General features: G+C 38.0%; 247 protein-coding genes, 11 tRNA genes, 1 other RNA gene and 2 pseudogenes (2 of these 261 only partly in view). 174 read left to right on the top strand and 87 right to left on the bottom strand.

Annotated elements, in window-relative coordinates; all coding sequences use genetic code 11:
- The 3 genes from H6799_03550 to H6799_03540 form a co-directional block, all read right to left on the bottom strand.
- Positions 1–1,095, bottom strand: partial view of a HAMP domain-containing histidine kinase gene (locus tag H6799_03550; GenBank protein ID USN97413.1) — the 5' portion only. Its footprint begins 906 nt before the window's first position; only the first 1,095 of its 2,001 coding nucleotides appear in the window; it begins with the start codon at positions 1,093–1,095; the stop codon falls past the left edge of the window.
- A gap of 281 nt (positions 1,096–1,376) precedes the next feature.
- Positions 1,377–2,138, bottom strand: coding sequence for a hypothetical protein (locus H6799_03545; protein ID USN97412.1), 762 nt, complete (start codon positions 2,136–2,138; stop codon positions 1,377–1,379).
- A gap of 31 nt (positions 2,139–2,169) precedes the next feature.
- Positions 2,170–2,694, bottom strand: a complete 525-nt coding sequence (locus H6799_03540; protein USN97411.1) for a hypothetical protein — start codon at positions 2,692–2,694, stop codon at positions 2,170–2,172.
- Between the two features lie 125 nt (positions 2,695–2,819).
- Between H6799_03540 and H6799_03535 the strand changes: the two genes are divergently transcribed.
- A complete protein-coding gene (locus tag H6799_03535) occupies positions 2,820–4,460 on the top strand; it encodes an FAD-binding oxidoreductase (protein ID USN97410.1) in 1,641 nt (546 codons plus the stop codon).
- Positions 4,461–4,464: 4 nt separating this feature from the next.
- Here the strand turns inward: H6799_03535 and H6799_03530 are convergent, their stop codons facing one another.
- Positions 4,465–4,845 carry a hypothetical protein gene (locus tag H6799_03530; protein ID USN97409.1) on the bottom strand — a complete coding sequence of 127 codons (381 nt, stop codon included), beginning with the start codon at positions 4,843–4,845 and terminating at the stop codon, positions 4,465–4,467.
- A gap of 142 nt (positions 4,846–4,987) precedes the next feature.
- On the bottom strand, positions 4,988–5,605 hold the full coding sequence (locus tag H6799_03525) for an exopolysaccharide biosynthesis protein (protein ID USN97408.1): 618 nt from the start codon (positions 5,603–5,605) through the stop codon (positions 4,988–4,990).
- A 99-nt stretch (positions 5,606–5,704) separates the two neighbouring features.
- Here H6799_03525 and H6799_03520 point away from each other — a divergent pair, with 99 nt between their 5' ends.
- The 6 genes from H6799_03520 to rnc all read left to right on the top strand — a co-directional run bounded on the left by H6799_03520 (position 5,705) and on the right by rnc (position 10,317).
- Positions 5,705–7,150, top strand: a complete 1,446-nt coding sequence (locus H6799_03520; protein ID USN97407.1) for a ComEC/Rec2 family competence protein — start codon at positions 5,705–5,707, stop codon at positions 7,148–7,150.
- Positions 7,151–7,178: 28 nt separating this feature from the next.
- Positions 7,179–8,069 carry a hypothetical protein gene (locus H6799_03515; GenBank protein ID USN97406.1) on the top strand — a complete coding sequence of 297 codons (891 nt, stop codon included), beginning with the start codon at positions 7,179–7,181 and terminating at the stop codon, positions 8,067–8,069.
- Positions 8,070–8,145: 76 nt separating this feature from the next.
- Positions 8,146–8,322, top strand: coding sequence for a 50S ribosomal protein L32 (gene rpmF, locus H6799_03510; GenBank protein ID USN97405.1), 177 nt, complete (start codon positions 8,146–8,148; stop codon positions 8,320–8,322).
- A 50-nt stretch (positions 8,323–8,372) separates the two neighbouring features.
- Positions 8,373–8,840: a transcription antitermination factor NusB gene (nusB, locus tag H6799_03505; protein ID USN97404.1), complete on the top strand. Its 468-nt coding sequence runs from the start codon at positions 8,373–8,375 to the stop codon at positions 8,838–8,840.
- A 21-nt stretch (positions 8,841–8,861) separates the two neighbouring features.
- Positions 8,862–9,488 (top strand): NUDIX domain-containing protein, encoded by a 627-nt coding sequence (locus H6799_03500; GenBank protein USN97403.1) that lies wholly within the window; start codon positions 8,862–8,864, stop codon positions 9,486–9,488.
- A gap of 34 nt (positions 9,489–9,522) precedes the next feature.
- Positions 9,523–10,317, top strand: coding sequence for a ribonuclease III (gene rnc, locus H6799_03495; GenBank protein USN97402.1), 795 nt, complete (start codon positions 9,523–9,525; stop codon positions 10,315–10,317).
- A gap of 18 nt (positions 10,318–10,335) precedes the next feature.
- On the opposite strand, the gene H6799_03490 is transcribed toward rnc, so the two are convergent.
- Positions 10,336–11,649: a hypothetical protein gene (locus H6799_03490; protein USN97401.1), complete on the bottom strand. Its 1,314-nt coding sequence runs from the start codon at positions 11,647–11,649 to the stop codon at positions 10,336–10,338.
- 185 nt (positions 11,650–11,834) lie between these two features.
- Positions 11,835–11,909: transfer RNA gene (locus H6799_03485), tRNA-Gly, on the bottom strand.
- Positions 11,910–11,961: 52 nt separating this feature from the next.
- Between H6799_03485 and H6799_03480 the strand changes: the two genes are divergently transcribed.
- The 5 genes from H6799_03480 to H6799_03460 all read left to right on the top strand — a co-directional run bounded on the left by H6799_03480 (position 11,962) and on the right by H6799_03460 (position 16,480).
- A complete protein-coding gene (locus H6799_03480) occupies positions 11,962–12,357 on the top strand; it encodes a type II secretion system protein (GenBank protein USN97400.1) in 396 nt (131 codons plus the stop codon).
- Positions 12,358–12,587: 230 nt separating this feature from the next.
- Positions 12,588–13,001 (top strand): WhiB family transcriptional regulator, encoded by a 414-nt coding sequence (locus tag H6799_03475; protein USN97855.1) that lies wholly within the window; start codon positions 12,588–12,590, stop codon positions 12,999–13,001.
- Positions 13,002–13,073: 72 nt separating this feature from the next.
- Positions 13,074–13,925: a M48 family metallopeptidase gene (locus tag H6799_03470; protein USN97399.1), complete on the top strand. Its 852-nt coding sequence runs from the start codon at positions 13,074–13,076 to the stop codon at positions 13,923–13,925.
- Positions 13,926–13,927: 2 nt separating this feature from the next.
- Positions 13,928–14,704, top strand: coding sequence for a ribosomal RNA small subunit methyltransferase A (gene rsmA, locus H6799_03465; protein USN97398.1), 777 nt, complete (start codon positions 13,928–13,930; stop codon positions 14,702–14,704).
- A gap of 15 nt (positions 14,705–14,719) precedes the next feature.
- Complete coding sequence (locus H6799_03460; protein ID USN97397.1) at positions 14,720–16,480, top strand: ABC transporter ATP-binding protein; 1,761 nt, start codon at positions 14,720–14,722, stop codon at positions 16,478–16,480.
- On the opposite strand, the gene H6799_03455 is transcribed toward H6799_03460, so the two are convergent.
- Genes H6799_03455 through H6799_03435 form a run of 5 tightly spaced genes read right to left on the bottom strand, consistent with a single transcriptional unit; the run spans position 16,457 to position 21,228 of the window.
- Complete coding sequence (locus H6799_03455; GenBank protein USN97396.1) at positions 16,457–16,876, bottom strand: NUDIX hydrolase; 420 nt, start codon at positions 16,874–16,876, stop codon at positions 16,457–16,459. The genes H6799_03460 and H6799_03455 overlap by 24 nt on opposite strands.
- Positions 16,877–16,882: 6 nt before the next feature.
- Positions 16,883–17,293, bottom strand: a complete 411-nt coding sequence (locus tag H6799_03450; GenBank protein ID USN97395.1) for a cytidine deaminase — start codon at positions 17,291–17,293, stop codon at positions 16,883–16,885.
- A gap of 11 nt (positions 17,294–17,304) precedes the next feature.
- On the bottom strand, positions 17,305–19,305 hold the full coding sequence (gene ligA / locus H6799_03445; GenBank protein USN97394.1) for an NAD-dependent DNA ligase LigA: 2,001 nt from the start codon (positions 19,303–19,305) through the stop codon (positions 17,305–17,307).
- A gap of 30 nt (positions 19,306–19,335) precedes the next feature.
- The gene (locus H6799_03440; protein USN97393.1) at positions 19,336–20,133 is read right to left on the bottom strand and encodes a hypothetical protein; all 798 of its coding nucleotides are present in this window, start codon (positions 20,131–20,133) and stop codon (positions 19,336–19,338) included.
- Between the two features lie 60 nt (positions 20,134–20,193).
- The gene (locus tag H6799_03435) at positions 20,194–21,228 is read right to left on the bottom strand and encodes a hypothetical protein (protein ID USN97392.1); all 1,035 of its coding nucleotides are present in this window, start codon (positions 21,226–21,228) and stop codon (positions 20,194–20,196) included.
- A 57-nt stretch (positions 21,229–21,285) separates the two neighbouring features.
- On the opposite strand from H6799_03435, the gene H6799_03430 reads away from it, so the two are divergent.
- Positions 21,286–22,251 carry a tRNA-dihydrouridine synthase gene (locus H6799_03430; protein ID USN97391.1) on the top strand — a complete coding sequence of 322 codons (966 nt, stop codon included), beginning with the start codon at positions 21,286–21,288 and terminating at the stop codon, positions 22,249–22,251.
- Between the two features lies 1 nt (position 22,252).
- Positions 22,253–23,221 carry a hypothetical protein gene (locus H6799_03425; protein USN97390.1) on the top strand — a complete coding sequence of 323 codons (969 nt, stop codon included), beginning with the start codon at positions 22,253–22,255 and terminating at the stop codon, positions 23,219–23,221.
- A gap of 17 nt (positions 23,222–23,238) precedes the next feature.
- Here the strand turns inward: H6799_03425 and H6799_03420 are convergent, their stop codons facing one another.
- Complete coding sequence (locus tag H6799_03420; GenBank protein ID USN97389.1) at positions 23,239–23,943, bottom strand: YebC/PmpR family DNA-binding transcriptional regulator; 705 nt, start codon at positions 23,941–23,943, stop codon at positions 23,239–23,241.
- A gap of 91 nt (positions 23,944–24,034) precedes the next feature.
- On the opposite strand from H6799_03420, the gene radC reads away from it, so the two are divergent.
- From radC to pheT, 5 genes are all read left to right on the top strand, one after another.
- Positions 24,035–24,793 carry a DNA repair protein RadC gene (radC, locus tag H6799_03415; protein ID USN97388.1) on the top strand — a complete coding sequence of 253 codons (759 nt, stop codon included), beginning with the start codon at positions 24,035–24,037 and terminating at the stop codon, positions 24,791–24,793.
- A gap of 24 nt (positions 24,794–24,817) precedes the next feature.
- Positions 24,818–25,084 carry a hypothetical protein gene (locus H6799_03410; GenBank protein ID USN97387.1) on the top strand — a complete coding sequence of 89 codons (267 nt, stop codon included), beginning with the start codon at positions 24,818–24,820 and terminating at the stop codon, positions 25,082–25,084.
- A gap of 909 nt (positions 25,085–25,993) precedes the next feature.
- On the top strand, positions 25,994–26,245 hold the full coding sequence (locus tag H6799_03405; GenBank protein ID USN97386.1) for a hypothetical protein: 252 nt from the start codon (positions 25,994–25,996) through the stop codon (positions 26,243–26,245).
- Positions 26,246–26,269: 24 nt separating this feature from the next.
- Positions 26,270–26,980, top strand: coding sequence for a hypothetical protein (locus tag H6799_03400; GenBank protein USN97854.1), 711 nt, complete (start codon positions 26,270–26,272; stop codon positions 26,978–26,980).
- Positions 26,981–26,996: 16 nt separating this feature from the next.
- Positions 26,997–29,507, top strand: a complete 2,511-nt coding sequence (pheT, locus tag H6799_03395) for a phenylalanine--tRNA ligase subunit beta (GenBank protein ID USN97385.1) — start codon at positions 26,997–26,999, stop codon at positions 29,505–29,507.
- 66 nt (positions 29,508–29,573) lie between these two features.
- Here the strand turns inward: pheT and H6799_03390 are convergent, their stop codons facing one another.
- On the bottom strand, positions 29,574–30,083 hold the full coding sequence (locus H6799_03390; GenBank protein USN97384.1) for an Hsp20/alpha crystallin family protein: 510 nt from the start codon (positions 30,081–30,083) through the stop codon (positions 29,574–29,576).
- A 376-nt stretch (positions 30,084–30,459) separates the two neighbouring features.
- On the opposite strand from H6799_03390, the gene H6799_03385 reads away from it, so the two are divergent.
- On the top strand, positions 30,460–30,933 hold the full coding sequence (locus H6799_03385) for a ComF family protein (GenBank protein ID USN97383.1): 474 nt from the start codon (positions 30,460–30,462) through the stop codon (positions 30,931–30,933).
- Positions 30,934–30,995: 62 nt separating this feature from the next.
- On the opposite strand, the gene H6799_03380 is transcribed toward H6799_03385, so the two are convergent.
- From H6799_03380 to H6799_03365, 4 genes are all read right to left on the bottom strand, one after another.
- Complete coding sequence (locus tag H6799_03380; GenBank protein ID USN97853.1) at positions 30,996–31,496, bottom strand: hypothetical protein; 501 nt, start codon at positions 31,494–31,496, stop codon at positions 30,996–30,998.
- Positions 31,497–31,539: 43 nt separating this feature from the next.
- The gene (locus H6799_03375; GenBank protein USN97382.1) at positions 31,540–31,791 is read right to left on the bottom strand and encodes a hypothetical protein; all 252 of its coding nucleotides are present in this window, start codon (positions 31,789–31,791) and stop codon (positions 31,540–31,542) included.
- Positions 31,792–31,805: 14 nt separating this feature from the next.
- A tRNA-Ser gene (locus H6799_03370) sits at positions 31,806–31,895 on the bottom strand.
- A gap of 34 nt (positions 31,896–31,929) precedes the next feature.
- A complete protein-coding gene (locus H6799_03365) occupies positions 31,930–32,520 on the bottom strand; it encodes a hypothetical protein (protein ID USN97381.1) in 591 nt (196 codons plus the stop codon).
- A gap of 138 nt (positions 32,521–32,658) precedes the next feature.
- Between H6799_03365 and fusA the strand changes: the two genes are divergently transcribed.
- The 18 genes from fusA to H6799_03275 all read left to right on the top strand — a co-directional run bounded on the left by fusA (position 32,659) and on the right by H6799_03275 (position 47,547).
- Positions 32,659–34,749 carry an elongation factor G gene (gene fusA / locus H6799_03360; protein USN97852.1) on the top strand — a complete coding sequence of 697 codons (2,091 nt, stop codon included), beginning with the start codon at positions 32,659–32,661 and terminating at the stop codon, positions 34,747–34,749.
- Between the two features lie 10 nt (positions 34,750–34,759).
- Positions 34,760–35,035 carry a hypothetical protein gene (locus tag H6799_03355; GenBank protein USN97380.1) on the top strand — a complete coding sequence of 92 codons (276 nt, stop codon included), beginning with the start codon at positions 34,760–34,762 and terminating at the stop codon, positions 35,033–35,035.
- Positions 35,016–35,249, top strand: coding sequence for a hypothetical protein (locus H6799_03350; GenBank protein ID USN97379.1), 234 nt, complete (start codon positions 35,016–35,018; stop codon positions 35,247–35,249). Before H6799_03355 ends, H6799_03350 begins: the two co-directional genes overlap by 20 nt.
- A gap of 52 nt (positions 35,250–35,301) precedes the next feature.
- Positions 35,302–35,601 (top strand): hypothetical protein, encoded by a 300-nt coding sequence (locus H6799_03345; protein USN97378.1) that lies wholly within the window; start codon positions 35,302–35,304, stop codon positions 35,599–35,601.
- Between the two features lie 249 nt (positions 35,602–35,850).
- On the top strand, positions 35,851–37,038 hold the full coding sequence (gene tuf / locus H6799_03340) for an elongation factor Tu (protein ID USN97377.1): 1,188 nt from the start codon (positions 35,851–35,853) through the stop codon (positions 37,036–37,038).
- A 32-nt stretch (positions 37,039–37,070) separates the two neighbouring features.
- Positions 37,071–37,394: a 30S ribosomal protein S10 gene (rpsJ, locus tag H6799_03335; protein USN97376.1), complete on the top strand. Its 324-nt coding sequence runs from the start codon at positions 37,071–37,073 to the stop codon at positions 37,392–37,394.
- Between the two features lie 311 nt (positions 37,395–37,705).
- Positions 37,706–38,098, top strand: a complete 393-nt coding sequence (locus tag H6799_03330) for a hypothetical protein (protein ID USN97375.1) — start codon at positions 37,706–37,708, stop codon at positions 38,096–38,098.
- A 93-nt stretch (positions 38,099–38,191) separates the two neighbouring features.
- Positions 38,192–41,899: a DNA polymerase III subunit alpha gene (gene dnaE, locus H6799_03325; protein USN97374.1), complete on the top strand. Its 3,708-nt coding sequence runs from the start codon at positions 38,192–38,194 to the stop codon at positions 41,897–41,899.
- Between the two features lie 70 nt (positions 41,900–41,969).
- On the top strand, positions 41,970–42,734 hold the full coding sequence (locus tag H6799_03320; protein USN97373.1) for a tRNA dimethylallyltransferase: 765 nt from the start codon (positions 41,970–41,972) through the stop codon (positions 42,732–42,734).
- Positions 42,735–42,752: 18 nt separating this feature from the next.
- Positions 42,753–43,250, top strand: coding sequence for a hypothetical protein (locus H6799_03315; GenBank protein USN97372.1), 498 nt, complete (start codon positions 42,753–42,755; stop codon positions 43,248–43,250).
- 298 nt (positions 43,251–43,548) lie between these two features.
- Entirely contained in the window at positions 43,549–44,061 is a 513-nt protein-coding gene (locus H6799_03310) for a tetratricopeptide repeat protein (GenBank protein ID USN97371.1), read from the top strand.
- Between the two features lie 657 nt (positions 44,062–44,718).
- Positions 44,719–44,988 carry a hypothetical protein gene (locus H6799_03305; GenBank protein USN97370.1) on the top strand — a complete coding sequence of 90 codons (270 nt, stop codon included), beginning with the start codon at positions 44,719–44,721 and terminating at the stop codon, positions 44,986–44,988.
- A 30-nt stretch (positions 44,989–45,018) separates the two neighbouring features.
- The gene (locus tag H6799_03300) at positions 45,019–45,492 is read left to right on the top strand and encodes an LD-carboxypeptidase (GenBank protein USN97369.1); all 474 of its coding nucleotides are present in this window, start codon (positions 45,019–45,021) and stop codon (positions 45,490–45,492) included.
- Positions 45,465–45,716 (top strand): hypothetical protein, encoded by a 252-nt coding sequence (locus H6799_03295; protein USN97368.1) that lies wholly within the window; start codon positions 45,465–45,467, stop codon positions 45,714–45,716. The genes H6799_03300 and H6799_03295 overlap by 28 nt, the downstream gene beginning before the upstream one ends.
- A 165-nt stretch (positions 45,717–45,881) precedes the next feature.
- Positions 45,882–46,187 carry an ATP phosphoribosyltransferase regulatory subunit gene (locus H6799_03290; protein USN97367.1) on the top strand — a complete coding sequence of 102 codons (306 nt, stop codon included), beginning with the start codon at positions 45,882–45,884 and terminating at the stop codon, positions 46,185–46,187.
- Positions 46,148–46,432: an ATP phosphoribosyltransferase regulatory subunit gene (locus H6799_03285; GenBank protein USN97366.1), complete on the top strand. Its 285-nt coding sequence runs from the start codon at positions 46,148–46,150 to the stop codon at positions 46,430–46,432. Before H6799_03290 ends, H6799_03285 begins: the two co-directional genes overlap by 40 nt.
- Before the next feature lie 14 nt (positions 46,433–46,446).
- Complete coding sequence (locus H6799_03280; GenBank protein ID USN97365.1) at positions 46,447–47,049, top strand: ATP phosphoribosyltransferase regulatory subunit; 603 nt, start codon at positions 46,447–46,449, stop codon at positions 47,047–47,049.
- 180 nt (positions 47,050–47,229) lie between these two features.
- A complete protein-coding gene (locus H6799_03275) occupies positions 47,230–47,547 on the top strand; it encodes an RNA-binding protein (protein ID USN97364.1) in 318 nt (105 codons plus the stop codon).
- 51 nt (positions 47,548–47,598) lie between these two features.
- Here H6799_03275 and H6799_03270 read toward each other — a convergent pair whose 3' ends face one another.
- The 3 genes from H6799_03270 to H6799_03260 all read right to left on the bottom strand — a co-directional run bounded on the left by H6799_03270 (position 47,599) and on the right by H6799_03260 (position 48,224).
- Positions 47,599–47,991, bottom strand: coding sequence for a hypothetical protein (locus tag H6799_03270; GenBank protein USN97363.1), 393 nt, complete (start codon positions 47,989–47,991; stop codon positions 47,599–47,601).
- Between the two features lie 60 nt (positions 47,992–48,051).
- Positions 48,052–48,138, bottom strand: a tRNA-Tyr gene (locus tag H6799_03265).
- 9 nt (positions 48,139–48,147) lie between these two features.
- Positions 48,148–48,224, bottom strand: a tRNA-Thr gene (locus H6799_03260).
- 108 nt (positions 48,225–48,332) lie between these two features.
- Here H6799_03260 and rsmD point away from each other — a divergent pair.
- Positions 48,333–48,902, top strand: coding sequence for a 16S rRNA (guanine(966)-N(2))-methyltransferase RsmD (rsmD, locus tag H6799_03255; GenBank protein ID USN97362.1), 570 nt, complete (start codon positions 48,333–48,335; stop codon positions 48,900–48,902).
- On the opposite strand, the gene H6799_03250 is transcribed toward rsmD, so the two are convergent.
- Complete coding sequence (locus H6799_03250) at positions 48,903–49,472, bottom strand: hypothetical protein (GenBank protein USN97361.1); 570 nt, start codon at positions 49,470–49,472, stop codon at positions 48,903–48,905.
- A gap of 67 nt (positions 49,473–49,539) precedes the next feature.
- Here H6799_03250 and H6799_03245 point away from each other — a divergent pair, with 67 nt between their 5' ends.
- The 3 genes from H6799_03245 to tsaE all read left to right on the top strand — a co-directional run bounded on the left by H6799_03245 (position 49,540) and on the right by tsaE (position 51,955).
- The gene (locus H6799_03245) at positions 49,540–51,018 is read left to right on the top strand and encodes an excinuclease ABC subunit UvrC (protein ID USN97360.1); all 1,479 of its coding nucleotides are present in this window, start codon (positions 49,540–49,542) and stop codon (positions 51,016–51,018) included.
- Between the two features lie 88 nt (positions 51,019–51,106).
- The gene (locus H6799_03240; protein ID USN97359.1) at positions 51,107–51,505 is read left to right on the top strand and encodes a hypothetical protein; all 399 of its coding nucleotides are present in this window, start codon (positions 51,107–51,109) and stop codon (positions 51,503–51,505) included.
- A gap of 27 nt (positions 51,506–51,532) precedes the next feature.
- Positions 51,533–51,955, top strand: a complete 423-nt coding sequence (gene tsaE, locus H6799_03235; protein USN97358.1) for a tRNA (adenosine(37)-N6)-threonylcarbamoyltransferase complex ATPase subunit type 1 TsaE — start codon at positions 51,533–51,535, stop codon at positions 51,953–51,955.
- On the opposite strand, the gene H6799_03230 is transcribed toward tsaE, so the two are convergent.
- Together H6799_03230 and H6799_03225 are read right to left on the bottom strand one after the other, a co-directional pair.
- A complete protein-coding gene (locus H6799_03230; GenBank protein ID USN97357.1) occupies positions 51,945–52,460 on the bottom strand; it encodes a hypothetical protein in 516 nt (171 codons plus the stop codon). The two genes, tsaE and H6799_03230, sit on opposite strands and share 11 nt — an antisense overlap.
- Positions 52,461–52,529: 69 nt before the next feature.
- Positions 52,530–52,898 carry a hypothetical protein gene (locus tag H6799_03225; GenBank protein ID USN97356.1) on the bottom strand — a complete coding sequence of 123 codons (369 nt, stop codon included), beginning with the start codon at positions 52,896–52,898 and terminating at the stop codon, positions 52,530–52,532.
- A 108-nt stretch (positions 52,899–53,006) separates the two neighbouring features.
- Between H6799_03225 and H6799_03220 the strand changes: the two genes are divergently transcribed.
- Complete coding sequence (locus H6799_03220) at positions 53,007–53,441, top strand: hypothetical protein (protein ID USN97355.1); 435 nt, start codon at positions 53,007–53,009, stop codon at positions 53,439–53,441.
- Between the two features lie 20 nt (positions 53,442–53,461).
- On the opposite strand, the gene H6799_03215 is transcribed toward H6799_03220, so the two are convergent.
- On the bottom strand, positions 53,462–54,205 hold the full coding sequence (locus H6799_03215; protein USN97354.1) for a hypothetical protein: 744 nt from the start codon (positions 54,203–54,205) through the stop codon (positions 53,462–53,464).
- Between the two features lie 71 nt (positions 54,206–54,276).
- Here H6799_03215 and H6799_03210 point away from each other — a divergent pair, with 71 nt between their 5' ends.
- From H6799_03210 to H6799_03195, 4 genes are all read left to right on the top strand, one after another.
- Positions 54,277–54,573 (top strand): hypothetical protein, encoded by a 297-nt coding sequence (locus H6799_03210; GenBank protein USN97353.1) that lies wholly within the window; start codon positions 54,277–54,279, stop codon positions 54,571–54,573.
- Between the two features lie 143 nt (positions 54,574–54,716).
- Positions 54,717–55,115 (top strand): preprotein translocase subunit SecE, encoded by a 399-nt coding sequence (gene secE / locus H6799_03205; GenBank protein USN97352.1) that lies wholly within the window; start codon positions 54,717–54,719, stop codon positions 55,113–55,115.
- Positions 55,116–55,160: 45 nt separating this feature from the next.
- Entirely contained in the window at positions 55,161–55,706 is a 546-nt protein-coding gene (gene nusG, locus H6799_03200) for a transcription termination/antitermination factor NusG (GenBank protein USN97351.1), read from the top strand.
- 108 nt (positions 55,707–55,814) lie between these two features.
- Positions 55,815–56,135 (top strand): MscL family protein, encoded by a 321-nt coding sequence (locus H6799_03195; GenBank protein USN97350.1) that lies wholly within the window; start codon positions 55,815–55,817, stop codon positions 56,133–56,135.
- Positions 56,136–56,163: 28 nt separating this feature from the next.
- Here H6799_03195 and H6799_03190 read toward each other — a convergent pair whose 3' ends face one another.
- Positions 56,164–56,781: a site-2 protease family protein gene (locus H6799_03190; protein USN97349.1), complete on the bottom strand. Its 618-nt coding sequence runs from the start codon at positions 56,779–56,781 to the stop codon at positions 56,164–56,166.
- Between the two features lie 44 nt (positions 56,782–56,825).
- On the opposite strand from H6799_03190, the gene H6799_03185 reads away from it, so the two are divergent.
- The 3 genes from H6799_03185 to H6799_03175 all read left to right on the top strand — a co-directional run bounded on the left by H6799_03185 (position 56,826) and on the right by H6799_03175 (position 57,910).
- The gene (locus H6799_03185) at positions 56,826–57,014 is read left to right on the top strand and encodes a hypothetical protein (protein ID USN97348.1); all 189 of its coding nucleotides are present in this window, start codon (positions 56,826–56,828) and stop codon (positions 57,012–57,014) included.
- Between the two features lie 10 nt (positions 57,015–57,024).
- Positions 57,025–57,099 (top strand) — tRNA-Asn (locus H6799_03180).
- A 499-nt stretch (positions 57,100–57,598) separates the two neighbouring features.
- A complete protein-coding gene (locus H6799_03175) occupies positions 57,599–57,910 on the top strand; it encodes a hypothetical protein (protein ID USN97347.1) in 312 nt (103 codons plus the stop codon).
- Between the two features lie 247 nt (positions 57,911–58,157).
- Here the strand turns inward: H6799_03175 and H6799_03170 are convergent, their stop codons facing one another.
- The gene (locus H6799_03170) at positions 58,158–59,735 is read right to left on the bottom strand and encodes a right-handed parallel beta-helix repeat-containing protein (GenBank protein ID USN97346.1); all 1,578 of its coding nucleotides are present in this window, start codon (positions 59,733–59,735) and stop codon (positions 58,158–58,160) included.
- Positions 59,736–59,917: 182 nt separating this feature from the next.
- Between H6799_03170 and H6799_03165 the strand changes: the two genes are divergently transcribed.
- Positions 59,918–60,364 (top strand): hypothetical protein, encoded by a 447-nt coding sequence (locus tag H6799_03165; protein ID USN97345.1) that lies wholly within the window; start codon positions 59,918–59,920, stop codon positions 60,362–60,364.
- Between the two features lie 36 nt (positions 60,365–60,400).
- Here H6799_03165 and H6799_03160 read toward each other — a convergent pair whose 3' ends face one another.
- Positions 60,401–61,792: a PD40 domain-containing protein gene (locus H6799_03160; GenBank protein USN97344.1), complete on the bottom strand. Its 1,392-nt coding sequence runs from the start codon at positions 61,790–61,792 to the stop codon at positions 60,401–60,403.
- 174 nt (positions 61,793–61,966) lie between these two features.
- On the opposite strand from H6799_03160, the gene heR reads away from it, so the two are divergent.
- A complete protein-coding gene (heR, locus tag H6799_03155; GenBank protein USN97343.1) occupies positions 61,967–62,728 on the top strand; it encodes a heliorhodopsin HeR in 762 nt (253 codons plus the stop codon).
- Between the two features lie 5 nt (positions 62,729–62,733).
- Here the strand turns inward: heR and H6799_03150 are convergent, their stop codons facing one another.
- Complete coding sequence (locus H6799_03150) at positions 62,734–63,000, bottom strand: YdeI/OmpD-associated family protein (GenBank protein ID USN97342.1); 267 nt, start codon at positions 62,998–63,000, stop codon at positions 62,734–62,736.
- Positions 63,001–63,169: 169 nt separating this feature from the next.
- On the opposite strand from H6799_03150, the gene H6799_03145 reads away from it, so the two are divergent.
- From H6799_03145 to H6799_03135, 3 genes are all read left to right on the top strand, one after another.
- Positions 63,170–63,814, top strand: coding sequence for a hypothetical protein (locus tag H6799_03145; GenBank protein ID USN97341.1), 645 nt, complete (start codon positions 63,170–63,172; stop codon positions 63,812–63,814).
- A 185-nt stretch (positions 63,815–63,999) separates the two neighbouring features.
- Entirely contained in the window at positions 64,000–65,469 is a 1,470-nt protein-coding gene (locus tag H6799_03140) for a PD40 domain-containing protein (GenBank protein ID USN97340.1), read from the top strand.
- Positions 65,470–65,547: 78 nt separating this feature from the next.
- Positions 65,548–66,801, top strand: a complete 1,254-nt coding sequence (locus H6799_03135; protein ID USN97339.1) for a CapA family protein — start codon at positions 65,548–65,550, stop codon at positions 66,799–66,801.
- Here H6799_03135 and H6799_03130 read toward each other — a convergent pair.
- Complete coding sequence (locus H6799_03130; GenBank protein ID USN97338.1) at positions 66,787–67,560, bottom strand: M15 family metallopeptidase; 774 nt, start codon at positions 67,558–67,560, stop codon at positions 66,787–66,789. The genes H6799_03135 and H6799_03130 overlap by 15 nt on opposite strands.
- A gap of 32 nt (positions 67,561–67,592) precedes the next feature.
- On the opposite strand from H6799_03130, the gene H6799_03125 reads away from it, so the two are divergent.
- The 7 genes from H6799_03125 (at position 67,593) to trpS (ending at position 74,412) form a co-directional block, all read left to right on the top strand.
- Positions 67,593–67,667 (top strand) — tRNA-Gln (locus H6799_03125).
- A gap of 199 nt (positions 67,668–67,866) precedes the next feature.
- Positions 67,867–68,226, top strand: a complete 360-nt coding sequence (locus tag H6799_03120) for a hypothetical protein (protein ID USN97337.1) — start codon at positions 67,867–67,869, stop codon at positions 68,224–68,226.
- A gap of 137 nt (positions 68,227–68,363) precedes the next feature.
- The gene (locus H6799_03115; GenBank protein USN97336.1) at positions 68,364–68,657 is read left to right on the top strand and encodes a hypothetical protein; all 294 of its coding nucleotides are present in this window, start codon (positions 68,364–68,366) and stop codon (positions 68,655–68,657) included.
- A 159-nt stretch (positions 68,658–68,816) separates the two neighbouring features.
- Complete coding sequence (locus tag H6799_03110) at positions 68,817–71,534, top strand: efflux RND transporter permease subunit (protein USN97335.1); 2,718 nt, start codon at positions 68,817–68,819, stop codon at positions 71,532–71,534.
- 19 nt (positions 71,535–71,553) lie between these two features.
- Entirely contained in the window at positions 71,554–72,420 is an 867-nt protein-coding gene (locus H6799_03105; GenBank protein USN97334.1) for a hypothetical protein, read from the top strand.
- Between the two features lie 460 nt (positions 72,421–72,880).
- On the top strand, positions 72,881–73,471 hold the full coding sequence (locus tag H6799_03100; GenBank protein ID USN97333.1) for a hypothetical protein: 591 nt from the start codon (positions 72,881–72,883) through the stop codon (positions 73,469–73,471).
- A gap of 29 nt (positions 73,472–73,500) precedes the next feature.
- Positions 73,501–74,412, top strand: coding sequence for a tryptophan--tRNA ligase (trpS, locus tag H6799_03095; GenBank protein ID USN97332.1), 912 nt, complete (start codon positions 73,501–73,503; stop codon positions 74,410–74,412).
- Between the two features lie 116 nt (positions 74,413–74,528).
- Here the strand turns inward: trpS and H6799_03090 are convergent, their stop codons facing one another.
- The gene (locus H6799_03090; protein USN97331.1) at positions 74,529–74,969 is read right to left on the bottom strand and encodes a hypothetical protein; all 441 of its coding nucleotides are present in this window, start codon (positions 74,967–74,969) and stop codon (positions 74,529–74,531) included.
- A 69-nt stretch (positions 74,970–75,038) separates the two neighbouring features.
- Positions 75,039–76,364: a GTPase ObgE gene (gene obgE / locus H6799_03085; GenBank protein ID USN97330.1), complete on the bottom strand. Its 1,326-nt coding sequence runs from the start codon at positions 76,362–76,364 to the stop codon at positions 75,039–75,041.
- Between the two features lie 340 nt (positions 76,365–76,704).
- Between obgE and H6799_03080 the strand changes: the two genes are divergently transcribed.
- Positions 76,705–77,028, top strand: coding sequence for an FKBP-type peptidyl-prolyl cis-trans isomerase (locus H6799_03080; GenBank protein ID USN97851.1), 324 nt, complete (start codon positions 76,705–76,707; stop codon positions 77,026–77,028).
- Positions 77,029–77,038: 10 nt separating this feature from the next.
- Here H6799_03080 and H6799_03075 read toward each other — a convergent pair whose 3' ends face one another.
- Positions 77,039–78,343 carry a sodium:glutamate symporter gene (locus H6799_03075; GenBank protein ID USN97329.1) on the bottom strand — a complete coding sequence of 435 codons (1,305 nt, stop codon included), beginning with the start codon at positions 78,341–78,343 and terminating at the stop codon, positions 77,039–77,041.
- A 115-nt stretch (positions 78,344–78,458) separates the two neighbouring features.
- Positions 78,459–79,559: an OpgC domain-containing protein gene (opgC, locus tag H6799_03070; protein ID USN97328.1), complete on the bottom strand. Its 1,101-nt coding sequence runs from the start codon at positions 79,557–79,559 to the stop codon at positions 78,459–78,461.
- A gap of 144 nt (positions 79,560–79,703) precedes the next feature.
- Between opgC and H6799_03065 the strand changes: the two genes are divergently transcribed.
- Positions 79,704–79,778, top strand: a tRNA-Gln gene (locus H6799_03065).
- Between the two features lie 233 nt (positions 79,779–80,011).
- Here H6799_03065 and H6799_03060 read toward each other — a convergent pair.
- From H6799_03060 to H6799_03050, 3 genes are all read right to left on the bottom strand, one after another.
- Positions 80,012–81,388: an aldehyde dehydrogenase gene (locus H6799_03060; GenBank protein USN97327.1), complete on the bottom strand. Its 1,377-nt coding sequence runs from the start codon at positions 81,386–81,388 to the stop codon at positions 80,012–80,014.
- A gap of 92 nt (positions 81,389–81,480) precedes the next feature.
- Complete coding sequence (locus H6799_03055) at positions 81,481–82,752, bottom strand: recombinase family protein (protein ID USN97326.1); 1,272 nt, start codon at positions 82,750–82,752, stop codon at positions 81,481–81,483.
- A 48-nt stretch (positions 82,753–82,800) separates the two neighbouring features.
- On the bottom strand, positions 82,801–83,202 hold the full coding sequence (locus tag H6799_03050) for a DUF4352 domain-containing protein (GenBank protein USN97325.1): 402 nt from the start codon (positions 83,200–83,202) through the stop codon (positions 82,801–82,803).
- Positions 83,203–83,998: 796 nt separating this feature from the next.
- Here H6799_03050 and H6799_03045 point away from each other — a divergent pair.
- Positions 83,999–84,598, top strand: coding sequence for a DUF4357 domain-containing protein (locus H6799_03045; protein ID USN97324.1), 600 nt, complete (start codon positions 83,999–84,001; stop codon positions 84,596–84,598).
- Here H6799_03045 and H6799_03040 read toward each other — a convergent pair.
- Genes H6799_03040 through H6799_03025 form a run of 4 tightly spaced genes read right to left on the bottom strand, consistent with a single transcriptional unit; the run spans position 84,595 to position 88,222 of the window.
- Complete coding sequence (locus H6799_03040) at positions 84,595–84,918, bottom strand: hypothetical protein (protein ID USN97323.1); 324 nt, start codon at positions 84,916–84,918, stop codon at positions 84,595–84,597. The genes H6799_03045 and H6799_03040 overlap by 4 nt on opposite strands.
- Before the next feature lie 52 nt (positions 84,919–84,970).
- Complete coding sequence (terL, locus tag H6799_03035) at positions 84,971–86,497, bottom strand: phage terminase large subunit (GenBank protein ID USN97322.1); 1,527 nt, start codon at positions 86,495–86,497, stop codon at positions 84,971–84,973.
- A complete protein-coding gene (locus H6799_03030; GenBank protein USN97321.1) occupies positions 86,484–86,894 on the bottom strand; it encodes a hypothetical protein in 411 nt (136 codons plus the stop codon). Before H6799_03030 ends, terL begins: the two co-directional genes overlap by 14 nt.
- Positions 86,891–88,222: a DNA modification methylase gene (locus H6799_03025; protein USN97320.1), complete on the bottom strand. Its 1,332-nt coding sequence runs from the start codon at positions 88,220–88,222 to the stop codon at positions 86,891–86,893. The genes H6799_03030 and H6799_03025 overlap by 4 nt, the downstream gene beginning before the upstream one ends.
- A gap of 357 nt (positions 88,223–88,579) precedes the next feature.
- Here H6799_03025 and H6799_03020 point away from each other — a divergent pair, with 357 nt between their 5' ends.
- Positions 88,580–91,828 (top strand): DEAD/DEAH box helicase family protein, encoded by a 3,249-nt coding sequence (locus H6799_03020; GenBank protein ID USN97319.1) that lies wholly within the window; start codon positions 88,580–88,582, stop codon positions 91,826–91,828.
- On the top strand, positions 91,828–92,457 hold the full coding sequence (locus tag H6799_03015; protein ID USN97318.1) for a DUF4391 domain-containing protein: 630 nt from the start codon (positions 91,828–91,830) through the stop codon (positions 92,455–92,457). The genes H6799_03020 and H6799_03015 overlap by 1 nt, the downstream gene beginning before the upstream one ends.
- On the opposite strand, the gene H6799_03010 is transcribed toward H6799_03015, so the two are convergent.
- Positions 92,446–94,425: a hypothetical protein gene (locus tag H6799_03010; GenBank protein USN97317.1), complete on the bottom strand. Its 1,980-nt coding sequence runs from the start codon at positions 94,423–94,425 to the stop codon at positions 92,446–92,448. The two genes, H6799_03015 and H6799_03010, sit on opposite strands and share 12 nt — an antisense overlap.
- A 94-nt stretch (positions 94,426–94,519) precedes the next feature.
- Here H6799_03010 and H6799_03005 point away from each other — a divergent pair, with 94 nt between their 5' ends.
- The 17 genes from H6799_03005 (at position 94,520) to H6799_02925 (ending at position 113,796) form a co-directional block, all read left to right on the top strand.
- Complete coding sequence (locus tag H6799_03005; GenBank protein ID USN97316.1) at positions 94,520–96,355, top strand: site-specific DNA-methyltransferase; 1,836 nt, start codon at positions 94,520–94,522, stop codon at positions 96,353–96,355.
- A gap of 2 nt (positions 96,356–96,357) precedes the next feature.
- On the top strand, positions 96,358–99,495 hold the full coding sequence (locus tag H6799_03000; GenBank protein USN97315.1) for a DEAD/DEAH box helicase family protein: 3,138 nt from the start codon (positions 96,358–96,360) through the stop codon (positions 99,493–99,495).
- 314 nt (positions 99,496–99,809) lie between these two features.
- Entirely contained in the window at positions 99,810–100,982 is a 1,173-nt protein-coding gene (locus tag H6799_02995) for a DUF2779 domain-containing protein (protein ID USN97314.1), read from the top strand.
- Positions 100,979–101,335, top strand: a complete 357-nt coding sequence (locus tag H6799_02990) for a hypothetical protein (protein ID USN97313.1) — start codon at positions 100,979–100,981, stop codon at positions 101,333–101,335. The genes H6799_02995 and H6799_02990 overlap by 4 nt, the downstream gene beginning before the upstream one ends.
- Before the next feature lie 205 nt (positions 101,336–101,540).
- Positions 101,541–102,566 carry a hypothetical protein gene (locus tag H6799_02985; protein ID USN97312.1) on the top strand — a complete coding sequence of 342 codons (1,026 nt, stop codon included), beginning with the start codon at positions 101,541–101,543 and terminating at the stop codon, positions 102,564–102,566.
- 68 nt (positions 102,567–102,634) lie between these two features.
- Entirely contained in the window at positions 102,635–103,954 is a 1,320-nt protein-coding gene (locus H6799_02980) for an APC family permease (protein ID USN97311.1), read from the top strand.
- Between the two features lie 114 nt (positions 103,955–104,068).
- A complete protein-coding gene (locus H6799_02975) occupies positions 104,069–104,344 on the top strand; it encodes a metal-sensitive transcriptional regulator (protein USN97850.1) in 276 nt (91 codons plus the stop codon).
- Positions 104,345–104,361: 17 nt separating this feature from the next.
- Complete coding sequence (locus H6799_02970) at positions 104,362–104,625, top strand: hypothetical protein (protein ID USN97310.1); 264 nt, start codon at positions 104,362–104,364, stop codon at positions 104,623–104,625.
- Entirely contained in the window at positions 104,625–105,428 is an 804-nt protein-coding gene (locus H6799_02965) for a hypothetical protein (protein USN97309.1), read from the top strand. Before H6799_02970 ends, H6799_02965 begins: the two co-directional genes overlap by 1 nt.
- A 181-nt stretch (positions 105,429–105,609) precedes the next feature.
- On the top strand, positions 105,610–107,544 hold the full coding sequence (locus tag H6799_02960; protein USN97849.1) for a heavy metal translocating P-type ATPase: 1,935 nt from the start codon (positions 105,610–105,612) through the stop codon (positions 107,542–107,544).
- A gap of 24 nt (positions 107,545–107,568) precedes the next feature.
- Complete coding sequence (locus tag H6799_02955; GenBank protein USN97308.1) at positions 107,569–108,042, top strand: hypothetical protein; 474 nt, start codon at positions 107,569–107,571, stop codon at positions 108,040–108,042.
- 466 nt (positions 108,043–108,508) lie between these two features.
- The gene (locus H6799_02950; protein USN97307.1) at positions 108,509–109,189 is read left to right on the top strand and encodes a DUF305 domain-containing protein; all 681 of its coding nucleotides are present in this window, start codon (positions 108,509–108,511) and stop codon (positions 109,187–109,189) included.
- A complete protein-coding gene (locus H6799_02945) occupies positions 109,149–110,345 on the top strand; it encodes a CHAP domain-containing protein (protein USN97306.1) in 1,197 nt (398 codons plus the stop codon). Before H6799_02950 ends, H6799_02945 begins: the two co-directional genes overlap by 41 nt.
- A gap of 24 nt (positions 110,346–110,369) precedes the next feature.
- Positions 110,370–110,894, top strand: a complete 525-nt coding sequence (locus H6799_02940; protein ID USN97305.1) for a DUF3105 domain-containing protein — start codon at positions 110,370–110,372, stop codon at positions 110,892–110,894.
- 123 nt (positions 110,895–111,017) lie between these two features.
- Positions 111,018–111,686: a M23 family metallopeptidase gene (locus H6799_02935; protein USN97304.1), complete on the top strand. Its 669-nt coding sequence runs from the start codon at positions 111,018–111,020 to the stop codon at positions 111,684–111,686.
- A 41-nt stretch (positions 111,687–111,727) separates the two neighbouring features.
- The gene (locus tag H6799_02930; protein USN97303.1) at positions 111,728–112,147 is read left to right on the top strand and encodes a DUF305 domain-containing protein; all 420 of its coding nucleotides are present in this window, start codon (positions 111,728–111,730) and stop codon (positions 112,145–112,147) included.
- A gap of 503 nt (positions 112,148–112,650) precedes the next feature.
- A complete protein-coding gene (locus tag H6799_02925) occupies positions 112,651–113,796 on the top strand; it encodes a hypothetical protein (GenBank protein ID USN97302.1) in 1,146 nt (381 codons plus the stop codon).
- On the opposite strand, the gene H6799_02920 is transcribed toward H6799_02925, so the two are convergent.
- Complete coding sequence (locus H6799_02920) at positions 113,793–115,064, bottom strand: recombinase family protein (GenBank protein USN97301.1); 1,272 nt, start codon at positions 115,062–115,064, stop codon at positions 113,793–113,795. The two genes, H6799_02925 and H6799_02920, sit on opposite strands and share 4 nt — an antisense overlap.
- A gap of 80 nt (positions 115,065–115,144) precedes the next feature.
- Between H6799_02920 and H6799_02915 the strand changes: the two genes are divergently transcribed.
- From H6799_02915 to H6799_02900, 4 genes are all read left to right on the top strand, one after another.
- Positions 115,145–115,495, top strand: a complete 351-nt coding sequence (locus tag H6799_02915) for a hypothetical protein (GenBank protein USN97300.1) — start codon at positions 115,145–115,147, stop codon at positions 115,493–115,495.
- Between the two features lie 30 nt (positions 115,496–115,525).
- A complete protein-coding gene (locus H6799_02910; GenBank protein USN97299.1) occupies positions 115,526–116,212 on the top strand; it encodes a hypothetical protein in 687 nt (228 codons plus the stop codon).
- A gap of 87 nt (positions 116,213–116,299) precedes the next feature.
- Positions 116,300–116,875, top strand: a complete 576-nt coding sequence (locus H6799_02905) for a hypothetical protein (GenBank protein ID USN97298.1) — start codon at positions 116,300–116,302, stop codon at positions 116,873–116,875.
- A 118-nt stretch (positions 116,876–116,993) separates the two neighbouring features.
- Entirely contained in the window at positions 116,994–118,286 is a 1,293-nt protein-coding gene (locus H6799_02900; GenBank protein USN97297.1) for a hypothetical protein, read from the top strand.
- Between the two features lie 9 nt (positions 118,287–118,295).
- On the opposite strand, the gene H6799_02895 is transcribed toward H6799_02900, so the two are convergent.
- From H6799_02895 to H6799_02880, 4 genes are all read right to left on the bottom strand, one after another.
- A complete protein-coding gene (locus H6799_02895; protein ID USN97296.1) occupies positions 118,296–118,610 on the bottom strand; it encodes a hypothetical protein in 315 nt (104 codons plus the stop codon).
- 253 nt (positions 118,611–118,863) lie between these two features.
- Positions 118,864–119,433 carry a hypothetical protein gene (locus tag H6799_02890; protein USN97295.1) on the bottom strand — a complete coding sequence of 190 codons (570 nt, stop codon included), beginning with the start codon at positions 119,431–119,433 and terminating at the stop codon, positions 118,864–118,866.
- Positions 119,434–119,489: 56 nt separating this feature from the next.
- Positions 119,490–120,017: a hypothetical protein gene (locus H6799_02885; GenBank protein USN97294.1), complete on the bottom strand. Its 528-nt coding sequence runs from the start codon at positions 120,015–120,017 to the stop codon at positions 119,490–119,492.
- Entirely contained in the window at positions 120,004–121,356 is a 1,353-nt protein-coding gene (locus H6799_02880; protein ID USN97293.1) for a DNA modification methylase, read from the bottom strand. Before H6799_02880 ends, H6799_02885 begins: the two co-directional genes overlap by 14 nt.
- 338 nt (positions 121,357–121,694) lie before the next feature.
- Here H6799_02880 and H6799_02875 point away from each other — a divergent pair, with 338 nt between their 5' ends.
- From H6799_02875 to H6799_02855, 5 genes are all read left to right on the top strand, one after another.
- Positions 121,695–122,723: a hypothetical protein gene (locus H6799_02875; protein USN97292.1), complete on the top strand. Its 1,029-nt coding sequence runs from the start codon at positions 121,695–121,697 to the stop codon at positions 122,721–122,723.
- A 10-nt stretch (positions 122,724–122,733) separates the two neighbouring features.
- Positions 122,734–123,357 carry a hypothetical protein gene (locus tag H6799_02870; protein USN97291.1) on the top strand — a complete coding sequence of 208 codons (624 nt, stop codon included), beginning with the start codon at positions 122,734–122,736 and terminating at the stop codon, positions 123,355–123,357.
- Between the two features lie 74 nt (positions 123,358–123,431).
- Positions 123,432–124,010: an alpha/beta hydrolase gene (locus H6799_02865; protein ID USN97290.1), complete on the top strand. Its 579-nt coding sequence runs from the start codon at positions 123,432–123,434 to the stop codon at positions 124,008–124,010.
- A 63-nt stretch (positions 124,011–124,073) separates the two neighbouring features.
- Positions 124,074–124,214 carry a hypothetical protein gene (locus tag H6799_02860; protein USN97289.1) on the top strand — a complete coding sequence of 47 codons (141 nt, stop codon included), beginning with the start codon at positions 124,074–124,076 and terminating at the stop codon, positions 124,212–124,214.
- A gap of 182 nt (positions 124,215–124,396) precedes the next feature.
- The gene (locus H6799_02855) at positions 124,397–124,912 is read left to right on the top strand and encodes a hypothetical protein (protein USN97288.1); all 516 of its coding nucleotides are present in this window, start codon (positions 124,397–124,399) and stop codon (positions 124,910–124,912) included.
- A gap of 114 nt (positions 124,913–125,026) precedes the next feature.
- Here H6799_02855 and H6799_02850 read toward each other — a convergent pair whose 3' ends face one another.
- From H6799_02850 to H6799_02840, 3 genes are all read right to left on the bottom strand, one after another.
- On the bottom strand, positions 125,027–125,872 hold the full coding sequence (locus H6799_02850; protein ID USN97287.1) for a hypothetical protein: 846 nt from the start codon (positions 125,870–125,872) through the stop codon (positions 125,027–125,029).
- Positions 125,873–126,076: 204 nt separating this feature from the next.
- A complete protein-coding gene (locus H6799_02845) occupies positions 126,077–126,451 on the bottom strand; it encodes a hypothetical protein (protein ID USN97286.1) in 375 nt (124 codons plus the stop codon).
- Complete coding sequence (locus H6799_02840) at positions 126,442–127,164, bottom strand: hypothetical protein (GenBank protein USN97285.1); 723 nt, start codon at positions 127,162–127,164, stop codon at positions 126,442–126,444. The genes H6799_02845 and H6799_02840 overlap by 10 nt, the downstream gene beginning before the upstream one ends.
- A gap of 164 nt (positions 127,165–127,328) precedes the next feature.
- Here H6799_02840 and H6799_02835 point away from each other — a divergent pair, with 164 nt between their 5' ends.
- The 4 genes from H6799_02835 (at position 127,329) to H6799_02820 (ending at position 130,328) form a co-directional block, all read left to right on the top strand.
- The gene (locus H6799_02835; protein USN97284.1) at positions 127,329–127,778 is read left to right on the top strand and encodes a hypothetical protein; all 450 of its coding nucleotides are present in this window, start codon (positions 127,329–127,331) and stop codon (positions 127,776–127,778) included.
- A gap of 163 nt (positions 127,779–127,941) precedes the next feature.
- Positions 127,942–128,466 carry a hypothetical protein gene (locus tag H6799_02830; protein ID USN97283.1) on the top strand — a complete coding sequence of 175 codons (525 nt, stop codon included), beginning with the start codon at positions 127,942–127,944 and terminating at the stop codon, positions 128,464–128,466.
- Positions 128,467–128,619: 153 nt separating this feature from the next.
- Positions 128,620–129,183 carry a hypothetical protein gene (locus H6799_02825; protein ID USN97282.1) on the top strand — a complete coding sequence of 188 codons (564 nt, stop codon included), beginning with the start codon at positions 128,620–128,622 and terminating at the stop codon, positions 129,181–129,183.
- The gene (locus H6799_02820) at positions 129,105–130,328 is read left to right on the top strand and encodes a fibronectin type III domain-containing protein (protein ID USN97281.1); all 1,224 of its coding nucleotides are present in this window, start codon (positions 129,105–129,107) and stop codon (positions 130,326–130,328) included. Before H6799_02825 ends, H6799_02820 begins: the two co-directional genes overlap by 79 nt.
- On the opposite strand, the gene H6799_02815 is transcribed toward H6799_02820, so the two are convergent.
- Entirely contained in the window at positions 130,325–130,987 is a 663-nt protein-coding gene (locus H6799_02815; GenBank protein USN97280.1) for a Crp/Fnr family transcriptional regulator, read from the bottom strand. The two genes, H6799_02820 and H6799_02815, sit on opposite strands and share 4 nt — an antisense overlap.
- A gap of 121 nt (positions 130,988–131,108) precedes the next feature.
- Between H6799_02815 and H6799_02810 the strand changes: the two are divergent.
- The 3 genes and pseudogenes from H6799_02810 to H6799_02800 all read left to right on the top strand — a co-directional run bounded on the left by H6799_02810 (position 131,109) and on the right by H6799_02800 (position 132,840).
- Positions 131,109–131,686, top strand: a pseudogene (locus H6799_02810) (DNA-3-methyladenine glycosylase).
- Between the two features lie 98 nt (positions 131,687–131,784).
- Positions 131,785–132,513 carry a hypothetical protein gene (locus H6799_02805; GenBank protein USN97279.1) on the top strand — a complete coding sequence of 243 codons (729 nt, stop codon included), beginning with the start codon at positions 131,785–131,787 and terminating at the stop codon, positions 132,511–132,513.
- Positions 132,514–132,540: 27 nt separating this feature from the next.
- Entirely contained in the window at positions 132,541–132,840 is a 300-nt protein-coding gene (locus H6799_02800) for a hypothetical protein (GenBank protein USN97278.1), read from the top strand.
- Here the strand turns inward: H6799_02800 and H6799_02795 are convergent.
- Both H6799_02795 and H6799_02790 read right to left on the bottom strand, forming a co-directional pair.
- A pseudogene (locus H6799_02795) lies at positions 132,837–133,191 on the bottom strand (DUF2200 domain-containing protein). The gene H6799_02800 and the pseudogene H6799_02795 overlap by 4 nt on opposite strands.
- Position 133,192: 1 nt before the next feature.
- On the bottom strand, positions 133,193–135,457 hold the full coding sequence (locus H6799_02790; protein ID USN97277.1) for a PAS domain S-box protein: 2,265 nt from the start codon (positions 135,455–135,457) through the stop codon (positions 133,193–133,195).
- Positions 135,458–135,565: 108 nt separating this feature from the next.
- On the opposite strand from H6799_02790, the gene H6799_02785 reads away from it, so the two are divergent.
- The 5 genes from H6799_02785 to H6799_02765 all read left to right on the top strand — a co-directional run bounded on the left by H6799_02785 (position 135,566) and on the right by H6799_02765 (position 138,910).
- Positions 135,566–135,642, top strand: a tRNA-Met gene (locus H6799_02785).
- A 113-nt stretch (positions 135,643–135,755) separates the two neighbouring features.
- Complete coding sequence (locus H6799_02780; GenBank protein USN97276.1) at positions 135,756–136,124, top strand: hypothetical protein; 369 nt, start codon at positions 135,756–135,758, stop codon at positions 136,122–136,124.
- Between the two features lie 240 nt (positions 136,125–136,364).
- Complete coding sequence (locus tag H6799_02775) at positions 136,365–136,643, top strand: hypothetical protein (protein USN97275.1); 279 nt, start codon at positions 136,365–136,367, stop codon at positions 136,641–136,643.
- A gap of 238 nt (positions 136,644–136,881) precedes the next feature.
- The gene (locus tag H6799_02770) at positions 136,882–137,574 is read left to right on the top strand and encodes a hypothetical protein (protein ID USN97274.1); all 693 of its coding nucleotides are present in this window, start codon (positions 136,882–136,884) and stop codon (positions 137,572–137,574) included.
- Between the two features lie 145 nt (positions 137,575–137,719).
- On the top strand, positions 137,720–138,910 hold the full coding sequence (locus H6799_02765; GenBank protein USN97273.1) for an MFS transporter: 1,191 nt from the start codon (positions 137,720–137,722) through the stop codon (positions 138,908–138,910).
- A 3-nt stretch (positions 138,911–138,913) separates the two neighbouring features.
- On the opposite strand, the gene H6799_02760 is transcribed toward H6799_02765, so the two are convergent.
- Positions 138,914–140,167 carry a DUF4367 domain-containing protein gene (locus H6799_02760; protein USN97272.1) on the bottom strand — a complete coding sequence of 418 codons (1,254 nt, stop codon included), beginning with the start codon at positions 140,165–140,167 and terminating at the stop codon, positions 138,914–138,916.
- A gap of 108 nt (positions 140,168–140,275) precedes the next feature.
- Here H6799_02760 and H6799_02755 point away from each other — a divergent pair, with 108 nt between their 5' ends.
- The 4 genes from H6799_02755 (at position 140,276) to H6799_02740 (ending at position 144,311) form a co-directional block, all read left to right on the top strand.
- A complete protein-coding gene (locus tag H6799_02755) occupies positions 140,276–141,826 on the top strand; it encodes a PEGA domain-containing protein (protein ID USN97271.1) in 1,551 nt (516 codons plus the stop codon).
- Between the two features lie 792 nt (positions 141,827–142,618).
- Positions 142,619–142,852 carry a cytochrome B5 gene (locus H6799_02750; GenBank protein USN97848.1) on the top strand — a complete coding sequence of 78 codons (234 nt, stop codon included), beginning with the start codon at positions 142,619–142,621 and terminating at the stop codon, positions 142,850–142,852.
- 20 nt (positions 142,853–142,872) lie between these two features.
- Entirely contained in the window at positions 142,873–143,529 is a 657-nt protein-coding gene (locus tag H6799_02745) for a hypothetical protein (protein USN97270.1), read from the top strand.
- Between the two features lie 77 nt (positions 143,530–143,606).
- Positions 143,607–144,311 carry a hypothetical protein gene (locus tag H6799_02740; GenBank protein USN97269.1) on the top strand — a complete coding sequence of 235 codons (705 nt, stop codon included), beginning with the start codon at positions 143,607–143,609 and terminating at the stop codon, positions 144,309–144,311.
- Here H6799_02740 and typA read toward each other — a convergent pair whose 3' ends face one another.
- Both typA and H6799_02730 read right to left on the bottom strand, forming a co-directional pair.
- The gene (gene typA, locus H6799_02735) at positions 144,312–146,123 is read right to left on the bottom strand and encodes a translational GTPase TypA (protein USN97268.1); all 1,812 of its coding nucleotides are present in this window, start codon (positions 146,121–146,123) and stop codon (positions 144,312–144,314) included.
- A gap of 70 nt (positions 146,124–146,193) precedes the next feature.
- Positions 146,194–146,766, bottom strand: a complete 573-nt coding sequence (locus H6799_02730; protein USN97267.1) for a hypothetical protein — start codon at positions 146,764–146,766, stop codon at positions 146,194–146,196.
- A gap of 89 nt (positions 146,767–146,855) precedes the next feature.
- On the opposite strand from H6799_02730, the gene H6799_02725 reads away from it, so the two are divergent.
- The 6 genes from H6799_02725 to H6799_02700 all read left to right on the top strand — a co-directional run bounded on the left by H6799_02725 (position 146,856) and on the right by H6799_02700 (position 151,433).
- The gene (locus H6799_02725; GenBank protein ID USN97266.1) at positions 146,856–148,265 is read left to right on the top strand and encodes a glutamate--tRNA ligase; all 1,410 of its coding nucleotides are present in this window, start codon (positions 146,856–146,858) and stop codon (positions 148,263–148,265) included.
- 42 nt (positions 148,266–148,307) lie between these two features.
- A complete protein-coding gene (locus H6799_02720; GenBank protein ID USN97265.1) occupies positions 148,308–148,535 on the top strand; it encodes a hypothetical protein in 228 nt (75 codons plus the stop codon).
- A 287-nt stretch (positions 148,536–148,822) separates the two neighbouring features.
- Positions 148,823–149,254: a 50S ribosomal protein L11 gene (locus H6799_02715; GenBank protein ID USN97264.1), complete on the top strand. Its 432-nt coding sequence runs from the start codon at positions 148,823–148,825 to the stop codon at positions 149,252–149,254.
- Between the two features lie 6 nt (positions 149,255–149,260).
- Positions 149,261–149,539 (top strand): hypothetical protein, encoded by a 279-nt coding sequence (locus H6799_02710; protein ID USN97263.1) that lies wholly within the window; start codon positions 149,261–149,263, stop codon positions 149,537–149,539.
- A 98-nt stretch (positions 149,540–149,637) separates the two neighbouring features.
- The gene (gene rplA / locus H6799_02705; protein ID USN97262.1) at positions 149,638–150,597 is read left to right on the top strand and encodes a 50S ribosomal protein L1; all 960 of its coding nucleotides are present in this window, start codon (positions 149,638–149,640) and stop codon (positions 150,595–150,597) included.
- A 29-nt stretch (positions 150,598–150,626) separates the two neighbouring features.
- The gene (locus tag H6799_02700) at positions 150,627–151,433 is read left to right on the top strand and encodes a hypothetical protein (GenBank protein ID USN97261.1); all 807 of its coding nucleotides are present in this window, start codon (positions 150,627–150,629) and stop codon (positions 151,431–151,433) included.
- A 4-nt stretch (positions 151,434–151,437) separates the two neighbouring features.
- Here the strand turns inward: H6799_02700 and H6799_02695 are convergent, their stop codons facing one another.
- Together H6799_02695 and ruvC are read right to left on the bottom strand one after the other, a co-directional pair.
- A complete protein-coding gene (locus H6799_02695; protein USN97260.1) occupies positions 151,438–151,986 on the bottom strand; it encodes a hypothetical protein in 549 nt (182 codons plus the stop codon).
- Positions 151,987–152,009: 23 nt separating this feature from the next.
- Positions 152,010–152,507 (bottom strand): crossover junction endodeoxyribonuclease RuvC, encoded by a 498-nt coding sequence (ruvC, locus tag H6799_02690; GenBank protein ID USN97259.1) that lies wholly within the window; start codon positions 152,505–152,507, stop codon positions 152,010–152,012.
- 60 nt (positions 152,508–152,567) lie between these two features.
- Between ruvC and H6799_02685 the strand changes: the two genes are divergently transcribed.
- From H6799_02685 to H6799_02675, 3 genes are all read left to right on the top strand, one after another.
- Positions 152,568–153,500: a YidC/Oxa1 family membrane protein insertase gene (locus H6799_02685; protein ID USN97258.1), complete on the top strand. Its 933-nt coding sequence runs from the start codon at positions 152,568–152,570 to the stop codon at positions 153,498–153,500.
- Positions 153,501–153,570: 70 nt separating this feature from the next.
- The gene (locus H6799_02680) at positions 153,571–153,828 is read left to right on the top strand and encodes a hypothetical protein (protein USN97257.1); all 258 of its coding nucleotides are present in this window, start codon (positions 153,571–153,573) and stop codon (positions 153,826–153,828) included.
- Positions 153,829–154,030: 202 nt separating this feature from the next.
- Positions 154,031–154,936, top strand: a complete 906-nt coding sequence (locus H6799_02675; protein USN97256.1) for a class II fructose-bisphosphate aldolase — start codon at positions 154,031–154,033, stop codon at positions 154,934–154,936.
- Here H6799_02675 and H6799_02670 read toward each other — a convergent pair.
- Positions 154,933–155,334, bottom strand: coding sequence for a hypothetical protein (locus tag H6799_02670; protein USN97255.1), 402 nt, complete (start codon positions 155,332–155,334; stop codon positions 154,933–154,935). The genes H6799_02675 and H6799_02670 overlap by 4 nt on opposite strands.
- 62 nt (positions 155,335–155,396) lie before the next feature.
- Between H6799_02670 and sbcB the strand changes: the two genes are divergently transcribed.
- From sbcB to H6799_02605, 13 genes are all read left to right on the top strand, one after another.
- Positions 155,397–156,830 carry an exodeoxyribonuclease I gene (gene sbcB / locus H6799_02665; protein USN97254.1) on the top strand — a complete coding sequence of 478 codons (1,434 nt, stop codon included), beginning with the start codon at positions 155,397–155,399 and terminating at the stop codon, positions 156,828–156,830.
- Between the two features lie 55 nt (positions 156,831–156,885).
- Positions 156,886–157,500, top strand: coding sequence for a LemA family protein (locus tag H6799_02660; GenBank protein USN97253.1), 615 nt, complete (start codon positions 156,886–156,888; stop codon positions 157,498–157,500).
- A gap of 45 nt (positions 157,501–157,545) precedes the next feature.
- Positions 157,546–158,478, top strand: coding sequence for a TPM domain-containing protein (locus H6799_02655; protein ID USN97252.1), 933 nt, complete (start codon positions 157,546–157,548; stop codon positions 158,476–158,478).
- Positions 158,479–158,488: 10 nt separating this feature from the next.
- Entirely contained in the window at positions 158,489–158,965 is a 477-nt protein-coding gene (locus H6799_02650) for a hypothetical protein (GenBank protein ID USN97251.1), read from the top strand.
- Between the two features lie 39 nt (positions 158,966–159,004).
- The gene (locus H6799_02645; GenBank protein USN97250.1) at positions 159,005–159,571 is read left to right on the top strand and encodes a hypothetical protein; all 567 of its coding nucleotides are present in this window, start codon (positions 159,005–159,007) and stop codon (positions 159,569–159,571) included.
- A gap of 93 nt (positions 159,572–159,664) precedes the next feature.
- Positions 159,665–160,738 (top strand): transcription termination/antitermination protein NusA, encoded by a 1,074-nt coding sequence (gene nusA, locus H6799_02640; protein ID USN97249.1) that lies wholly within the window; start codon positions 159,665–159,667, stop codon positions 160,736–160,738.
- Positions 160,739–160,787: 49 nt separating this feature from the next.
- Entirely contained in the window at positions 160,788–161,438 is a 651-nt protein-coding gene (locus H6799_02635; GenBank protein ID USN97248.1) for a thioredoxin domain-containing protein, read from the top strand.
- A 48-nt stretch (positions 161,439–161,486) separates the two neighbouring features.
- Entirely contained in the window at positions 161,487–164,216 is a 2,730-nt protein-coding gene (locus tag H6799_02630; GenBank protein ID USN97247.1) for a M1 family metallopeptidase, read from the top strand.
- Positions 164,217–164,750: 534 nt separating this feature from the next.
- A complete protein-coding gene (locus H6799_02625) occupies positions 164,751–165,956 on the top strand; it encodes a DUF348 domain-containing protein (protein USN97246.1) in 1,206 nt (401 codons plus the stop codon).
- Between the two features lie 65 nt (positions 165,957–166,021).
- Positions 166,022–166,405, top strand: a complete 384-nt coding sequence (locus H6799_02620; protein ID USN97245.1) for a response regulator — start codon at positions 166,022–166,024, stop codon at positions 166,403–166,405.
- Between the two features lie 105 nt (positions 166,406–166,510).
- Positions 166,511–168,751, top strand: coding sequence for a UvrD-helicase domain-containing protein (locus H6799_02615; protein USN97244.1), 2,241 nt, complete (start codon positions 166,511–166,513; stop codon positions 168,749–168,751).
- Positions 168,752–168,761: 10 nt separating this feature from the next.
- Positions 168,762–169,046: a hypothetical protein gene (locus H6799_02610; protein USN97243.1), complete on the top strand. Its 285-nt coding sequence runs from the start codon at positions 168,762–168,764 to the stop codon at positions 169,044–169,046.
- A 129-nt stretch (positions 169,047–169,175) separates the two neighbouring features.
- The gene (locus H6799_02605; GenBank protein ID USN97242.1) at positions 169,176–169,319 is read left to right on the top strand and encodes a hypothetical protein; all 144 of its coding nucleotides are present in this window, start codon (positions 169,176–169,178) and stop codon (positions 169,317–169,319) included.
- Position 169,320: 1 nt separating this feature from the next.
- On the opposite strand, the gene trmD is transcribed toward H6799_02605, so the two are convergent.
- The 6 genes from trmD to H6799_02575 form a co-directional block, all read right to left on the bottom strand.
- Entirely contained in the window at positions 169,321–169,971 is a 651-nt protein-coding gene (gene trmD / locus H6799_02600) for a tRNA (guanosine(37)-N1)-methyltransferase TrmD (protein ID USN97241.1), read from the bottom strand.
- 3 nt (positions 169,972–169,974) lie between these two features.
- On the bottom strand, positions 169,975–170,580 hold the full coding sequence (gene recR, locus H6799_02595) for a recombination protein RecR (GenBank protein ID USN97240.1): 606 nt from the start codon (positions 170,578–170,580) through the stop codon (positions 169,975–169,977).
- A gap of 58 nt (positions 170,581–170,638) precedes the next feature.
- On the bottom strand, positions 170,639–170,923 hold the full coding sequence (locus tag H6799_02590) for a YbaB/EbfC family nucleoid-associated protein (GenBank protein ID USN97239.1): 285 nt from the start codon (positions 170,921–170,923) through the stop codon (positions 170,639–170,641).
- A 61-nt stretch (positions 170,924–170,984) separates the two neighbouring features.
- Positions 170,985–171,236 carry a hypothetical protein gene (locus tag H6799_02585; GenBank protein ID USN97238.1) on the bottom strand — a complete coding sequence of 84 codons (252 nt, stop codon included), beginning with the start codon at positions 171,234–171,236 and terminating at the stop codon, positions 170,985–170,987.
- A 37-nt stretch (positions 171,237–171,273) separates the two neighbouring features.
- Positions 171,274–171,741 (bottom strand): di-trans,poly-cis-decaprenylcistransferase, encoded by a 468-nt coding sequence (uppS, locus tag H6799_02580; GenBank protein USN97237.1) that lies wholly within the window; start codon positions 171,739–171,741, stop codon positions 171,274–171,276.
- 25 nt (positions 171,742–171,766) lie between these two features.
- On the bottom strand, positions 171,767–172,000 hold the full coding sequence (locus tag H6799_02575) for an undecaprenyl diphosphate synthase family protein (protein ID USN97236.1): 234 nt from the start codon (positions 171,998–172,000) through the stop codon (positions 171,767–171,769).
- A gap of 179 nt (positions 172,001–172,179) precedes the next feature.
- Here H6799_02575 and H6799_02570 point away from each other — a divergent pair, with 179 nt between their 5' ends.
- On the top strand, positions 172,180–174,015 hold the full coding sequence (locus H6799_02570) for an ABC transporter ATP-binding protein (GenBank protein USN97235.1): 1,836 nt from the start codon (positions 172,180–172,182) through the stop codon (positions 174,013–174,015).
- Here the strand turns inward: H6799_02570 and H6799_02565 are convergent.
- A complete protein-coding gene (locus tag H6799_02565; protein ID USN97234.1) occupies positions 174,012–175,313 on the bottom strand; it encodes an O-antigen ligase family protein in 1,302 nt (433 codons plus the stop codon). The two genes, H6799_02570 and H6799_02565, sit on opposite strands and share 4 nt — an antisense overlap.
- Positions 175,314–175,338: 25 nt before the next feature.
- On the bottom strand, positions 175,339–176,133 hold the full coding sequence (locus H6799_02560; GenBank protein USN97233.1) for a hypothetical protein: 795 nt from the start codon (positions 176,131–176,133) through the stop codon (positions 175,339–175,341).
- A gap of 145 nt (positions 176,134–176,278) precedes the next feature.
- On the opposite strand from H6799_02560, the gene H6799_02555 reads away from it, so the two are divergent.
- The 3 genes from H6799_02555 (at position 176,279) to H6799_02545 (ending at position 179,117) form a co-directional block, all read left to right on the top strand.
- Positions 176,279–177,736, top strand: a complete 1,458-nt coding sequence (locus tag H6799_02555; protein USN97232.1) for a sugar transferase — start codon at positions 176,279–176,281, stop codon at positions 177,734–177,736.
- A gap of 363 nt (positions 177,737–178,099) precedes the next feature.
- Positions 178,100–178,258, top strand: coding sequence for a hypothetical protein (locus H6799_02550; protein ID USN97231.1), 159 nt, complete (start codon positions 178,100–178,102; stop codon positions 178,256–178,258).
- Between the two features lie 187 nt (positions 178,259–178,445).
- Positions 178,446–179,117: a glycosyltransferase gene (locus H6799_02545; GenBank protein USN97230.1), complete on the top strand. Its 672-nt coding sequence runs from the start codon at positions 178,446–178,448 to the stop codon at positions 179,115–179,117.
- A 252-nt stretch (positions 179,118–179,369) separates the two neighbouring features.
- On the opposite strand, the gene H6799_02540 is transcribed toward H6799_02545, so the two are convergent.
- Positions 179,370–179,873, bottom strand: a complete 504-nt coding sequence (locus tag H6799_02540) for a hypothetical protein (GenBank protein USN97229.1) — start codon at positions 179,871–179,873, stop codon at positions 179,370–179,372.
- Between the two features lie 149 nt (positions 179,874–180,022).
- Here H6799_02540 and rpsP point away from each other — a divergent pair, with 149 nt between their 5' ends.
- Together rpsP and H6799_02530 are read left to right on the top strand one after the other, a co-directional pair.
- Entirely contained in the window at positions 180,023–180,469 is a 447-nt protein-coding gene (gene rpsP, locus H6799_02535) for a 30S ribosomal protein S16 (GenBank protein USN97228.1), read from the top strand.
- Positions 180,470–180,533: 64 nt separating this feature from the next.
- Positions 180,534–180,968 carry a KH domain-containing protein gene (locus tag H6799_02530; protein USN97227.1) on the top strand — a complete coding sequence of 145 codons (435 nt, stop codon included), beginning with the start codon at positions 180,534–180,536 and terminating at the stop codon, positions 180,966–180,968.
- Between the two features lie 299 nt (positions 180,969–181,267).
- Here H6799_02530 and H6799_02525 read toward each other — a convergent pair whose 3' ends face one another.
- On the bottom strand, positions 181,268–181,672 hold the full coding sequence (locus H6799_02525) for a 23S rRNA (pseudouridine(1915)-N(3))-methyltransferase RlmH (GenBank protein USN97226.1): 405 nt from the start codon (positions 181,670–181,672) through the stop codon (positions 181,268–181,270).
- Positions 181,673–181,680: 8 nt separating this feature from the next.
- Positions 181,681–182,244 (bottom strand): hypothetical protein, encoded by a 564-nt coding sequence (locus H6799_02520; GenBank protein ID USN97225.1) that lies wholly within the window; start codon positions 182,242–182,244, stop codon positions 181,681–181,683.
- Positions 182,245–182,308: 64 nt separating this feature from the next.
- Here H6799_02520 and recG point away from each other — a divergent pair, with 64 nt between their 5' ends.
- Positions 182,309–184,369, top strand: a complete 2,061-nt coding sequence (recG, locus tag H6799_02515; GenBank protein USN97224.1) for an ATP-dependent DNA helicase RecG — start codon at positions 182,309–182,311, stop codon at positions 184,367–184,369.
- On the opposite strand, the gene H6799_02510 is transcribed toward recG, so the two are convergent.
- From H6799_02510 to uvrA, 3 genes are all read right to left on the bottom strand, one after another.
- On the bottom strand, positions 184,366–184,875 hold the full coding sequence (locus H6799_02510) for a hypothetical protein (protein USN97223.1): 510 nt from the start codon (positions 184,873–184,875) through the stop codon (positions 184,366–184,368). The genes recG and H6799_02510 overlap by 4 nt on opposite strands.
- Before the next feature lie 69 nt (positions 184,876–184,944).
- Positions 184,945–185,196 carry a hypothetical protein gene (locus H6799_02505; GenBank protein USN97222.1) on the bottom strand — a complete coding sequence of 84 codons (252 nt, stop codon included), beginning with the start codon at positions 185,194–185,196 and terminating at the stop codon, positions 184,945–184,947.
- 103 nt (positions 185,197–185,299) lie between these two features.
- Positions 185,300–188,104 carry an excinuclease ABC subunit UvrA gene (gene uvrA / locus H6799_02500; GenBank protein ID USN97221.1) on the bottom strand — a complete coding sequence of 935 codons (2,805 nt, stop codon included), beginning with the start codon at positions 188,102–188,104 and terminating at the stop codon, positions 185,300–185,302.
- An 84-nt stretch (positions 188,105–188,188) separates the two neighbouring features.
- Here uvrA and H6799_02495 point away from each other — a divergent pair, with 84 nt between their 5' ends.
- Complete coding sequence (locus tag H6799_02495; protein ID USN97220.1) at positions 188,189–188,593, top strand: hypothetical protein; 405 nt, start codon at positions 188,189–188,191, stop codon at positions 188,591–188,593.
- On the opposite strand, the gene H6799_02490 is transcribed toward H6799_02495, so the two are convergent.
- A complete protein-coding gene (locus H6799_02490) occupies positions 188,590–189,165 on the bottom strand; it encodes a cob(I)yrinic acid a,c-diamide adenosyltransferase (protein ID USN97219.1) in 576 nt (191 codons plus the stop codon). The genes H6799_02495 and H6799_02490 overlap by 4 nt on opposite strands.
- Positions 189,166–189,279: 114 nt before the next feature.
- On the opposite strand from H6799_02490, the gene H6799_02485 reads away from it, so the two are divergent.
- A complete protein-coding gene (locus H6799_02485; protein ID USN97218.1) occupies positions 189,280–190,629 on the top strand; it encodes a hypothetical protein in 1,350 nt (449 codons plus the stop codon).
- 17 nt (positions 190,630–190,646) lie between these two features.
- On the opposite strand, the gene H6799_02480 is transcribed toward H6799_02485, so the two are convergent.
- From H6799_02480 to H6799_02465, 4 genes are all read right to left on the bottom strand, one after another.
- Positions 190,647–191,870 (bottom strand): tyrosine--tRNA ligase, encoded by a 1,224-nt coding sequence (locus H6799_02480; GenBank protein USN97217.1) that lies wholly within the window; start codon positions 191,868–191,870, stop codon positions 190,647–190,649.
- Between the two features lie 149 nt (positions 191,871–192,019).
- Entirely contained in the window at positions 192,020–192,418 is a 399-nt protein-coding gene (locus tag H6799_02475; protein ID USN97216.1) for a hypothetical protein, read from the bottom strand.
- Positions 192,412–192,945 (bottom strand): hypothetical protein, encoded by a 534-nt coding sequence (locus H6799_02470; protein ID USN97215.1) that lies wholly within the window; start codon positions 192,943–192,945, stop codon positions 192,412–192,414. The genes H6799_02475 and H6799_02470 overlap by 7 nt, the downstream gene beginning before the upstream one ends.
- A gap of 9 nt (positions 192,946–192,954) precedes the next feature.
- On the bottom strand, positions 192,955–193,803 hold the full coding sequence (locus H6799_02465; GenBank protein ID USN97214.1) for a hypothetical protein: 849 nt from the start codon (positions 193,801–193,803) through the stop codon (positions 192,955–192,957).
- 76 nt (positions 193,804–193,879) lie between these two features.
- On the opposite strand from H6799_02465, the gene H6799_02460 reads away from it, so the two are divergent.
- Both H6799_02460 and ruvB read left to right on the top strand, forming a co-directional pair.
- Positions 193,880–194,398 (top strand): hypothetical protein, encoded by a 519-nt coding sequence (locus H6799_02460; GenBank protein USN97213.1) that lies wholly within the window; start codon positions 193,880–193,882, stop codon positions 194,396–194,398.
- A gap of 94 nt (positions 194,399–194,492) precedes the next feature.
- A complete protein-coding gene (gene ruvB, locus H6799_02455) occupies positions 194,493–195,455 on the top strand; it encodes a Holliday junction branch migration DNA helicase RuvB (protein ID USN97847.1) in 963 nt (320 codons plus the stop codon).
- Here ruvB and H6799_02450 read toward each other — a convergent pair.
- The gene (locus H6799_02450; protein USN97212.1) at positions 195,448–196,011 is read right to left on the bottom strand and encodes a thermonuclease family protein; all 564 of its coding nucleotides are present in this window, start codon (positions 196,009–196,011) and stop codon (positions 195,448–195,450) included. The two genes, ruvB and H6799_02450, sit on opposite strands and share 8 nt — an antisense overlap.
- A gap of 130 nt (positions 196,012–196,141) precedes the next feature.
- Here H6799_02450 and ssrA point away from each other — a divergent pair.
- From ssrA to H6799_02405, 9 genes are all read left to right on the top strand, one after another.
- Positions 196,142–196,581, top strand: a transfer-messenger RNA (tmRNA) gene (gene ssrA, locus H6799_02445).
- Positions 196,582–196,650: 69 nt separating this feature from the next.
- A complete protein-coding gene (locus H6799_02440) occupies positions 196,651–197,157 on the top strand; it encodes a hypothetical protein (protein USN97211.1) in 507 nt (168 codons plus the stop codon).
- 25 nt (positions 197,158–197,182) lie between these two features.
- Positions 197,183–197,779 carry a thymidine kinase gene (locus H6799_02435; protein USN97210.1) on the top strand — a complete coding sequence of 199 codons (597 nt, stop codon included), beginning with the start codon at positions 197,183–197,185 and terminating at the stop codon, positions 197,777–197,779.
- 387 nt (positions 197,780–198,166) lie between these two features.
- The gene (locus H6799_02430; GenBank protein USN97209.1) at positions 198,167–198,436 is read left to right on the top strand and encodes a hypothetical protein; all 270 of its coding nucleotides are present in this window, start codon (positions 198,167–198,169) and stop codon (positions 198,434–198,436) included.
- 57 nt (positions 198,437–198,493) lie between these two features.
- Positions 198,494–198,874 (top strand): hypothetical protein, encoded by a 381-nt coding sequence (locus H6799_02425; GenBank protein ID USN97208.1) that lies wholly within the window; start codon positions 198,494–198,496, stop codon positions 198,872–198,874.
- A 34-nt stretch (positions 198,875–198,908) separates the two neighbouring features.
- A tRNA-Trp gene (locus tag H6799_02420) sits at positions 198,909–198,985 on the top strand.
- A 280-nt stretch (positions 198,986–199,265) separates the two neighbouring features.
- Positions 199,266–199,889, top strand: a complete 624-nt coding sequence (locus H6799_02415; protein USN97207.1) for a hypothetical protein — start codon at positions 199,266–199,268, stop codon at positions 199,887–199,889.
- Between the two features lie 20 nt (positions 199,890–199,909).
- The gene (locus tag H6799_02410) at positions 199,910–200,611 is read left to right on the top strand and encodes a hypothetical protein (protein ID USN97206.1); all 702 of its coding nucleotides are present in this window, start codon (positions 199,910–199,912) and stop codon (positions 200,609–200,611) included.
- Positions 200,612–200,813: 202 nt separating this feature from the next.
- On the top strand, positions 200,814–201,743 hold the full coding sequence (locus tag H6799_02405; protein ID USN97205.1) for an L-histidine N(alpha)-methyltransferase: 930 nt from the start codon (positions 200,814–200,816) through the stop codon (positions 201,741–201,743).
- Between the two features lie 482 nt (positions 201,744–202,225).
- On the opposite strand, the gene H6799_02400 is transcribed toward H6799_02405, so the two are convergent.
- Positions 202,226–202,561, bottom strand: a complete 336-nt coding sequence (locus H6799_02400; GenBank protein ID USN97204.1) for a hypothetical protein — start codon at positions 202,559–202,561, stop codon at positions 202,226–202,228.
- A gap of 29 nt (positions 202,562–202,590) precedes the next feature.
- On the opposite strand from H6799_02400, the gene H6799_02395 reads away from it, so the two are divergent.
- From H6799_02395 to H6799_02380, 4 genes are all read left to right on the top strand, one after another.
- The gene (locus tag H6799_02395; GenBank protein ID USN97203.1) at positions 202,591–203,844 is read left to right on the top strand and encodes a hypothetical protein; all 1,254 of its coding nucleotides are present in this window, start codon (positions 202,591–202,593) and stop codon (positions 203,842–203,844) included.
- 33 nt (positions 203,845–203,877) lie between these two features.
- Positions 203,878–204,342 carry a VIT1/CCC1 transporter family protein gene (locus H6799_02390; protein ID USN97202.1) on the top strand — a complete coding sequence of 155 codons (465 nt, stop codon included), beginning with the start codon at positions 203,878–203,880 and terminating at the stop codon, positions 204,340–204,342.
- A gap of 52 nt (positions 204,343–204,394) precedes the next feature.
- Positions 204,395–204,470: transfer RNA gene (locus H6799_02385), tRNA-Pro, on the top strand.
- 21 nt (positions 204,471–204,491) lie between these two features.
- Positions 204,492–205,562 (top strand): beta-galactosidase, encoded by a 1,071-nt coding sequence (locus H6799_02380; GenBank protein ID USN97201.1) that lies wholly within the window; start codon positions 204,492–204,494, stop codon positions 205,560–205,562.
- Between the two features lie 3 nt (positions 205,563–205,565).
- Here H6799_02380 and H6799_02375 read toward each other — a convergent pair whose 3' ends face one another.
- The gene (locus tag H6799_02375) at positions 205,566–206,672 is read right to left on the bottom strand and encodes a DNA recombination protein RmuC (GenBank protein ID USN97846.1); all 1,107 of its coding nucleotides are present in this window, start codon (positions 206,670–206,672) and stop codon (positions 205,566–205,568) included.
- Between the two features lie 258 nt (positions 206,673–206,930).
- On the opposite strand from H6799_02375, the gene H6799_02370 reads away from it, so the two are divergent.
- From H6799_02370 to H6799_02360, 3 genes are all read left to right on the top strand, one after another.
- The gene (locus tag H6799_02370; protein USN97200.1) at positions 206,931–208,208 is read left to right on the top strand and encodes a glycosyltransferase; all 1,278 of its coding nucleotides are present in this window, start codon (positions 206,931–206,933) and stop codon (positions 208,206–208,208) included.
- An 86-nt stretch (positions 208,209–208,294) separates the two neighbouring features.
- Positions 208,295–209,143, top strand: coding sequence for a transketolase (locus tag H6799_02365; GenBank protein USN97199.1), 849 nt, complete (start codon positions 208,295–208,297; stop codon positions 209,141–209,143).
- Positions 209,136–210,098, top strand: a complete 963-nt coding sequence (locus H6799_02360) for a transketolase family protein (GenBank protein USN97198.1) — start codon at positions 209,136–209,138, stop codon at positions 210,096–210,098. The genes H6799_02365 and H6799_02360 overlap by 8 nt, the downstream gene beginning before the upstream one ends.
- Here the strand turns inward: H6799_02360 and H6799_02355 are convergent.
- The gene (locus H6799_02355; GenBank protein ID USN97197.1) at positions 210,082–210,243 is read right to left on the bottom strand and encodes a hypothetical protein; all 162 of its coding nucleotides are present in this window, start codon (positions 210,241–210,243) and stop codon (positions 210,082–210,084) included. The two genes, H6799_02360 and H6799_02355, sit on opposite strands and share 17 nt — an antisense overlap.
- Positions 210,244–210,271: 28 nt before the next feature.
- Positions 210,272–210,586 (bottom strand): hypothetical protein, encoded by a 315-nt coding sequence (locus H6799_02350; GenBank protein USN97196.1) that lies wholly within the window; start codon positions 210,584–210,586, stop codon positions 210,272–210,274.
- Between the two features lie 91 nt (positions 210,587–210,677).
- Between H6799_02350 and H6799_02345 the strand changes: the two genes are divergently transcribed.
- Positions 210,678–210,754, top strand: a tRNA-His gene (locus H6799_02345).
- A 101-nt stretch (positions 210,755–210,855) separates the two neighbouring features.
- Positions 210,856–211,479, top strand: a complete 624-nt coding sequence (locus H6799_02340; GenBank protein USN97195.1) for a tetratricopeptide repeat protein — start codon at positions 210,856–210,858, stop codon at positions 211,477–211,479.
- Positions 211,480–211,514: 35 nt separating this feature from the next.
- Here the strand turns inward: H6799_02340 and H6799_02335 are convergent, their stop codons facing one another.
- Positions 211,515–212,840 carry a hypothetical protein gene (locus tag H6799_02335; GenBank protein USN97194.1) on the bottom strand — a complete coding sequence of 442 codons (1,326 nt, stop codon included), beginning with the start codon at positions 212,838–212,840 and terminating at the stop codon, positions 211,515–211,517.
- Between the two features lie 104 nt (positions 212,841–212,944).
- Between H6799_02335 and H6799_02330 the strand changes: the two genes are divergently transcribed.
- The 12 genes from H6799_02330 (at position 212,945) to H6799_02275 (ending at position 225,710) form a co-directional block, all read left to right on the top strand.
- Positions 212,945–213,742, top strand: a complete 798-nt coding sequence (locus tag H6799_02330) for a TatD family hydrolase (GenBank protein USN97193.1) — start codon at positions 212,945–212,947, stop codon at positions 213,740–213,742.
- Positions 213,743–213,867: 125 nt separating this feature from the next.
- A complete protein-coding gene (locus H6799_02325) occupies positions 213,868–214,341 on the top strand; it encodes a hypothetical protein (protein USN97192.1) in 474 nt (157 codons plus the stop codon).
- A gap of 5 nt (positions 214,342–214,346) precedes the next feature.
- A complete protein-coding gene (locus H6799_02320) occupies positions 214,347–215,516 on the top strand; it encodes an aminotransferase class V-fold PLP-dependent enzyme (protein ID USN97191.1) in 1,170 nt (389 codons plus the stop codon).
- Between the two features lie 24 nt (positions 215,517–215,540).
- Positions 215,541–216,125 carry a YdcF family protein gene (locus tag H6799_02315; GenBank protein ID USN97190.1) on the top strand — a complete coding sequence of 195 codons (585 nt, stop codon included), beginning with the start codon at positions 215,541–215,543 and terminating at the stop codon, positions 216,123–216,125.
- Positions 216,126–216,140: 15 nt separating this feature from the next.
- Positions 216,141–217,223, top strand: coding sequence for a tRNA 2-thiouridine(34) synthase MnmA (gene mnmA / locus H6799_02310; GenBank protein USN97189.1), 1,083 nt, complete (start codon positions 216,141–216,143; stop codon positions 217,221–217,223).
- A complete protein-coding gene (locus H6799_02305) occupies positions 217,223–217,828 on the top strand; it encodes a hypothetical protein (GenBank protein USN97188.1) in 606 nt (201 codons plus the stop codon). The genes mnmA and H6799_02305 overlap by 1 nt, the downstream gene beginning before the upstream one ends.
- Positions 217,829–218,047: 219 nt before the next feature.
- Positions 218,048–219,664: a CTP synthase gene (locus H6799_02300; protein USN97187.1), complete on the top strand. Its 1,617-nt coding sequence runs from the start codon at positions 218,048–218,050 to the stop codon at positions 219,662–219,664.
- A gap of 36 nt (positions 219,665–219,700) precedes the next feature.
- Entirely contained in the window at positions 219,701–220,270 is a 570-nt protein-coding gene (locus H6799_02295) for an NYN domain-containing protein (protein USN97186.1), read from the top strand.
- A gap of 130 nt (positions 220,271–220,400) precedes the next feature.
- A complete protein-coding gene (locus tag H6799_02290) occupies positions 220,401–223,469 on the top strand; it encodes an N-6 DNA methylase (protein ID USN97185.1) in 3,069 nt (1,022 codons plus the stop codon).
- A gap of 59 nt (positions 223,470–223,528) precedes the next feature.
- Entirely contained in the window at positions 223,529–224,812 is a 1,284-nt protein-coding gene (locus tag H6799_02285; protein USN97184.1) for a hypothetical protein, read from the top strand.
- A 20-nt stretch (positions 224,813–224,832) separates the two neighbouring features.
- Positions 224,833–225,270, top strand: a complete 438-nt coding sequence (locus tag H6799_02280) for an NUDIX hydrolase (GenBank protein ID USN97183.1) — start codon at positions 224,833–224,835, stop codon at positions 225,268–225,270.
- A gap of 23 nt (positions 225,271–225,293) precedes the next feature.
- Positions 225,294–225,710, top strand: a complete 417-nt coding sequence (locus tag H6799_02275) for a two pore domain potassium channel family protein (protein ID USN97182.1) — start codon at positions 225,294–225,296, stop codon at positions 225,708–225,710.
- Here H6799_02275 and H6799_02270 read toward each other — a convergent pair.
- Positions 225,702–225,998: a rhodanese-like domain-containing protein gene (locus H6799_02270; protein USN97181.1), complete on the bottom strand. Its 297-nt coding sequence runs from the start codon at positions 225,996–225,998 to the stop codon at positions 225,702–225,704. The two genes, H6799_02275 and H6799_02270, sit on opposite strands and share 9 nt — an antisense overlap.
- A 16-nt stretch (positions 225,999–226,014) precedes the next feature.
- Here H6799_02270 and H6799_02265 point away from each other — a divergent pair, with 16 nt between their 5' ends.
- Positions 226,015–226,803 carry a DUF1295 domain-containing protein gene (locus H6799_02265; GenBank protein USN97180.1) on the top strand — a complete coding sequence of 263 codons (789 nt, stop codon included), beginning with the start codon at positions 226,015–226,017 and terminating at the stop codon, positions 226,801–226,803.
- Here H6799_02265 and H6799_02260 read toward each other — a convergent pair.
- On the bottom strand, positions 226,768–227,268 hold the full coding sequence (locus H6799_02260; GenBank protein ID USN97179.1) for a hypothetical protein: 501 nt from the start codon (positions 227,266–227,268) through the stop codon (positions 226,768–226,770). The genes H6799_02265 and H6799_02260 overlap by 36 nt on opposite strands.
- Before the next feature lie 77 nt (positions 227,269–227,345).
- Between H6799_02260 and H6799_02255 the strand changes: the two genes are divergently transcribed.
- On the top strand, positions 227,346–230,552 hold the full coding sequence (locus H6799_02255) for an ATP-dependent helicase (GenBank protein ID USN97178.1): 3,207 nt from the start codon (positions 227,346–227,348) through the stop codon (positions 230,550–230,552).
- Between the two features lie 6 nt (positions 230,553–230,558).
- Here H6799_02255 and H6799_02250 read toward each other — a convergent pair whose 3' ends face one another.
- A protein-coding gene (locus H6799_02250; protein USN97177.1) for a hypothetical protein crosses the window boundary here: on the bottom strand, positions 230,559–230,686 show its end. Its footprint extends 142 nt past the window's final position; 128 of the gene's 270 nt are visible here — the last part of the coding sequence; its start codon lies off the right edge, out of view; it ends in the stop codon at positions 230,559–230,561.

The raw sequence follows: 230,686 nt of genomic DNA, 5'->3' as shown, positions 1-230,686 counted from the left end.
AGATGCGAGAACTTTTTTTAATGAACTTGTAGTTTTAGAACCTTCACTCAAATCAATTGCAGCCAACGCATCCATCTCTGTAAGAGATTGGTGCAGACCATCGAACTTCTCCTTATTCATATAATCAGTTAAAACAACTCTGTTGCCGCCCTTGAAATGGTAGTTAATCAGGCTCAATGGTACCTTGGCGTCAGCCTCTCTTATACTCTCCTGTTTGCGGCTGTCTATCGTAATCTCAAAATTCCCATGCTTAACTACCAAAACAAAAAATTCAGTCTTAATATTGTCACCCATAACTTTGAATATTGACGAACTTAATTCACCTACATCACTGCTAGTTATCAAAGCCTGATTGAACTCGTCCAAAAACTTTGGCAAATCATAACCATTTTTAAAAAAAAGACGATCAGTGATTGTATCAAATAGCAGTTTAATCTTATCGTAGAAATATATGGTGCCCACTGTTCCTAGGGCAATCATGAGTAATACGGAAGGCTTAAATTTTTCACCCGGACTTACTATTGGTAGCACTATGCCGTATATTACAAGTGAGTATAAGAAGACTAAAGTTGCGATCGAGAAAAAATACCCCACTAGTCGTACGGCAGATGTCCTTATGTCTAGAAATGCATGCTTGATTATGCTGTATGCAACCGATAGTACAAAAAATATTATTGCAAGATTACTTAAAGTGCTAGCAACTAATGAGTCTGAGAACACTAGAGGTCCGATGAGGTTTGTTACAATTGAAAGTGGCACCGCTACGGCCAAACCAGTTATTACAGTTCTGAGAGAGTCTCTCCTTTTCCCGCCTGCCACCCTATATGTCGAGACAATTCTAATACCTAGACATATGGCTGACGATATGAATATAGCCAACAGTAGATAATATAGACTTCCCGGGACTATACTATATCCCTGGAACAGTCCAGTCGAACCTAACTTCTCATTTACTTTAACTACTCCTAAGCCACTTAGCGATATTACACTTCCAAAGGTAGCAAAGATTATCGCTAAATAGTCATAGGTCTTCTCTTTTGCAGGCTCCAGATCCTTACCGTATGCCGTACCGATGAACAGGCTAAAGAAACTCAATGATAATAAGGGAAAGAAAAAGGCTAACCTGTTAATTAATAGGGCATATGAGCTGGAAGTATTAGAAAAGTGTACTGACAGAACCCACAGTACGAGTGTCATAATAGAAAGCGAGAAGTAAGTTTTTGTGGTTTTCTCTATGTTGTGGGTTACCATTACTAGCCCGACAGAAAAAATAGATAGAATACAGAAAACAATTGGTAAAATTAGACTAGAAGACATAACTTAAGCTTATGCTTAAATTATAGCAAAAAGCTCTATGCTCTTCACTAAGGATTGACCTATTCAGCACCCATGTGTGCTTCTCGCGCACTCTTATCCACGTAATAAACACCAACAGCGCCGAATGCTTTAGACGGATAGTCTATAATCCAGGCCTCGGGGATAGCCCTAATTACATGAGCTCCATAACCATTAACATATAGATTCAATAGCGGATCATAAAGCTTACCATCTTCTCTAGTAGCTCTTATATAGTCATTTGCCAGTAAAGTAACAGCTTTAGTGTCGTTCATGTCTAGCCCATCATACCCATTCTCACCCAGCCACTCCATGAAAAGAGGTAGCCTGCTGGTAAAGTAAGCCTTTTTCAGACCTTCATCTTCTGCTCGTTGCATACCATCTAGTATTAGTTGGAGACTACTAGCTGCGGTGGCTTGGTTAGTATGGGAGACCGCCAGGTTTACTATGTATAAGTTTTTTCCGTCTGCATCATATATAGTCTCAACTGCCCCAGCAGTTGTCATGTCATCATGTTCCTCGCCATTACCCAAGAAGTACTCATCGTCGTTTGAGGTGGTGCAGCACACTAGCATCCCAGATAAATTATCATTTTCATCTGCCAAGACGGTAAACCAACTGCCTAGCAGTTCAACACGTTCAGTATATTTCTGTCTAACGCTCTTTACTGCCTCGCTGCTTGGCTCATCTCCGTATACGTCCGAAAACGTCTCCAGCTCTAGTCTTACAAGTTCATTTATGTCAGATTCTACAGCAGATCTGACTTTAAGAGTTGGAGTTTCTGTATGTGTGGTAGTTGGCATATTAGCTTAAGCTAGTTATCTATATCTGTAATTATACATCAATTTGACTATTTTTACCCTTTTCCTGTGAGTCGGGTTTTGACTCAATTAAGGTCGCTCTCGACCATACTGAAGCAACTATGTCAATGGCGGCAGCCGCTACAGGGAGAGGCCAAGATTTAGCAGGCAGTAAAGCAACTGTAGCCCCCAAAGCGGTAGCCCCCATTCCTACTGCTCCTATGCCATTAACAATAAGCCCGGCGTTCTCTGAATCATATGGCTTATTAATCTCGTCCTGATTCTTATTAGCTGCCCTAGAAACGCCTCTTTTTGCCATGCCCGCGCTCTTAACTGCCCCACCAGCTAAGTAAAGTGATCCAAAAACAGTATATGCGATGCCATAGCCTACGCCTCTTGTCCATAACTCATCCCAATTATCAACTACGTGAGGTATACCCATTGCCACACTACCAGTGACTAGAGCACCAGCAACCCTCTTTTTGTTCCTTGAAAACCAGCCCTCGGAGTGTTGTTCTAATTCCTCACCCATTTCTGATTTATTTTTTGTAGCCTTCATTTTTTACCACCATTGCTAAATCACTAATATTTCGTATACTTACAATAATAGCATAAAACTCTTAAAAAAACAACTATCTTTGGTTAAAATTGACATCAGTTTTCTTGTGCTATACTAACTTTTATATGAGTAATAAGATCGCAGAATACCTCCGAGAACATGTTTCGGGCGAGGTCTCCTCAGATAGTCGAACCCTTGATTTCTTTTCTACCGATGGAAGTGTACTAACAGTTGCCCCAAGATTAGCCGTTTATCCAAAAAATGCGCAAGATGTAAGGAAAGTCCTAAGATTCTGTTGGCGTCTTGCCGAAAAAGGGACTATTTTACCAATTACTGCCCGTGGTTCTGGTACTGATCAGGCTGGTGGCGCTTTAGGAGATGGAATTATCTTAACCCTCCCTGCACACATAAACAAACTCTTAAGTTTAGATGCAAAGACAGGCTTAGTCACAGTCCAGCCAGGCATTAATTACAGATCATTACAGACTACATTAAATAGCCACGGATTATTTTTACCTCCATATCCAAGTAGTATAGATTACTCAACAATCGGAGGAGCAGTAGCCAATAATGCCTCAGGAGTAAGAACTGTTAAATATGGTGATACCCGTCAAATGACTAAAGCATTAGATGTTGTTCTTTCAAACGGAGATACAATTTATACGACCCGCTTAAGCAAAAAAGAACTTGCAAAAAAGAAGTCATTGCATACTTTTGAGGGTGAAATATATAGACAAGTCGATGATTTAATCCACGAAGTTGGTGATTTTTTAGAGCAATCTGAACTAGGAACGACAAAAAACTCCTCTGGATATGCTCTTTCTCAAGTTGTTGGTAAAGATGGATCTTTTGATCTAACTCCACTTATTGTCGGCTCACAAGGAACGCTAGGTGTCGTAACGGCTGCTCAGCTCCAGGCAAGCTTACATAATACAAATTCGTCTATGATTATGGTCGGGTTAACCAGGTTAGAGGATTTATCTGAGTTAAACTTAAATACATTAAGCTTAACACCTTCAGCGCTTGAGATAGTTGATAAGAATTTGCTTAATCAAGTTCACAAATTACAGCCGAATCAATTAAATGGATTACTAGAAGAGCCATATCCGAATTTTATCTTGATAGTCGAGTTCGATGACCAAAAAGAAAAAGATCAAGCAAAAAAAGTAAAAAGATTTAAAGCTTTTGCAGAGGATGTTGAAGCAACCATTCTTGCAGAAACTAATGATCCTGATGACCGTGAAAAAATCTGGCAAGTTAGAAACTCTGCTGCGATAATTATGGGAGAAGTACATAGTGGTAAAGCTGCAGTGCCAATTATTGAAGATGGATGTGTCCCACCAGGAAATTTCACTAAACTTATTTCTGGGACCTATTCATTATTTAGTAAATATAATCTCGATGTGGCTGTATGGGGTCATGCTGGCGATGCAAATATACATCTTCAACCCATGCTAAACCTAAGCATTTTAGGCGATCGCCAAAAAGCATTTAAAATTATGGATGCATACTATGGATTAGTTTTAGATCTAGGCGGAACAATATCTGGAGAGCATAATGACGGACGTTTGCGCGCTCCATATATGAAGACAATGTATCCAGCAAGTATATATGAGGCTTTTGCCAGGGTTAAACAGATCTTTGACCCATATAATATATTAAATCCAGGAGTCAAATTTGGTACTACTAAAGAAGATCTAGTATTAATGATGCGTCATGAGTTTGAGTCAGCCCACTGGCGTAAACGTCTCCCAATGAGTAGTTAGTAAACTAGGCGTTTATTCTTACATTGAGGGTAAAGGGTTGGGCCTCTTGTATACGGAGTTTGATCTTGTTTCTGTTTTTAGCAACTTTAAGATAGCTATAAATTGACCATGCAAGTAGACTACTTATTATCCCAGCACTAATCCAGCAAACATTAGTAAAAGTTAGCTCATAATTTGTGCCCATTATTTTTCCACTAATAATAAAGGTAAAAAGTTTATCTATCATGTGCAAACTTCCTAAAAAGTAAGTTGTAAAAGCAGAAAGAGTAATGATATTGGCCCAATAGCTAATCCTAGAAAGTTTCCAATCAAAAATAGGTGCCTCAACAAATGCATTTAAAGCATAGCTTTCACTTAGTTTTGTAATTGTTTTCTTTCTGCCCATAATAAGCCCCCATATTTAATTAAATTGTTAGTTTTTATTTAGATATTCTATCTTTCTCTGAATTATATTCTTCTCACGTGTATTGGTAAAAGCACTAACGTAATTAAAATAGTTGTGTTATGCACAACTTTGTATGTTTTAATCAAAAAACTCTTTGAAAGAGCTCAACAGCAGCCTTACCTAACAACAGCTGAATCAAGATCCCACTTGCACCAATTGTCCAGCCTATTAATGTCATTAGTCCATCCTTTAAGACTATGCCTGCTGATATTATTACCACTCCAAGTGCCGGAATTGTGTCAAGCCCAGAAAAAGGAGGCGCTGCAATTGTAGCAATTGCCAGTACAGCTACAGATAATCCTAGTAGTATATCTGATAATCTTCCTTTAAAAACCCAACTAAGCCTTGGGTTTGAATATTTTTCTAACCATCTTATTAATTTTACTAATCCAGGCAAAAGTTTATTCAAAAACAATTTGTTTAACTTCATCTTTCTCCAGCGCTTAGGTAGCCACAAGTTTTTTCTCCCCAAAATAAGCTGAGCAGAAAACAATACAGTAATGATCGCAAAGACATCAGTTACACCCCCTGTTGGTATCGGCAGAGCACTTGCCGCCATCATAAACATAAATAAAATTGCAAAAGTCTTATCACCAAAAAAAGTGTCAAGCTCTAGTAGTGATTTTGTATTATCGGACTTTAACCAGTTAGAAAGCTCAAAACTAAAGTCTTTTTCTAATTTAGTTTGCTTTTTGCTCATATTTGATCTTTATTCTAGCATTTCTATAGTCTAAACTAGATAAAGTAAGTTCACCTCTTCTCTCACTTTTTCCTTTCTTCTAAAACTCAGAAAATTCCTATGCTTACCAAGCCACAGCCTTTTAATCGCCAGTCTCACTTTATTACCCTTTTAAGCTTAGTTGTTTTATTGTCAATTTATTTAGGTAAGATATTTACTTTTAACTTTACAATACAAATATCTAAAGTTTGGACTGTAACTTTATTTACTGGAGCATTCTTAATCTATAAATCGAAACATAAATCAGGCAGACTATTAACCCTACTAATATGTACCGGTTTAATATTTATCAGCTCATCAAACTTTCAAAATAGTTTAAAAACTTATGATCAGTTATTTGGGAGACAGTTAAGTCTCATTGCCATCGTTCAAGATGATGCAGCTTATAACCAGTACGGTGATTATGAATTTAATATTACCAAAGTAAAGTTTATAGAAGACCAACAATACTTACCTGGCAGAATCAGAATTAGAACTAAGCAAAATATCGCAGTTTACAGGGGGGATAGTATATTTGTTGAAGGCAAGCTTAAGCCAGCATTAGGATCTAGAACAGGTTCAATCTCGTATGCAAATATTGAAGTCTTAGACTCAAGTCCATCTACTTTAGAAAAAGTAAGGTTAAAATTTTTTGCATCAGTCTATTCGTCCCTACCTGAGCCTCACGCTTCACTGGGCATTGGTTTTCTTGCAGGAGTTAGATCTTCAATTACCAAAGACTTTCAAGATCAATTATCGAGAGTAGGCTTAACACATATTATTGCCGTTAGTGGTTATAACTTAACAATTTTAGTCTTAGCCGTAAGTAAATTGGGTAAAAAACTTTCTAAGTATCAAAGAGCGCTTATATCTTTAAGCTTAATATTTACTTTTTTGTTAATTACTGGTTTCTCTCCAAGTGTAGTTCGAGCAGCAGTAGTATGTATAATCTCAATTTCATGTAGCTTTGTGGGAAGAAAAATATCACCACTAAACTTAATCTTAATATCCGCAGCAATTACATCTATCTTTAATCCCACCTATCTTTTAGAGGACATTGGTTGGTGGCTTAGCTTTTTAGCATTTTTCGGAGTCTTAATATTAGCTCCCGCAATAACAGATCAAATATATAGAAACAAAGATAAAAGACCAGGATTAATCATCTCAATGATTATAGAGTCTGTATGCGCCCAAATAATGACGGCACCGCTCATCGCACATGTATTTGGTACGTTTTCAGTAATATCCATTTTAGCCAACATACTAGTTGTGTCATGGATTCCTTTCATTATGCTCTTAGTTTTAATTGTAGGAGTTATCGGTATGTATGATTTTGAGCAGCTAAGATTTATAGCTCTACTGCCTAAAGTTATTTTAACGCCAATAATCATAGTGATTGAAAGATTGTCTTCCCTCTCTTGGGCTTCTATACAACTTAAGTTTAGTCAACTTGGTATGGTAGTTTGCTATCTATTAATTGGTGTCCTAATAAGATTATTAAATAAAAAGATAGTGAGAAGAGAATAAGCCTAATTATGGTAAGCTTAAAGTGCAAATGAAGAAAATTTTGACACACATTTCGCTAGTACTTTTTAGTTTAATATTTAGCCTAGGCTTCTTAAGTAATCCTAAAAATACATATGCGACACAGCAGACAGTTATTCTAAAACCAACAAAAGCCGAACTTGGTGTAGTCAAGATCTACCCTTTTGGTTCTTCAGCGCCAAGCTCAATTTATAGTAATGGTGGCACAGATTTAGCAAACTCTCTTTCTGAGGACGGACAGTTTGCTTTACTTGATCCTTCAATATCCGGTCCAATAGGATCACCCGGCACAAACTCTATTGTAATGTTAGATTATCAAAAAGATGTGATTTGTTTGGGTTCGCAAATCGAACAAGTAGTAGTGCATGCTATATGGAAGTCTGATATCGAACAAACACAGCCAACTTCCGCTGCTATATTAGTCACCACCGAAGATTACCAAGGTTACCCGAGCTTTGATATTAAGATGAGTGAGGATTCGTCTCAGGCTTCTTTAGATTCCAACGCTTTTGGTGGGTTGGTAAATCCAGCAGCATTAAATATCGAAGGAGCAAGTTTCTCTGGATTACTCAGTAATGAGTTGACAGAAAGCAGCTCTCCTGTCCAGATAATTCCATCACAATCACAGCTATCTAACCCATTGACAAAAATTGCAATAAGCATGGGAGAAACTGAACCAGAAGTGGTCACAGGTCTTTTGGACTACGCTTATTTAGAGGTGACTTATGACGATGCAAATTGTTCTCCAGAAGGGATTGGCATATCAACGGTTAAGCCACCAAAAACAGGGTCAGTCTTAACCGTAGGTATAATAATCGCTGCTAGTATTACTGCAATAGGTACATCGATTTTTGGAGTTAAAAAGACTAAGCTTAAACATCGTATTACTGAAAGAGAGTAGACTTTTTAGCTCTGTTAAGCTACAATATTAAATCGTAACACTGAACAATACTACACTTAATAAGATTAAATAGAAAATGGCAAAAAATACAGTCCCTAAGAGGCGAACCTCACACAGAAAAACTGGCCTTAGAAGGTCTCATTTAAGGTTAACACTAGCTAGAGCTGTTAATAGCAAGAGTCCGGTAAAAGCTTTTACCACAAAAAAAGAGAGCGGTAAAAAAGTCACTTCTCAAGTCCGAGCAAAAAAGTAAATATAAATCACTTCAATTTCACCTGACATTAGGTTAGAATTAAGCTAGTTATGGCGGCAAACCGGCACCTTGGCAGAATAGTAGCAATGCAGGCTCTTTACGAGTACTTTGTTCGGAGTAGTCTTAAAGATCCTAACCTTGCCATTGAAGATATATCTGCTAGAGCCCTTTCTGTCCATAGAGAAAACATTCAAGACACTGAGTTTGTTAGTAATGTAATAATCGGTGTAGTAAATAAACAAGAAGAGCTGGATAATCTTTGGCTACCATTCGCGACAAACTGGCCTCTTGATCAAATACCTATGGTAGAAGTGTCTATCATTCGTCTTGCAGTATATGAACTAAAGTTCCCATATCAAGACGTCCCCTATAAAGTTGCCATTGACGAAGCCGTGGAGCTGGCTAAACAGTTTGGTGGGGATAACGCTGCTAAATTTATCAATGGTGTACTCGGTAGTGTTTACAAAAGTATATCTCAAGATCAGAAAACCAAAACAAAAAACGTTAAAACTAAGTAATATAAATAACCAATAATAAAAATGTCTCAAAATCAAAAGAGTAATAAAAGAGTAAACTACTCCAATAATCAAGAGAGCAAAAATTCTTTTAGCAAAAGAGAAGATAAATTTAGCACTGAAGGACAAAACAAGCAACTTAAGTCGACTTCTCCACTAAAAAGCTTCGGCAGAATTGTTAAAAGACCTCTTATAAAAGAGGCTGTTAAAGAGGTAACTGCTGGAGGGGTGGTTTATAGGATAAATAAAGCAGGGGTTATAGAAATATTACTCGCTCAAGACTCAAGGGATAGGTGGACCATACCTAAAGGCCATGTAGAACCAGGAGAGATTACTAGCCAAACTGCAGAAAGAGAAGTTAGAGAAGAGACTGATCTTCAGGAGATGAAAGTTTATGAGCACTTGGGTAAATCCACTTTCCAGTATAGACGCCAAAATACTTTAGTATTAATGACTATGCACATCTTTTTAATTGAAGCACGAGGAGATACCTCTGCAATTAGAACAGTCGATCCATGGATGAAGAGTATTGGGTGGTTTGAGTTCTCTACCGCGCTCGACTTAATACAGTATGAGGCAATTGAGACATTAATGTTAGTAGGATTAAGAAAAATAAGAGAAAGAACTCCTGGAGCTAAAATATCTGCTTAAAGATTTAATAATTTGCTAAACTGGATATAAAAATATGCCACGACAAAGTTTAAAACCAAAACCTCAAGAAGTACCTCATGGGGTTCAATCTCAGAAATCAAATCAAAATTCCGGAATATTCTTCCAAGGTGTTGATATGTCAGATTATCAAACTTTCTGTAAAGAAATTATTAAAAAAGAGTTTTCAAACCTAGGCTTATTACTAAATGCTTTTACTCACCGGAGCTATGTAAATGAGCATAAGAAATCTAAATTTAAAAACAACGAGAGATTAGAGTTCTTAGGAGATGCAGTGCTAGAGTTGGCAGTAACTAGATATCTCTACTCAAAATATCCTGATGAGCCAGAAGGAGTACTAACAGCTTGGAGATCTGCTTTAGTCCGTACAGAAAGCATTGGCGCAGTTGCTGACGCCCTAGAAATGGATAAGCTCCTGAGATTAAGTAAAGGAGAAAAATTAAACCTTGAGAGGTCTCGTCTACAAATACTTGCAAATACTTTTGAGGCATTTGTTGGTGCGCTATATCTTGAATTCGGTTTTGGAACTGCAGAGCAGTTTATATCAGATAATTTACTAACCAAAACTCAGACTATGATAGAAACTGAGAGTTGGCGTGATCCAAAGTCTATACTGCAAGAACTAGCTCAGTCCAAGTTTGGTGTTCCACCTGTATACAGAGTTTTGGATGAATATGGTCCAGACCATGATAAAAGTTTTACTCTGGGTGCGTTTATAAAGGGTAAAATATATGGTCAAGGCACTGGACACAGCAAACAAACTGCACAACAAGCCGCCGCCAGTAAAGCTCTAGAGGAGTTAGGCGCTTAGATGGAGTAAATAGGCACTCTATTTTACTATCAGTTTACTCATCTTCATTTTTCTAATAGTAAATACGGTTATAGCAGTTAATGTACATATTAGAATGATTACAGCAAGCATTATTTGATTTACTAAACCAGACCTTGGTATCTTAGGTGTTATTGTTTGTGTACTTTGACTATTGTCTGCTAGTTCAAGACTTATAAGCTCAGTGGGAAAGCCAGTGCTATTTCCACCTCCATTTACTAAAGTGTCTGTATCAATAGAGAGCGCCCAAATCACTTTCGTTTTTTCTATATATGACATATACATAATATACTTTTTACCTATTTGTTCTGTTATTCTATAGCTTCCATCAAGATTAAGCCTTCCTATAGACCCTGTATATCCGTCATGAATATCAACAGAATAAAACCAGATTTCTCCATCTTTACCCACTGCTAGATTACTGAAGTAAGTTGTGGGCGCTTCAAACTTGTCGAATGAGTTATCGGAATTAATACGTATAAACTGATAACCACTATCGTTTGATGTTGTTGCCCAGTAGTTTCCATCTTTTGCCAGAACTGGTTTACTTAAAATTCCACCTCCACTAGCAATGCTTGTGTATACTCCACTACTTTTATTTAGATATCCAAATGATTTGCCATTATTGTCGAAGGGTACACCATAGTATCCAATTAATGTATCAGAAATCTGATACAAACCGCCTATATACCCTAGATCAGTTTCATAGGTATTAATTATGGATCCGTTTACAGGATTTATCCTTACTATTATGCCCCCAGGAGCACTATTACACACATCTATATCGCCTCCATAACCCCAAAGCTCCCCATTTGGCATAAACTCAAGTCCAAATAGTGCAGCATCACATCCATTAGCTTGTAGGCTGGGTAAGACGTAGTCAAATTTTTGACCTGTGGGCGTTATTTTATGTATGTAGTTGGTGCTACTTCCAGTGTAATTATTAACGTCAGCAACTTCTGTATCAGTAAACCAGATGTTATCGTCAGAGTCTATAGCGGTAGTCCCGAGGCTAGCTCTATCTTGTATATTTGGGCCAACACTAGGTATTGGATCTAACTTATATTGATTATTTAGAGGATCGAAAGTGACTATATTAAATTCATTTTCATTATTCGTACCCTCAGTTTTACCTGTGCGGAAGATAATCTTTCCCTCAGATGTAGTTACAAAGTTATTAAAAATTATATTTGGAACTTTATTATCTGATGGATAGCTAGTTATATTTGATATATAACTTTCAGCTCTTGTGCTTCCGGCTATAACAAGAGCAGAAACTAAAAGACTAAGTAATGTGAGGACGATTTTCTTCATTTCATAAATTAACTATACACTACAAGAGGTGATCACCACGTATATGTGTTATTAAAACGGTGCAAACGTTACTTAGTTCAGGCAAATTAGCAAGTACTCATGGATCTAAAACGAGCACCTTGCCGTTATCTTCGATAACTAAGCAAGCGTGCTCGTATTTTGTAATTTTTATAAAATCCTAGGCTTGGTGCGGGTGGAGAGAATCGAACTCTCATCGCCTGCTTGGAAGGCAGGAATAATAGCCATTATACCACACCCGCATCACTGTTATATTGTAACATAGAGTATATAGTTATGTTAAACTTAAGTAATATGAATCTAAAAAAACTAGATAACAAAGGATACACAGCTTTAGAACTATTAGTTGTAATAGTAATATTTTCCGTTCTAGGTATATTATTTTCATATTTACTCAGACAAAATGCAGCAGATGCTCGTGATGTCCAACGAAAACGTGATATTAGTGCGATTTACTTTGCCCTAGAGGCTAATAAAAAAGATGGTCAGTACCCTGAAGTCATAACTCAGGATAACTTAGTTGGTATAGATCCAGAAGCACTCGTTGATACAAATGGTATTATGCTTGGCAACTCAGGAGCAGAGTATAGATACTATCCGGCAGACTGCAGTAATGCTCTTTGTAAATCTTACGAGCTTAAAGTTACCTTAGAAAAAGAAGCAGAATTCATCAAAAAATCAGCCTCTTAAATATTTAATTAAATTAATTCTCTATAAAATTGTTGTTAAGTTTAGAGCTACTTTGCACTTAACTTATCATTTAAAATACTATACAAAGAGAGGTAGCAAACATGGCAGCAGGTACAACTGGTGGAGATTTATATTCTGGTAGTTTTTCCCCATCACCAACTTTGGATGATTTTCTGGGTGTTGAGCCATCAGATGAAGATCTAGAGTCAATCGAAGCAGATTTGGGTGGAATGGATACTGAAGATTGTCCTCCAGGCTATACTGACGAGGCGGAAGAGGCGCTTCGAAAACATAAATCAGAACATAGGGCTAGTAATGCTGGCTCTTTTGCTTCAAAGTCTAAAGTGTTAAGAGACGGAATAGAATCAAATGGATGGCAAGATTTTGCCAATTGTTTAGGGACTGATCCCGAACTTTTCTTTCCTGAAAGAGGGGCATCTACTAGAGAGGCCAAAGAAGTATGTAAAGGATGTGCAGTCAGAGAGGATTGTTTAGGTTACGCAATGTCTAAAGGAGAAAGGTTTGGCATATGGGGAGGATTAAGCGAACGTGAACGTAGACGTATTAGAAGTCAAAGAGCAATTGCTCGGCGGAAAGAGTTGGAGCAAGAAGTGGCAAAAGCATCAAGTGATTCTTCAACTTAATATTCTAATAGTAAGATAAAACCATATATCTATATGTGCCTTTTACTGAGGTAGATGATATAATAGGGTCATATGCATACACATTCGAGTTCTAAAAATAAGCTTAAATCAAACTTAATTATTGTAGGCCTTCTGGCCTTTACATCCCTTTTAGGTTGGCTCTATTACCAATTTACTGGCAATATATTCGGAGTCTATTATTCAGTCCTTTTCGGAGCAGTTTACGCTTTAATCAGCTACTTTACAGCCTCTAAAGTTGCTCTTAAGCTTAATAGAGCCAAAGAAATCTCAAAAAAAGACTATCCGAAGATCTTTAAAATGGTTGAAGGTCTAACAAAAAAAGCAGGACTGCCGATGCCAAAGCTCTATATTGTAAACGATTCTGCGGCTAACGCTTTTGCAACAGGAAGATCTCCAGAAAAAGCCCACGTAGCAGTAACGACCGGAATCTTAGAAGTTCTATCAGACGAAGAGCTAGAGGCTGTACTTGCGCACGAGATCTCACATGTCAAAAACTACGATATTCGTCTAATGATGATTGTATTTGCTTGCATTACATCACTAAACTTAATTCTCGACTTCTTCTTACGTTCAGTATTATTCGGAGATGATAACCGTGGTGGCTTCTTAAGCTATATTGTAATCTCAATTCTCTCTAGCTTTGTTGGAATATTAATCCAAGCCGCAATCTCTAGGCAGAGAGAATACGCAGCGGATCTCTCAGGGGCTGAGATAACTAACCAACCAAAACAACTTGCTAATGCTCTTAGGAAGATCAGCACTAAAGGATCTAAACTTAAAGTTCAATCTAGTGCTACTGCTCATCTATTCTTAGCAAATCCTCTAAAGGCCTCGTCTCTATCTAAATTATTTTCAACACACCCTCCAATTGAAGAGCGCATTAAAGTTCTAGAAAGTCTTTAAAAATGCCTGCTAATAAAAAGCTTGGTCAGCACTGGTTGCAAGATCCATTAATTCTGCAAGCAATTGCTGACTACGCTAAGCTTAATAAAAGTGATTTTGTCGTTGAGGTCGGACCAGGTTTAGGTACTCTCACATCTAAACTTTTAAAATCTGATGCTAAAGTTTTAGCAATAGAATTTGACGAAAAGCTAGCATCAGACTTACCAAAAAGCTTCCCAGGCAAAACTAATCTAGAAGTTGTAAATTCTGACATACGAACTTTTAACTTTGAGGAGCTCCAAAAGAATTACAAACTAGTAGCAAATCTACCTTACTACATCTCAGGTATATTTTTTAGAAACTTAATTGAGATGAAGAACAAGCCGTCACTGGCTGTAGTTTTAGTCCAGAAAGAGGTCGCAGAAAAAATGGCGCAGTCTCCAGAAAACGGTAACTCAAATAAACTTGCTATGCTTATAAACTACTTCTATAAAACAGAACTTGGGATTATTGTAGGTATAGAATCATTTTCTCCTCCGCCTAAAGTTAAATCTCAAGTTATTATTCTAGAACCAAGAGAAGAAACATTGTTTAACATAGACTTTAAAAGATATTCTCAACTTGTTAAGTTTAGCTTTTCGTCACCCAGAAAGACTCTAGTCAATAATCTCTGTGCAGGTCTTAGAATATCGAAACAAGAGGTCTCTACAAGATTGACCCAATTAAACTTAAACCTAGAGACCAGAGCAGAAGAATTAAGTTTAGAACAATGGCAAAAGTTATTCAGAATACTCGCTTAAGTTATAATAAATAAGATGCGTAGTATTTTTAAAATTTTAAAATTCTCTGGTCATTTATGGCGATACTATCTTGCAATTGGGCTTTTAAGCTTAACAGTAGCCATGCTCGGGCAAGTAATGCCGCTGATAACAAGAGAATTAATAGACGGCTTTAGTTCGGGAAGTCTTGTCAGGAACTCAGCGCTATTATTAGTTCTTGCCATATTTATAGCAGACATTGCTCAAACACTTCTTAATAACGTAAATGGATATTTTGGTGACCAGTTAAGCTTAAAAATATCAAACTTTCTTTCAGATAAGTTCTATGAAAAGATTTTAAAACTACCTCAGAATTACTTCGACCAAGAATTAACCGGAACCATTGTCTCTAAGCTTAATCGCTCAACAACAGGTTTGGCCGCATTTATGCAGGCTTTTTCTAATAACTTATTAGGATTCATAGCAACTACTGTATTCTCCCTATTCTTTATATTTAGTATTAGTTGGGTTGTGGGACTAGTTCTTCTTGCAATTTATCCTGTTTATATTCTAATGACAGTTAGAAGTTCCGGTACTTGGCAAAATTATGAGAACCAAAAGAACGAATTAAAAGATATCGCTGCTGGACGTTTTCAAGAGGCAATAAGTAACATAAAGACTATCAAAAGTTTTGCATCAGAGGATAGCGAGCATAAGTATTTTAACTCAACTTTGGAGAAGCTTACTCCAATACATAAAAAGCAAAGTATTTTCTGGAATAGGAAAGATGTCGAGAGAAAAGTTGTAGTAAACATAATATTCGGCCTTGTCTTTATAGCTATTGTTCAGCAACTTTATTCTGGAGCAATCACAATTGGTGATACAGTTGCACTAATTCAATTCTCGCTTTTAGTAAGAGTTCCAATCTTCATGATCTCATATTTAGTAAGTCAGCTTCAGGCTGCAACTGCTAGCTCCAGAGACTACTTCATAACTTTAGACCAGGTTGAAGAAGATAGATCTGCCACAGAAATCATAGATAAAATAAATGGTGAGATTAAGTTTAATAATGTCGAGTTTTCATACAAAAAAGGTGAGTCAGTTTTTAAAAACATAAACTTTGAGGTCAAACCAGGACAAAAAGTAGCTCTTGTTGGAGAATCAGGCCAAGGTAAATCAACGTTAGCACACCTACTTCTAAAGCTTTATCATCCATCATCAGGAACAATTCTCCTAGATGGTCACGACCTAAATAATCTAGAGACAGTATCGCTCCGTAAACAAATCGGTTTAGTCTTACAAGAACCCGCACTTTTTTCCGGAACAATTACAGAAAACATAGCTTACGGAAAACCTAAAGCTAGCAAAAAGCAGGTTATGGAAGCAGCAAAAGCTGCCAATGCAGACGGGTTTATCTCTAAATTCAAAGATGGTTACAACTCTTATATCGGTGAGCGTGGAGTTAAGCTTAGTGGAGGTCAAAAACAGCGCGTAGCAATTGCTAGAACCATTTTAAAAGATGCACCAATTCTGATCCTAGATGAAGCAACAAGCTCACTAGATTCTAAAGCCGAGAAAGAAGTACAAATTGCTCTTGATAATCTTATGCATAACAAGACTACAATTATTATTGCGCACAGGCTATCAACAATCTCTGGTGCGGATCTTATTGTAACTTTAAAGAATGGTCAGATAGATGAAGTTGGCTCACCAAAAGAACTCGCCAAAACTGGTGGGGTTTACTCAGAGCTTTTAGAGCTCCAAAACTCTGGCACAAAAGAAGCCAAAAAGAAGCTAGAGAAGTTCGACATCGGCTAAGCAAGCTCGTATACAATCTTTATAAAAGTTTGGTAAGTTTACTTCATCTAGTTCGCCTATCTCTAGCCACCTATATTCTGAGTGCTCAAAGCTTAACCTAGGTTCAAATTCCTGTTCAGCATAAAAAGCAAAGCAATATCTTTCCGCAGGCTTTCCATCACGCACCTTGGACTGAGTATCAATCAATTTAAGCTTAGTAGGGTCGACTTCGTAGCCAGCTTCTTCTAGACATTCTCGTGAAGCTGCATCCTCTAAACTCTCGCCAAAGTCTTTTGCTCCACCAGGGATATCCCATCTATGTGGATGATAGATGACCTTCCAAGAGCGCTTTAATACCAGGACTTTCGTCCCGCAAATAATTGCGACCTTGCACATCACCTTTTTATCTTCTTCCAAAGTTTTCTATATATTAACTTTCTCTACGTCCCATCCACCAAGAGGTAAAAGATCTTTAAGTTTAACTGACTTTGAGGCAGAAAGAACTACTTCAATATCTCCTCCATCTTCTACGATATTGTACATATAGTGTCTGCATGCACCACAAGGTGGTAAAACAAATAACTCCTTCTTTGGGTTATTATTCCAAACTGCAACTACCTTTTTTATTTTGTACGACTTGTTTGTAAACATATTACCAATAGCAATTCTTTCTGCGCAGCATCCTAGACCGGATCCGAAGTCTACGGAAACTCCTTTGAATACATTACCATCGCTAGTTAGTATCGCAGCGCCAACATCACCAACGCAGTCATCACCAATCCTTAAAGGATTAAGGACTTCTTTTGCCTCTTTAATCAATTCTAGGTTATTCATTATGTTATAAATTATATCAGTCGTTTAAATTCTTCTTCGTCGATTACTTTAGTTCCGAATTGTTCGGCTTTTTTGAGTTTTGATTCGCCAACACTTCCTCCTGCTACTAAATAAGTTGTGCCTTTTCCAACTGAGCTTTGGAAAGTTCCACCAAGAGCCCTAATCTTATCGGCAGCTTCTTCTCGGCTCATTCCACTGATACTTCCAGTTATCACAAAGCTTAAGCCTTCAAGCTTGCCACCCCTAACTTCTTCAACTTCTTGAGGTTCAACTTTATTCTTTTTAAACTTTTCTAGCAGTTCTTTGTTCTCAGGATCCCCAAACCAGGCCAAAATACTTTCTGCTACAACCTCTCCAATTCCTTCAACTTCTAATAATTCTTCCAGATTAGCTAAGCTTAATCTTTCTAATTTTTTAAACTTCTCAGCAAGATCAATTGCAGTCTGAGATCCAACCTGTCTTATACCTAAAGCATAAATAAATTTAGCTAAAGGTGGATTCTTTTTCTCGCTAATCGCATCAATTAGATTTCTGCTAGAAACTTCCGCAAACCTTTCTAAATTTAGAACATCCTCATATCTCAGGGAATAAAGATCAGCAGAATCTTTAATTAACTTAGCATCAAGCAAAGCCTCTACATTCTTTTCTCCCATACCTTCAATATCTAAAGCTCCTCGCGAGGCAAAATGTTGAATTCTCTTACTCACTCTTGCTGGGCATGAATTATTAGGACAGCGCCAAACAGCCTCATCTTCTTTTAGTTTAGTTAAAATAGTATTACACTCTGGGCAGTTCTTAGGGAAGCTAAACTCTTTCTCATCACCGGATCTTAAATCTTTTAAACTCTCAATTACGGCCGGAATTATATCTCCTGCTTTTTCTACAATTACAGTATCACCAACTCTAATATCTTTACGCTTAATCTCACTATCATTATGAAGTGTAGCCATAGAGACTGTAGTGCCCGCTAAGTTTACTGGTTCTAAAATTGCTACAGGAGTAGCAGAGCCCGTTCTACCGATACTTACAAAAATATCTCGAACTTTAGTTGTGCTTTGCTCGGCTGGATACTTAAATGCCACGGCTCCACGCGGAGCTTTACCAACAACTCCAAGTTGAGAATATACTTTTCTATCATTAATCTTAATAACAAAACCGTCTGTATTAAACTTAAGAACCTGTCTTTTTTCTGACCAACTGCTTATGTGTTTTTCTAAAGAATCGATATCTTCAAAGGTTTGCCAGGCTCCAGAAGTCTTAAAACCTAATTTCTTAAAACTCTCATAAACTTCTTGGTGAGTTGCTATGAAGCCATCATGGATTAAATCGTAAGCAAAAAAAGTAAGAGGTCGTGCGGCCACAAGTTTAGGGTCGAGCTGTCTGATGGTTCCAGCAGCTAAGTTTCTCGGATTAGCGTAAGTTTTAGAACCTTCTTCTTTAAGCTTAGTATTTAATTTCTCGAATTCATCTTTAAAGATAACAATCTCTCCACGAACTTCAGTTCTTCCTTTGCTAAAATCTTTATAGTCATTAAGCCTAAGCGGAATACTTTCTAAAGTTTTAATATTATTAGTCACATCTTCACCAATAAAACTATCACCACGAGTTGCTCCTCTAACAAGTAGTCCATCCTCGTAAACTAGAGAACACGCCAAGCCATCTAATTTAATGTCGGCAAAAAACTCTAACCTTTCATTAGGAGTAAATTTCTGAACTCGCGCTTCCCAAGCCTCAATTTCTTCTTTGCTGAAAACATCATTTAAGCTTAGCATTCGAGTTGCATGTTGAACTTTTTTAAAACCTTTAGCAATCTCACCCGGAATACTCTGCGTAGGTGAATCTGGAGTTACTAGATCTGGAAACTCTTTTTCTAACTCAGCTAATTCGTGTTTTAAGCTATCTGCAGCAGCCTCACTCATAGTGCTCTCATCAAGCACGTGGTAACGATAGCGATAATCATTAACTAACTCCCTAAGCTTATGAATTCTTTTTTCAGCAGATCTTTTATTCATCTATACTAATTAAGTTTAGCAAAGTGTATATTAAAGCATGAAAAGATTGGTATCATCTCTCCTAACTGCAATCTCAACTGCAAAATCTTTTTGAAAGCCCGGTTTTATAATATAAGCACCTTCAAAAGTGTCTAATGACTCCCCTGCACAAGTAGGTTCTACACAAGAATATCTCCCAGCGCCATCAGTCCACTCAATTAGATTTGGCAATCCACTAGTTAAAATAACAACTTCTAAATCACTTTGAGTTCTTATTGTCTGTATAGCAGATATTCCCATTCTTCTAGCTGTATCTGATCTTCTAGGTGTATTCATATGAAGCGTTTGATCAAATAGCTCATCAAAATATGGGTGAAATCCTGGAGCTACAATTATATCTCTATCAGATTTAGGAATGTCTCCTGCTCGACTTCTTGTGTTTCTTAAACTTAACATGGCGCAAAGGGTCGCATCGAACCTTTTGTCGCCAGCTTGTAGAATCTTATACTCAATCTGTTGCACTAAGCCACTAAATGGTCCTTCAGTCTGCACATGCGATAAACTAACCGAGCTACTACTTTCTGCATTGACCTCCCACTCAACATCTCTTGCATAACCGTGCTGGGGTTGTCCTAGTGCTTTCATTGAGTCGGGGAGACCAAAGTATGGAGAGCATAGATGCATACCTCCTCTTGTTTTTTGTGCACCATCCACATCAACAACTTGTTTTGGATAGAATACATTCATTCCATTTAGAGTTAGTTCTGCAACATGGGCCCCGGCCGGATCTACTAATGCCCCTAAACCTTTTCGAAAATCTTCGGCACCAATTCTAATTAGCTCTCCCATATTAACTATATATTATACAATATTATAGAGAAAGTTAACAGTTTTTATTTGGTTAGTCGTCTAAATGTTTTGCTCTTGGGCTCCTTCAAGAAGTTTTAAGTAAAGCTTGTACATCATCACATGTATAAGCGGTAGAGCGATTAAAAAGAAGAGGTCTAAGCTTAAGTTGGCAAATCTTGGTAAGTAAGTAACAAGAAGAAGTAAAAGAATTAAGTAGCTAAGGAAGATAAATAATATAAATACAGTGAGATGTCGTACCACCTCTAATCTTCTTCTAGAGACCATAATTCTTACTGCTTGCATGGCTTTTGTTGGGTAGACTCCAGGTACTGTTACGGCATAAAGAGAAATTATTGCCGTAGGTATAAACCAGAAAGTAAGTAGTCCAAAAAAGATTAGTACTATTGTCGCTGTATATTTTTCTAGGGCTCCAATAAACAGTCCTCGAGACATGCCGATATTATAAATTACTCCGACTAAAGTAAATGGGATGAGCTGGATAGCTATAAAACACATATTTAATACAAAAGGCACTAAATTGCTTGTTCCGTTATATAGAGCATCACGAGCTCTTAACTTATAGCCCTTGTGCAAATTTCTGATCGTATAAATAAATATCAAGCTAAAAATTATTGCTAGGAAGAATTGCGCCCAGCGAGCAAAATCAGTTGCATCACTCCTGTAAGTAAATAAAGCCCCAGATAAAGTTTTAAACTTATCTGCTATGCCTGGGCTAGCTCCTGAGTCATTAGCCTGTTTAAACAAATCTGGCAAATTTATATTTGGAGTTGCATATGCTAACAAAAAATAAACCCCAATATAGCTGAGTAAGATTATGGTCAGAGTCTTCCAATGCTCACCAATAAACTTCAGGCTATCAGCAATAAGCTTAGTACTTTTTTCAATTTTTTCAATTTTTTGTTTTTTGGATTTTTTAAAAGACTTTGGCGCTCCCTCAATCTTTCTATTATCAACTTTTCTCTTTAACCAGTTAGAGAACTCTTTATACATTAATTTAAATTCTTTTTTTATCTTTGAAAGAATATTTGTATTTTTTTTATTAGCTTTATTTTTACTAGGAATATTTGATGCCATAGGTGATTAAGTTAATTTTAGCATATAGAGAGTTTCATCACTGTTATAATAAGAATAATGATATTCAAAAAGAAGACAGTTTGGGATAAGCTCCCAAAGCCGTTTACGGTTCTTGCCCCAATGGAGGCTGTAACGGATACAGTCTTTCGAAGAGTGGTGATTAAAGCCGGGCGTCCGGATCTCTTTTTTACAGAATTCACCAATGCCGAAGGTTGGAACTCCAAACAAGGTAATCACGTAGTTGGTAGGAGACTTAAGTTTAAGAAAGTAGAGAAGCCACTCATTGCCCAAATTTGGAGCTCTAGCCCAGAAAACGTCGCCAAAATGGCTAAAGACCTTAAAAAACTTGGCTTTGACGGCATCGATCTTAATATGGGTTGCCCTGTCAAAACTGCCACTAAGCACGAATCCGGCTCTGCATTAATTCGTAACCCAGAGTTAGCCGGCAAAATGATTCAAGCTGCAAAAACTGGCGGTCTTCTTGTTTCAGTCAAAACACGTTTAGGTTATTCAAAAGTAGAGGAGTGGCCAGAATGGCTCGGGTTCTTACTAAACCAAGATATCGCAGCGCTTACAATTCACGCAAGAACAAAAAAGGAGATGTCTAAAGTTCCCGCACACCATGAATTATTCTCAAAGATAGTTAAGCTTAGAGATCAAATATCTCCTAATACTTTGATTATCGGCAACGGTGATATTATGTCTAAAACAGAGGGCTTAAGCTTAGCTAAAAAACATAACTTAGATGGCGTAATGATCGGGCGTGGAATATTCCAAAACATCTACTGTTTTAGAGATGAGCCTAGATCTGGAACAAAAGAAGAGTTAATTGAGATGTTAAATTACCACATCCAACTTTTTGAAGAAGAGCTAAAAGAACATCCAGAAAAAAAGTTTGAGCCATTAAAAAGATTCTTTAAAATTTACATCAGAGACTTCGACGGCGCAGGTGATCTGCGGGCTAAACTCATGGAATGCAAAAGCCTAGAAGAAGTGAAAATCTTGCTTAAAACACAAATGTAAAATGAGCGATTTTAGGGACACATACGCAATTTCTAGGCCAACAGTTGATGATGTATCAAAGACCAAGGAACTAACTAGAGTTCTGATAAAGAGTAATGGTATATACAGGATTAACAATAGCCTAAACAACATACTCAACGTAAAGCCGGATTACGGAATAAATTCATTAAAGAATAAAGCAGGATCCTGGGTAGATCTGCTTATGGATATTGATACTAAAACTTTATATAAAATAAGGAAATGGCTCAAAGATTTTACAGTTGAAGTTGCTAATTCGGGTAATTTTAAAGAGGTGCACTTTAAAGGAGACACAGATTCAATGGTGGCCGACTTTAAGTCAGCATCTATAAAGCTTCATGAGGAAGGATACTTGAGGGTATCTCCTCGAGTAAGATTTAAGGCCCATAGACCCATCATTATGGGTGCAAGGCTAACTCCCTTATTACGAGATGTGGGCGCAAGCTATAATATTGCGAATAAAGCAATTGAGCTTAACTACCCATACTATAGAGTTGATGAAGAGCTTATATTCCATGAACTTTGCCATGCCTACTTACAGTCTTTCGTTGAAGGGTCATTCTTTAATAAGTTCCCTAGCATAGTCGAAGGTACTACAGAGCTTATGGCATTAAGGCTGTTATCAATATCAAGAAACGAAACATTAAAAAAGAGCATACCGAGAACACATACATATTTTGCTCGTACAGAGATAGTCAAATTATTATGCAATAGGAGCAAGGGTAAGATTATTGAGGAAGATTTTGTATGGGCAACATATGATAGGAGATGGTTAAAAAAACTTCAAACTAAGCTTAATAATTGTTACGGAAATGTTCTTGGGACCAAAGACGTACTTAACTATATCGAGAAAAAACTTAAGTATAAGAAACATAATATCTTTAACGATGATTTCTCGAACTTATCTTTAAAGGTTCTCTCTGATCTTAAAGTAAAACTAAAAGCTTTATAGCTCAAGAATAATCTATTTTAAGCTTCAGCATTATGGCTTACATTTACCACATCCTGGAGCTCTTCAAGAGCATCAATAATCTTTTCTAATTTCTGCGTCGCCTCTTCATCAATAGGAACATGATTTTTAGGCTCCCAGCTGAGCTCAGCACTTTCAGTCTCCAAGCCCGCCTCGTTTAACTTAAGTTTAACAGAGTGCAGATCTTTCGGGTCTGTATATGCAACAATAATGTCGTCTTCCTCATTAGCATCTTCAGCTCCAGCTTCTAGTACCTCTAAAAGCGCATCTTCTCCGCTAGCCTTAACTACAATTACACCTTTTCTTTCAAACTGGAAAGCAACGCTTCCGCCCTCTCCAATACTGCCACCAAACTTAGAGAATGCATGTTTAACTTCTGGATAGGTTCTATTACGATTATCAGTTGCGCATTCAACCATTACAGCAACACCAGCTGGTCCGTAGCCTTCGTATAAAACTTCCTCTAGTTGAGCAGCATTCTTATCAGAAACTCTTTTAATCGCTCGCTCAATGTTGCTCATTGGCATGTTAGCGGCCTTGGCTTTTTCAATCACCGCGGCAAGAGATGGATTAAATAGAGGATCAGTACCTGCGCGAGCAGCAACTGCGATTTGGTTTCCGATACGCGTGAACAAAGCTCCGCGTTTAGCGTCGTTGACTCCTTTGGCGCGTTTTATCTGCGCCCACTTGCTATGTCCTGCCATAATATATAAAGCTTAATTTTAGCATATTGAGCCACTTTAAAAATTTACGGCCGCTTAAGTTCAAATTAACTAAAAGCTGTAACATACAAAAGTGTCTCTTACTAACTCCTACAAATTCATAGACCATGATATCACACTAGCCCACAGTGATATCCCTTCTGGTCACTACACAATAAAAGTTCGTGATCTTCCTATCGAGCAAAAACCTCGAGAAAAACTTGCTACTCTTGGTGCAAAATATTTAACAGTTGCTGAGCTTGTAGCTGTTCTTTTAGGTACGGGAACTCGTAAAGAGGAGGTAATGTCTATGGCGCAGAGAATCTTAAGAGAGTATGGAGAAAAAGCTTTAACTAGTGAGCTAAGCCCAAAAAAATTTGCTGAGCTAGTAGAGATACCAATCGGAAAAGCATCACAGATTGTTGCAGCGCTTGAGATTGGTAGAAGATTCTTTAGCGAAAAATATGGCAAGCCAGCTTATATTAAAACTCCGGCTCAAGCCTATAAGCACCTAAAAGTAATATCTTACGGAAAAAAAGAGCAGCTTAGAGCACTTTATTTAAATAGTCGGTATCAGATAATACATGACGAGATCATTTCTGTAGGCAGTCTAACATCTAACATAGTTCATCCGAGAGAGGTCTTTCAGCCAGCAATTGAGCAAGGAGCAATAGCTGTCTTGATAGCACATAACCACCCTTCCGGTACCCTAGAACCAACCGAGGCAGATATCCAAACCACTAAACAACTGGTTGAGGCCGGTAATGTCCTTGGCGTAGAACTGATCGACCACTTAGTAGTTACAAATGAAGGCTTTAGTAGCGTTTTAGTCCATATAAAAAATAATGATTAAAAAATGTTAAGAAATAAGAAAATTATGAGAGATACCGAAGAAAAAGATACCTACTCTTTATTAACTAATGAGCTATTTTTAGCCGATGTTACTAAATATGTCGAAGCAGATGATATTACAGAAACCGATGCTTTAGTAAGATCAGGCCAGTATTTTGCAACATTAGCCACAAAACTTGATAGACTCAGCGATCAGCTTAAAAAAGGAAATGAGGTTCAGGCTCATCATCTTCAAGAAATAATTGACGAACTACTATTCATTCAACAACGCTATAGTATTAAAAAGAAATAAAAGATCCTTTTAATCTATAATAATACCCAGGTTAATCTAGGTATTATTAATGAAAAAATTACTTTCAAGGAAGATCAGACCACCCTTACCACCTATCAGTAGGCGCTGTTTTGTTAAATGATAAGAATGAAGTAGCTTGTCATTATTTTGTTGATGCTCCAGTAATAGGGGGAGAGGTTTGTATATTGATGAGAGAATCTGTAGAAGACGGCGAAGATTGGAAGAATCTTTAGTTAGAGGTCTCATGGAAGAGTTTGGTGCTAGTTGGGAAATTATCTCAATTTTATTGGCTCGAAAGAGACGTCTTACAAGTCGAAAGGAATTAGTATTCAGAAAACTACTCTTTATTTCTTAGTTCGGTTAAAAGATATAGATGAAAAAAGTAGATTAAAGAATGATCCTGAGTCTTCTAGCCAGATAAAATGGCTAAATTTAGATAAAGGAATCCAAATAATGGAAAGCATTTATAAGGAACGAGAAATCTCTGATATAAATGAGTCGGATATACTAGAGAGAGCTAAATTAGAAATATCTACTTCTTTTTAACTTTTACTTTGCTTTTGTTGGTAAAGTTTTTGATAGTTTTAGCTAGGAGTTTGGCTGCAACTGCAGGAACTACAGCATCTTTTAGCGCTGTTAATAAAAGACTGAGCATCATTAATGCTTGCTTCAGCTTTTGAACTTAATTTTTAGCGGCTCGAGCTATTTTCCATGCGTAAAGAAGTACTAATATCCAAAGAATTAAGAAGATTGCTAGAAAGACACTTAAAATAACTACTAAAATATTAAACGCTGATTCCATATAGATGCTATTTTAGCACAAATCAGCATCTTTTTTGTTGTAAAATAATAGCTAAGAGATAAATAAAATGGATTATAAAAAAGAAATCGAAAAAGTTCGTGAGCTCCTTGAACGAGGAGTTTATTGAGCTAGATGATAAATCTCGCATTCTAAAATCTCCTAAGCTTAAGGCACTTTATGCTCTTCTACCAAAAGTAGCCCTGAGCAAAAAAGATTTAGGCATAGCTATTAATAAATTAAAAGATGAGCTCGAGGCTAAAGTTAAAGAAGATTCTAAAAAACATTCCTCATCTAAACTTAAATCAATAGATGTTACCGCTCCATTTGATGTCAATGCTTCCTCTACCAGATTTTATTAGAATGCTGATGGAAGTGTCCATCCGATTTCTCAAAAGAAATCGAAAAAGTTTCTGAAATATTTAACTCAATTGGATTTGAAATATTTGAATCTAGAAATATTGATGATGCATGGCACATGTTTACTTCTTAACTTCCCAGAAGATCATCCCGCCAGAGACGACTACGATACTTTTGTAACAGAAGAAGAACTAGTAGCACCAGCACATACTTCTACGATGCAAAACAGAATCTTAAGCTTAAGAAAAGACAGTCTGAAGCTTGGATTACCAATCGCTGCAGCGGTGCCAGATAGAGTTTATAGAAATGAGGACGTCGATGCTCGGCACGAGCATACTTTCTACCAAGTCGAAGGAATTTATGTCGATAAAGATGTAAATGTCGGCAACTTAATAGCCACACTTAAGACTTTTCTTTCTGCATACTACGGCAAAGAGGTTGAAACTCGAATTAATCCATTTTACTTCCCGTTTACAGAACCAAGTTTTGAGTTTGCTCTTTCTTGCCCGTTCTGCGATAAAAAAGGATGCCACATTTGCTCACAATCAGGCTGGATTGAGCTCCTCGGTTGCGGAATGATCCATCCAAATGTTATAGAAATGGCAGGTATAGATTCAAAACAATATTCAGGCTTTGCATTTGGATGTGGTATCGAAAGATTAATCATGATGAAGTATGGTATTGAAGATGTCCGCCTATTCCATAGCGCTAAGCTTAAGTTCCTAAAACAGTTTTAAATATTAAAATAATCTTATGAAGTACTCATTTAATCTCGGTCAGCAAATCTCAAAAAAGGATATCTCTAAGATATTAAACTTAAGTTCTGCTGATCTTGCAGAAAAGCTGAACTCTCAAATCGGGGCATTTGATGAGATTATAAACTGGGGCGCTAGATACGAGGGAATCTACCTTGCAAAAATTGTAAAGCTAGAAAAGCATCCAGATGCTGATAAGCTTAATATTTGCAAAATTGATGATGGAGGAGCAGCAAAAAAGGTAGAGCGAGATAAAGATGGATTAATACAAGTAGTTTGTGGAGCTCCAAACGCCAAAGAGGGAATAATGGTCGCTTGGATCTCACCTGGCTCTACAGTCCCATCAACCTATGATGATAAAGAAACGTTTGTACTTTCTAAAATTAAGCTTAGAGGAGTTGAGAGCAACGGAATGCTTGCATCCGAAAAAGAGCTTGCAATCAGTGAAGATCACTCTGGAATACTAGAATTAACAGAAAAAGATTTAAACAAAAAATTACTAAAACCTGGGACTCTTTTTAAAAATCTTTTTGGTCTAGATGACATTATCGTAGATTTCGAGAACAAGATGTTTACCCATCGTCCAGATTGCTTTGGACACATCGGTATCGCTAGAGAAATTGCTGGAATACAATCAATTAATTTTGAATCTCCAGATTGGTATAAAAATATAGACCCAATTTTCCCAAAAGCTACTTCTAAACTTAAGTTAGAAGTTGAGAATAGTATCGAAGATGTCGTCCCAAAATACAGCGCAGTTTGTATCGAGGATATCAAAGTAGAACCGAGTCCAATTTGGCTCAAAGCGACTCTTTATAAACTTGGCATTAGACCAATTAATAATATTGTAGATATAACCAATTATTTAATGATTTTAACAGGACAGCCTCTACATGCTTTTGACTATGACAAGATCAAATCAGGTTTAGGCACAAAGATTAATATTAGAAAAGCTAAAAATAGTGAGAAGCTTACAATCTTAGGAGGCAAAGAAATCACTTTAGATAAATCAGACATAGTTATTACAGATGGAAAGAATCCAATTGCTCTTGGAGGTGTAATGGGTGGGGCGAACTCCGAGGTTGATAATAATACAAAGAATATAGTTATAGAATCAGCGAACTTTAATATGTATGCAATCCGTAGAACAAGCATGCGCCACGGATTATTTACAGACGCAGTAACTAGATTCACGAAAAGCCAGCCAGAAGCTCAAACCAAGATTGTCTTAGCAAAAGCTATAGATATGGTCAAAGAATTCTTACCAAACTCAAAATCTAGTGAAGTAATAATTAGTAATAAAAAAGAGTTTGAATATGAGCATTTAAATTTGCCTCGTCAAAAAGTCAATACAATTTTAGGTCTAGACTTAAGTCGTGAGCAAATATCCGATATCCTTAATCTTGTAGAAATATATTCTCACGAGATGTTAGATGAAGTTTGCGTCACGCCACCATTTTGGAGAACAGACCTCGAACTTGAAGAAGATATAATTGAAGAGATCGGTAGACTTTACGGATTTAATAAAATTGACGCAAAACTCCCAATCAGAAGAGTCGCTCCAGTACTAAAAGATCCAATTATTGAACTAAAAAAAGCAATTAGAGCCCATCTCTCTAAACTAGGAGCGAACGAAGTCTTAACTTATAACTTTGTTAGCGAAAAGTTACTAAAGCGAGCTGGACAGGATCCTGAGATGGCTTATAAGATCCGTAATGCACTAAGTCCGGAGCTCCAATGTTATAGGCTAAGCTTAGTGCCAAATCTACTTGATAAGATTCACTCAAACTTAAAATCTGGTCAAGATCAGTTTGCACTATTTGAGTTAGGGAAGTCGCACATAAAAAATCTTTTAGAAAAAGATACTAAATTGCCATTAGAGTTTCAGCGGCTTGGCTTTGTTTACGCCAATAAAGATAAATCCAACGGAGCTACTTATTATATCGCAAAAAAGTACTTAGAGAATCTTCTAAGTTACCTAAATATTGAGCACAGATTCATTACTCTTGAAAAAGAGGCATTTGAATCGTTGGCTCCAATATCATCACCTTTCCAATCAGAACGCTCAGCTGGTCTAGAAGTTAAAGTTGGCTCAAAGTTTGAACTCCGCGGAATTGTCGGTGAATTTAACGAAGATATTACTAAGAACTTCAAGCTCCCAGAATCATCAGCAGGTTTTGAGCTCGACCTTGTAACTATAAGCGAAAACTTTAGCTTAGATCCTAATTACAACCCACTCATTAAGTTCCCATCAATATTACAAGATATCACCATTAAAGTACCGTCTAAGGCTCTCTTCGCCGAGGTTGAATCAGAACTTAGACTTAAGTTTAAGAAACATCTAGGTAACTCTAGAATCAACTTCACGCTAAGACCGATATCTATCTTCAAAAAAGAGGATTCTAACAATAAATCAATAGCATTCTCCATCGAGTTTAATCATCCTGAAAAGACTCTCAATACACCAGAAGTTAGTAAAATAGTAGAGAAAGTAAAACGATCGCATTAAGTGCCTTTCTACAAAAAGACGCCTGATGTCTCAAGCGTCTTTTTCAATTTGCTCTTAAAATTAAGTCTAACTAATCTTAATCTTTTTTGCAGTATCAGTTTTTTCTTTGATGAAAGTTAGGATTAATACACCCTCATCCAGTACTGCATCAATAGATTCCTCATCTTCTTTAACAGGAACCGGGAACTTTACCTGTCTGTAGAACTTACCCCAGTAACATTCTTGTAAATGGTATTGAGTAATTTCATCACTATCATTACTGCTTAAAACTCCACTAATTGTAATTACACCTTCATTGAGCTCAAGATCAATATCGCTCTTATCAACTCCTGCTACACGTGCTTTTAAGATTAACTTATCTTCAGTTTCATAAAGGTCAACAGCAAGCTGGGCGTCCTCTTCCTCAAGCTCAACCACTTCTTCTTCTACTACGGCTACGTCAGTAGGCTCTTCATCCATATTTGGTTCTTGGTCGCCATCCAGTACTAACTCTTCATCTAAAAAAGCTGCGCCAAATGCATCATCTTCTAGCAGCATACTGTCATCGTTTGTAGGCACTTGTTTTCTTCTAGCCATAGCTATCTTAGTTTACTACCCCTCCAGGTTTTTCTCTATTTCACAAAAATAAATTTGTATTAAAGTACATTCTAAACCTATAATAAGAGTTATTGCAAGATTGCCGAGTAAACTTAACCTCAATACTGCCATGAAATACCTTGATTTACTACTTAGTTCGATAGCTCCTCACCACTGTATAGGATGTCGAAAAGAAGGCGAGATATGTTGTCAAAATTGCCTTGAGCAAATCCGAGATCCTCATGCGTCTAGAATATGTTATTTGTGCAGTAAGCCTATTAAGTGTTCTCTCAATGGAATATGTAAAAAATGCTACAAACATCAAAGTTTAGACTCAGTCGTATGGTACTCAGATTATAGTTTTTCTGCAACTTCTATGTTAGTAAAATCACTTAAATTTGAGAATCTTTATAATTCATCAAAAATAATTTCTAAAGCGATATTAAGCTTAGTAAATAATGTTGAAAATATTGAAGATAAAAATCAAATAATCATAACTTCAGCCCCCACTGCAGGCTCTAGAGCTAGAAAAAGGGGCTGGGATCAAGCCCGAATAATCGCAAAGTCTTCGGCAAAAAGTAAGAAACTCAAGTACAGACAACTTCTAATTAGAGTGAGTTCATTCGATCAGATTGGTTCCACTAAATTACAAAGATCGCAAGAATCAAAAAAATTCTTTAAACCTTACAGAAAACTACTTATAAAAAATTCAACTATTATCCTGATTGATGATGTAGTCACGACAGGTTCAACCTTGAATTCGGCAGCCAGTGTTCTAAAACAAGCAGGGGCAAAAGAAGTCCATGCTCTGGCTTTTGCCCGGCAAGGTTTAAAAAAAGTGAAAAAATAAAAAGTACTAAATAAAGTTTATTTTCCAGAAAAAATACAGAAAAATCACCTAAGTTTTATTCACTAGATCTTTCTACTGTCGTAAGCCCAGTGCAAAACGGCTTGACGTTGTTTTCTGTGGCAATCAAAATCTCCTTGTATGCAAGCTTTTTTAATTTGCGAAGTATGGCGTCTCATGTTAACCCATCGTTTAATTTGTCTTTCATCATCCTCATGACGTCTACCCATATAATACCTACAGTACCACTGGAACCAACCCCTAGGGTCATCCTCATGTATCCAGCCCTTCTCTCTCCAAACTCGCAAGCTTTGCGAGGCGTTGACTCCAAAACAATTTAATTTAGGATCATGAAACTCGTGGTTTAACTTTGCATTTTCAAACCAATCATCCGGAAACTCATCCTTACAATCAGTCATGTATTTGCCACCAAAAACCCCCAACTCTAATATTTCTTTTGGAGTTAGCTCTGGCTTGAAATTAGCGTCAAAATTCTTTCCAACGGGCTCGCTTAACTCATAAGTGTAACCTTGTTGCATCAAATCATTAACAATAACTCTCTTCATCATAAATAAATCATATAACAAAAAACCCGTTAGGGCTTTATATTTATGCTAATTCATTTGATTGTTGTCCATCATCATAGTCATCAGGAAGAATAGCGAACTTTGATAAGTTTCCAGTAGATACTTCAAAACTAATAAATTCATCATCATCAGGACATTGCAGTGCGGTTTGTTCTACCTCTTTGCCAGGATCAAAAAAACCCGCAGTTATCTTCCAGCTCACTTTTTTAAGTGGCCCTCCACATTTAGGGCAGGCTAAAACATTCTCTAAGTCGTTAACGTCAACAAAATTCATATAATTTCAACTTCTGGCGGAGAGGGTGGGATTCGAACCCACGGTACCGTTGCCGGCACGACGGTTTTCAAGACCGTTTCCTTAAACCACTCGGACACCTCTCCTAAAGTGATTAGTAAGATATTATACCCGAAAAATTTAGTTCTTGCTATTTTTTTTAATCCACCAAACTATTCTTGGATTTCCAAGTGTCAGATAATGGATTATTGTAGGGGTGTGACCATAGGTGAAACTTTGTAAATTTTTGGCTCCTTCAATTATTGTATCTTTTGGTGCTACAACAGGATCTTTTTGAGGTCTAATTGATAATATTTTGGCTCTAGAATTTGTATTTAGTTTGCTTAAACTATCTTCCAGCTCGATTACGCTATCTTTAAAGTTTGGATTTTTAGAATAATAACTAGAGTGAATTTTATTTATATTTTGTATTTTTCCGCAAACTAAACTTACTGAGTTTATTTTATCTAGGTTTCTGGCATAAGAATTAACTGCAGCACTTGCTCCAGCGCTGGCCGCAAACAGATTAACGGATGAGTCTTTATAAAACCTATATATTAAACTGTCCAGTTCATCCATCTTATTTTCATAAGTATCAGAATCTGCCCAGCCTATCGGAAAGTAGTATGGCTTAATGCCAAATATTCTAAATAAATTTAAAGCAAGCTTCTGTCCTCTTGGTTTATTATCTCCTAGGCCTGGGATGTAAATAACAACTTGTTTTCTTATCATGTTTAAACAATCATAACTCATCTTAGAATTAATTACAGTTTGTGGTACAATATAACAGTATAAAAGTCAGCCGAGATTACTCTTTACTATAATCTCGACTTTTTAATCTTAAAGAAGTAATAATTAAAAGAGAAGGACATTATGGCCAAAACAGATATCAATGATTTTAGAAACATCGGAATTATCGCTCACATCGATGCCGGTAAAACTACAACTACAGAAGGAATTTTATATCGAACAGGATTGAGCCATAAGATCGGTGCTGTACACGAAGGTGAGACAACTACCGATTGGATGGAGCAGGAACGTGAACGTGGTATTACAATCGTAGCCGCTTCTGTAACATGCTTCTGGAAGGGCAAACAGATTAATATTATTGATACTCCTGGTCATGTTGACTTTACTGTTGAGGTTGAGCGTTCTATGCGCGTACTCGATGGTGCTGTTGTTGTCTTTGATGGTAAGTCTGGTGTCGAAGCTCAAACTGAAACCGTATGGCGTCAGGCAACAAAATATGGAGTACCTCGACTTTGCTTTATCAATAAGATTAACCAAATCGGTGGAGACTTCTACAAGTCACTCGAAAGTATTCACGCTCGCCTTAGCAAAAAAGCAATTCCAGTACATTTACCAATAGGATTCGAAAAAGACATTAATGGTATTGTCGACCTGGTTGAGATGAAGGCATATACATACAAAGAGTTTGCTGATAAAGAGCTGATTGAAGGAGAAATCCCAGCAGACATGCTAGAAAAAGCAAAAAATGCACGGTCTCTGCTAGTCGAGAATGCCGTTGAAGCGGATGATGAGTTGATGATGCGCTTCTTAGAAGAGGGTGAAGACTCAATTACTAATGAAGAATTAAAAGTTGCCTTAAGAAAAGCCGTTATAAGCGGGGATATATATTTAGTTTCTGGAGGTGACGGTAGAGGGGTAATTGTCGAAGCTCTATTAGACCTAATGGTTGATTATCTACCTTCACCAATTGATGCTGGAACCATTTGGGGAGAGGATACAAAATCTGGAGATAAAATCTCAAGAGAGCCAGATGATGGCGAGCCTTTATCTGGCCTAGCGTTTAAGCTTACTAATGATCCATTTGTAGGAAAACTTTGTTACTTCCGTGTTTACTCTGGAGTTCTAAAAACAGGCTCTTACGTATTAAATTCATCTACCGGAGAAAAAGAACGTGTGGGGCGTTTAGTAAGACTCCGCGCTGATAAGCGTGAAGATATCGATGAGATTCGCGCTGGTGATATTGCTGCAATAGTTGGTATTAAAGGTACAACTACTGGAAATACACTATGTGATGTTGCAAAGCCAATTTTACTCGAAAATATTACCTTCGCTGAACCACCTGTAGCAATTGCTATTGAGCCAAAAACTAAACAAGATCAAGAAAAAATGTCACTTGCTCTGCAACGTCTTGCAGAAGAAGATCCAACTTTTAAAGTAGCAACTGACCCTGAAACTGCTCAGACTATTATCCGTGGTATGGGTGAGCTCCATTTAGAGATTCTGGTTGACAGGATGAAGCGTGAGTTCAAAGTAGAGGCTAATATTGGAGCTCCTCAAGTAGCTTACCGCGAAACAGTCAAAAAGACTGCTGAAGCTCAAGGTAAATTCGTCCGTCAATCAGGAGGACGTGGCCAATACGGAGATGTACACCTAAGAATAGAGCCATTAGAAAGTGGAGCTGGTTTTGAGTTCGTAGACGAAATTAAAGGAGGAGTTGTACCTCAAGAGTATCGTCCTGCTGTAAGATCTGGTATCGAGGAGGCAATGTCTAGCGGTGTTATTGCTGGCTACCCAGTTGTAGATGTTAAAGTAACTCTGTTTGACGGTACATACCACGATGTTGACTCATCAGAAATGTCATTTAAAATTGCTGGTTCTATCGGTCTTCAGAATGTCGTTAAGGTTGCTGCCCCAATCATCATGGAGCCGATCATGAAAGTAACAGTTACAACTCCAGAAGAATTCATGGGAGATGTTATCGGAGACCTAAACTCTCGACGTGGACGTATCGAAAGTATGGAAGATGCTTACGGTGCAAAAGAAGTCATTGCCTTTGTTCCACTTGGCAACATGTTTGGGTATACCACTGATCTTCGATCAATGTCACAGGGTCGTGCAAACTCAGTGATGGAGCTTGACCACTACGCAGAAGTTCCACCAAATGTAGCCGAAGAGATCATCTCTAAGCGCGGTAAAAAATCCGAGGAGTAAGGAAAATAATATGTACGGTGGAGTTCCAAAGGAAGATGCTTCTATCCACCAAGCCCAGATGCATCGCGCCCCACGCGACCGGTCTTTTACGGGTAAGAGACCTGGGATTGGGGCAACAGTTACTCGTGCTACAGATCCTTCGTATGCTATAGGTCCGTCAGCCACTCCACCACCATCAGGAGGCGAAGTAGAAAGAATGGGGGCAATTGTCGATAAGGTCTTTAGAGAAATAGCAAAAAACGAGATAGAAGACTTAGGTAAACTTTATGACAAGAAGCATGACTAAGAATATTGGTGCAAGCCCTTTTAAAAAGAGTCCAGACATAACGATTGAGGGACTTAAGCCACTCGAGTATCTCTGTAGCATTGCCCGGGAAGTATGGCGTATAACCTCACATTTTCCTAGTTGTGTTGAAAACTTATTATCAATCCCTCCACTCACTGATAATCAGGAGAAGGCAGATTCTAGCCCAGACAATACAACAACAGATGTTGATTAAATACATAGTAGGCGTATAATTCCAGTTAAGTTTAATTAAACCGGTTTTATTTATGGCTATTGCGCAGGCAGAGCTACATCCGGAAAAAACTCCAACTCTTCAGCTGGCTGATAATCCTCACTCTGAAGATTTAAAAAAAGATGCCGAAGAAGACATGGGATTTAGATCAAGTCACTTTCCAGAAGATCTCGACTTACCATCCGTAATCCCTCATAGAGAGGCTATTAGCTTACTTAAGACTTTATTTATGGATAATATAGGTGCACTAGTAAGTAATATCGCTTTTGATTTACCTCCTAAAATAATTAGTTGGCCATTTGAGGACGAAAGACCCTGGGCAAGATTTCTTTAAGTTGAGCTAATAGCGGTTTGCAAAATGCACTACCTCTAGTGTAAAATTAAGTTTAGTATTTCTCTGAGCTGATCCGAGTTCCACTGATAACTATTGATGCAGGCTAAAACGTTAAGGCTGTATCAATAGAAAAACTACAGATTTTAAAGTGTAGTAACTCTAGCGGGCTAAAAGATTGTTTCAAGAGAAAACTGAAATATCAAATTAATCAAAACATTAATTAAAAAAGGTTAAAATCTAAAAAAAGATATGGCAGATACTTATTCAAGAACCAAGCCACATGTTAACGTCGGAACAATGGGACACGTTGACCACGGTAAAACAAGCCTAACAGCTGCTATTAAAGCTGTACTAGCAAAAAGAGTACCAGGTGGTGCTAACGACGTAGTCGCTACTGTTGCAACAATTGACGGTGCTAAAGAAGAGCAAGAGCGTGGAATTACAATTAACTCTTCACACGTAGAGTATGAGACAGAAAAGCGTCACTACGCTCACGTCGACATGCCAGGTCACGCTGATTACATTAAGAATATGATTACTGGTGCTGCTCAGATTGACGGAGCTATCCTTGTTGTCGCTGGAAATGATGGTCCTCTTGCGCAAACTAAGGAGCACATCCTTCTTGCAAAGCAGGTTGGTGTACCATCTATCGTTGTTTTCTTAAACAAAATGGATCTTGCAGACCCAGACCTTGTAGAGCTCGTTGAAGATGAAATTCGTGAAGAGCTCAAGAAACAAGGCTTTGATGAAAACTCTCCAATCGTTAAAGGTTCTGCCACTAAGGCGTTAGAAGGTGATAGTGCTGCTGAAGACTCAATTATGGAACTCATGTCTGCTGTTGATGAATGGATCAAAGAGCCGGTTCGCGATCTTGATAAGCCATTCTTAATGCCAATCGAAGACGTCTTCTCAATTAAGGGACGCGGTACTGTTGCTACAGGTAGAATTGAGCAAGGTGTTATTAAAGTTGGTGAAGAAGTAGAGATCGTTGGTATCCGAGATACACAAAAGACTACAATCACTGGCGTTGAGATGTTCAAAAAGTCTTTAGACCAAGGTCAAGCTGGTGATAACGCCGGACTTCTCCTACGAGGTATTGAGCGTGAACAGATCGAACGTGGTCAGGTTCTAGCTAAACCAGGTTCAATCACTCCGCACACTGAGTTTGAAGCTGAGGTTTACATCCTAACTAAAGAGGAAGGTGGACGTCACACTGCATTCTTCAAAGGCTACAAACCACAATTCTACTTCCGAACAACTGATGTAACAGGAGAAGTTGAGCTTCCAGCCGACAAAGAGATGGTCATGCCTGGTGATACTGTCACTTTCAAGGTTAAACTAATCTCACCAATCGCAATGGAAGAAGGTCTAAACCTAGCTATCCGTGAAGGAGGACGCACAGTAGGTGCCGGTGTTGTTACAAAGATCGTTAAATAATCTTAAAAATAGATCATAGTAAATAAAGGAATATGGCCACAACAACTAAAGCAACCGGAAAAATCAGAATTCGCCTTAAAGCATTCGATCACAAAGTAGCTGATCTATCTGCAAAGCAGATCGTAGATATCGCTACTAGAACTGGCGCTAAAGTTAATGGGCCAATTCCTTTACCAACACGCCGTACTTTATATAGTGTAGTTCGAGCTCCTTCTCAGTATAAAAACTCTCAGGAACAGTTCGAATCTCGTGTTCATAAACGCATTATTGATGTTCTTGATCCAACTCCACAGACAATTGACAGGCTAATGAGTCTAAATCTGCCTGCGGGGTGCGACGTTGAGATCAAAATGTAATTTTATTTGTAAACTCAAGTACAATAGAAACACATAAATTATCAGTCTTGTTTTTATATTAATTTTTTGTAATAGTATCAATTAGCAAACAAATTAATAAAATAAAAATGAACGACGAGACTCCATAAACACATAAATAAACAAAAGATTTTAACCGATCACCCTTAAAACCACTTGTCACACACAAGTGGTTTTGCTATAATGTTTGTTAAAAGATGGAGCTAATAAGCTCCCTTAGGCACCTAGAAGGTGTTTTTTACTTTATATTCGTAATGGCATTTTCATATTATATAAACTAAAGTAAAAAAAATATGGAAATATTACAAGAAGATAAAGACCTAGTCTTAAAAAGATTAGATCAAATCAAAAGAGAGCTAAATGATTTAACTGATGAATTTAGGCAGACTTTATCAGAAAGCTCAGAAACTTGGCATGATAACTCACCTTGGGATAATGCAAAAGCCAAAGAAGCAGTTTTGCTCTTTGAGCAAGAAAGACTTCAGAGAATAATAAAAGAATACAGAGTTATAGACACTAAAAGTCAATCACCATTAGGTAAAAAATATGAGGCTGACTTTAATGGTAAAAGAGTAAAGGTCTATCTAGCTGGTGATTTCTCAATGAGAACTGGAGAAATGATTGAGGGTCATATGGTAGTCACAAAAAACAGTCCAGTAGGAGAAAAAATCTTGCTAGCAAATTAGGGTTGTTGCTAACTTATCTTCATTCATGGGATTTTGTTGGTGCTATAATTAAGCTTAAGTTTGAAGCGAGAGTAATTTTAAGAGGGTAGAGCTTTGATAGAAGAGGCCAGCACTGGTGTTGCAAAAAAAAGAGAGACTAAAAAAGCCTCTACTAGCCCACTTAATCTTAAGCCGTCAGATTACGTACATCTTCATAATCACTCCCACTTCTCGATACTCGATGGGCTCCAGAAGATCCCAGAAATGGTTTCTAAGACTAAAGAATACGGCATGGATGCTATCGCCGTAACTGACCATGGGACAATGGGCGCTGCCATTGAACTCTATAAAAAATGTAAAGCTGAAGATATTAAGCCAATCATTGGCTCCGAGTTTTACGTAGCTGCTAGAAAACATACCGATAAAGATAAGGATAAAGACAAAGAAAGGTTTCATTTAATCTTACTCGCCATGAACGAGCAAGGTTATAAAAATCTTTGTAAACTTACTACAATATCATATCGAGACGGGTATTACTTTAAGCCTAGGATCGATCACAATCTACTCAAGAAATACTCAGAGGGTGTCATCTGCCTTTCAGGCTGTATAGGAGGTGAGGTTGGTGATGCACTCAGAAATGGTCATGTAGAAAAAGCAAAAAAGATAATCAATCTTTATAAAGATATTTTTGGAGATCGATATTATTTAGAGCTCCAAGATCATGGCCATCATTGGGAAGAACAAAGAAAGATTAACGACCAACTACTTAAGCTTAGTAAAGAGCTCGATGTCCCAGCTGTAGTAACTTGTGATGCTCACTATTTGGAGCATGGTGACCAAGACGTCCACGAAGTACTCCTATGTGTTTCAACAGCCTCAAATCTAGATGATCCTAATAGATTCTCTCTTAAAGACACTAATTTATTCTTAACAGACCCAAAAGATATTTTAGAGCGCTGGAAAGATCATCCAGATTTAATCTTAAATACAAAAAAAATTGCAGATAGATGTAACTTAGAGTTTGAGCTAGGCAAAATACTAATTCCAAAGTTTGAGACAGAAGATGGTTCTTCAGAAGAAGAGGCTCTACACAAAATGGTTTGGCAAGGAGTCGCGTGGCGTTATGGTGGGGTGTCTGAAGATGAAAAAGCTAATCTTACAATCGAAGAGGCTAAAAAGAAGATTCCAAAAGATATTATTGAGCGTACAGAATATGAGCTTAGTGTTATTGATAATATGGGCTTCAATGGCTACTTCTTAATTGTTCAGGACTTTATAAACTGGGGAAAGGAACAGGGGATTATTTTTGGCCCAGGAAGAGGCTCTGCGGCGGGATCCATAATTGCTTATGCAATCCGTATAACAGAAATTGATCCAATAAAATACGATCTTCTGTTTGAAAGATTTTTAAATCCAGATAGAATCTCAATGCCAGATATCGACATAGACATACAAGACTCTCGTCGAGGAGAAGTCATACAATATTGTGTCGAAAAGTACGGAACTGAACGAGTTGCCAACATTGGAACTTACGGCATAATGGCCGCTCGTGCTGCCGTAAGAGACGTAGGTAGAGTCCTGGGTATTCCACTTTGGAAGGTTGATCAACTGGCAAAAATGGTTCCACCACCAGTTCAGGGTCGCCATATTCCACTAAAAAAGTCTTTAGAAGAAAATAAAGAATTACAAGCTGCTTATCAGGATCCTGAGAACAAACAGATATTAGATATCGCAATTAGACTTGAGGGGACAATCAGAAATGCTGGAGTCCACGCAGCCGGAGTAGTTATTGCACCATCAGATATTACTGATTACGCTCCTCTTTACGTTGCTAAAAACGGAGGTCTCGCAACCCAGTACACAATGAATCCAATCGAAGATCTAGGTCTACTTAAGATGGACTTTTTAGGCTTAAGTAACTTAACAATTATTAATAATGCTCTTAGAATTATCAGGAAAGTTTATGGCATTGATATCGATATAGACACAATTCCACTTGATGATGCAAAAACTTTTGAATTGTTACAACGGGCAGATACTACTGGAGTGTTCCAATTGGAGTCTGGTGGGATGCGCAAATATCTCAAACAATTGATCCCTAAAGAATTTGAAGATATTGCCGCTATGACTGCTCTTTACCGTCCGGGTCCAATTCAGTTTATCCCAGACTTTATCGAAAGAAAGAACGGCAAACAAGAAGTTACTTTCGATCATCCTGGTTTTGAAAACGCCCTAAAAAATACCTATGGGATCCTAGTCTATCAAGAGCAGTTCATGCAGATCTCAAAAGACATGTGTGGCTTTACCGGAGGTCAAGCTGACACTTTGCGTAAAGCAGTTGGTAAAAAGAATAGAGCCATGATGGATAAAGTCAAACCTGACTTTGTCGAAGGGATGATCGAGCATAGTGGGGTAAAAAGAGAGTTTGCCGAAAAGTTCTGGTCTCAGCTAGAGGCTTTTGCTGACTACTGTTTTAACAAGTCTCACTCTGTATGTTATGGTCTAATCGCATACCAGACTGCTTATTTGAAGGCGCACTACCCGGACGCTTTTATGGCGGCTCTTATGACCTCTGATGCAGATAATATTGATAGACTCACTATTGAAATATCAGATTGCAAAAAGTCTGGTATTAAAGTTATGAACCCAGATGTAAACGAATCATTTGCAGATTTCGCTATTGTAAAAAATCAAAATACAATTCGTTTTGGTCTTGGAGCTATTAAAAATGTCGGTCATGGAGCAGCAGAAAAAATAATTGAAGAACGTGATGCAAATGGTACTTTTAAAGATCTAGAAGACTTCTTTGTTCGAGTATCTTCATCAGCAGTAAATAAAAAAGTAGTTGAATCGTTAATTAGAACTGGTGGCCTTGATTCCTTCGGTTATACTCGCCAAAGTCTTCTAAATCAGTTGGATACTCTAATAGCATTTTCCCAAAAAAGAGATAAAGAGGCTCTGAGTAACCAATCTAACCTTTTTGGTGACTCGACTAATTCCCAGACTAAACTTAATCTTATAAAGTCAGAAGAAGAGGCTCCAGAGCACGAAAAGCTCAGCTGGGAGCGTGAGCTTCTAGGTTTGTACTTAAGTGCACATCCTCTCGATAAATACGAAGAGTATTTAAAACACAACGCAGAAGACATTTCTGAACTTAAGCCAGAAGAAGTTGATGGCGCATCTGGCATAGTTGGAGGAACAATAACTGCGAGCCGAGAAATCACTACCAAAAAAGGAGATAAAATGGCCTTTATGACAGTTGCCGATCTAGCTGGTGAAATAGAACTCATCATCTTCCCTCAAGCTTACTTAAAATTCGCCACTATCTTGAATAAACCAAATGCAGTTATTATTGCCAAAGGTAAATTTGATGCTAAAGATAGGGATGGAAATCTCTCTGATGATCTAAAAATGATGGTTAATGAAGTCGAGCTCGTGACGGAAGAAGATCTCAAAAATTTTGACCCTACAAAACCTCCCAAAAAAGAACCAAAATCCAACAAAGAAACTAAGCAAGTTGTTCATGATGGACCAGGATCTAAGCTTAAACTAAAGAAGAACGCAAAAGTTCAACTGGAATCTGAAAAAGAACAAGTCATCCAAAAGCTATATATAAAGATTGCTGATAGTAAGTACGAAAACAACTTGATTAAGCTTAAGAGTCTAGTCGATGAAAATCAAGGTGTGACATCTATTATCTTAGTCTTCGGAGAAAAGCCGGATCAAAGAGCCCTACAGCTCCCGTTTAAGCTTAATATAACTCCATCCACCAGAACAGAACTCGGATCAATATTTGATAAGGAGAGTTTAAGCTTCCAATAAAAAAAATCACTTCGGACAATTAATTTTTTGAAGAGTCATATAATGAAATGGAGTAGGTATAATAGGGTATGTGAATCTTATCAGAAAAAATTTAATCCTTCCCAAAGTTATTGTCATTGCCGGACCAACTGCTTCAGGTAAAACTTCTTTAGGAATAAACCTTGCACTTAAGTTTAATGGTGAAGTTATCTCTGCCGATTCTCGTCAAGTCTTTAAGGGTTTGGACATTGGCTCCGGAAAAGCAACTAAAGATGAATCTAAAGGAGTCCCACATCATCTTATAGATATTTTAAACCCAGAAGATAAATACAATGTTTTTCAATTTCAAAAAGATTGTATTAAGTTAATAAACTATATCTCACAAAGGGGTAAAATCCCAATTATTGTAGGTGGAACAGGATTATATATAGAAAGCGTAGTCGAGCAGTATGAATTCTCTAGATTCAAAAAAAAGAGTATTAAGAAGAAGGGTCTAAGACCTAATACTTTAGTCCTAATCTTAAGTCCTAACCGAGATCAAATTAAACATAATATTCAAAAAAGATTGCTTCAGCGCTGGCAAAAACAAAACATGATCTATGAAGTTGAATCTCTTATAGAATCTGGTGTTAGTAAAAAGTGGCTCAAATCACTCGGTTTAGAATATAAATTCTTAACAAATTATTTAGAAGAAAGATTCGATTCTGAAGATGAAATGCTCACTAAACTTAATACAGAAAGTTGGCATTATGCTAAGCGCCAAATAACCTTTTTTAAACGCTGGGACTATTCGCATAATATCCAAACAAAGTCAGAGGCCTTAAACTTAGTAAAAGACTTTTTAAAAAAACAATAATATTGTATAATATACAGTATGGAAGAATTAGGGTCAATTGAGCCCCAGGTTACGGCAACAGATATGCAAAGAGTAGAATCAATTGCTCGAGCCGCCGTAGGTAGTCAACTGCCACCAGGAATGAGTATTGAAGATGCCGCCCAAGATGTTTGGGTATTGGCACTAACAAAAGGGTCTAATTCCTTAGAGGGTTCACCGAGTTTTATTGGTAATGTAGCAAAGGGTAGTGTTAGGAGGGAGGCAGCCCGAGCTTTGTCAGGAAATAATGCTTATCTACGGGCAATTAAAATATCATTAAGCGGTCAAGAAATTGTAACTTCTTCTAATGTACTTGGATCTTGTGCACAAAGAAGAGCCTATTATAAAGCGAAGGGGCTCCCGAGCCCTGGTCTCGATGAGGGTAAAGATATATATGGTATTGTAAGGTTTAGTGATGGGACAGAGATGATGGATCCCGCTGCAGTAGCAGAATATAAAATAATACTATCAGACTTGATAGGTCCAGTTTTTGTATGATTTCAGAAGAGAGAAGAACTCCATGAAGATATAATAAGAAAGTACCTTAATGATTACACCATTAAGGCTATAGCTGATGAACTCGATATCCCCTTGGGACTGTTAAAAGCATATGGAATAGTTTTAAAAGAAGAGCGGCAGCCAAATTAAGAGCTTCTGGTATAGAATATTAAATATGACATATATTTTTAAAAGCAGATAGGTTGCGTAACCAAGGTCAATCATTAGAGGCCGCAAAAAATACCAAGAAATTGCTGAGAGTTCTGATGAGAGTCAAATCATTGGTGCGGCTCTGCACATGACAGCCGTTTGCTTTAATCAAGCAGGTGAGCACACTAAGGCAGAAGAATATTTTACACAAGCTGCTAAGCATTATGAAAAGCAGTCGGATAAGTTTAATCTTGCACGAGTACAAAGAGATTACGGAAACTGCCAAATGGCTCAAAGCAAGCTAGATAAAGCGGAAGAATTATTTAGCGAAAGCATCAAAAACTTTGAGGACACTAACGATTTAGGTGAGCTGGCTATGACTCAAGTAAAACTAGCAGCTCTGCATGCCAAACAAGAGAAGTTTGACGAGGCTAGTTCTCAAGTTTACGAAGGAATCCAGAACGCCAACAAATCAAACAACAAATTTTACATCTCAACAGCTTATAAGGAAGCGGGCAGAGTATACTTTTTAGCAAAAAAATATCAAGCCATGATTGATTGCTTGTATGCAGCTCTTGGCGCACTACAACTAGAAGTAGACTCTCATGCCAAACAGCATGCCGAACTATATTTAAGCCTTGCCCATGCATATGAAGCTTAATAACAGCGAGTTATTCAAGTCCACTCAAGCTAAAGCAGAAAAATACCTGAAAGAACTAGACGATGAATCAGCCGAGAGAATAAGAAATTACTTTAAATAGTAATTTGACAAAGTAAACATAAGTGTATATAATACAAAACATGTATTTTATTTACACTAACATTTCAGCACATCACAGCCATCTTTAGCCGGATGGATTGATTCTGATTGTTTAAGTAATATACCCTTTAAGCCAGATAATCCATCTGGCTTTTTAAGTGCTTAAAATTTAATGAATATTAGGAATAAATAATATGTTTACAGAAAGAATATTAGAAATGACAGATAATCCCGTCATCTTAGCTGAACAAAAATGACAGTACCTACTGAAAGGTTAGTGCGGGCTTTGTCGGTTGCAGAAGTATTAGGCTTAGGTTTAGTCAATCTAACCTATTTTGGGGCACCTTTGTTGACCCCAAAGAGGAGACTTTGACCTACTGAAGCCCAGAATTTTAACGACTAATGGAATAATAACACCTCAGCTGAGTAAGTATAGATCTGGTTCAATCGGATCACTCACTACAAGCTGGGGAACGCCTCTTACTACTTTATATAGAGGACTCATGAGGTTACGGGCTGGTGATTTTAGATTAAGCCTAGGGCAAATTCGCTGGCTGCTTGACCCCAGGAATTCGATATGACGGATTTTTATCTTTGGCAAGCGGAAGATCCGAGCCAACTAAAGACTCTATAGCTGCTGATTACTTACCTAATTATTACCGAGAGCTCGCAGAAGCTCAAATACCACTCATCGTAGATTATTCGCGCAAGTCAAAAAGTAGCAAGAATCTAATTGATGAGTTTGGTGTAACTATTATAGATTTAGAAGATTATGATCCTTGTCTTGACTATTCTACCGCAAGACTTCTCTCAAAGAAGTTATATTGATTTATCTAACACTCAAGGAGGAGGTTTGCCATGGATAGAATAAAACTAGGAGTTTGCATATCTTCATCTTTTTCTGGGCTTAACAATAAAGAGCAAGAAGCAGCAAAAATAGAGCTGGAGAAGTATTTTGATGTAAGTCTTTATCTTCCCAATACTAAGGCTGATGCTTTTGGCTCATTAAGCTTAAATAAAAGGATTGAGTCAATAAATAGAGCCGCCAAAGAAAACGAAGTTTTATTAAGTTACTCTGGAGGCTTCAATCAAATAGAACTTTTACTGAACTTCAATAAACTAAGATTTCGCAAAGATAATATCTTTGTAGGGCAAAGTGATAATACTTTACTCGTGAATGCACTCCCAGCCTTAAGTATTTGTAAATCTTTATATGGCAAGGGCTTTTATAACATAGCTAAAAACCCTGATTTAGCCAAAGATATGGTAGAAGAGCTTTATAAGTCAGTTGTTAGCTTAAGTCTTTGCGCCTGGACAAAAACCCCATTATAATTGGTGGAAATAATTACACTTTTGATCTGCTGCAAGGAACTAAATTCTGTCCAAGCTTTAAAAACCCGTATATTCTATTTATGGAAGGAGAGGATATCTTGAAGGAATCCTCAGAAGTCTGGATTGATTTTATACGTAACATTGACTCAATTATGCTTCAAGCAGGAGCACTAAAAAACTTGAAAGGTTTAGTGATAGGCAAGTTCCGGATTCAGTCAAGATAACTAAAAAGCAATTGGATAAGTTCATAAATGGCAGACCATATATGAAGGGATTGCCCATTATTACAGACTATCCTTGTGGTCACAATAAAGGCTCTTCTAAATATTTGCCAATAGGACAAAATATATCCTTAAAATGTTAAACTTAAATGATAAGAGAAAAATTAAATGACAAAACTTTCAACTAGCCCATATAAAGGCACTAGAGATTACTATCCAGAAGATTTAGCTCTGCGCAATTATGTATTTAGTAAATGGCGCGAAGTCTGCAACTCTTTTGGATATGAAGAATATGATGCAAGCGTTCTAGAACCGCTAGAACTCTATGCTTCAAAAACATCAGAAGAGATCGTCTCTCAGCAGACATTTAGCTTCGAAGATCGTGGAGGCAGAAAAGTGACTTTAAGGCCAGAGATGACTCTACAGTATCTAGGATGGTCGCAGCAAGAAGACAAGAGCTTGGCTACCCGTTAAGATTATTCTCAATTCCAAATTGCTTTAGATACGAAAGGATGCAAAGAGGTCGCACACGCGAGTTCTGGCAACTTAATGTAGATCTGTTTGGAGTAGCAGGGATCGAAGGGGAGTTAGAGATCGCTCAAGTTATGGATAGAACTCTTAAAGTATTTGGAGCAACTCCAGATATGTATGAGATTCGTGTTAACTCGCGTAAGTCTCTTAACGCGATGATTGAAGCTGCAAACCTAAGCAAGATGTAAACTCAGTTTTAAGAGTGGTTGATGCAATCGATAAACTTTCTTCTGAAGAATTTGCGCTTAAGCTTAGCGAAGTACTTAAAGATCCAAAAAGCTTAATCGAAGCTCTGAAAAGCAATCAGCCGAATGAAGAGCTTGAGACATTAATCCAAAAGGCAGATAAACTAGGCATCAAGCTTAAGTACTCTCCAGAACTTGCCCGAGGATTTGATTACTACACAGACATAGTTTTTGAAGTTTTTGATAAGAATCCAGAGAACAATAGATCAATGTTCGGTGGAGGTAGGTACGATGGTTTGGTTAAAACTTTCGGTGCTGAAGCAGTACCAACAATTGGTTTCGGTATGGGAGATGCACCATTGTATAACTTTTTAGAAGTTAATAACTTAATTCCTAAAGTTAAGCTTAAGACAGATGTAATGCTAATTCCTATTACAGAAGACGATCTTGAGAATGTAAATGATGTCGCAAATCAGCTCCACTCAGAAGGCAAAAACGTAGCAATTGACTATGATATCACTAGAAAGTTTGATAAACGAATGAAGTCTGCACAAAAACTAAAAATCCCACAGATTGCAACAATAGAAAATGGAGAACTTAAGTTTAAAGATCTGCTATAATTAACAGTGTTCTAAGGTCAGGTTAAGCTTAACCATGCGTGATACTAGTTCGAGAGAAAGAAACCCCAGTTAGTTGATTTTTTCAAACAGAAGGTGGAATCAGAATCTAAGAAAAAAGTCAGGAACGATAAATCAATTAACTACTTTTTAAGTTTAAAAGTAAAAGGGAAATAAACTAAGATGAAAAAATTATTTGTAAGCTCATTACCATATAGCGTAGATGATGCAACTCTAGCACAAATCTTTGATGGCTACGGTACTGTTGTAAGTGCTAAGGTTATCATGGATAGAGACACTGGTCGATCTAAAGGTTTCGGTTTCGTAGAGATCGAAGAAGATGACCAGGCTGCTCGTGCAATTGCAGAGCTTCACGAAAGTGAATACGGTGGAAGAAACCTAATCGTAAACGAAGCTAAGCCAAAAGAGGATAAACCTCGTGGTCAAGGTGGATACGGTGGGGGTAACGGTGGTGGATTCGGTGGCGGAAACCGTTACTAAACTTAAACCATTAGTTTAATAAATAATCCCAGATTTACTTCTGGGATTTTTTTACTTCTTTGGTTTTGTGATATTTGCTTCGCCACCATACTCTGGTAGGACAATTCTATCATTTTCGTCAAGCTTCAGTTTCTCTAGTCCTTCTTCAATCCAATTATCTCCATTTGTTCCAACGATAGGGCATGGAACCTGATCCGCAATGGTATTAACCACGGTTATGCCAATCCTAAGTCCGGTAAAGCTTCCAGGGCCTCTGTAAACGACTATTCCTGATACATCAGAGAACATTAAGCTTAAAGAGCTCAGTGCATCTTCAATCTTCCCAGGCAGCTCTTCACTGAGTTGCTTAGTTGCAGCCCATTCTTCACTAAACTTAGTATATCCATTAGAATCCCTTAACTCTAATAGATTGTTTTCAGTACCAGTTTTTAATATAAGTATCATTTAACTAATTCTAACAAAAATCCCCGCTATTTTTTGCGGGGCACTACTCTTTTTCTCTTATGGTGCTGGGGGTAGGATTCGAACCTACGAAGGCACTAGGCCGGCAGATTTACAGTCTGCAGTGTTTGACCGCTTCACTACCCCAGCTCCTAAATTTGGAGCCGCCTGTCGGATTCGAACCGACGACCTACGGTTTACAAAACCGTTGCTCTAACCAGCTGAGCTAAGGCGGCAGGATTTATAGGTGCATACCATCTTCTCAAGAATTAACTGAGGTAGTACGTAATATGATATTTTAACACAAAACCTCTCATCTCTTAAAGTGTTAGAATCTAATAAAGATGAAGTTACGAATAATTGCAGGAGAGCTCAAACATCGAGTGATAGAAGTACCTAAGAAGTTTAGTGCTCATCCAATGGGTGAGAGAATACGTGCTGCTCTTTTTAACTCTCTTGCTGGCAGAATAGAGAGAGCAAAAGTTTTAGATGCCTTTGGAGGGTCAGGCGCCTGTGGTCTTGAGGCCCTTAGCCGAGGGGCAGGCTCAGTTTTAATATTAGAAAAAGAACGCTCAGTCTTTAGATACTTGAATAAAAACTTAAAATCTTTAAGTTTAGACAAAGATAATCGAATTCATATATCTAAAGCTCCTGCCCTAACTTACTTAAGGTCAAATCAAAACTTAACTTTTGATATCATCATTTGCGACCCTCCATATGAACTTGCAGAAAATATGAAGTCAGATGCAGATAACCAACTTTTCCAGACTCTACAGTATTTATCCAAAAGACTCGATAAAAATGGAGTTTTGGTTTTAAGCTGGCCAGATAAAATAAATCTACCAAAAATAAATAATCTTGAGCTGCAAAAAGAAAAAACCTACGCAGGGGCTAAACTTGGCTGGTACAGCTAATTAATCAAGAAAAAAGTCAAGAACTCCCACCCTTGAGTCTGCAAGCCGCTTTGCTAGATGCCACGTAGCTCCTAAGTAGTCATGTGGTTTCAGTAAAGGTTTCCCAAAATCTTTCTGTGTAATTACAACTGGACCATTTCTATAATAAAACGACTGAGGATCACGGTAAATCGCTGCCCTGCCCATGGTCAGTAACTGTTCATCTGTATGTTTACCCTTGGTAAAAATTACACTTATTCCACTTAGATCTCCCCCACCGTCTTGGTGAGGATTGTATTTCGTAGGACTAACCCCCAGTACCCTAAAGGTCTGCTGCCTTACTCTGCTCCATTGATGGATTTTCGGATAAGCAATTTTTAAAATGTCTTTTGCAACGTCTACTAAATCAGGAAAAATACCTAAATTTGCGAATTCAGTGAAGATTGATGTTACACTTGTATTCGGCCAGCTTAATGGACATAGAAACTCCGCCAGTTCCGCCTCATCTGGTAAAGTAGACATTGGTAACTGGTAAGCACCAGTTTCGGCAAGTTCTTGAACCATTTCTCTTGTAACTTTGAATTCTGACATATTATCCATATTATACAACTAAGCACAAGCTACAGTCAATGGCGATTGTGGTATAATTAAGTTTAAGATGGATCCTACAATTAATAAGCCTGATTTAACACATTTGCCAAATAAGCCCGGAGTGTATCTTCATAAAAACCCTAAAGGCGAGATTATCTACGTTGGCAAAGCTGTAAACTTAAAATCTAGGGTCAATCAGTATTGGCAAAAAAGCTCACACATTACTTCCCCTAAAACCGCAGTTCTAGCATCAGAGTCTGTAAAGGTAGACTATTTAGAAACTCCAAGTGAGATAGACGCATTATTTTTAGAATCAGAACTAATAAAACGATATCAACCTAAGTTTAATATCGAACTTAAGGATGATAAGTCTGCCACTTACGTAAGAATACCTTATAATGATCCAATCCCAGCGGTCTCTTTTACTAGAGCCCCTAAGGGCGATGGTGCAACTTACGTTGGTCCATTTTATTCAGCCGGACCAGTTTATTCTGCCATGAAGATTTTACGTAGAGCTCTGCCATACTCAACACATGTAAAGCTGCCTAAAAAAGCGTGCTTACATTATCAGATGGGTTTGTGCCCTGGGCCCGAGACTGAAAGTTTTGATCTAAAAAAATATCGAAAAGATCTCAGAAAACTAGAACAAGTCTTAAAAGGAGATCGTGAAAGCATAATTAAACATTTAGAAAAAAAGATGCTCCAAGCCGCCAAAGAAGAAAAATTTGAGATTGCAACTAGACTCCGCAATCAACTTAGATCTTTGCAAAGAGTCGGAAGAATTAAGCTCAAAGATACAGATGTGTTTGGCTCTGACCAAGCTCTAGCTGAGCTCCAGAAATTATTAGGCTTAGATAAGCTGCCTAAGCATATCGAGGGTTTTGACATTAGCCATATGTCTGGCTCTAATGTAGTAGCGAGTCAGGTAGTTTTTAAAAATGGAGTTTCATCAAAAACAGATTATCGAAATTATAAAATTACTAATCAGCAAAATAACGACTTTGAAAGTATGGCCGATGTCATATCACGTAGATTTAAAGATAAGAATGTAGAGGTATGGGGAACTCCCGATCTAATCTTAATTGATGGAGGTAAAGGACAACTTGGCTCAGCCATTTTAGCTAGTCCAGACAAAACTGTGCCAATGTTCGGTCTCGCAAAACAGTTCGAACAAGTAATTATTAAAAAAGAGGACACTAACTTTAAGCTTAATCATAAGTTTGCTTCCAAAACTAACAGAATAGTTAGCGATGAGGGCGAATATTATGTAATTAGTTTTAGTTCTAGAGATCCAATAAGATTACTTTTAGAAAGGATTAGGAACGAAGCCCATAGGTTCGCAGTCAGATATCACTCTAAATTAAAAGGTAAAACCATGACGAAAACAGAACTCACTAAAATACCAGGTGTCGGCTCAGAAACCGCCAGAAAACTATTAACATCTTTTGGCTCAGTTGCTGGAGTGAAATCAGCTCCCCATGCTCAATTAGCATCAGTAGTTGGCAATATTAAGGCCAAAAATATTGAAAGGTATTTTTCCAGCTAACCTTATCTCTGTTATAATTTAAGTTGCAACCAAGCACACAATTGAATATTTTTGAAACAATTAAGAATAATATTGAGGTAATACTATTATGAACGATGATTTAGTTATGTGGAACGATAAGTTCTATAACAAAGACTACACTCAAAAAGTACCAGGCTTAACTCTAAAAAAAGCGAAAGAAATTGGAGACGAAATTGGTGTAGATTGGGATCTTGTTGATCTCGGTGAATGGATCCAAGGTCTTAAAGAAGAACTTGAGCACGTTGGAGTCTTAGGTGGTGATAAAACAGCTGTAATACCTGCTGGAGATCTTGTTTCATCTGGAAGAATTGCTTATGAGCACATTTTGGAAGTCCCATCTTATTACTCTCGTTTAGAGAAGATGGAGCACGAAGGAGAAGATGATCACCCAGATGAAGAGGCTGTTAAAGAGTGGGTTAAGAAGAATCGCCAAAAGTACCAAAACAAATGGGACGAAGCCGCGTAAAATTATCTTTATTATCGATTTGCAATAATGCAAAAAGCTGAGATTACCAATAGCGTAGAAGAGACATTTGGTCTTGGCAAACGCTTTGGGCAATCTCTTAAAGGCGGCGAAGTAATTGAATTTGTTGGAGATCTAGGGGCGGGTAAAACATCTTTTATGCGAGGTTTAGCAGAAGGTGTTGAGTCTCAAGATTCGGTCTCTAGCCCAACATTTACTTTGTCTAATGTTTACGCTGGTAGAGACGGTATACAAATTTACCATTTTGATTTATATAGATTAAGCGAGCCAGGATTGGTGGCTGAACAATTGCAAGAAGTAATTGATGATCCTAAAGCAATAGTTTGTGTAGAATGGGCCGAAAGTGTTCGCGGAATTCTACCAGAAAATACAATTACAATTCATATCCTACCAATAGATGAAAATGCTAGAGAGTTTTTGTTTAATCAATAATTTCTGTTCTATCACCCGTTCCTTCAAGTGCCCCGATAGCCTCTACTGTTTGGCGAGCTAACCTTTCGTCAAGAAAACTATTATTACTAGTGTGGACCTCAGTTAACGAAGAACCGATCTCTTCGCTCAGTAATTCTGCGGGGCTAGGAGCCCGTGGAACGTCATCTGCCAATACTTCGCTACCTGGTTCATCTGGATTTATGTGACTAATCCTCATTGTACCTCTCAAGAAGTCCCTTTCTTTTCGTATTGCTGCTCTATGAACTATCAGAGTTAAAGACGAAGCGGCTAGTTCAACAACAGTATATTTACCTTCTCCTGGCTTAACATGCCTAACAATAGTTAAATCAGAAAGTGAAGCATCAACAAGGATAGGTGTTTCACTAGCATTCTTATACAAATCTGGGATTCTCCAAAAGTCCCCCTTCCTGCCAGTTTCTAATACAAACTCTTCAGGACTCCATCTACCTTTTTTATAAGGTATAAATTCAATTTTTGCTGCCATATATTATTAAGCTTAGGGATACTTTATAACTTATTCAAGCATGAGCTATAAATTAGTAGATTGGTTACACTAGAACCTCGCAGGTTCAATAGGTTGATGTGCATTGCCTACAATAACTGCTTTAATATCTGAATCAACTCTATTCATCGCAACAGTTAGTTGACCAGGTTTACCAACTTCAAAACAAGACCTTAGATGGTACGATTGCGTAGGGGTTCTGGCTGAAACTATATCTCGTGTTTTTTCACCATATTCATCGGTATAATCTATTACTGCAAATTTACTCTCAGTATCAAGTGTCAGTATAAGGATTTTACCAGCTACTCTATGTCTGGTTTCACTCATCAAGCCTACTTCTCTACACTCTCCTGGTGCCATAGGTCGTAATGGAGCTATGTTTCCAAAAGGAGAAGGTTCAAAAGATAATACGAGTGCCATATGAGATACAGAATACTATCTCAATATAAACTAATTCAAGCATAACCAATTTACTAAGTAATTAAATAAGTGTTAATATCATCTAAAAGTTAAGTTAGGATATAGAATATGCCAGAAAAAATAAAAAATCCAGCTAATTGCGCAAGCGCAGTATTTATTTACGATGATAAAGATAGAAGCTTTAGGTTATCTGAATGCGCTAATTGGGGAGATGTTTCTAAATTAGATCATCGGGCATTAGGTATAGCTAGGAGTGATACCTCAGTTTTTCCTGTTGATGACGCAAGTGGACGAGATAAAATGATTATGCAAATCGGCGCCAAAAGCTCCAGGATGTGTGCAGTGTGTGACAGGTACATGTCTAAGCAAGTTAACACTGATACCTTCGGATCTGCGGGCAAAGGGGTTGTACGGGTAACGGATGGAACTGAGTTTCAAGTTCGTATTGATGAGTCGTTAGGGAATGGTGATATTCTAGACCCTTCCATGCCTGGTGTACCAAATGATCCAACAGCAGAATTACTTTACCTAAGTGGCAGCTAACATAACACAGGCAGTGGTCACTAATCTTCTTTATCATCTACACTTCTAAAGTCGCTCTCAATTAAGCTTTCCATCGGGTTCCAAATTCCTTTAGCTTTTTTATGGACTAAAAAATTTACCTTAAGAAGTGTAATCAAAAGTAGGGTCAAAGTCGCACAAAGCATTGCTGCAACAATATGCAGTATTGGATTGCCGCCAACGTCAACAATAATAGGAAGAGCTAGTGTTACAGAAAATAAAGTCAAGAGCACATACCACTCGTTACTATAAATTTTTCTACCCATGGTCATATCAAATGTAGTTCTATTTGTCTGATTATCGACTACTGCGTCTAATACCCCGTCTACTGCATCACAATCTTTATGTTTAACATCAAAATGCACTAGTTCTCCGACCAATTTGTCGTACTCTTTTTCTCCACAGCCAGCTTTCTTTTCTTTAACGCATGCTTTTATGTAATCAGCAATTAATTTTTGTATTTTGTCGTGGACTTTTCTATCTGATATCTTTCTAGTCTTAACCATTATTTTAAAAAGTGCAACAGATTGAGTTCTAATAACTTTTCCTAGTTCCTCTATTCTTGCTTTTTGATTGTTTAAAGAAGGGGTAAAGTAAAAACCAAACAAAAATGAATTTATAGAAAATAATGTAAGAGCAGAACTACTTAAGGTCGGCTTAGGTAAGATCATTAATAACCCAGCAAAAAAGATAAATAAGATTACAAAGTAATAACTGAGCCTAACCTTGAGAAACGCCTTTAACATAAGCTTAATTCTAACACAAGATTCTTATTGATAATTGACTTCTGAATATAAGTAGTATAAGATAAAGTTATATGTCAACGGAAGTAAACGCTCCATCAAACCCAAGTCAATGCAGAAGCGCTAAGTTTATGCATATCAGCACACCGATTTTTCGGTTAGAAGTAACAAGATTTGCAGGCTGTTCCCGTGTAGCTGTTCTTGACTTTCCCGAGAATAGATATACTCCTAAGAACGACGAACCACTCAGAGAAAGGGAAAGTGCCTTAGGTAAAAAAATATCAGAAATTTGTGTTGATTGCCCATTAGGCCAAGTTATTGACATGCCAGAACCACCTGAAAAGATCACTTGGAAGGGTATTGGTAAGTAGGACAGAGATAGCATTTGAAATTATTAAAGCACTAGTATATAATTTGACAGCACAAGCCAAAAATACATTCTACAAAAATAACCTTAAACTTAAGGTTATTTTTGATTTAGAAGAGGTTTAACAGACAAAAAGTTAGAATTTTTATGAATCTAAAACCAAAAAAACCAGCTTTTTTAAGCTCAGATAAAAAGAGTGAAAAAAGCTCAATAGAAGAAAACTTACGTCCTGAGAGTAAAGTAGTTAAAGCTGTCAACAAAGCCTCTAAAAAAGCATCTCAAGTTGGGGCAGTAGAAGTTTATACTCCTACTCCGAAAAAAGGATTGTTAGGTAAGAGGATAAATCCATTTGCTCCTATCAAATGGTTTTTTAGATATGTCAGAGATTCGTACATAGAACTCAAAAGAGTAACTTGGCCAGACAGAAAAACAGCCTGGAAGTTAACAGGCACAGTTTTTTTGTTTAGCGTAATTATGGCCCTGTTTTTATTTGGGCTAGATAGCCTCTTTAGCGAAGCATTTAAGAAACTATTCTTAAATGATTAGTAAGAAATAAGTATAAAGATAATTAAAGTATATAAAAGACAAATTATGAGCATTCTACAACCTACAAAAAACTGGTACATCATTAACGTCCATGTCGGACACGAAGAAAAAGTTGCCGAAGCCTTAAAACAAAGAGCCGATAGCTTAGACTTAGCTGATAAAATCTTCCAAACTTTAGTTCCAAAAGAAAAACAAGTAGAAGTAAAAAATGGTAAAAAAAGAGTAGTTAACAAACGAATCTTCCCTGGTTACGTCTTTGTACAGATGGTTATGACAGAAGAAACTTGGTTTGCCGTGCGCAACACTCCAGGAGTGACAGGATTTGCCTCGGCTGTAAGTGGTCAAGATCCTCAACCAGTTTCTGATGAAGAGGTCGCAAGAATTACTAAACGTATGGATGCTGATGTTGCCGAGCATAAGGTTGAATTCAAAGTTGGAGATGTAATTAGTATTAACGATGGTCCATTTAAAGGCTTTGACGGTGCTATATCAGAAATTGACAGTCAAAAAGGCAAACTAAAAGTCATGGTCAATATGTTCGGTCGTGAAACTCCTGTAGAGATTGACGCTCTACAAGTAACTGCCCACTAATAATTAATTTTCCAGTAAAACTTTGTCTCTAGTTACGTATATTTCTTGACTGTCATTAAGCTTAAGTTTATTATTAAGACATATAAGTAAGCTTAAGGAGAAATAACTATGGCAGATCTAAGAAAACCAATTGGGCAAAAAGAAGTTTTAGTAATAGCAATAGGGTTAGTGGTTGGTTTTGCATTAAAAGATTTTATCGAAAACTTTATAATGGCTTTTATCACACCGGTACTCGATAAATTAATGGGCGGAGTAGGGGCATTAGAAAGCAAAGTTACAGAAATAGGCGGTATTCAATTTATGCCGGGACAATTTGTAACTGGGACGATCAACTTCTTTGTTATTTTGCTGGTATTGTTTATTATGGTAAGAACTTTTAATACATCAGTTTACCAATCAAACAAAAGTAAAGATACTAAAAAGAAGTAACAAACCTTAAAAGTCCTTTGTCCTAGTTCTATAAGAATAAGTCTAGTATCCATCTATTTATTGAAAGAAGGTACGAGCTAATCAGAGGGTAAAAAACAAACATAAATAACAAGATTGCACTAAAGCCAAACTGTTCGATCTTTAGCATGATATCCCTTAAAAAATCGGGAGCTATTGCATATAAAACTCTTGATCCATCAAGTGGAGGAAAAGGGATCATATTGAATACCGCCAAACCTATGTTAATACTTACTAAAAATACTAAAATAGTTTGCTGCGTTCCTGCAACTGGCTGAGTAGTATTTAAGATAAAACTACTTACAAAAGCTAATATCAAGTTAGAAAGTGGTCCCGCAAGTCCAACAAGAGCCATACCCCATTCTGCACCTTTTAAACTATGAGTGTTAATAGGTACAGGCTTAGCGGCGGCAAAAGGTGGAGCCCCTGCAATCATCAGAATCAAAGGAAGGGCTACTGTTGTTAATGGATCTATATGATGTATAGGATTTAGACTAAATCTTCCCATGCTATGAGATGTCCTATCACCCAAAAAGTAAGCAACAATACTGTGCACGCTCTCATGAATGCTAATAGAAAAAGCAAGGACACCTACGGCAATAATAATTTCTGTAAAAGTCAGGTTCATATGATATTCTTAATTTTAACAGATAATCATTAATTAATATTATTATGGCAATACGGCCCGAGTGTGACACGTGCGGAGAAGAGTTAACTAAGTTTGGAGCAATTTTATTTAGTCCTCCAGATGAAGAAAGTAGAACTCTTAAACTCCATATATGTGTCGAGTGCTATAAAGAGATATTAAAGAAGTTTAAATACAAACCATCTTCCCCAGGTGACAAAAAAGTGTTAAAATAAGATTAGGTAATCCGGGGTAGCTCAGTGGTAGAGCAGTTGGCTGTTAACCAATTGGTCGCGAGTTCGAGCCTCGCCCCCGGAGCCAATACAAGATATGTGACAAGAAGTCCAGTAAGCATTCACGCTACTGGATTTTGCTATACTAATGGCATGTTCTATTGAAGAACAAGGCGAGTAAACTTAAGTATTATAAATCATTATAAATTTATGAGCATTAGTCCGATTAATAAGATGCTACTTATCATAGGCCCCTTAATAGTTTTCTTTGGATTACCTCTGTTTATGGTAGGGTTTTGTATCGAAAATTGCCAGACGAGTTTAAGCACTAGTGTAGCAAACTGGGCTGGGTTGGCAATGCTTGGGATAGGCACCACGGTATCGGTATATGGAATACTGTTAGCTATATACCAAACCAGGCTACCAAAGAAAATTTTCTGGGGAGTACTGATCCCTGGGTTTACCTTGTTGCTTGTACTGTTTCTTGTTCGCCGTCAATAGTTGCGTCAGCTTCAAATCCATAAGTCCGTGACCTGCACGCTGAGTCAATCATTGCAAAATAATTTATAATATTTTACAATATCGATATGAGTAAAGATTCTCATTATAATCATATTGAAAAACCACCTACTGGCGGATCATCTCATTATTCATTCGATAGTGAAGGTAGATTGGTGGAAATCTACACACCAGCTGATCCAAGAATGAATATGGAATCCAAAGTAGTTCCAAACCCCTCACCAGAACTTATCGCAGAAACTCATGAAAAAATCACAAAGGCAAGAGAGCTCGCCCAAAGGTTAGTGTTTGATCCACAAGACGTAGATATCGCGATAACTCAAGCAGCAGACAGGGTATGGCTAGAAGACAACGGCATCGATCCAGATTCAATGGTATAGTTGCGAAGTACGTCGACTAGCGAGACCCAAGAGCATATATTTTAAAAGTTATCTAGTAAGCATCAATGTTACTGGATTTGCTTTTTTCTTTAACGTAGTGTTGGCAAGTAGTAATCTTAGGACTCTGTTATTTTGCTCCAGTTAGCTAAGGTTCTCCTATATACTTCTCCGGGCATTTGGCATCTTTCTCCTTAGTGTATCTATGATAAACATACCTTCGGATAGATCTATAACTTTTAATCTCCTCCTATTTCTCACTAAGTGAACCGCCCCTCTTCTTAATAAGATACTTGAGCGAAAGAAAAGATAAACCTAAGAGTGTGGTGAGAATAATTATAGTAGAAAAGATTACTCCAGTTCGAGCCACCAAAGGAAGTGTTTTTACCTCTAAGATTGGGTCTATTGGGTTTGGTATGGGCGGATCGGGGTCGGGTTGAATTACCTCACCTTCACCTAACTCAAAGGCTCCAATGTCAATTGCACTTCCAACAACCCTGGGAAGGCCCCTGGCATCATACTGGACGTTATCTATTGGCCTACCTGCGTCTAAAGCTCTAGAGCTTGAAGTAATAGGTAGAGTATCAACTAGGCCACCATAATTACCAAAGAGACCAAAAGTTTCACTCATTTTAGTGACTGTTAATGGTCCGGAACTATCTAAATCAGGGTATATCACGTCATTGTTATTTGCAGAAAGGACCGATAGGCAGTTTGATTCAGTTAGATTGTTACCTCCAGAAGTTACGTTCACCTCACCTTGAGAATCTCCTTGAAGCACATTACCTATAACACAATTATTAAATGTTGGTTGATTGGCTTCATTATATTCTAGTTTGTTACCGGCAATAATATTATTAATAAGGTCAACTTCTAATTGGTCGCCACCATTCGGAGAGGTATTCGAGTTTGCCCCAAAGCCTAACCCATAGCCAAAATTACTGTAGATTGTATTGTTAATCATCGAAAGGCTTTGATTCGAACTGCCGTATTCGTTATTTTCTGAATATGCAGTAAGTCCAACTATATTTTTATAAAGAGTTGTATTAGTTATTTGTATGTTCGATTCGGCATTACTCAATAAGCCTGTGCCCCATATAAAGATACCAATTGGTTTATCAGTTACAGATACGTTACTAATTTCAATATTATAAGCTCCATAGACAAATATCCCAGAATCTAAACTAGGCTCTAGATCACCATTCGGAGAGGATACCTTTATATTATTGATGCGTGTAGAAAAGTTTGTGTAGCCTGGCAATGCGGCGAGACCAAGACTGTTTCCTCCGCAATCTTCAAAGGCTAGATTTTCAAAGTTTATCGCTGTAGCATATTTTTTTAGAATAAAAAGACAACCATCAAAGACTTGGTTTGGCTCAATTTGAATATTTTTAACACTAAAATCTTTATAATTTAGTGCTTGGCCTTGGTTTTCGTCATCCTGAACAACTATTGAAGTCGATAGACCTGAACCGTTAATTATTGAATTTTGAGCTCCCTGACCCAGTATACTTACAGGAGCTTTTATTATCGGAAGGGACTGGTTTAAGGTTATAGTTCCAGAAGGTAGTACAAATACAATGACTTGATTCAATCCTCTATGGGGGCAGTCTGCATTCGGAGCAGAAGTATAAGAGCTTGTATTCACATTCTGAATTGCTTCAGTTAGTGAGCAGTTGCCGTTTACCTGAACAACATCATCACCGCTGGCGATATTGTAAGTAATTACTGGAGCGTTAGCAAACGAGTTGAGGGCATGAAAGGTGACGTAGGCTATAAGTACTACCAAAAAAATGAGTATTTTTTTAAAAGCGTTAGTACTACTCATATATTTTCTTAGGTTACCTTAATACAACTTTATCATATAGAGCTGATGATTTTTGCAAATATTATAAAGATAAAATAGTATTATATGATCTTAAGACCTGTCCTTATATGCGGAGCCAAGCTTAAACTGTGATCCATTTATTGCAGGTGTTTCAATACGTATAGAAATGTTACAATATCTTTATGAAAAATATATCCAAAAAAACAAAACTTTTTATCTTCGTACTCTTAACACTATCCGTGCTTACCGCACTTGCTATTTGGTTTACATCTTCATCAGCATCTGAATCTGACCTTAAGGTAGCATTGTATGAGATCACACCACAGAACACTGTAATCGATACATCATACCACCCAGGTAACTGTTTTGACGTGTGTTCATATATAAATGCGGAGGTGTCACCAATATCTAGACCTGAAGATCTTGCTAAAAAACTTAAGGAGTTGGGCTACGGTTATGTATCAATCAATTCCTGTTCACAAGCCCCAGCCTTTGGGATAGGGTGTAGTGTATCCGCAAACAGAAACAGTAAACATAAAGGTTATCAAGTAAAGGTTGAGTATGACTACTACTCAAAGCTTGGTCAGAATAAAGAGGCGGACCTGAGTATATTCGCTAACACCAGATAAGAAATAAGTTGTCATGAATGATCTAGTGGAGTTTCGCTACCGCTCACTAGTATTGTGTATTCGTCTAGATATCCTTCTGGCAATTGTGTGACCGCTCAGAGTAAGTAAACTAAGAGAAACTATAAGAGCAAGTCCTACCCAACTTAGTATTCCGGTCTTTGGCGGCTTTGGCGGGTCAGTAAAGACAGGCTCTGGACTTGAGCTACCAAGCTCCAGAGATGATATGCTTGCATAGTATTCTCCGATATCGCCTCCACTACTTAAATCTGCAACTTGACCAGAGTTAATATCGTATAACGCAATATAAGCATCGTTGGGGTTACTAGCATTAGAGTCGGTTATTACAGATAAAAGTAATCTTTTATCATTATCAACAAACTGTCCTGTAGGATAGTTCCTTGTTCCAGGTAATGATATGTTATTTAATGCTGTACCATCTAAACTTAGCACTTTTTGATCAGTATATGGACCGCCAAACTGAGCAGTGGAAGTAAAAATTTTATCTTCTGACTGAGCCCAAGGTAAAGATCCATATATCCATAGAGCATAATTGCCAGGTATTGTACTAACATTCAAAGTATCTGTGTCCAGTATAGCTAATGGGTATTGAAAGTCATTTACTGTTGGACTACTAACGCCATCGCCTATATATTTTTCTTGACTGTATAGAATTTTACTGCCACTAGGAGAAGCACTAAAACTAATAATATCTCCATCTGTGCCACTAACTAACTGTTGAGGGATTCCTGACCCATCTGGGTTTATAGATATGCTTTCCCAACTAGAGTACCTTCCTCCTCCTCCATAAGCTCTACTTGAACTTACGAGTGTAACTACTAATTTGTTATGCTTATTATCATACTCAACTCTGGCTCTTAAATACTCGCTAGTTGAACTAGGCTCATAGTACGCTATTTGCGTTGGGTTAGAACCATCCGTGCCTGTAGAAAAAACCTTAACTGCTCCTTCTGATAGCGTAGGGCTAGATTGATTGAGATAATTTGCATTTACGCTACTAAAAAATATTTTTGAGGAGTCCTTATTCCAGGTAAAATGAGATATTATTGGTTCATCAGAACTTAATACTCCTTCTCCACTTGCTACAACTTTATTCGAACCTTCACGATCCATAACCATAAGCCTAGTCCCTAGGTCACTAAAATCAAGATATGCTATTTTGCTACCGTCTGGAGACCAAAGCGGGAAGCTCGCTGCGCTTGGACCATCAATTCCGGTTAAATCTTTTTTATCACTGCCGTCTTTATTCATCGTAAAAACGGCCGCCTTATTCTGACTTTCTTTGTTAACACCAACGTATAAAATTTTTTGCTCGGTTACAGCGTTAGTTTTTTTAGGTATAAGTACTAAATTGAGGATTAATAATATAATTGAAAATAGCGCAATTTTTACTCTGTATTCTTTTTTCATAATCATGAAGTTGATATCAAATTAATATATTCATGTATTAATTTACTCTACAATAAGTCTATTCTACAAATATTGTTTTTAAATAAAGGTTTATTCAACATTGTGTTATCATCATAGCTATAGCTTATCGATATATTAAAGTAGGGTATTAAAACTTTAACTAAAAAAAGAAGTATGAAAAAAGTCACCACCCAAAGATTAGTCAGATTTAATGCAATTATGTCATTACTGCATGCTGTGCAGGCTGGTTTGATCTTAGTATTAAGTAAAAGTTTTTCTCTACCGATTAGTGGAAGTTTCTTAAAGTTTAACGAAAGTACCCAAAATCTAGATCCTGCAAGCAAAGTATTATTTAACTTATCTCTCCCTGCTCTAATTTTTTCATTTTTTGTTTTATCATCACTAGCGCATCTTTTTATAGCTACTGTTTATAAGGATAAATACCAACATGATTTAAACAAAGGGATAAATAAGGTTAGATGGATAGAATACTCTTTTTCTGCGAGTATTATGATCGTCGCAATAAGTTTACTTGTAGGAATCTACGACCTCGGTAGCCTAATTATGCTCTTTGGCTTAACTGCTGTTATGAACTTATGTGGATTAGTTATGGAAGTCCATAACCAGACTACACAAAAAACAAATTGGCTTAGTTATTATGTCGGCTGTATAGCCGGAGCAATTCCTTGGGTGGTAATCGCCCTCTACTTGGCTCTTGGCGCATCAGATGGAAGCAAAGCCCCAGCTTTTGTTTATTGGATCTTCGTTTCGATCTTCCTCTTCTTTAACTGTTTTGCGGTCAATATGGTTCTTCAGTATAAAAAAATAGGGCCATGGAAAAACTATTTATATGGTGAGCGAGCTTATATTATCTTAAGCTTAGTGGCAAAATCATTACTAGCTTGGCAGGTTTTTGCTGGAACCCTAAGACCTTAATTTTACTATTTACTACGATGAGGACATCCAGCCCAGCAGCACGGTCTACGTTGACCTTTATTTAGCTGAGAGCGAGTTCTCTCGAGTCTTCTAATACGAGTCTCTACCTGTTTACCAGATGTAACTAAGCATATCCACTCATTACGAGCTAGAGGAGTTATATCTTCCCATACCTCCAATGCTTTAGGATTATTAATCAGCGTTTCTTTAAGGTCTGGTGGGACCTTATGTACAGTACCGCTTGAAACTAACTTTAATTTTTTTGATAACATATTTTAAATATAACATTAAGACGAACATAAGCACAATACAATAAACAACATTCATTGTAAATAGTGATAATAGAGACATATACTCCAAAATTATAGGAAGTAATGAAGTTAGTTGACTACATTGGGAGGGTATTCCTGGAGATAACTAAATAATAGGAGAGTATATATTATGTCTAATATAAAAACAGACGTGCAATACCAACAGAACCAACTTATGGTCATAGTTCTAGCTATGTTCGGAGCTATTGTAGCGGCAATAGTTGCCTCAACATTACTAGTGATGACACTAATGAAGGGTGAGATCGCTGGTGCCATCGCAGATGTAAATACAAACGCACCAGTAAATCAAAGCTCATCACTAAATACGGGGGTTTGCCCGGGTGCGCCAGTAGTACTCAGTTCAACTCAGAGTAGTAGACCTACATCTTATTCATCTGCTCACAGTCACGCTCCTCATAGCTGGGCTTCAGTCGCTAACTCATTTAATATTACAAACAATAGTTCATCTACAGTAAGCAATAACGTTTCTGAGACTAATGTAACTAATAACAATACAAATACTAAAACTAAAGTTAAAAATGTTGTTAGCACTAAGAATGTTACTAATATAGTCGATAGCTTTAATCTTGGATCTTACAACCAGACTAATAGTAATAACAATAATAACAATACAGTTAACTCTGGTAATACTATTAATTTAAACCCAGATAACTCACTAAATATTAACTCAAATAATACGGCAGTTAATAACATAAATTCGCATAACGACTCTCATGACAAAATAGTAGAGGAGAGTGTAGTGGTAGATCTTTAGCTATAAAGAAAAGTATATTCAAAGATATATTAGTAGCTCCGTAATTAATGGGCTACTTTTACCTAGCAAATATCATTAAGTAGCGTAGTTATTACAATATAAACCATCAAAATACTTGCATTACGCTAATGTTTACTGTTAATCTGGTATTAAAGCAAACTATTTAAAGCAAGATAATAAAAAATATGGCTCAAAAGAATTTCAAGAAAATCTTAACAGTAGGATTGGCTACGCTAATACTTAGCGTGTCCGCTTTACTCGTTACAAAAACCAACGCTGTCTTTAAAGGGCCGGATCCTGTAACTAATGGTAGGATTGTTTTCTCAACAGCTAGTGGTAAGACTATTATGACGACTCTTCCAGATGGTAGTTCACCAATAACACTATTTAATGATCCAGATGCAGCGATAGTCGGAGACCCAGTATGGAACCCGAACCATACCAAAGTCGCATTTGTAATGGCTAAGAACGGCCAGACTCACATCTACTTGCTAGATTCAGAAACTCCTAATCAAACACCTACTGCATTAACTTCTGGCTCACAAGAGTCAGGTGGTACAGACCCTTCTTGGTCGCCAGATGGTGACTACTTACTATTTGCTAGACAAGTCGGTAGTGCTTCTAACATATTTATAATGGATGCTGCTGATGGAGCCAACCAAACACAATTAACATCTGGATATACAACCTCTGGGCGTCAAGCCTTTGATCCACAATGGTCGCCAATTTCTGGATCAAAACAAATAGTATTTACAGTAGCAGATACACAAAGCACTCCGACAATTAACTCAAACATCCATACCGCTGAGATTAACTCAAGTAATGATGCACTTGAAAGCGGGAGTGATGTTGAACTCGATGGAGCCAGTTGGAATGCTTCTGATGGAGCAGATAAAATACGTGGGGAGTATGATCCTCAATTCTCTCCAGACGGTTCAAAAGTAATCTTTGTTAGGATGACCGAAGGTGGGTCATTCACAATCGGTACTGCACTTGCAGATAACTCTAGCACTGCTTTCACAACCGTTATACCTAACACAGTTACTGGAGGTTCAGTATTTGACCCAGCTTATTCGCCAGATGGTAACTATGTATCCTTTGAACCAAAGAATAACTTATTAAGTGTAGGTCCGGCAAAAGTATATAATGTTGCAACTGGTACTGTAGCTGCTTTCTCATCATCAGCAGCGGAGCTAGACTGGACCTATGCTGCAGAAGGTCAAGAAGTACCTGAATTACCAGACGTTTCGGTTGAATGTACAACTGAAGTTGGTAAGCCATGTACTGTAAGTATTCCTGCATATTGTACTAATACACTAGAAACCGCTCCATTACACGGACAGAGTGTGGTAACACAAGCAGATGATGTAACTCAAGAGGGTTCTCTAACTTATACTCCAACACCTGATTCTAATGGTAAATATAGCGAAGCTGAAGAAAATTATGTTCATGTAAGATCAGACAACATTAGTACTGCAAGCTGTTTTGTAAAGATTAAGTTTACTAAGCCAAGTGGAGTTGTACCTAATATTCCTAAGACTGGTATAGTTGGTGGGCTCGCCGGACTTGGTCTAGCTGCCGCAATCGCTGGTGGTGCAATTTACGCAAAAGAGTATAAAACTAAAAAAGCTAAAAAAGTTGGATCAGAGAAGTAATAACTACTAATCAATCATTAACTTAAGCTAAAATAAACCACAGGAAATCAAAACTCCTGTGGTTTACTCACTAGATAAATGAAAAAATATATACCAATTAATCACACTAAACTTAAAACGCTCAAAAAGCCTAAAACGCTTAGAAATACTGCAATCCTACTCGCAGCTTTAATTGTTACCACTATAATTCTTTCAGCACTCCAATCGAAAGAAAACACTGCTAACAATACTAAAGCTATAGACAAGCCTTCTGATAGCACACATTTAACTGATGATAATAAAAGTGTTGATCTAGCTATGGTCGGTGATATGTTGCCTCACGAAACTGTTACAAATGCAGCAAGAAAATCTGATGGTGGCTATGATTATTTAAAACTAATTTCACCAGAACTGCAAAAAGTTTTTAAAAAAGCAGACCTAAGATTTTGTAATCAAGAATCAGTAAGTTCAGCAGAGTTAGCAGTTAGTGGCTATCCTGCTTTCAATGCACCTCTAGACTTTGCAAGAGACATTAATGTCTTCGGCTGCAACTTGATATCCACTGCGAATAATCATGCTGCTGACAAAGGCTTAGCTGGCATTAAAGGCACACTTAATGCCTGGGATAAGCTAAATCCCCTTGCTATATCAGGAATGCACAGGAGTGTTGAAGAAGCCGAAAAATTACAGGTTACAGATAAAAATGGCATAAAAATTGGATTTACTGCTTTTAATGAATTTAATAACATTAATCTTCCACCAAGTGAGACTGGTGTAAATATGCTTTCAGACTATAGGTTACTTGATCAACAGGTCAAAAACTTACGAGAAAAATCTGATGTAGTAATAGTCTCTGTCCATTGGGGGAGTGAAGACTCGCATAATCTAACATCTTCCCAAAAAGAATACGCCAAAAAGATTGCAAACTTAGGCGCAGACATAATAATTGGTACTGGTCCTCATGTTTGGCAACCTTATCAAGAGATTAAAAGAACCGATGGTGGGACTACTTATTTATGGAACTCTATTGGTAATGGCTTAAATTCTCAAACAAAGCAAGACCAACTTTTCTCCGCCGTTGCTCTGATGAAAATATCAAAAGATAAAGATGGTAAAATAACCATCTCTTCTCCCAGAGTGTTGCCAACGTACATGCACTACATATGGGGAAGTGGAGTAGGTCTTACTCAGAATAAATTATTAGCAAGAAAAAACCTTCAATGGACTATACTTAACGGATCACAGAGTCTAATAGATAGGCGGAATGATTTTAAAACTACAGAAGCAGACCAGGAGAATAAACTAAAAGAATATTTAGCAAACTCTAAAGTCGAAGTGCTACAAAGCTATTAAGCTTAATGAACTTAAATACTCCTCGTAAGTTATTCTCTTTTCAAATATTTCTTTTGCAATATCTTTACCGACATATCTAAAGTGCCAAGGCTCATATTGATATCCTGTAATGTCAGTTTTGCCGTCAGGATATCTCAAAATAAACCCGTACTTATAAGAATTATCTGCAAGCCATTTTCCTGCTTGTGTATCACCAAAACATACTTCCAAATAGCATTTTTTATCTTTATAGCTTAAATCAAATGCTAAGCCTGTTTGATGCTCGCTGTGTCCTGGCTCTGCAGAGAATTTTTTAGCTTCTTCTAGACCATATTGTTTTACATAATTATTAAAGTAAAAGCTTTGTGATTTAAAAGACCTAAAGCCACTATTCATAACTAAGTCTAACTTAGCTGATTTTGCATCGTTCAACATTTTTTCTAAACTAGGCCTAATAATTTCTCGAATAGACTGCTCATCTCTGGAGTCACTTGAGCTAGTTTGTACTTTAGGGATTACTAAATCTCCGGGCTTATAATCTTCCGGATTTAGAGCATAAGTTTTGTTTACTAAAACATACTGACTGGTAGGAGATTTTATATCAAGTTGAGTTTTTTTTGTCTCTTCAACCTTTTTTTCAGCATCTTCATTCTGCTGAGCTTGTTGAGTATTATTACTTTCATTTTTTTTATCTGATCTTAAAAAATAAGCCAGAGATGAAAAGAGAAGAATAATCAGAGAGGTAACTAGTAGTTTACGTAGGAAAGCTTTTGATACCATATGGTAAAATTATAACAGTTTCGAAAACAGAATGGGGCGTGGCCAAGTGGTACGGCAGCGGTTTCTGGTACCGAAGATCGTAGGTTCGACCCCTACCGCCCCAGCCAAACGCGACGTTAGAATTTCAGACCCATATTCTAAATTCTAGTCTGGCGTATGGACAATATAATTAGATCAATTGAAGATGCTCTTGAAACAAAGAATTACTTTGGTGCTCTTTTCATGGCTGTCTGCATCCCGGAAATTTGCGGTAAAATCGAGTTTTCAAATAGCAAACGCCCATATAGGGATTGGTTTGACAAATATATGCCGGAGGTTTATCAAAAGCACCTATCAGGAAGCGATGCGTATGCGATCAGATGTGCCGTACTTCATGAAGCAAGTAATACCTTATCTAATCACAGAGCGCGCGATGTTCTCGATAAGTTTTTCTTCACATACACAGGCAATCATCTAAATACTTTCAATAATTTCAATGGGGATAACCAAAGAAAATGTGTTTTATCTTATGATACATACTGCACTGATCTGATTTCCGCGTTCAGGATTTGGCAAGAAACAACTCTCGCTAATGATGAAGAAACCAGAGGTCGATTTAATGAATCAGAGAGTTTGCGACTTCAAATTGACGTGGGAGATTCTATTCCAGGCGTAAAGTTTAGCTAAGGTGTACCAGACCCACCATCTCAGCCAAGAGTCCGAAATATCGAGTACCGTTAAATATTGACATAATTTATTTTAATAATTATAATCGCTAAATTATGACTTTTATTTCGAGTGAACCTGCATTTTTAGAAACCAAAGTGCGACAAGACACGATTGAAACGTTGACTAGGTTCTCATGCGAAGGACTTGCTGAATTGGCGGTTAGGTACAAAGATGATCGTAGCAAATTTATGCTGGATTTAGTGGCCGAAGCTTCTGTTGCCACTATTGCACAGCTTGAAGACGGAAGTCGTGGTCCGTTGCCAAAAGATAGAATGTCTCGTCGCAAAGAATTTGGAGCAAGGATCGACCGGCTCCGGCTTTCAAATGCATACAGAGATATTTTTAGCTTTGCAGTTGGCGCTGAAGACGATTTGACGCACCTATTTTAAGCAGAGAAGTTATGAGATTTGGCTCAGGTTCCAGATCGAGACGCTCAGCCAGACATTATTTTAATCGGTTAGGTAAATCTAATTCTCTTCTGCTACGTGATATCAGGCCTATTCCTGCTATACTAAAGTAGTAATAAAAATAACTAAACTAAACTAATTATGTTCAAAAAAAAGTTAAAGAATGAGAATAAAGGAAAATTAAGTCTATTGCAAAAATTTAGTCTGTTTTTCTTTAAGAACAAAAGGTTTAGTTTGTTTGCCTGGATTTCACTGCTAGTACTAGGTCTCGTTACTTATACTGGTTTAATTCAAAGAGAAGGATTCCCAAGTGTTCAAGTCCCTATCAGTGTGGTAAACGCCAATTATTTTGTAGGTGATAAAGAAAAGGTTGATAGCGAGGTAAGCCTACCAATATCCAATGTTTTAAAAAGTGTACCACAAATAAAAGAAGTCTCTTCCACCTCTACAGATAACTTTGCCAATATATTAGTTACTTATCGGGATGATGTTAGCTCAGAAGAGGGCTCTAAATTAACTAAAGAAAAAATTGATTCAACTAGTCTACCAACTCAAGTAAAGGTTGAGTATCAAACAATCGATGCTTCTAAGTTCGCTAACGAATATAATCTTTTAGTAGGAGTTTATTCAGAAAAAAATAATGATATCACAGATACATCAAAAGCAGCAGAAGGTCTTGCGACTAAGCTTAAAGAGGTAGATGGAGTTGCTTCCTCAAAAGTTATCCCACAACTCCAAACTGCACTAGATCCAAGAACTGGTCAAGAAAGTAAGATTCAAAATAGCTTCGATATTTTAGGTGTAGAAAACGAATCGACTGGCAAAGTAGATTTCTTTAATACCGTAAATATAGGTGTTAAGTTTAAAGAAGGACAAGATGCACTTGAAGCCTCAGATAACATTTCTAAAGCTATAGAAGATTATGTAAGCTCCGGAAGCTTAAATGATTTTAAAGCAACTGTTTCTGCAGACTTTGCACCGCTAGTTCGCTCACAAATCTCTAGTTTACAAGAGAACATGCTCGAAGGCTTTGTAATTGTTGCTCTTATAAGCTTTATTTTAGTCAGTTGGAGAGCTGGATTGGCCACTGCGCTTACAATGGTAAGTGTCATACTTTCTACAGTAACTCTACTGTATTTATTTGGGGTCACATTAAATGTAATATCTCTATTTGCACTGATACTTTCTTTAGGATTAATAGTAGATGACGCGACAATCATCTCTGAAGCAATTGACTCGTTTAAGGATCATAGTGCTGATCGATCAGAGGTTGTAAAAGAAGCTATAGGTAAGATTGCTAGAGCCTCAATGGCAGGCACGTTAACAACTATATTTGCTTTCGTACCGATGCTCTTTATTAGTGGTATTCTAGGAGGATTCATAAGAGCTATACCAATTACTATTATTATATCTTTAGCTCTTTCACTAATACTTTCATTAAGTCTGATACCTTTCTTTGCCAGCGGGTTTCTACTTTCAAAACCAAAGAAGACCCCGAGACTTAATCCAGTTCAAAAGTTTGAAAAATACGCCTCTACAAAACTCTCAAATTTAATTAGATATGCAGGTAGAAATCGTAAAAAAGGAGGATTTATTACCGCCGGATTTATTCTCCTAAGCTTAATGGCCACCATGGTTGGAGGCACTTACTTCGGCAAGGCTGGATTTGATATTTTCCCTAAAGAAAAAGACAGTACAGAGCTAGCTATAAATGTAACGTTTAGGCCGGGATCTTCAATTGCGGATGCTATAGAGCAGTCATCTGAAGTAAATAGCATTATTTCGCAAGAATCAGAATTTATTAAACAAGTCACTTATTCTGGAACAGGTACAAACCAAAACGCCTCTATTTCTATTACGTTAACAGAGCTCGATGAAAGAGAGGATACATCTGTTCAAATCGCCAGTCGACTTCAAGATTCATTTAATAGTCTAAAATCTCAAGGTATATTAGCTACTGCTTCTAGCTCGGGTGCTGGTGGACCAGGCGGAGATTTCCCGCTTGAAATAAGAGTAATGAGCGATAATAAAGAGGCTGCATCTGAGCTACTATCAGAAGTAAAGACTAAGCTATCGCAGGAAGACTTTATGACTTTAAGCGGTAAAGAGTTTAAAGTGTCTAAATTCTTAGTCTCAGATACTGATACAATAATTAAGCGGATAGATAGCCAAAGCTACACATCTTTGAGCGTAGGATTTGATACTGACTCGAGTACAGAATTGATCGAAACAACAAGAACATTTGTTAAAGATAATATTAACCCAGAGGACTTTGGTTTACCAAAAGATGCTTTGGTAACTGATGCTGGATTTGAAGAGAGCAATCAGGAGTCATTTAAGTCTATGATGATTGCCTTCCCGATCATGCTACTCGGTATGTATATACTACTTGCTGTTCAATTTAAAAGCTTACTACAGCCAATTTTTATATTTTTAGCTATACCATTTAGCTTCTTAGGAGTTGGAATGGGTCTTTACTACACAAATAACTCTGCGAGCTTCTTTGTAATGCTTGGATTCTTTGCTCTAATCGGAATTGCCCTAAATAACACAATCTTGATTACTGATTTAGCCAACCAAGAAAGAAGAAAAGGAGTCGGTAGAATTGAATCTATTGCACGAGCACTACAAGCTCGCTTTAGACCTCTTCTTACAACAAGCATAACTAGTGTAGTAGCATTAATACCTTTAGCCCTACAAGATCCATTCTGGCAAAGCTTAAGTGTCACATTAATCTTCGGACTTCTCTCAAGTACACTCCTGGTAATTCTATGCTTCCCTTACTATTTAGTAGCCGTAGAAGTCCTCAGATCTGCAGGTAGAAAATCAATTAGAATAGTCAGAAGAAAAAAGAAATAACTCACAATACCATAAGAGTATGGCTTTAAAAGATACTAAAGCTAAAGAAAATGTAAAACTTAATATAAAGTTTTACTTACTAACTTCTTTAGCGGTAATCTTCTTGCTAATTGCCAATTCAGCCCTATGGGTGAATAGAGTAATATTTAACACTAATAACTTTAGTGAAATTACAGCTGCTTCTCTACTTTCAGAATCTAGCAGAAAAGCAGTATCTAGCGAAGTTGTAGATCAGGCTCTATCAGAAAGACCAGTTTTAAAAAGTCTGGCAGAAGAAAGAGCTACAAACTTTATTTCGAGCTTACTAAAAACATCTCAAGTAGAAAACTCTGTAAATAAAGTATCTTCAAAACTTCAACTAGCTTTTACAAGTAATAATAATCAGAATATTGAATTTGATCTATCAGGTATTAAACAAACTACTACAAACTTAATTAATCTGAGTAATAATAACAACTTATCAGAAAAGATTGAAAGCAGTTCAGTTCCAGACAAAATTACTTTACTTGATACAAGCAAATTACCAAAGTTTTATAACCTGGGGACTCTATTTATGTGGCTAGCTCCAATAACTTTTATATTAGGAGTATTAATTCTCGCTTACCCTCACATAAAACAAAAGAAGATATTAAATAATTTACTTTGGAGACAAGGTTTAATAGTTCTTTTAGGCTATTTATTAGGTTTACTGCTTGGCCCGTTATTTAGACCTCTAATTTTATCTCAATTTAAGAATATAAATTTAAGAGTAGTCGCTGAAAACTTATATAACAGCTTTGTCGGTAGCTTTAACTCTCAAATACAATTGATGCTATTTTTAGGTTTAACAATGGTTCTAGTTCCCCTGTTTACCAATCTACATAAATCTTTAAATAAAAATAAATAAAAAATCCATCATTGACTTAAGCTTAATGAAGTGATATTATAAAGATTATGAAAAGTTTAATATCAGTTAGAACTTGGCGTGCTACTTGGCTTAAGGTAAGTAGCTTCTAATTCGTATTAACTAAAAACTCGTTTTTAACCTCCGCTACTTACTCCGGAGGTTTTTTATATCCAAAAAATTTAATAAGAAAAGGAAAATAATATGGAAAGTTTTATAGATACAAAAGAAAGAATTGATAATTACGAAGTTCCGATAATGCCTTCAGGGAGGTTACTTTGGCGATTCTAGCTACACAATAAGTCAAAAACATGCCAAGATAATCGAGAGATCAGCTAGTGTTGGCGAGGCAATAGTGGTTTATGTGCTAAGTTGCCCCGATTATATTCAACATCATAAAGATGACACTATAACGGACCAAGTGAATGGTAATATACCCTTAAAGACTCAACAAAGAATAAATATGATTTCGGATGTTCTGCCTGACGCAGAAATCAAAATACTGCTGGCAGACTCAGAGGTAACACATGAGGGCAAGATAAAAGACCCTGAGCACTTTTTGGAAGCTATCTGTACTTCCCAAGAGAGAATAGCGGTGAAGTATCCTAAAGTAACTACCTCAACGTTCTTCACAGAAGCTGGTGGCAAGTCCGAGTTTATGGAGCTAGTAGATCATTTTTACAAAGTACTTAGAGAAAAGGTAAAGATAAGTTTCGAGCTAGTGAATGGAAGAAACATAGATAGAAGACTGTCGACACTTCTGGAGTATGAGAGGGCTGGCACTGGAGGAAGGTTAGCTGGGAGAGGAATAAATATTGACCCCATGACATTAGCGGAGAGAGTACTAAAGAACTCTTTTGCTGAAATGCTAGCAGTAGGAGAGCTAATTAGGGCGAAGCATTCTAAACCAGATGGAACTTGCACAGCAGTTGTAGTATTTGATCAGAGCCAAATTACTAGTTTATTAAACGATGGTGACAAACACGGGTCTAAACTTAAAAGTGGCCTTTCTCCTGTTCCCCTCATTCTAGCCAATAGCACTTCTACTGTATAATCAAATTTAACAAGAAAAGGAAAAATATCATGCAAAAAGTTTTAACGGGCCTGAGGGCCAATGACGAGCTAACCATTGGTAACTATTTAGGTGGGATTGAACCAATGGTCAGAATGGTGAATAAATTATCCCGAAAATATAAGTTTCAAATGTTTTTACCAGACCTTCATTCATTCACGACGCCAATAGACCACTCCAAACTTTATGACTCAGTAATGAAGAACATCAGGATGTTTGTAGCCGCGGGAGTGCCCATTGAAGATCCGGACTTTAATCTTTATAGGCAAAGTCGAATCCCTGCACATTCCGAACTATGTGTAATCTTGAACAACTTAACTAGCTATGGCGTACTAACAAGAATGGTTGAATTCAAAGACAAGGCATCGCGAGGTGATACAGAATTTGTTTCTGTAGGCCTATTTGATTACCCTGTCTTGATGGCGGCCGACATATTGCTGTATGGACCGACCTATGTGCCGCTTGGCGACGATCAGCGTCAGCACGTTGAGCTAACGAGAGATATTGCTGAAAGATTTAATAACAAGTTTGGTGAAATTTTTGTAATCCCAGCCCCAATTCAAGAGCAAGCTAGGTTTGTGGGACAACAAGAGCAAGTACGTATTATGAGTTTAACAAACCCAGAAAAGAAGATGAGTAAGTCAGTAAAAGATCCAAACGGAACAATTCTACTTTCAGATGATCCTAAAGCTGCAGCCAAAAAGATTATGTCTGCGACAACTGATAGCGTAGGAAAAATAAACTTCGACAAAGTAAATCAGCCAGGCATTACAAACCTTCTAGTGCTGCTGGCATTACTTGAAGGAAGACCTCAAGAAGATATTAACCAAGAGTTTGTTGGCCAAACTCAATATGGCGAACTCAAAAAAAAGAGTCGCCAATGCAGTCGAAAAAACTTTAACAGAGCTTCAAGAAGCCTATAAAAATGTGGATGAAACTAAGCTTAAAGAAAAACTAGAGGAATCAGAAGAGCAGATGAGAGAGATTGCTAATCAAACTCTATTAAAAGTCCAAAAAGCAGTGGGATTGAGGCAATAGTCTAAACCTTCTCAACCTTAAAACTTACAAAGCAAGCAATCAAGCAAAAAATAGTGCCCCATAAAATATCCAGTGGGTCGCTCACATTTGGCTGGTTCAATAAGTTCATTCCAAACTTAGTCTCAATTAAAATATTTTGTACTAAGCCGATTAAAGTTCCAGCTAAAATACTTAACTTAAAAATATTAGATCTATTAAGCTTAGTAGTCCTAGTTAAAAGAGATCCAACGATGAATCCTCCAACTAATGCCAGAACAGTAGAGTCAACATTACCAATAAAGTTAGGAATATTAATAATCTCGGGTAAATTTAAATCAAGATTAAGCTTAACTTGATGGATTAACCAATATATTAAATATATTGAGATTAAGCCAATGAAGTTTATTCTAAACTTATATTTTTGTTCAAAATCCTCAAAGTAGTTTATAACTTTACTAAACATAAGTTTAAGTTTAGCATTAAAGATTAATAGATTCGGCATGCGCCGGGATGACATTTTTCTTGATGAGAGTTAATCCCAGATTTGATCTTCTCGTGGGAGAAGTTTATCCCCGATCTTTAATCTAAAGTCGCCACCTGCTTCATAACCCATTCTCTCTAGACGTCCATAGATTCTCGTTTTTCTTAATATGTCATATAGCCTCTCTACAGAATATGGATTTGAGTAGTCAGTCCTGATTGCAAAACGCTCTATTTCTTCTCCAGAGATTATGTAATAGTTACTATCTTTTTTTATATCCCAGGATTTACGTACACCCATTTTTTCTTTTAATGGAACTCGAATTGTCTCAATCTCTTCTAGGCCGTCATTATCTTCTAAAGATATTGAGTTATTTTTATCGGTTCTTAGTATAAGTTTTTGGAGATCTTTAAGGAGCTCTTCGGTACCAATATGGGCAACTGATGAAATTGCATATATTTTAACTTTTGTTCCTAGCTTTGTTTCTTTCTTAAATTCTGCAATCTTTTTTTTGACCTCAATATCATCTATGCCATCAACTTTAGTAAAGGAGATGATTTCTGGTTTATCGGCAAGAAGCTTAGAATAACTTTTTAGCTCTCTCCGGATAGTTAGATAGCTGTCGCTCGTATCATCACTCCAGAAGTCAACAAAATGGAGGATTACCTTGCTTCTTTCTATATGCTTTAAGAATTGTATTCCAAGACCTTTTCCACTTGAGGCTCCTTTTATCAAACCCGGAATATCAGCAATCACAATCCCCTTTTTATCAACAGTAGCAATTCCTAAATTTGGAATGAGAGTTGTGAAAGGGTAGTCAGCTATCTTAGGCTTTGCTTTAGTGACTGAGGCTAAAAATGTAGATTTGCCAGCATTTGGCATACCGACAAGCCCGACATCTGCAAGCAGTTTGAGCTCTAACCTAAGCTCTTTTTCTTCACCTGGCTCACCCTTTTCGGCAACTCTAGGGACCTGCCGTTTTGCACTTTTAAAATGGGCGTTACCAAAACCGCCATCACCACCTCTAGCAACTATCGCGCTTTGACCAACCTTAGCGATGTCGGCAATTAAGTTATCGTTCTTATCAAAGACCTGAGTGCCAACCGGTACTTTAACAATTTTATCTTCTCCGTTAGCTCCATGCATATCTTGCTTAAATCCGTTCCCGCCTCGTTCAGCCTCAAACTTTTGCTTAAACTTAAGATTTTGTAGAGTATTTAAGTTGGAATCTCCAATAAGAATAACGCTACCGCCATGACCACCATCTCCACCATTAGGGCCGCCCTTATCAATGTACTTCTCTTTACGAAAAGCCACGACTCCATCTCCGCCATCACCGGCTTTAACAAGTATTGTAGTATGATCAACAAAATTCATAAGTTAAATATTATTATAACAGATCTAAAGCACATATTTAGTCAATATTTATTCATGAATTCTATAATAAGAAGTTTGCTATAATCTTAATTTCAAATAAGATAATTAATTTATGCCAAAAAGAAAGAAAAACAATAACTACTCAGCAATAGCAGCTTTGATTGCAATCTGTTTATTTGTAGCAGTACCACTTGCAGCTCCATTTATAACTAGAAAACAAAATGCGGAGAACCAGGACGCAGCTCAAAAAGCTTTAGAAGATTTGCAAAAGCAACAGACAGAGTCACAAAGCGAAGAAGCGCCTAAAGAGGTAGATGAAAGCTTTAAACAATCAGGAGATATAACGACTATGCAAATTATAGATTTGGTTACAGGAACAGGCCAAGAAGCTAAGTTGGGTGATAAGATAAAAGTAAAATATAAAGGAGCTTTAGCGGCGGATGGGACGGTCTTCGATAGCAATTCAGAAGGGGTAGAGTTCCAATTAGTGGAAGGTGCTCTAATTGATGGATGGATCGAAGGTATACCTGGTATGAAAGTAGGAGGGAAACGCAAACTAGTTATCCCATCAGAAAAAGGCTATGGGGCAGAAGGAGCAGGTTCATCTATCCCAGCTGATGCCGATCTAGTGTTCGAAGTAGAACTTGTCTCAATCGCTAACTAATAGTTAATTATTAACTATTAGTTACTGGGCGCTTTTTAAAGTAAAATAATCCTAAAAGTAGCCAGAAGATAGTTATTGCTAAGCAAGCTATTGTAAATATTTTTAAACCGACCGCAAAAATAATTGGCATCGAAAGAGCAGTTACAATTCCGCCTCCCATAAACGGCTCAAATAGCAACTGCTTGTAGCCGAAGGATTCAACTGCACCCGTTTTATTTTCTTTATCGACCATCTCCGCGAATAACAATCCAGTAGCAGTCATTCCCATAGATTGACCCATAGAAATGATTGCATTTTCGAACCAGTGATCACCAAACATTCTTCTTGCTAAAAATACAAAACTAAGCAAAATCCATAATACTCCGCTTAGGTATAAGATTATAAAGACTAAACCATCTTTATTAATAAAATCTAAAGACATTGTCCCAACTGCAGTCATTATTAATACTCCTAATGTAAAGGCAGAAATTAAATTAATAATTTCTCTAGATATAGTTAGCTTAAGTTTAGTAGAAATTAGCTGAGCGATCATTCCTCCGAACATACAGAAAGTAAACAAGGGTAGATAATGCACCACTAAATTAACATTCTCACCCCTTAACAAAATCTCAATTAAAGATAAACTCTTATATAAGAGCCAGCCGAACCCAACTCCAGTTACTACTAATAGAGCATGTCCTGCTAAACGCCATATCGTAATATGTTCCCTAAGCTTAACTCCCTTTGATCTAATCTCCTTTATTACTCTGTGATAATAAACCTCATTACGTTTTAGTTTAATGCCTTCATCTCTAATAAAATAACCCTTTTTTGCACCCCAATTAATTAATAAAATTCCTGAGATTAATGCGGTTACTAAACTTGCCGTTGCCAATCCAATTGCTAGCTGTCTACCTGTTTCAAACCCTAACTCGTTAAACACTGGAGTCATCCCAGCAACTGTACCATGACCCCCTTCAAAACTTATCTCTATTAAGGATGCAGTAATTTGGGGCATATTAAATAGAGGAATTAGTATTAATAATGTAACTACTCCTCCGATAGCATATTGGCCCCAGGCTAAGGTCTGCCCGAAAGCAATTTGCGGGCCGGCAAGCCTCCACATCTTTTTAAACGATATAAGAGGCCTTCCCAAAAACAAACACGCAAATACAATATTTATTAGATATTTAGGGATCTTAACCCAGTTTTGAAAATACTCAGCAGGGAAGCTCATAAAAGGTAAGACCTCACCAATTGATTGAGGACTAAGAATTAATAATAAGATTCCTGCGCCTAAACCGGTAGGTAAAAAACTCCTTCTAATTAAAGGCATACGTACGACTACATAGCCTGCGCTTAAAGCAGCTCCTAAAATAGCTGTCTGTATAAGGATAGAGATAATCACTTATTAATAGACTATAACAAAAAATTTAATCTAGCGCTTATGCTTATCGAGGGATGTATTTAAATAAGATCTTCATTTTTGTTAGATACCAAACTAAGCCTACAAAAGCCGTATTTAATAAAGTGTTTAAATACCAAGGTAAACCGCCGGGAATTACCAAATTAGTAAAAAATAACAAAATTGCACTAATAATATACACGTATAGAGAGTTTTGACCTAAAGTTATTAAAAACCATCCTAAATACTTTTTAATCTTTTCTTCGTATTTTTTTACTAAAATAAATAACGCTGAGAACCAAACAAAAAATAGGAGTAGTCTTAAGGGTTGCATAGGTATTTTATCAAAATGACTTCTTAGTATATTAATCGAGTAATCTCGTGCTCCGCTAACATCAAAACTTAAAAACCTAGCGCTCCTACCAGGCGCGGCATATTCTTCTGCTATGGTAGTAAAAAACACACTTAAAACTAAGGTTAAGCCGGTAAAAACATATATTAAGTTAGTGATATTCTTTCTAACTCTATTACTTAAGCTTAGAACAAACTCTTCAAGAGAATTCTTATAATATCCACAAATGACTCCGATAAAAAATATAATTTGCCAACCGCCCATCATTGTTGATGTATTAATCCAAACAAAAAGACTACTTGCTAAAACAACTTGCCATAAGTTTTTTCTTAAGAGCCAGATTGCAAGTGGCGAAAAGAACAAGTAGACTGCATAAAAACTTAAAAAATCTGCCCAACCATAAGTAAAGCTTAAACTTAAGGCATTTGTTATAAAGGCTGAAATATTACCTTCAAAGTACTCTGGTTTAAGCCCTGGATTAGACTTAAAAAATATAGCTAATAAACTAAAAAATATTGTTAGTCCAACCGCCCATATATAAAGGGTTAAAGACCTGCTCCAGCACTTTTTAAAAATATCTTCAATAGGAGAACTAATCATCTTTGCCCCCCTTAACATGCCGATCATGATGCCCGAAACAAAAAAGAACCCTTCAGCTGCAGACACCCATTGTGCACCACGGCCAGTAAAAATTTCCCAAAAGCCAAAAGTCCTCATAAGGTGATCAATCATGATTACAAACAGAAAATAACCACGTAAAATATCAAATGTTAGAACTCTTTTTTCTTCCTGCATATTTAAAAAAACAAAAAAACACTAGATACTATACCCACTCCGGCATAATGATTAAGGGGCGGTTGACAGCCAACCCCTCTAGTGCAAATTTGATTATAGCAAATTGAACTGAAAAGCAGCTTCTGGTAAAATTAACAGAGTTAATGGGGCGTGGCCAAGTGGTACGGCAGCGGTTTTTGGTGCCGAAGATCGTAGGTTCGAATCCTACCGCCCCAGCCAAAAATTCGTAACAGAGGTAGACCCGGTTCCATGACCGGGCTTTGTTTTGCCTCCGATCTGTTGATCCGGTTCGAATCCATTCGCCTATATTTACATCAGGTTCGAACCGTATTCTCGTATAGATTTTAGCAACCTTATCTCTGATAAATTAGGTTCTAACCCGACCGTAATCCCCAGAGTGTTTGGACGCCAAAGACAGCGACCGCGTTTCATGACCGTTGCCTGAAACTGAATTATTTGAGTCTTGTAATGATCTTGATTTGGGTACCGGTGAGTAAACCTGCTGGACCGCATGTGCGACCGATTCCGGAAGCTTTATAACCGCCGAAGCACACCTCTGGATAATAATTGTGGACACCATTGGTAGCTATTTGACCGGCTTTAATTTCTTTTGCCACTCTCACGGCTCGCTCTTTATCGGCAGTGTGTACGTAGCCGCTCAAACCATATTGTGTGTTATTCGCGAGCTTTATAGCTTCAGCTTCGTCTTTAAATGTCATGACTGGCAAAACAGGTCCAAACACCTCTTCAGCCCAAACTGGCATATTCTCTGTTACGTTTGTGATGAGCGTTGGTTCAATGTACGCACCATCCATGTTTTTGGCTTTCTTTCCGCCAACAAGAATCTCGGCGCCTTGCTCAACAGATTTATTAATCTGGTCTAGGATAGGCTGTACTTGACGCTCAGCAACAAGACAGCTCACGGACACATCTTCTTTATCAGGGCTGCCAAAGTTAAGAGATTCAACTTCTTTTTGTACAGCCGAAATAAACTCATCGTAGATTGATTCCTGTACGAGTAACCGCTTCATCGCATCACACACTTGTCCGGTGTTGAAGAAACGATCGCTGACGACCTGTCTTGCTGTAGTTTCAATATCTACATCTTCAAATACTATTCCCGGGGAGCTGCCGCCCATTTCTAGTCGTACGTTTATGAACTTTTCCGCCGCCTTTTTGTAGAGAGTTCTTCCTACTTTACTGCTACCTATAAAACTAATGAAATCAACATCTTGGTCGGTAAGTATATCGCCAACTTCACCAGCACCATAAACCTGCGTAAATACACCTTCGGGAAATTCGGCAGTCTGCATGAGTTCATCAATAAGCTTACCGACTAGGGGATTTTCTTCCGAGTGTTTGAAAACGACTGTGTTGCCAGCAGCAAGGTCCTGTAGGACGCATTCTTTGAAGTTGGTCAACGGAAAGTTCCAGGCTGCAATTGCTGCAGATACACCGTATGGCTCATTATGCTGTTCGATAACTCCGTTCTCATCTTCGCGAATTGTGACAGGATTCAGCACCGATTCGGCGTTCTCAATTATCCAGGTAGTATCGTCAATGGCCGTCTGCACTTCACCCTTGGCGTCGGAAATTGGTTTACCCATTTCTTGGCTTATTAGCTTTGCTGCTTCATCAGCTCTCGACTTAAGTGCGTCCACAAATCTTTGAAGATAGGCTAACCTCTCGCTCACAGGCAGGGTCGCCCATGATTGATTGGCTTTTCGTGCATTTTTTACAGCTTCCTGAATCTCCTGTTCAGTACTGACCTCTACTTCGCCAAGCTTCTCATAATTTTTTGCCGGGTTTGTTGATACAAGTGTTGCCATGCCTCTTCCTCCTAGAAGATGTAGTTAAGAAACGCTCTCAATTCTAACCTATATTATACCAGCATATTTGTTTTGCGATTAAGCAATAATCTTCACTTAACTGCTAGAGTTCTATCTCTAATTACAAACTGACTCTTAATGCCCTCAACGAGCGCACCCTGCTCCTTATATGATCCCTGCATGAGCACATAAGTCGAGTATTCGGTCATCGGATCGAGTTGGCCAAAATCAATGTTTCGTATCCTTAGTGCTGATTCGACTATTTCTGTGTGCCTGAGCGCTTTTCTTGCAAGTTCGTCCGTAATCTCGATTACTTCCGTGTTCTCTGCGATGAAGCTGAGTAGCTGCTCCTTCAGCTCTTTTTCGTTCATGAACTTTTCAGGACACTCAGGATCTACCTTGCGCGTGCACCGATAGTAAACATGCCTGTTTATGCTCCCGTCTAGCAGGTGCTTGAACTTTTCTTCTGCCGTGATGCTTGCGCCACAAGACCCGCATTTGAAGATCTCTTTGAACGCAAAGTTTTTGGTGCCCCAAGCAGCCTTGAGTGGGATGAGTCGAGTGTCTTGAATTTGTCCAAATAGCGCTTTGCTAACCAGTGGCTTATGAGCACCTTGGTAGACTTTACCGCTTCCTTCTGGATACTCAAACTCTCCGTGGTAAAAGCTGTTATTTAGAATCACATATACTTGGCTGAGCGTTACGGCCTTGCCGGACTTGTTTGTGAACTTTATGTCATCAAGCCAGCGTTTGATCTGACGACCGCTCCAACCTTTGCCGGCTTTGTCGAATAGCTCAGTTATTATGTGTCCACGATCGGGATCGACAACTATGTCTTTAACTCCGCTAAATGAGCGGTTAATGTAACCTACTGGAGCATTGCCTGGTCGCCAACCCATTTCACATTTCGCTCGTATGCCCCGTTTTACATTAATGCCACGATTATCGTTCTCAAGTTTGGCTTGTGAGCATAAGATCATTAATAAAAACTTTTCATTCGGGTTATCCGTGAATGTTTGAGAGAATGTTCGAATTTGCAGCAGCTTTTTCTTATCCATCAGATCAACTAACGAGCCCAGATCACCTGCACACCTACTTAGGCGTGATGCGTCCCAGACCAAGCATGCATCATATTCACCTTTATCTATTTCTCTGATTAGCTGATTAAAAACCGGTCTTCTGCCTGAGTCCTTTGCGGAATGGCTTTCTTTAAGTACCTTTACAACGTTTAAGCCCTCGCGTTGTGCGAGGGCTTCCATTTCTTTAATTTGTGAATCAATACTCATTGCCTGACGCTCGTCGGACTCGGAAGACTTTCGAGCGTACAGGCAGTATTTAAGTGGTTGAGTATTTTCGTCCAGCATGGCTGTATTCCCAACAGTACCGCCAGCTGATCTGTAAGTCTAGTCTAATTAGAGGTTAACTTTTACACCGTTTGAGAAGGCGCTATCATGTAGCTCTGCGCTTACTGGTGTTTGGTCTTTTGGTAGATCGAACACGATCACACCACTCACGCTGTTGCCTGGGTTTATGTCGCTGTACCAGGTACTCGTGCTGTCCTCAGAGTTATACATGGTTGCCGTATCGTCAGCTGAGAATTCTTGACCAGCTGCATTGAAGAGCTTCTGGTCTGACGACAGTAGGCTTTGCTTCTCGTCCCCAATGTTCTTCACGGTCAAGTCCATGAGACAGAATTGGCCCTGGGCTTTTTTAGTTAAGAATTCATTCGCACCCACAGACTCTTTACCGCAAGTTACGCTTTTGACAGTGAATTCAAACTTGCCATCACGAGCTGGCTCGCCAATTTTTGCCACTGTTTCCTTGTCTTCGGTTTTTACACTTGAACCCGAGCTATTGCTTGCAGTTTTGTTTGTATCGCCTCCACCTGCTGCGGTTGCAACGACTCCAATACGAGGTTGCCGTGCTGGTCCACGCCAAGGGCATCAATTGGTCCACTGTTGGTTGCAAATTCTCGGGCTTAGTAGGCGGATATCTTCATCGATTTCATATACGGGAATGGCATCAGGATTGTCGTAAATATATTGCTGGAGGAAGTCTTCTTTTTCAATTCCGGTCTTATTCAGTCGCTGTGCGTCTTTTCCATTCTTCGAGATTATGAGTGACATTGTTGCCTCCTTTGCGTTATTGCATCCAGGAGACGTCTCATCATAAAAAGTGACAGCCACGCTGGACTGTCTAGGACCCAAGCAAACGCATTGCGCCTACTCTTTTCTACGTAGCTGCCACTTTCATGGCGCAATTACACGTAGAGAATCCACGGTTTAATCCGTTTACTTGAATCCTAGACATCTTGAAGTATACCGTATTCCAGATGAGGTAGCTAGTACTTAACAGAGGTAAACAGCCTACTGTATACTAATAGCAGAATGAATCCACGACTTATACAAACATATTTACCAGACGGCACCCTCGAGGGTGTTCGCATTATTGAGCTTAGCGACAGCCCAATTAAGGCTTTCGTAGTTCCGCGATTGCAGCTGGGATCAATAAAGAAGCGCACTGAACTACTACAGCCAGCGCTCTACTTTTTAATCAGTACTGAAGATTCAAAAGGGCTATATCGGTGAAACAGAAAACTTCATCCATAGAATGAGAGACCACGAACAAAAGAAGCAGTTCTGGGATGTGGCAGTTGCAATCGTCTCGCCAACAAATGATCTCGGCAAGACAGATGTTCGCTATCTTGAGTCGCTGGCAGTGGAGCGCGCTCAGTCTGGAAGTATGGATATTGAAAACCGTACTGTGCCAGCCAAGAACAATGTTCACGAGTTCCGCCTACATATTCTGGAGCGCATATTGGACGATAGTCAGTTAATTCTCACCTCACTGGGATACGACATCTTCTCTAGTAAGCAAGCAGAGGAAGACACCTGGTATTGCACTGCCAAAAAAACACAGGCCAAAGCTCAATTTCGAGGCGATAAATTCGTAATCCTAGCAGGGTCACAAATAGATAAAAGCTTCGCTCCAAGTTGGGCAAGCAAGTGGCCTAAATCATTGGCTGAGCGAGACGAGATATTCGCTAAATCAGGAAAGGATCTTGGCGAAGTTGTTGAGCTGACTGAAAATGTAGCATTTAAAAGCCCTAATCATGCTGGTGGTTTTGCAACTGGTCACAATGTTAATGCATGGGTTACCTGGAAGGATAAGTCTGGGCTCACCATGGATGAGGTAATGCGCCAGAACTAGCGCATCGACTCTACTATCTGCTTTTGTAGTTCCTGTTTGACCCATTCGTAGGATTTATTGTTTTTGCCACCAACGTGCCATTCAAAAATCTGATCTAGACTTAAGCCTTCTTCACCCAAATATGCCCGACCATTCTTGTAGTTATAGATTGTAGCCACGCCATGCGGAGTATCAACAATCCACTCCACATCAATCTTGTGTCCGTCACCATCGCTCACAGGCTCTCCGAAGGTCGTGCAAAGCTGATCATATGTCGATAGCAGGTAGCCCCGAAAGCTTGTTCCAGAACGTTTTTTGATCCATGTACTATAGTTGTTCATCTGTTAATCCTTTCTTTTCAAGTACAAACAGTACCGCAAATAACTTAAATTGCTAGTCCCATCTTCCATTGGTCGCTTCCTCCCAATCATCAAGTCGTGCATCCCAGTACGCTCTTGTGCCACGACGAGGTTGAGCTGTCCCGAATAGCTCGCTTCGGCTCCCTACGGAAAACGTTCCACCCTTCGATGTATTTCGCACATGCTCGAGAACCGCAATGGTTAAGGCGTCCACTAAGTCATCATGCTTTTCAATTCCAAATCCTACTAGCTGGTCTATCAGGATGTCTGCACCTTTTTCAGGGAACAGAATTACGCCACGCTCGATCTTATCGGCGATCATACTCAGCCGAGAGCGTTTATCTGCTTTCGGTGTTACGCCCTGCACATCAAGCCCATCGGCTTTGAGCACCTGTACAACCGCAGCTTGGTAAGCTGTCTGCTCAATGTAGATCTTCGGTTGGTAATAGAAGGAGTCTAGGTCTTTGAGCATTTCAACCGTTGAGTTGAATGACATCCTTTTGTTGACCGGGAAGGGTTTAATGTACATTCGCATGTTGTCGCCACGGCCTCTCACATCAATAGAAATGATCGCGGTGAAATCAGCTTTATCGCTTTCAGATATGGCAAGGTCTACTCCCAGAACAATTCTGGTCGACTCTCCTCGGAGTGCATCGGGCAGTGTTGAGTAATAGTGGATCATGTCACGAGATATGATTTGCTCGTCATCGGGAACTAAATTCAACATGTATTCACGCTCCCAAGCAATACGGTTAGCAACGGAGCGACGTTGCTTCTCTAGCGAAGCCGCATCAGGATACTTGCCGGGCCAAAAGGATACGCCATCTTTTGCGATCGGGTATTCAATAAACTGGCCATCGATATCTCCATGCTCGATTCGCTCTTTGAGCCGCATCAGTAGGGAGTCCTCATGGAGCAGGTTGCCAACCACAATTCGCTTTGTGTCAGGATCACCAGCTGGGATTATTTCGCTCGTATACCAATCATAGGTTTTGTTGCGACCTTCCGGGCTCTTTACCGATTGAGTATCTTCAACGTCATCGGCTATGATCAGGTCTGGTCGATGCGCTCCGTGACGGATACCGCGAACACTTTGTTCTGCAGATATTGCCGTAATCCTGGCGTTAAATCTTGGTATGAAGAGTGAGGTCGAGCCCCACTCTTCACGCTGCTCCATAAACGGACCAAGGTCGTTTTCAAGCAACTTATTATTTTCAAGTTCGCGTTTAATATTCAAAAGGTGCACCCGTGCTTGATACTGTGTTTGGCTGGCTATCAGCACAAACTTCTTTTGCTGTACGCCAAGGATCGCCCAGATCGGATACGACAAGCTCATGATTGTCGATTTAGCAGAACCTCTAAAGGCCATAATGACTGCTAGCTCAAGGTCTTGGTCTTCACTGATCCGAAATAGATCTTTATGGAGCGGTGCATTGGCATACTTAATGTGCCCGGCAAAGTAGGTCGCAAAGAACCATTCATGGCTTTTGCGGGTTACCTCAGCTCTTAGCTGCTGATTCGTAAACAGTTTTTGCTGCAGTTCGTTATTATTCTTGCTCATTTTCATTCTCCTGATTAGTTAAGCCAGCCAGACGAAGTGCATTACTGACGATCTCCGCCTGTTCCGGGGTTAATTCTTGTTGGACACTCGACACGCGAGCATCAATTTGTAGCTTATTTCGATATCCCGAATGGTGATGTTTCAGCCAGAAGGTAATCGCCGACATGTTTTTTTCTTTGATGGCGTTAATAAGCTGTGACTCTGCCAAATCATTTATCCGACCAATGCTCAGCTCAATGGTTTCATCGCAGGCATCAGCAAACTCATCGTCCTCTTTCCGCCAACGGTAGTAAGTTGAGCGAGGCAGGCCAATCTTTTTACAAGCCGCTTCAACAATTGGTGTCTTCTGGAGCTGTTCCAGTAGTCGCTTTTTGTAGAGATTTTGATCCCGGCTCATAACTTCACCCTTTTTTGGCCGGTCAATTTCTCCCAGCGCCTTAGGCCAATCTCCATATATGTCGGGCTTTTTTCCATGATGTAACATCGCCGCTTCAACATGGTGGCCGCAATTAACGTAGATGCGCTACCCGCAAAGGGCTCAACTATTAAATCACCCCGTTTAGTGAGCACCTTAATGTATGGAATGAGTATCTCTAGTGGCTTAGTACCAAAGATTACGCCTTGTCCTGAACTCTTCTCGTCATTGGCTGGAAACGATACAAAGTCAGTTGGCTGAATTTTCTTGCCTCCCTTGTATCCCTCCCAGTGTGGTTTTCCGCTTGTAGCGTACAGTGCCGACTCATACTCCTCTTGTAGCCCTTCAGGTTCGCTCTGATGGTTGTATTTGACTGTTCCGCTACTTCCAACCATTGCAATATCATACTTACTGAAGAATTTGTACTTGGCGGCAAAGCCTTGGTGCCTCGTCGGTACATGCCATATGAGCATATTGCGGATAGTCCAATGCTCTGCCATGCAGTCCCACATCTCCCTCATGTTATGCCATGCTTCGTAGGCTATGATGGAAAAGTCTGTTTTTGCGTGCTTGGCTACATTTGCCATCCACAGCTTTACAAAGTCTTCTGGCAGCTCGTCAGTCTCAAGGTACTTACGGTTTCGCTTAGCACCAAAACCTTCCACTGGCTTGCCTTGACGAATGCCACCCTTCATATAGCTCAGGCGATATGGCTGATCTGTTAAACACATATCTGCAAGCTGACCATTCATGAGCTTGTCAAAGTCTGCTTCAACGGTTGAATCACCACACATGAACCTCGATTTTCCCAGCTGATACACATCACCTTTTTGAACCGTAATCTTCTTGATATCCAGCTTCTTCAGCTCTTTTTCAAGATCAAAAGTCTCAGACTCTTCTAGGTCTATCTCGAAAATATCATCGAGTTCTTCCGAGCTGAATCCCACGTCCGCCAGTAGTGACTCGTCAAACTCTGCTAGCAGCTCGTAGTCCCAGTCACCCTGGTTTTTGTTTAACCTAATGTTGAGCTCCTTCTCTGTTGTCTCGTCGGGTATATCGAGATATACTACTGGCACCTCCTTGTAGCCGAGATCGCGCGCAATTTTATATCTGAAATGACCCCCTATGATGATATTCTTACGCTCCTTAGCGCCATTAACTAGCAGAGGATCGACTAAACCAAAGCGTTTAATGCTTTCGGTTAGACCTGCTACTGCTTGCTCGTTCCAGCGACGAGGATTGTAGACTGATGGTTTGAGCGCACTGGCTTTAACCATCACTATGTTAGGTTTGTGTTCTGAAGCTTTCATGCTTCCTCCTTATGATTTAAAAAATCACAAAACCCTTTGTTGTTGCTTCTTGAGAACACAAAAAGCCAATCACAAAGAATTAATCACAGAGACACACTAAGTGTCTGTGATCAATTCCTTACGATTGGCCCTTTTATTTGTACCTCAGATGAGATTCCTCTTTTCTGAAGCCGCCGCCTTTTTCTGATCCCGTAATGAAACTGTATGATTCGATTGTTAACGTTTAGAGCTTTCGCTCAACTACCAATATATACATACGGAATCCCTAAGTCAATACTATGCAATCAAACTCTTACAAAGTCTAGCAAACTCTTACAAAGCCCAGTGATTATCTCTTGGGGATGTATAATGAATTCAATGAGCTCAGATAATTCACCAGTTTTTTTCGATAATGTAACCAACAGGGTTATTGATGATTTAAAAATGACCATTAGAAAAGGCAGCAAAGTTGACATAGCGGCAGCTAGTTTCTCCATGTATGCCTACCAACTCCTTAAGAAGGAGCTTGAGCAGATTGATGAACTTAACTTTCTCTTCACGGGGGAAGTATTTACGAACGAAAATGCACCCCGTGAATCTCGCGAGTTTTATATCCCTAGGCTAAACGCTGAGCGCTCACTGTACGGAACGGACTTTGAGATTAAGTTACGTAATGAACTCAATCAGCAAGCGATAGCCAAAGAGTGCGCTGAGTGGATTCGCAGTAAAGTAAAATTTAAGTCAAATATATCTGGTGAGCACATGGCACCATTTATGGCCGTTCGCTTGGATGGTGACGAAGCAGCATTTGTACCGTTTAATAACTTCACAACGGCTGATCTTGGCGCTGATCGTGGTAACAGCGCATACTCCGTCACTACAAAAATTCACGCTCCTGCGTCTCGCCAATTTATCGAAACATTCGAGTCTGTGTGGAATGAAGCAGGAAAGCTGGCCGATGTGACAGATTCAGTTCTTGACAACATCACCGCGGCGTACAAGGAAAATTCTCCCGAGCTCATCTACTTCACCGCTCTTTACAATATATTCAACGAATTTCTCGAAGATTTGAACGCCGATTTTCTTCCTAATGAAGCGACAGGTTTTAAGAACTCACAAATCTGGAACAAGCTATATGGCTTTCAGCGTGACGCTGTAATTGGATGCATTTCAAAACTTGAAAAACATAATGGCTGCATTCTTGCTGACTCTGTTGGTCTTGGTAAGACATTCTCTGCACTGGGCGTCATTAAATACTACGAATCACGCAACAAAAGCGTCTTAGTCCTCTGTCCCAAACGACTTAGTGATAACTGGAATACATTTAAAGGCAACTATAAGAACAATCCACTTGTAGAAGACCGTTTACGATACGACGTGCTATACCATACCGATCTAAACCGTGAACAAGGTGAAAGCAACGGAATCGATTTATTTAAGTTGAATTGGGAAAACTACGATCTTGTCGTGATAGATGAATCACACAACTTCCGTAACGGTGAGTCTTCGACGCACCGAAATGAAGATGAAATATACGAGAATCGTTACCAAAAGTTGCTTAACAAAGTAATCAAGCAGGGTGTAAAAACAAAGGTATTGATGCTCTCAGCAACCCCCGTCAACACTAGATTCACAGACCTTAGGAATCAGCTCATGCTCGCGGCAGAGGGAGATAGCACAGCCTTCGATAGCAGCATAAATGCAGAAAATCCTGTAGATAAAATATTTCGTGATGCGGACGCAGCGTTTAAAGCCTGGGCAACACTCAGTCCTGATGAAAGGACAACTGCGAAACTGCTTGAAATGCTTCGTTTCGACTTCTTTGAACTGCTAGATAGCGTGACAATTGCTCGTTCACGGAAGCATATTGAAAAATACTATTCTGATGCAAGTCTTGGAAAGTTCCCGGAGCGATTAAAACCCATCAGTCATCGACCAGACCTTACCGATATTGCAGGCGTGGATTTCAATGAGATTTTCCGCCGGATTGACTCCCTCAATATGGATATCTACACCCCACTAAAGTATGTACACCCTTCACGTATCGATAAGTATGTTGATACCACTTCGGCTAAGGGAAAAAGTTGGGCAAACCGTGAGACGGGACGTAACATTCTCATGGTTACCAATCTACTCAAGCGTATCGAAAGTAGTATTTACGCCTTCAGGCTTACCGCTACACACATATGGGAGCTTATTGACTCAACCATTGATAACATTGATCGGTATGAGCACGGCATCAAACAAGATTTAGAGATCGAGCAGGCTGATACAAGTGACCTCGATGCTGAAGATGCGGACGGTGAATGGTCTGTAGGTAAAAAATTCAAAGTCTCGTTAGAGGATATGGATTATGTTAGTTGGCGTGAAAAACTAGAACAAGACAAGACCATTCTTGATGAACTTCTTGGCATGATTGCTCCTGTAGTTGATGAACACGATCTTAAGCTCCAAAAACTCATCGAAGTTATACAAGAAAAGATTCAAAACCCTATCAACCCAGAAAATAAGAAAATAGTTATCTTTACGGCCTTTGCCGACACTGCAAGCTACCTGTATTCAGAACTCGCTGAGCGCCTAAAGCAAAGCTACGGTATAAACAGTGCTGTTGTAACGGGTACGAAGAACCCAACCACTACTGTTTCGGGTGTACATGCAGACTTCAACACAATTCTTACTCTTTTCTCTCCGCTGTCAAAGAATCGCGATGCACTTTTTGCGAATAACCCTGGTGATATCGATATTCTTATTGGAACTGACTGTATATCTGAGGGTCAAAACCTCCAAGACTGCGACTATCTAATTAACTACGATATTCACTGGAATCCGGTCCGAATTATTCAGAGATTCGGTCGTATTGACCGTATCGGATCAATTAACGAGAGGATTCAACTCACAAACTTTTGGCCAAATATCTCACTAGACGAGTACATAAATCTTAAAGGTCGAGTTGAAGGCCGCATGAAGCTCGTTAACTTAACTGCAACCGGTAGTGATAACCCAATCGATCAATCAGACAACGCCGAACTTGAGTACCGAAAGAATCAACTTGAAAAAATCCAAAGTGAAGTAGTAGACATCGAAGACATGAATAGCGGTGTTTCCATCATGGACCTCGGACTCAATGAGTTCCACCTAGATCTACAAGAACTGTTAAAGAAGTATGGTGATGCTGACCGTACTCCGTTTGGTATTCATGCCATCGCAAGGGCCAGTGAAGACACTCCCAAAGGAGCAATTTTTGTTCTAAAAAATATCAATCATGGCATTAATATCGACAAGCAAAATCGCCTGCATCCGTTTTACCTCGTTTACATCAGCGAGGATGGCGAGGTGGCTATCAACCACCTTCAACCGAAAGACCTACTCGACAAACTCCGCCTCCTGGGTAAGGGTGCAGATGAACCAGATCGTGACCTGGTGGCGCAATTCAACGCAGCTACAAATGATGGAACCGATATGAGCAACTATACAACACTACTCACCACCGCTATCCAATCCATGGTTACCGTAAAGGAAGAGGCCGATACCGACAGCCTATTCAGCGCAGGTGGCACTACTGCCCTGACGGGTGATATATCAGGACTTGATGACTTCGAGCTAATTAATTTCCTAGTGATAAAATAATGAATTTACCTCCAAACACCACAGTGAACAGATTTATTCCTAAGGAAAAATTCTACACAAAAACCAGTGTAAGTAGCCAGCTGCGTCAACGATTCACTGACGAGATTGAAAAGATTCGTTGGACAAACAAAATCTCACCCGACACGCTTAATATAACGAGCGGTGAATACAGCGAGCTTCAGGTATTCGAAATTATTCTAAAGTCATCTGAGATAAGCAGAAGTCTACTGAAGCACATCGATACATTCATTCCATACCCCATCTTGTATGTTCTTAAGAAATCCAATCTACAAAAAGCCGTCATCTCCTTCAAGGAGCAAGGAATAAAAAACGAAAATCAGATGAAAGTTGATACGTACTTTGAAACCCAGTGGTTAGAAGAATTAAAGCTCCAGCTCAAAGGCCGATCGGTCGACGAGATATACAAGAATTTCCTTTTTCAGATAGCGCCACAACTAAATAAGCTAAGCCGAAACGATGCAAAGTCAGCGGTCCAAATAAACAAAGAAAAAGATAAGATCCAGAAACAGATCGATCTGATTAGCAAAAAACTCATTAGCGAACCTTCGATAGCAAAGAAGCAAGAACTTGCCCGCCAACGTCACGCACTTGAACGTTTACTGATCTAGGTCAAACTCTACATATGCGGGCTCTTTTTTCGAGGCAATTTTCCTCAGAGCTAATTCATCATTTATTTTTATGACATAATGCACGAGTATTAATATCGCTATATGATAGTCAAACTTATATCTATCTTCTGACTTGTAGGTTGGTGACCCATGTTGATATAAGTTTCGAATAGCCCAGCTGTTATCGAAAATCTTATTGTTGAGTAGGAAGTTTAGGTAGTCTGATTCTTGTTTGGCGTACAAAGTGCCACCTGCAATGACCCTTCCTTTTTTTAACATGATGTCAACTGCTTTTTGAATTTCTCTGCTGTTGTGGTGGTAGCCAAGTACACCATCGGTAAATAGCTTTTTGTATACATACAACTCGTGAATATCAGAATAGCCAAGCAGTCCATCTTCTTTAATTATTATGACATTATGGTCTATAAGGTATTGTATTCTCGGCTTTTGGTAATCATGAAAGTCAGATAATTTTAGATGGTGTCTATGAATCAGTTCAACAAAACTATGTCCGCTTCTCGCTTCATCAATGTATACAATTGAAGATTGATCAGAATACAAAAGCCCCATGATAGACCAAGATATTTCGGTATCTGATGTATAGATGTATTTCTTTTTTATTGCACTGGTTAAGTTTTCTACATCTGGCGTGTTCATAAGGTTTACGAATTCGCTGTCAATGGTTCCATGTTCAGAAAGAGCTGCGTATTGCTTCCGGATGCTCTCTTCAATTCGAAATAGTGTCGCAGTTTTATTCCCTGTACTTTCATCTTTTGTTGGCATATTCAGAGGAAGCCACTCTACTCCAAATTCTAAGTTCGAATATGTAGCGAAAAACCAATCAATAACTTCTTCGAGACGAACATTATGTCTCGAAAGTAATTCTTCGATCATATGAATTTTGCCTATGACTAGCTGGTGCTTCAAATCAAAGTACTGACCTACTTCGTAAGAATTCTCAGTTCGTACCCCAATGCTCCTCATGAATGCTCCCATCTCCTTATTTGGAAAACTTGGCATTTCAGATATTAAGTCCTCAGAGAATAACTCATATAAATACAGAAAATTATTAAGAATTGTTGGATAGTCGTGATGTTTCTCAAGCCAATTACTGTCAATGCACGCGACCAGGTCAGTTGCCGCACTCTTCTTAAGTTCTTTTTCATACGCATCCTTTGAAGAGAGGATGGAAATATTGACTTTTAAACCACCACCTTTTGTTAAGTCACCAAAAAGTTTGTCTTGAATTTCTTCCGTTCGTCTCTTTATTTTTATCTTTGTGGACGTATCTATGTCTAAAAATTTCTCAATCCCCTTTATTGAGCCTGCAAGTAAGTCGAGATAGTTTGGGTTAGCGTTTTCAGATGCCACATATTTATCGCAAAACTCCAGCATTTCTTTTTTTGTGATGTTGCCGGGGATGTGGAGTTTACTCTTATTATGTGAATAGGTAAAGTTACTAAGGAACGACTCAAAATTTCGCGGGTCTGATAAAAATAAATCTTTAATTGAATTCGGATATTTTTGTACGAGATACTTGGACTCCATTACATCAATAACGGAGAGGCCCGACTCCTCTAAAAGCTTTTTAAAGTCCTCGTTGCTAACCTTTTCTCCTAGTTTATATGTAGAGAAATTCGCTATGAAATCATCATAATATTCTCTATGAAGAGTCTTGATGTTGTCGCTAATCTTTTCTGGCGTAAGACTATTGAAGAATTTCGCGACAGTACTTTTTATCAGAGGACTCTTTGATTTTAGCTTGTCAGTATATTCTTCTGTCCAGTCTTTATGAAAAAGATTATTGTCTATGAACTGAATGATATTGAATAGCTCCAAGGCTTCATTTATATCCCTAACACTGTTATTCGTTGCATCAATAGCATCTACAACTTTTTTTAGTCGAGCAAGATAAAACCCAATCGACATATCGCTGTTACTGTAGAATCTCACTCGTTCTCTGCTCATACTATTAATTGTAGCAAGCTACATAAAAATAAGCCCCGATATTATGGTATAATTTCTCTAATCGAACAGATAACAAATAGCTGCTTGGAGGGTTATGATGAGTGATGACAACGGGGTTCAGAAAATTGATTTAGACAAGGTTGATTGGCGTGGGAGTCGTGAATTCTTCGAATCACTCGGCGAGGCTTTGGACAGGCTTGATGATAAAGACGAAAGCTTTGACTTTACATGGGTTGGCAAACGAAAGTCTATTATCGAAGCAGGTGCTCCGATCAACAAAACATTCCGTCCAGATGTAGAAGCTAGTAAAAACTGGAATACTACCAAAAACCTCTTTATTGAAGGCGACAACCTCGACGCCCTCAAGCTACTGCAAGAAAGCTACCTCGGCAAGGTCAAGATGATCTACATCGACCCACCGTACAACACCGGCAAAGACTTCGTGTACCACGATAACTTCAAGGCAAGCACAGAGCAATACGATGAAGATACTGAATACAAGGACGACGCGGGCAACATCCAGTTCAAAAAGAACGAAAAGACCAACGGTCGCTACCACAGCGACTGGTTGAGTATGATGTATCCTCGCCTCAAGTTGGCACGAAACCTATTAACCGAAGACGGTGTGATATTTATATCAATTGATGACAACGAGCAGGCTAACCTGAGAAAGCTTTGCGACGAGGTTTTTGGAGAAGATAATTTTGTCGGGAATATTGTCGTTGCAAAGGGAACCACGACAGGGCAAGACGCCAATGACATAGGCAGTAGCGTTGACTACATGTTAGTATTTGCCAGAGACAAGACACGCTATATACCCAATGGCCTGCCGCTTAATGAAAAGGACATAGCTCGATTTAGTCTTGAGGACAACAAGGGTAAATACTCTATTCTTCAATTCAGAAAGACCGGAACTAATGACCGTCGTCAAGACCGTCCCAATTTGTATTATCCACTTATAGCACCAGATGGGAGCGAAGTATATCCTATCGGCCCAGGAGGCTACGAGAGTTGTTGGAGGACAGGAAGGAAGCAGTTCGATTCATGGGTGGCCGAAGGAATGATTGAATGGAAGATAGATCAAACAGGTGTTTATAAACCATACGTTAAATACTATCTCGAAGGCAGAACCAAACAAGTTTCAAATCTTTGGGATGACGTGGAGGGTAATAAGAAAGCAAGCATCACCGTCAAAGAATTGGTCGGCAAGAATGTATTCACTAATCCCAAACCTGTTGGCCTAATAAAGAAATGCCTTATCATTACTACTGGTGAAGATGATTTAATTCTAGATTTCTTCTCAGGCTCTGGCTCAACTGCGCATGCCGTCATGCAACTCAACGCCGAAGATGGTGGCAATCGCAAATGGATCATGGTGCAATTGCCAGAAGAAACTGATGAGAAGTCCGAAGCATTCAAGGCTGGCTACAAAACGATCCCAGAAATCTCTCGCGAACGCATTCATCGAGCTGGTGACAAAATTGCCAGCGAACGCCCCGACGCCAAAGTTGACTACGGTTTTCGATCGCTGTTGATCGACGACACGAACTACAAAGAAGTATACAAATCCGCAGGTCAATATTCACAAGCCGAACTACTCGATGCGGTTGATAACATAAAAGAAGATCGCAGTGACCTCGACCTTCTATACGGCGTACTAACTCAATCTGCTCTTGAGCTTAACCGACCTATTGAAACTGTCGAGTTATCTGGTTCAACCACCTATAAGTACGACTACTTCGGCGGGGTATCTGGTCTCATAGCTTGTTTTGCTGAAAATATCAGTGAAGCAACAATCAAAGAGATTGCAAAACTCAAACCACTCACAGCAGTCTTTAGAGAATCGTCATTTGCCGATAGCCAGGCAAAGGTAAACCTCGCGGAACACTTCCGTATTCTCTCCCCCGAAACTAAAGTGAAAGTTGTTTAGCAATGAGACTTCGGTTTAAGCACCAAAAGTTTCAAGAAGATGCTACTAATGCAGTCTGTGATGTATTTGCTGGGCAGCCAAACGAAACTAGAAAGTTCCTTGTAGACCAAGGCGAATCAAGCGCTACTCAGGCTACACTATTGGATGTTGCGCGTACTGGTTGGGCCAACCCAGATATTCGACTCCGCGAAGAAGATTTACTCAAAAACCTTCGGTCAGTTCAGAAAGAACAAGGCATTCTTCCTTCATCAAAACTGGAGCACATGACTAGTAAGGTTGATTGGGGCAATGGCCAAAAATCGACAGTGACCAAGCCAGTATTCACGGTTGAGATGGAGACTGGTACGGGAAAAACATATACTTACATCAAGACAATGTACGAGATGAATGCTCGCTACGGTTGGAGCAAGTTTATTATCGTCGTGCCAAGTGTTGCGATCCGTGAAGGCGTACACAAAAGTTTCCAGATTACTGCCGACCACTTCAAAGAAGACTACGGTAAAGCTTGTCGATTCTTTATTTACAATTCCTCTCGCTTGAATGAACTTGAACAGTTCGCCGACGACTCTGGGATTAACGTGATGATCATTAATACGCAGGCGTTTAATGCTACCGGCAAAGATGCTCGTCGTATCTACATGAAGCTGGACTCTTTCCGGTCTCGCCGCCCAATTGATGTGATCGCAGCGGTAAACCCTATCGTCATAATTGATGAGCCGCAGAGTGTTATTGGTACTGTATCAAGTAAAAATGTTGCTCGTGATTCACTGGGAAAGTTCAATCCGCTCTTTTATATCAACTATTCCGCTACTCACCGAGAAAACTTCAATATGGTGTATCGACTTGATGCAGTCGATGCCTATCAGAAGCAGCTTGTTAAAAAGATTACTGTAAAAGGTATATCGGTCAATGGTACGACTGCTACAAACGGGTATCTCTACCTCCAGCGGATTAATGTTTACCCAAATAAGAGCCCATCAGCCACTGTTTTGTTTGAACATAACGCAGCTACTGGATCGGGAATCGTAAAAAAACTTAAAACGTTCAGTCACGGCGATAATATTTATGACCATTCTGGTGAGATTGAAGCCTACCGTGACGGTTATACGATCTCTGACATACATGCCAGCGAGGGCTATGTCGAGTTCACCAACGGCGTGCGATTGCAGCTGGGCGAAGTCGTCGGTGATACAAGCGAAGAAGATATTCGGCGCATACAAATTCGTGAGACAATCATGAGCCACCTCGAAAAAGAACGTGAGCTGTACAAAAGAGGCATTAAGGTGCTCTCTCTATTCTTCATCGACGAGGTTGCAAAGTATAAATACTATGACGACTCTGGTGAACAAAAAGGTGTGTATGCAAAAGTATTTGAAGAAGAATACAAAAATGCCATTGATCGGTTTTTTGAACAGCTGCCATTTGGAGAGGACGAAGAATACCGAACATTCTTAGAGCGAGACGAAAGCCATCGAATTCACGCGGGTTACTTCTCCGTTGATAAGAAAGGCAGAGCTGTAGATAGTGACGTAAAGCGTGGTGAAAGCGAATCTGCTGATGTTGACGCATATGATCTCATCATGAAGAACAAAGAGCGTCTTTTAAGCAACGAGGAGCCCGTGCGCTTTATCTTTAGTCACTCTGCACTCAGAGAAGGTTGGGATAACCCAAATGTATTCCAAATCTGTACACTCCGGATGAGTACCGGTGAGATTAAAAAACGACAAGAAATAGGTCGCGGACTTCGTTTGAGTGTCAACAAGAATGGCGATAGAATGGACGCAGATGTGCTTGGGGTGCACGGTGTTCATGAAGTAAATTCCCTCACTGTCATAGCCAATGAAAGCTACGAAGCATTTGCAAAGGCACTTCAAGATGAATTCTACGAAGTTATAAAGAATCGTCCGAAGGCAGTTACCCCCGACCTCTTCACCGGCCAAGTCTGGGTTGATCATGCGGGTAATGAAGTCGAGATTGATAGCAGTAAGGCAGCAGAAATATTCGTTACATTAAAACAGGCCGGTATTGTTGAAGAGGGCCAGCTGACAGATATGTTCCATGACTTGTCTCCTGAGCTGAGAGTTGAAAAAGTTACTGAAGTTCTGGGCAGTGTTTCTAAAGATCTAGAGCCTTATGTAGATAGTGCGCTTAATCTTATTGAATCAGTTTATGATCCGAAGAAGGACCCGATTGTATCCGATGCGCGCACTAAGGCAACACTTCATTTAGACCAAGAAAAGTTTGCAAGTAAAGAGTTTAAGAATCTTTGGGAGAAAATTAATTCGAAGACTTACTATACTGTATCGTTCGATGAAGATAAACTTGTTGAATCGTGTGTGAATGCACTCAATACAAAACTCCGCGTTACTAAAACTCTCATTGTAATTACTGAAGGTTATTTGAAGTCCACAAAGCAAGATCAAAGCCCTGAGATGAAACGACTTGTTGGCCGCGAAGTTGCTATTGAAGAAATAGCATCAAAGAGCGTTACCTTCGATCTCGTTGGTGAAATCGCTACGGTTACAAGGCTTACTCGAAAGACAGTGGCAACAATTCTTCAGAACATCGAACCGGCAGTATTTAAACTATTTGCGACTAATCCTGAAGAGTTTATCCGTGAAGCAATCAAACTGATCAATGAGCAAAAAGCCAGCACCATCATTGAGCATATAACCTACGACAGACTTGAGGAAGCGTGGAACGCTGAAGAGATATTTGCGGACCCAACTATCTCGGGTGAGTATGGGAAGAATATCATTGACTCAAAGAAACATCTTTTCGATAAACTCCGTTACGACTCGGGTATAGAACGAGATCTTGCAGTTGAACTCGATGTAGCTGAAAATGTTGAGCTCTACATTAAGTTACCAAGCGGATTCTTTATCAACACTCCGATGGGTAAATATAACCCTGACTGGGCAATTACGTTTAGAGAAGGCTCAGTGAAGCATATTTACTTCGTAGCAGAAACAAAGGGTGAAGGTAGTCTAGATTCTCTGAGTTTCACAAGTCACACTGGTGACATTGAAAAAGCCAAGATCGAATGCGCGCGTCGTCACTTTGCTGCTATTAGTAGCAATACAGTAAAATACAGTGCCATAAGCTCATATTCAGAACTTCTGAAAGTAGTTAATAGTTAGGTAATATGCAGCTTTCTAAATCAGACTACATGCTTTCACTTCGTCACCCTGCATGGCTTTGGTTCAAGAAACACGACCCAAAAAAATTACCACCAGTTGATGACGCAACACAAGCTATCTTTGATACGGGTCATGAGTTTGAGCAGTATGCCGAGAGCCTCTTCCCGGGCGGTGTAACGCTTGGTTTTTCTGACTTCGATGAATACCGCACTTTGCCCGAAAGAACCAAGCAGGCGTTAGATGACGGTGCCCTGACCATATTCCAAGGTCGCTTCGAGTATGAGGGTCTGACTTTTATTTGCGATATCGTCCAGGTGGTTGAGCCTGGGGTGCTGGATTTGTATGAAATAAAGTCTAGCACTAGCACCAAGCTTGATCACGCGTATGACCTCACCTTCCAGGTGCATGTGCTAGAAAAACTTGGTTTTTCGGTCCGTAACGTTGCTGTCATTCACGTAAATAATCAGTATGTACGCAGTGGCGCAATTGAAGCTGATAAAATAACTACTACGACAGATATCACCGAAAAAGTACGTGATAAGGCAGCTGCAACCGAGCAAAATATTGCAAAGGCTCGTGAGATCATGGCCTTAGATTCATGCCCAGATATGTCGCCACAGCTAGCTGGCCTTGGAGCCTTCAAAGATTGGCTCGAGATATATAAGGCAATCAACAAGCAGACCTTCGGTAGTATTTATGAACTTGGTGGTATTAACGCCAAGGCGCTCGATACATTCGAATCTTATGGTATACAAACAATTGAGGATATCCCAGAAAATCTTCCAATCAACGCTAGTATCGACAAACAAATGCGCGCCTATCGAAACAATGGGCCAATCATTGATACGCTTCGCCTAAAGCAGTTTCTCGATTCACTCGTATTCCCGCTCTACTTTTTTGATTACGAAACACTTGCCCGTCTCGTGCCCTATTTCGATGGCATGAAGCCGTATGCGCAGTATCCGTTCCAGTATTCGCTGCACATACTAGATGACCCGGATGGTGATTATAGACACGAAGAATATCTTCACACCGAGAATTCTAACCCCGCCAAGTCTATTGTTGAGGCAATGAAGTCATACATAGGACCTACCGGCTCTGTCATTGCTTGGAATATGGGCTTTGAAAAAAGTTGCAACGATACATTGGCTGAGTTCGTTCCCGAGTCTAAAGAATTCCTGGAAGACGTCAATAAACGTATGGTTGATCTGATGGTGCCATTCTCAAGCGGTGCGTATGTTGATTTTCGCTTCAAGGGAAGTGCGAGTATTAAAAATGTATTACCAGTACTAGTGCCTGAACTTTCATATAAAGAACTAGGTATTCAAGAAGGTGGTTCCGCACAGAGGCTCTGGATGCAAGCAGTACTAGACGGCAAACATATTGAAAATAAGGATAAGATCCTGCAAGATTTAAGAGATTACTGTCAACTCGACACATTCGCGATGTTAGAGATATATAGAGTACTGAGAAGCGAAATTATATGAAAACTAAGCACGACATACCCCAAGATCATCTTGATAGAATCGTTGCTCGAGATACCAATTGCATCTACTGTCACAAAAAGATGATCACTCCCTACGATATTAATAATCGTATTGATTCAGCTACCATTGAACATTTAAACTATCGAGCAGATTGGTATAGTGTTCAAGATTTTGTTAGTAAGGGTCTACCGGTTGATTCAATCGTGGGTATTTGTTGCGGAAGCTGTAATTCGAGTCGGGGTAGCTTGCCATTACTGAGCTGGTTTGAATCAAAATACTGCAAAGATCGCGGTATCACTCAAAGTAGTGTAGCTCAGGTCGTTCAAGATTATATTGAGCAGTACGAGCGCTAAAGACTCGTAAAGTTATAATGGGTGTATGTACACTCATCTCCAAGAACGCAAGTTCTACGAAGAAATCTACGATAAACACACCGTTGAAGCTGGTAGACATGGCATGAAATCGTATGAAGATTTCTACGCCGAATTTGAAAAGAAACTCCCCAAAGACGATACTATCGACCGCCCGGGCAACGCGCTTCTGCTGAACGTCTTCTATATGAGCGTTGTCGGCAACGACCTTATTCGCCGCTATAACAATCGTGAGCAGTACATCAATGACTGGATGGCTCAGGACGAAGCTAAGGATGCACAGATAGCCTCAGCTCGCCTATCCGAAGAGCCATATTGCCATCACTGCGGCAAGCAAGGTCTTCGGATTGTAGACAAATCTCTCATGCACCGTAAAGAGAACCATAAATATGACGATCCCGAAGAAGTGCTCTTTATGCTCACGTGTTCTCACTGCGATAAAAACAGTGCATTCTGGGAAGATGGCACTGCCTGGAAGGTGAAGCCAACTGTCTGCCCAAAATGCCAATCAGAAGTTACCCATAAGACTACAAAATCTAAGAAATACATAACCGTCACCTACACCTGTACATCCTGTGATCATGTATTCAAAGAAAAACTTGATGTATCAACCAAGAAGGAAAAAGAAGACCCAGACTTTGAGAAAGATCGTATCCACTTCTGTCTTTTGGATAAAGAGTTTAGAGACAAGCTCTTTGAAATCCAGCGTGGCCTCAAGCAAATGGCTGAATTTGGCAAAGAGATGAAAGAAAAAGAAGATAACAAGCATATCTACGATGCTATGAAAGAACTGAAAAAGCCGAAGATTGCTGAACTGATTTCACTGCTTTCCCCTGGTCTTGAAAAAGCTGGCTACATTGAACTGAGTCTAGATAAACCCGAAATGGGCAAAGATGTGTACATTGGCTTCAGCTGTTTGGACAGTAAATCTGACCGTATTGACTACGACAGTAGAAAAACACTCAAGAAGCTAGTCGACACCGCCCTAAAGGATACCAACTGGCGTTTAATGAGTGATGGCATTTCTTATCGTCTCGGGTACCTGAATGGCAGGCTGCGAGCGTATGAGCGTGAGGAAGATATCAAGAACCTGGTTATGAAGAGCAAGAAGTTGAAGTCAAAACAAACAACTAGCAAATCAGGCGTTAATGAACCTAAAGATTGGAAAAACAGAACATTCAAAACTTCGGATGGTAAAGAAGTAATTCTGTGAGCTAAACTTACAGAATGAAGCTAGCGGTGGTATACAATGAAACTACAACTAAATTTTTTGTACAATATATGAAACATTCAAATCACAACAGAACGGCTCAATACAAAAAGAACAGCTTATCGTTGGCTGGTGCAGTATCAATGGGTACGGCTGTGATTATCGGTGCTGGTATTTTTGCACTTACTGGACAAATCGCTGAACTAGCTGGACCACTGTTTCCACTTATCTTCCTCGTCGGTGCCATAGTAACTGCGTTTAGTGCATATTCTTATGTAAGGCTTGCTAGTACGTACCCTAGTGCTGGAGGAATCGCAATGTTTCTTAAAGAAGCCTATGGCATGGGTACTATCACTGCCTTTGGAGCGCTACTCATGTACTTCTCAATGGTCATAAATGAAAGTCTCGTAGCAAGGACCTTTGGAACCTACACCCTACAATTATTTGATGTATCAAAAACTGGATGGCTTGTATCTTTGTTGGGCGTTGGCTTGCTGATTTTTGCTTTCATCATCAATATCCTTGGCAATAAGGCGGTTAGTAAGGTCTCGCTGTTATTTTCAATTATTAAAATTGGCGGTATTACATCATTCGCTTTGGCGGGTTTGTGGTTGTCTGGGTTCTCTTTTGCGAGCTTTTCCGCAGAGACTGAAGCAAGTTATGGTCTAACTGGTTCAATCGCTGCCGTTGCTTTAGCGATTCTAGCCTATAAAGGATTCACCACAATAACTAATAGTGGCTCAGAAATAAAGAAACCACATAAGAACGTTGGTAGAGCTATAATAATCTCTTTAGTTATATGTGTACTTGTCTACTTTTTAGTAGCTTTAGCTGTGGCAGGCAACCTACCACTCCCTCAAATTATTCAAGCCAAAAACTTCGCTCTTGCTGAAGCTGCTCGGCCTGCATTTGGGAGCTTCGGGCTATGGTTCACAGTTCTACTGGCAGTAGTTGCCACTATCTCTAGCGTCATTGCCAGCTCTTTTGCAGTATCTCGCATGTTAGCGATGCTAACCGAAATGAAACTCGTTCCACATCGACACTTTAAACTACCAGGTGATATTCAAACCCACACGTTGGTATACACCATTGTAGTAGCTATATTCTTAACCATATTCTTTGATCTCAGTAGAATCGCGTCGCTTGGTGCTATCTTCTATCTAATTATGGATATGATGGTTCATTGGGGCTTGCTGACTCGTCTTAAAGACAAAGTTAATTCCAAAAGCTATATAGTAATTACTGCAATTATCCTTGATGTCGTTGTTCTTGGCGCATTTGTATTTATAAAATTCAGTAGCGATCCGTTAGTTATTTACTCCGCAGTTCTAGGCCTCTCAGCAATTCTAGGATTTGAGCGTTTTTACCTGCGTAACACCAAGTCAACTTAAATATAGATCGAGCACTCCAGTCTCCACTGGTATAGCCTCAGGATACTAATTCAATATTCTAATACAGCTAATTTCAAGTTTGCATTATACCCCATGGGGGTATATACTGAGAGTATGATTCAAGATATTAAAAAACGCGCAACGCATCGATCAAAAATTATTGAAGGTCAATTTAAAGGTCTCATTAAGGCTATTGAAAAAGAAGAATATTGTATGGATATACTTATTCAAAGCCTTGCGATACAGAAGTCTTTGTCGTCATTAAATAAACTTATCCTCGAAAATCACATTCGTACTCATGTTAAAGATAATCTACGCTCAGATTCCGAAACTGTTCAAGAAGAATCTATCGCTGAGCTCTTAAGCTTGTATAACCTCAATAATAAGTAACACGAAGGAGTCTCCTCATGAAATTAACAAAACAAAGTCTAAGCAAATCATTTGCATTAACTACGGGTATACTGTGGGTTTTGTGTTCGGGGATCGTTGCACTACTTCCTGACTTTTCAAGAGATGTGACTCAGTGGTGGGTGCACGGCATGGAGCTATCTGGTTACAACATTACTTTCGGGAGCTTTGCGCTTGGTGGTGCTACTATTGTCGCCTCTGCGTGGCTAACAGGGTATATTCTTGGTTGGAGTTTGCAGCTATTTAGTAACGAGGTGAAGTAATGAAGAGCCTGACTAAAAAGTATCTGATTGGGTTGAGTATATTATTTGGAGTTTTATTCATTGCGTCCTGTATCTACGGCTACTTATACGCCACTTCTCCATCTAATATTAGAAATCCAAAATATGAGCATTATCACATGCGTACGCAAATAATTGTCGATGATCAGGCTGTGGACTTTACAAACAAAGAATTTCAAGAATCCTATGATGACACTTCTTGTAGCGCGGAGATACCAGCGGAACCCGTAGACTTTCACGATGGAATGGGTCAGATGACCCACGTGCACTGGAAAAATCTGACAGGTGGTCAGTTCTTGAAGTATTACGGCTGGAATCTTACAGGTGGAAGCGATGATGTGATCGGCAGGCGTTACGATATGGGCATGATGAACATGCAGACCGTTAAAAGACATGGCAACTTATTGCCATCTATACCTGAAGATTCTAACTTCTACATATACACTGGCGATGCAGATAACTACCAAAAGAGGGATTGGAATGAATTTTTAAACTCGAATATGGAAGACTTCTTCAGTAAGGAGAGTAGGATTACTACTAGCACTGAGTCATCCAACTTCAGTATCAGTGATTTATTCTTCAAGAAGGCGTATGCACACGGTGAAGCTAAGCAGAACAGTAACATGTCTCCGGAATCTACAAAGACTGACGAAGAGCTATCCACGATTAACAACCTTATAGGGAATGTAGTTATTTTTGTACAAAAAAGTGAGCCAACTGAGCAGCAAATTATAGACCGATTCAATAATTTAGTACCACTTAGTGAATCAACCTGCGGAGGATAATATGAAACACGAACACCAAACCAATACGAAGAAGATAGTCTACATTTGTCCAATGCACCCTGATGTAGTAGAAGATCAACGTGGAGCCTGTCCAACCTGTCACATGGCACTCGAAAAAAGAACTATTGAATCAGGCCACGAACATGGAGACCATGATAAACACGCCGGTCACAACCCGAACATGTTTAAGCAGAAGTTTTGGGTCTCTCTCCTACTAACCTTGCCCGTCTTATATTTTTCTCAGACTATTCAGGATTTAATTGGTTTTACAGCACCTTCGTTTACAGGTAGTCAGTATATTCCTGCCATTTTGGGCATCACCATATTTTTCTATGGCGGCCTGGTTTTCTTGAAAAGTGCTAAAGCTGAGATCGCTAATCGACAGCCTGGCATGATGACGCTTATCTCTATGGCAATTTCAGTTGCCTTCGTCTATAGCTCTTTGATTACTCTAAGCATCGTCGACGGCATGAGTTTCTGGTGGGAGTTAGCCTCTTTAATAACCATCATGCTACTCGGACATTGGTTGGAGATGGCCTCGATCAGCAATGCCCAAGGCGCTTTAAAAGAACTGGCTAAGTTACTGCCTGATGAGGCTGAACTCATTACCACTAGTGGCACTAAAACCGTATCTATTAGTGAACTAAAAGTTGGAGATAAGGTTTTAGTTCGACCTGGCGCAGGCATACCTATGGATGGACTGGTTGTTAAAGGCGAATCCAAAGTTAACGAATCAATGCTTACGGGAGAATCTAAGCCAGTTGAAAAATCTAAAAATGATCAAGTTATTGGTGGCACAATTAATGGCAGTGGCTCACTGACGATAAAAATCACAAAGGTTGGCGATGATACTGCACTATCTGGGATCATGAAGATGGTTGCTGACGCACAAGCTACTAAATCAAAAACTCAGTTGCTAGCCGATAAGGCCGCGTCATATCTCTTTTACTATGCTCTACTTGCCGCGTTTATCACAGGTTTTGCGTGGACTGTGTTTGGTGATGTCAGCGCCAACTATACACTGGAGCGTATCGTCGCTGTACTAATCATTGCCTGCCCTCACGCACTGGGCTTGGCAATTCCGCTAGTGACAGCTATCTCCACCTCAAAAGGTGCCAATGCTGGTCTACTCGTACGCCAACGAATGGCACTGGAATCAGCCCGTAATATAGACGTGGTATTGTTTGACAAAACCGGTACTCTTACCAAGGGCGAACAAGGTGTGACACAAGTTATTGGAGCTGATTCTAAGCGTATCTTAGAACTTGCCAGCGGAGTTGAGCAAGAGTCAGAGCATCCAATTGCTCGGGCAATCGTAGCGGCTGCAAATGAGCGTAAGCTCAAGCCAGCTAAAGTGACGGGTTTCTCGGCACTAGAGGGCCGTGGTGCAAAAGCTAAGATCGGGAATAAGGTACTGTATTTGGGCGGCCCACAACTGTTGAAAGAACTAGGAGTTACGCTAAGTGCATCTTTTGCTAAGGCAACAAGTGAGGCTAACGAAAACGGTCAAAGCATAATTTATCTTGTTGAAAACAACCAAACTCTCGGGGCATTACTTATATCCGATGTCATTCGAGAAGAGTCTCGCAAAGCAGTCGAGGAGCTACAAAAATCTGGTAAACGTGTTGCTATGATTACAGGTGACTCTGAAGGCGTTGCAAAGTGGGTCTCGAGCGAACTAGGTCTAGATGAGTATTATGCAGAGGTTCTGCCAGGAAACAAGGCTGACATAGTTAAGAAGCTTCAATCCGATGGATCGATAGTAGCCATGGTTGGCGACGGTGTGAATGACGCCCCTGCTCTAACCCAGGCAGATATCGGCATTGCTATTGGGGCTGGTACTGATGTTGCGATTGAATCGGCCGGAATAGTCCTGGCTAGCAGTGATCCAAGGGGCGTCGCCAAGATCGTCAAGCTCTCAAAGAAAACGTACACTAAAATGGTCCAAAATCTTATCTGGGCAACGGGTTATAACTTGCTGGCAGTCCCGGCAGCTGCGGGAGCATTTGCATCAGTTGGATTCGTACTATCACCAGCGATCGGCGCGGCTCTTATGTCGCTCTCCACTATAATAGTAGCTGCTAATGCTCAGTTACTTCGACGTGTTGAGTTATAATAATAAAATAAGCGAGGAGTAGATATGGGTAAAAGAAAGAAGGTCTTGTTGAGCACATCAGCCTTGCTCGTAACTCTGATTAGCGGGGCAGTTATAGTGAATTTCGTACTGAGCCAGGATGATACAAAGCCACAAAGCACTAGGCAACAAGAAGACGTAGTATCACAATCCACCGAACCGGCTATAGAACCTAGTCAAACTGAGGAAAATAGCATACTTACTATCAACTATGGCGAGGATGGCTATCAGCCCAGGATGCTCCAGGTCAAAAAAGGACAGACAGTAAAATTTACTACGACAAGCGAAGTCCCAAATTGGGTCGCCTCTAACCCTCACCCCGCTCACACCGATTATCCAGAGTTCGACACGGGACAGATTTTGGGCACCTTACCCGCTCCTGGGGATGAAACTGAATTCACATTTGACAAGGTAGGCGGTTGGGGTTTCCATAATCACAATCAACAAGGACACACAGGTACTATCGTTGTAACTGAGTAAACAAATTTGATACTCCGATTATTTGATATATAATATAAAAGCTTATGCAAAAAATTAATAGTATTACAAAATATGTAAAAGCAATATTAGCAACTACGCTCGTACTGACTGGCTTGCTTCACTTTGTGAATCCATTACTAGTTTCGACTACTCACTCAGCACATCAACCAAGTATGCCCTCACACGCAGCCACGTCGGTTATTGATTGTTCACAGCAGTGTCCTGTTCTAAGTAGTGAAAAGCAAATCATTAATCAGACCGAGAATGATGATAAGGACCCAATCGCGCCGTTTTTGGTAATCGTAGGGCTAATAGGAGTAGTTTACTCTGTGTATTTATTGCCCGATTTACTTAAACAAGCAAGACGCATCACTAAAGTACCTATATATAAACAGTACTCGTTATATCGAATTTAAACAGTCTTCTACTCGCATTTTATTAACTTAAAAGTAGTAGGTTTAGTAGTATGAAGAAAAGTAAAACAATCGGTTTAATTTTAGCTGCGGTAGCTGTAACGATGACAATTTGTGGATTATACGTTTACTACCAAAGTAGAAACACAGATAAACAGTCCGTAGCCTCACAGTCACCCGTCAACGATACCAATGCAATGGCTGGTATGGATCACAGTATGAACAGTATGAATGCCGAGCTTGAAATGTTAAAGGGCGATGCTTTTGATGAGAAGTTCTTAAGTCTTATGACAGAACATCACGCCGGGGCAGTCGACATGGCTGGCTATGTCGTTTCAGATGCTAAGCACCAAGAGTTACGCAGACTAGGGGTTGCGATTAAAGCCGATCAACAAAAAGAGATCGACCAGATGAGACAATGGGCAAAACAATGGGGCTACACCTTCACAGAGCCGTCTCAGCAAGCACTAGATGCCATGAGTGCTCCACTCAAAGGTAAGAAGGGCGACGATCTAGATAAGCAGTTTATAACTGATATGAGTATCCATCACAGTGGTGCACTTGAGATGGCACAGCTTGCACTGACTAATGCTAAGCATGTAGAGATAAAAGACTTTGCCAACAGAATTATTACTGCACAAACCAAAGAGATTATAGATATGACTGATTGGGCAGCAGCTTGGAACTACTCTCTTGAAGAAAATTCAAACAATCCTCACACCCCAAAAAATTAAAACAAAACAACAAAGGAGAGTCATGAAAAATACGAACGTGTCATCAGTACAGCGTCTCAAAGCCTCGACTTTTAAGTGTGCAGCAATCATTTTGATTGTAAGTAACGTTTCGACACCTCTACTAGCCAGAGCGCAGTCAATAGATGCTAAAATCAAAGCTCTTGAATCTCAAAGATCAAACGACGAAACAAATTCAAACCAACTTGGCACTCAGGCAGACGGCATTCAAGACACAATTTCGGATCTACAGAACCAGATTGCTTCTATACAGGTACAAATCGACAGCAATACTAGCAAAAAAGCCAAGTTAAACGAAGAGATTGATGTTGCTCAGCTAAAGCTAGTTGAGCAAAAAGATCTGTTGTCGGCTAATATTCGATCAATGTATATCGAAGGCGATATTTCTCCACTTGAGATGATAGCCTCAAGTAAAAATCTTGGTGATTTCGTCGATAAACAAGAATATCGTGATCGTATCAAAGAAAATATCTCTGACACAGTGGACGATATTGAGCGGCTAAAGAAACAGCTAGGCGAACAAGAGAAAGAAGTGGTTAGAATTTTAACTGAACAAAAGTCTCTAAGTGGGGCGTTGTCACAAAAGCAAGGTGAAGCTAATGTTAAGCTGGCACAAACCAATCAACAGAAATCTGCATTTGATGCAGCAGTTAATAGTAAAACTAGCAAAATAGCCAGTTTACGAGCGCAACAGTTAGCTGCTAATCAGAGGTCTTCAGGCGGTGGTGGCGGTGGACAAACTATTTCATCTGGTCAAAGTGGCGGTGGGTACCCAGATAAATGGGCATACGCAGCACAGGACTCACTAGTCGATAGCTGGGGGCTATATAACAGAGAGTGTGTAAGCTATACGGCATGGAAAGTATATCAATCTGGTAAAAGAATGCCTTACTTTGGTGGACGAGGTAATGCCAAGGAGTGGCCTTCAACAGCTCAGAGTTTCGGAATCTCTACAGGCTCAGTACCTCGTGCACAGTCGGTTGCTATATCGTATGCAGGTCCGTATGGACATTCCATGTGGGTGGAAGAAGTGTTAAGCGGTGGCAGAATGCGAGTAAGTGAGTATAACTTTAACGTTGATGGCCGTTACACCGAACGAATAATTTCTAGTAGTGGCTACACCTACATCTACTTTTAACATAGCAATTAATTAGAGGAATACATGAAAAATCTTAGATTTATAATTATTTTAGTGATGGTGCTGGGTGGTTTTGTTGCCCTCTATGTCTTTACGTCATCTCAAGGCAGCACCGAGCCACGACCAGGTACAGCACAGAGTGACGAAGGGCGTGAGCATGTCTCTACTGGTAAAATTGTATCTTACAAAAATACAGTACCTACATCAGGTACCCATAGCGTTCAGCCAGCTGCTTGGGGCGTTTCTCCTACCGAGCTACCCGATGAGGCCATAGTGCATAATATGGAGCATGGTGGCGTTGTAGTGAGCTACAGGCCTGATGCCGATAAGGCAACTGTAGAAAAACTGACTGCACTGTTATCTAAGCCCTTTAGTAATAAGAACTTTTTGCCCACTAAAGTCATACTAATGCCAAGAAGTGGACAAGAGTCGCCCATTCTCCTTGCCTCGTGGAGGAGAACACAAGAGCTTGATAAGTACGATGAACAACAAATTATCACGTACTACACCAATAATATTGGTAAAAGCCCGGAACCGAGAGCAAGTTAAATTTTGCGTAAAAGGATAAGGAAAACCAAATTTTGGCTAATAGCCTTTATTCTGAGTATATCTACAGTAACTGGTCTGTTAATATACCAGAGACAGCACGATGCTCTATCTGCTCACAAACCTATGCTGAGTCTTCCATTCGCTCAAGGGGCACAGATAGAAGTCACAGAGGGATGGATATACTCAGACGACGAACAAAAAATACATGGGAAGCAACTCCATGGTGCAGTTGATATTGCAGCAAATCGCGGCACACCAGTCTATGCGGCAACAGACGGTATTGCCTTCTCTTCGTACCAATACGAAACAAGCGGTGAATGGAAAGGTAAAATTGTGGGTCTGGGCTACGGAAGATTTGTGCAACTCTGGGATCCAGAGACTGATACGTTTACACTGTACAGTCATTTCGAAAATACTGCCGGAAATATCACATACATTACACCTGAAAAAGATGGTAAGAAGTGGAATACCCCACTAACTCAGCTTCGCGATAAACAACAGTTATCTAAAGGGACTACTATCCAAAAAGGAGACCTTCTAGGTTATGTAGGTGACTCTGGACTATCTTGGGGTTACGATGAAACACCTGATTCCCGACCAGATCCAAGAACATATCCATCTTGGGATGAGCCCCATCTACACTTCGAGGTATTTCATTATGACGTCAATGGGAAATCTCTTCTCGATCCGTACAATTTAAAGTCTACAGGCGATAAGTACGATGTCGACATGCTGAATCCAGGAGCACTATGGTTAAATGATAATCAGAATGCGGTAAAATATGCTCGTTAATATTCACTAAGCTATGAATTCCAGCCAATAAGGAGATTATTTTGAAATTTAAATTAATAGTTCTAGTAATTGTGAGTTTAGTTCTAGGTATTGGAGTAGGTGTTGTTGGGACAAGAGTAGTCGATAAATCTAACAGTGCTGCTACGGATAAGGCTGAGCTAGTAGAAACTAATAGTGACGGTTCTGATCAAGTCAAAACCTTTGCAGAAAACATGAAAGTACTACGTTCAAAGCAAGGCAAGGAGTTCGACAAGGAGTTTATCACCCTAATGATGGGTAGTAGCCAAGACGCTATAACAATGGCTAGTTTCGCATCCGAACAGGCTGACAAGAAAGAAGTTAAGGCATTTGCAGATTCCACCAGAGAGACCCAAATAGACAATATTAACCAGCTCAAGAGTTGGTATAGTGAATGGGGATTTTTGTTAGAAGATCAAGAAAACAACCCCGATATACATTAACTCGACTCTAGTGTCCACTATCAAGTGATTGGTCAACTAGAAAGTTGAAACTAAAGCAATTATGTATCCTGGTAAATTTAATTCGAGACGATATTTCTCAAAATACCACCTAGCTACTGCCTTAATTATGAGACACTCTAAATATAGCCGTTTCGTGTCTCATTTGTCTCATTTACCCCTGTAACAGGTTTCAGACCACTATGCTCAGCCAAAAATTCGTAACAGAGGTAGACCCGGTTCCATGATCGGGTTTTGTTTTACCTCTGATCTGTTAATTAAGTTCGAATCCTTTTGCCTATCTTTACATTAGGTTCGAACCGTATTCACGTACAGTTTTTATCTCTCCAAACTCTGATAAACTTGGTTCTAACTCGACCGTAAACTCTTATAGCGAATGGACACCTCAGACCGCGACCGCGTTCCATGACCAGTGTATTAAAAACGTTTGAATATAAGGCTTAAGCTTGTCAAACCAATGTTAAATAGCTCAGAATGACGTATATATGCGCGAAATCCACTTTGCAGAAAGGCCTGAGCATCTAGAGCGATTCCAAGACTTACCTATTCTTGCACTCTATGATCTTGGTATGCGGACTCAGGGTCCGACAAGATACAGAGAGATTGAGGGTCAGCGTGAAAAAGTACAATACAGAGAGTACTGGACCGCAGGCATACCACCGATTGTAGAAGAAACTGGGGAGCCCCTTATCCGTGCGCCTCAACTTCCTGGCGTTCCTGTTATAGGCACACGGATAGGTGTTGATTACTATTCAGATCTTTGGGAGAAGTACCCGGAATACATGTATTCTGATTCCCACTTTGTAGATATTGTGCCTGTTCAGACGCGAGTATTAGAGGAGTCTCATAAAGCGCGTGAAGTCTCGGATACAGCTCAAGCTGGTGAACTTGGCAGGATAGCGCTAGATGCGATTTTGAGAGAACAGCCTTTGGGGTCATTCGCATTTATTGGAAATGATACGATTCTAGAGTTCTTGAGAGGTTATATAGATGAGTCGGAAGCAGAAAAAGAAAAATCTATGCCCTGGAGAAGCAGTAGCGACTATCTTTTGTCACGAGCTGACGCAGATCTAGTCCTACTTATTACCAGCGCTTACGCAGGAGGAGTAGAAACCACTGATCTGCCTGTACCCGAGGAGCATCGATATAGGGCTCTACTCAACGCCGCAGGAGTATTTGCCTGGTATCATACTGGCTCACGTCGAGAGTTCGATATACCACGTAAGCCACTAAGTGAGTTTGGTGGTGATGAACGACGGCAACAACTAGAGATTGAGTTGTCCCATCCACTACACTCTGTGAATGGGATGTTTCATCGGGGCCATTACGAGTTCTTGAAGATGCCATACAATCCAAGTATCGCTTACTTCCTAAATGCGTACGGTGCTACTGAAGAAGAGTTCACGGAGATTGTACAGCAGGTCTGGTATATGCAGACATACTGGTTTGAAGCATCTCAGAATGCACGGAGCATTAATGACCACTTCGATAGGCCACCTAACCCCGAAAACGCTAAATTATTTGTAGCCCAGACACCAAGGCAGGATATTGCTTATTATAACGATATTATTGCTGCAACCGTACATGCAGGCATTAATCCATACGGACAACCGCTAGATCTACGGCACTAAAGCGTCTGGAGGGTTCTGTCTCGTATAACAAATCTACTTTTTATACCCTTTACTAATGCACCCTGTTCCTTGTACGAGCCCTTCATTAGCACGTACGTTGAGTACTCAGTCATTGGATCGAGCTGACCGTAATCCATGCCTCTAATCTGCAATGCCGCCTCTACTACTTCTGTATGAGCGAGCGCTTTTCTGGCCAACTCATCAGTGATCTCTATATCTTCGGTATTTTGGGCTATAAAGCCGAGTAGCTGATCCTTTAGGTCTCTCTCGTTCATGAACTTTTCAGAACATTCAGGATCAACCTTTCGAGTGCACCTGTAATATACGTGGCGATTAATGCTACCGTCCAGCAGGTGTTTAAACTTTTCTTCTGCGGTTATACTTGCACCGCACGATCCGCATTTAAATATCTCTTTGAAGGCGAAGTTCTTTGTGCCCCAGGCAGCCTTTAGTGGAATAAGCCTTGTATCTTGAATCTGTTCAAAAAGCGCTTTACTAACTAGTGGCTCGTGAGCACCTTGATAAACCTTGCCACTCCCTTCTGGATATTCAAACTCGCCATAATAAAATTGGTTATTGAGAATCACATATACCTGGCTGAGCGTCACTGCTTTGCCCGATTTATTAGTAAACTTTATTTCATCTAGCCATCGTTTGATCTGCCGGCCACTCCAACCTTTTACGGCTTTCTCAAATAGCTCAGTTATTATGTGCCCACGATCAGGATCAACAATTATATCTTTAACTCCGCTAAATGAGCGATTTATATATCCAATCGGAGCCGTTCCTGGTCGCCATCCCATTTCACACTTTGCCCGAATGCCACGCTTTACGTTAATACCACGGTTATCATTTTCTAGCTTGGCTTGAGAACAGAGAATCATAAGTAGGAATTTTTCATTCGGATTGTTGCCGAATGTTTGTGAGAAAGTTCGTATTTGCAGCAGCTTCTTTTGGTCCATAAGATCAACAATTGATCCGAGGTCGCCAGCATTACGTGATAATCTATCTGGCGCCCAGGTAAGTATCGCGTTGAACTCGCCGTTTTTAAGTCCAGACAGAAGCTCATTATACGTGTCTCGTTGACCAGACTCCTTGGCAGATTTACTTTCATATTTAGTATCTGTAATTAACAAGCCCTCGCGTTGTGCGAGGGCTTTCATTTCCTTTATTTGAGAATCAATACTCATTGCCTGACGCTCATCTGATTCAGATGATTTTCTTGCGTACAGGCAATATTTTAATTGTTGAGTATTGTCGTCCAGCATGGCTGCAACGAACAATCATACCGCGAAGGTTTTAGGAAAGCTAGACTGATATCCATTTGCATGTATAATTGGTTTGTAATATGGCCACAGACGAAAAAACAAGTACCCATCGTAAAGGTAAAACGAAGATTAGTGGTGTAGAGCACCTTTTGGAGTCTTGGGTAAAATACGACTTTGACAGGGATCTTTACATATTAAGAGTCCAGACATGTGCCATAGGTTCTGACCATGCTGTTAATTCTAGTAGTTTCAGAATTAGCAAAGAATTTATAGAGGACAACCTAGGAGATGACCTAGGTATAGAGCACCTTGGACTACTTAATCACAAGATGCTTCAGACTCATGCGTCCGAAATACTGTCACCGGCCTCAAACACGTCCGGTATTCAGGTTAGGGAATGGCTAGTGAATTGCTCTAATGTATCTAGCTAATGGAGACTTAATTATTAAGTAAAGATTAATATGGATATAGCAGCTGAAGATCTTAAGAAAGAGCTAGTTGATACCGCCACTAACCCTAATTATTCAGACTTACTACAAGACTATGCAGAACTTGGCCTAGAGGCCGTTACAGACAGTAAGTTTGTAGACGCTATTCCGGCAGTCAAGTCTTTCGTAGCCATCGTTAAGGGTTCTGTTGATATAAGAGATAGGATATTCTTAAAGAAGTTTGCCAAGTTTCTTGCAGAAGCTAACAAGCTGGCCGCAAACGAACGCGAGGAGTGGTTGAAGAGAATTAAGGTCGGTCCTAATAATATAGAAGAGAAGCTAGCGGACAAGCTCGTGATCATGGTTGATTCAGTTAATGACGAGTACAAGGCATCTGTCATTGGTAAGCTACTCAGGGCATTCGTTAGTGGCAGAATATCGACGGTAGAAGACCTGTTTTATCTGACAGAGTTAGTAGAGAGTTGCTACACGAACGTACTTAAGGGATTATCTGAAGGTAGGGAATACTCAGATGAGGTACTATTCCGCGTCGGATTAAAGCACTCCAGCAACCAGAGTATAAGTGAGATAAAGAAATCAATCGATAGGGACGCTGAGCTCGCGAGCAGAGGAATGACATCATCAGCAGCTTTGTCTCCTCAGTCTGCTGACTATACAAGTGCTGGTATGCTCTTAATTAATATCTTAAAAAGCCCATAAGGCACTAGTATGCACCCCATTAAGGAATTATAAGTAGAGCTCAAGCGTCTCAAGAGGCATGTTAACTTTCTGGAAAAGAGGTTTAGTATGGCTGTCGCTAGAGACTTGGCAGCCTGTCTTAGGAATTGGGTCCAGCTTGCCGAAACTATAGACAGCTTAGCCACCACTGAAGGTTGGAGCCTAAGCTTTAATAAGCAAACCGTCCCAAAGGACATAAAAAAGATGATGGCCGGAAAATCAAGTGAGTTGTTCCACCTACCTGGCGCAGCCTCCTCTAAGGGCATTAAAATATCTGAAGTTACAGTAACTTACGGTAAGCTCACTCAAGAAGATGTTAAGAAGGCTTACGAGTTGGGTAGAAGCACAATGCCAGCTCCTGTGCCTACGTCTTTTGAAGGTTGGCTCAATAGCTCATCGTACAGGGTTGTCCACGAAGGAGTTGTTACTGACATTCCTCGCAAAGTCTTTATAGATAGAGCTGCAAACTTGCTCGGGGGAACTCATCCCATGAGCAACTTTACCGAGTCGGAGCATGCAACTTGGGCAGACCCTTATATAGTAGACCTAATGAATACCCAGGTTGGATTATGGCCGGTTCCATATTCGATTCTGATGGAGTCTGCGCAGGAAATAGTGAGAGTCTTTGAACCAGTGCTAATTTAACTTAACTTTCATCCCTGCGCTATCTTATTTGGTTGAGTATTTTTGTCCAACGTGGTTGTAAACAACAATCATAACGCTAAGATATATAGAAAGCTACAATATGGGTTAAGATATATCTATGAATAAGAGAGGAATAAGAGCAGAAGAGCTTTATACAAAAGCTGTTGATTGTTGGAAAGATAACAGAAGCATCATGGGTAATGCTTTTGACGTATACTCTGAAGCACTTTTTCAGTCTATTTACGAACATTCCAGTATGCCGATTGAAGAGCTGAATCTTAGATATAGCATATACAAGAATCAGTTGAGTGATTGGATAAAAAACAAAAAAATGTTTGCGGTGGAAGATTTTATAAAAGATTCCGAACTTAGGCTCAATAAGAGGAAAGTAGAAACCCATTCGTTTTATTTCGGTATTCATGTAAAGATGTCAAAAACCACGGATTTTATTTTTAAAAAGGAAGTGAATGTCGGTGGAGTTAACATAAGAAGAGCGTCCTATCACGAGGTGGCATCGATTCCTAGCAACAGTTACCTGAAGCAACTTGAGGAAGACTATAAGAAGATAGGCTACAAAAGTGAATCATCCCTAAGATTGATCCTTAAGGATCAATCTGTTTATTTTAAGGCTACTACTGAGTCATTAGACTACATCGTTTCTGCGAATAAGGTTATGTCTGCATTTGCGACACTAAGCGCTGCCGCCTCAATAGCACAGGAGAGGAATACAAAAGTTCAATATATGGGAAGTGACAAGATAAAGAGTAGGAAACCAATCCAAAATCCACGCGTCCTATATTGGATCGAATCAAAAAATGGCTTTGATAGTATCCTTAATGAGGTTGGGTCGGAAGTCAATTTATCAGAAGCCAGCCTAACCTTTACGGGCAATGAATATAAAGTTAAAGCTTATAAACGCTATCTAAACATTTTGAGGAAAGCAAACCCATCGCCAGTAGAGAGGCGCATCAAGGAGTTTGTGATGGAGTTTGACAGAGCCTTGAATGTAAATGACCCACATTTACGAATGTTGTCGTTTTGGAGATGCATAGAGCTAGCCACACGGCACTCCAATGGTGCCACTAGATCACAGAAAGATATAATTCGAATTATATCTAAATTCTCTACGGATGATTATTGGAAGGAGCAGGGATGGCTAATACTAAATGCTCGTAATAGGTATGTTCATGAAGGTACAGAGTTCAACCATCAGAGCAGGGATGATTACCTTGGTTGGCTGCAGGACTATACCGGGGCAGCACTTAGTCAGTTGATGTGGATGAGATCTCAGAAAATAGGCTCAATGGATGCTGGAGAGCTAGATGTTTTCTTTAATCTATACACTCAGTCTAAATCAGTATTTAAAGTAGCGAGGAAAATGTCTAACGCACTTGCAAAAAGTTCAGGGTAGGTTCAGCGTTTATTTACTCTGTTTTTCTTCTTGAGCTCGAATAGCCTGCATTAGCTCCCTATGCTGTAGTGCATTCCTTTTACCTTTTCTCCCAGATCTTCTGATCAATCTATACGGCACCAATAATATCCCGAATATTATGTACCATACTAATACTACTATCCATGCCATCGCTATCAACATGAGAGCCACAGGAACCAATAGTATCCACTTAACAAATACATTTGGTACTAAGTCTGTAATCTTCCATATTCTAGCAGCAGAACCAGCCAGTGACATTGGTGCCGCGACAACCACCTTTTCTGATGCTAACTTTTGATCCATATAACCTCCCTTTGGTTATTAACTTTATTAATTAACTTCCAGGAGGTTATTTCTCTTTATATACATAAAAAAGGACAGCCACGCTGGACTGTCTAGGACCCAAACAAGCAGTTATGCCTATTCTTTTTTACGTAGCTGCCCTTTTAATGGCACAACTACATAAATGATCGAGTCACTCTGTTTGTTTGGATGTCCTAGACATTTTAGAGTATACCGCAAAGGTTTTAAGCTAAGCTAGCGCTAGAATCATAACTTAAGATGGTAGAGCAGCTAAGTTGGCATCATTAAATTCATATCTTTGTCGTGGCGGATCTTTTAGCTGGGCAAGATGCGGAAATACTGAGTCAAGCGGAATTACACCGGCAAGCTCAGGCGGTAACCATGTACTCCTGAGTCTAACCATCTGATTGCTCAGGCTACCTACTGCAGAAATGCCTACCGAATGGACATATCCTTGAGCACCTCCATGGCATCCCTCCGTCATTATGTCCACTACAACCCTGCTAGAAGACGAGAGAAGATCACATACCCTATCTCTAAACTCCTCAATTGATCTAAGTCTTTCAAAAGATATGTCATCATATGAGTATCCTAGTTCAGTAGCTAAATACCCATACAAATCCTTCAACATGGGATTGACCCTTCTAAGTCCTTGGCCTTCAAGAGAGCAGACTACATCTACTGTATCTCTATATCTTCGGTATACATCTCCACTAAATGCATGTCGTGGTGAAAGCTGTTCAAGCGCCGCAGGAAAACAAGTCGAGGTTGTTGGCCCAGTGTGTCCATTAGCGACATTACGTCTATAGCTAGAGACGCTCATTACTTAATATTAATAGCAATAAATACATATTCTACGCAATATCCATTATGACAACACTATTTCTTACTCCTCCCAAAAATATGCGAGATATACTTAGCACTCAATAACCTATTAACCTCCTCGTCCACGGGCGTACCTTTTTGTTTCTTCTCCTCTTGGCTAGCCGCCTCAATTAACTTCTTCTCCAAGACTTCAGTTGGAACTAGCTTCCATAAGTATTCTTCTAGGGAATACAAGAAGCCAAATGTTTTTCTATTTTTATCTTCAAGTCTTTGCAGTGCATCATTATAGTCTCGGCTATTCATTGATCTGTATATATCGCTATTATTCTTCAGGTAAAACTCAATTGCTCTTTGGTTGTTGCCTTCAATATTCTTAAAAAGCTTAGACTCTGCGAAATCTACCATATTAAATCTTCCTAGCTGTATAGCTTCATTAATCTTAAACCTAAACTCAAGATCTTCGTTATACCACCTATAAAAAGTAGCACGGGGCAATCTAACCTTGCCGCAGGCACTAGATATAATCCCGGTTTTCTCTAATTCTTCTATCAATTCTTTCTCTAGTTTTTTAGTTCTCCTCATTTTCACTTAACCTTGATATTAATTCACGCTTCAGTCCAGTTTCCTTTTCCCAGCGTCTAAGTGCTACTTCTGCATAAACAGGTGACTTTTCCATAATGAAGCATCTCCGCTTCAATCTAGTTGAGGCAATCAAAGTAGAACCAGACCCACAGAATGGCTCTACCACTAGATCTCCTATCTTAGTTAATACCTTTATGTACGGTATCAATATCTGCAAAGGTTTAGTGCCAAAGATAATTCCTTGGCCTGAGTTCTTCTCATCATCTGAATTAAACTCAATAAAGTCCGTAGGCTGGAACATCTTATCTTTGCCTTTTGCATATCCTTCCCACTGAGGCCTTCCTGAGATTGCATAAAGTGCTGTCTCAAATTCTTCTTGAAGACCATCTGGTTCTTCTTCGTGGTTATATTGAACCTCTCCAGATCCTCCCACCATGGCAATATCATGTTTCGAAAAGAACTTATACTTCGCAGCAAAGTTTTGGTGCCTATTGGCAAGGTGCCAAACGATCATATTCTTAATTTTCCAATGTTTCTCCATTTCATTCCAAATGGTTCGAACATTCTTCCAGTTCTCATAACATATGATAGAAAAGTCCGGCTTTGCAGCCTTGGCAATATTAGCCATCCAAAGTTCAGTAAAGTCTTCTGGAATTTCATCCGTTTCTAAGTATTTTCTATTTCGCTTATTGCCAAAACCTTCCGTTGGTTTTCCATGATGTTTAGCGTTTAGATAGTCTAGGATGTACGGCGGATCTGTCATGCACATATCCGCCTTATCCTCTCCCATTAGAGTAGAGAAGTCTTGCTCAACAGTTGAGTCTCCGCACATCAGCCTTGAATCACCGAGTGCATAGACATCTCCTTTTTGAACTGTAATCTTCTTAATATCTAGCTTCTCAAGTTCTTTAGTTAGATCAAATGTATCTTCTTTTAATAAATCTTCTGTATAGATTTCATCAAGCTCAACGCTATCAAAACCAACATCAACGAGTAGATTCTGGTCGAAGTCTTTAAGAAGTTCCAAGTCCCAATCCCCCAAGTTCTTATTAAGCCTTAAATTAAGCTCTTTTTCTTTAGCTTCATCCTCTATATTGATGTATACAACCGGAACTTTATCGTACCCCAAGTCTTTAGCTACCTTAAGTCTAAAATGACCTCCAATAACAATGTTCTTTCGTTTCTCGGCTCCATTCACTAGAATCGGATCTACTAACCCAAAACTCCTAATGCTTTCGCTTAGTTGCTGAATCTTTTCCTCACTCCACTTACGCGGGTTATATTCCGCGGCCTTAAGCACGTCTATAGCGACGTGCTGTATTCTAATTTGTTCGTCCATACTTTTTTGTTCCCTTTCTTTAAGAACGTTAAAACAATACGATTAAATCGCATCTAAAATACCTAAGAACTACCTATTTAGGGTATCCAGGTTAATAATTAATATGTTTGTATTGTTTTTGTATTTGGACGTATTTATCTGCTTGTGCCGTCGCACTCTATAATTTCAATATTTTCTGTTAATGCCTAACAGCCGGCAGGTTCAGCAGATATAATTAATCTGTATATAAACATAAGGATAACATAAGTTCACTCATTATTCACTTTTTTACGAAGAAAGCTTTTAATTAATGCTTAAGCTTGTGTTGTCCAAACAAAGGTGCAAGAATTGTAAGTAATATGAGTAGAGATGTAATTGTTAAAGAGTTTGGTCCTGAAATGGCTGGACAAAGAGTAGGCTGGGTTACCACTCAAGTAGATGAAAGAGAAGATTCAGATTATGTACATGTTAATCTGGCCGTAGGTACAGTTGGAGAAGAGGGCGCTACGTATAGTTATGCTGATCTATCTGAAATTGGCGGAGGCAAGGGGTACCATCAACTCTCAACAATAGGAATAGTTAACGGATTCAGTATCGAAGCAAGCGTGTCAAGGTCAGAAGGAATCCATCCTCATGATGGGTATGCTTTCGAGAGGCAAGATAAGGGAGGCGACACAGGTCGTTTATTCCTTGGGGGTGCCAGTAGAGTTGTGCGAGAAATGGAAGAAGCTGATAAGCAATGGGCTCTCACTGCGCCGGAGCTAAAAGATGCCATAAGAGAAGCCATGCAAGAAGCTGATATCTTTGCTCACTACCCTGCTCTTTATTATTTAACGAATGGCTTAATGTGCCATGGCTTTTTCTTAGAAAGGGCTAGAATTAGCACGACAGAAGTCCCGGGAATGCTTATTGCCGATCCTGAGATGGCAAACACGACAGAGCAGCAAATCGAGACAGCTCGTAAGGTGATAACTGAGTTACAGACCAATATAGAGACTGATGAGCTAATGCTTAGCAGGCTAACGGTCAATTCTGATATACCTGCTGGAGAAGTTCCAGATGCCTTCGTAACAGCACGAGAATCAATCAATGCACACGAAGTAACAATGGCCAGAACAGCAGAAGGATTAATAGCCGCCAGTCTAGTCTATAACCCAGTAGGACATGGTCCCGGCAGTAGGACATATCCTTTTATGGGTGCTCACCCTGGTGATAAAGACCGTGACTTTGCTATTGAGCTAAAGGCTCTAAAGGCCAAGAATATAGCTCCGGCTAATCATGAGCTTGGCAAGGAGCTTAAGGAGCTCAGAGCAAGAATGCTTTGGGCTCAACAAGGTTGTGCCGTTCTGCGTACACTCAACCTGGCCGAAGACGGAGTTGGAGTCTAAAAAGTAGCCTATGCCTGGTCTCTTCGAATCGACTGGAGTTAGAGAAACACAAATACTGCAGGTTCCTTCTGGCGATGTGATAGACCCTACTGTAGATATGCCAAACGGCAATGGTGTGTATGGCTACCAGGATAAAGGACATCCCCGACCAGAGTTGCTAGCACCACGTAATGAAGATACCGGTGGTTTTCTATTCCTTCCAACTGATGTTAGTCCTGAGTCCATAGACATGCTAGTAGCTTTGGCTGGTATGGCAAGTACTGAGCACAGAAGAAGAACCATGTATGGTGTACAAGCTATTGATGCCCCAGAAGGTATGGAGGCAAGACTGGGTTACTTAAGAAAGTTGGTCATAGCAGATAGATTTGCACTAAGATTCTTGTACCGTAGTCTGGAAGAGGGTGATTATGATAGTTTTTCTGAGCAACCTTTAGACATAGCCGAGCTGGTTAAGGCTTTCATAGAGGATGAGAAGGCTAAACATGGGACCTATTTTACTAGCCCTACTCTAAACGGCAAGTTTGGTGGTGATGGAAATTTCGCAAGGGAACAACTAAGTTTTGGTTTTGCCATAGAGAATAGCTATCATGGCGTTATTTCTGTATGGAGTCGAGCTTGGCTTGTAACAAAGTAGTCGCAGAATAGGTATTGGATTAAGTAGTATATTGTTAGTGATAATGAGTAGTTCTGTAAGCTATAATTGAACATATGAAGAACGCGATACTTGTCCCCGGAAGACCCGACAAAGATGAACATTATGATCCCAAGCGCCCTAGTAATAGTGAGGATCACTGGTTTAGCTGGCTAAAGCGCCAATTAATACTTAAAGATATCCATGCGGTGTCCATCGAGCCACCATTCCCATTTAGGCCTCGTTACAACGAATGGAAAAAAGAGTTTGAACGATTTGATATAACAAACGATACCATTCTGGTTGGGCATAGTTGTGGTGGTGGATTTTTAGTACGTTATTTAAGCGAGCATAAAGATATAAAGGTAGGTAAAGTTGTTCTTGTGGCACCGTGGGTTAATCCGCTTGAGTATGAAGTCTCCGACACAGCCAACTTCTTTGATTTTGATATAGACCCGGAATTCCCCTCTCGAACTCAAAGCACCACAGTATTTATATCAAGTGATGACGAGCCAAGCGTGGTAAAGTCAGTAGAAATACTCAAAGAAAAGGTGCATGGAATTAGTTATCGTGAATATACCGATAAGGGGCATTTTGTAACGAGCACTCTTGGTGGTGAAGTATTCCCAGAACTCTTAAGCGAAGTGCTTTCATGACGTTACCAGCTAGTACAATCATTGTTACCTAAACTGATACCCTATGATCTGAGTCCCAGAAGGATGGGTACTGCAAGACAGTCGACAATAGACACAAAATTTGAAGACGTCGGCTTTATACATGCTACAAACCCAGATCAGACAATTGCTATACCTAATAGGCACTTTAATGATCGGGATGATGTTATATTTATGGGCCATTAAACAATAATGCTGCTTATAAAACTCTTAAACCACAAAAAATACAGGAGTGTATGTAGATTTTACAAAATTAGCACATTTATTAGTGTCCCATTTGTCTCGTTTTAAGCTGTTAGAAGTTTTCAGACTGCGACGCCAAGCCACGATACTTGACTATACTAGCTTAGTATACTATGATAAATATCATGAGTAGAAGAAACCGGCTTAATCATAGGAATAGTTTTTCAAAAGTACTATTCAGCCACCCTGTTGGACCTTTAGCAACAATGTTTGTGACAGCCGTTAGCGTTTTGAGTATTAACTCGCTACTTCACTTAGATGATCAAGACCCTGGTTATGTTGGACCAGATCCCGTGGCGTGTCTTAGTGAAGACAGTCAAGGCACGGTGATATCTCCTAAATTGTCAGAACGTAGATTTATCCATGAGGTTCTTAAATTCCAAGAAGCATCAGGTACCACTTTAACTGACAAGTCTGCACATCATGCAAACTGGACGTTCCAGCACAAAGATACGATCCGTACTCTTGATGATGGGTCTGAGTTGCTGTGTACAATCCATTCTAGTGAATCGTACGAGAAGGGGCTCAGTTTTGTAATTACTCGCTCAGGACAAGTGGCTTGCGAACGCTATGATGAATGGATTGCTGATCAGTCATCTGATACGAGTCAGAGCTATCGATCACTCGAAGAACTCTGCTAGATACTGTATAACTCAGCCAAAATAGGATAGGGGTAAGACAAAAATTTGGTAGCATTAGCAAGTTCAGGACTAGACTTGTTTCTCAGCAATTAAATAACTACTAAGCTTTAGTCATTACGACTTATGCCTCTTTTTATCTTCAGGAGTTTTAGTTGAGGGTAGGAATGATCTTATAAGAAAGTTTTGAACAAACATTATTATACCAATCCAGAATAAAATGCTTAGCGTTTTGAGTGTTTCCGCAGCAAGTACATTTACACGACCTGAGTTTAAGGCGAAATTTGGCCATATTAATCCAAGTATAGCCGTGGATGCAGTTGCCCTAGCTCGATATATCCCTCCATGTCCTGACTGCACCAGAGTCGTTTGGGCAAATATCATTGTCCCTATAATTAAGACTATCCCCAGAGTACAGATAGCTTTTGATAAAGCATGGACTCTAACTTGAGATGCAACGTTACTATCAAAAACTATAAGTACATTTTTTTTAATACTACTAACCGCCAATATAAAAACGGTGATGAATATACCAAGTAAGAACCCAAATAATAGACCTAATAACAATATCATCGGCCATATAAGAAGCATCAAAAGGGCAAGCTCAGTTTTCAAGAGGATTAGTGACGTCAAAGCGGGTGCAGTAAAGGCAACAGCTGTTAGTATCTTTTGGGTAACATCAGATGGTAGCCTAGGTACCTGTGTTTCATAAGATTTATCACCTTTGAGGTCTTCGTTTCTTCGCTGAATCTTATAGTTCTTAAAAACTAGGTGAATAGTCATAAGTATCCCACTAAGACAGGCTATTCCAAGCCAGTAAATATAGATGTTTGAAAGGTTATTTATATCTAAGAAACTATTCTTAGATATGTTGCGATAAGCCAAAACTGAGATTACGCTACCTATTATGGTAATGACATAAGCTCCGTACCAACTCAGGTTTAGAAGTTTTAATTTTTTCATACTACTGATAATTAATATAGCGTATTTCTAGTTAAGGTTCCAGGCTGTTTAATGTTCAAGGCCATAACGCTCAGCCAAAGCGGACACCACGTAGCTATTTTATTTTGATTAGTATCATGATGTCGTATTAACTAATTACATTGTTAATAGTCTCGTGGGCCATATTAGGAACAAGATATATAATGCAAGTTTATGCAGTAGTGATTAGTTGGAAAAAACTAGATCATCATATTCATCTGGTTCCAAGAGGTATTCTCTGGCTAAACTCTCTATAAACTCTATAACTTTACCACGTATACCCTGCTCTTCCGCACGCTCAAGAACGGCTGGAAGTATATCTTTTCTAAAAAAAATAGCTCCAGGAGAACCTCCATTACTAGGCTGGCGGAAGTACTTTAGGTTTAAACGGTTAAACTTTTCATTATCATCACCACAAAGAAGTCTCACAATTGTGCGTAGAGCTCTGGTTGCCATTTTACTTTCAGACCTTTCTAGTACTGCTCTAAAAAAAATATCATCAAAGTGGAAAAAGTCTGGAGATTCATCAATGGCTTCATCGACATAGGGAGCTATATACATACCATAGCTGGCCAAAAACCTACGTCAGCATAAGTATTCCTACCTCTTGCTTCGTCGTATGCGCGCTTGCCTTCAACCATAGCTGGCCAAAAACCTTGAGGAGTATAAAAAATTGGAAAGTAGTCTTTCTTAACCCTTGTTTCTATCCAGGCCTCAACGGTATCCATGTCAAGACCAGAATTAACAACATACGATACCCCTTTTGTTAAGAATCGTATAGGATACCCACTCTCTTTTATGAATGTAGCATCAGCAACTGCGTCTTTAAACCTCTTCTCATCTGACTTAAGCCATCGGCCATCTGGTGAAAGTGCTTCTAGGTAAAAGTTATTATTTTTAGTTGTGTGTGGAGGGTGGCCCATTAATCGGGATTGAATATCCGCTAGTATCTTCCAGTATGATTTAATATCAGTCTGGAGAAAAATATTTGGGTGCCGTCGTACCCATGTCTCATTAGCTATTTCCAGGTGCTCCTCACGGTCCATAATTGGTCGCAACGGTATAGTAGAGAAGTCAAGCTCGTCTCTATCTCCTTCTTTACTTACGGGCAGACCACTTAGACGTCCTCCAATAGCACTGACTAGAAATTCTCTTCGACGGAGAGCTACCTCACTAGTGATTCTCTCGCAATGCTCTTCAGAGAAGGCATAGCCAATAAACTCACTCATACCAGGATTTGCCCAACTTACCAACTGATCAACTGTATAGGCCATTACCCACTAGTATTATTACTTACATACCTATAAGCAAGCATAAGCAGTTTTATGTTAACGTAATATCTATTGTGAACTCTCTGGTTCTAATATTAAACTTTTGTGATAGAATCTAACCAGAAAATGTAAAATGCATATAATAATCAAAAACATATAACACGGTTATGGAAGCTTTACTATTTTTTTCTGTAATATTTCTGATTGGGCTATACTTTGCTACAACTTTTTGGTCACTACGCAGGATGCGCCCCATTATGGCTTACACAACTTTATCGCGTGATAGGTTGAAAGATATTTTTCGAAGTAGCATGACAAGGTGGGGCTGGAAAGTTATTGATCAATCTAATCCAATTATTGCTCAATCTTCTTTTCTTACAGGTAGGCAGGGTATAGCGATGACAATTAACGAAGCACCAGATGGACGCTTAAAGATTCGGATACAGCCCCGTAACTTAAAAACAAATTCTATACCTGATAACTTTGGTTATATTCCTCAGTTCTATTCAAGTACATTTACTATTGCTACCCGAATTAAATTTTTAAAGAATAAGATTTGTAATAACGACCCATCAATTACATTCTTTGATGGTGCAGATCAGGATCTTACTAAGTAAGCGTAAAGAGTAGATTGTTTAAGTCTTTTTGATAATAGCTTTTTATAATCCTATATATATTAGTCATATGTTTTCTAGCCTTAAGTAACTATAATTATTTATTAAAGTGTAATAATATTATAAGATAATTCTAAGGAAGAATTTTTAATAAAAGAATATATTTATGAATGATATTACAGGTAGCGAAACAACTCAACAACCTCAACAACAAAGTCTTGGTTATAAAATTAGTAGTGAAGCTACATGGTCAAATGGTACAGCAAACAACTGGAAAAAGGGAACTTTAGTCTGGTTGAGTAACGATATTATAGTCTTTAAAGATGAGTCGGGTACCGAGTTAACCTCGATAGGCATAGACAATATAAAACAAATTGAAAGCAGAATGAACCTATTAATTATAACTTCTACCACAGGAGAGTTTAACTACCTATTGGGAGGAACAGGTAACACAGTGGGCGCTGCAGGCATAATTGCTTCAATGTCAAGTGTTATCGGAACTAGGGTAACTGATAGCCTTATGAAAAAAAGTGGTATAACAGAGTGGATTAGTCTGGCTAGAAATTATCCTAATATATTAATTAAGTCTCGTAGTACTTCTAGTGATGCCAACAAAGTTTTAAAGTGGCTAGGTATAGCACTTGCAGTATTTATATTATTAAGCGTTGCTTCAGGTCTTATCAGTTCTTAAGAAGATGTATATTCCTGTAAACCACTTTATCTTTACTCACACTTATTGCCCACCCCCCCATAACATGTTAAAATCCTAACCATAAGCTTAATATATGTATGAATAATTATTCATACATATAAATAAGCCTAGATTTAGACTTAACTAAAAAACATGTATATATCTTTAAAAAAATCCATGCTTTCTAAAAAACTTAAACTTCTTTTTCTCACCGGATTTCTAATTCTCGGCTCTTTCCTCTCCCTAGCTCTATCTAGACAAAACAAGAATGTCTCTGCTCTTGATAATGACTTCTCAGATGGTATAACCGTAGACTCCACTCTAGATACTGCAGATGCAAACATTGGCGATGGAACCTGTGATGATGGAGATGGCAACTGTACCCTAAGAGCAGCTATTCAAGAAGCTAACTCAGATCCTGATGCCTCAACCATTCTCTTTAATATCTCAGGTACTCCAGACTTCACTAACAACTCTCAAAATGGCTACACCATCTCTCCTCAATCTGCACTACCTCAAATAACAGAAACCCTCACCATAGACGGCTACTCCCAACCAGGATCACAGGCTAATACTGCTATAGCTCCTAACCCCCTTAATGGTACGTTGTTGATTGAGTTGGAGGAATCGCCGGACAAATGGTCGGACCGTCCACTCTCACAGATTCATACTTTCAAGGAACGGTTGAAGGAGACTCAAAAGTTGGAGGAATCGTAGGAGAAATAGGCTCAGGTCCAACAGACCTCGCAAATACTTACTCCGAAGCCATAATAACAGCTAATTCATTATCCGGTGGCATTTCTGGTTCTGGCTCGCAGTATTACGGGACTGATAATTTTGCATCCTCATCTCTAACGGTAGGTCAAGAGGTCGAACCTTGGGACTTCGATGAAATTTGGTATATAAGACCCGGCAACTTTCCAGGCTTAAGACCAGTTGAACTCCCAACATTAATATGCGAGGCTCCAAACTCAACTGATAACTCAATTTCCGGATCCTGTACCTCAACTAGAACGCTGGAAGGTGGCACTGTCTGGGAACTTCAATATAAAGCTGTTCAATCAGACCAATGGCTAAACTTAAGTTCGCAGAATGGAACAGAATTTGACGTAACCATCAATGGCTTATTAGAGGGTACCGATTACCAAATTAGGTTCAGATATGTTGATAATATTGGAACGAGCCCATGGGGAGTAGTAGAGGCAACTACTACTGGTGATTCTGACCTCGATGGTGACGGAACGGCAAATATTACAGAAGCCCTTTCTCCTAATGATGGTGATGCAAACGATGATGGAACTCCAGATTACCAACAATCAAACGTTATAACCTATATTAATCCTCTGACAAATGATTACGCAGTCTTCGAGGCTGCAAACTGCACAAGCATCGCTGGGTTCCAAGTTGGCTCAGAGTCTTCAGAAAAAGCAGATTCTCAATATACTTATCCAATGGGCTTAGCTTCATTCCATATAACTTGTGACGAGCCAGGTACGACAGCTACAATCAGACATTATTTTTATGGCGTTGAAGGCTCCGAAACTTACACTTTAAGAAAATGGATGCCAGACGGTTCTTATAAAGCCTTTTTAGATTACAATCTCTTAGGTCTACCTCTTGAGGAGCAAACCGTCTTCTTCGTTCAGTATCAAATCACAGATGGTGGTGAGTTCGATGACGACGGAACAGCAGATGGTGTTGTTCGTGACCCTTCTGGTCTAGCCCAACTAGACAACATTCAAACTCTTGAGTCTAATGAACTGGCAAGTACAGGATCCAGTAGCTTGATATATTTATTCTTCAGCCTAGCTTTAATTATCTACGGAGTTAAGTTGGGTAGAAAAACTTTAAACTTTGTTTAAGGGTCAATTATATCTTTTAGCTTTTTTGTATCAATAGTGTAGTACTTTCCTTTATAAGAGATTGCACTTTGGTCTGATAGCTTTTTTAATGTAAGACTAATAGTTTCTCTAGTTAAACCAATAAAATTTGATAGTTCTTTATGAGAAAGAGGCAACTCAATCTTAACAGACTTACTATTTAATTGAGTGCCAAATCTTTCGCATAAATATAAAAGTGTTAAAACTATTTTATCAAGCGCTTTTTTCTGCTCTAAAGCATACACACGAGTTTGCATTGACACAAACCTTTTAGCAAGCCCCTCGTACATCTCATAACCAATTCTTGGATTATCAGCAATATATTCTAAAAAATCTTTCCTTTCAAGAATGTATACCTCCACATCTGTAAATGCTTCATAGAAATAAAGAGTATTTTTGTGAATGCCTAGCCCAACACCTATTGGAAATACTTCCGTTATAGTGTCTAAGGCTACCTGTTGCTCTTCACCCTCATTATCTATGTCGTAAACTTTTACGATCCCAGATTTAATAATACAAATTTTTTTTGTATTTTCGTTTTTTAAAAAAATAATCTCACCTTTTTTATATTTATGTGCACTACATTTTTTTAAAAAATCATGCCACTCATCAATATGCTGTGTGTTTTCGTATATGTTCATTATGCTTTAAAATTAAGTAAGAGTTGAGTGATTGTACTTATATATTGTAATACTATAGTAATCTATTACTTTATAAAATAAAAGTATAGTGTAAAATTAAACTCTCTTAAGCATTGAGATTATGAGTGATAACCTAGATAGAATTCTACAAATACCTGCACCAGAAGCTGCAAAACTTCTACTGGGGTCATTTATAGAGAGAGAATTCAATGATGGTACAAAATGTACGGTGAAGATTGTTGAGACAGAAGCATATGATCAATCGGATGCGCTAGTCATAGTTACAAGGGAATAACTAGACGAAACGAGGTTATGTTTGGGCCTCCAGGAAGATTATACGTTTATTTTACATATGGGATGCATTATTGCTGTAATGTCGTGGTGGAGAAAAAAGGTTATGGGGCTGCAGTTTTAATAAGATCAGTTGAACCTATAGATAATGAATCTATTAAAATACTTCAAAAAAATCGAAAGGCTAAGTCGGATAGAGACTTAACTAATGGACCCGCCAAACTTTGCCAGGCCTTAGAAATTGATAATAGACTAAATGGTCACAACTTAAATCAATTACCACTCCGCTTAATCATAGATAATATAGACAGTAAATTAATATGCTCTTCAAAAAGAATTGGCATAAGCAAAGAAAAAGAAAAAACTTGGCGTTTCTACCTTAAAAATAGCAAATCTATTTCAGTTTAATAAGAATTTGAATGAATGTTAGCTTTCTTACAGAACATATAGACTTAATGTTGTTTACTAGCAGCCAGGTGGACTAAATTAATTAAGGAGATTAAATTATGTCAAGTTTTGATCTAGGCCAATCTATAGAAAATGGTTTTACAAAATTATTTGAGTACCTACCTCAAGTAATCGGCGCGCTACTTTTACTAATCGTAGGATATGTAATAGCTAAGATCCTACAAAGGGTTACAAGAAAGGCTCTAACTAAACTAAGGTTTGATCACACTATCTCGGCGTCACCAGTAGGAAGCACCGTACATCGAGTTATCGACCGACCAACAAGATTTGTTAGTAAGACTGCCTTTTGGCTGGTAATGCTAGGATTTGTGTCATTCGCAGTATCGACATTAAATGTACCGGCATTAACGACAATAGTATCCGGGATCTATAGCTACGTACCAGATGTTGTCGCTGCAATGGCAATCTTCTTAGTAGCCAGCACTATATCAGCGGCCTCTGCTAAATTTATAAAAAGAGTACTCGGTAATACACCTACTTCTAATATATTGCGTACCGTTTCACCATCAATTGTAATGAGTATTGCCGTCTTTATGATACTTAATCAGTTAGGTATAGCTAGAGACATAGTAAATATAACTTACGTAGCGATCATGGGTTCACTATCGTTAGGGCTCGCATTAAGCTTTGGTCTAGGCGGTAGAGATCTTGCTAGCCGAATTTTGGAGGATGCATATAGATCAGGTAAAGAAAAGCTATCAATTAATGATTTAAAGGGCGGTGTTCGAGAGCTAAAAAACGAAGCAAAATCAAAAGCAAGTCGTTAAATACTTTAATTACACAGAATAAGTTTAATGCAACCAGAGACCATTGACGAGTTATTAATAGCCTGGAGAAGTGACCTAGCTAATTTTGATATGGATAACCCCGAAAACACTGCTGGCGTTCTCTTGGCTCGTCTGGTTGACAATGACCATTGTAAAGAATGGTCAAAACATTATCCAACATTACAGAAGATCTCTGACTTATTAATAGATATAGAGGGTGTACCAAGTAGCTACGACGAAGTAGATCATAAGATCAAGGAGCACCATCGATTATTCGACGAAGTCGAAGATTTAATATCAGATCTAGAAGACGAAATCGTCGCCTAACTTCTTAAAATACTTTCTAACTTTTTTCCTCTGGCTAATTCATCAATTAGTTTATCTAAATACCTAACTTCTTGCATCAACGGCTCTTTTATATCTTCAACCCGAATCCCACAAATTAGTCCTGTTATTAGTCTTCGATTAGGGTTCAATTCTGGGGCTTTCTAAAAAATCCTCAAATGATTTGTTGTTCTCACTTATTAAATTATCGATATCATTATTAGAGTAGCCTGTTAGCCAGGATATTACTTGATTAACTTCCTCTTTATCTCATCCTTTTTTATTTGCTTTAGAAACATATAGAGGGTATATATCACCAAATTTCGTTTTATAGACTTTATCCAGATCTGCCATACTATTTTTTTGCAACTCCCAGTGTTAAAGAAAAAACACTCCCCTTATTACTGGATTTCTCTAGTACAAGCTCTCCGCCATTTCTCTCGGCTAAAGCTTTGGCTATATATAAACCTAGTCCAGCACCACCAACTTCTCTTTTTAAGCTATTATCTAGTCTAATAAACTTTCTAAATAAACGCTTTTCTTCAGATTTACTTATCCCTTTTCCTGAGTCAGCAACTTCAACTATAGCATTGTTATTCCTAACTCTTAAGCTTATATCAACTGAGCCTTCTTTTGTAAACTTAATAGCATTATCAACTAACTTTAGGATACACTCTTTAATCTCATCTCTATCACCGATGACTTGAACCTTTTGCCCAATACTTTTAAAGCTAATATTAAGTCTCTTCTCTTTGGCAAGTGGTTCAAGATGTTCGATAACCTCTTTTACGGCATCTTTTAGTGTAAATTTTGTCTCAAACTTAGGCTTAGGCCGTCCCTCATTTTCTATATCCGAAACAATCAATATATCATTGAATAAAGAAGATATCTGATTCGATGCCCTATACGCACTACCGATTAAAGGCTTAAGTACTGGATCGATCTTCTCTTCTAAGTCTAAAACATTAGACAAGTTACCCTGAATCACACTAAGTGGAGTTCTTATTTCATGTGACGCAGTTACAACAAATTCATTTCTTTCTCTTTCTGCGGCTTTTTGATCGGTGATATCTTCAATTAAAATAACTCTACCTAAAGTTTTTCCTTCACTAACAATAGGAGAAATTATAATATGTAAGAATCTGTTACCACGAACCACCTCAGGGATATCAATTATATTGCCTTTTGATAGTTTATTAAGTAATCTTTTTTCTACTCCCATTTCTTCCAAAGCGTCCTGTATATACCATAAGTTATTTTCTCTTGTTCTAAATAAACTACGAGCAACTTCGTTTTGCTCAATAATCTTCATGTGTTCATCGAGCATAATAAATCCGATAGGGAGTCCAGAGATTGATGCTTCAAGCTTGGCATGCTCTTCGTATAGCTGCTTAGTCCTCTCCTGTACTTGTTTCTCTACCCTTTGTTCTTGCTCGGCTAGCTGACTATATGCTTTCTGTAGCTCTGATAAGTCAGACAGTACAAATACATAACCGGCGCTTCCTTTTTTATCGTCCAAAACACTATTTACCGATAAATCAATCGGCGTAATACTACCTGTATGTTTTGCAATTACATTTAATTCAGAAAATCTTTTTTTAGACTTGATTAGCTTATTGTTGTTAATAAAATATTTTATCTTTTTAAAGTGATCTTCAGCGACAAAATCCTTTAAATATGCTTGCTCAGATTCTTTTTGCGGATTATAGTTTAAAAGTTTTATTGCACTGTAGTTCATATAATGGATCTCAAAAGAGTTGTTGGTGACAATGACTGATTCTGACATTGTCTCTAAGATATTATTGGCAATACGAGTAGGGTTAATTGTAAAGAGTTGGTATTTATTAAGACCATAGACAATAAAAATCGCCATAACAGTCATATATAAACTATCAATTGGAATCCATGGCCAAGCAAATAGCGCAGGTATTAAATTAGTAGCAGATATGCCAATTGTCGGCACAACAATACTTAATAAGAATATTTTTGCTTGTTTCTTCTGCTCAGAAACTTTTTGCGATCTGTAGTATCTGTACACCGCCACAGCGCTCATATAAATAATTATTTGTGTGAGAATAATGTATGGAATGCCAGCATGACCAAGTTTAATTTCGTACCCCCAGAATCTTTGCGCTAAAGAATTAGGATCACGAATAAATATGTAATTTGTAGACAATGCTATAACTAAATAAAAAAAGGAATTTGCTAGTAAAAGTATCCTAGAGCCTATTAAGTTCTCTGTCTTATCGGATATAGTGTCTTTGATAAATATATAAAAGGCGGGAGCTCCTACAACAGCGGGTATTACTACAAAGTTTCTTGCAAATAGTCCTGTTTCAGGGTTGTTAGCAGAAAAAGCTAAAATATCAGCAATTGACCAGAAAATTACCGAAATAATAAATATACAAAACCACAGTATCGATTTGACCTGACTTCTCCTTCTTGCAATTTTAAATAATAAGTAAGAATTAACAAAAGCCGAAGCTAGCGGAATTAAACTTAAGTAAGAGAACTTGAATGAAAGTTCACCTTTATTTGATAAAACAGTTAGTAAAAGAGCAGCAGTAAATAATACTGTTGTTGTAGGGACTATCCATAATCTTTCTTTGACTGGTTTCATCTATACATACTTTACTATTATCATAAGCTTAATACTCGTTATTAAACAAGTTCTAACTTAAAATTAGTAAATAAAATTGATATAATTACTGAGTAGATATAAAGGTATGGCGGTGTAGCTCAGTTGGTTAGAGCGCAGGACTCATAAGCCTGAGGTCACTGGTTCAATTCCAGTCACCGCTACCATTACGTTTAAGATTGTCAACCTCTCTGAAAGCAGAGGTTTTGTTATTGCTTAAGCTTGCATCCCCCTAAAGAAGCTGAGAGAATAATATCAATTAAAATAATAAAAAACTTATATGGCAATTGATTCACCAAAAGAATACTTAAAAACACCAAGGCGTGCAACTTCAGTTGAGGATGGAGTTTCTGAAATAGCCGAACGTCTTTTAGGGGAACTTCCAGAACAATGCAGAGGCTGCAATCTTGCTGAAGCTTTAGGTTGTACTATAGTAGCAGGTGAGTGGTGGCTACCTCAAACACCTAGGGCGGCACGTTTTAGTATAAGTACTGAGTATGGTGGCTATACTCTAGCTCGAGAAGCAGAATACGCATTAAGAACAGTAGTTAAATCAGCTAATGAAAGCGATAATCCTGGTCCAAAAGGTGATGGAACAGTTTGCTGTATCGATACAAGGGACATTCAATCTGCAAGGTATACAGACTAGTCAGTTCAATTCCACTCATTTAGTAACTTCTACTGTTAGCAACCCTAGCCCACACTACTAATTCAGATATAGCTATCAGCTCATCTCTAAGTAGGTTCCAACTTTTACCGACGAGAGCTACCATTATGCCTAAGCTTTAACCTCTGTGTAATTAGAGGCTTTGTTATTGCTTAAGCTTGCTTTTGCGTGACTTTGGTTTATTATTATTCCTATCAACTAAATTAAAAGGAGATTCACTGTATGGGAGAGTTAAAAGGTGGCTATGGTCAAGATATTGAAAAGATAGGTTGTGATGCAATTGGAGGAGCTGATGTTATAGAGACCAGTGAAGAGGGTGAGCTAACGCAAGGTAGAGTTGGGATGGCGTTTCAGGTTAATAATAAAGAAAAAATTATTCCTCATGCACCTGAGGGTTGCCCCCTCGTTAAGGCTAAAGAGCTAAGGCAAATAGGAGACTTTACCGCATGTGCATCATGTACATACGCCACTCTTGTATCTGATGGTATGATTGAGTGCTAGGCTGCTTCCATCAAAGCCCCTTATACTCTAAACTGTTAAGCTATTCCTATAGTCTTTAACAATACCAGCCATACTAACCAGTTCTTTCTTAATCTGAATCCAACAACTCCACTCCAAGGCTACCATAAGCCCTTTAACTTCTGTGAAAAAAAGAGGCTTCTTATTGCTTAAGCTTGAATCTTAACTAGATTCCTGGGATAGTTAAACTATATAGGGTAAGAATTTAGGGGGTAAAATTATGCCAGTAAAATCATTAAGCACTGCACCTACTTTTAAAGAAAGAGTTGCGGAAGAATATGCGGAGATGGTAAGGCTTAGAAATCACTATGGTCAAGGCCTATGTAGAGAAGGGACCGATAATGTATTTGAGTCTAGTGACGTAGGAACCCCTTGGTTTGCAGGATGGCTACCACATCACAATAAAGCATATATACAGAGCCTGCTTGGCTCGGTGGGTACTAGGTTTAGGTTAGGTACAACAGAGCCTGCTAGATACGGACGCTTAATATATCGCAGCCAGCCAGTAACTTCAGTGCATGAAAAATCTCGCGGTGGTGGTGTTGATATGTATTCAAAACCTGTCGTAGTAGCTAGAGAAGTGGATGGAACTCCCGAAATAGGTGTGGGTGTGAGCCTAAGAAAGGCTTTTTTAAGGTGGGTAGATCCCGACACACTTGGCAAATTACCATATCGTACGTATGACGAGAGAAGTAGCGAACGACTAGGTGTGGTTGCCGTTACTATAGCACCCTCTAGTGACACCATAACTACCCTCAGAGTTAGAACTATTGCAGGTGATGGGTATGATCTTTTTGATGAAAAAGCTGGTGGAAGGGTCGCTACATCATACACTGCTGACAATAAAAGGGCAGATGCTATTCTTGCAGCCTTCCATGATGCATATTGGGATTCGGTGATTGAGCCAATATAATTCAGGCTACCATCCCACTAGCTCCTCTCTAACCTGGTTCCATTTCGACTCTACTTCAGCTACCAATGCACTTAATATCATCAACATCTGGGAGGACAGGGGCTTTGTTATACTAATATTCAGATCTAGAATTTAATAATAACTGATGGCATCAGGATATAAAGAGTTATATAGACATAAAGCAATTCCAGAACTTATCTCCTCTCGGGTTATGGAGAATTTTGGCTTTGCTTTAGTCTCGGGTGTTTGGTCTATTCTTTTTTACAAACAAGGGTTAAGTGATGGCCAAATCGGTATTCTAAAGGGAGGAGCAGTAATTATTACTTTAATAACTTCAATGATGATCCCCAGAATTTTAGAAAAATATGACGAGTCAAAAATATTTCCTTTATGTATCTTTACCGCAGGGGCACTAACATTATTAGCAGGACTACCAGTCATAACTATAATTACAGGAGTATTTCTAGTAACTCGTGTGCTCAACAATCTAAAATCAAGTGCTTTTTCTGTAATGTTTAGGGATAGCTTTAGAAGAGTTAGTGTATACACATTGGCTCAAGGTACTTTAAGTGGGTTAATAGCATTTGCATGGATGATCGGGCCAGTTATGGGAGGCTTAATTATGGATAAATTTACTTCAGAAGCAGCAATGTATACAAGTGGGCTGATACTAATTATTGCTTCAGTCGTCGCCTATATTGAGAGAGTCCCTCATATCACAGAAGAGGTTCATTCGAGTTTGAATATAATACAAAATATAAAATATTTTACAAGGATTAAGGGTTTAAAAGTAGCCTATATAATTAGGTCCGGTCAGGATGTATGGTGGTCATTCATTTTTACTTTTTTACCACTTTATATGCTTCAACAGAACTATTCTCTATTTCAGATTGGCACCGCATTAGGCCTAACCCAACTACCATTGGTTTTGGGAGAATTTAGCACGCTTAAAAGCTTAAGATATTTATCGTTTAAAAGTATATTTAGTAGCTGTTTCTTTACTCTTTTAGTACTAACTATTATTGCTTATTTCGTAAATTCTCCAACTGTTGTTATAGCTCTCCTAATTTTCGGTTCAATTCCGTTAGCTTTCCTGGATCCGTTAGGTGACGTATTCTTCTTCAGTTTAACTGACAAAGATGAAGAAGAGCGTGCTTATCCAATATTTATAACAGCAACTTCATTTGGAGAAGGAATATTTACATTAGTGCTCGGCTTAATATTAACTGGAATAGCTTTTCAGTATAGCTTCTTAGTCGTAGCAGTATTTATGTTAATCTTATTGCTAACATCACTTAGAATTACAAAAGTTAAACCAGAAAGAACATTAGAATAAAATCTACATACTCCCAGCTATTCTAACCATTTCTTCTGTGTCGATATTAGAACCATCAAGTTGTATCTCATAAACCTTGCCCTGGTTTACCCAAGTTGCTTTATCATCGTAAACATAAATTGTTAAGCCTCTATCCGTAAAAGCACTATATTCTTTAGTTTCTTTAAGTATTTTATTTTCTAAAAGAGCTTTTGAGTCCCAATCACTTACTTTTTGAGACACATTGTATGCATCACCATCACTCTTCTTAAAACTTAATTCGACTTTTCCAGTTTCTACTTCAATTGAGTTAGAGAGCTTGTATCCCTCCGGTGTATAACTCGGTTCTGAGACTGCTACTCCAGATTTATTCTCAGCCACTTTAATATTAATCGAAGGTATATTCAGATACATTACATATGTACCCACAATAAATAATGCAATTACAGGCAGTATAAACCTCATAGGTCGATAAGAAAGAGCTTTTTTGACTCTTCCAGGTCCTAGGTCATATTGATCTACTCCGCCTAACATAGATTTTCTCCTTTTTACATTGTAAACTTTTTTGCCATTGTTTGTCTGTAGCCCTTTGTCAAAAATTTCAATATCACCATCTAGACTTCGCTCAAAGAGTGATTTTTTTTCAATTTGATTTTGCAGTGAAGTTTTATGTTGTTCGAGCATGTATCTATTGAACTGGTTAGCTCTATTAAGTCCAGCAAGCGCAACATTAGATGTACTTACAGAAGGGTTGACAATTGACTCGTTAACCAAAGTCTTTGCTGGCTCAGTTTCAGCACCGTTAGATTGGTTAGCGGATGGCTCAACACTAAAGGAAGTTGAAAAACTTGAGTTCTTCTTGAATCCGTCCATACCTCCTAAGCTTAATTTATTTGAAGGTTTGAAAGAATTAAACTTTAAATTTTTAGGTGGTTTTTTTGGAGCTACAACATTGCTCGAAGCACTAGAAGTTGATTTAGGTTTTTTATCTTCTCTTAAGACTTTGTGAAGCAGTTTAGAACTATCTGGGCTAAAATCTACAACGTTAACTGGACGAGGGTCGTAGGATACTGATTTAGGTGTACTTGAGTTGATAGAAGATGCTGTATTACTCTCTTTAGTCGATATCCCCACTTTTTTCTTTTCTGGAGAGTTATCAAGATCTAGAGTTTCTGCCTCCACCGCCATTAAGTCAGCCTCGATCTGACTAATGTCAAAATTATTTAAATTATTCTTTGCTCTCCTTTTTTTGTTTGCTGTAGGAGTTGATTGAGGCATTTATATGTTCACTTTATATATTACTCTTATGTTTTTAAGTTTAACAGAAGCCATATTAAAAATAATCATCACATTTCTTAGTTATTTTTGCTAAAATCTAAGTACTAGATGGCAAAAAAAATATCAAAAACAAAAAAGCCGCGAAAAAACTCCTATCACAAGGTGACTTATGCTCATGAGCCTCGTGCAAAATTTATAAAAAGAGTCACATTATATACTTTTTTTACAGCACTAACTATTTTTTTGAGCGTATTAATCTTTTACCGAGCAAAAGGTTATACATTTACAAAAAATGGCAGAGTAGAAAAACGAGGTATCCTTTTAATCAATTCTGCGCCCATATCTTCAAAAATTTACATTGACGGTAAAGACATCGGTAAAAAAACAGATTATAAACTAGAGATTGATGAAGGGAGCCACAACTTAAGACTAGAGGCTAACGGTTACAGAACGTGGGAAAAAAACTTTAGCATAAAAGCAGAAGAAGTCGAGTGGTTTTATTATCCATATTTAATTCCTAATAGTTTAGTCTCTAAAGACATTCTCACAAACATACCTAAAAAGACTTATTCAAGTTTAAACTCTGACTCAAAAGTAATAGCCGTATCCAAAAGTGGTCTAAGCTTAGCTCAATCTTACATATTTGAGGAGCTAAACTTAAAAGAGGATGATCCTGCAAACATAAGTAATACCATTATAGTCCCAAGTCAAATCTTTACTCGACAAGCTGACGGGAGCTTGGGTGACATTAAATTCGATAAGTGGAGCCCCAATGGTGACTCTATATTTTTAGAGCACACTTTTGATGATAATAAAGAACTAATAAATCTAAGAGTTGATGCTCCAGCAGAATCTACTAATCTAACTAATTCTGTAGGAGTAGGAATAAATCAGTACAGATACGACGACAAATCAAAGCTTTACTTAAATAAAAATGGTGAACTAGCAATTTACAACCCTGTAAGTTTAGTTAAAGAGCAGATTATTGATATAGAAGTTTTAGATTTTAACAATTTTAGAAATAGTAAATATGTTTACTCTAAAACAAGTAAAGATGCTGAGAAGCCAGGCATTCAAGTATTAATCAAAGATGATCAAAACTCCCCAAAACTAGTTAACACTCTTTTTGTTGGTAATCCGAAAGATCTAGACTTTCAGTATACGGCTAATAGGAGAGACTATTATCTATCAATATCAAATTTATACAATAAAGAACTTATCATTTATAAAAACCCATTAGACTCTATGGATGATAATACAAAAGTATCGAATCCACTTTTCCTTTCTACGTTTGAGAGTATGAAGTCAAATCAAATTAAAGAAAGCATTCAAGGTTCGCCACAGCCTGGTACATATATCGCTATACATTTATCAGAAAACACACTTTTTATATACAACTTCGAAAAAGAGTCATCGCAAACTTTCACATTAAATAATTTGAAAATAAATGATTTCTCATGGATAGATTCAGAACACTTACAACTTAAAACAACTGATGAAAAAATCTTCTATATAGATTATGACGGAAATTATTTGAACGAGATAACATCAACAAGTCAAGTCTTTAGTTACTTTATAAAGAGTAAAAATAAAACCATTACAATAAATGAAGTACAGCCAGGTTTAGATAAAATATCTGAAATTAAATTTAAAGATTAAGATATGAATTTTAAAAAAACTATTAAACAACCAATAAACTTTAATCAAAGTAAGAATTTGATAAATGCAAGTTATCTAGCCGTTATTTCGGTAACACTACTCGGGTGGAATGAGGTCTATAAGGGTAACCTTAGTGGATTTTCTATACCAAGCTTGCTTGCATTACTAGCTTTTGGATTTATGTGGGTACACTATCTCTCAGGTTTTTTAAAAACAAACTTTGATCCGAACTTAGATACATCTAAAACATTTAAAATTTCTCAAAGATTTGTTCTGCTAGCAATTATTGCTCACCCAATAGGTATTATTTTACACCTTAATAATCTAGGTTTGGGTAATCCTCCCTCAAGCCTAAAGAATTATGCCGGCACTTTAGGCTACTTATTTATTTCTTTAGGTACTATATCTCTTTTTATATTCTTATCATTTGAACTAAAAAAATATTTAAAATCTAAACCAAAAGTTTGGAATACAGTTCTTAAGCTTAACGATTTAGCCATGCTACTAATAATTGCTCATGGATTTAAATTAGGTTTTGTAATCAACTCAGAACATTTTAAGTACGTATGGCTACTATATGGGCTAAGCTTATTGTTTTTCTATTACGACAAATACGTTAATAAAAAACAACTTACCAAATATATAGAAGTTTTTATTATCAGCTTAGTATTTGCGGGAATGTTATTTATTAGCTTTGCAATATCTCGTCAAAGCAGGGTTAAAAACGATGCTGCGCTCGATAATCACGTAAGTTCAAGTAATATAACCCAAAGTTCATCATCAAACGAAAGAATAACTCTAGAGCAGTTAAATAAAAGTAATGGATTGAATGGGAATAAGTGTCTAGTCGCTGTAGACGGAAATGTATATGATGCCAGCAGCAATGAGCAGTGGAGAAACGGCGAGCATGGACCGTCTGGCGGACAAGCTAAATGTGGTGAAGACTTAAGTTCTCTTATTAATCAATCACCGCATGGTAAAAGAGTCTTGAATAAACTACCGGTAATTGGAATACTAAATACTTAAAAAATTGAGATTAAAGACTTATGAGGATAGTAGTACCCACAATCACCGCACTTGGTGTCCACGATTTTACAACTCAAACAGATTTAATTTCCAGTATTTCTGATTACGCTCATTTAGATTTAGCAAGCAGTGACTTCTCAGGCTCTACTAATCTAGTAGATTTCAGAAATACATATCTTGATCCTGTTTTAACTTACTCAGTACATGTTATGTATCAGAAACCTCTAGATGTCATTAAGTTTCTTTTAAACTTAACTCATCCTCCAAAATTGATTATTTTGCAAGTAGAATCAGATGATAGTAATCTCATAGAATCAATTAAGCTAATTAAAGATTCTTCTTGCTCTTTAGGTATTGCACTTCTCAAAAAGTCAGATCCAAAAGATTTCTCTCAACTAATATTACTTGCTGATCAAGCGTTGATTTTTTCTGGCAACCTTGGCGAGTACGGAGGAACCGCAGATTTAAATCTAATTTCTAAAATAAAAGAAATTAAGAACATTAAGTCTAATATAGAAATAGCATGGGATGGCGGAATCAATAAAGATAATATTGAAGATCTAGCAAAAGCAGGCATTGATGTATTTTATGTTGGTGGTTCTATACATAAATCATCAGATCCATATCAAGAGCTCCAAAATTTACAAAACCTTGTAGATCAAACAACTAGTAGCTAATAGTCTTAGTAACATATTAGATCTAGTGCTATAGTCTTTGTTAGAAGTATTTAAAAATCAAAAGTAGGGTAGAAGAAATGGCAAAAGGCCCCGATGGTCCAAGTGGAGGTTATCCCAATTTTATTGATCCTGGTGGTCCAGTAGGCAGCGATATAATAGCTGTGCTACCTGGCGAAGAAGATAATAGGCTAAAAACTGTAATAGACGAAACAGCAACGCCTTTACCGGTGGAAGATCCCGACAGACTTTTTGATCTTTCTGTTGGTGTAGTAGAAAAGAGCCAAGCATTTGCCCGCGAAGCTACTCAAAGGTGCCTCCATGAGATAACACAGGCCCCGCACAGGTTTTACGAAGGTAATATTAACCTTGCCAGCATTATAACTAATGTAAGGAAGCTAGCCAGGCTTGCAGTTACTGAGAATGAAAAAGCTTATGGAGTATCTGAATGTAAGAGGTCATGTATACTAGCTGAGCTAGGTAAGTGTCCATTAGCTATGTTAGATTTTGAGATATCAGAACCAGCATTTGCCGAACTAATAGGCATACAGATACGATCCAAGAGCTCTCCTAAAAAAGAGCCAGCAGGGGTGACTGCATTTAAGCTCTTTTCTAATAAATCATTTAGTGTACGTCCACCGGGGATGCCCGCACCTAAAGAAGAGCAAATTCAGGAGGCATCTGCTTCCAAACACATTTTCGATTGGTGGTCAAAATACCGACCAAAAAAAGTTCGTCAACAAGGCCCTGCTATTACTTCAGAACAATCAACTCTGCAGCTGTAACTATTTCTTATTCTTCTTGCGTTCGTTGGCATTTAAGAAGCGTTTTCGTAGTCTTAAGTTTTTGGGAGTGACTTCTAGTAATTCGTCGTCCTCTAAAAAGTCTAAACTCTCCTCTAGACTTAAAATAGTAGCTGGAGTTAGCTGAACAGTGCCGTCAGAACTCGATGATCGGATATTTGTTAAATGCTTTTCTTTACAGATATTAACTTCCATATCTTCTTTACGTAAATTCAAGCCGATGATCTGTCCCATGTAAACTTTTTCTGTTGGCTTAATAAAGACAGTTCCACGCTCCTGGGCATTTTCTAAAGAATAAGGTGTGGCTACGCCAGTCTCAAAGCTAATAAGAGCACCATTTCGAGTTTGAGGGATATTACCTCCAAGAGGCTGATATCCAATTGTCAAACTACTCATTACGGCGTTACCTTTTGTAGCAGTCAACATTAAACCTCTCAAGCCAATCAAAGCCCTTGTAGGAATTTGGTAAACAAGCCTAACTCCTCTTAGGTTAACTTCTTGAGATTGCAATTGAGCACGCCTAGCACCAAGCTCAGTTTGTACTGCACCAACAAACTCTTGAGGAACTTCAATTGTTAATTCTTCAAGTGGCTCCATAACTTTTCCGTCAACTTCTTTTGTAACAACTTGAGGGCGTCCAACTTCGAGCTCAAACCCTTCTCGTCTTAAGTCTTCAATCAGTACACTTAGATGTAGTTCGCCGCGACCTGAGACAATAAATCCAATACCATCGTCTTTAACTCTTAGACTTACATTTGTCTCAAGCTCTCTTTTGAGTCTGTCTCCAATTTGTCTAGAAGTCGTGAACTCACCCTCTTGTCCCTTAAGCGGAGATGTATTTGGACCCAAGTACATCTTTAAAGTTGGTGCTTCTACTTCTAAAATAGGTAATGCTTCTGGCCTAGATTCGTCACAGACTGTTTCGCCAATCTCTGCTTTTTCAGCACCGGTAAAAGCGACTAGATCTCCGGCAGGTACCTCATTTGCTTCTTCTTTCCCTAGGCCTTTAAAAGTGAATAGATCCACCACTTTAAACTTAACTTGGAGTCCATCTTTCTTCATTAAAACCATTTGTTGGTTTTTCTTAATTCCACCCCTACCAAGTTTACCAACGGTATATTTACCTTTAAAATTATCCCACTCTAAGCTTGTTATTAGCAGTTGAGTTGGGCCATCTTCAACTTTAGGGGCCGGAATCTTCTCAACAATCGCTTTAAATATGCAAGACAAATCTCCAGGAGCACTTGGATCTGTTGGCAATTTTTCCCAAGCTTTTGCATCCCGTCCGATTGCATAATATATAGGGTAATGTAGTTGATCTTCATCTGTAGCGAGTTCTAAGAACAAATCAGCAAGCTCATCTTCAACTTCTGCAATTCTAGAACCTTCCTTATCAATCTTATTAATAATAACTATTGGCTTAAGTCCGGCAGCAAGTGCTTTGCCAAGTACAAACTTTGTTTGGGGCATTGGTCCTTCTTGGGCGTCGACCACTAGAAGACAACCATCTGCCATACCTAGAGTTCTTTCCACCTCACCGCCAAAGTCAGCGTGTCCAGGAGTGTCAATGATATTGAATTTATAGTCCTCATGATTTATTGCCGTAATCTTAGCTGTGATAGTTATTCCACGCTCTTTTTCTTGAGCAAGTTTATCCATGATTAAGCTTTGGCTCATTTCCGACTGATTATCTCGGAATGTATTTGATTGTTTTAAAAGTCCATCTACGAGAGTTGTTTTTCCGTGATCGACGTGAGCGATAATCGCCAGATTTCTAATTTTTGTTGTTTCCATATGTTTTGAGAGTTAAATTGAGATTAAAAAAGCCAGTAGAGTAATTTACCACTGGCAAAGTTAAACAATATTATAACACAGTTCTTAGTGTCTGTTCTAACTTGGCCGAGGCTATCTCCTTGAGTTCTTCCATAGTACGTCCATTTGCGACATGATCGAGTAATAAATCAGCATCCGTTAAGGCTATTCTGTGAATCTCAATTTCACCATCACGATCCAAAACCTCTATCTGCTCAACTGGGTTGCTCTCTCTTAAGTAAGCTGCTTTTGCAGTCAATTCTTCAATCTCGCCATTGTTTCTTAAATATGCCTCATACCTTTCAGCATAGCTCCTTCTGTTTTCTACCTCAGGACCTAGGCCTATATGTACAAATTCTCCAAAACTGCTTGCACCAAGCCAGTGGGATGAGATAAGGCCAGTGAGCCCGTAATAAACACTATGTCTAACTGTTAAGAGGGGGTATGTATGCGGTTTCAAGGCTTGTATTATTAAAACCCCTGCAATACAGTTAGCACGCTTAGCCCCATCATGAGGGTTTAGCGCTTCGAATGGATTTGATGTGGCTCTACAAAGGCTCTGACTTGGACAAACTAAAGCTGCTCTTTTTGCTAGGGCAAGTCCATCCTTACTTACATGTCTCATAAATTTTTTTCTAAGTGAAACATCTTACTATAAAAGACTAAGTATAACTAGTCAAGTATAGTACAGCTCTGCTATAATTAATCTTCAAGATGTCAGAAAAAGTAGTTGTTCGTTTTTGTCCTAGCCCAACCGGTCCCATACATATTGGCTCCGTTAGGACAGGTCTATTTGTGTGGTTGATAGCCAAGCAGAATAAAGGCAAGTTCATCTTACGTATTGAAGATACAGACAAAAAAAGAGAAATCGAGGGTGGGGTACAAATTATCAAAGACACACTCCAAGCAGTTAATTTAGACTGGGATGAATTTGCTCTTCAATCAGAGAATAAAGAAGTCCACAAAAAGTATGGCCAAATGCTTTATGAAAAAGGCTTAGCATACGCTGATAATGTTACCCCAGAAGAAGTAGCAGATTGGCGCAACGATGCCCAGAGTAAAAAAAAGCCGTTTTTATACAGAGATTACATTACTACAGATAGAATCGTACCTTGGGAGTATGGAAAAAATGCACTAAGACTTAAGTCAAATCCGAAAAAATATACTTGGCATGATGAAGTGAGGGGTGACCTCTCATCAGGTCCTGAATCGATAGACGACTTAGTTCTAATAAAAGCCGATGGATTATCCACTTATAACTTCTGCCACATAGTTGATGACTATGAGATGGGTGTAACACACATATTTAGGGCGGATGAGTTTATATCATCAACACCAAAATATCTAAATATTTATGAGGCTCTGGAGATCGAACATCCAAAATTTGTGACTCTAGCACCTATAATGGCTGAAAACGGTAAAAAAAAGCTCGGGAAACGTGATGGAGCTAAAGACGTTCTAGAATACCTTCAAGATGGAGTCCTAGTAGAGGGTCTTCTTAATTTTTTAGCACTACTCGGCTGGAATCCTGGTAAAGGAAGTAAACAAGAGATTTTTTCTATTGAGGAACTAATTAAAGAGTTTTCAATTGATGGTATAGGCAAATCAGGAGCAAACTACGACATAAAAAGACTAGAGTGGATCAACGGTCATCATATAAGGATGAAAACAGTGGATGAATTATATGAACTTTCTGAAGACTTCTGGTCAGAATCTGCTAACAACTCCAATGAAAAATATAAAAAGCAAGTCTTAACCTTAATCCAAGAAAGACTTAAATTCTTAAAAGAGATCCCAGAACTTACTAACTTCTTTTTTGAAGAACCAAACTTAACTAAAGAACAACTTATGGATGTAAAAAATCTAGAAGATGATTTTGCAAAAGAGCTTTTAGAATCCACATTAGATACACTGCAAAACTCTAGTTTCGGAGTAGAGGATATCCAAGCTAAACTTAATGGGCTCTTAGAGGTACACCAAACCAAACCAGGAATTCTCTTTGCTTTAATTCGTAACGCAGTTAGCGGATCTCGAGTCACTCCTGGGATAGCAGATATGTTAAGTGTTTTAGGCAAAGATAGAGTTACTAAAAGAATAAACAATTCTCTAAAAGTTATGGCTTAAGCTTGCACTAAGTTATACGGAGTATTATTATTTTGATCAAAGATGACTACAAGAATTAGGAAAGCATTTGAATTAAGTTTTATACAACGTGCTGCGTTACCAGCAGGAATAGTTATTGGTGCACTTGGAGGCTATTCTCTCGAGGCATTTTTTGGCAAATCAGTTTCTGAAAGTTTATTATCTGGAGCCCTATTAGGTGGATTTGGTGGGGTGGCGGGCTTTGTAGCAAGACTAGAAGACTACGATGAAGAGACCCCAAGAATACAATAGGGTAGAAAGAAGAGATTTAGCAATTACTTCAAGTGTCGCTGGATTTTGTGTAGGCTATGCATACTCTACTGTATTTTTTGAAGCCTCTTCAAGTGTCGCTTTAAAAATTGGCGCTCTATGTACGCTAGCATTACCGTTATTTACAGATATAGTCAGGAACCACTATTCTTAGATGTACAATATATGCTATAATAATCTCTGTTACAAAGATTATATAAGAATTTGGACAATTCTAAATAAATCTTAAATCGCTTCTTAAATAGATTAAGTTTAATTAAATTAATAATATGGCAGTTGCAAAACAAATAGTAGCTAATCTAAAAATGCGAGTACCAGCTGGTGGTGCAACAGCAGGGCCTCCAGTAGGGGCAGTTATGGGTCAATACGGGCTTAACTCAATGGATTTTGTAAATGCATTTAACTCAGAAACTGCAGACCTACGTGGTAATGACGTAATTGTAAAACTAGTAGTTTTTGATGACAGAACTTTTGAGTTTAGAGTGTCAGGAGTACCAACTGACGATTTAATAATCAAAGCTCTTGGAATTAAAAAAGGTTCAGGAAAGCCACACATGGAAAAAGTAGGAAAGCTAACCCAAGCTCAACTAACAGAAATTGCCGAAGCTAAACTTAAGTTTACAAACGGAAACGATGTTGAAGCGGTTAAAAAGCAAGTTGCCGGGACTGCTCGCTCAATGGGCGTCGAAGTAGAAGACTAGAGCTCCATGGAAGACATAAAAAGTGCGCTTGGCTCCCTTAGCAGTAACGCTGAAAGAGCTCTTAGGGGGCCAGTAGATCTTGCGCAAACATTGCCTGATGAGCTTATACGCAGTGTAGGCGATACTGTTTCTAGGATAAAAGAGAACGACTTTCTTACAATATCAATATTCGGCGAAGCCGTTACTCCTGCTCAAGCATTGGTTAGGACTGCTGTCTTTTGTGCTTGCTGGGGATTCTCACTGGCTACAAAGCAGCTTGAATCTACAGATACAAAAAGCAAGTAGTATCTGCTATAATAACGGATACAAATTAACTTAAATATGTGGGAGATTAGAGATTATATCTAATCGTTTGCACCACTGAAAGGAACATCTAAGGAATTATGGCTAAGAAGTCAGAACTAATAGAACAGGCAAGAAAGCTTGGGCTAGAAGTAATAGAAAAAAACACAGTTGCAGAGATAGAAGATGCAATAAAAAGTGCCCAAGAGTTTAGCGCAGAAGAAAAATCTGAGCAAAAAGTAGCAAAAGCAGGTAAGCGTTCCGCCAAAGCTATAAAAGAAGCTGAAGAAAAAGCTGCTAAAGATGAAAGAAAAGAAAAAATCGCTTCTGGAGAAGAAGTAGTTTTAAAAAAAGGTCCAAAACCAATTACACGATCTAAACTAGAAAGACGATCTAACAAATATAAAGAAGTACAAAAATTAATAGATCCTGATAAAAACTACACAGTTAAAGATGCTGTTGGGCTTTTACCAAAACTAAGTACTTCTAAATTTGAAGGATCTGCTGAGTTACATATTAAGCTTGGGGTAGATCCAAAGCATGCTGACCAAAATATCAGAGGAACAGTGATTCTGCCACATGGCACAGGAAAAACAAAAACTATTGCTGTATTCGCTCCAGCAGATTTACATAAAGCAGCCAAAGATGCCGGTGCAGATATAGTTGGAGAGGAAACACTTCTTGAACAATTAGATAAAGAAACTGTAAATTTTGAAGTTCTTATCTCAACTCCACAATTAATGGCAAAATTAAGCAAATACGCACGTCTGCTTGGCCCAAAAGGTCTAATGCCAAACCCAAAAACTGGAACAGTTGCTTCTGACGTTTCTAAAGCTGTTAAAGAAGCTAAGGCCGGTAAGGTAGAATACCGTGTAGATAAACAAGGGATTGTGCATTTAGGAGTTGGTAAATTAAGTTTCACTTCTGAAAAACTTGTTGAAAATGCCCAAACGGTTATAAAAGCCGTAAAAGAATCTAAGCCTGCTGGAATCAAGGGTGAATACATTCAAACTGTTACTTTAGCCCCAACCATGGGCCCTGGAGTTAAACTTGAAAAATAATCCATATTTAATCGGGTGGGACCGATTCTATGGAAGAGTTATCACAAATCAGTATTGAAACTGAGCTTTCCAGAAGAGGAATTGGTCCTTCGGATGCTAACTATACTAAAATCATCCAGTATGCTGGAGCTTCGAATTTCTTAAAAGCCCAATGCGAGGCAAAAACTGTAGTTTCAGTTACCGATACTACATTTTCTTTACTTTTAAGTACATTAGTAAGTGCAGTTTATATAGACCATGCGACAGAGGCCGACAAGGATCGTCCTCATTGGGACACATTCAGACCAATATTATTTGACGGACTTCCTCTATTTGGCACAGATGGCACTGGATTTTGGTCTACGCTTCCAAATGACTTAGTGGAAGTGCTCTGCGATGACATAGAATCAATCGGAGGTGAGCAAAGAGAGAGACTGAGGTTTTGCTGGGATGCAATGCTCCACTCTATGTACGAGCAGAGATCTGCTGTGACTTTGGGAGCTAATATATCAGACATTATTGGCACAAGAGTTTTAGAAGCTGTATGTATGGCTGATTTACTCTGTTCAATTCTGATTGAAGACGAAAAAGAATATTGTGTTCCATTTTTTGTAGATTGGCTGTCGCTACAAATGTCTGCGGGTAACTTAATGGACGCAGTAATGGATTACAAAGAAGACTTGAAGTCGGGACACAGAAAGCTAAGCTTAGTAGAACGATCAACTTATCTAGTTACGGCGTTAGGTATGAGCTTTAAATATCTTACTCACCCCATGACAACTAAAGCTGACAGAGCATCTATGCTAAAAAAGTTTAATGCTGGTTTTGGAGCAATCATTAATTCAAATTTTTCTTAACCAACTACATCTTTCTCATTTTTTCTACAATTTCGTTTAGCCTAGACTTAAACGAGAGGGCAGCAGCATCGTAACCAAGTATTTTTAAAGCTCCAGTTAAAACGTAGAGATTATCCAAGGCTACATTATCGAGTTCGTCTTCTACTGACATAAATTTTTTTTCTACTTCTTCTACTAGCCATTTTTCATAAGTTTTTAAACTAGCTGCTTTTTGCTTTTCTATTTCTATAACAGCTTTAGGGGCTTTAGCTTTTTCTGTAAGACTTAAGCTTCGAGCTCCCCTTTCTTTTTTTTGTAAATAACCTAGATGAACCAAGGCATCAACATGTAAGCTCACAGCAGAAAGAGTAGAGTAGCCACATCCTGCCATAATTTCTCGATAGCTAGGCCCATAACCATGCTGATTAATGAATTGAGCTATAAAAGTTAAAACTTGATGCTCTGACCTTGTAGGAGTCTTTCTCTTACTTGCGACTTTTTGTGCTGACTGTTTTTGGCCAGATATTCCTCTAAGGTTATTTCTCTCATGATTTTGAGTTGATGATGTTGCCATATATAGCTAATAGTCTAGCTCGTTTATAAAGAACTTGCCACATTTAAGTTGTCTATACTCATCGCATGGCAAATCGCTGCAGCTATAGCATCAGCACAGTCGTCTTGCTTAATAGGATTTTTTAACTGAAGTATTGTTTGGACCATTGCCTGTACCTGATCTTTTTTTGCCTTACCATAACCTGTTAATGCTTGTTTAATCTGCTGAGGTGTGTATTCTGCAATTATAAGATTATGTTGTTGAGCAACTAAAAGTACAACACCTCTGGCGTGACTAACACTAATTGCAGTTTTTACATTTTGAGAAAAAAATAGTTTTTCCACACTAATCTGTTCAGGATTATTAAGCTTAATAATGTCAATCAATTCTTTATAAATTGTTTCTAACCTCTCTGGCAATTCTTGATTAACTGGAGTTTTTATAACACCAGCATCAAGTAGGTGATATTTATTCCCGGGCTTAACCTCTATTACTCCAAAGCCTACAATACCAGTCCCTGGATCAATCCCTAAAATCTTCATAACTTAACTTTAACATTTTTATAAAGAACATTTTTTTGGTATAATTCTCTTTAAATAAATATGTGGAATACACTTTTTGTTGAGCCTGTTCTCAACCTACTGATTCTAATACAAAGCTTTATGCCTGGCAATGACTTAGGCTTGGCTATTCTGGTCTTTACTATTTTAGTAAGAATATTGATGTGGCCACTTATTAAAAAGCAAATACATCAAACAAGAATAATGCAAAAAGTTACCCCAGAGATTAATGCAATTAGAAAAAAAGCTAAAGGTTCAAAAGATAGAGCAACAATCGAAAGAGTCAATAAAGAAACTATGGCTGTGTATAAAAAGCATGGTATAAGTCCGTTCTCATCAATCGGTACCCTAGTTATTCAGCTTCCTCTATTTATAGCAATTTATTCGGCTGTCAAAGTTGCGTTTGAAGGCTCCGCTAACTTGTCCAATATGCTTTATTCTTCTGTCAAAAATCTATCTTATGTGGAAGATGTATTGAATGGGAGCTCAAAAGCGGTTACAACTTTTGCAGATTGGGCAGATTTAGCTTTAAAGCCTTTTGCAAATAACAAAGTCTATGTTCCAGTTTTAATAATAGCCTTGGTTTCAATAGTTTTACAGTATTTCCAAGTTAAACAGACTATGCCAAAAAATAAGAAGAATAACATTGAAGATCCAAATGAAAAACTTGCAAATGCCACACCATACATTATGGTTGTTTTGTTTGGTTGGATTTCTTTAAGCGTTGCGGGAGCAATTAGCTTTTATCTAGGCGCAGGAGCTTTAGTTGCAATCTTCCAGCAGTATTATTTAATGGACATAGAGAAAAAAGAGGCTATTCTTGAGGAGTCAAAAAAACCAGTCATCAAAGTAACAACTAATGCAGAAGAAGTTAAAAAACAAAAATCTAATAAGCTTCAGAGGGCTCAAAAAAATACTAAACCAAAAAAGAAAGCACCTTCAAGAAAGAAGTCTAGTAAAAATAAAAAGAAGTAACTATAATTACTTAAAGCGAAACTTCTGATTTCCTATCATTTTTTCCGAAAGGCGGCACAAATCTTAAACAATGAAAGCAGAAGAACCTGCTTATATAGTTCAATATGAGCTCATAAGATTCGTTAAAAATCTTGTGGGCTTTTTTGATCAAAGTGTTAATGTAAAAATATCAACAAATAGTAATGCCGTAGTCATTGAAATTATTGCACATATCAACGATCAAATACACTTTAAAAAATTAATCTGTTGGTGGATATCACAGAAAGAATACTATCAAAATAAGACAATAAATATAACAATAAAGGATAAAGTTCTGTTAGATCCATAGCATGAACAAGACTAAAATATTAATATGGATGAGAAAAGCTTGCCACAACACTTAATAAAGCTTACCTACGTCATGAATCTATAATTTCGTAAAAGTTTGCACCGAGTAACTATACTAGCTTAAAAAATTGGAGATTTTTAAGGCTTATCTGTTAAACTTAAGCATATAAATTAAATCTGATAGTGGTAAAGATTTTTAACCCGTGGCAAGCATTAAAGAAATTAGAGAATCAACTTCAAAAGCACGCCAATTATTACTCCGTGCTCATCAGCAAAGGTTTGCTGTAGGAGCTTTTAACATCGACTCTCAAGATATTCTAGTTGCAATTCTTCGTGCAGCCAAGGAGCTTAAGGCACCTGTTATCATCAACTTAAGTGAGTCAGAAGCTGAAGAGATTGGCTTACAAAATGCCCGGGACTTAGTTGATAACTACAAAGAAGAATGGGGAGTTGAAGCATACTTAAATTTAGATCATGGCCCGTCTGTCAAACTTGCTAAAGAAGCAATAGATTTAGGCTTCGAGTTTGTACACATAGACATTTCTCAGTCCGATCATGGAGCTTCACTTGATGAAATAATTCAAAAAACAAAACAAGTCACCGAGTATGCTCGCTTTACTGGAGCAATTGTCGAAAGCGAAATGCATTATTTTGCAGGAAGTTCAAATCTCCATGATGAAGATGTGGATTATGAAGAAGTAAAAAAGACATTCTCTGATCCGAAAACTTCTTTGGAATTTGTTCATAATACTGATATTGATATATTTGCCGCATCAGTAGGAAATTTGCATGGAAGTTATAAAGTACCAAAACAGTTAGACTTAAAACTTCTAGAATCTATATGCAATGCTGTACCCTGCTCAGTTAGCCTGCATGGGGGCTCTGGTACACCTCTATTTTACTTTGAAGAAGCTGCGAAAATTGGAGTTTCTAAAATAAACATCAATACGGATATAAGAGTTGCTCACAGGCGAGCCTTAGAAGAAGCACTGAAGAATCATCCAGATGAATATTCTGTCATGAAGTTGATGAAATCAGTAGAAGAAGCAACTCAGAAAGTAGTAGAAGAAAAAATCAAAGCTTTCGGCTCAGCCGGCAAAGCAGTTTAATTCTCTACTTGAACTGTAGCTTCAGGCTCGTAATTAATTGCTGGGTTATCAAATACTTCAGGTCTTAAAACTGAATACATATACACATCCTCTTCACCACCTTTTCTTTTATGATCTAGAGTATTTTCTATCATTTTAAGTGTAGTATACGCACAACAAGCACTCAATCCAAAAAAAGCTATAGCTGTAAAAGTACGGTGATGTTCTATCCCCCACGCTAGAGCAGAATCAGGTCTTACACTTGCGATTTCTGTAGAATTCTGATCATTAAGTACACTCCATCCTATTGATCCATTATAAACGGAAGTCAACCCCGCAAGAAGAGAGAAAGAATATGTTAAGAACTTTTTTACTTTGGGTGCCTCGCTTGCCTTACTCCTAATTTTTTTATCTTTCATCAAGAATATTATAATACCTATGTTTAATCAAATTATCAAATCAAATGGTATAGTATTTATATATGAATTTTCTGTTTTATGACCTTGAGACTTCTGGATTGCACCACGGAGCCCATCGCCCACTACAATTTGCAGCTGTACTTACAGACCAAAATCTAAAAGAGATAAAAAGAGTAAACTGGATAATTAAGTTAAGTCCCGAAATCTTACCTCTTCCGGAAGCAACTTTAGTTACTGGTATAAGCCCGCAGTCCACTCAAAGTGGACTGAGCGAACCAGAATTTTTAAAAAAGTTACATGAAGAGTTGTTACTACCAGATACCGTAGTTACTGGTTATAATACTATAGTTTTTGATGATGAGGTCATGAGGTATACCTTGTGGAGGAACTTTTATGATCCATACGAGTGGCAATGGAAAGATGGACGTTCAAGATGGGACGTTATTACACTAGTAAGAATGACTAGAGCTTTGAGGCCAGAGGGTATAAATTGGCCATTTAAGGTTGATGGTACACCAACAAATGTTCTTGGAGAAGTTGCAAAAGTTAACAATTTAGCTCATATAAATGCTCATGATGCCTTAAGCGACGTCGAGGTAACTTTGGATATTGCTAGATTAATAAAACAGAAAGCCCCTAAATTGTTTGATTTTTTGCTCAACTTAAAAGATAAAAAAATAGTTGAAAGTTATTTAGACCTTGAGGCTCCCAAACCAATAGTGCACACAACTTCTCGATTTCCAAGCGAGAATTTGCAAACTAGTGTAATTTATCCTTTATGTCCAACTCCAGGTAGAGCAGGTGGAGTCTTAGTCTATGATCTTCGTCATGATCCAACAGAGTTTTTAAACCTCTCACCAGCCCAATTAAAAAGACTTACCTATACAAAGCGGAATAACTTAGGACAATATGAAGAAGCTAGATTGCCTGTAAAAATGGTTCAATTTAACAAATGCCCTGCTATTGCTCCACTAGAAGTATTAACTCCTCCTGCTCAAAAAAGAATTAACTTATCTCAACAGCAAATTAATGATAATTTAAAAAAATTAAAAAAGGGTCTCCCAGCTTTTGCCCAAAAAGTGTATCAGGCATATAAACCAGAAGATGGTAAATTCCCACCAAAAGAAGATCCTGATCTACAACTTTATGACGGATTTTTACCAGATGTTGATAGAAACCAAATATCAGCAGTAAGGTCAGCTCGAGAAAAAGATTTAAAATCTTCTAACTTTGCTTTCCAGGATCCAAGGTTATCAAAATTATTTACCTTGTATAAAGCACGTAATTTTCCCGACTCGCTTAGTGAAGCTGAGAAGCTTGAGTATATAGAGTACAAAAATAACAAATTAATTAATGGATCTGCAGGGACACCATCTTTAGAAGTGTATTTAAATAATTTAGATAGATTATCAAAGTCCAAACTATCCAAGAAAAAACTGCAACTTATTGATGATCTTAAAGAATGGGCAAAATTAGCTCAGAGCGACAAAATATAAGTTAATTGTATATACTAATATTAAAATTAAGCTTAATTTTATTAGGAGAGTTTTTATGGTTAAAGTTAAAGGAAAAGAACTTAATAAGAAACAAACGACATGGGGAATAATAGCATTAGTCTTAGTGGTTATACTGCTATGGGTTGTAGCAGGATATAACAGCTTAGTTAGTGCAGATCAAAAAGTAGAAAGCAGTTTTTCTACAGTAGACACTCAGTATCAAAGAAGGGCTGATCTAATTCCAAATCTTGTCAACACAGTAAAAGGTGCAGCAGATTTTGAGCAGGAGACTTTAACAAAAGTTGTTGAAGCACGCTCTAAAGCAACTCAAATTACAATTGACCCAACAAAAGCCACTCCACAGCAACTTCAAGACTATCAAAACGCTCAAGGAGAATTAAGCCAAGCCCTCGGAAGACTCCTTGCAGTAGCTGAAAGTTACCCGCAATTAACAGCAACAAAGAGCTTCCAAGATCTTCAAGTTCAGCTCGAAGGAACTGAAAATAGAATCCAAACTGCCCGCGTTGATTACAACAATACCCTGAGAGCCTATAACACTAAGGTTAAGAGATTCCCAACTGTAATTCTTGCTGGAGTCTTTAACTTTGATCAAAAGCCATACTTTGAGGCAGCTAATGGAGCAGAGAACACTCCTGTTGTGGAGTTCTAATAAACCAAATCTCTCTCTTGGGAGAGGTTGGGTGAGGGGTAAATTATGAATAGATTTAAGCTTAACTCATTAAAAGTTGTAGTCTTAGCTATTGTTTTTGTCTTCTTAGGTTTTGTGAATAGAACCTTTGCACTTGAGGTTCCAAAAGCTCCAAGTTCGGGGTATATTTTAGATGCAGCGAATATCCTATCCGACGAAGAGGAATTAAGCTTAAATAACCAAATTCAAACTTTGAAAAATGAAAGTTCAAATGAAATTGGTATTTTTACCTCTTCAGATTTAGAAGGTGAAGATCCTGCACAATTTTCCGTAGAAGTTGGTAGAGCTTGGGGAATAGGCACTAAAAAGTATAATAACGGAGTAATAATCATCGTTTCACTAACAAATCCTAAAAAAATATTTATCGGAACAGGAACTGGTCTTGAAGGTGCTTTACCAGATGCTTTGACAGGCCAAATCTCAAGAGACGAAATTGCGCCTAAGTTTAAAGAAAATAAGTTCTTTGAAGGTTTAACGGCAGGAGTTTCAGCAATATCTCAGGCAACTAAAGGAGAATATCAAGCCAAAGAGCAGCCAAAAAAACAGAATCCGGACCTTATCATCTTTGGAATCATTATTGTCCTAGTTATTATTCAGTTTCTTGCCAGTATTATGGCTAGCTCCAAGAGTTGGTGGTTAGGTGGGATCTTAGGCTTAATATTCTCTTCTATCGTCGCTGCAATCACCACTTCACTCTTAATCCTAATAATCTTAAGCTTTGTACTAATTCCACTAGGTTTAATAACAGATTATTTTTTATCAAAAAACTATAAAAAACATGCTGAGAGAAAAAAGAAAGATTCTAACTATATTATGCCTTGGTATTTCGGTGGAGGAGGTTCAGGAGGTTCTGGTTTCGGTGGAGGAGGCGGATTTAGTGGCGGGGGATTCTCGGGTGGAGGAGGCTTCGGAGGAGGTGGTGGAGGCTCCAGCTGGTAATATATAATATATGAAAAGACTTTGGTTCAAATCCTATTTAGAAGTAATCAGCAACTCTATTAACTCAAACTTGTTCAGATCATTTTTTGTAGAAGAAGATGGGGTAGAGAGGGATATCTTTAATGACGGAGAGCTTAGCTGTGCTTATTATGTCTCTTCAATACTTCTATTATTTGGTCAGCAAGAAAAACCTCATGCTACAGTTTCCTCTACAATAAAAGATATCGTAAACCATGGATGGAAAGAAGTGGATGATAAATCAAAGATATTAAGCGGCGATGTAATCATTTGGGAGGCAATAGAGTTTGATGAAGAACCTGGTATATTACACCCGCACATAGGCTTTTATGTTGGTGACAACAAGGCTGTTAGTATTAACTATAAATTAGGTTTCCCTCAGGAACACTCTGTTATGAGTGATAATAGAAAAATAGAGATAGTATACAGAGGGCAGGAGCAATTTGCCAAACTCCCTCAACCAAGCTAAACTTAATTATTAATATTAAACAAAATCCAAAACAAACATATGCAGAAATGGGATAAGAATCAAGAAACTCACATTGTTCGTTGGCTAAGAAGACGAACCTTAATATATATTGCAAACAACTCAGTTGGGAGCAAGATGTGGTCAAAGTCTTTTATTTTAGATTCTGACGGCAATGTTCATGACCTATACGAGGACGGTAATCTCTCCTGCGCATATCATATATCTACTACGCTTAAGATGTGTGAGCTCTGGAAGAATGAAGCGGTAGCAAATGTAAACTCTTTAGTTACGAAACTACCTCAAAACGGCTGGAGAGAAATCGCTGAGCCAAGACCAGGTGCATTAGTAATTTATGGTGAAAACAAGCTTCATAGAGCATGGGCGACTAAGCATGTGGGTATTATCATAAATGATAAGGAAGCCGTATCTAATGGCTCTAATGGTTCGCATATTATTGATAAGCATCCAATTGATTCACCGAGTAATGAAAAAAGAGAAATTCTTGGTTACTGGTGGCATGAAGATTTTGAAGATGATGATATTTTACATATGCAAGAAGATGTTTTCACTAGAACTGAAACTCCTGTTCATAAGTTTGATAAGTAAACTTAGATTTGCTATAATCTATAATTAACAGAAGTCTTGCCGAGCTAGTTGAGCCCGGCATTTTCATTTCTAAAGAAAGGAATAAAAATTAATATGAAAAGCTTAAAATTAGACCAGCTATCTGAGGCTATTAAGTCTTTAGCTCAAGAGCGCAACGTGCCAGAAGAAACAGTATTTACAGCTGTAGAAAACGCTTTTGCGGCAGCTTGGAGAAGAGATAAAGGAGAGCGCGGTCAAAACGTATCCGCAAAATTTAACATCAATAATGGTGAACTTGAAATCTTTGTTAATTATGAAGTCGTTGATGAAGTAGAGGATGAGTTAACTCAGCTTACTCTTGAAGGTGCTAAAAAGGTAGATAAAAATGCATCTATAGGAAGTAGCGTAAAAGAAGCTCAAGAAGTTCCAGAAGACTTCGGAAGAATAGCCGCTCAAACTGCCAAACAAGCGATTATACAGAGCTTGAAAGAGTCAGAGAGTAAAATAATGGTTGATGAATATAAAGACCGAGTTGGTACTGTAATCGCGGCAAGTATTCAAAGAGTTGAATCTCGTTTTGTAAGAGTAGACTTAGGCCGAGCCAGCGCTCTAATGCCAAAAGAGGAACAAGTTCCTGGTGAACGATATAACATGGGTGAAAGACTCAAGTTTTATATTAAAGAAATCGATGATGAGGGCAGAATCCCAACTATGATCGTATCTCGTGCATGCCCTGAACTTGTAATTGAATTATTTAAACAAGAGGTTCCAGAAATATCTGATGGGGCGGTTCAGATTAAAGGAATTGCTCGTGCTGCTGGTTTAAGAACAAAAGTAGCTGTCTTTACAGATATTCCAGGAGTTGACGCAGCAGGTACTTTGATAGGCGGTCATGGAGTTCGTGTTAAAGCAGTTAATGCAGAAATTGGAGATAACGAACGCTTAGATATAGTCGAGTGGGCTGAAGATCCTTCAGAATATATAATAAGAGCCCTTTCTCCTGCAAAAATTGACAGAATAGAGCTAGATGAATCAAACAAAACTGCTCAAGTTTATGTTTCTGAAGAAGAAGTTAGAATAGCAATCGGTCGAGGAGGAGCTAACGTCAGGTTAGCCGGAGAGCTTACAGGATACGAGATTGATATCATCAAACCAGAAAATACTGAAAAGAGTCCTGAGCAAAACTAAAGAAATAACCAGTAACAGACTGGTTTATTTCTTGTGTTAAACTATAAATATGAATAAAAAATTTTGGATAATATTTGTAGTTTTAGTATTAGCAGTTTTTGGATATGCAATTTACTCCAGCAAAAAAAATGATAGCACCACAAGAAAAATCGCAGACCCATCTTTAGTACAACCGGATGATCATGTAAGGGGCAAGACAGATTCCAAGGTATACCTAATAACCTATGGAGATTATGAGTGTCCTGCATGTAACGCATGGGAACCTGAGCTATTAAAAATAAAAGAAGAATATAACGACCGGGTGGCTTTTATATTCAGAAATTTCCCTCTTACAGATAAGCACATTAACGCATTTGCAGCAGCAAGGGCGGCTGAGGCTGCATCCCTTCAGGGTAAGTTCTGGGACATGCATGACTTATTGTATGCACGATGGAGTGAATGGAGAGGCGATAATAAAAGCGCTCAAGGTAAATTTGAAAACTATGCTGATGAACTAGGGCTAGATATGGCTAAGTTCAAATCAAGCTATGAATCTGAAGGTGTTGCTGACAGAATAAACAGTGATCTATTATCAGCTTCTAAGATCGGAGCTCAAGGAACCCCTACGTTTTTACTAAATGGTAAAATAATCGAACCAGGTGGTGTTACAGAAGGAAAGGCTAAGATTCGACAATTGCTAGACGAAGAGCTCGCTAATTAATAAGCAGCGATTAAAGTCTACTATTCAAAGAACCTTTAAAGATCATCCATGCCCAGTAGTAAAAGATTAATATCTCAGTTTAATCCTGATAACTACCACTTAGAATTAGACTTAGACAAGAAAAATAAAAGATTTTCAGGCAAACTTATTATTAATGGCTATAAAAAGCATAAGCCTTCGTATAGGTTTACCTTTAATCAACTAGGCCTGAAAGTTACTTCTGCTAGAATAGTTTTTAATGACAAGAAAATAAAAAAAGAAATTGAAGTAACTAGAATTGTTCACCATAAAAAATTACAGGAATTAAGACTACACACAAAAGAACAAGTTAAATCGGGTAAATATGCCATTGAATTAGAATACTCTGGCAAAGTTAGTACAAAAGGGACTAACGGTTTTTATACAAGTTCTTGGCTTGATAAAAAGAGTAATCAGAAAGAAATATTAACCACTCAGTTTGAACCACACTATGCAAGGCAACTTCTCCCATGTATTGATGAGCCCGAAGCTAAAGCATTTTTTAACCTTCAGTTAAACTTAATAAACTCTTCAACTAATGAGGTCACTCTATTTAATACACCAATTAAAAGCTCTAGTCATAACAATGGACTAAGAACTGTTAGGTTTAATACTACACCTAAAATGAGCACGTATTTGCTCGCCTTAATTGTTGGAGAACTTAAGTCAAAAGAGAATAAAGTTGATAATACTTTAGTAAGAGTTTTTACTACTCCAGATAAGGTTAGTTCAGTAGATTTCGCACTTGAATTTGCCTCTAAAAGTTTAAAATTTTTAGAAGAAAAATTTGGTATGTCATATCCATTAGAAAAATTAGATCTTGTTGCTGTTCCTGACTTTGATGCAGGAGGTATGGAAAACTGGGGTTTGTTGACATTTAGAGAAGACTTACTACTATTTGATAAAGATAGCTCCACGCTTGCTGATAAACAAATGATAGCCCTTATAATAGCTCATGAAGTTGCTCATCAATGGTTCGGCAATTTAGTAACAATGAAGTGGTGGGACGAATTATGGTTAAAGGAAGGCTTTGCAAACTTTATTGAATACTACACTGTCGATAATTTATATCCAGAATGGAATATCTTAGAACAATATTTAATTACAGAAAAGAATTATGCAATTAGAATGGACTCTTTACTTAGCTCACGTCCAATAGTTAATAAAGTCAAAGCACCGCACCATGCTGTCGATGCTTTTGACTCAATAGCATATGAAAAGTCAGGGAGTGTGATCAGAATGCTATTCAGTATATTAAGAGAGGAAAATTTTTTGAAAGGTCTTAAAGATTATTTTGAAAAATATAAATTTAGTTCAGCTACATCAAAAGATTTATTATTATGTTGGCAAAGGTATACAAGTGTTGACTTAATTAAGTTTACAGAAAAATGGTTAGTAGAGCCTGGTCTACCAAAAGTAGATCTCTCAGTCGGCAAGAACAGTAAACAAATTGTTCTTAGACAGTCCCAATTTTTATCAGAGGATGAAAAAAAAGATAGTTTAAAAAAAATACAGAATGACGCTCTTAAGCTTAAGCCTAATATTAAAAAGAAGCATAAAGAATACTATCTAAACAATTTATCAAACGATTTTAATAAACCCAATCAAAAGTTATGGTATATACCAATTAGCTTTGTCTATTCGGACCTAAATAAAAGTCAAGATGATTTTGTTATGCAAAATTATATCCATACAATTCAATTTCCAAAATATAGGAAACTTCCAATTAAACTAAACAAGCGAGGAGAATCATTTTATATCACAAGTTACCCTATAGAATTTCTAGCACCAATCACTAAGTCTGCTGAAAAAGGTAAACTTAATGAATTTGAAATGCTCAATATCTTAAGCGATATTATTGCATTAAATAAAGCCCAGCAGTTTAAACCTGGAACTGGTGCTATCTTGTCAACTATTAGCGCAATAAAGGGCAGCACTCTTAACACTCATTTCTGGAGTCTTTCTGGTGGATTCATTGCATCTCTCCATCATCACTTAAAACAAATAGGAAGAACCAGCTTATTAAATACTTACATAGATAAACTGATTAGTAAGCAAATTGAAGATGTTAAGTTTAGATCTTCTGAAAATGATAGCCCCAATACAATATCAGTTAGATTTGAGCTTTTATCACTAGCCAGTCTCTCTCAAAATAAAAAAATATCGGATCAACTCTACCAATTATTTGTTGATTCAAAAGGGTGTATAGAAGAAATTGAATCAGAAAAGAGACTATTAGTTTTATATATAGTCGCAAAGAATGGTAAGAAAAAAGATTACAATACACTCCTCTCCTCTTACATTAATAATATGAATAACCCAACTATCAGAGATGATCTTACATATGGACTATGCGTGTTTGAGGGGGAGCACTTTGTTAAAAGAAATTTAATGACCATGTTAGACGGTACTCTAGTAAAAGATCAGGACATACTTTCATGGCTATCACAATTATTGAGTTCTGACTTGGCATCTATTAAATATGTACTGAATTGGATCCTAAACGATAATGGATGGAATTGGCTTGAAACAAACTTAAGTCCGTTCGACAAATCGAGTGCAGTAAAAATAATAATCTCTACAGCGTTTAACAATAAAGATCTAGCTAAACTTAAAAAATTTTTTGTAGCCCTAAATAATAACCAAATTGAAAAAGCTCTAAATGAGTCACTTGATATAGCAAGATCACGCATATCATGGCACAAAAAAGAGTTACCTAATGCATTAAAATATCTCGAGGATAACAGTATTAACAGCTAAGCAAATTGTTTACATTGTAGCACCAGTATAAGGCGTGTAAATTATGCATCATTTTAAGGAAAATAGTTTGCTTTTTTAATATATATTCGTGTATAAATTATCAAGCAACCAACAAATTATAATGAAAATTATAATTTTTGTTCAGGCATCTATGTGAAGGTTTTGTGAGAGAAACGCTTTTATTAGATTAAGCTTAAGTATCCAATTTAGCCCTTGATTTGTTCGAGGACCAAATATACTAACAACGTTCGCTTTTTAATATCAGGAGGAAGATAGCCAAATAAAAGCAGAAGCTGAAGTTGAATACTTAAACTGAAAGTTAGACACCAAAGATTTTGATAGTTACCTGTGTGTATTAGACCAATAATTTGGCCTATTTAGGTAAAACTGCCACTTTTGAGAGAAATTTCTTTAATGATATACTTAACTACTATCAGATCTAGCAGATTAGGGTAGTAAACTAGAGTGTATAAAGAATTTCTAAACTCAATAAGTTTGGTAGCAAGACTAAAGAAGTTGGTGCAAAAACACCTTATGACGAGCATTTTTAGTATCCATAATCATCAGACAAAAGTTAAACAACACCCAATAAGACGAACATCATACTTAGTATTATTACTCCTTGCAGTGGCCCTACCATTAGGAAGTAGAAAAGTTTTTGCAACTGGTTTTGATACGACGGCTCAATTATATGTTGACGGACAGATCTTAAATATTGCCAGGAATTCAAAAACTGTTAAAGAAGTCATTGACGCAGCAGGAGTTAAACTAAGTGATAAAGATATTGTTGAGCCTGGTCTTGAAACTGAAATAAGTGATGGTTATAAAATTAATGTGTATAGATCGGTTCCAGTAACAATTAAAGATAAGGGCGCTCAAGTCGAAATCGAAACTGCGCAAAAAACTGCTGAAGGCATAACAAAAGAGGCTGGCATTATGCTTAATCCTGAGGATAATCACGAAATAGTCCCTTCTGACATATCTGCAGGAGATCTAAAACCTGGCCTTACATTAAAGGTTGACCGCGCAGATAAAGTTAATCTTAATCTATACGGCGCTGTAACCGAACAAAGAACTCAAAGTAAGACAGTAAAAGAGTTTTTAGAGGAAAAGTCATTAAGTCTACAAGAGGGAGATATATTATTGCAAAGTCCTGATCAGGCAATTACTGACGGGATTACTGTAGAAATAAAAAATGATAGCAGAGAAGTTCTAGTCTCCGATGAGGAAATTCCTATGCCAGAAGATCTAATTAAAGATGTAAATAAAGATACAGGTTATAGACAAGTACAATCTGCTGGTTACACTGGTCAAAAAAGAGTTACTTATGAAATCAAAAAAATAAATGGCAAAGAGATTTCTAGAACAGTTGTAAATGAAGAAGTTATTAAGCCAGCTCTTAAACAAACCACAATAGTCGGAGCAAGAAAGGTTGTAACCTCTAAAGTAAGTGGATCATCCAGAGACTGGTTAGCTGCTGCTAGTATACCAGAGAGTCAGTGGGGCTATGTAGATCATATTATCTCAAAAGAAAGCGGCTGGAATTACACCGCACGAAATCGAAGCTCAGGAGCGTATGGACTATGCCAAGCTTTACCAGGCTCAAAGATGGCCTCTGCAGGTTCAGATTGGCAAACTAATCCAGTTACACAATTAAGATGGTGCAATAGTTATGCAAACGCAAGATATGGCGGTTGGGCTGGTGCTTACAGTTTCTGGTTGGCAAAACGATGGTGGTAGACTTGATTTGTAGTCACTAAACAGTTAAGCTTATCTTTATAAATAAAAATTTAAGTTCAAGCAAAATGAAAAAGCCAGAAGATACAAAAGTAGCAATTATCGAAGATCAAGAAGAGATCGCGGAGATGTACAGATTTAAATTTGAATCTGAAGGATATCAGGTAGAGGTTGCAGAGAACGGTGCTGTCGGCTTTAAAATGGTCAAAGAATTTGGACCAGATATAGTTTTGATGGATCTTATGATGCCTGTACAAGATGGACCAGAGACCCTAGATCAGTTTAAATCTGCGGGCGTCAAAGTTCCAGTGGTTATATTAACTAACCTAGGTAAAGAAGAAGCAATGAAGAGAATTAGAACTCCAGACTTAATAGTAGACTTCTTAATCAAGGCTGATTGCACCCCAAAACAGGTAGTAGAAAAAATACAAGTCATCTTAGAGAAAGTCTAATACCACAAGCTTGAACTTAATTACCAGAAAAATATCCAGATTAATTGTCGGGATATTATCTGGTACAATTAATCATAATAAAAACAAATTCTCTACTGATATAAAATGACAGATTTTTTACAAGAGCTTAATGCGGCTCAGTATAAGGCAGCTACAGCTCTGGATGGACCAGTGCTGGTTCTTGCTGGAGCGGGTTCGGGTAAGACCAAAACATTAGTCTATAGGATAGCGCATTTGCTTAGATCTGGAATTTATCCATCACAAATACTTGCGGTTACTTTTACTAACAAAGCCGCCAAAGAGATGCGCGAGCGCGTGCAAAGTCTTCACTTGAGCTTAGACGGTGAAAAAAATACAGACTTCACCCTCCCATACTTAGGAACTTTTCATAGTATCTGTGTAAGAATCTTGCGCAGAGATGGCGAGCACATCGGAATCCCATCTAATTTTGTAATTTATGATGATGGTGATCGCATGCAGCTAATTAAACAGATCTTAAAAAATGATCTTAAAGTACAAGACATCAAGCAAGCTCGTCCAGTCTTAAGCTTAATATCTAAAATGAAGAACGATGGCTTAACTCAAGATGATTTAGACTTTAGCGCTAAAACTCCAACCGAAAGATTAACAGCAGAAGCTTGGCCAATCTATAAAAAAAGAATGGCCGATCTTGGAGCTCTAGATTTCGATGACTTAATCTTAAAGACCGCAGAGCTCTTTACTGACTCAGAAGAGGTCAGAGAAGCCTACAAATCGCGTTTTAAACACATTTTGGTTGATGAATACCAGGATACAAACCCAATCCAGTATAAGCTCCTTAAATGCCTAACAGATGAAAAGAGTAATATCTTTGTTGTTGGAGATGATTGGCAAAGTATTTACAGTTGGCGCGGCGCAGACTACCGGATAATTCTAAACTTTGAGCAAGACTTCCCAGGAGCACAAGTTATTAAGCTTGAGCAGAACTACCGCTCAACCCAGAATATTCTAGATGCCGCCCATAAAATCATCACTAAAAACTCATCCCGCTCTTCTAAAGAGCTATTTACGGATGAAGGCCCAGGCAAAGATGTCGAACTTCTGCAAGCTAGTTCCGAAAATCATGAAGCTGAAATAATCATCACCAAGATGCGTGACCTTATGGCGGATGAAGACCGTAAATGGAAGGATTTTGTAGTGTTATATCGCACAAATGCTCAGTCCCGTACTTTTGAGGAGGCATTTATGCGCACAGGAACACCTTACCAAATTGTAGGAGGCATCAGATTCTATGAACGTAAAGAAGTAAAAGATCTAATTAGTTACCTAAGATTAATCTATAACCCAAACGATTCAGTCTCTTTTGATAGAATCATCAACGTCCCGGCCAGAGGAATCGGCGCAAAATCACTTCTTGCAATACAGAACTTCGCAATTCAACAAGGCTCACTATCTCACGCTCTATGCTTAATTGATGAATGCCCTGGGTTAAGCTCTAAAGCTTTAAGTGCTACTAAAAACTTTTACTCTAAGATTGAAAAACTACGTGCTGATTTGCTTAAGTTTAGCGTTGCAGAGATCATCCAGACTGTAATTTCTCTTTTCAACCTTGATGAATTCTACAACGATAATACCCCACAAGGCATTGAGCGCTTGGAGAATTTAAGAGAACTTGCCTCTGTGGCCACATCCCAAGGTGCAAATGATCTCGGAGCATTCTTAGAAGACATCGCATTAGTTTCAGATCTGGATTCATTAAGCTCAACAGGCGATAGCGTCACTCTTATGACTATTCACGGCTCAAAAGGGCTGGAATTCCCTGTGGTCTTTATAGCCGGGTTAGAAGAGGGCGTGTTCCCGCACTCTAGATCTGCTACAAACCAAGAAGAACTTGAAGAAGAGCGAAGACTCGCGTATGTCGCTATGACGCGCGCTAGAGAGGCTCTATACCTCGTTTATGCCACAAGACGCATCATATACGGAAATCCCCAAAACAACCCACCCTCACGCTTTGTAACGGAACTTTTAGATGAACAAGTTATTAAAGTCGCTCCTGGTTTCTCTTTAACCCCAACAAGTATTTTATTTGGATCTTCCTCTACCTTGGGAGAGGGTCAGGGTTATGGAGCAAATAACATCTTTAAAGAAGCGGAAGCAGTAAACAACACACTTTCGGCATCTAATTTTGTTGATAAGCAAGAAGTAAAATCAGAGACGAATAATAGCTTAAAAGAAGGTTCAAAAGTTTCTCATCCAAAATTCGGTATTGGAACAGTAGTGGATATTAGTGAACCGATGGCCACAATAGTCTTTAGCTCAGGACCAAAACAGCTCCACCTTGAATATGCCCCGTTAAGTCTAGTATAATTGCCTCATTATGGCAAATTTAATAACGACCAGGAGAACTATCCTTGGCCAATTAAACGGGTTAAGTGGAAATAGATTCCACTACCCGTCTCCGTCTGGTTCTGAAACTGTTGCTGGTATTGGCGCTTTTGTGGAGGATGAAAAACGTGATTGCAGCAGTGAAGAATGTAGTTTAATGCCTTGGGTGCAGGTTAGTCTAAATGAGAGGACAGTCTCTCCAGGATTATTTTGTGCTCGAGGATGCGGGAGACTAACTGAAAGCGCAGTTAGACTAAGAGATATTCTAGAAAATTAGATTGCAAATACATATGAATGTCTGAGTACAAAAACGACATTTAATGGGATTGTTGTTAGTTCACATACCCGGGTTCTAACATCACAGAGACAAAAGTGTATTGATAGCTTTGGTGGTCTGTCGTGTAGCATGAGGGCCGAAGAAGAAGTTGAGCTTTCTAAACAAAAACCAACAACAACGGTAACATACATCTGTGACAACGCACAACGCAAAGAATGCGGGGACTTAATTGTAGAGGCAGCAGTTGAGCTTGAAAATAGAAAAAAAACTTAATCTAAGTTATATAATTTTCTTGACGCCATTTTTCAATCTCAGCATGATTCCCACCTTTTAATACTTCTGGGATACTCTCCCCTTCAAAAATCTCTGGTCTAGTATATTGCGGATGCTCAATTAAACTTAAATCTGTCTGAAAGCTTTCTTTTACTGCGGATTCCTCCCCACCCAAGACTCCATCAAGTAATCTTATAATGCTATCAGAAATTACCATTGCCGGTATTTCTCCACCTGTTAAAACATATCTACCAATAAAGAACTGTCTATCAACTAATTTAGTAATCCTTTCATCATAGCCCTCGTATCTTGAGCAAAATATAATCAAGTTCTCATTAAGTTCAGCCAAATTATTAGAATCATTTTGAGTAAACTCTACTCCTCTTGGGGTAGGTAGAATGACCATAGCATTATCTCCTACTAACTCTTTTGCTTTAGCAATTGCTTCTGCAATCGGCTCTGGTTTTAAGACCATGCCATCCCCTCCACCGTATGGAGTGTCATCAACCTGTTTACGAGGTCCAAGCCCAAAGTCTCTAAGATTTAAGTAGATAAACTCAACTGAGCCCATTTCTTGAGCTTTACGCATCATCCCAACATTGTTGTAAGCTTCAATAACTTCTGGGAATAGCGAGATATAACAAATTTTCATATACTAAAACTCTTTTCTACCATCAAAAGCGTGAGATAGAGTAATTTGATCTGCGTAAGCTAGGTCAACTCCAGTTGGTAGACCCCTAGCCAAACGAGTCATTTTAACTTTTTCTCCAGCTTCTTCTAGTATCTTTTGGATATAAAGTGCAGTACTTTCACCTTCAATATTTGCATTAGTAGCTAAGATTAATTCTTCAACTTCGTCATCTTTAACTCTTTGGATTAACTCTGCAATTTTAAGATCACTAGCATTAATACCGTCAATTGGGCTGATCGCACCACCTAAAACATGATAAGTCCCATTAAACTTAGAGGTCTTCTCAAGCGGAATAATGTCAAATGGTTGTTCAACAACCATAACTACTTTCTTATCTCTCCGATTATCAGAATATAGCTCACTAAGATCTTCATCCTCAGAAATGAGCGCAAAAGTTTTAGGGCAAAGCTTAACTCGCTCGTGTAAAGATGATATAGACTCTGTGAGATCCTTAAGCTTAGACTCAGGACGCTTGAATAAAGACCAGGCATATCTTTCAGCAGTTCTAGGTCCAACTCCTGGTAGCGAGCCAAGAGCCTCAATTAAGTCGTCAAGTGCTTTAGGTAACATAATTATTATTTCCCTCTCCCTTGGGAGAGGCTAGGTTAGGGGTTTTATTTAAGTTTACTTATAAACCTAAGCCTCCAAGTTGACCCATAATTGGTTTAAGTTTCTCTTGAGCAACCTCTTGGGCTTTTTGGATAGCCTCCCGCATGGTATCTTCTAAGTTTCTCTCTAAGGATCTAAAATCTCCATCAACTTTTTCTTCGCTAATCTGGATGCTCTTTAGTTTTTGCTCACCAGTCATTCTGATAGAAACCATTTCGTCTTGGCTGTTTACCTCAATAACTGTTTTAGTAAGCTCTTTTTGTATCTTTTTTGCCTGTAGGGCAAGTTTTGCTTGGTCTAACATAAATAATCAAAAATCTCCTTAATTTGTACTCTTAAGTTTAACAGTTTAAGCTTAGCTTTTTCTAGCCCAATAATCTTGCTCTACCTGGAGGATCTTCAGGTAACCCCCATCTGGTGGATGGAGTTCTTGTTATTGTAATGTCTGGCTCAGGATCTTGATCAACAGCACCAAGCTCTCTTCTCTTTGTTGCTGAAACAATTTTGTTGCCTACTTTTATAACAGCTCCTATTGGGACTTCTTTTCTTTCAGGAATTCCGTTTTCATCGGGTCTAATAACCTCTGCTTTACCTTGATGTATAACTTCTTTTGTCATACTTATAGTATATCAAAAGCTCAAGGTCAAGCTAAGCTTAAGCGGGTTGTTCATCTCCACCAAATCTACGACTTCTTTTGGCAAACTCTGCTAATGCTAAATCTAAGTCTTCGTTAGTAAAAGCTGGCCATTTTTTATCTGTAAAGATTAGCTCAGAGTAACTACATCTCCATAAGTTGAAACCGCTTAAGCGTTGCTCGCCACTTGTTCTGATCATTAAATCTACCGGACCAAGCTCCGGTGCATATAAATGCTTTTCAATTAGCTCAGGAGTAATATCCTCTGCTTTATACCCTTCAGAAATAATCTTTGCTGTAGCGTCGGCAAGCTCTTGGTGGCCCCCATAATTTAAGCAAAAAGCAAGAGTTCCTTTAATATTCTTCTCAGTCTTCCTAATTGCACCCTCAATCGCCTCAATAATATCAGGCTTTAGACCCACTTTAGTACCTAACCATAGAACTTTAATTCCTTTGCTATGAAGCTCCTTGATATCGCGTTTCATCATTCTGAGAAGTAACTTCATCAAATAATCAACCTCTCTTCTTTACTTCTGTTCCAGTTTTCAGTACTAAAAACATATGCAGATACATTTCTAATACCCTGCTAAAAGCATAATCTGCTAAGTTTTTTAGATTATCATAACCGGCCTTATGACCCTGCAGAGTACTGCTAAAACCGTTTTCTTTAGCCCATCTGCGGTTACCATCTAAGATTAATCCTACATGTCGGGGTATATTATATGCTATAATATGATCAGATTGCATTAAAGCTTAAATATAATATGATTTTGCCAATTTTAGTTAGTTAAAGTATATTACTCCATTTTGAGTAAAAACCCCAGAATACACTGGGACTATTAACTATTTAGTACTTAGTATTCTACCACAAGAACTAGCTATTCAGCTAAATAAAAACTAAACTTAATAAGCATAAACAATACATTATGAAAAAAATAATATCTAAATTAAAAAAAGAAAGAGAACTTGATTTAAAGACCTACTTCAAGATAGTGGGCCGAGTTGTTAAAACCAATTGGCAGATTGACAAATGGAACCTTATTGGTCGTTTGTTCTTCTCAACAATCGAGGTAGCTTCAACAGTTCTTGCAACCTATTACGGATCTCTTGTAGTAGGTGAAGTTGTAAAATCCGTCAGTGCTGGAGGTGCAACATCCAATCTCTACAGTTATGCGATTATTTCTGCCCTTTTTCTTTTAGTTGTGAATATAGCCGCAGGTTTGCAAAATCTTTTAGACCGGATTGTATTTATTAAATGGGACCAATGGTTCACCATTAGCTTTAATGAAGCTAAAGCAAATCTAGACACTGACTTTTTTGAAGATAGAGATAACCAAAAACTATTGAACAAAGTTAATAGAAAAGGGGGTTGGGCATTGGGAGATATAGGTGACCAATTTGTATATACGTACTACAACCTTCTAAAAATGGCGCTAATTGTTGGAGCGATCTTTTCTGCAGGCCCCTGGATGGCGCTAGTAATTGCACTCGCAAGCATCCCAAGAATGTATACAGAACTCAAGAGATCTAAGCTAGAGTGGGGGATCTGGGCAGTTAAGGGTGATGCATTCCATAGGCACCAAAAAACAGTAGGTCTATTTTATAATGAGAAGAACCTTATAGAGATAAAATTATATGGTTTAAAGAATAGACTATTACACGGAGTTGCTGCAAAAAATATTGAAGAATTTGGCAAAGCACAGGCTAAAGCCTCAAAGTCCACTTTAGGTATAGAATCTTTCTCACATCTAGTTTATGAAGGAACATTCCTGGGCTTAACAATTTATCTAATTTCAAAAACTGTATCAGGAATAATAAGCATCGCAAACTTTACATTCTACACAGGAATTCTTAATCAATTCAGCTCATCGATGCGAAATCTCTCCTCTATCATTTCTAGATCTGGTGAGTTAGTTCTTTACGCTAGAGACTTTTACGCAATTTATGATTCTAAGCCCCAAATTGAAACTAAATCAGATTCAGTTAAGCTTAATAAAGATAATATACCACTGATAGAGTTTAAAAACGTTTCATTTGCATATCGATCGAACCTAAAAGAAAAGATTCTTGATAACCTAAACTTAACCATTAATCCAGGTGAGCACATTGCACTTGTGGGTGAAAACGGAGCAGGGAAGACGACCATCATTAAGCTCCTACTTAGGCTTTATGATGTAACTGAAGGGGAGATCTTAGTCAATGGAGTAAATATCAAAGATGTAGATCTTGACAGCTACTGGCGTCAAATTGGAGTTCTATTCCAAGATTTCAATAGATACCCATTTGATATCCAAACTAATATAGAACTGGGTCGAGTCAATAAAAAGCCAACAAAACAAGAGCTTGATAGGGCTGTAGAACTCGCAGACCTCAAGCCAATTCTAAAGAAATTACCAAAAGGAATTAACACAATTTTAGATAATTCATTTGAAGAAGGGGTCGAGCCGAGTGGAGGTCAGTGGCAACGTGTAGCACTAGCCAGAGCATTCTACAGAAACTCTAACATCTTAATTCTTGATGAACCAACGGCGGCAGTTGATGCCAATGCTGAGTATGAGATCTTTAATAACATCTTTGCTCACTACGGTAATAAAACTGCACTAATCATCTCACATCGCTTCTCAACAGTAAAAAGAGCCCAAAGAATTGTAGTTTTAGAAAAAGGCAAAATCTTAGAACAAGGAACTCACAAAGAGTTAATGAAGAAGTCTAAGCTTTATGCTGAGATGTTTAACAAGCAAGCCGAAGGCTACCTAAATTAATCGTTATTAACTAAAGTCAGCAGCGCCATCCCAACCCATAAGTGTAATATTGCTAGCTGGCCAAAAGTAATACTCTGGATTGCAAATCCAATAAGATACAAAACTAATCCGATAGATATGGGTTTATTAAGCTTAGCTCCAAACACTAAACTTAAACCAAAAAAAGTTAGAATTGCTAAACCCACTAAACCAAATTGAACCCAAACATCTAAACCTACAAAATTACTTGTGGCATTAGAATCCTGTTTGGGATCCAAATTAGCACCATATTGCCCAGCGCCAACTCCAAATAAATCCGTTCTTAAATCTCGCTTTATTAAGTTTAAAGCCTCACTCCTTGCCTCGTCGCGCGAGTTTAAGGAGTTCTCATCTTTTGCATCTTTTTCATTTCCCCATGGCCTGATTGATTTTAGATGTCCTGTAATAGTCCCAATTCCTTTAGAATAGTTATTGTCCTCATCAATACCTTTTTTGCCAAGTAAACTCACTGCTCCAATAAAAACTAAGATGATAACTAAAGCCGCCGCACATAATCTAGTAATTATATCCACATTAAACAGCTTCTTAAGCTCTGAGAAATTATAAAAGAATGCGACCAGACCCATTACTGCGCTTGCGACAATTGCTCCTCGGGCTAAGCTTAATAAAATTGATAAGTAAATTAAAGAGGTAAACCCAAGCCTAAAATAAAAACTTTTAAACAAATCATTCTTTCTGTCAGCTAAGCTCAATCCAAGAGGCAACAGTAAAAACAAACTAAAATAAAGTGGCTCTAACAAAACAGAGTGCATCCTTGGCAAACCAAGTCGGATTGCATCATATTGCTCTCTAATTCCAGTTAGGTCAGCAGGCAAACCAACCAAATCACCAAACCATTGGAAGAATCCAAAACCGATTACAACTAAAGTAGAGGCAAAAATAGTGTTTAAGATTAATTGTAAATTCTTTTTAGAACTTAAGCTTAAGCTATAAAATATTGCAACAACAAAACCTAAGTTCAAGTTAGCCTTTAACCAAGCAGGGCTATCCTGAGCCCATAAAATTGAAAGTAAAGAATACACAAGAAGTAGAGCAGGCAGAATCAATAACTTCTTTTCAAGCAATTTATTAGAATTAAGCTTTATATCTTTTAAGTTAATAAAAATTAATGCAGTACCTAGAAATAAACTTAACTTTAAGGTTATCCCACCAACATCTAAACTTGGGATTCTTTCAAAAGGAATACTAAAAACAAAAAGAACTAGAATCTTCTCTCGAAGTTCTAGCTCCTTAAACTTATATAAATATCTCTTAAGCATCTAAGCTTAAGTTTAGCAGAATTGGCTAGGCTGATAATTTTGTTGGTGTATTATCTACTCTACTTCCGATTTCTCTTCTTAAGGCTCTAGGCATGTTTCCAGGAGCATCTCTGTATACTACTGTGGTCACATTACCATCTTTTAAAATTGGCCAAGCGGATAGATCAACAACTTTAAAACCTTTCTGCATTGCATCATCATAGCTGACATGGGGTAAAAATGTAGCAGAGCTATCTGTTCTTGGGTCACCAGAGTAAACGCCATCTATACCAGATCCTTTAAGCAAAGCTGTTGGTTTATCAGGTGCTACCAGATCTCTAGCAAAAAGGGCAGCACCAAAGTCGGTGGAGACATGTCCTCTACCAATACCTCCGCCTGCTACTAATATATCCTGAGGCACATTGCGGTCTATTATCTTTTCTAGAGCCCTTAATTCTGTTTCATGAATAAGATTTACAATAGCTAAAGCTATGGCAGCTTTTCTAGCTGAATCTTTTTCACTCTTTACATGTTGCTCTAAAACATACTGTGGAACACCTGTAAATCCTAGCGCTCTTTCGCCAAGTGCATCCATTAATGTTGAGGCGTTTAATACGGAAGCAACCATCCCATCCTCGTCTGCTTTAAGTCTCTCTATACCGTATGGAGTGACATCCCTACCTCTATTGCCGGCACCACCACCGACACACACTACGAGAGGACCTAGTAATTCATTCTTTAACTCAATTAGCTCTTGTGCTAGTCTTGCGGGTTCTGATGGATCTCCTAAAACAAATGTATCACCAGTAATTTTTGCTACAGCAGAGTAGAACTCACTCATATATTTCTTCTTTAATCTAAGCTTAATATAACACTAATGTAGTCAAAAAGCAATATCATAAGCGGTTTAAAAATGGTACAATCAAGAACATGAAGTGTTCGCATTTCCGGACTTGATCCGGGAGCAAAGTGCAGTAAATAGGCATATGCGCCAAAAATTCCAACTTTTATATAACCTAAGTTTAATCTTGAGTGATGCTCTAGCAATTCTAGCTGCTTTTACAGTGGCGTATATCTTAAGGGTACAAATCGATCCAAGGCCAATAGTTACACCAATTTCAGCAAAAAGCTATGCATTAATTTACGTTTCAATATTACCTTTTTGGTTAGGTCTAATGGCGCTCATAGGCCTTTATAAAAGAAGTTTTTACCACAAACTCCTTAAAGAATTTGCAGGCTTAATCCTTACGTCCGCAATAGGTATAATGGCTTTAATAACACTAGATTTCGCCCTTGATCGCCCAATATTCCCAGCTCGCCTAGTTCCGGTATATGCCTTTGGCTTAAGCTTAAGTTTGTTGTGGCTAGGAAGATTAATATTAAGATTTATCAAGTTTATTGCTGCAAAATCAGGTAAAGGCTTAACTAGGGTCTTAATAATAGGTAATGGTGACATCGCTCCAAAAATTTATGAAAATTTAACCAGCAAAAAAAACAATGAGTATAGGCTTGAAGGAATTTGGATGCCTGAATTAAGACACGGCCAAATAAGAGAATTTACGCCAGACAAAAAATATTTAATAAAAAACTTTAATAATGCATTAGGTAGAATATCTGGTCGCCACGTAGATTTAATTGTACAAACCGAAGTCCTAGATGATGAAAAAAATTACCTACTAACATCAGCAGTAGAATCCGCCCATGCTCGCTATAAACTGATTCCTTCAAACTCATCTTTATACGGAGTCAAGACTACTACAGACCTCTTCTTTGGAGTGCCAAGCCTTGATGTCCATATAACCCCACTTGTTGGCTGGAACACAGTTTTAAAGCGCTTATTTGATATGTTCTTAAGCCTAGCCCTCCTCATAATTACGTTCCTCCCAGTGCTTTTCTTAGCACTATTAGTTAAGCTTAGCGATTTTAGAGGTCCAGTATTTTATAAACATGCTAGAGTAACTCGTTTTGGTAAATCTTTCTATATCTACAAATTTAGGAGTATGTATTGGAAGTACTGTACGGGAGGTAAAAAGACAAATGAACAGGTATTTAAAGAGATGGGCAGAGAAGACTTACTCCACGAATGGGAAACAACCCAAAAACTTAAAGATGACCCAAGGATAACTCCGCTCGGTAAGTTCCTTAGAAGAACTAGTTTGGATGAGCTCCCACAACTCATAAATGTCCTGCAAGGCAAATTAAGCTTAATAGGTCCACGCGCCATAACTAAGGAGGAGCTAACTAGATACAAAACCTCTCGAGATAAGTTCTTGAGCGTAAAGCCTGGCATTACAGGTTTGTGGCAAGTATCAGGACGCAGCAACTTAAGTTATGAGGATAGAGTAAAACTTGACGTTTACTACATTCAGAACTGGAGTATTTGGCTAGACATAAAAATTCTATTTAAAACAATTGGCGTAGTTTTAAAAAGATCTGGCGAGTAATACGGGATAATTATTAACTTTTATAGGCTTAGCAACAACAACTTCACACTCAGAACTTCTAATATGTCACTCTGGAGTTACTAAAACTGATATAAGGATAAAAGCTGAAAATGGTGACTGGGTCTGGGTTAAACATGACGAAAATGAATCACCTGCTAGACATACTATAAAAAATACCTAAGAGAAAGTCTTGATTCTGCTATAGCTCATGGACAATAAATAGTTTGCTAAACTTAAACTATATGCAAACAAAAAAAGAACCTAAAATTGCTCTAGTTCATGACTGGCTAACCAACATGAGAGGAGGTGAAAGAGTTCTCCTTGCTGAAAGAGGCTTTTCCTCAAGCAGATATCTATACGTCTGTGTTTGAACAAGATAAACTCCCAGAATTTGATAAATACAAAAAACAGATTAAAACTACTTGGCTCCAAAAATTACCAAAAAAGCTTAGGAACTTTCATCAACTATTCCCAGTGATTAGAGTTTTTGCATTTAGATCACTGAACTTAAAAAAAATATGACATAATAATTTCTGACACCAGCTCGGATGCCAAACAGGTCAGAGGAGGAGAAGACACAAGGCACATTTGCTACTGTTTTACCCCAACTAGATACTACTGGTCACATTATAAAGACTATAAAAAAGACCCCGGCTTCGGAAAATTAAATATTCTAATCAAACCAATAATTCCGCCATTTGTATGGATAATGAAAAAGTTTGATTATTTAGGTGCACAAAAAGTTACTGAATTCATAGCTATATCAAAAAAAGTCCAACAAAGAATAGAAAAATACTACAAAAGAGAGTCGACTGTCATTTATCCGCCAACAGATACACACTTGATTAAATTAAATCCTGAAACTAAAAATAGAGCAGGCTACGTTGTATTTGGGGCTCAAGTAGCATATAAACGTGCAGATTTAGCTATTAAAGCCTGTATTAAGCTTAATTTAGAGCTTACCCTTATTGGTAACGGATCTGAGCATTCAAAACTTCAAGAATTAGCCGCAGGACATGAAAAAATTAAATTTAGAACAGACGTTGATGATACAGAAAAAAATGAGCTGTTAGGAACATTTAAAGCCATGATCTTCCCGCAAGAAGAAGATTATGGAATATCTGCTATTGAATGTATGGCTGCAGGAACTCCAGTTATTGCGCTAAAAAAAGGAGGAGCAAGAGATTACATCTCATCAGAGTCAGGGGTCTTCTTTAAAGAACAATCTGCGGAAGCTCTTGTGGCCGCATTAGAACGATTTGAAGCAGGAGAATTTAAGTTTAAACCAGAACGAGTCAGAGCTCAAGCCCAGAAGTTTAGTAAAGAAGAATTTATCAAACAAATTCAAGATTTTATATCAAATACACCAAGAGATAATTAGAAACCTCTGTAGCGACTAAAGACCGTCCTAGTGTCAATCTTTTTATACACATGAGACTATTTGAATCCCGTTATCTCATGATACGAAGCTCATTAATCCAAGTATAGTCATTTTCATGAGGAATAATACATCCAGTAAAGCCTAAGTCTAAAAAAATCCGGCTCAAATGTTTCTTAAAAAAGCTCAAGTATGGGATCTTATAATAATTCTATTTTTCACTAAATTTCTAATTGGGTCTACTCATACAAAAATTTAGCTATTTCTAGGAGACCACGAATCACCATCGTTTACCCAGTGAGCGTATGTATCAAAAAATACTTGGGCTAGTTTACCTAGATATTCTGCTGCACCTGAGTTTGTGGGTGGAAATTCAATTTCAGTAACTATCTTGGTTTTTTCTATTTTTATTCCTTTTCCTAACCCATCCTCTACATTGATCTCATTTTGGGTGACGCCCTCTTGTTCAACAATCATTCCATTCGCATGCCAGCCTATCTCAAATCTCACAATTTTTTCGAGTCCACTTTCTAATTGTTCTTTAGCCCCTAAAAGAATGATCCCATTAGGTACTGTACTATTATCGCCCTCTGGTCTTTTATATGTTACAGGTGAATATGTAAGATTAAATATTTTTTCATATTCCTCACCGAACATTGAAGCTACTAATTCATATATAGAATGTTTTTCGTTATTATTCCCAATATAAAAAGATCCACCTAGTACAGCTCCTAAAGATAAATAATCTATTTCTCTCATACTTCTACATCCTCTGGATAGATTTTAACACACTTTACGGGGAGGGGGTGTGTAATGTATAATCAACATTAATCCTCATCCTGCAATAATGGTTTCTCATAAAAGCCATGGGATATAGAAACAAGTAAATTTAAGCACATCAATAATTAATGTTAGTAATTAGACTGCAAAGAAGAGGCCGTAAAGGCTTAGCTCAATACAGAATAGTAGTTCAGGATAAAAGAACTCACCCAACAAAAGAAAAAGTAGTAGCTCGATTAGGCAACTATAATCCACATACAAAAGAATTAGTGATAGATAAAGATCTAGCACAAAAATTTGTAGATAATGGTGCTCAGCCATCAGAAAGAGTTGCTCAGTTGTTAAAAAAAGAAAAAGTTAAACTACCAAAATGGGTTGCTGATGCAACTAAAAAAGAAGGTAAAACTCGTAACGTTGAAAAATTAAGAAAAAATCAACAAAAAGAGGAGATTTCCGATGAAGCTCCTACAGAGTCAAAAGAAACACCTGAAGTGAGTGAAGAATCAAGTGAAGCAACAGCTCAAGATGCTCCAGAATCTAATCAAGATACAGAAGAGACTTCCACAGAAGCCTAAAAATAGGCTAAACTAAACTCTAGAGTAAACCTTAAAGAGTCCCAAAAAGACAGCAAGAGACCATATGAGTGAAATTACAATCGACCAACAATTTGTAGAATACATAGCAAAAAGCTTAGTAGATAATGAGGCTGACGTTAAAGTAGAGCGCGTAGTGGATGAGAGAGGAGTATTATTAACCCTTTACGTAAATCCAGCAGACTTAGGCAGAGTTATTGGCAAACGAGGAGCCATTGCCGAAAGTATAAGAACACTTTTAAGATCATTAGGGATTAAAAATAGTGCTCACTATAACTTAAAAATTGCTGATACAGATGGAGGCTCAAACTCAACAAGAGAAGAAGTCCAAGAACAAGATTATAGTCAGTATGCCTCCAGAAGAACAAAAATAGTGGAAAACTCTCAGTCAGAGGATCAGGCTTTAACAGAGGAAGAACCAACAAAAGAGTCTGATTTTGTCAAAAATACTCGTCAAGAACTTGCAGACTTAGAAGATTAATTAGTATAGTATTTATTGGATCTTACTTTTAGAATTTATCACTAATAAGTTCTTAGAGAAGGAGTATTATCCGGTAAGCCTATTTAGCTTATTTAATTTAATAAAAAGTGAGCTTTATGTGGCGGAAAACCACCTCTAGAAACTAAACTAGAGAGTAAATTTAAATCTGGGTTTTTACAATTAGTTAAAGTTCGCGCTCCAAACTAAAAATTATAAAAACATAGTGACCAGTTTTAAATGCTCTTTGCGAGAACTCTTTAGCCACTAGTAGCCTCTAGAGGTTTTTCTGCGCCTTAAATTCATTGATGATGATATGGGGAGTTACTAATTATCTCTATAGTTCTATATATCTGCTCAGTAAGCATTAATCCAAATAACCTATGAGGAAATACTTGATCAGAAAAACTCCAAATTAAGTTAGCTTTTTCTTTAATTTCATCATTTAAACCATATGCATCACCTACTATAAAAACTACTCTTTTAAAGTTGCCTGAGCTAATGACCTGCTCAAACTTTTTTGCAAAACTTAAATTATCAAACTTCTCACCATATTGATCCAAGACTACTAGATAATCAGTGTTCTTAACTACTTTTTTATAATCAGATTGTAAAAGACTAAACTTAACACGTTTATTAATCCGCTTAGCATACTCATCTAACTCATTAGAGCTAAGATTTGAATCAGATATAACGACAATTTCCATCAATAAAATTACTCTGTAAGTGAATCTATAGCTTGCATACACCTATCTTCATCTGTGACATAAGCAGCTAAAATTAAAGTAAAATCTTCTCCAGATTTGACATCGTCACCATAAACTGTCTTCACAGTACTTTGATGCATTTCATCAGCTAACCTCATATTGCATGGATCACTCTCTCTAAGCCCATAAACTGTATAGTTAAATGCAAGTAAAGATCTCGCAATAACATAAGGACTTTTACCCTCAAAATCATCACAGAATTCTTTTCTTAGATGCATTACATTAGATTCAACTCCAGGAATCTTTAGTGTCCAACCCCTATTCGAGCCAATCACTTTATCCTCTATCCAAGATATTCCACAATCAACCACTACTTCCTCATCAGTGCCTAAAGCCTCTTGATTAATCTTTTCGAGGGTATTGGCTATTTCTAGCTCTTGCTCATTCATATCTTCACTTTGTTTATTAAAGTCAAAATACTGAGAGGCGCTAAATGTAGCAGTTGCTAGGACGGCCATAACAGCAGCAATAATTGGAGCTTTACTTCTTTTTTTATTTAGTTTTTCATTCATTTATATGATTATATAACATGAAATAAATAAAGTCAATTGTTATTAAGCTGTTATACTTTAATTAATGAGTAAAAAAAAGTTAAGTATAAGCTCTAGATTGGATGAGCTAAATGGGGTAGGTCCAGCTAAATATAAACAACTACAAGATGTTGACCTAAATACTATTGCGGACCTACTGGACTATTGGCCAAGACGCTACGTAGATTACTCAAATATAGGCTATATAAAAAAAATTAAACCCGGTTTAGTGACCTTAAAAGTATCAATAATAAATATCAAGGGTCGTTGGGCTAGAGGTCGTGCAATGCATCTCACAGAAGCAGTTGTAGAAGATGATAAAGGTGATAGAATGCCTGTAGTTTGGTTCAATCAGCCATATAGATTAAATAGTTTTAAAACTGATGAGAAGTATTATATATCAGGAGATTTTAAAGTTAGCTCGGGTAGGTTAAACTTAACTAATCCTTCTGTAGAGCCAGTAAAATCAGACAAGAACCAATCAAATACAGCAAGAATAATCCCAGTTTACCCTGAAAAAAGTAATCTAAGCTCAAGCTTAATAAGAAGTTTATTGATACAGATTGAGCAAGTAGCAAAAGAAATAAAAGAAGTATTACCGCAAGAGATATTAGATGAGTATAAATTAATCCCAAAAAATGAGGCTTTGTGGCAACTCCATATGCCACAATCTATGGAGTCTCTCAATCTTGCAAAAAAACGATTAGCTTTTGAAGAGGTTTTGACTCTCCAACTAGCTGTTCAAAAAAACAAAGAGTTTATCCAAAAACTTACATCTCCAAAAATTAAGTTCAATCTAGAAGACACAAAAGAACTTGTAAAGTCACTTAAGTTTAAACTTACAGATGAACAAAGAGCTGCAGCCTGGCAAATTCTAAAGGATCTAGAAAAAGACGAGCCAATGAATAGAATGCTAATGGGTGATGTAGGCTCCGGAAAAACCGTCATAGCCGCAATAGCATCACTGCAGGCAATTAAAGCAGGGAAACAAGTGACAGTTTTAGCACCTACAGAAGTCCTTGCCACTCAACACGCAAAAAGCTTTACTACTTTACTTTCTAACTTTAACCAAAAAGTTGACCTACTAGTTGGCTCACTTAAACCAAAACAAAAAACCGAACTTTTAAATAAAATTGAAGATGGCTCAACCAAGTTTATAGTAGGAACTCATGCTTTAATTCAACAAAAGGTTAAGTTTAAGGATCTTTCCTTCGTTATTGTAGATGAACAACATAGGTTTGGTGTTAACCAGCGTAAAGAACTCCAAAAAAGAGTAGGGGAAGGCAAATTTCCTCATTTACTGACAATGACGGCAACACCAATCCCCCGTTCATTAGCTCTTATGCTTTATGGAGAACTGGAGCAGAGTATGATTAGAACTAAACCACTAGGCAGAATAGAAATACAAACAGAACTAATTCCGGGTGCCTCTAAACAAAAAGTTTGGGACAAACTAAAAGAAGAACTAAGTTTAAACCATGCCGCAATCTTCGTCTGCCCAAACATTACAGATACTGAGAACTCTGCAAGAGTATCAACAGCTAAAGTTTATGAAGAACTCTCAAGAAAAGCTTGGATAAAAAAACATGGTTTAGGTCTTCTTCACGGAAAACTAAAGTCAGATGATAAAGACCAAATAATGTTAGATTTTGCATCGGGTAAAATTAATACTTTAGTCTCTACAACTGTAATAGAGGTCGGTATAGATATCCCAAGAGCCACCTTAATAGTTATTGAAGGAGCGGAATATTTTGGTCTTGCTCAACTACATCAGCTTAGAGGTAGAGTAGGAAGGTCAAATCTGCCAAGTTATTGCTATTTAGTGCCAGCTAAAAACGATGGCATACCTGCTAGGCTTAGATATTTTACAGATAATTCAGATGGCTTTAAGTTAGCACAATACGACCTCGAGATGCGGGGTCCTGGCCAGGTATACGGTAAGCTACAATCAGGAGCCCTAGACTTAAGGTTAATTGACATAAACGACACAAAATTAATTAACCAAGCAAGAGAAGCGGCCATCAGTATTGTAAAAGACAAGTTAGCCCTGAGTACCGAGCTCAGAGCTAACATTGCTAAACACCAAGATTTAGAATACTTAAACTAGCAACTCGCTAAAAACTCATCAACTACTTCATCAGTATCTCTAAGCATTTCATCGATAGAAGCTACTCCTCTTACATTGATAGAATCGCCTCTTGTCCCTATTGAAGTATCTAATGGATCATTTATAATTAATGCAGAATTAGTCCGCGACTCAGTAGTTACTACATGTCTAAAACTTAAGTTACCATCTGAATCCTTACCGTCAATTATTACACTAGATGAATCTTCATCACGCTCAACCTTTAACGAACGAAGTTCAGAGAATTCTTCGTCATAGTCTGGCTTCATAACCACTAATACATTATCATTTCCACTAACACGACAATATGACCCACTGAAATCTGTTTCAGTAACTCTCTCAAATGCATTATTAGTAAATTCATTTGCTAACTCAGTAGTCCTGTGCGCTTCTCCAGACTCCGTTGAGAGAGAGCAGGCGCTAATACCTAACGTAGCACAGACTGATATGGCTAATGGTGCAACCTTTTTCTTAAAAAACTCATTCATATATAAAAGATCATATCATAGTTAGTAATAATTGTCAATACAAGCCACGGCTTTATTATTACTTGCAATTTAAAATGGCAGACCAAATCTATATTGAGAATATGTAATTAAAGTAGTAGAAATAGCAGCAGTAACTAACAATCTTTTTCTAAGGTCATCTTTAGCTTTCTGTCGTTCTTCTACTTTGTGATTAAGTGTCTCAACACTGGGCTTAACAAGGTCTTTAGATGTAAGCTCAACCAATCTATCAAAAGAGCTTTTAATTACCTCTTCATCATCTCCACTGGCTCTTTCTCCCTCAAATCTTCTCTCATCAGTCATAAATAAGATTATACTATACATATGTTCTATAAGTCAATAGCAAATATTATAGAAATTTACGTTTAGGTCACATATATTTTTCTAAATTACCTAAAAAATATAGCTAAAGATTTTTTTGTAAATACCATCCAGTATAGCTACCTTTTACTTTAGATACGTCATTCGGTGTTCCTTCCGCAACAACAAGGCCACCTTTTTGGCCGCCTTCTGGACCCATATCAATAATATGATCAGCAGATTTAATTACATCTAAGTTGTGCTCGATAATAACCATGCTATTTCCAGAATCTACCAAAGTATTTAAAACCTCTAATAACTTTTTAACATCGTGCATGTGCAATCCTGTTGTCGGTTCATCTAAAACGTATAAAGTCTTACCTGTTGGGCGCTTGCTTAGCTCAGTTGCAAGCTTAACCCTTTGAGCCTCGCCTCCACTCAAAGTAGTCGCACTTTGGCCTAAAGTTATATATCCTAAACCTACATCGTTAAGCATACTTAAGCGTTTGTTTATCGCAGGCTGAGATTTAAAGAACTCAACAGCGTCCTCAACTGTCATCTCTAAAACATCAGCAATACTTTTACCATTAAACTTTACCTCCAAGACTTCAGCTTTATAGCGTTTACCATGACACACTTCGCAAGGTACATAAACATCAGGTAAAAAGTGCATTTCTATCTTAATAACCCCGTCACCTTGGCAAGTCTCACAACGCCCACCGGCTACATTAAAACTGAATCTACCAGCTTTATATCCTCTTACTTTTGCTTCTGGAAGAGCAGTAAACAGATCTCTAAGAGGGCCAAATAATCCAGTATAAGTTGCAGGGTTGCTCCTTGGAGTCCTACCAATAGGTGATTGATCAATAATAACAATTTTATCTAAGTTCTCAATTCCATCAATTCGTTCATGTCTACCACTTGGCTCTTGAGCTCTTAGCAGCTGAGCGTGTAATTCTTTAGCAAGAATATCATTAATAAGTGTAGATTTTCCAGAGCCAGAAACTCCAGAAACAACGACCATCTTTCCAAGAGGGATCTTAACACTGACATCCTTTAAGTTATTTTCTTTAGCACCAATGATCTCTAAGCTTAAACCATTGCCTTTTCGTATTTTTTTATTTGCCTCTATTTTTTCGCGCCCTGCGAGATATGCTCCAGTTATACTATCCTTATTCTTTGCCACTTCTTTCGGAGTTCCCGCAGCTACTATTTCTCCACCATGCACACCAGCTTTAGGACCCACATCCACCAAGTAGTCTGCCTCCATAATAGTTTCTTCATCGTGTTCTACAACAATTACTGTATTACCTAACTCCTTAAGATGCTTCAAAGTAGCAAGTAATTTTGTATTATCTCTTTGATGCAAGCCAATGCTTGGCTCATCTAAAACATATAAAACTCCCTCTAGGCCAGAACCAATCTGCGTAGCAAGCCTGATTCTTTGGGCTTCACCTCCACTTAAAGTTGCAGCAGAACGGGCCAAGTTTAAGTAACTTAAACCTACGTTATTTAAAAAACTTAACCTAGATTTAATCTCTTTTAAAACTAGACGTCCAATCGCTTGTTCTTTATCACTAAACTTAATCTTGTCAAAAACATCAACTGCAAACTCAATATCCATTTCACAAATATCCATAATAGAATATTTATCAATCTTTACAGCAAGAACCTCAGGCTTAAGTCTTTTACCATGGCAAGTGTTACAAGGTTGTTCACGCATATATTTTTCGAGCTCTCGACGCATATTCTCTGAGTCTGTCTCTTGCCACCTGCGTCTAATATTCTTAGCAACCCCTTCAAACTTAACTTCGTAGCTCCCGCGTCCAAAACTTACTTTGACTTTTCTATCACTGCCTTCTAAGATCACTTTCTTCTCGTCTTCAGTTAGTTCACCGACCGGCTTTCTGGCATCAATTCCATGAGCCTCACATGTCGCTAGAATCTGCTTCATTGTCCAAGCATCAGCTCCCATTCTCTGTAAAGGTCGAATCGCACCTTCTGTAATACTAAGTCTTGGATTTGGCATCAGTAATTCTGGGTCAACCTCAAGCCTATTGCCAAGCCCAGTACACTCAGGGCAGGCTCCTTGTGGTGAGTTAAAAGAAAAAACTCGAGGCTCCAACTCCTTTAGTCCAGCTTCCGGGTGATCCAGGCAAGCAAAAGCCTTAGAAAAACTGTGTACCTCATCTGTATCAGAATCCAAAACACTTACTAAAGAAGATGTTAAGTTTAATGCGGCTTCCACGCTTTGGCTAATTCTATTTCTGTTTTCTTCGTTAATAATCAATCTATCTACTACAACTTCAATGGTGTGCTTCTTCTGCTTTTCTAAAAGAGGGAACTCGTCGAGTGCATAAACAACCCCATCAACTCTTACCCTTGCAAAACCTTTTTTTAAAAACTCTTCAGGAATATGTTGAAACTCTCCTTTTTTAGCAAGAACAACAGGAGCCAACACTAAAGCTTTCATGCCCATTTTCAATTTGAGTATTTCATTAACAATATCTTGCTGAGTTAACTGAGTAATCTCTTTACCGCATACTGGGCAGTGCGGAACCCCAATTCTTGCATAAAGCAACCTTAAATAATCATAAATTTCAGTAACTGTAGCCACGGTAGATCTTGGATTTCTACTCGTAGTTTTTTGATCAATACTAATTGCCGGCGATAATCCAGTAATGTTATCAACGTCTGGCTTTTCGACCATACCCAAAAACTGTCGGGCATAAGAACTTAGGCTCTCAACGTAACGTCGCTGACCTTCGGCAAAGATAGTATCAAAAGCTAAAGAACTCTTCCCACTACCACTTAAGCCAGTAATAACAACTAACTTGTTCTTAGGTATAGTAATATCGATATTTTTTAAGTTATTTTCCCGAGCACCCTTAACAACAATCTCTTCACTCATATCATTCACATTATGCTCCTAAATTTTTTCTTGAGGTATATATTAACTTGCATTAAGATAGAATTAATGTTACAATATAAATATATGAAAAACTTAAATAAAAAAAATAAGTATATAGCTGGACCAGTTCTTTTAGTTGTATCACTTTTAGGTGCAGCATGTACGCAAACAACTGAAGTTAATGGACATACACTCATAGAGAAAGAAGATGGAGTGTTAGAGGGTAAAAATAATGTTTTTTATAGACCAGACGGTACTGCATACCGCACGAGGGTTAATCGTGCAACACTAGAGGTTTCTATTTTTGAATATGTATGTAGTCAAGAAGATAAAGTACGAACAGAGAAAGATGCTCAGCAAGATATGAAGACTGACGACAAATTAAAAATTGAGGTATTTAATTTGAACCTGCCCAATAGAAATAGAGGAGCTTGCGGCTACGATAAAGAGTTTATTGAGCCAGGGGCCTTAGAACCAAAGGAAGACTAATCAATAACAATTGATCCAATATCCCTGTATTTAAACTTATCATCAAAATAATGCTTACGCTTAGTCATCTCTGTAGCAATATCTGTGTATTTTAAATATTCACTCGGAAAATTACGTCCGGTTAAGCACAATGAGCAATTTTTAGATCTTGATTGGATTAGACTTAATAAATCTTTCTTATTTAACAATCCATCGTTAACCGCATTATTAATTTCATCACAAATAACTAAATCAAATTCATCGCTTCTGGCAAATTCTAATGCCTTTTTATATGTATCTATGGCTGCATATTTATGCTCATCCTCAGATACATTTTTAGCACTTAAATCACCCGCGTTATAAAAACCCTTGCCACCTTTAATAAACTTAAGTTTAGATTTATAGACTTTTTCTAGTTCAGTAATAGCCTTGTGCTCAGAAACCTCCCAGTACTTAATAAACTGTACATAGGCAACTCTCATATCAGCTCCGAGAGCCCTTAACATCAAACCCAGAGAGGCAGAAGTCTTACCTTTACTATCCCCAGTGTAAACAATCACTACAGAATCTTTAGTTTTATAATCCTCAAACATACTAAACTTAATTATTACATAATTTTCTATATTGCTTAATTATAGCTTGATAACTGTTAAACAAGTATTATAAACTTAAGCTTAATAAATGACATTAAATTGGATTAAATAAATATGGACCCTTTAGCCAATAAACCAGCACAACCAAACCCACAACAACCTCCAATAATTCCTCCTAATCCAAACCCAGTTTCTCCCCAACCACAAGCTCAACAAAATAACAGTAACCAACCCGTAGCAACTGGTAGACCTGAACCAGTCGCACAGAATATAGCCCCCACTCCAGAGCGCCCTGTAGAAGCATGGCCTCCAGCAGGGAGTCCAGCCGCAGAAGAACTTGCAAACCCAAGCCCACCAGCTCCAGTTAACATTTCAGAACATACTCCTGAAATTGCCCAAAGCATTGGTAATGAGGTTACGGATGCAGTTGATATGGGTCAATCTACACTTGCTCAAACAGAGCCCTCTAAAACATCGGCATCTGGTAAAATGGATGGATTTGTCAGCCCTGTTGCAAAAGAGATAAAAGAAGTAGTTGGCACTAACCAATCTCCAAGTACAAACACTGAAAATCAAATGTCAGACCAGCAAGCAGATAGACTTTTTCAAGAAGAACCTGCCACAAAAAAAAGAAACAGACACGCTAAATTAAAAAAAATATTAATATATTTAGCTATTTTTATAGTATTATCATTAATTGCATTGGGAGTATATATATTCTTTTTTGGAAACAAGGCTGCCCAAAGCTATAAAAATGCTTATTTAAATTCAGGATTTAACGAGGCACTATCTCAAATTCAATCAGCGTTGAGTGAGCAACCCATTAATAGCGCAGAACTAACATCCGGTTTCAATAAATTAAAAGTAGCTCAGGGTAACTCCAGTAGTCTTGGTACAGTATTCTTAGGAGATATAAACCCAAATTATAAAAAGGCAAAACAAGCAAATAAATCCACCTTAGACTTAAAAGAAAAGATTAAAGCTTATCAAGAAAAGTATTCAGACTATCCTGAATACATAGCGGTCTTATCGACTTCATTTGATGTAGTAGCGAAACTAGATGAACTAGCGCAGACAGATCTAACAACAATTGCCGCAGAAAAATTAAATACCGACCTTAATACATTACTTACAGAATGCAATTCTTCTATAAAGTTATTAAAAGAAGTAGAAAAGCCAGGAGATTTAAGTCAAAGTTCTGATGATTTAAGTAAGGCTTTAACTACAATATGTACTGAATCAATGGACTCATTAGAAGATGGGATAATTGTACTTTTAACTGGAAAAACAGGAGTTTTATCAGCTGAAGATCAAGAAAAAGCAAAATTATACCTAGAGTCATTTGGTAACACATCAGTCAATATCCAAGAAAACTACAAAGTTAATGTAGCAAGTCTATATTCTTTCCAGCAGGACGCTCTAGAGCAAGCCAAATCGTTACTTCTAGAATCACAAGCCTTATAACCAGTTAAGCTTAGTCGCTAAAGTTTAACAGCAAAGCTGTTCTTACCTTTTTTAACTAATGATTCAGTACTAAACTTAGTATCTAGATTAGCCTTAATACCGTTAATTTGAATAGATCCTTGCTCAACAAGTCTTCTGGCAGCACTTTTACTCTCTGCAAGTTTAGTATCTACCAAGAACTCTAGTAAATCCTCTTTATTAGAGTTGGGTAGTTCTTCAGCAAGTTCTTTAAACTCAGTATCACTAAGTTCAGCAACATTTCTTCCATCGAATATAACTTCAGTCATCTTCTTAGCTCTATTTGCCGCTTCTTCACTATGAACAGTCTTAGTGACCTCATATGCCAAAAACTTCTGCGCTAAACGCATAGCAGGATCTATTTTAAAGTCTGCCATCAGCTTATTGAACTTATTCGGCGTAATCTCTGTATAGATCTTTAGGTAATCACCAACTCCTTCGTCATCCATATTCAACCAGAACTGGTAAAACTTAAACACACTAGTTTTATTAGGGTCTAACCAAACCGCACCCTCTTCACTTTTACCAAACTTTTTACCAGTCGATTTATTAACAACTAAGATGTGTGATAAAACATGAGCTTCTTTCCCTCTAGTTTTTCTAATCAGATCAACTCCAGAGATACAATTACCCCACTGATCAGAACCACCTATCTGTAGAGTTACACCGTAGTTATCAAATAAATGAAGGTAATCCATACCTTGCAAGAGAGTGTAGCTAAACTCAGCATAACTTATTCCATCAGACCCTTCTCCAAGTCTACTGGCAATGAAATCTTTCTTAATTAAATCACCAACGCCAAAGTTCTTTCCAATGTCTCTTAAAAAGTCTAGGACTTTTAAGTCTTTAGTCCAATCAATATTATTTACTAAAGTAAAATCTTTTCCTCTATGTATTCGCTTCAGCTCCTCTTGGGCTCGTTCAACATTATTTTTTATTCTTTCTTCCGCCTGCATCTGCCTCTCTGAAGTCCTTCCACCAGGATCGCCTACTAAAGAAGTTGCCCCTCCTGCTAGTAAAATAGCCTTAAACCCGTGTTTCATCAGAATTCCATCGAACATCATAGCCGCCAAATTACCCACCGTTTGTGAGTCTGCTGAAGCGTCAAAACCATGGTAAAAGGTTCGTTTTTGTTTGTCTAGTTCTTTTATATCTTTAAATGTAGTTTGGTGAACAAATCCTCGCCAAGTTAGTTCTTCTGAGAGTGTCATTTTGTTATTCATTATTAAAACTAAATTTTTGCTTCTATTTATAAGCTCTACATTAAGCAGTAAAGTATTAACCCCGCAAGGGGTAATAATTATGAAACTACAAAAAATTGTGATTTAAAGTTAACATCTTAAAAAATAATTATAGCAGAACCTTTACGGAGTTATTGTTCTAAAACTGGCTGATCCAAATAATTCTGCAAAACTTTATCATTGCTTAAAGCATCATTAGTAAAATTACCATAAGTATCTAAACTCTTTAATTGACTCTGAATATGTTGGATCTCAACCTTAATGTCATCTTTTGACTCAAATTTAATACTAGAGTCTTCTTCTGCCTTAAATGAGTTTGGTAACTCACGCCTACCAGGTCTTACGAGATCGTACTTGCTCCGTGGATCCTTATAAAACAACCAACTAGAAATACTGACAATAACTAAACTAAACAAGCAGGCAGATAAAATTAATCTTCTAAGCGTAAAGGAATGATGCTCATGTGGATGACGCTTAATACCTGTAGACTTTGCCAACTTGTGCAATATCTTTTTAATCTTTTTTACCATTTTTTATCCTCCACAGAAATCGCACTATTCAAATTATTTGTATAATTTTCGGCAGAAAGAGCAATTCCAGACCTAAAGCTTCTTAACGTTTCTAACTGCTTCCAAAAGTTTTGTGGATCTAACTTACAACTTACAGATAATAATCTTTGGAATTCACCATCGTATGCTTCAAAATCAACTTTAAACTGCTCTAATTGCTGTCTTAAAGAGACCAGAGCAGAAGCAAGCTCGCTATGATCAACGTTAAACCTAATATATCCTTCTTCAAGGTTGTCCAGTCTTCGTAATATATATTCCCAGCCCCTAACTCTATTTTGCCTAGCAGCAAGCTCACTTATCCTAACAGTCTTTGATAGATATTCTTTAATAATATCGCATCTAGATACTATTTTGCTCCCAATTTCTTGATTATAAATATTATCTTCATTAAAAGCGTAAGATCTATTTACAAAATATGGAGACATAGAAAGAAGTCCTAATAGTACAGGGATCGAAAGTAGTTTAGAATTTAGCTTAATTTTAACCATTATTAATAATTATAGATTTATCCTTAAAGTTAATATAGGTTTTTTCTCCTCACCATTCTTAACTTTAGCGTTATTTTGAGTAAAAGATTTTGACTTTGTTATATAAAAAGATTGCCCTCTCTTCACCCTGAAATGTAACGATATTTTCTGAGTTTGTTTACCTCCTAAAATTTGCCCATCTCTAGGTGAATAAGTATCGTCAGACATCCGTTCCGGTTCGGTTTTCTTTAAACCAGCTCCTTCAGCATATAACGCCAAGTCATCATATCCGATATTCATATTATTATAGGAGGCGTTACCAACCAAAAAATTTACTCTTACGAATTCATCTCCTGCTTCAGCAACCTTTTTATAATCGTACTCAGAAGCAGGGCGATAATCACGGTCGACGGAAGCAGCTAGAATGGCAAAACCATCTTGCCAAGATACCTGTTGACCTAAGTTTACTTCAGATAATTGCGACTTTATTAGTTCTGGCTGAGAAAAGTTGAGATTAAGGCTAAATTCGCCAAAGTTTGCTGGAGCCGAATCAACGTATCCTTCACTGTTATTATTTGCTTCGAGATCTTTAATAACTACAGGATCTGATTTCTGATTAACTTTTTTATTGGATGACCCACCACCGCTTAGCATAAGAATTAACAGAAGTATTAATATCAGTCCAACAAATCCTGCTACCAAATAAATTACTTTGGTACTGTTACTTTCAGGAATAAACTTGAGCTTTTTAAAACCATGAGACCGTGATTCTATACTAGAATCTTTTATAACTTGCTCCGATGAACTATGTTGAGGAGGATTAACATCTTTTTTTTCAAAATCAGTATTATTAGTATCAGGTAGCTTATCTGTTGTCATACTAACTAAATTCTAACAGCTTAGAGGTACTAATTGCCAGGCTGTAAACTTAAAATTTTTGTTATACTTAAGTTTAATGGATGAGAATCAAAAAAAAGTAAAAAACAATAATTTTAGAGGCTTAACAGTCTTTGAGTTGTTACTCATAGTATCTGTAGTATTGTGTTCAATTTTATGGGCCCTTAGTACACGAGCATCAATGCAAAACAAAGTTTACGATGAGCAAAGAATAGCCAGAGTAACGGCGCTAAAAGAGAATTTAATGATTTTAGTGGATAGAAATGGAACATTCCCTAATGATGAGCAATTCCAAAATGAAGAAAAGCGTAAAGAATTATTCAATCAATATTTGAGTGAGAACGGACAGGATTTTTTAAGTGATCCAAAAGATAAACAAAAATTAATAAGCTACATAGCTGAGCCGGAAGAGTGTGCTGCCACTTTTGAAGATCCTTGCACAAAAGTTACTATTGCTCTTGAATTGAGTAACGGTGATCAGTTTATAAAGTTTGGTATTCAACCTGGTAGAGAAGGAGAGTATTTAAAGCAGGCCTCAGAAGAACTCAAACAAAATCAGGACATACTCGAGAATTAGTTAAAAACAAATGGCAATTGATAGACTACTTGATCCCGAAGACATTAATAACATTGATGATTCAACTAAGTCTGACGTTAATACGTCTAATGACATGACAATTATTGACATAAAAAATGAACTAAATCTTAGACCTAAATCTTTTAAAGAATATATCGGTCAACAAAAACTCAAACAAAACTTAGAATTAGCCATAAAAGCAGCTAAGAGTAGAGGAGAGACTATTGACCATCTGCTCCTTTACGGTCCTCCTGGTTTAGGTAAAACCACTATGGCTGGAGTTGTTGCTAAAGAATTAGGAGCAAATCTACATATAACAGCCGGCCCTGCTATTGAGCGAGGCGGGGACTTAGCAAGTATGCTTACAAAACTTCAGCCAGGTGACATTTTATTTATTGATGAAATCCATCGCCTTAGCTCAGCTATAGAAGAGGTACTATATTCTGCTATGGAAGATTTTGGTTTAGATATAGTTTTAGGTAAGGGTCCAAGTGCTAAATCTCTTAGAATTGATCTGCCTAAATTTACACTTATCGGGGCGACGACCAAGACTGGATCTTTAGCAGCGCCGCTAAGAGATCGTTTTGGACTTGTGCATCAATTAGACTTTTATAAAGAGGATGAGATTGCGGATATCTTAAAAAGAAGTGCGAAGGTATTGGATCTCAAACTTAGCGATGATGCAGCTACAGAAATCGCAAAAAGATCTCGACTAACACCTCGAATTGCTAATAGAATATTAAAACGAGTAAGGGATTACGCCCAAGTACATGGTAACCCAAATGATGTAGACTTAAAAACTGCGTTAGATTCACTCAATATGCTAGAGATTGACGAGCATGGCCTAGATGCAAGTGATAGAAGGATATTAAAGATAATGATAGAAAAGTTTAACGGAGGCCCAGTTGGCCTAGACACACTCTCTCACGCCTCTGCCGAAGAAAAGGGAACAATAGAGGATTATTACGAACCCTACCTAATGCGGCTAGGCTTAATAGAAAGAACCCCACGTGGCCGCAAAGTCACCCCTAAAGCTAAAAAAATAATTATCAGTTAGCTACCTCCGGGTAACCTTTAGACCTATCAATTTTACAAATCGCCCACAAACCTTTTTTATTATTCTCAGCATCATTCATTAAGCTTAAATATTCTTGCTTCTTTGAATACGCAAACCCATCAACAGCAAAGCCATATCCTTCAGAGACCAGAGTTTCATCTAAACTTAAGTTTTGATAATTATAAACATATCTTAATAATCTTCCGTATTTATCACGATTAGATCCTTTTTCATCTGCCACAAGTTTAACTCTTTTATTGTCTATTGCGGCCTCAATATAAGCTTTGGCTTTTTCTCCATAACATTCAGATGGAGAGGTATCTCCACCATGGTATATCTCCGGTGTATCAACTCCAATAAACCTAACCTTCTCTTTCTTGCCTTCCATATCTACAGTTATAGTGTCCCCATCGGCAATACTAACCACATCATAATATCCAACTTGACTCGTATCTAAGTTATTGTTTTTAGTTTTAAGCTGATAAAATCCTCCGATAACTATGAGTATTAAAGTGGTGACAGACTTGGCAAGTTTCTTTTTTTGAGAAATAGTCATAGTATTATTTCTTTTTGGATTGTTTAGGTATTTATTAAGGAGATAAGTTCAAAGACTATATTTAAAAACTATATTAGCATAAGCCCAGCATTTACAAACAGATAAGGTTTATGTTAATATCTGTATAGATGGGGCTGAAGCATTTTTAGCATCTAGACGGATAGAACTTTAACAGATTGAGTGTATGCATGTCGGGTGTGCTCACCGTTACAGGGCAAGACAACTTAACTGCAAACAGTAAAGTTAGCGAAGTCGCTGCAAGAATCCGCGAGAATATCGCAATTCTTAAAGCTGATTACGCACTAGCAGCCTAAATTTTAGGCTTGCCATCTTATTCTCTTTTGCCAGGCTTTCGAGAGTTTAAGATGTCATATTATTTCTGGCTCGATCTTGATCGAAGAGTAACGCTTCTTACATTAAGATTTAAACTTTGAAAAGCGTCGTTTATTTTAGATTTTTCTTTTTTCTTTAGCTTCTTTAAACGTAAAAAATAAGAAAAAATAAGCATGTTGAAAAGTATTCAATCAGTTAACTAATCGGACGCGGGGGCAGTTCCCGCCAGCTCCACCATAAGGGATTTTATAGCCACATTAGTGGCTTTGTATTCTTTTACAGACCTGAGCTAAACTTAATAACATCATGTTAGAAAAAAGATATTGCAAGTTCCTAGAGATGGATCCTGTTGAATTTGATCAAGCTGTTAACGGCTGGAGATCATTAGTTGGAGAAGTAAGTGAAGAACACATTGCTGAGCTAATTCTCCAATACATTAAGCTTAGCGGTAATAAAATTGATGAATACAATAAAGGAAAAGTTGGTGGCGAAGTCCTTCCAATTGACTTACTCTACTTTCACGCTGGCCAATCTTTTGGATACGCCGGAACTAAATTTTACAAAGATGCCATTGAATGCTTTCAGAAAAGCTATGAAAATGAAAAGGAATGCTGGAACGCCTACGTAAACGGAACAATTGCATTTCTTAAAGGTGACAAAAACGAGCTAAAAACACAGATTAAAGTTATTGAAGATTCAAAGGCTGAGAATAAAAGAGGTGGTAATATCGGTATTCTCAGAAACTTTTCAAAATGCTTAGATAGCGGCATCACAGATTACGAAAAGGCCTATGGTATGCAACCAGAAAACTAGAGTTTTTTTTGCTAAACTTAAACATATGGCTAAACTATACTTTCACTACGGGGCAATGAACAGCGGCAAAACCATAGAACTACTTAGGGCAGCACACAATTATGAAGAGATTGGAATGAAACCCTTTCTAGTCAAACCTGGTACAGACACTAAGGGAGAAAACAAGGTAACCTCCAGAGTCGGTATAGATAGGATGGTAGATCTTGTAGCTACGCCAGACATGGATCTTTGGCAAGCTATTCCAGAACATGTAGGAGGAGAACCTATAGGCTGTATATTTGCCGATGAAGCTCAATTCTTTAGTCCTGACCAAATAGACCAACTCTTTGCCCTAACCTTAGATCCAGGTATACCAGTTATGTCCTACGGCTTAAGGGGGGACTTTAGAACCCGGGGGTTTCCAGGATCAACACGACTACTTGAAATAGCTCACGTAATTAAAGAGATAAGGACTGTTTGTCGCTGTGGTAGCAACGCAATATTTAATGGGCGTAAAATCAATGGAGAGTTTGTGCTCGAGGGAGACCAAGTTGCTATCGATGGGTCTTCAATGGATATAGCCTACGAGTCTCTTTGCGGAGCCTGCTATGCTCAGCATGTTGGACTAGTAAAGAACGACTAAACATTGTAGCACAAAAGACAACAAAACCTACTAGAAACATAAGCTCTTTGAGGTCTATAATTATATCTAGCGATACAAGCACTAGTTAAACTTTTAGCTTGTAGGCTTATTAACAAAAAGAGATAGAGGAAATATACCAAAACTTACAGTAAGTTTACGGTCACTGTTAATCCTCCCGAAAGAGTTTCTCTAGTGCTCGGAGAAGCAGCCTAAGCTTTTAGGAGCCAAGAAGCGCAAAATTAAAAGTTTGATAAATAACCGTCAGGCTGTTTTTGCTTTCTAAAAAACTTCTCTAATTAATAAGCCATCTCCTTTCCCAACAATAGATAAGTTCAAGTTTAGGAATCAAATTACTTAACAAATTTAATTTACGAAAGGTAAGATACTATGAGCACAGCACAAAAAATCAACGAACAAGTAAAAGTAAAAGCTCGCTTCGAAGACGAGGATGCTGGAGGATTCATCTGCGAACCGGTAGAGATGGAGTTCCGCGGGAACCAGGTCACCTTCAACAAATTTAGAATAAACTATGCCGACCAATCTGACAGCGAAAGAAGAGTCTTTGACCTATTTGACCAAACAAGAAGATACCGATTAATTTTTAATATAGACAACCTAAGCTGGTTACTAGACTCAGTTGGGCTAAAAAGTACATAAAATTAATCAATAATCTTATGCTTACATAACTAAACCTCCTCAAAAAAGAGGTTTTTTATGTTAGACTTAAGCTTAATCAATCAAACAATGTTCAAATTCATGAAGAAACTAATTATCTTAGCCATTATCATCTTAATATTTGTTTTTGGGGTAGTATTTGGAAAATCATGGGCACAAAATAGCTGGATAACTTCTGCTGTAAATAAAGGCTTAAAAGAATCTGGCCAAACCGAAAATGCCGAGACTGCCGCTAAGCTTAATGGGCTTAGAGACTGTGAGTTAAAAGGAGGAATTATAAGTACAGAAACTGGGAAAGAAGCTAACTTAAGATGCTTTAACGTAAAAGACGAAGCAGTTAATCTTAAAGCCTCAGCGGTTAAAAATGGTAAGATCTTAATCTTCCAAAAATACAAATTTACAGGAGTAACTGTTCAGTAAATTCTTTTAACTGTTATAATTAGTTCTTAGGTAGAGGGGTGTAGCTCAGTTGGCTAGAGCACCGGTCTCCAAAACCGGGTGTCGTAGGTTCGAGTCCTATCACCCCTGCCAGAGAGGAATTCATTATTTTTTACGAACCCAGACCAGTGTTTTTTCAGTTCTAAGGTTACTCTCGACCCATGTTTATTGCCTTAAACAGGAGCTAATACAGAAAAGTTCGAGAAGAATAATCGCGGTGGGACAAGATCATCCTAACCCTTGACAACTTTTAGTGATACTCAAAAGTAGAGCTACTCTGTTGAGGTACGTCACACAACCATAATTCTTCGGCTCACAGCCTATGGTATACGTTTGCTCTTTTATCCTAAAGATGTTATTATATAGGATGATTATGACAGATTTAGAAACGGTGAGTACCTTCCAGAATCAATACGCTATCGGTCGAGTAGGTCGAGATGTGTGGTGTGCCGAAGCCATAGGAAGATTCACTCAAGAGCTCCCTTCTGGCCTACACATAGCCTTAATTGATGCTCCAGCGGTAAGATATGTGCCAGACAAAGATCTAGCCCCACATCTGCCAGATACCACAGACGAAGAGAGGGGGGAACTATTTAAGGCTAGCACTCAAGCAGTCTTAGATCATCTAACCAATACAGGCAAGCTAGGAGGTATAGCATCGACTGGCTACATAGATCCTTCTGACGCATCTTTAAGCTTCTTTACACACCCAGATACTGGAAAGATACGTATGGACATTAAACTTAGAGACATAGAGACATCAATGTACCCAGCTGGACATCTTATGGAAGGGGAGAAGACCGCCATACGCGATATGCTAGGGTTGCCCACAACCTTTAGGCAATCTCACCCTTACCAAAAACTAAAGTTTGCAGCTTTCGCTGGAGACCTAGAACTTTTTGACCAAGCAGTAATTGACCGTCTCAGGAGAGCTCTACCGTCAGGCGTAGTACTCGGACCAGTTGGGCCTGTGACCATCAAGCCAAAAGAAGGGTAGTCAGCCTTAAGAAGTGTCCTATGCCCTCTGATCAACACTCCGCCCCATCTCTTTCCTTTCTAGACGGAATAAAACAAACGCCCTTGGAAGCAGAGTTCTTAGATGAATGCGGAGATGGAGAGTGGACAGTAAATGATTCTGGACTATCCAGCTACTTCTTTAATGTTCATTTCCCTGGCTTAGGACGAGGGCCTGGAGTAGTCACAAAAATAATTGGCAAAGACACTTCTAATACTGCGATGGATCTTGCAGGAGGGAGCAACGGAGCTGCCCTACAAGACTTAATTGATATTGGTGCCATAGGAAAGGGCCTGCTGACAAACTACGAGGACCGAAGATGCCCCGCTTCAAGGTATAACCCACTTGTAGATCATATTGCTGGAAACTTAGTGCATCGGGATACCTGGCAAAAAATAATAGAATGGGCAAGTTTAAATACCAACGGAGGCTTTGATTTAATTCTACATAGGCCAGTGGGCGGTCTACAGTACTTACCTACGAGATTTTACTCTGGAGCAGCCCAGGTCATAGTAGACTTGTTAAAGCCAGGAGGAGTAGCCTTTCTGCAAATTCCGTACTTACTGGCTGATGTTTACGATAATCCTGAGATAACTAGAATAGGTAAAGAATTAAGTAGAAATCCCAAAGTAAAAGGTGTATTGAAAGCTAGTTCTAGCGATGGTTATGACCAACACGCCCTAGTTTTTAGAAGCCATTCATAGCAAAAGCTAGTACCTCAACCCCACGATAAACTTCTTTTGTGGATTAACTATTATATCTTTAGTCTTAACCAGTGTCTGATTGCACTCATCAGGCAACTCAACCACCTCCTCAAAAAGTTTGGATAGGGTACGTGAGTCTCTGCCAAGCATAAGTATTTAATCAACATCTGTTAAAGTAGGAGTTTTGCTATACTCTAGAGCTATGAAGAACGTCGTCATAAGTGAAGAAGATCTATACAACTCACTGTCTAAAGAATCGGAAATCCTGAGTAAGTACTCTTATTTAGGGGAAGGTGCTAAGTACTGGGATGCACTAAGTAAAAAATGGTCGATGTTAAATATCAATACATCAGATGAGAACACTCTTATCAAGAAGAATTTAGACAACGCTATAGCGTCCGTGATTCAGCGGGGCGTTAAAGGAATTAATATCATAGATATAGGATGTGGTAATGGATTAACAGCGAAGGATATATTACAAGAAATACTTGAACAGAATGTTCAGGTTACATACACTGCAGTTGATATAAGCAAAGAGATGGCATCTCTGGCCAAAAATAATATAGATAAAAAAATAAAAGCTATAAGTACTGAAGTATATATTATGGACTTTGAAAAAGACGATCTAACTAAGCTCAGAGAAGGGTTGAAGCCTTACTACATCAATTTGGTAATGATTCTAGGGAACTCACTTGGTAACTACAAAGATCCTAGCAAAATACTTAACAATGTGATGCAACTGGCTAGCAAGTCAGATTTAATCCTCATTGGTTTAGCTAATTATCAACCAGACATCAAAGATTCTCTCTTAATATCCTACTCCTTAAAAGAAGAGCTTAAACTTGTATGTTCAACAGCTAAAAGAATAGGCATTCGCCTATCAGACCCAAGTGTTAGCTGGAACGAGAAGAATCAAGAGGTGGAAATAAAAGCAAAGACTAAACAAACCCTTAGGATACACCACAATAATAAAGATACAATAATTGAATCTGGTTCAGAAATATTACTACTAAGGTCAAGACGATTTACAGATGAACTAATCAAAAAAGTTATATCTAACTCACTCTTATCAAATCGACACTATAAAACATATAAAGGGTTAAGTAACTCACTGGTCTTAATAGGGAACTAGTACTTCAATAGCACAATAAACTTACTTAATATTCAAAGTATGAGCCACTTAAAATCACTCAGTCGATATTTTACTAGCATTGCTCATATAGTTACCTAACTTTTGCTATACTAAACATTGAGACATACTAGCACTCCTATTTTTTACTTAAGGTTTAGTTAGTAGCCTTTATAAGATTTTTATTTTAGGGATACACACCTAGGTCACTGTTATCACCTCCAGATCGGCAAAAAACGCCACACGTTCGTCTTAAAATTAACTCTTTAACCAATGGAGGCCTTAACAGTATGAAAACAATACAGAAAGTTGATCAACGAGTCGATGTAATCTGCTCATTTAGAGCAAAGGGAGATATACAAACATTATGTTTTCCGCACAAAATGCGGTGGAAAGAAAAAGAAGTAGTCTTTAAAGAGCTAGGCTTAAGACATCCAACCTCAAAAGGCCAAAGAATGATCCATGTCTTTGATATGTCAGATGGCTTAAACGACTACCGGCTCGAGTTCGACGCTGGAGGATTGACCTGGACCCTCGTAGAAGTCCTCAGCCTTTAGATACCTGCCATATTTAGCTACCGCATGAGAATTAACTGCATTAGCCATACTAGCAGCAAAAGACATCTCAGAAGCAAGGATATCTAAACCATCACCAAGGCCATACCTATTTGCCCAGAGTAAGCTAGCAGCTCCCAAGGCCACTGATATAGCACTAAGATAATTCCGCCGCTTTTTCGCAAGTTCAAAGTCAGCGGGGAAGATAGTAGAGTTTATAGGCAAAGGCTTAACCTCAAATATATTAACTAGTACATCCCTAATCATAAGCAAATATTAACTAATAAAAATGTTATATGCAATTATCAATTAATCAAGATGAACCACAGATCATGCATATTGATCTCAATAGTGCCTTTGCCACCACTGAGCAGCAGGCTAGACCAAGCCTACGTGGCAAACCAATGGGTGTGACAAACAGAATATCTAAACACTGCTGCGTTATAGCCTGCTCTTACGAGGCCAAAGCTCTTGGCATCAAAGTAGGTATGAGCTTAACAGATGCAAGAGCGATTTACCCCGACTTTATTATCCTAGAAACTGATCCACCCAAATATAACTTCGTCTACCAAAAGTTAATTAAAATCATGAAAAGCTACTCTCCTAATGTCGAGATGAAGAGCATCGATGAAGGCATTATCGACTTTAACGGCACCAGAGGAGTTAACACTAGATCCCTAGAAGAGATAGGTCTAGAGATTAAAGAACAAGTTAAAAAAGAGCTTGGTTGCTGGATGAAAATTAATATTGGAATTGGCACAAACAGATTTTTAGCCAAACAAGCTGCCGGGTGGCACAAACCAGACGGGCTAGATATCTTAAATCACGACAATCTTATTAACTACTACAAACAAATAGAACTAACTGACTTAACTGGTATAGCCCTGCATTATCAGGCTAGACTTAATGCCGTTGGCATATTTACCGTTTTAGATTTTTACAGAGCAGGTCCAGACTTTTTAAGAAGGCAAGTCTTCCATAGCATCGTAGGAGAGTACTGGTACAAACGTCTAAAAGGTTATGAAGTAGACGATAAACCAACTAAACTCGGGCAAGTAGGGAGACAATGGGTTCTAGGACAAACTTCAAAAGAAGAAAAATACATTTTACCGTGTTTCCATTATTTATGTGAGACAACCGCGCAAAAACTACGCTATAACAATAAGTGCGCCCGAGGAGTTATGGTTGCCTTACATTTACAAAGTGGAGAATACTGGGTTAAACGTAAAATGTATAAGTCAAGCTTTTATACCGACCAAGAAGTTTATAGAAGAGCTCTATATTTAATAAATCAAAGACCAAAGAATGAAGAAATCAAGCAGATGTCTATCACTTGCTATAAGCTAGAGCCATCAAACAGAAATCAGGTTGGGATATTCGAAGAAGTTAATAAAGCCGAGTGGTTAACACAAGCTGTTGATGAAATAAATGACAAGTTTGGTAATTTTACGATCTGTTCGGCCAATTCTTTACCTGGTAAAAGTTTAGTTAAGCAAAAAATACCTTTCGGTAGTACAAAATATTTTGAACTACTCTTAAAAAGAGCTTAGGCTTTAAATAAATAAGATATACTAAATATGTATATGAAAAACATTAAAGAAAACTTAAGGACTGTAGTTTTTGGTGTAGAAGACAGTTTTGTATCTACTACAGGAGTGATAGTAGGTCTCATAGCAGCCGGTACAAATAAAGAGACTGTACTTGCTGCCGGGCTCATTACAATAGTAGTAGAAGCCACCAGCATGGGGGCCGGAGAATTCATCTCCAACGACGATAACCCCGAAAAAGAAGAGGCTGCACTAAAAAAAGGGATTGCAATGCTTGTCTCTTACTTTTTGGCAGGACTTTGGGTTATGCTACCACTACTGATATTTGGATCTCTCAACAATACGTTAATAATTAGCTTCACGTTCTTAAGCCTATTCTTTCTAGGCTTATGGAGAGGATATATCTTAGGTGGCGATAAAATAAAATACGCCCTAAAAACACTACTTATAGGTGGAGCAGCATGTGGATTTGGCGTAGCAGTAGGATTGCTATTTAGATAAATTACAGGGTAATCTGTTATAATTAAGAGACACAAGATGGCTCATTTTTATACGGGGTGTGGCGCAGTTGGTAGCGCGCGCGGTTTGGGACCGTGAGGTCGTAGGTTCAAGTCCTATCACCCCGACCAGAAGGATTGTCACTATAGAAGATGAATACCAGATTATCTAAACTCAAGGAGACCCCAAAATACCTAAAAAGTATTTGGGGCTCTTTTAGTAAACTTCAAAAAATACTATTCAGCCTTGCCTTAACTATAATACTAATCATCCTTGTAATGAGGTTGGTGTCATTTAAATATCAACTTTCAGAGAAGAATAAAGGTTACGAGTTTGGCACAACTTTTGTATCGAGTCATGCTGAGCATTATGGTCTTGATCCTAAACAAACCTATAGTGCAATATTAGATGATCTAAACTTAAGAAAAATAAGATTAGTTAGCTACTGGTCTGAAGGAGAAAAAGAAAAGGGCAAATATGACTTCTCGGATCTAGACTGGCAATTTGCCGAAGCTGAAAAAAAAGGAGTTAAGATCTCACTTTCTATAGGATTAAGACAGCCTAGATGGCCAGAATGTCATCAGCCAGAATGGTCTAAAAATCTACCTAAAGAAGAATGGTATCCGAGCCTCAAGATATACTTGTCCGAAGTTGTTAAGAGATATAAGAATAACCCAGCTTTAGAAAGTTATCAACTAGAGAATGAGTATTTTCTAAAAGACTTTGGAATCTGTCCAGACTATTCAAGAGAAAGGTTAGTAGATGAATTCAACTTAGTTAAAAATCTTGATCCAAAAACACCAATAATTTTAACGAGATCAAATAACTACGGTGGTTTTGCCTTGGGTAAACCAGAAGCAGACATTTATGGAATAAGTGTTTACAGAAAAGTGCATAACAAAACTCTAGGTTATGTAACATACCCATTCCCAGCTTGGTACTATGCCTTTTTAGCTCAAGGTCAAAAGAGCCTAACTGGCAAGCCAAGTATTATTCACGAGTTCCAACTCGAACCATGGACAATTTCAGGAGATACCAAAAACACTAGTCTAGAAGAACAGAACAAAACCATGAGCGTTGAAGACGTCAAAAGGAACATTAACTTTGCCAAAAAGACCGGCATAAAAGAGGTTTATTTTTGGGGAGCAGAGTGGTGGTATTGGCACCTCCAAAACGGTGACCCAAGCATCTGGAAAACCGTAAAATCAGGACTAAATAAATAAATTCTATTCTTCGATTGGCTTGTCTAGTAGTATTGGATCTACAGAAGCATCTAATTTAGCTTCTTTACCTGCGATCTTCATGACATCTTTATCAATTTTCCCAAGCTCTTTATGGGCTTTATTATAATGATTTACAGTTGTACCAAGAGATTTACCGAGACTTTGCATAAAGCTCTCATAGCTACCAATATGCCTGGCTAAGTCTCCAACTCTTTTTTGAATCTCCTTTGCCTGCTCTTCGATATGCAAACTTCTAAGCCCTTGCAGAACAGTTTGTAGATACGCCATAAAGCTGGTTGGGCTGACAATAATAACTTTTTTATCTTGGAAGGCGTACTCCAATAAATCTCGGGCCTGGACACCACTCGCGCCAACCTTGTTCACTAAAAGATCATAATAAATAGCCTCACTTGGGATAAACATAAAAGCAAAATCCATAGTGTTCTCACTAGGCTTAATATATTTAGCTGTCTCATCAATTCTCTTTTTTAAATCAGATTTAAATAGATTAGCAAGAGCCTCTCGACGATCTTTGTCATTAGCATCAACTAAACGATTGTAATTCTCTAAACTAAACTTAGAATCTACCGGAAGTACTTTACCATCTTGCAGAAAAACCACTGCATCCACAGCTTCTCCATTTTTAAACTTATACTGCAGTTCAAATCTACCAGGCGGTAAAACATTAGCTAAAACCGTTTCTAAATGATACTCACCCAAAACTCCTCGTTGTTTAGGATTTTGCAAAACATTCTGAAGAGTTTTTAACTCACTAGTCACATCAACTACCTTCTTATTAGCTTCATCAAGTCTAGCGAGACGAGTATTAACATCAGCAATAATATCTTGAGACTGCTTAAACTGTTTCTGAAAAGTTGAGCTCATTAACTCATGATTCTTATCAAGACGAGTGTTCATCTGATCTCGCATTGTCTCATTTAACGTAGCCAGCTTTTGCTCTAAAAACTGTATATCTTGTCTAAGAACTTCATTTTCTTTTGAATTATCCTCATTACTCTGTAGATCTCCTAGCTTGTTAACTAACAAAGAACCTAGACCAATAAAGCCAAACAGTAGCACAACTAAAATCGCGATAATATCTCCACTCATATATAGCTTAAGTTTATCATTATTATTTGATAAAATCATAAGCAATATAATGGAGAATAAATAGATGGTTGGAGAAAAATGAACATCTACCTAATATACGCAGTAGAGACAGCAGCTATAACTAGCTTATTATCGTCTATTATATGCTTTTTAAAACCAAATCTTATAACTAAATCTCTAAATCAAGTTATATCCGCTCTAAACTTAACTTCATTATTCTGGCTCTACCAATATGGCTTTGATATCAGCATTTATGTTATGGCTACTTTAATTCTATTTTTAAGTTTCAACTTCTTAAGATACGGCTCAGACAGAATAGATAACAAAAGTATGTCAGCTTCTATCTGGACAAACACTGCATTCTTACTATTAGGACTCTGCCTAATATTTTCTCTTGAGATTCAACTCACCCAATCCCTAAACTTTAGCTTGTTTGTAGATTCTGTAATAGGCATAAGCTTTGTGGGGTCAGTTACGGCTTTATTTAATGTTATAAGAACTATCAGTAAGTCTAGACTTTATAAAACACCAAAGCTTAGTAAAGCCCAGCAACCAACTGTAACTGTCGCTATCGCCGCCAGAAACGAGGATAAAGCTTTAGCCGACTGTTTAAATGCTGTATTAAGCTCCGATTACGAAAAGATGGAGGTTATAGTACTTGATGACTGCAGTACAGACGGAACCGGAAGCCTAATGAGCTTTTACGCTAACAATGGAGTTAGATTCATCTCGGGCCAAGAGCCTCCACTTGGCTGGCTAGGACAAAACTGGGCTTTCGAGAGATTAACACAAGAAGCAAGTGGTGATTACATTTTATTCTTAGGAGTCGATACAAAAATATCACCCAGAACAATCAGTAGGATGATCCAATTCTCAAAATTCTATACATATAAGATGATTTCTCTCCAGCCAATGCTATTACATCTAGATTTCTGGCCCCAGCTTCTTCAGCCCCTAAGATTACTATGGCAGACTACATTTAGAAATTTACTAAAGCGTCCCCCAGTCTCTAGTAGCCTATGGATGGTCGAGAAATCAGCTCTACTTGACTTAAAGACTTTTACAGAAATACCTGATGTAGTAAACCCAGAAAAAAACTTAGCTACTAAACTTTACTCAACTGACTCTTATTTTTATGCCTTTGCTAATGCAGATGATGGAGTCATAACAAGAAAAAAGCTATCGAGCTTATGGGATTCTTCAGTTAGAAGCTACTACCCTCATATTGGCAGAAATCCAGCACTAGTATGCTACATGATTTTATTAATCTTAGCAGCTTTAGTCGCTCCAGCTCTTGGGCTATACGAGGCAATTACAACTCAGCAATATACCCTAAGTGTTATTTTAGGAGTTATTGCAACAATCTTTTGGTGGTTATCTCATCTAATGTTAGTGACACGAGTAAACCCGAGTGGCTGGTTCTTAGCCATATTTAATCTACCAATAATGATAGTGGTAGAGGTTTACCTGAACTTAACATCAATGTATAAGTACGAATTCGGCAAGGTAGATTGGAAAGGCAGAAACATCAGATAGATAAAAAAAGAAGAGATTCTAAAACTAGACGCCTGGAAAAAAATGCAACAAAATATCAAACTAATTGAGAAAGCAGTACAAGAATAATGAAAGATAAAACTATTAAGCAGCTCGAGGATCAGGCTGAAAAAATTAGAGAAAGCATTATAGAAATGCTAGAAAAAGCAGGCTCAGGTCATGCTGCTGGACCTCTTGGAATGGCAGATATCATTACAGCCCTATACTTTAGAGTCTTAAGACATGATCCAAAAGATCCTGAGTGGAGCGAAAGAGATATCTTTTTAATGAGTAACGGTCATTGTGCCCCAGTCCAATATGCCGCGATGGCTCATTCAGGTTACTTTCCTAAAAAAGAATTACTTACTTTGAGAGAATTCGGGTCAAGATTGCAAGGCCACCCAGAAAGAAGTAGTCTTCCTGGCTTAGAGAATACATCTGGACCACTAGGATCTGGTTTATCTCAAGCTGCAGGAATGGCTCTAGCCCTTAAACTTGATAAAAGTCCCCACAGACATATATATCTAACCTTAAGCGATGGCGAGCTTAATGAAGGCAATATTTGGGAAGCAGCTATGTTTAGTGCCAAATATCAGTTAGATAACTTAACTGCAATTCTCGACAGAAACAATATCCAGATAGATGGTCCAACAGAGAAAGTGATGCCACTTGAAAACCTAAAAGATAAATGGGAATCTTTTGGCTGGCATATCCAAGAAGTTGACGGGCACAACATCGAAGCGATTATTGATGCCTGCGCGATGGCAAGAGCTGTTTCTGAAAGACCAAGCATTATCATTGCCCACACAATACCGGGTAAAGGGGTACATTTTATGGAAGGAGACTTCCATTGGCACAGCGAAGCCCCTAGCCACAAACAAGCCAGAGAGGCTATCCATGATCTTAGGTCTCTAAAAGGAAAGGTCGTCTATGATTAATTTAAGCATTAGAATGGAACCCATTAAAGTCGGTTTTGGTAGGGGCTTGCTAAAAGCTGCACAAAAAGATCAACAGGTTGTGGGCTTAAGCGCAGATTTAGTTGAAAGTACCGGAATGGGTAAACTTAGAGACGAATTCCCAGAAAGGTTAATTGAAGTTGGAGTAGCTGAGCAAAACTTAGTAACCGTTGCAAGTGGAATGGCCAAAATAGGCAAAATACCATTTGCCAGTAGTTATGCTGCTTTTTGCCCTGGGAGATGTTGGGAGCAAATAAGAACAACTATTTGTTTAAATAATCAAAACGTTAAAATAGTCGGCTCACACGCCGGGCTAGGAGTAGGCCATGACGGCGCAACTCATCAGATGCTTGAAGACATCGCCCTTATGAGAGTCCTACCAAACATGCAGGTTTTTGCTCCAGCCGACTCAATTGAGGCAGAAAAGATTACTTTAGCTATTGCTAAGACAAAATCTCCAAGTTATTTAAGATTATCCCGCCAAGATGTACCTGTTTTTACTCACCCAGACACTAAATTTAAAATAGGAGAAGGGGTTAAGCTTAAAGACGGACATCAGATCACTATACTTTCCAGCGGAACAGCAACCTGGCATGCACTTGAGGCCGGAATTAAACTTAGAGAACACGGTATAGATGCCGAAGTCCTGCATTTTCCGACCATAAAGCCGATTGATAGAGATCTAATTATTCAGTCAGCCAAAAAAACTAGAAGATTTATCACTGTTGAAGATCATCAAGTTAGCGGAGGATTTGGCTCGTTAATAGCTGAAGTGATATCAGAAAGCTATCCAATTCCTGTTGTCAGAATAGGGATTGACGATAAATTTGGCCAAAGTGGCACTCCAGAAGAGCTGTTCAGACACTACGGAATAACGAGTACAAATATAGTTAGAAAAGCCCTCCAGCTAACCAAAGCAACTAATCCCTCAACCTAAGCTCTACCCTATCATCTGGGTTAAGCTCAGCCTCCTGGCCTGATTCCATTCTTCCGACATAACAAAAGTACTTACCTATATCTTCATTCGAAACATTTATAGGAAGCTCTTTTATCTTTCTTTCACCAATAAACCACTCTTTCATACGACATTAAGTTCTATCAACTCATTGCCTACCTGACAGAATACCAAATCTTACCTTCTGTTGTCGTACCGCCAACAGTATATTCTTCACTCACAACATAGCACACTGATTGAGGCCCTCCATGCTCATCAGCATATTCTTGAGCATAATCTACATCTCCAAAAGCCAAATCACCAACCTCATCACTTTCACTGCAATCGTCTGAATGAATTAAAATTGAGTCTAAAGTAATTTCGTCCCTAGAAGCAATCTCTATAGCGCCATATCCAATAGCGCTGATTATTACACCTATCACTGCAACTGCAAGTGTTGATCCTACTACTTCAAAATTTACTTTTACCATATTAATATTTAATATACTCTTTTACTAAGCTTAAGCAAGCTTAAGCGTTAAATTTAATGTTTATCTCTGTTATAATGAGTTATTAAGAATGGCGAGCTTAGCTCAGTTGGTTAGAGCGTCGGGTTGTGGTTCCGAAGGTCGTGGGTTCGATCCCCATAGCTCGCCCCAGATAGAGTAATTTAAAGAGGGTTATTATAAATGAGCTGTACAATCAGCTCATTTTAGCCTAAACTTAATCATAATACCTAGTTTATTAATAAGACTAAAAAGTGAACGAACTATTTACATACATAGCAATTTTTGCACTTAGCCTTTGGCTACTTGCCAGACAGCATGTAGTAGAAAACTACAACACCAATCTTATGCAGGGTCAACTAAGAAGATTGTGGCAAGATGCACACCAAAACTTAGTAAAAAATGATAAGAGTAGAGCAGAAAGATCACTTCTCGCTTTACTAAAACTTGATAGTAAAAATTATGGTGCCTACAACAAACTAGGGATTATATATGCCCAACAAGGCTTAAAAAAAGAGGCAATAGAGTGTTTCGAAATAAGCAGCGGGATTAACCAAAATGCCAGCAGTCTACATAACTTAGGTTTAATATATTTTAATGATGGACAATACGAAAAAGCAGCAAGGGCCTTTGAACAATCAATTGATAAAGATCCTGAAAACCCCGGAAGAAGAATAATCCTAGCAAAAACATTAGAGAAGATGGATGAACCAAAGGCTGCCATAAAAGAGCTAGAAAAAGCTCATAGGCTTAGTCCAGGAGGTACTGCTTCTGCACAACTAGCGCATGCCTACAGACAGATAGGTGCTCCGGAGCTTGCAGAAGAAGTAGAAGAAGAATCAAAGAAGCTAAAAACAATATCATCCAGGTCATCCTAATCTCTAAACTTAATTATTTACTATTAAATATTAAATTAATCTGTTTGCAAAGATTTATTTGGTAACTCGTATATAAATAATGTTGCTTCATTTTCATCTACGCCAAAACCAAATAGACTAGCTGAAAATATCTTATTCTCAATTATTTCACCATTAATACTTATGCTCACTTTAATTCTGTTATTGATTACACGAGTACTCGTAACAGCGAACTTGTCACCTCGACCGTTCAAGTAGACACCAAGCATAGTCTCAGGATCATCATCAATATCTTTTCTATGCTCTAAGGCCAAATCAGTTCTTATGTTTTTAATAAAACTTTGCTTAAGTTCACGATCTACTCCAGCATAAGTTTCTAAAGATCCTAAAGTTTGAGCAAGATACACGGTACCCGATATAGAAGTCCTTGTTTTACCATTTACGCTTACCTGACAGTCCTTACCAATAACTCCAACACCTGTACTATTCACATTATCTTTACAAAAACCAACTAAATAGTTCCCTTGGTCATCTATGCTTAGTCTTTTTAGAATTCGAGCATCCAATGATTCTTTTTTTGTATTATTAACAAATAAATCGACGGCTTCTTTAGTACTTGGATTAGCAGTTGTAACTAACCAATTACTCCCATCACTGTTCATTAAGAAGTTAACTACTCCATAGCTAGTCTTAAACTTTTCTGTAGCTCCGAAGTAGATTATCTCTTCGCTAAGTGCTTCACCATACTGGCTTGGAGTTTGTTTTCCAGTCTTAGATAAAATTACTGGAGCGCCACTATTTGTAACTGCAAGTAGTCTGGAGTCATCTTTCTCTCCCCATTTCTGGCCGTTAATATATATAGTGCTAACTCTTACATTAGTATTTTGAACTATCTTAGTATTCTCATCTCTTTTTGATCTAACCTCATCTCTCACGGTTTCTAGCGCCCAGTGCTTTCCATCCTTACTTAGATTAGAATTAACTAAATCATCACCTCTATACACCTCTTTGCCGTTATAAATTAATCTTTTTGGTACCTTATTTACTGATACTAGGTAATTCTTACCAGAAGTACTGACGGAGTAATCGCTACCATAAACTAAGTTCTTTAGTTCTTCATCACCTTCAATCTTTAACAAAGATATTAAAGGTTTAGGCTCTGGAGTAGGAGCTGGTTTGGCTGGCTCAGGTTTTAACAAAATAATGTATACCAAAGTAGCTAACAAGCTAGCTATAAACAAGCCTACGAAAATATAAAAAACCCTTTTTAAACTATCTTTGTTGTTGGGTTTTTTCTCAGGATCTCCATTTATCATTTGATCATTTAGCCTATGAGATTCAGCAATAATATCTAGCGAATCTTTTTTCTTCCCACCAAACATAAAATTATAAAATAATACCTAAACTTAAGCACAATTATATCAGATAAAAAGTAATATGATATATAAGGATGTATAATAAGTAATCTCAAAACTACAGTTTAAAAATGCTAGAAATTATAGACACCCACTGTCATATACATGAAGATGGCTACCCAGATGCACCAACTGTCATAAAGGCTGGGAAAGACTTAGGTGTAATTAAGTTCATATGCATCGGAACTGATTTAGAAAGCTCTAAAAAAGCGGTTGCTTTTGCAAAAAAACACAAAAAAGACGGTGCTTTTGCATCAATTGGAATCCACCCTCACGAAGCAACTTCAGATAAAATCAATCAAAATTTAAGCTCAAAAGTATGGGCAGAAATGTCAGAGCTTGCAAAAGAACCAGAGGTAGTTGCAATTGGAGAATTTGGCTTTGATTTCTTTTATCATAAAGAAAAAGATGCTCGTGCAAATCAGACAAAGCTAGCTAAAAAGCATCTAGAACTTGCAAAAAAAACTAATCTACCAGTAATTTTACATATCAGAGAAGCTTTTGACCCATTTTTTGAAGTAATAAAAAACTTCCCTAACATTCAAGGAGTAGTGCACAGTTTTTCTGACATACCTGATAAGCTTACCCAAATATTTAACTTACCCAATGATTTTTTTATCGGCTTAAACGGAATAATGACGTTTTCTAAGGTACCGGCTCAACTAGACTCAGCAAGATTAATCCCATTAGATAAATTAGTACTAGAAACCGACTCTCCCTACTTGACTCCAGCCCCTGAGCGTGGTAAAATCAATACCATAAAGAATACAATGCGTATAGCAGAGTTCTTAAGTGAATTAAGAGGCGAAGAGTTAGAGCATTTTTGCAATATCACAACAGCCAACAGTGAAAGGCTCTTTTCTATCTAAAGCTTATGTCAAATGAAATAACCACATCTCCAGAACAATTAGCTACCGTGATTGCTGATATTGGTGATGCTCTTGAAAACCTAAGAATAAAAGTTATACAACAGATTGGGTAGAGAGCATAAGCTATGTTACCAACGGTTCAACAAGCGCTTAAAAAAATAATCCGCTCTCAACCAAATAGTGCAACATGGGCTGCAAAAGTGTTCCAAACTGCTAGTAAGAAAAATAAACTTACGGAGGCTAAAAGAAAAGAATTAATAAGACTAGAGAGCGAAATTGGCTCAAAGCTATTTGGTCAAATTCCAGCAGGACATAGAAGAGAGTTCTTCTGTCTTGATGCAAGAACATGGGTGTGGCACGAAGAGTGGAGTGATAATTTAGATGGTAGCAAAAAAATACACACAGTTAGATACGAAGTGCGTGATAATGGCATTCTCAAATCGGTTAACGGCCAAGATTATGCATGGGTCGCTGCCGACGAGGCTGAAAACTTAGCTCATGCTGCAGTTTTATATCATCAATACGTCGCTTCGCAGGTTTATGGCCAGTCAAGTAACGAAGAAGAACTACCAAAAATGGCTCTAAATAAAGAGTACTAAAGTATATGGCTCAGATTTATAATTTAGACCACGCAGCTGGAGCTCCACTCAATAAAGATACAAAAAAAGCTATCTCAGATTTTTTAGAAAAACCATTCTACAACATAGACTCCTCGTACGAACCTGCGGTAAAGTTGAGAAGATACTTAACAGACTTAAGATCTAAAACCGCTAAACTTATTGGGGTAAAGACTCCAAATATTTTTATAACTAACGGAAGCTCAGATGCGACAAATATGCTTTTTGATTTACTTAGCTCAGCTGATCAAAATTCAGAGATATTAACAACTAACATTGAACATTCGAGCCTAATTGATCAGCTCAATAAGTTTAAACAAAGCGTATTTTTAAGTATTGACCCAAAAGATCTTATTGATTTAACTGAACTTAAAAGTTTGATAACTAATACTACACTTTTAGTTTCTATCCAATATGTAAATAATGAAACCGGACAAGTTTTTCCTATAAAAGAAGTCTCTGAAATTATTAAGCAAATAAAACAAGATCGAATTAAAAGAGGAGTTAAATTACCTATTTTTTTGCATACTGATGCATCCCAAGCAGCTATTACCCAAGACTTGCAAATACCAAGGCTAGGAGTAGATACTATGAGTCTTAATGGCTCAAAGTTTGGAGCTCTTCCAAATTCTGGAATCCTATATTTAAGTGCTGATCTTTTAAGGTTCTTGGACAATAAAAACATTAAGGTCTTAGAAAGAAAGCAAAATCCCCTCTCAGTAATATCTCTTTATCATTCACTAAACAATTCTATCTCTAAAAAAAATACAGAATTAAAAAGATTACTAAACTTAAGTAGTAGCTTTTGGTCAGAATTTAATAAACTTATACCAGAATCACAACTAAATCCCATCGGTTTAAAAATTGGTAAAAAACACTCACCTCATATTTTAAATATTTATATACCAAAAGTTAGTGGAGAAAAACTTGTTATTCTGGCAGGCTTAAATAATATCTTAATATCTACAGGAGCGGCATGCTCCGCAAGTAAAGATAAGCCCAGTCATGTTTTAGAATCTCTAGGCTTAAGTTTAGATCAAATAAATTCATCAATAAGAGTAAGTTTTGGATCTGCAAATAAGTCTGCAAAAGAAGTAAAAAATGCAGCAGCGAAACTTGCTAAACTCTGTCAGAATGAAAGCGTTAAAATTAGTTAAAATTTTAAGCTATAATTATTAAAGATGAATAAACCACTTAAGATAATTCTAGCAAGTGTAGCAATCTTTTGGGCGTTTATATTTGCCGTCAACCTATTATTGATAGACAATCATCCGCCAGAAAAATCTGATTATATTGTCGTAATTAGCGGTGGTGATACAGTAGGTCGTACTAAAAAAGGGATTGAACTTTACAAACAAGCATACGCTCCAAAACTGCTCTTAAGTGGAGATGCAGCAGATCCAAAAAGTCCATCAAATGCCAAAGTAATGAAGAACTATGCGATAGAAAATGGAATTCCGGAAGAAGACATTCTTATAGAAGAGAACAGTAAGGACACAAAACAAAATGCTACAGAGAGTATTTTAAAACTAATTAAAGTGGGGCCACAACAAAAAATTCTTTTAGTTACTTCACCTTATCACTCTAAAAGAGCAAAGATAGAATTTGAAAAAGCCTTTAAGGACCAGACTATTGAGGCAAAAGTTATAAGTGTAAATGCTAAAGACAAAAATTGGGGGAAGTTCTGGTGGCTTAGACCTAAGAGTTTGATAATAGCAACATTCGAATTGCTTAAACTACCAATCGTAATAGTTAGTAATTTATAAAGAATAAAATATACCATGTCTAAAAAGTCTGTATACGTAGGAGTTAGTGGCGGTGTTGATAGTGCCGTTACTCTAGCCCTAATTTCTAAGAAGTATAAAACAAGAGGAATATTCATGCGTAATTGGTCTAAAGATCTTCCCGGCTTTCAATGTCCTTGGAGAGAAGATTGGCATGATGCCCAAAGTGTAGCCCTAAGCTTAAACTTGCCTATTGAGCTATGGGATTTTGAAAAAGACTATAGAAATAAAGTAGTTGATTATTTAGTTAGTGAATATAGGGCTGGCCGAACTCCAAACCCAGATATTATTTGTAATCAAGAAATTAAGTTTAAAGTCTTTTTAGAACATGCTTTTGAGCTCGGCGCAGATAAGATCTCCACTGGCCATTACGCCAGAATCCATCAAGATGAAAAAAAAAGATTCTGGTTACAAATGGCGAAAGACGAAACCAAAGATCAAACTTACTTCTTAGCAAGAATCTCTCAAAAAGCTCTCTCAAAAAGCTTATTCCCACTTGGGGATTTAAAAAAGTCAGATGTTAGAGAGCTCGCCACTAAGCTTAATCTTCCAGTTGCAGATAAAAAAGACTCAGTCGGAATCTGCTTCGTTGGTGAAGTTGGCATAACAGATTTTTTAAAAAACTTTATCGATCTTAAAACTGGTCCAATAATAGATATAGACACAAATAATGAAATAGGTCAACACGAAGGCTCAGAACTTTATACAATCGGACAAAGACATGGTTTAGATTTAAAAACGTCAGCCGATTTACCTTACTATGTTGTAAAAAAAGATACCAATAAAAACATTGTTTACGTAAGTTCAGATTTGAATTCTACCGATTTATGGGTAAATAAAATTACACTTACAGACGTTCATCTACCAACTATTAATGAAAATGAAATAAATGATTATAAAAACTTAACCTTAAGATATCGTCACCTCGGTAAATTAGAAAATATACATACTCTATTGAAAAGTGGAGCAAAAGAGTACATTATTGAATTAAAAGAAAAGATTAAAAAACCCGCTAGTGGACAGACCGGAGTTATCTACACAGATAACCAATGTGTTCTACTTGCAGGCTTTATAAAATAATGCAAATTCCAGAGCTAGAAATAGGAATAGGGAGTCAAATAGAGATTGACTCAGATGTAATAAGTGAAACATACTCGAGAGTCACTTCTTTACCAGGTCCAAAACTATCCTGTGTAGAAGCAATGCCTAAGCTTTTTACCGATCCACAAAAAGTCTGGAGCTTATTGGGAGATTACGGTATTTCGTGTATTGAGTTATTCGACGATAAGCTTAAGAATCATGGCATACCTTACATGATCGAGCCTGTTGCTAAACAAATCGACCATGCAATTAGATCTGGTTTTGAGATGACTATCGCTGCTTTTTATCACTTCAAACTTTTGGGACCAAAAAATACAGAAGATTTTACTTTAGCAGATATCGAAACTATGCCTATTCCTGACCGTAGAGAATCAATCTTCGTAGAAAGTAACATAGAAAAATTCAATACTTTGATGAAATCTCTTAGAATAAACTACGTGACCTCTGGACCCAACTCAGATACAAGAAGGTTAGGTATAGGATACGGTACTTCTGCAGGAATAAGAATACTTCATGAACGCCACACAAGCCTAGTGGTAGATTTTTTTAGACCAGAGATTACAGAACTTATTGGAGTGCAATAATAATAAAGCATAAAAATGGTAACCTAGTTATTAAGCTAAGATCTGAATTAGTAAATAAATAAACCCCACTACAAGTAGGGAGTTAATTCTTCATAATACACCACATCTAGTACCACAACCAAACTTATCACGTTGCTAAGTTTACGTCTAAACTTAAGCACATAAAGCTTTATACTAATAACCTATTGATGGATCTATAGATATTTATAGAAATTACTAATGACTGAGCAACAAAAAATACCCAAATTCATTTTTGTAACAGGTGGAGTACTTAGCGGAATAGGCAAAGGAATCGCATCAGCCTCTATTGGAGCAATCCTAAAAGCCAAAGGCTTAAAAGTAAATATCCAAAAATGTGATCCATATCTAAATGTAGATTCCGGAACTCTTAACCCAGCCGAACATGGTGAGTGCTTTGTAACATTGGATGGTGCTGAAACTGACTTAGATTTAGGTCACTACGAAAGGTATTTAGATCAAGAGCTAACCCAACAGAGCTCACTGATGAGTGGACGCGTCATTAGAGAAGTCCTAGAGGACGAACGAGCAGGCAAATATCTTGGTAGGACTGTCCAATTTGTCCCGCATGTAACTGATCTTATGAAGAAGAAGATAAAAGAAGCAGGCCAAGATTTTGATGTGCACATTGTCGAAGTTGGTGGAACAGTTGGAGATATCGAGGCAACGACCTTTTTAGAGGCCATTAGAGAGATCGGAATAGAAAACGGTCGCGAAAACACATTATTCGCGCACGCCGTCTACATTCCATATCTCGATACATCAAAAGAGTTCAAAACAAAACCCGCCCAAAATGCTCTTAAAGATTTACGTTCAGTCGGAATCTTCCCAGAGCTCGTCCTCGCACGCTCCGAGCGCCCAGCACCTCTTTCTGCAAAAAAGAAGTTAGCCCTGTTTAGCGGAGCCCAAGAAAACGCCATTGCCATGTTGCCTAATGCCGAAAGCATTTACCAAGTACCCTTAAGCTTAGAGCTCCAAGGCATTGGCAACTTCATTTCGGAGAGGCTAGGATTAGGCGAAACAAAAGCAGATCTTAGCAAATGGGAGGATATTACTACTAAAATTGCAAAAAGCAAAAAGAAGACTGTCACTATTGGCATGGTTATTAAATATGCCGACAACGAAGATAGTTATTATTCTGTAAACGAATCATTAAGAATTGCCGGTTGGCACAGTAGAGCGACTGTTAAGATTAAGCCAATAAATGCAGAAAAAATCGAAACAGATGATAATTACCTAAAAGAGGCTTTAGCAGATGTTGATGGAATTCTCATACCCGGAGGTTTTGGAAGCAGAGGGATTGAGGGCAAAATCAAAGCCGCCGATTACGCCTTTAAAAATAAGATCCCATATTTAGGAATCTGCCTCGGCCTACAAGTTGCAGCTATCGCTGCCGCTAGAAGAGCAGGACTAGATTCGGCAAACTCTATAGAATTCGATCCAGAAACTAAGGACCCAGTCGTGCACACTATGCAAGACCAAAAAGGCAAAGAGGGAACCGGTGGCACAATGCGCCTCGGCAACTACGACTGCAAACTAGCAGAAGGTAGTCTAGCTAAAAATATCTACAATCAAAAGCTCATAAAAGAGCGTCATCGCCACCGCTACGAAATCAACTCAAAATATTTAGAAATATTAGAAGAAGCCGGACTTAAGCTTAGCGGAACCAACCCAGAAAGCGACCTTCCAGAGATTCTAGAAGCAGACCATAAACTTAACCACCCATTTTATGTCGGAGTGCAGTACCACCCAGAATTCAAATCCCGCCCAAACAACCCCCACCCACTATTCTTGGGACTAATCCAAGCGTTGCTATAATCTAACTCATATATATCCCTAAAAGATACCTATTTTATGAACAATTCCCGAAAAACCAGCAAAACAGTTTACGTTTTTATAGATGCCTCTAATCTCTGGGCAGTACAAAAAGCTAAGGGCAGGATGTTTGACCTATCTAAGCTTAAAAGTTTTCTAAAAACCGAACATAATGCGAGTAGAATTGTGGTGTACTACTACGATGCGTACCCACTTCAAAAAACAAGAGAGTATAGTATAGAAGGCAAATTTAAGTTCTACGTCTACCTTCAAAAAGCACTAAAGTTTATTGTTCGAAAGAAACCACTTAAACAGATCAAGGTAACCTCTAGCAAAAGGATAGTTATTGAAGAAAAAGGAAACATGGATGTAGAGATGGCTATAGACTTTATAAATAAAATTGATAAATACAATGAGGCAATACTCTTTAGTGGAGATTCAGACTTTTTAGCTTTAGTAAGATTCGCCAGAAATAAAAAGAAAAAAGTATACGTTTACTCATCCAAAAACAATATCTCTTCTGAGCTAAGAACTGGAGCAAATGGGTATATAGATATTCTTAATCTTGATGCTGACATATGGGGTAAAGAGCTAAAACATCGAAAATAAAACAACCCTCAGTGATGAGGGTTGCTCTTGGATGTAATTCCCCGACAGTTAGAGACAACTATTGGATACAATTTATTCTAACAAATATTCCAAATAAAATCAATCCAAACGATGCTATAATTAAGCCTTAATGAACCCCCAAGGACTAATATCCAAATACTTAAACGAGGTTGAACGTTACTTCAGCTCAGGGCAAGCAGGCGAGCATGCTTATCGTCCTGCGCTTAAAGAACTCATGGAGAGCTTTGACGACACTAGCGCAGTCAACGACCCTAAGCGCTCCCAGCACGGCATGCCTGACTTTGTGTTTTTAAAAAGATCCAACTCTAAAATTATAAAAGGGTATGCCGAAGCAAAAGACATCAAACCTGACATCCTAGATAAAACTGAAAAGACCGAACAAATGGAGCGCTACCATGGTTACGCGAATTTGTTCTTGACCGACTACCTTGAGTTCCGCTTCTTTAAGAATGGTGAAAAATACAAAACCATCAGTCTCGGTAAACTTAAAGATGGCCACTTAAGCTTAAACCCCGAGAACTCCGAAGAACTCGTACGCGAGCTAAAAGAATTTTTAGAGCTTCCTCCAGAGCAAATTAAATCAGGACGCCGTCTTGCCGAAATCATGGGAGGTAAGGCACGTCGTATTCGCGACAATGTATCGCTGTATCTAGATGACGAGCATGAGCGCAACCAAGAGCTCGAAAAGATGTATAGCATGATGAAGGAATTGTTAGTGCATGATCTTAGTAAGGAAAAATTTGCAGATATGTACGCCCAAACACTCGTCTACGGCTTATTCGTAGCTCGTTATGGAGACAGAACTCCAGATAACTTTACTCGCCAGGAGGCACGCGACCTAGTTCCTAAATCAAACCCTTTCTTACGTAAATTTTTCGATCACATTGCTGGCTCTGAGTTTGATGACAGACTAGGCTACATTGTCGATGAGCTTTGCGAAGTTTTTCAAGTTAGTAACGTTAAAGAATTAATCAAAAAACACCTTAAACTTATTGAATTTGGAGATGGTCAAGGAGACGAAAAAGACCCAATAATCCACTTTTATGAAGACTTTCTAAAAGAGTATGACCCACTAGAACGCAAACGAATGGGCGCCTACTATACACCAATTCCAGTTGTTAAGTTTATGATCAACCAAGTGGATAGAATTCTTAAAGAGGAGTTTAAGCTTGGTAAAGGTTTAGCCGACACAAGCAAAATTGATCATATAACAAAGGACGCATCTGGTAAAAGATTTAAGAACCAAATACACCGTGTACAAATCTTGGACCCAGCAGTCGGAACTGCTACTTTCTTAAACGAAACTATCAAATTCATTTATGAAGGCTTTGAGGGGCAAGAAGGCTGTTGGCCAAGCTACGCTGAGCGTGATTTACTCCCGCGCCTACATGGTTTTGAGCTAATGATGGCTCCATACACCATTGCCCACCTCAAACTTGGCATGACGCTACAAGAAACAGGACTGATGGACTATACAGACCGTCTCGGGGTTTATCTAACTAACACACTTGAAGAAGGCATCCCACGCCAACCAGATCTATTCAGCTACGGCCTAGCAGAAGCCGTGACCCAAGAAAGTGCTAAAGCCGCAGAGATCAAACACGAAAAACCAATCATGGTCATAATCGGCAACCCACCATATTCAATCAGTAGCAATAATAAAGGTGATCACATCCTAAACTTAATTAAAGATTATAAGAAAGATCTAAACGAGCGAAAAATAAATTTAGATGATGACTATATTAAGTTTATTCGCTTTGCAGAAGATCAAATTGCTAAAAATGGCGAGGGAATTGTAGCAATGATTACCAACAACAGCTACATAGACGGAATAACGCACCGCCAAATGAGAAAACACCTCCTCCAAACTTTTGACAAAATTCTTGTAGTAGATCTGCACGGAAATAGTAAAAAGAAAGAAACTTCTCCCGATGGAACTAAAGATGAAAACGTCTTCGATATTATGCAGGGTGTTTCAATTGTATTTATGATAAAATTTGGCAAAAAGAAAAATAATCAACTTGGCGAAATATACCACTCCGAACTCTACGGAAAACGTAAAATTAAGTTTAGTTCCCTATTAAATAAAGACATTAAGTTTAGTAAGCTAGAAGCCCCAGCTCCAGCACACTTCTTCGTGCCAAAAGATTTTATACTACAAAAAGATTACGATAATTACATATCACTTAATCAACTCTTTGTCCTCAATTCAAGCGGAATACATACTGGCAAAGATCATCTTATAATTGACATAGATAAGAATACACTAATGAATAGGGTTTCTGAAGTATTGGCCAACTCTGACGAAAACTATATCAGGCATAAATATAACCTAACAGACACAAGTGGTTGGCGACTAGACAGATTCAAGTCAACCCAAAATAAAGAAGATAATTATCTCAAAATCAAGTTTAGACCATTTGATGAAAGGTGGATACTTTACGAAAGCATGGCACTAAAAAGAGATCGCTTCAACCTTATGAAACATATGGCAAAAAAAACCAACCTAGGCCTTGTGACCATAAGAAGATCTAGGAGCGACAGAGCCTGGGGCTTCATATTTGTAAGTGAACTAATGACCATGGAGCCAACCACGATAACAGCCCTAGACAATAATTATCTTATTCCGCTCTACCTCTACCATAATGACGGAACAAAAACTCCAAACTTCAACTTAGGTGAACTTGCTAAGCTTAATAAAAACTTAAAATCGGAATATCAGCCGGAAGATGTTTTAGATTACATTTATGGCGTTCTGCATTCGCCAAGTTATCGAGAAAAATATAAAGAATTCCTAAAAATAGACTTTCCCAGAGTACCAATACCAAAAGACGACGCCGGGTTTGTTAAGTTTAAAGATTTTGGAACGAAACTTAGAGCTTTGCACCTAATGACAGATCCATCTTTAGAAGATTACATCACAACTTATCCAGAACCCGGCACAGACGAAGTAGAGCAAGTTAAATATGAAGACGGCCAAGTATATATTAATAGCGAGCAATACTTCGGAAACGTCCCAGAGGTAGCTTGGAACTTCTACATTGGAGGCTACCAACCAGCTCAAAAATGGCTAAAAGACCGAAAGGGCAGAAAGTTAAATAATGACGACATAGATCACTACCAAAGAATCATAAAAGTACTAGTAGAAACAGACAAAATAATGAAGCAAATCGGCTAAATAAGTGTCTTACCCTTTATATCTAGTTTTTATCTCACCATTTGTATTAAGCTTATGGTATGAAACCAGATAATCAAGAATTACAACCAACAAAAAATAAAATTCAAAACAAAAAGAAGATCCTGCTAATCGCCTTAGGCTTAGCAATACTCTTAGCGGGAGCAGTGGTCGCCACATTATTAGTTACGAAAAAAGATAATAAAGAGAGTAACTCCAACCAACGGAGCTCAAATAACCAGAATGAAGTCCAGCAAGGAGAGTTCGCCAGGCAATACTCAGACAGATGCGAAAAAAAGGATAGCGTATCCTTTACAAGCTATCCAATCCCGATGGAGCAACTTGGCTCAATCGAACCATTAGGAAAAGTTCAGGACGGGCATGTCACTCCAACAGATCACCAGTACTTAGCTCCACTAAACTCCCAAGCGGCAGATAACACCACAGATGTTGTAATGCCTGCGGACGGTAAAATAGTAGAGATCGGAGCCATGCCAGCCCAATACATTGGAGACCGCCAACAACAAACCGCACCAGAAGATCATCGTATTGTCGTCTCATTCAGCTGCCAGTACTACAGCATCTTCATTCATGTTCACCAACTAGCTCCAGCCCTAAAAGATGTTGTTGGAGATTTACAACCAAACCAAAGCAAACAAGTAGACGTTAAGCTTAGCGCAGGAGATAAAATCGGAAAGATCGGTGGCAACCCAGTTGATTGGACCATGCTTGATACTAGCAAAGAGCTAAGTGGTTTTATAACTCCAAGTCTTTACCAAAGAGAATCATGGAAGATCCATACTATTGACCCAACCAACTTATTCACGGGAGATTTAAAAGATAAAGTCATTGTAAAGTCACTCCGCTCAACAGAGCCATATGGAGGAAAGATTGATTACGATCAAGCCGGAAAATTAGTCGGAAACTGGTTCCAAGAAGGCACAAATGGATACGAAGGAGTAAATATGGAACGATACTGGGATGGACACCTATCAATAGCTCCAGATTACATTGACGCAGATTCAACAGTCATATCCATCGGAAACTGGACCGGCAAGGCAGATCAATTTACAGTTAAGTCTGGACCAAAACCAGAGGAAGTGACTCCATCAAGCGGATTAGTTAAGTATGAACTTACAAAAAGATCTTACATGGCCCCTAATGGACAGCCTTGGGTAGAATCAGGCTTAGTTAAAGGTATTAAGCTTTCAAAAGAAGGATCAACAGCTGGAACTATACTTGTACAACTAGATGGTGGAGAGAAACTTAAATTAGAGGTATTTGCCGGCAAGACCCCAAACCAAGTCTCAGCCTTCACCACAAACGCCAGAACCTACACCAGATAACCTGCTAAAATTAAAAGCAAATGAAACAAGTTGCTAAGTGCCTGATTTTCGATTCAGAAGGTAATATTCTATTACTCTTTAGAAGCGACACACATCCCAAGTGGCCAAACGAAGGAGATTTACCCGGTGGTGCAGTAGAAGAGGACGAAGAAATTACATTCGCCGTATCTAGAGAAATTAAAGAAGAAGTCGGAATTAAAATAGATCCGGATAAAATCAATATCGTATATAAAAGACCAGTACATGACCCGGACATGAAAAAGATATACTACATTACTGAAGCAAGAGTACAAAACTTTACTAACATTAAGCTTAGCTGGGAGCACTCAAAGTACAAACCCATTAAACTAGACGAATTAATTAACGATAAGACCAACCACAGTACAGACAATTACTTCCAAACAGTGCTAGAATACCTTACAGAAAAAGTCGATTATAAAAGTAATATCCATGACTAAAATCATGGTACTATTAATAAGTAATGAGTGTTAGTAAAAAAGCCCAGGTTAAGCTTAAAAGACTAATTAAACAGTTTAGGATAATTCTTGCAGTAAGCATAGTTTATATTATTGCTGGCAGTTACTTTTACCATCTTTTTGAAGACTGGAGATGGCTAGACTCTATCTATTTTTCGGTGGTTAGCTTAACCACTGTAGGCTACGGAGACGTCTCGCCAGTTACAGATGGCGGCAAAATATTTACAATGTTTTATCTAATCTTTGGCATAGCAATCTTTGGAGCATTTATAAATAACATCTTAAAGAGCAGAGTGGCAAAAAGAACTCTTAAGAGTTACGAGGAGCACATTGTACATTCTGTAGAGGATTCAATTGAAAAAGAGTTCGAAAAACAAGACAAACCAAAAAATATAGTTAAAAGATTACTTAGATTAAAGTAAGTATCTTTCAGTAACTTCTTGCTGATTAATCCCATTTTCTACATTAGTAAATCCCAACTTCTCTAACTTAAGCTTAGCTTGTTGAGCCCGACCTCCAGCCACACAATAAACAACAATTTTTGCATTTTTGTCTAAACTCGATATTTTGGGGTTATCTTCAGATATCTGCCCTACACTAATATTTACTGCTCCCAGAAAGTGGCTAAGTTTATATTCTGACTCACCTCTAACATCAATAAATAAAATCTGATTAGTCTTAGTATCCATATGTAATTTAAATTCTAACATGCTAAACTTAAATTACATGTTAGAGTTTCTTATAACCACACTTATAATTTCCTTAGCTATAAACATAATCGGTTTTTTAGTAGCTTTTAGATTAAAAACTGATAAATTAACTGATTTTTCTTACGCCCTAAGTTTTGTATCTGTAAATTTATTTGGATTATTTAAATCTGGTAATTTTAATTTACCCAACATTTTAATAATTGTGGCCATAACTTTATGGGCAATTCGCCTAGCCTCATATCTACTAATCAGAATAAGAGCATGGGGAAGAGATAAGCGTTTCGATGGGGTAAGAGAAGACTTCAAAAAGTTTTTTATTTTCTGGTTCTTCCAAGGCTTAACTGCTTGGGTGGTTTCTATTGCAGCGTTGCAGTTTATATACCTAAACGATAGTCCCAAAATCGGCTTAAATATAGTAACGATTTTAGGACTTTTAATCTTTGCCAAAGGCCTACTAATAGAGGCCTTTGCAGATATCCAATTATTCAGATTCTCACAAAACAAAAACAATAAGGGCAAATTTATTGACACTGGACTATGGAGTAGATCTCGTCATCCAAACTACTTAGGAGAAATCACAGTTTGGTTTGGAATTTGGGTCTCGACACTACCAGCACTAAGCTCAACTCAAGCAATTATAGGATTCTTAAGCCCACTTTTTATTTTTTTAATGATCAGATTTATAAGCGGAGTCCCAAAATTAGAAAAAAGTGCAGAGAGTAAATGGGGAAGTGATAAAGATTACCAGAATTACAAAAAAAGAACTGGGCTAATTCTGCCTCTCAAACTCACAAGCAAGAACTAGGTCTCTAAGCCCAGTTTGATCTTCATCGGGAGCAACTTTTGTTATTCTACCGTTCACGTCTATACAAAATTGAATAGCATAGTTTTTCCTCTCTTGAGCTGCTTCTAGAGTTATATCAGTACCTATTGGGTAAGGAGATAACGGCTCAAAAGCACATACTATCGTTCCATAGATCCCATAAACAATCATGTCTAATTCAGTACAGTATCTAGCTACCTCTTGAGTATTAATATCCTCAACTCTTGAATCTTTAGGGAACTCAACATATTCTTTACCCATATCTTCACGTCTTTGCTCAGCAGTAAGAAGAGATGCTGAGGCGTAGCCTGGACCCTTTTGAGGAGTGCTTTCATCGTAACCTGCGGAACATCCAAATGTACCTAATAATATAGAGACACCGGCCGCAACAAACGACGCTTTTCTAGATAAACAATTATGTTTTTGATTATTTCCTTTTCTTTTCATAATATATACAATTGTAAAATATTCGGCTATCAAAGTCAATTATTATTACGTGTTTAAAAGGTTTATAATTGTACTTAATGAGAGAGATTAAACTTAACCAAAAACAGCAAAGAGCAGTTGATACCATCGAAGGTCCAGTTTTAGTCCTTGCAGGTCCAGGAACAGGGAAGACTCAACTTCTTTCAAGTAGAGTGGCAAATATCTTAAGCTTAACTGATGTTAACCCAGGCAGTATCTTATGTCTGACGTATACAGAGGCCGGAGTATCCTCCATGAAACAAAGACTTGCCGATACCATCGGAGCAAGCGGATATCAAGTCTCAGTGCATACCTTTCATAGTTTTGCTTTAGAGGTTATGCGTCACTTTCCTGATTACTTTTTAGATACTCGAGGCTTTCAACCGATTGACGATCTTACAAGTTATCAAATCCTAGAAGATATTTTAAGTAATTTACCACTTAATTTTAAGCTTGCTCACAGAAGTTTTGCTCGAGAAAACAGAATTAGTGAGCTAACCTCAAAAATATTAGAGCTTAAAAAAGCCGGCTTAAAGCCTCAGCATGCAAAAAACATTGCCAATAACAACAAAGCAGATCTCGAAGACTTAAAAGATTTACTAAACTTATTCCCACCTGAGATACCAAGAGGGAAAGAAGAAACAAATAAGCTCATAAAATCTCTTGTAGATTACTTACAAACAAAACAATTAGACCATGAGAATGAAGAACTAGTCCCAAGTTTAAAGTCTATCATCCTAAAAGAACTAACTTCTGCTCTAACAGAAAGTTTTGAAACTAGCAAAACAACTCCAATAACTGCCTTTAAAAACTTTTATTTCGAAAAAGATTTAAATAACAAATGGCGCTTTAAGGATGCTAAATACAATCAGAATCTAGAGGAAGTCGCATATATCTATGAGCAATATGAACAGGCTCTCCAAAAATTTGAGAAGATCGAGTTTGATGATATGGTCCTAAACTTAATTAATACTATAAAAAGTAACGAAGACCTTAAGCTTAATATCCAAGAGCAGTGGCAACACATCTTGGTAGATGAGTTCCAAGATACAAGCTTCTCACAACTTGAAATTGTTAAGTTATTAGGAGACAACCCGACCAATTTTAACAGACCAAACATTATGGTAGTTGGTGATGATGACCAAGCTATTTATGCCTTTCAAGGAGCATCCGTTTCTAACTTCCAAAGTTTTCTAAGTCTCTACCCTGAAACAGAGATTATAACCTTGGATGAAAACTACCGCTCTAACTCAGATATCCTTAGTGCAAGTCTAAAAACATCACAACAAATTGAAGAAAGACCGGCAGGCACTTATGTAAAAGAACTTAGTAGTAATTCAGATTCAGAGAATAAAGAAGTTTCGATCGCAACTTTTACAGACTCAAATAGTGAGCTTAGCTGGATTTGTAAAGATATCAAGAAGCAAATCAAATCAGGAACAAGAGCAGAAGACATAGCTGTTCTAGCTCCGAAACACAAATACCTGCAAGAACTAGCTAGAGAACTTATTGCTCATAACGTTTCAGTTTTCTACGAGACTTCGAGTAACATTTTAGAAGACGAAATAATATTAGAATTAGTAGATTTAAGTAAATTAGTTTTAAATATCGGAGTAGGGGAGTTAACCCATTCTAACAGCTTATTAGCCCATGTCTTAAGCAGCCCTTACTGGCAATTAGAAAACGGCTCAATTTATCGCTTAGCATCTTACGCAGCTAAAAGTAAAGATAGAAAACATTGGCTAGACTACCTCAACGACGGGGCTCTTGGAGAAAAAGGTAAGCAAATCTACAACCTGTTGATTAATTGGGGAACTTTAAGTCTAAACTTAAGTCTAGAGCAAATGCTCGACAAACTTATTGGAGCAAACGAACCAGATGAATCTGAAGATAACCAAAACATTAATATTAAATCTCCATTTAAAGATTTCTACTTTTCTAAAGAAAAGTTAGAAACCAAGCCTGCTCACTACGCCAACTTTTTAAGTAGTCTTTCCTCTTTACGAGATCATTTAAGAAGTTACTACTCAGATCAGTCCAAATCTAAGCTTAATGATCTTATAAAATACGTTGAGCTCTGCCAAGAACATGGTGGAATACGTCTTGCCAGACGCGGACTACATATAAAGCCTAGCGGTGTTAAATTACTTACAGCTTACGGCTCAAAAGGCTTAGAGTTCGATCAAGTCTATCTAATCCACTGCCAAGAAGATGTCTGGAGCGAATCTGCCAGAAGCCGTACAGACACGCTTAAACTTACAGCCAACTTTGCGAGCCACAAGGATACATCAGATGACCGCACAAGATTATTTTACGTGGCCCAAACTAGAGCCAAGGATAGATTAGTTCATACACTCTATAAATTTGACGAAAAAGGCAAGAGTAAAGTAGCACTCAGATACTTAGAGCCACTCAAATCAGAGAGTTTTGTTAAACTTATAGATTACTCCGAAGATCTAATGAGTGCTGAAGAGTCCGCCGAAAGCTATCAACAAAAACTCTTTAATGTAGAACCTAAAGATGAGACCACACAAATTCTAGCTGAAATTCTGCAGCCGATTTTAGAGAAATATAGATTAAGTGCAACACACTTAACAACTTGGTTAGACGAAGAATACGGAGGAAGAGAAGAATTCATCCAACGACACCTGCTCAGATTCCCTCAAGCTATGAGCGAAAGCGCAGTACATGGATCCGCTATGCACAAAGTCTTCGAAAAAATGCACCTAGCAAGACCTAACAATAAATTTTTAAGTTTAGAAGATTTGATTAAGATTTACAGAAAAGAAGTAGAGAAGTGCTCACTTGATGAAGAAACCAAAGATAAACTAAACTCACTCGCTGAATTTACCATAAATAGACATCTTACTAAACTTAACGATCTAACAAAATCAGAAGCCTTGAGCGAAGTAGATATAAAAGTAAATTTCGATGAAGTAAGACTAAGTGGAAAATTAGATGCAGTAATTATCAACAGGGATGAGCAAACAGCAGTAATCAGAGACTACAAAACAGGTAAATCTAAAGATAGAATTGAAGAAAAATACAAGAACCAACTCTATCTATACAAATTACTACTTGACCTAGCCCCAGAACGTCTGCCTAAAAATATTAAGCCTATAGGAGCAGAGCTAGTTTACATAAACGCCAGCGATAACGAAGTCAAAACAGTAAGCTTAAATTATAAAGAATCAGAATACGAAGAATTTAAAAAACTAATCAAACAAGTCTGGCAAGATATTATGATGCTTGGTCAATATAGCTAAATCTATTTATAAATTAGAGAATCTATAGGCTAATGCATCAAGAGCATCAATTGCAGCTAAAGCCGTAGATCCCGACCTATCCATTGTAACTTTAATATTCCTTCTAGCCATATCAATGGGGCACGACGAACAAT

Source organism: Candidatus Nomurabacteria bacterium, from assembly GCA_023898665.1.
In the GTDB taxonomy this organism is placed as follows: domain Bacteria; phylum Patescibacteriota; class Saccharimonadia; order Saccharimonadales; family HK-STAS-PATE-42; genus HK-STAS-PATE-42.
The sequence above is the reverse complement of the archived record's forward strand: the minus strand, read 5'-3'. Positions and strand labels throughout refer to the sequence as shown.

Excerpts from the sequence above, each read along its gene's own strand:
- H6799_02700 (USN97261.1), top strand. The coding sequence starts at position 150,627 with ATGGAAGAGTTATCACAAATCAGTATTGAAACTGAGCTTTCCAGAAGA.
- H6799_03230 (USN97357.1), bottom strand. The coding sequence starts at position 52,460 with ATGGCAGCAAAAATTGAATTTATACCTTATAAAAAAGGTAGATGGAGT.
- H6799_03225 (USN97356.1), bottom strand. The coding sequence starts at position 52,898 with ATGGCACTCGTATTATCTTTTGAACCTTCTCCTTTTGGAAACATAGCT.
- H6799_03330 (USN97375.1), top strand. The coding sequence starts at position 37,706 with ATGGAAATATTACAAGAAGATAAAGACCTAGTCTTAAAAAGATTAGAT.
- H6799_02475 (USN97216.1), bottom strand. The coding sequence starts at position 192,418 with ATGGTAAAAAAGATTAAAAAGATATTGCACAAGTTGGCAAAGTCTACA.
- H6799_02685 (USN97258.1), top strand. The coding sequence starts at position 152,568 with ATGTGGAATACACTTTTTGTTGAGCCTGTTCTCAACCTACTGATTCTA.
- H6799_02460 (USN97213.1), top strand. The coding sequence starts at position 193,880 with ATGGATGAGAATCAAAAAAAAGTAAAAAACAATAATTTTAGAGGCTTA.
- H6799_03520 (USN97407.1), top strand. The coding sequence starts at position 5,705 with ATGCTTACCAAGCCACAGCCTTTTAATCGCCAGTCTCACTTTATTACC.
- H6799_03530 (USN97409.1), bottom strand. The coding sequence starts at position 4,845 with ATGGGCAGAAAGAAAACAATTACAAAACTAAGTGAAAGCTATGCTTTA.
- H6799_02270 (USN97181.1), bottom strand. The coding sequence starts at position 225,998 with ATGTTAGAATTTAAATTACATATGGATACTAAGACTAATCAGATTTTA.
- H6799_03515 (USN97406.1), top strand. The coding sequence starts at position 7,179 with ATGAAGAAAATTTTGACACACATTTCGCTAGTACTTTTTAGTTTAATA.
- H6799_03470 (USN97399.1), top strand. The coding sequence starts at position 13,074 with ATGCATACACATTCGAGTTCTAAAAATAAGCTTAAATCAAACTTAATT.
- H6799_02450 (USN97212.1), bottom strand. The coding sequence starts at position 196,011 with ATGACTATTTCTCAAAAAAAGAAACTTGCCAAGTCTGTCACCACTTTA.
- H6799_02430 (USN97209.1), top strand. The coding sequence starts at position 198,167 with ATGAGCACAGCACAAAAAATCAACGAACAAGTAAAAGTAAAAGCTCGC.
- H6799_03300 (USN97369.1), top strand. The coding sequence starts at position 45,019 with ATGGATAGAATAAAACTAGGAGTTTGCATATCTTCATCTTTTTCTGGG.
- ligA (USN97394.1), bottom strand. The coding sequence starts at position 19,305 with ATGAATAAAAGATCTGCTGAAAAAAGAATTCATAAGCTTAGGGAGTTA.
- terL (USN97322.1), bottom strand. The coding sequence starts at position 86,497 with ATGAGCAAGAATAATAACGAACTGCAGCAAAAACTGTTTACGAATCAG.
- rsmD (USN97362.1), top strand. The coding sequence starts at position 48,333 with ATGAAGTTACGAATAATTGCAGGAGAGCTCAAACATCGAGTGATAGAA.
- H6799_03075 (USN97329.1), bottom strand. The coding sequence starts at position 78,343 with ATGCCTTTAATTAGAAGGAGTTTTTTACCTACCGGTTTAGGCGCAGGA.
- H6799_02935 (USN97304.1), top strand. The coding sequence starts at position 111,018 with ATGCTGAGTCTTCCATTCGCTCAAGGGGCACAGATAGAAGTCACAGAG.
- H6799_02570 (USN97235.1), top strand. The coding sequence starts at position 172,180 with ATGAAAAAAATAATATCTAAATTAAAAAAAGAAAGAGAACTTGATTTA.
- H6799_02660 (USN97253.1), top strand. The coding sequence starts at position 156,886 with ATGGTTAAAGTTAAAGGAAAAGAACTTAATAAGAAACAAACGACATGG.
- H6799_02260 (USN97179.1), bottom strand. The coding sequence starts at position 227,268 with ATGAAAAGAAAAGGAAATAATCAAAAACATAATTGTTTATCTAGAAAA.
- opgC (USN97328.1), bottom strand. The coding sequence starts at position 79,559 with ATGCAGGAAGAAAAAAGAGTTCTAACATTTGATATTTTACGTGGTTAT.
- H6799_02295 (USN97186.1), top strand. The coding sequence starts at position 219,701 with ATGAACAATTCCCGAAAAACCAGCAAAACAGTTTACGTTTTTATAGAT.
- H6799_02585 (USN97238.1), bottom strand. The coding sequence starts at position 171,236 with ATGACAAAAGAAGTTATACATCAAGGTAAAGCAGAGGTTATTAGACCC.
- H6799_03195 (USN97350.1), top strand. The coding sequence starts at position 55,815 with ATGGCAGATCTAAGAAAACCAATTGGGCAAAAAGAAGTTTTAGTAATA.
- H6799_02410 (USN97206.1), top strand. The coding sequence starts at position 199,910 with ATGCCCTCTGATCAACACTCCGCCCCATCTCTTTCCTTTCTAGACGGA.
- H6799_02680 (USN97257.1), top strand. The coding sequence starts at position 153,571 with ATGAAAGCAGAAGAACCTGCTTATATAGTTCAATATGAGCTCATAAGA.
- pheT (USN97385.1), top strand. The coding sequence starts at position 26,997 with ATGAAGTACTCATTTAATCTCGGTCAGCAAATCTCAAAAAAGGATATC.
- H6799_03040 (USN97323.1), bottom strand. The coding sequence starts at position 84,918 with ATGAACAACTATAGTACATGGATCAAAAAACGTTCTGGAACAAGCTTT.
- H6799_02925 (USN97302.1), top strand. The coding sequence starts at position 112,651 with ATGCGCGAAATCCACTTTGCAGAAAGGCCTGAGCATCTAGAGCGATTC.
- H6799_02800 (USN97278.1), top strand. The coding sequence starts at position 132,541 with ATGCAACCAGAGACCATTGACGAGTTATTAATAGCCTGGAGAAGTGAC.
- H6799_03150 (USN97342.1), bottom strand. The coding sequence starts at position 63,000 with ATGTTATCAAAAAAATTAAAGTTAGTTTCAAGCGGTACTGTACATAAG.
- H6799_02845 (USN97286.1), bottom strand. The coding sequence starts at position 126,451 with ATGTATATAGCTCCCTATGTCGATGAAGCCATTGATGAATCTCCAGAC.
- H6799_02970 (USN97310.1), top strand. The coding sequence starts at position 104,362 with ATGAAATTAACAAAACAAAGTCTAAGCAAATCATTTGCATTAACTACG.
- H6799_02720 (USN97265.1), top strand. The coding sequence starts at position 148,308 with ATGACTACAAGAATTAGGAAAGCATTTGAATTAAGTTTTATACAACGT.
- H6799_02880 (USN97293.1), bottom strand. The coding sequence starts at position 121,356 with ATGGACGAACAAATTAGAATACAGCACGTCGCTATAGACGTGCTTAAG.
- H6799_02835 (USN97284.1), top strand. The coding sequence starts at position 127,329 with ATGGAAGCTTTACTATTTTTTTCTGTAATATTTCTGATTGGGCTATAC.
- rplA (USN97262.1), top strand. The coding sequence starts at position 149,638 with ATGGCTAAGAAGTCAGAACTAATAGAACAGGCAAGAAAGCTTGGGCTA.
- H6799_03350 (USN97379.1), top strand. The coding sequence starts at position 35,016 with ATGACAAGAAGCATGACTAAGAATATTGGTGCAAGCCCTTTTAAAAAG.
- H6799_03100 (USN97333.1), top strand. The coding sequence starts at position 72,881 with ATGATTTCGGATGTTCTGCCTGACGCAGAAATCAAAATACTGCTGGCA.
- ruvC (USN97259.1), bottom strand. The coding sequence starts at position 152,507 with ATGAAGATTTTAGGGATTGATCCAGGGACTGGTATTGTAGGCTTTGGA.
- H6799_03160 (USN97344.1), bottom strand. The coding sequence starts at position 61,792 with ATGAAAAAAGAATACAGAGTAAAAATTGCGCTATTTTCAATTATATTA.
- H6799_03375 (USN97382.1), bottom strand. The coding sequence starts at position 31,791 with ATGAATTTTGTTGACGTTAACGACTTAGAGAATGTTTTAGCCTGCCCT.
- H6799_02620 (USN97245.1), top strand. The coding sequence starts at position 166,022 with ATGAAAAAGCCAGAAGATACAAAAGTAGCAATTATCGAAGATCAAGAA.
- recG (USN97224.1), top strand. The coding sequence starts at position 182,309 with ATGAGTAAAAAAAAGTTAAGTATAAGCTCTAGATTGGATGAGCTAAAT.
- H6799_02655 (USN97252.1), top strand. The coding sequence starts at position 157,546 with ATGAATAGATTTAAGCTTAACTCATTAAAAGTTGTAGTCTTAGCTATT.
- H6799_02830 (USN97283.1), top strand. The coding sequence starts at position 127,942 with ATGAATGATATTACAGGTAGCGAAACAACTCAACAACCTCAACAACAA.
- H6799_02435 (USN97210.1), top strand. The coding sequence starts at position 197,183 with ATGGCTAAACTATACTTTCACTACGGGGCAATGAACAGCGGCAAAACC.
- H6799_02400 (USN97204.1), bottom strand. The coding sequence starts at position 202,561 with ATGATTAGGGATGTACTAGTTAATATATTTGAGGTTAAGCCTTTGCCT.
- nusG (USN97351.1), top strand. The coding sequence starts at position 55,161 with ATGAGCATTCTACAACCTACAAAAAACTGGTACATCATTAACGTCCAT.
- secE (USN97352.1), top strand. The coding sequence starts at position 54,717 with ATGAATCTAAAACCAAAAAAACCAGCTTTTTTAAGCTCAGATAAAAAG.
- H6799_02615 (USN97244.1), top strand. The coding sequence starts at position 166,511 with ATGACAGATTTTTTACAAGAGCTTAATGCGGCTCAGTATAAGGCAGCT.
- trpS (USN97332.1), top strand. The coding sequence starts at position 73,501 with ATGCAAAAAGTTTTAACGGGCCTGAGGGCCAATGACGAGCTAACCATT.
- trmD (USN97241.1), bottom strand. The coding sequence starts at position 169,971 with ATGAAAATTTGTTATATCTCGCTATTCCCAGAAGTTATTGAAGCTTAC.
- H6799_02815 (USN97280.1), bottom strand. The coding sequence starts at position 130,987 with ATGAACATATACGAAAACACACAGCATATTGATGAGTGGCATGATTTT.
- H6799_02440 (USN97211.1), top strand. The coding sequence starts at position 196,651 with ATGTTAGAAAAAAGATATTGCAAGTTCCTAGAGATGGATCCTGTTGAA.
- H6799_02900 (USN97297.1), top strand. The coding sequence starts at position 116,994 with ATGAATAAGAGAGGAATAAGAGCAGAAGAGCTTTATACAAAAGCTGTT.
- H6799_03055 (USN97326.1), bottom strand. The coding sequence starts at position 82,752 with ATGCTGGACGAAAATACTCAACCACTTAAATACTGCCTGTACGCTCGA.
- H6799_02755 (USN97271.1), top strand. The coding sequence starts at position 140,276 with ATGGCAAAAAAAATATCAAAAACAAAAAAGCCGCGAAAAAACTCCTAT.
- H6799_02320 (USN97191.1), top strand. The coding sequence starts at position 214,347 with ATGGCTCAGATTTATAATTTAGACCACGCAGCTGGAGCTCCACTCAAT.
- H6799_02780 (USN97276.1), top strand. The coding sequence starts at position 135,756 with ATGGCAATTGATTCACCAAAAGAATACTTAAAAACACCAAGGCGTGCA.
- H6799_03250 (USN97361.1), bottom strand. The coding sequence starts at position 49,472 with ATGTCAGAATTCAAAGTTACAAGAGAAATGGTTCAAGAACTTGCCGAA.
- H6799_03005 (USN97316.1), top strand. The coding sequence starts at position 94,520 with ATGATGAGTGATGACAACGGGGTTCAGAAAATTGATTTAGACAAGGTT.
- H6799_03275 (USN97364.1), top strand. The coding sequence starts at position 47,230 with ATGAAAAAATTATTTGTAAGCTCATTACCATATAGCGTAGATGATGCA.
- H6799_02950 (USN97307.1), top strand. The coding sequence starts at position 108,509 with ATGAAGAAAAGTAAAACAATCGGTTTAATTTTAGCTGCGGTAGCTGTA.
- H6799_03025 (USN97320.1), bottom strand. The coding sequence starts at position 88,222 with ATGAAAGCTTCAGAACACAAACCTAACATAGTGATGGTTAAAGCCAGT.
- H6799_03010 (USN97317.1), bottom strand. The coding sequence starts at position 94,425 with ATGAGCAGAGAACGAGTGAGATTCTACAGTAACAGCGATATGTCGATT.
- H6799_03525 (USN97408.1), bottom strand. The coding sequence starts at position 5,605 with ATGAGCAAAAAGCAAACTAAATTAGAAAAAGACTTTAGTTTTGAGCTT.
- H6799_03315 (USN97372.1), top strand. The coding sequence starts at position 42,753 with ATGGAAGAATTAGGGTCAATTGAGCCCCAGGTTACGGCAACAGATATG.
- mnmA (USN97189.1), top strand. The coding sequence starts at position 216,141 with ATGTCTAAAAAGTCTGTATACGTAGGAGTTAGTGGCGGTGTTGATAGT.
- H6799_02545 (USN97230.1), top strand. The coding sequence starts at position 178,446 with ATGAAAAAGTTTGATTATTTAGGTGCACAAAAAGTTACTGAATTCATA.
- H6799_03000 (USN97315.1), top strand. The coding sequence starts at position 96,358 with ATGAGACTTCGGTTTAAGCACCAAAAGTTTCAAGAAGATGCTACTAAT.
- H6799_02285 (USN97184.1), top strand. The coding sequence starts at position 223,529 with ATGAAACCAGATAATCAAGAATTACAACCAACAAAAAATAAAATTCAA.
- H6799_03175 (USN97347.1), top strand. The coding sequence starts at position 57,599 with ATGAGTAAAGATTCTCATTATAATCATATTGAAAAACCACCTACTGGC.
- H6799_02520 (USN97225.1), bottom strand. The coding sequence starts at position 182,244 with ATGAATGAAAAACTAAATAAAAAAAGAAGTAAAGCTCCAATTATTGCT.
- uvrA (USN97221.1), bottom strand. The coding sequence starts at position 188,104 with ATGAGTGAAGAGATTGTTGTTAAGGGTGCTCGGGAAAATAACTTAAAA.
- H6799_02575 (USN97236.1), bottom strand. The coding sequence starts at position 172,000 with ATGCAATCTGATCATATTATAGCATATAATATACCCCGACATGTAGGA.
- H6799_02905 (USN97298.1), top strand. The coding sequence starts at position 116,300 with ATGGCTGTCGCTAGAGACTTGGCAGCCTGTCTTAGGAATTGGGTCCAG.
- H6799_02875 (USN97292.1), top strand. The coding sequence starts at position 121,695 with ATGAGTAGAGATGTAATTGTTAAAGAGTTTGGTCCTGAAATGGCTGGA.
- H6799_02740 (USN97269.1), top strand. The coding sequence starts at position 143,607 with ATGGCAAAAGGCCCCGATGGTCCAAGTGGAGGTTATCCCAATTTTATT.
- H6799_02485 (USN97218.1), top strand. The coding sequence starts at position 189,280 with ATGGACCCTTTAGCCAATAAACCAGCACAACCAAACCCACAACAACCT.
- H6799_02305 (USN97188.1), top strand. The coding sequence starts at position 217,223 with ATGCAAATTCCAGAGCTAGAAATAGGAATAGGGAGTCAAATAGAGATT.
- H6799_03425 (USN97390.1), top strand. The coding sequence starts at position 22,253 with ATGAGCGATTTTAGGGACACATACGCAATTTCTAGGCCAACAGTTGAT.
- H6799_02715 (USN97264.1), top strand. The coding sequence starts at position 148,823 with ATGGCAGTTGCAAAACAAATAGTAGCTAATCTAAAAATGCGAGTACCA.
- H6799_02495 (USN97220.1), top strand. The coding sequence starts at position 188,189 with ATGAAAAACTTAAATAAAAAAAATAAGTATATAGCTGGACCAGTTCTT.
- H6799_03420 (USN97389.1), bottom strand. The coding sequence starts at position 23,943 with ATGGCAGGACATAGCAAGTGGGCGCAGATAAAACGCGCCAAAGGAGTC.
- H6799_02255 (USN97178.1), top strand. The coding sequence starts at position 227,346 with ATGAGAGAGATTAAACTTAACCAAAAACAGCAAAGAGCAGTTGATACC.
- H6799_02470 (USN97215.1), bottom strand. The coding sequence starts at position 192,945 with ATGGTTAAAATTAAGCTAAATTCTAAACTACTTTCGATCCCTGTACTA.
- H6799_02850 (USN97287.1), bottom strand. The coding sequence starts at position 125,872 with ATGAAAAAATTAAAACTTCTAAACCTGAGTTGGTACGGAGCTTATGTC.
- H6799_02760 (USN97272.1), bottom strand. The coding sequence starts at position 140,167 with ATGCCTCAATCAACTCCTACAGCAAACAAAAAAAGGAGAGCAAAGAAT.
- H6799_02555 (USN97232.1), top strand. The coding sequence starts at position 176,279 with ATGCGCCAAAAATTCCAACTTTTATATAACCTAAGTTTAATCTTGAGT.
- H6799_02980 (USN97311.1), top strand. The coding sequence starts at position 102,635 with ATGAAACATTCAAATCACAACAGAACGGCTCAATACAAAAAGAACAGC.
- H6799_03060 (USN97327.1), bottom strand. The coding sequence starts at position 81,388 with ATGGCAACACTTGTATCAACAAACCCGGCAAAAAATTATGAGAAGCTT.
- H6799_02605 (USN97242.1), top strand. The coding sequence starts at position 169,176 with ATGAGGGCCGAAGAAGAAGTTGAGCTTTCTAAACAAAAACCAACAACA.
- H6799_03215 (USN97354.1), bottom strand. The coding sequence starts at position 54,205 with ATGTTAAAGGCGTTTCTCAAGGTTAGGCTCAGTTATTACTTTGTAATC.
- H6799_02710 (USN97263.1), top strand. The coding sequence starts at position 149,261 with ATGGAAGACATAAAAAGTGCGCTTGGCTCCCTTAGCAGTAACGCTGAA.
- H6799_03410 (USN97387.1), top strand. The coding sequence starts at position 24,818 with ATGAGAGATACCGAAGAAAAAGATACCTACTCTTTATTAACTAATGAG.
- H6799_02730 (USN97267.1), bottom strand. The coding sequence starts at position 146,766 with ATGAGACATGTAAGTAAGGATGGACTTGCCCTAGCAAAAAGAGCAGCT.
- H6799_03220 (USN97355.1), top strand. The coding sequence starts at position 53,007 with ATGCCAGAAAAAATAAAAAATCCAGCTAATTGCGCAAGCGCAGTATTT.
- rnc (USN97402.1), top strand. The coding sequence starts at position 9,523 with ATGCCACGACAAAGTTTAAAACCAAAACCTCAAGAAGTACCTCATGGG.
- H6799_02820 (USN97281.1), top strand. The coding sequence starts at position 129,105 with ATGGTCGGACCGTCCACTCTCACAGATTCATACTTTCAAGGAACGGTT.
- recR (USN97240.1), bottom strand. The coding sequence starts at position 170,580 with ATGTTACCTAAAGCACTTGACGACTTAATTGAGGCTCTTGGCTCGCTA.
- nusB (USN97404.1), top strand. The coding sequence starts at position 8,373 with ATGGCGGCAAACCGGCACCTTGGCAGAATAGTAGCAATGCAGGCTCTT.
- H6799_03015 (USN97318.1), top strand. The coding sequence starts at position 91,828 with ATGAATTTACCTCCAAACACCACAGTGAACAGATTTATTCCTAAGGAA.
- H6799_03140 (USN97340.1), top strand. The coding sequence starts at position 64,000 with ATGGCTCAAAAGAATTTCAAGAAAATCTTAACAGTAGGATTGGCTACG.
- H6799_02590 (USN97239.1), bottom strand. The coding sequence starts at position 170,923 with ATGTTAGACCAAGCAAAACTTGCCCTACAGGCAAAAAAGATACAAAAA.
- H6799_02405 (USN97205.1), top strand. The coding sequence starts at position 200,814 with ATGAAGAACGTCGTCATAAGTGAAGAAGATCTATACAACTCACTGTCT.
- H6799_02775 (USN97275.1), top strand. The coding sequence starts at position 136,365 with ATGGGAGAGTTAAAAGGTGGCTATGGTCAAGATATTGAAAAGATAGGT.
- H6799_03190 (USN97349.1), bottom strand. The coding sequence starts at position 56,781 with ATGAACCTGACTTTTACAGAAATTATTATTGCCGTAGGTGTCCTTGCT.
- H6799_03460 (USN97397.1), top strand. The coding sequence starts at position 14,720 with ATGCGTAGTATTTTTAAAATTTTAAAATTCTCTGGTCATTTATGGCGA.
- H6799_02265 (USN97180.1), top strand. The coding sequence starts at position 226,015 with ATGTTAGAGTTTCTTATAACCACACTTATAATTTCCTTAGCTATAAAC.
- sbcB (USN97254.1), top strand. The coding sequence starts at position 155,397 with ATGAATTTTCTGTTTTATGACCTTGAGACTTCTGGATTGCACCACGGA.
- H6799_02560 (USN97233.1), bottom strand. The coding sequence starts at position 176,133 with ATGAGTGAGTTCTACTCTGCTGTAGCAAAAATTACTGGTGATACATTT.
- H6799_02955 (USN97308.1), top strand. The coding sequence starts at position 107,569 with ATGGGTAAAAGAAAGAAGGTCTTGTTGAGCACATCAGCCTTGCTCGTA.
- H6799_03210 (USN97353.1), top strand. The coding sequence starts at position 54,277 with ATGTCAACGGAAGTAAACGCTCCATCAAACCCAAGTCAATGCAGAAGC.
- H6799_02275 (USN97182.1), top strand. The coding sequence starts at position 225,294 with ATGAGTGTTAGTAAAAAAGCCCAGGTTAAGCTTAAAAGACTAATTAAA.
- H6799_03440 (USN97393.1), bottom strand. The coding sequence starts at position 20,133 with ATGGGAGAGCTAATTAGAATTGGTGCCGAAGATTTTCGAAAAGGTTTA.
- H6799_02645 (USN97250.1), top strand. The coding sequence starts at position 159,005 with ATGCAGAAATGGGATAAGAATCAAGAAACTCACATTGTTCGTTGGCTA.
- H6799_02910 (USN97299.1), top strand. The coding sequence starts at position 115,526 with ATGGATATAGCAGCTGAAGATCTTAAGAAAGAGCTAGTTGATACCGCC.
- H6799_03490 (USN97401.1), bottom strand. The coding sequence starts at position 11,649 with ATGAAGAAAATCGTCCTCACATTACTTAGTCTTTTAGTTTCTGCTCTT.
- H6799_02635 (USN97248.1), top strand. The coding sequence starts at position 160,788 with ATGAATAAAAAATTTTGGATAATATTTGTAGTTTTAGTATTAGCAGTT.
- H6799_02650 (USN97251.1), top strand. The coding sequence starts at position 158,489 with ATGAAAAGACTTTGGTTCAAATCCTATTTAGAAGTAATCAGCAACTCT.
- H6799_02380 (USN97201.1), top strand. The coding sequence starts at position 204,492 with ATGAATACCAGATTATCTAAACTCAAGGAGACCCCAAAATACCTAAAA.
- H6799_03450 (USN97395.1), bottom strand. The coding sequence starts at position 17,293 with ATGAATAACCTAGAATTGATTAAAGAGGCAAAAGAAGTCCTTAATCCT.
- H6799_02350 (USN97196.1), bottom strand. The coding sequence starts at position 210,586 with ATGGTAAAAGTAAATTTTGAAGTAGTAGGATCAACACTTGCAGTTGCA.
- H6799_02510 (USN97223.1), bottom strand. The coding sequence starts at position 184,875 with ATGAATGAGTTTTTTAAGAAAAAGGTTGCACCATTAGCCATATCAGTC.
- H6799_03240 (USN97359.1), top strand. The coding sequence starts at position 51,107 with ATGAACGATGATTTAGTTATGTGGAACGATAAGTTCTATAACAAAGAC.
- H6799_03365 (USN97381.1), bottom strand. The coding sequence starts at position 32,520 with ATGATAAGAAAACAAGTTGTTATTTACATCCCAGGCCTAGGAGATAAT.
- rpmF (USN97405.1), top strand. The coding sequence starts at position 8,146 with ATGGCAAAAAATACAGTCCCTAAGAGGCGAACCTCACACAGAAAAACT.
- H6799_02390 (USN97202.1), top strand. The coding sequence starts at position 203,878 with ATGAAAAACATTAAAGAAAACTTAAGGACTGTAGTTTTTGGTGTAGAA.
- H6799_02625 (USN97246.1), top strand. The coding sequence starts at position 164,751 with ATGACGAGCATTTTTAGTATCCATAATCATCAGACAAAAGTTAAACAA.
- H6799_02290 (USN97185.1), top strand. The coding sequence starts at position 220,401 with ATGAACCCCCAAGGACTAATATCCAAATACTTAAACGAGGTTGAACGT.
- H6799_02425 (USN97208.1), top strand. The coding sequence starts at position 198,494 with ATGTTAGACTTAAGCTTAATCAATCAAACAATGTTCAAATTCATGAAG.
- H6799_02375 (USN97846.1), bottom strand. The coding sequence starts at position 206,672 with ATGAGTGGAGATATTATCGCGATTTTAGTTGTGCTACTGTTTGGCTTT.
- H6799_02765 (USN97273.1), top strand. The coding sequence starts at position 137,720 with ATGGCATCAGGATATAAAGAGTTATATAGACATAAAGCAATTCCAGAA.
- H6799_02770 (USN97274.1), top strand. The coding sequence starts at position 136,882 with ATGCCAGTAAAATCATTAAGCACTGCACCTACTTTTAAAGAAAGAGTT.
- H6799_03475 (USN97855.1), top strand. The coding sequence starts at position 12,588 with ATGGATACTGAAGATTGTCCTCCAGGCTATACTGACGAGGCGGAAGAG.
- H6799_02825 (USN97282.1), top strand. The coding sequence starts at position 128,620 with ATGTATATATCTTTAAAAAAATCCATGCTTTCTAAAAAACTTAAACTT.
- H6799_02840 (USN97285.1), bottom strand. The coding sequence starts at position 127,164 with ATGGCCTATACAGTTGATCAGTTGGTAAGTTGGGCAAATCCTGGTATG.
- tuf (USN97377.1), top strand. The coding sequence starts at position 35,851 with ATGGCAGATACTTATTCAAGAACCAAGCCACATGTTAACGTCGGAACA.
- H6799_02355 (USN97197.1), bottom strand. The coding sequence starts at position 210,243 with ATGAAAGAGTGGTTTATTGGTGAAAGAAAGATAAAAGAGCTTCCTATA.
- nusA (USN97249.1), top strand. The coding sequence starts at position 159,665 with ATGAAAAGCTTAAAATTAGACCAGCTATCTGAGGCTATTAAGTCTTTA.
- H6799_02865 (USN97290.1), top strand. The coding sequence starts at position 123,432 with ATGAAGAACGCGATACTTGTCCCCGGAAGACCCGACAAAGATGAACAT.
- H6799_02315 (USN97190.1), top strand. The coding sequence starts at position 215,541 with ATGAATAAACCACTTAAGATAATTCTAGCAAGTGTAGCAATCTTTTGG.
- H6799_02975 (USN97850.1), top strand. The coding sequence starts at position 104,069 with ATGATTCAAGATATTAAAAAACGCGCAACGCATCGATCAAAAATTATT.
- H6799_02920 (USN97301.1), bottom strand. The coding sequence starts at position 115,064 with ATGCTGGACGACAATACTCAACAATTAAAATATTGCCTGTACGCAAGA.
- H6799_03165 (USN97345.1), top strand. The coding sequence starts at position 59,918 with ATGAAAAATATATCCAAAAAAACAAAACTTTTTATCTTCGTACTCTTA.
- H6799_03345 (USN97378.1), top strand. The coding sequence starts at position 35,302 with ATGGCTATTGCGCAGGCAGAGCTACATCCGGAAAAAACTCCAACTCTT.
- H6799_02370 (USN97200.1), top strand. The coding sequence starts at position 206,931 with ATGGCTACTTTAATTCTATTTTTAAGTTTCAACTTCTTAAGATACGGC.
- H6799_02895 (USN97296.1), bottom strand. The coding sequence starts at position 118,610 with ATGGATCAAAAGTTAGCATCAGAAAAGGTGGTTGTCGCGGCACCAATG.
- H6799_03380 (USN97853.1), bottom strand. The coding sequence starts at position 31,496 with ATGAAGAGAGTTATTGTTAATGATTTGATGCAACAAGGTTACACTTAT.
- H6799_02610 (USN97243.1), top strand. The coding sequence starts at position 168,762 with ATGGCAAATTTAATAACGACCAGGAGAACTATCCTTGGCCAATTAAAC.
- H6799_02960 (USN97849.1), top strand. The coding sequence starts at position 105,610 with ATGTTTAAGCAGAAGTTTTGGGTCTCTCTCCTACTAACCTTGCCCGTC.
- H6799_03145 (USN97341.1), top strand. The coding sequence starts at position 63,170 with ATGTCTAATATAAAAACAGACGTGCAATACCAACAGAACCAACTTATG.
- H6799_02915 (USN97300.1), top strand. The coding sequence starts at position 115,145 with ATGGCCACAGACGAAAAAACAAGTACCCATCGTAAAGGTAAAACGAAG.
- H6799_02530 (USN97227.1), top strand. The coding sequence starts at position 180,534 with ATGAGTGAAATTACAATCGACCAACAATTTGTAGAATACATAGCAAAA.
- H6799_02465 (USN97214.1), bottom strand. The coding sequence starts at position 193,803 with ATGACAACAGATAAGCTACCTGATACTAATAATACTGATTTTGAAAAA.
- ruvB (USN97847.1), top strand. The coding sequence starts at position 194,493 with ATGACAATTATTGACATAAAAAATGAACTAAATCTTAGACCTAAATCT.
- H6799_03480 (USN97400.1), top strand. The coding sequence starts at position 11,962 with ATGAATCTAAAAAAACTAGATAACAAAGGATACACAGCTTTAGAACTA.
- H6799_03030 (USN97321.1), bottom strand. The coding sequence starts at position 86,894 with ATGAGCCGGGATCAAAATCTCTACAAAAAGCGACTACTGGAACAGCTC.
- H6799_02480 (USN97217.1), bottom strand. The coding sequence starts at position 191,870 with ATGAATAACAAAATGACACTCTCAGAAGAACTAACTTGGCGAGGATTT.
- H6799_03245 (USN97360.1), top strand. The coding sequence starts at position 49,540 with ATGGATCCTACAATTAATAAGCCTGATTTAACACATTTGCCAAATAAG.
- H6799_03045 (USN97324.1), top strand. The coding sequence starts at position 83,999 with ATGAGAGACCACGAACAAAAGAAGCAGTTCTGGGATGTGGCAGTTGCA.
- H6799_03135 (USN97339.1), top strand. The coding sequence starts at position 65,548 with ATGAAAAAATATATACCAATTAATCACACTAAACTTAAAACGCTCAAA.
- H6799_02965 (USN97309.1), top strand. The coding sequence starts at position 104,625 with ATGAAGAGCCTGACTAAAAAGTATCTGATTGGGTTGAGTATATTATTT.
- heR (USN97343.1), top strand. The coding sequence starts at position 61,967 with ATGAAAAAAGTCACCACCCAAAGATTAGTCAGATTTAATGCAATTATG.
- H6799_02540 (USN97229.1), bottom strand. The coding sequence starts at position 179,873 with ATGAGAGAAATAGATTATTTATCTTTAGGAGCTGTACTAGGTGGATCT.
- H6799_02990 (USN97313.1), top strand. The coding sequence starts at position 100,979 with ATGAAAACTAAGCACGACATACCCCAAGATCATCTTGATAGAATCGTT.
- H6799_02670 (USN97255.1), bottom strand. The coding sequence starts at position 155,334 with ATGAAAGATAAAAAAATTAGGAGTAAGGCAAGCGAGGCACCCAAAGTA.
- H6799_03270 (USN97363.1), bottom strand. The coding sequence starts at position 47,991 with ATGATACTTATATTAAAAACTGGTACTGAAAACAATCTATTAGAGTTA.
- H6799_02525 (USN97226.1), bottom strand. The coding sequence starts at position 181,672 with ATGGAAATTGTCGTTATATCTGATTCAAATCTTAGCTCTAATGAGTTA.
- H6799_03355 (USN97380.1), top strand. The coding sequence starts at position 34,760 with ATGTACGGTGGAGTTCCAAAGGAAGATGCTTCTATCCACCAAGCCCAG.
- H6799_03535 (USN97410.1), top strand. The coding sequence starts at position 2,820 with ATGAGTAATAAGATCGCAGAATACCTCCGAGAACATGTTTCGGGCGAG.
- H6799_02335 (USN97194.1), bottom strand. The coding sequence starts at position 212,840 with ATGTTTGGTGGGAAGAAAAAAGATTCGCTAGATATTATTGCTGAATCT.
- obgE (USN97330.1), bottom strand. The coding sequence starts at position 76,364 with ATGAATTTTGTTGATCATACTACAATACTTGTTAAAGCCGGTGATGGC.
- H6799_03170 (USN97346.1), bottom strand. The coding sequence starts at position 59,735 with ATGAGTAGTACTAACGCTTTTAAAAAAATACTCATTTTTTTGGTAGTA.
- H6799_02855 (USN97288.1), top strand. The coding sequence starts at position 124,397 with ATGAGTAGAAGAAACCGGCTTAATCATAGGAATAGTTTTTCAAAAGTA.
- H6799_02940 (USN97305.1), top strand. The coding sequence starts at position 110,370 with ATGAAAAATCTTAGATTTATAATTATTTTAGTGATGGTGCTGGGTGGT.
- H6799_03020 (USN97319.1), top strand. The coding sequence starts at position 88,580 with ATGAGCTCAGATAATTCACCAGTTTTTTTCGATAATGTAACCAACAGG.
- H6799_03500 (USN97403.1), top strand. The coding sequence starts at position 8,862 with ATGTCTCAAAATCAAAAGAGTAATAAAAGAGTAAACTACTCCAATAAT.
- H6799_02360 (USN97198.1), top strand. The coding sequence starts at position 209,136 with ATGATTAATTTAAGCATTAGAATGGAACCCATTAAAGTCGGTTTTGGT.
- H6799_03430 (USN97391.1), top strand. The coding sequence starts at position 21,286 with ATGATATTCAAAAAGAAGACAGTTTGGGATAAGCTCCCAAAGCCGTTT.
- H6799_03545 (USN97412.1), bottom strand. The coding sequence starts at position 2,138 with ATGCCAACTACCACACATACAGAAACTCCAACTCTTAAAGTCAGATCT.
- H6799_02325 (USN97192.1), top strand. The coding sequence starts at position 213,868 with ATGTTACCAACGGTTCAACAAGCGCTTAAAAAAATAATCCGCTCTCAA.
- H6799_03435 (USN97392.1), bottom strand. The coding sequence starts at position 21,228 with ATGGCATCAAATATTCCTAGTAAAAATAAAGCTAATAAAAAAAATACA.
- H6799_02805 (USN97279.1), top strand. The coding sequence starts at position 131,785 with ATGTCAAGTTTTGATCTAGGCCAATCTATAGAAAATGGTTTTACAAAA.
- typA (USN97268.1), bottom strand. The coding sequence starts at position 146,123 with ATGGAAACAACAAAAATTAGAAATCTGGCGATTATCGCTCACGTCGAT.
- H6799_03105 (USN97334.1), top strand. The coding sequence starts at position 71,554 with ATGGCTTTAAAAGATACTAAAGCTAAAGAAAATGTAAAACTTAATATA.
- H6799_02860 (USN97289.1), top strand. The coding sequence starts at position 124,074 with ATGGGTACTGCAAGACAGTCGACAATAGACACAAAATTTGAAGACGTC.
- H6799_02565 (USN97234.1), bottom strand. The coding sequence starts at position 175,313 with ATGCTTAAGAGATATTTATATAAGTTTAAGGAGCTAGAACTTCGAGAG.
- H6799_02505 (USN97222.1), bottom strand. The coding sequence starts at position 185,196 with ATGACTGATGAGAGAAGATTTGAGGGAGAAAGAGCCAGTGGAGATGAT.
- H6799_02790 (USN97277.1), bottom strand. The coding sequence starts at position 135,457 with ATGAAACCAGTCAAAGAAAGATTATGGATAGTCCCTACAACAACAGTA.
- H6799_02280 (USN97183.1), top strand. The coding sequence starts at position 224,833 with ATGAAACAAGTTGCTAAGTGCCTGATTTTCGATTCAGAAGGTAATATT.
- H6799_02630 (USN97247.1), top strand. The coding sequence starts at position 161,487 with ATGCCCAGTAGTAAAAGATTAATATCTCAGTTTAATCCTGATAACTAC.
- H6799_02985 (USN97312.1), top strand. The coding sequence starts at position 101,541 with ATGAGCGTTGTCGGCAACGACCTTATTCGCCGCTATAACAATCGTGAG.
- H6799_02695 (USN97260.1), bottom strand. The coding sequence starts at position 151,986 with ATGGCAACATCATCAACTCAAAATCATGAGAGAAATAACCTTAGAGGA.
- rpsP (USN97228.1), top strand. The coding sequence starts at position 180,023 with ATGTTAGTAATTAGACTGCAAAGAAGAGGCCGTAAAGGCTTAGCTCAA.
- uppS (USN97237.1), bottom strand. The coding sequence starts at position 171,741 with ATGATGAAACGCGATATCAAGGAGCTTCATAGCAAAGGAATTAAAGTT.
- H6799_02300 (USN97187.1), top strand. The coding sequence starts at position 218,048 with ATGACTGAGCAACAAAAAATACCCAAATTCATTTTTGTAACAGGTGGA.
- H6799_02395 (USN97203.1), top strand. The coding sequence starts at position 202,591 with ATGCAATTATCAATTAATCAAGATGAACCACAGATCATGCATATTGAT.
- H6799_02725 (USN97266.1), top strand. The coding sequence starts at position 146,856 with ATGTCAGAAAAAGTAGTTGTTCGTTTTTGTCCTAGCCCAACCGGTCCC.
- H6799_03310 (USN97371.1), top strand. The coding sequence starts at position 43,549 with ATGACAGCCGTTTGCTTTAATCAAGCAGGTGAGCACACTAAGGCAGAA.
- H6799_02745 (USN97270.1), top strand. The coding sequence starts at position 142,873 with ATGAGGATAGTAGTACCCACAATCACCGCACTTGGTGTCCACGATTTT.
- H6799_03385 (USN97383.1), top strand. The coding sequence starts at position 30,460 with ATGTTAGTAAAATCACTTAAATTTGAGAATCTTTATAATTCATCAAAA.
- H6799_03130 (USN97338.1), bottom strand. The coding sequence starts at position 67,560 with ATGGTATCAAAAGCTTTCCTACGTAAACTACTAGTTACCTCTCTGATT.
- H6799_02415 (USN97207.1), top strand. The coding sequence starts at position 199,266 with ATGACAGATTTAGAAACGGTGAGTACCTTCCAGAATCAATACGCTATC.
- H6799_03090 (USN97331.1), bottom strand. The coding sequence starts at position 74,969 with ATGTTTAGTAAAGTTATAAACTACTTTGAGGATTTTGAACAAAAATAT.
- H6799_02885 (USN97294.1), bottom strand. The coding sequence starts at position 120,017 with ATGAGGAGAACTAAAAAACTAGAGAAAGAATTGATAGAAGAATTAGAG.
- H6799_03540 (USN97411.1), bottom strand. The coding sequence starts at position 2,694 with ATGAAGGCTACAAAAAATAAATCAGAAATGGGTGAGGAATTAGAACAA.
- H6799_03110 (USN97335.1), top strand. The coding sequence starts at position 68,817 with ATGTTCAAAAAAAAGTTAAAGAATGAGAATAAAGGAAAATTAAGTCTA.
- H6799_03185 (USN97348.1), top strand. The coding sequence starts at position 56,826 with ATGGCAATACGGCCCGAGTGTGACACGTGCGGAGAAGAGTTAACTAAG.
- H6799_02490 (USN97219.1), bottom strand. The coding sequence starts at position 189,165 with ATGTTTGAGGATTATAAAACTAAAGATTCTGTAGTGATTGTTTACACT.
- H6799_02890 (USN97295.1), bottom strand. The coding sequence starts at position 119,433 with ATGAGCGTCTCTAGCTATAGACGTAATGTCGCTAATGGACACACTGGG.
- H6799_03120 (USN97337.1), top strand. The coding sequence starts at position 67,867 with ATGCCGGAGGTTTATCAAAAGCACCTATCAGGAAGCGATGCGTATGCG.
- H6799_02365 (USN97199.1), top strand. The coding sequence starts at position 208,295 with ATGAAAGATAAAACTATTAAGCAGCTCGAGGATCAGGCTGAAAAAATT.
- H6799_03285 (USN97366.1), top strand. The coding sequence starts at position 46,148 with ATGGTCGCAGCAAGAAGACAAGAGCTTGGCTACCCGTTAAGATTATTC.
- H6799_02330 (USN97193.1), top strand. The coding sequence starts at position 212,945 with ATGCTAGAAATTATAGACACCCACTGTCATATACATGAAGATGGCTAC.
- rpsJ (USN97376.1), top strand. The coding sequence starts at position 37,071 with ATGGCCACAACAACTAAAGCAACCGGAAAAATCAGAATTCGCCTTAAA.
- H6799_02870 (USN97291.1), top strand. The coding sequence starts at position 122,734 with ATGCCTGGTCTCTTCGAATCGACTGGAGTTAGAGAAACACAAATACTG.
- H6799_03390 (USN97384.1), bottom strand. The coding sequence starts at position 30,083 with ATGGCTAGAAGAAAACAAGTGCCTACAAACGATGACAGTATGCTGCTA.
- tsaE (USN97358.1), top strand. The coding sequence starts at position 51,533 with ATGCAAAAAGCTGAGATTACCAATAGCGTAGAAGAGACATTTGGTCTT.
- rsmA (USN97398.1), top strand. The coding sequence starts at position 13,928 with ATGCCTGCTAATAAAAAGCTTGGTCAGCACTGGTTGCAAGATCCATTA.
- H6799_03290 (USN97367.1), top strand. The coding sequence starts at position 45,882 with ATGACAAAACTTTCAACTAGCCCATATAAAGGCACTAGAGATTACTAT.